This is a genomic window from Methylobacterium sp. CM6257 (genome assembly GCF_054611515.1).
This window is the reverse complement of the sequence record NZ_CM137735.1, coordinates 4,769,798-4,991,229: the sequence shown is the minus strand read 5'-3', so window position 1 is coordinate 4,991,229 and position 221,432 is coordinate 4,769,798. Positions and strand designations below refer to the sequence as shown.

Genomic DNA, 221,432 nt, shown 5'->3' with positions numbered 1-221,432 from the left:
ACGAGATCGGCCACCTGTCCGGCGCCCTGCGCGACATGACACAGGCGCTCTACCGGCGGATCGATGCGATCGAGAGCTTCGCGGCGGATGTGAGCCACGAGCTGAAGAACCCGCTGACCTCGCTCCGCAGCGCGGTGGAGACGCTCCCGCTCGCCAAGAGCGACGACTCGCGCGGCCGGCTGATGGCGATCATCCAGCACGACGTGAAGCGGCTCGATCGGCTGATCAGCGACATCGCGGATGCCTCGCGGCTCGATGCCGAACTGGCGCGGGCCGAGGCGCGGCGGGTCGATCTCCGGCGTCTGCTCACCACCGTCGTTTCGGTGGCGAACGAGCGGCGCCGGCCCAAGGACTGCCTGATCCAGCTCGACGTCGAGCCGACCGCGTCCGACCAGGACGCCCCGTTCACGATCATCGGCCATGACAGCCGCCTGGGTCAGGTGGTCAACAATCTCCTCGACAATGCCCGGTCGTTCTCGCCCACGGACGCGAAGGTGCGGGTGGTGCTGCGCCGGGTGCGCGGCGAGGTCGAGATGGTCTGCGAGGACGAGGGGCCGGGCATCCCCGAGCACGCCCTCGAGCGGATCTTCGAGCGCTTCTACACGGACAGGCCGGAACAGGGCTTCGGCCAGAATTCGGGGCTCGGATTGTCCATCTCCCGCCAGATCGTGCAGGCCCACCGCGGTACGATTCGCGCGGAGAACCGGCCCGGCGCGCCCGACGAGGACGGCGAGCCCACGATCCGCGGCGCGCGGTTCATCGTGCGCCTGCCGGCCGCCCCACGCCAGCTGCACAGCTGATGGCCACGCTCCACGCCGCCTGCGTGGCCCTCGACGGCGCGGGCGTCCTGATTCGGGGGCCGTCCGGCGCGGGCAAGTCGAGCCTGGCGCTCCTCCTCGCCGCCACTGACGGCGGTGTCTTCGTGGCTGACGACAGGGTCGTCTGCGAGGCCGGCGGGGGACGCCTCCTGGCCCGTCCCCATCCCGATCTTGCCGGCCATGTCGAGGTGCGGGGGCAGGGGATCCTGTCCGTTGCGGATCTCGGCCTCGCGGCCTGCCCGGAGGCGATCCTGCACCTCATCGTCGACCTCGTCCCGGCGGCACCTCGGCTGCCGAAGCCTCCGGAGGACGCGGAGATCCTCGGCGTCAGGCTGCCGCGTCTCGTCCTCGATCCCGGCGTTCGGGCGGCGGGGCTCGCACCGCTCCTCGTGCGTGCGGCACTGCGAAAGCGACAGCCGTGACTTCGCAGCCGCACATGTCTCCTGAGACGCGCAACGGTGGTATACCCCCATGGCGCGCCCGGGGCGGCCGTGGCATGATCATGATGGTGTCCGAGCAAAAAAGTCGCGTTCGCCTTGTGGGGGGCTGTGCGATGCACAACATGGCGGCACACACAGGACGTTGGAACACGTGTCGATGATTGGCATGGTGCTCGTCACTCACGGGCTGCTGGCGACGGAGTTCAAGGCCGCTCTGGAGCACGTGGTCGGCCCTCAGGATCAGATCGAAACGATCACGATCGGGCCGGAGGACGATATGGAGATGCGGCGACGGGACATCATGTCCGCGGTCTGTCGCGTGAATACCGGCGAGGGCGTGGTGGTGCTCACCGACATGTTCGGGGGCACACCCTCGAATCTCGCGCTCTCCTGCATGAATGGCGGCTCCGTCGAGGTCGTCGCGGGAATCAACCTGCCGATGCTGATCAAGCTCGCCAGCGTTCGCGACGAGGAGAAGCTCGGCGACGCCGTGCTCCACGCTCAGGAAGCCGGGCGCAAGTACATCAACGTCGCCTCACGGGTTCTCGCGGGCAAGTAACAAGTCTCACGTCTCCAGTATCGCCGCCTGCGGGGCTGATCTCCGCAAGCCTGCGGTCATCCCGACGGAGGCCGTGATCACGAGGCCGATGGCGAGCCACTGCACGGCACTGATTCGCTCCCCCAGCAGCAAGAATCCGGCACAGGCCGCCACGGCGGGCTCCAGGCTCATCAGCACGCCGAAACTCTTCCGGTCGAGGCGCCGCAGGGCGACCATCTCCAGCGAGTAGGGTAGGGCGCTCGACATCAGCGCCACCGCGAGCCCCGCGAGCAGGATGCCGGGCGTGAGGAGGTCGGATCCGGCCTCGGCCAGGCCGAACGGTGCCACCACGGTTGCCGCGGCCAGCATGCCCAGCGACACGGCCTGGCCGCCATCCACGCGACCAGCGCGCTGGCCGAACAGGATGTAGAGCGCCCAGGCCAAAGCCGCGCCGAGATCGAGCAGGATCCCGACCGGATCGAGCCCACCCGTCGAAGAGATTGGCAGGAGCAGTCCCAAACCCAGGACGGCGAGTCCGATCCACAGAAAATCGGACCTGCGGCGCGACGCGATCAGCGCGACGGTGAGCGGGCCGAGGAACTCGATCGCCACGGCGGGCCCGAGGGGCAGCCGCGCCAGCGCGAGATAGAACAAGAGGTTCATCAGCCCGAGCGCCGCGCCGTAGAGCGCGATCCAGCCCGCCTCGCGCGCCGGCAGGGTCCGCCGCCAGGGCCGCCAAACGGCCATGAGGATCAGCGCCGAGAATCCGACCCGCAGTGAGGACGTCCCGGCTGCGCCGACGGAGGAGAACAGGCTCTTGGCGAAGGTCGCGCCGAACTGGAGCGAGACCATCCCGGTGACCAGGGCGACCACCGGCAGGAGAACCGAGGACGGCGCAAGCCGTCCGGCCGCACTCACAAGATGAACCGGCTGAGATCCGCGTTGGCCGCGAGATCCTGAACCCGGGCCCGCACATAGGCGGCATCGATCGGCACCGTCTCGCCGGACCGGTCGGTGGCCGTGAAGGAGATCTCGTCGATGACCCGCTCCAGGACGGTCTGGAGGCGGCGCGCGCCGATATTCTCCACGGTGGAGTTCACCTCGACGGCAACGCGGGCGAGGGCATCCACGGCGTCGTCCGTGAAGGTCAGCGTCACGCCCTCCGTCTCCATCAACGCGACCGTCTGCTTCAGCAGGCTCGCCTCCGTGGAGGTCAGGATCTGGCGAAAATCGTCCACGGTCAGCGGTTGCAGCTCGACGCGGATCGGAAGCCGCCCCTGCAGCTCGGGCAGGAGATCGGCCGGCTTCGAGACGTGAAAGGCGCCCGATGCGATGAACAGGATGTGGTCGGTCTTCACCGGGCCGTGCTTGGTCGCGACGGTGGTCCCCTCGATCAGCGGCAGCAGATCGCGCTGGACGCCCTCGCGGGACACGTCGCCCGAAGAACGGCCCTCACGGGCGCAGATCTTGTCGATCTCGTCCAGGAACACGATCCCGTTGTTCTCGACCTCTCGAATCGCCTCGCGCACTAAGGCCTCGTCATCGACGAGCTTGTCGGATTCCTCGGCCATCAGCGGCGCGTAGGCGTCGCGCACCAAGATCCGGCGCGCCTTGCCGCGCTGGCCGCCGAGCGCCTTCCCAAGCATGTCGCCGATGTTGATCGCCCCCATGGACGCCCCCGGCACGCCGGGAATCTCGAACATCGGCAGGCCTGAGGGCGCGCTCGACGTCAGCTCCAGCTCGACCTCCTTGTCGTCCAGCTCGCTGTTGCGGAGCTTGCGCCGGAAGCTGTCACGGGTGGCCTGGCTCGCCGTCGGACCTACCAGGGCGTCGAGGATCCGGTTCTCGGCCGCGGCCTCTGCCTTGGCCTTCACGCCCTCGCGCTTGATCTGTCGCGTGAGGCCGATCGCGACCTCCACGAGGTCGCGCACGATCTGCTCCACGTCGCGGCCGACATAGCCGACCTCGGTGAACTTCGTGGCCTCGACCTTCAGGAATGGGGCGTTGGCGAGCCGGGCGAGACGGCGGGCGATCTCGGTCTTGCCGCAGCCGGTCGGCCCGATCATCAGGATGTTCTTGGGCGCCACCTCCTCGCGGAGTGGGCCGGTGAGCTGCTGGCGCCGCCAGCGGTTCCGGAGCGCAATCGCCACGGCGCGCTTGGCCTCGTGCTGCCCGACGATGAACCGATCGAGTTCGGACACGATCTCGCGCGGAGAGAACGTCGTCACCGCTTTGCCATCCCTGTTCTCGGCCCGACATTTCGGCCCCGCGCCGGGAATGGGGTCGCGCGCCGCTCCGCGCAAGAGGCGGAAGGCGCGCGTATAGCCGCCTCAGTGGGCCGTCAGGGGTGACAGGGAGCCGACCTTGTCGTGCGTGCCGAACCGCTCGACCAGGGTCGCGCTCGCGGCGTTCAGACCCACGACCTCGACGGCCCGTCCCCGGGCGCGGGCCTTGAGCACCACGCGGTCGAGGGCGGCCACGGCCGAGATGTCCCAGAAATGCGCCCCATGCACGTCGATGACGAGGCGTTCCACCGGCTCGAGCACATCGATCGCGTCCGAAAAGGTGCCCGCAGAGGCGAAGAACACCTGCCCGGTGACGCCGTAGGTGCGCGTCCGGCCATCGGCCGAGAGCGCGGAGGTCACGTTGCTCAGTCGGGACACCTTTCCGGCGAAGAAGACCCCGGAGAGGAGCACGCCGACGAGGACGCCGATGGCCAAGTCCTTGGTCGCCACAACCACCAGGACGGTGGCCAGCATCACCGCCGAGGAGGGCAGCGGGTTGGTGCGCAGCTGCGCGAGCGACCGCCACGAGAAGGTGTTCAAAGAGACCATGATCATCACGGCCGTCAGGGCCGCCACCGGAACGACGGCGAGCAGGTCCTGGAACGCCACGAGGAGCACCAGCAGGAAGGTTCCAGCCACCAGCGTGGAGAGCCGCCCGCGGGCGCCGGAGGACACGTTGATCACCGACTGGCCGATCATCGCGCAGCCGCCCATCCCGCCGAACAGGGCCGAGGCCATGTTGGCGACCCCCTGGCCCATGCACTCCCGGTTCTTGTCACTCCCGGTATCGGTCATGTCGTCGACGATCTGCGCGGTGAGCAGGCTCTCCAGCAGGCCGACCGCCGCCAGGGTCGCCGCGTAGGGGAGCAGGATCCGCAGGGTCTCCAGCGTGAGTGGCACCTGCGGGCGGGCGAAGGTCGGCAGGGCCGAGGGGAGGGCGCCCAGGTGCGAGACCGTGCGTACGTCGAGGTGGAAAACGGCCGTGACCACGGTCAGCACCGCGATCGCCACGAGCGGCGACGGGACGGCGCGGGTGATCCGCGGAAATCCGTAGATGATCGCCAGCCCGAGGGCGATCAGCCCGTAAGTCGCCGGCGTCACTCCGGTGAGCTCGGGGAGCTGCGCCAGGAAGATCAGGATCGCCAGCGCGTTGACGAAGCCGGTCATCACCGATTGCGAGACGAACCGCATCAGCCCGCCGAGTTTCAGCAGGCCAGCCAGAATCTGGATCAGGCCCATCAGGATGGTCGCGGCGAAGAGGTACTGCACGCCGTGCTCACGCACGAGATCGGCCATCACCACGGCGGTTGCCGCGGTGGCGGCCGAGATCATGGCCGGGCGGCCGCCCGCGAACGCGATGGTGCAGGCGATGACTACGGAGGCGTAGAGGCCGACCTTCGGGTCGACCCCGGCGATCACCGAGAAGCCGATGGCCTCGGGGATGAGGGCGAGGGCGACGACGATGCCCGACAGGGTGTCGCCGCGGATGTTGGAGGTCCACGGATGGAGCCGTCCGGCGTTTCCGGAAGTGATGCGTGACATGAAGAATCCGCACGGGCGCGCGTCCGCGCCGGTGGCGGACGGGTTCGCGTCTCGAATGCGTGGTCCGGCGGATCGGCGGCCGGAAGAGCCACCCGGGCTTTCACCGGGTCCTTGCGAGTGCCGGGACCCTAGGGTGCCCGGCGCTGCAATGCAACATGGGGGCGCTGCGCCAAGCGCGGCTCAGGCCGCGCGCACCTGGGCCACGAAGCTCGCGACCTCGCCACCCAGGCCGTTCGAGCGGCGGGCGATGTCGGCTGCCGCCGCTAGGACCTCGGCGGCGCTGGCGCCGGTCTCGCGGGCTGCTCCGAGAACCACCGCCATGGTCTCGGTGACGGCCCGGGTGCCGCTCGCGGCCTCCGAGACGCTGCGGGCGATCTCCTGCGTGGCGAGCTGCTGCTCCTCAACCGCCGCGGCGACGCCGAGGGCGATCCCATGCACCTGCTCGATCGTGCCGCCGATCTCCTCAATGGCGGCAACGGCCTCGTGCGTCGCGGCGCGCATCGCGGCGATCTGGCCGGCGATCTCCTCAGTGGCCTTGGCGGTCTGCGTCGCCAGATCCTTCACCTCGGTGGCGACGACCGCGAAGCCCCGTCCGGCCTCGCCGGCCCGGGCTGCCTCGATCGTGGCATTCAGCGCCAGGAGGTTGGTCTGCCCCGCGATGGTGGAGATGAGGGAGACGACTTGGCCGATACCGTCGGCACTGCGGGCCAGCGCCTGAACGCTGCTCCGCGTCCGCCGGGCCGCCTCGACGGCGCTCTCGGCTGCGGTCGAGGTCTGCGAGACCTGCACACCGATCTCGCTCGCCGTGGCGGCGAGTTCCTCGGTCGCGGCGGCGACGGCTTCGACGTTGTGCGCGGTGGTCTCGGCGGCGCGGGTCACCGCCTGCGACTGAGTGCCGGTATGTTCGGCATTGCCGGCCATGGCGGCGGCGGCCCGCTCCATCCCGGCGGCAGCGCCGGCGAGGTGATCGACGAGGCCGCCGATGCTGCCCTGAAAGCGATCGGCGAGCCCGGCCATCTCGGTCCGCTTGCGCAGGGTGGCCTCCGCGCCCAGGCGCTCGTGTTCTTGCCGCAGTGTCTCGGCTTCCCGCATGGCCTCGCCGAACACCCGCATGCTCGTCCAGATCGCGCCGATCTCGTCGCGGGTCGGCTTCACGGCGGGCACGGCGTGGTCGCCCCGGGAGAGGCGCTGGATCGCGTCCGACACCGCCTGCAGCGGTCGGGCGATCTGGCGCTGTCCCACGATCAGGCCGATCGCGCAGCAGATCAGGGTACCGGCGAGCGCCAGCCCCATCAGGAGCAGCGTGCGCGCCTGAAAGAGATCGTCCGTCTCGGCCTTGATCGCCGCCATCTCGGCCCGTCCGCGGCTCACCAGGGCATCGATGCTTGCTTGAAAGGCCTTGCGGTTGGCGCGGTTGGCATCGTTGAAGCCGAGATCTGCAGCGGCCTTGGGGCTGATCGTCTCGCCAGCCTCTGCGAGCGAACTGCGCAGGGACCGGAAGGCGTCGGCGTTGTGCACCATCGCGTCGAAGAGCGGGCGCTCGGCCTCTGTCACGAGCGGCGCCCAGGCGGCGCGCAGCGCATCCATATCGGCCAGGCCCTTGCGAATACCCGCGGCGTATTTCGCCGCCTCAGCCCGATCGGCCGAGGCGTAGACGCCGCGCGAATCCATGGTCACCTCGGCGGTGAGCCGGTTGAAATTGGCGGCGTTGAGCGCCCGGATCGAGGCATTCTCGACGCGCACCAGAGAGTGCTCGAAGCCCCGCAGAGTCACGACGCTCACGCCGGCGACGACCAGCGTGGTCACGCTGCAGGCGCCGACGAATGCCAGGAGTTTTCCGCCGATCTTCATGTTCGCCCGACCCGTGTTCGTGTCGAGCGGACTCTGAACGATAGTGCTCAAAGAGCCGTTAACCGCAAAATTTCCCGCAGCGATATCACTATTGGTCGTGATCGGCCGCCGGGATCAGGGCCGGATCCGCGGGCGCCGGCTCAGCGCTGTGCTCCTCCGCCGCGCCATCCGGCACGGCCCGGAGCCTCTGTATCAAGGCGTCGTCGAGGAACGAGCCGGTACCCGTCTCGGCAGAAACCCTAACCTGCGTCCATGGATTCGATGACGAGGTTCCCGTTGGTGTAGACGCAGATCTCGGCCGCGATCGCCATGGCGCGGCGGACGATCGCTTCCGCGTCGAGGTCGCTGTCCTCCAGCGCGCGGGCGGCCGCGAGCGCGTAGTTGCCGCCGGAGCCGATTGCCATGACGCCGCTCTCCGGCTCCAGAACGTCGCCGGAGCCCGACAGGAGCAGGCTCACGTCGCGGTCGGCGACCAGCATCATGGCTTCGAGGCGGCGGAGGTACCGGTCCGTCCGCCAATCCTTGGTCAGCTCCACGCAGGCCCGGGTGAGTTGGCCGGGATACTGCTCCAGCTTCGCCTCGAGCCGCTCGAACAGGGTGAAGGCGTCGGCCGTGGCGCCGGCGAAACCGCCGATCACCGCGCCCTTGGCGAGGCGTCGGACCTTGCGGGCATTGCCCTTCACGATGGTCTGGCCGAGGCTCACCTGACCGTCGCCACCGACGACGACCCGGCCGCCCTTGCGGACCATCAGGATCGTGGTGGCGTGCATCTGCGGGGGGGCGCCCCTGTCGTCGTACCTGAATGCGTCCTGGCTCAAGGCTCGGCTCCGATGTCGATCGCGCCGAGATGGGGAGCTTTGCCGGCCGCGTCCAGCCGCTTATTCGGCGACCGCTTCAGCAGTCTGCACCGGACCGGCATCCTGAAGGATCGACTGGGCCGCGGCCTCGGCTAGGAGGGCGTAGCCGCTATCGGCCATGTGCAGGCCGTCGGAGGCGAAGAGCTGCTTCGTGGTCAGCTTCCCTTCCCGGACCCAGCCGTGCATCAGGTCGGCGCGGCGGATCACCGGGACATCGAGCTCGTCACCGATGGCGCGCACCGCGTCGAGGAAGCGCGAGGCGCCCGGCGTCGCCTCGAGCTTCGGGCACCATTGCGGCTCCATCAGCACCACATCGATCCCGGCTTCCCGGATCCGGCGGATCGCCGCCACGGTCGCATCGCGGAAATGCTCGACGGAGACGCCGCGGAGCGGATCGTTGCTGCCCGTCTGCCAGATGACCAGCTGAGGTTCGGCCGCGATGACGTCGCGATCGAGGCGGGCCAGCATGTCGTCGACGTGCTCGCCGCCGATGCCGCGGTTGATCACCGCCACATCCATGCCGCGCAGCTTCTTGCGCAGGTCGGCCTGGAGGCGGGCCGGATAGGCATTGGCGGGGCTCGACGCGCCGATCCCTTCCGTCGAGGAGGAGCCGAAGGCCACGATCTTCAACGGAGCACCGATGGCGATCTGGCGGGCGACATGCGGAAGATCCGGGCTCTCGCGCAGGTCGATGCCGAGGAGATCCAGCGAGTCGGGGAGCAGATCCGCGTAGGCCAGGACTGCCGTAGGCAGAACCAGAAGACCGAAAAGCATCCCGAGCCGGCGCAGCGTCTTGCGGATAGCCTGCGCAGGGACGACGGTATTCAAAGCTTGGGACACGGGACCGATTGCTCCGGCACTCGTGAGTGACGGATACAATGTGTCACACAGGCTTGGAAAGAGCGGTTCCGTGCCGCGCTTGAAATCTCATTGAATTCGTAACGCAAAATTAAGGCTGCAGCATCCCGCCCGGACAGGTGGTGAGCGGACGCTTCAGGCCGGACGCATCGCCGGTGCGCAAACCGGCACGATCGATGCGACCGCCACTTCACGGATCTCCGAGAGGGCGGCGGAGAGCGTGGTCTCGGGTTTCGGGCGCGAATCCCTGACCGGCCGTGGGCCTCGGCGCGCCGTCCCAAGGTCGACAGCTTGCGCATCGCGATCCTCACGCCCTCGACCCAACCGCGCGGCGCCGTGGCCCATGCCCTTGCGCTGGGCGAAGCCCTCTGCGGTCTCGGGCACGAGGCTGTCGTCCACGCCCCCGACCCGACCGGGCGCGGCTTCTTCCGCGACGCGACCTGCCCGGTCATGTCGGTGGCGGCCAAGCCGAATTCCGGTCCCGGAGATGCGTGGGTCGGGGCCAGGATCGCCGATTATCTCGCTCATTTCTCAACGCCGGCAGCCTGCGACTTCGACGTGTTCCACGCCCATTGCGAGATCAGCGGCAATGCGCTGGCGACCCTCACGCGCCGACGCCTGATCCCTGGCTTTGTCCGTACGGTCCACCACGTCGACATGGCTTCGGACCCGCAACTCGCCCGGTGGCAGGAGCGGGCCATCGTCCATGCCGGCCGGCTCCTCTGCACCAGCCGCACCTCGGCGGCCATGATCGCAGCCGAGTACGGCGCGCAGGCCGACGTGATCGACAACGGCGTCGACGGAGAGACCTTCAGGCCCCAACGGGAACCCGGCGACGCCGAGCTGCGCCGGCAGTTGGGCCTCGGAGGCGGCCCGGTCTTTCTCAGCATCGGAGGCTTCGAGACGCGCAAGAACACGCTTGCGATCATCGTGGCCTTCGCGGCGCTGCGCCGGATCCTCCCGGTTGCGCAGCTCATTCTCGCCGGGGGCGCCTCGCTGAGCGGCCATGCCGGTTACGAAGCCCGCTGCTGCGCCGTACTGGAGAGCGAGGGGCTGGAGGTCGGCCCCGGCCGGCCGGTGATCCGGACGGGGATGGTGGCCCAGCCGGACATGCCGCGCCTGTACCGCATCGCCGACACTCTGGTCTCTTCGGCGCACGGAGGTGGCTACGGCCTCTGCGCGCTGGAGGCCATGGCCAGCGGCACACCGGTGATCGTCGCGGGCCGGCCGCCGTTCTCCGAGCATCCAACCGGGGACGCGGTCCTGTCGGTGAACCTTGACGACATCGATGCCGTGGCGGCGGCGATGCGCGCGAGCCTGGAACCGGCACGGCGAGCGCGCCTGAGCAGGATCGGCCGTGACGTCGCCCGGGCTCATGCCTGGGAGACCTGCGCGGCCCGGCATCTGCCGGCTTATGCGGCCCTGTTCCCCGGACCCGCGCCAGCCGTGCCTGTCGCCACGGGCTCGGCGGCCTGGAACATAACGCGGATACCGGGTGGCGCCTGACGGCGCGCTCATAGGCAGCCGCCGGGTGGTGTCCGCAATCCCTGCTGCTCAGCGCGCTGACCGAGGTTGACGTCACCGGATATTCTTGGCTCCGCGTCCGGACCTGGGTGGCATCGGCCGGAGAAAGGGGGTGGCGAATCGACGCATGGGCAAGGGCCGGCCGGTTCGGATTGTGCGCGTATCGGCTTTGTCATGCACAGGCGAACCCATGTTCATCCGGCTCGCTGCGGCTCTCGCCCTGGCCGCGACACCCGCCGCAGCTCAGACGCGGCCGTCCAGCACGGCAATGACCTGCCAGCAGACCATTCAGCTGATCCGGTCCCGCGGCGCCCTCGTTCTCGGGACGGGCGGCATGACCTACGACCGGTTCGTCCGCGATCGGTCGTTCTGCGAGCCTACCGAGATCGCCAAGCGTGCCTTCCGGCCGACCCGAGATAATCCGAACTGTCTGATCGGCTACACCTGCTACGAGCCCGGTCCCGGTGACTGGCTCGGCGGCGATTTCTAGAACACGATGCGGATCAGCGAACGCCGGCCTTCCGAAAGCATCACGTGACAACGAAGGCCTGGGCGCTTCCTAAGCCGGCGCCCGGCCCGCGGTACCCGGTTCCAGCGCGACGATCACCCGACGGTCTCCCGCCCGGCGGGTGAAGCCCGTCGCATCGAGGTGCTCCAGGAGCGGGATCGAGAACTTGCGCGAGATTCCGAGGGTCGCGCCGGCCTCCCGGGCCAGGAACCCGGTCTCGGGTGTCGCGGCATTCGGGAATGCCTCGGCGAGGCGTGTGCGGGCACTGGCCACCGCTTCCCGATGGAACAGCACCGCGCGGCGCTGCACCCGGTCGACGGCACGGATCACCGTGCCGGCGCCCACTAGGTAGGTCAGGGCCTCGCGCCGACGGACATCCCGGCCCACCGCCTCGGCCTCGTCGGGCGGGTTCAGCCCGGCGCGACGGAAGATCTGCTCAAGCCTGCGGGCAGCCTCGCTCTCGTTGCGGGCCGGATCGAAATCCGCGCGCCGCCACAGGCTGCCCGTCTGAGCTACCGCACCCCTGTCCGCGAGGCCGCGCAGAACCGACCCGGTGAGCGCCTCGGGCAGGGCCAGGGCACGGGAGAGCCGCTCGAGCGCGATCCCGTGTTCCATCGGGTTGTCACGATGATGCTGGGACAGGGCCGCGAGTGTGCCGGTGCAGAGCGCGTCGAAGGCCGCGGCTCCGATGAACCGGTCCCCGATCTCGCGTGCGCCCGATTGCGCCAGCCACTGTCGGACTCGCTCCGGCGCGGTTCCGGCGAGCCGGGCGAGTTCTATCAACGGCGCGCCCGCCGCTCCAACCTGCCCGAGACGAACCGAGATTGCCTCGGCGGCCTGCCCTCCGGCGAGGGCGGCGAGGTCGGCCATCACGCGCGGATCGTGGCGCCGTCGCCGCCGGCTGGCCGGGTCGAGCACACGGCCTCCCGCCACGGTGGCGGCCGGTGAATCGAGGCGCAGGACGAAGGGCTCGCGAGCCGGCACCGCCACCGGTTCGGCGAGGTGCAACTGAGCGTGGGTGCTCGCGCCGGGCTCGAGCGCCTCCCGGTCGAGCAGCCGCAGCCGGGCCCCGACCTCGGTCGTTCCGAACAGGAGCCTGCAGGCTGTGCCCCCCGCCAGGGCATGCGCGGCACTTGCCGCGGCCGTGATCGCCACGTCGAGCCATTCGCTCGGAGCGAGCAGGCCCGGCATCGACAGGGCCTCGCCCCGGGCGATCTCATCGAGCCCGACGCCCCGCAAGGCCACGGCGGTGCGCCGTCCGGGCTCGGCCCGCTCCACCGGGCGGCCGTGGATCTGGAGGCCGCGCACGACCGCGGAACGACCACCGGGGGCGACCTCCACGGTGTCGCCGACCGCCAGCGAACCCCGCCGCAGCGTGCCGGTCACCACCGTCCCGAAGCCCGCCCGGGAAAAGACGCGGTCGACCGGCAGATACGGAAAGCCGTCGTCGGTCCCAGGCTCTGCCGCGGTCAGCAGCGCGGTGAGGGCCGCACCAAGTTCGGGGATGCCGTCGCCCGTCACCGTCGAGGTCGGGATCACCGCCCCTGCCTCAATTCCGGCGCGGGATGCGGCGGCAGCCATCTCCAACGCGCGTGCCGCGATCGTCTCGGGCGAGGCCAGATCGGACTTGGTGAGCGCCAGCACGCCCCGGCGCACGCCGATGAGCCGGGCGATCTCCAGATGCTCCACCGTCTGCGGCTTGATGCCCTCGTGGGCGTCGACGGCGAGTAGCACGGCCCGCATGCCGGTGGCGCCGGAGATCATGGCGCGGACGAACCGCTCGTGACCGGGCAGATCGATGAGGTCGATCGCGCCCTGTCCGGAGGAGAGGAGCGCGAAGCCAGGGACGATCGAGACGCCGCGGGCCCGTTCCTCCTTCAACCGATCCGTCTCGACTCCGGTCAGCGCGCGGACCAGCGCGGTCTTGCCGTGATCGACGTGCCCGATCACGCCGACGAGAAGTGTCTTCAACGCATTCACCGACCGGACCATCTCCGCGGTGCCGCCGTCCACGCCGGGCGCACCGCTCTCGCAGGAAGAACATCCGTCCCGCAGGCTCAGCATCGAGCCGTAGGCCGCCGGACGGTCGGGACCGGGGTTGGCGGGACAGATGGATTGTGGACAATTCGTCTTGCCACGGCGTCCCGCTTTGGGAAAGCGCGTTTTTAGCGCAGCGCAACAAGGGCCGATGCAGCGAGCCGTGCCCTTGCGAGCCGGCACACGCCGTGGAAACGTCGCCCTCCGCTCGGCGGACAGTCCGGCGCAGCGCGGCGAGACCACCAAACTGCGGCGGTTCGATGCAACCGGATGGCCTCCCTGCACGGTTAGGCGAGGCACATCACGAAGAGGAGAGCATGAGCGAGACCGATAGCCCCGTGGCGGCCGCACCACGCGAGATCGAGCTGAAGCTCGACTGTGCCGGCCCCGACCTGACGGCGCTCGCGGCCCATCCACGGCTGCAGGCCGCTGCGGCCGCTGAGCCGGAACTCCTGGCCACGACCTACTACGACACGCCGAGCCGGGACCTGCGGGCGGCCGGTCTCACCCTGCGGGTGCGTGCCAAGGGCGGCCGGCACATCCAGACCGTGAAGGCGGGAGGCGGCGACGTCGGTCTGTTCAACCGGGCCGAGTGGGAGACCGAGATCGCCGGCGAGGTGCCCGACCCGGCCGCCTGGGCCGGCACGGCGGCCGAGAAGGTCCTGACCGAGACCGACGCGCCGCTGGAGCGACTGTTCTCGACACGCGTGATGCGCCGGGAAATCCCCGTGGAGCAGGCAAACTCGCGCATCCTCGTCACCCTGGACGAGGGCCGGGTGGAGAGCCCGGCCGGCGACGCGGCGCTCTGCGAGATCGAGCTCGAACTCCAGGACGGCGATCCCGCCGACCTCTTCCTGCTCGCGCAGGCGCTGGCCGAGACCGTGCCGCTGCGCCTGAGCGTGAAGGCCAAGAGCGCCGTCGGCTTCGCCCTCATCGACGGGACCGGGCCGGCGGTGGTCAAGGCCGGGTCGATCGACCTTCCGCACGGGGCGAGCGCGGGCGACGTCTTCCGGCGGGTTGCGCGTGCCTGCCTGCGCCACATGCGCCTCAATGAGACGGCCTTCCTGGAGGGGGGGCGACCGCCCGAGGCGCTGCACCAGATCCGCGTGTCCCTCCGCCGGCTGCGATCGGCGCTCTCCCTGTTCGCGCCGATGCTGGCGGGCGATCGGCGGGCGGCCGGTTTCAACGACGAGATCAAGCGTGTCACCGAGCCGTTCGGCCATGCCCGCAACCTCGACGTCTTCCTGGAAGACACGCTGCCGAAGCTGGCCGAGGAGAGCCCCGACGCGCCCGGGCTCGACGGTCTCCGGGAGCGGGCGCAGGCGGAGCGGGAGCGCGCCTACGATGCGGTGCTGGCGACTCTCGAAAGTCCGCAATGGCGCAGCCTCATCATCGACTTCGCCGGCTGGATCGAGGCCGGCGCCTGGGCGGCGCAACCGGCTGCCGCGGAGGACGGGCGCGACTTCGCCGCCCACGTGCTCGACAAGGCGCGGCAGCGCCTGAAGAAGCGCGGGCGCGGCCTCAAGCGCCTCGACCCGCATACCCGGCACCGCGCGCGGATCGCCGCCAAGAAGCTGCGCTACGGCGCGGAGTTCTTCTCGGGCCTCTACACCAAGAAGAAGGCCCGCCGCCGGCAGGAGAAGTTCGGCGCCGCGCTCTCGGACCTTCAGGATCATCTCGGGGCGCTCAACGACATGGAGACGGCCCGGTCGATGACCGAGAACCTGTCGGGGCCGCCGGTACCGGGGTCGGACGATCTGGGGGCGCAGGACCTGCTCGCGGCGGCCGCCGATGCGCGGGCCGACCTCCTCGACGTGAAGCCCTTCTGGCGTTGAGCCTTTTCGCACTGCCGCATGGGCCGGAACCCCGCCGGTGCGGCAGCGTTCGCCGGAAGGGTCTGAGGAGCGAGACGCGCGAATGGCGCATGCCTATCGGTTCGGAATCGAGGAGGAGCTCTTCCTCGCCGACGCCCGTTCCCGCGGTACGCCCCGCGCCCGTCTCCGGGCCTTCCACGCGGCCGTGAAGGCCCGGCTCGACGACGCCGAGCGCGAGCAGCTCCAATGTCAGGTCGAGATCGCGTCGCCGCCGACGGCCGACGCCGCCCAGGCGCGGGCGCACCTTGCCGATCTCCGCCGCAGCCTGGCGGAGATCGGCGCCGAGCGCGGTATCCTGACCTTCGCCGCCGGCACGCACCCGACGGCGCGCTGGCGGGACCAGCGGCCCACCGACAAGGCCCGCTATCACGGCATCATGGCCGACCTCCGGATGCTCGGTCAGCGCAACCTCGTCTGCGGGCTGCACGTCCACGTCGAGGTGCCGGATCCGGAGGCCCGGATCGGCCTCGCGACCCGGCTGCTGCCCTTCCTGCCGGTACTGCACGCCCTCTCGACGTCGTCGCCGTTCTGGCAGGGTCAGCAGACGGGATTGTCCGGCTACCGGATGCGCGCCTATGCCGAACTGCCCCGGACCGGTGTCCCGGAGCTGTTCGCCGACGAGGCCGATTATACCCGCTACGTCGACGTGATGACGAAGGCGGGCGCCATCGCGGATGCCAGCTTCCTCTGGTGGCATGTGCGCGCCTCGCTGAAGTATCCGACCCTGGAACTCCGGGTGGCCGACAGCTGCACGCGCCTGGACGACGCGCTCTGCATCGCCTCGCTGTTCCGGTGCCTCGTGCGACGGGTCGTCCGGGATCGGACGCTCAATGCCCGGCTGACCGCGGCTTCCCGGGGCTTCGTGATGGAAAACCTGTGGCGGGCCGAGCGGGACGGGGTGCGGGCCACGCTGATCGACGAGACCCGGGCCCGCGCGGTGCCGGTGGCGGAGGTCATCGAGGAACTCCTCGCCTCCACGACGGAGGATGCGGACGCCCTAAACTGTGGGGAGGCCTGCGCGCAGGCCCGCCGTATCTTGCTGGAAGGGACGAGTGCCGACCGTCAACTGGCGATATTCGCGTCTGCCCGCCGGTCCGGCGCGGGCGAGCGCGCGGCGCTCTCGGCCGTCGTGGATCACCTGGCCGAGGAGACCGCCGCCGAAGCGAAGGTCGGGCCTGGGGGGCACCCGCACATCGCTCCGGCGGCGTGACGATGGAAACGGCTCCGGCTGAGGGGGAGCTGAGCCCGCCATCCATCGGCCGCGCTCGGCGGCGCGGTTAGCCAATGGGTCACACAGGCATGTTGCCGAAGGATGTCTGGGTTTTGATATTTGCGCCGGAGTGAGCGACGTGACGCTCTGCCTGCGGCTGCCCTGGCCTCGGCGATCGAACCACCTCGCGTCGAGGGGTTGCACGACGCCCGGTTTCCTCGGCGCAATGCTCTGCTATCCCTCTCGGGTCTTCGAAGCCACCCGTGACTCCCGGCATGATCCTCCTGCGCGACATCTTCGGCCAAGTCGGCCGTACCGTGATGGCCTACGCGGGTGACAAGGCGCTCATGCTCGCCGCCGTGTCGGCGGCGGCCAACGTCATCGTGGCCGACGGCGAGGTCGCCGGGCAGGAATTCGACGCGGCGCTGCATGGCCTGCGGGCCGATCCTGTCCTGATGAAGGGCTACGACGCGCTGATGCTGGAGACCGAACTCTACGAGGGGATCGCCCGGGCGCGCACCCGTCTCGGCCGAGCCGAGAACCTGCGACACGTCGCGGCCGTGGCGGAGCGGCCGGTGAGCCAGCGCGAGAACGTCTTCCTGATCGCCGCGGACGTCGCCGACCAGGACGGGATCAGCGGCATCGAGGCGAGCGCCCTGGGCGAGATCGCCATCGCTCTACGGGTCGACGGGATCGAGCTCCTGCGCGCCAATCCGGTGCGCCGGCCGCCGGTCTGACGGGTCCGTCTGGCATTGGCGTTGCTGAGGGCCGCAGCGCCGCCGTGTAAAGAACTTGTCGCACGGCATACCGCCGTGAAAGGAACCGGCATGGCCGAAATGAACCTGAGCAAGACCCACAACCTGCGTGCCGACGGCTCGCGGCTCTGGGCGACGATCCTTGAGACCGCCGCATTCGGCGGCACGCCTGCCGGGGGCATCAACCGATTGACCCTGTCGTCCGAGGACGGCCGCGTGCGCGACTGGTTTCGCGACGCCTGCGAGTCGGCCGGGCTGACGGTCACGGTCGACGCGCTCGGCACCCAGTACGCCCTGCGGCCGGGCCGCGACATGAGCCGGAAGCCGATCGCCTTCGGCTCGCATCTCGATACCCAGCCCACCGGCGGCAAGTTCGACGGTGTGCTCGGCGTGCTGGCTGGCCTTGAGGTGATGCGCAGCCTGAACGATGCCGGGATCGAGACCGAGGCGCCCCTGATGGTGGTCAATTGGACCAACGAGGAGGGCTCACGCTTCGCGCCCGCCATGATGGCATCGGCCGCCTATGCGGGCGAGTTCACCACCGATGAGATCCTGGCCAAGCGCGACGCGGCCGGCATCACGGTGGCCGAGGCCCTCGACGCGGTCGGCTATCGCGGGGCCGAAGCGGTGGGTGCGCGGGAGATCGGCGCCTTCGTGGAACTCCATATCGAGCAGGGCCCGATCCTGGAGGCCGAGGGCAAGACCATCGGGGTGGTCGAGGGCGGCCAGGGCATCATGTGGTTCGATGGCGTGATCACGGGCTTCGAGAGCCATGCCGGCACGACGCCGATGCCGCGCCGCCGGGACGCGCTGCTCGCCCTATCGGAATTCGCGCTCGCCGCCGAGCACATCGCCCTCGCGCACGCGCCCTCCGCGGTGGCCACGATCGGCGAGGCCGCGATCCTCGCGCCCTCCCGCAATGTCGTTCCGGGCCGCGTCGCCTTCACGGTGGACGTGCGCGACCCGCGTTCGGCTACCCTCGACGCCATGGAGGCAGCGCTCGGCGAGACGGCAGCGGAGATTTCCGCGCGGCGCAAGGTGGAGATCGCCCTGACCCGGATCTGGCGGAAGGAGCCGGTGCCATTCGACCCCGCCATCGTGGCGGCCATCGATGAGGCCGCCGAGAGCCTCGGGCATTCCCGGCGCCGCATCATCTCGGGTGCGGGCCACGACGCCTGCAACCTCGCCGCCAAGGTGCCGGCCGCGATGATCTTCGTGCCGTGCAAGGATGGGATCAGCCACAACGAGTCCGAATCCGCCACGAAGGGCGACTGCGCGGCCGGCGCCGACGTGCTGCTGCAGACGGTGCTCCGCCTCGCCAACGCGCCCAAGGCGCAATGATCTACGCCCCGCGCATCCAGGAGCGCCTCGATGCGCTCGCGGCGATCACCGCCGAACCCGGAATCATCACGCGTCTCTATCTCACGCCCGAACAGGCCCGGGCGGAGGCGCTGGTGGCGGGCTGGATGCGCGAGGCCGGGATGGCTGTCCGCCACGATGCGGTCGGCAACCTGATCGGCCGCATCGATGGGCCGGAGCCCGGCGGCCCGGCCCTCGTCCTCGGGTCGCATCTCGACACGGTGCGCGATGCCGGCCGGTACGATGGGCCGCTCGGCGTGCTCACGGGCCTCGCCTGTGTCGAGGCGCTCGCCCGCGAGGGCATCCGCCTGCCGCACGCCTTGGAGGTGGTGGCCTTCGCGGACGAGGAAGGCGTGCGCTTCGCCGCGACGCTCACCGGTAGCCGCGCATTTGCGGGGCATCTCGATCCCGCCGTTCTCGACGCTGCGGACGCGGAAGGGGTCACCGTAGCGGCGGCGATGCGGGCCTTGGGCCTCGATCCCGACGCGATCGCGTCCGCCGCGCGGAAGCCGGGCGAGGTCCTCGGTTATCTGGAACTGCACATCGAGCAGGGACCGATGCTTGAGCGCGCGGGGCTGCCGGTGGGCGTGGTCACGGCAATCTCCGGAGCCAGCCGGCTCGAAATGATGGTCACCGGCGAGGCCGGCCACGCCGGTACGGTCGCCATGTCCGAACGCCGCGACGCCCTCGCGGGCGCCGCCGAATGCATCCTTGCCATCGAGGCCCGCTGCCGCGGCGAGGCGTATCTCGTGGGGACGGTCGGCCGGATCGCGGCCAGCCCGGGCGCGGTGAACACGATCCCCGGCCACGTGCGCTTCACCCTCGACCTGCGGGCGCCGGACGACGCGCAGCGCCGAACCGCCCTTGCAGACATCGCGACCGCCTGCCGGCGTATCGTCGAGAGCCGGGGTCTCGGTCTCGAGATCAACGTGCTGCACGAGGCACTGGCAGTGCCGTGCGATCCGTCTCTGGCGTCGCTTATCCGTGGGGCGATCGCGGCCCAGGGCCTTCCGGTTCTCGACCTCCCGAGCGGTGCCGGCCACGACGGCATGGCGGTGGCGGCGATCGCGCCGATCGCCATGGTGTTCGTGCGATGCCGGGGCGGGGTTAGCCACAACCCCGCCGAGTTCGCGAGCCTGCCCGACATCGAGGCCGGCGCCCGAGTGCTGCTCGGAGCGGTCAAAGCCTTTGGCGCGCGCCACCGGAGCTGAGCGGCGCTGTCGCAGGACGGGTGTGCGACGCCCGAAAATCTCGTAAGGACGCCCCATGAGCACGCGATCGTATCGCGACGCCAGGGGCCGCCCGCTCGTCGCGGTGACCGGCCTCGGCGTCGTTTCCTCCCTCGGTCAGGGACAGACGGACACTTGGATGGCCATGACCGAAGGCCGGTCCGGCATCCATGCCATCGCGCGGTTCCCCACCGACGGCCTGCGCACGCGCATTGCCGGCACGGTGGACTTTCTGAATACCGAGCCGCTGGTGGCTCCGCTCCTATCCGAGCGTTTCGCCGCGGTGGCCGCCGAGGAGGCCGTCGCGCAGTCCGGTATCGGCGCCAAAGGCGACTTCCCCGGCGCGCTGTTCATCGCCGTGCCGCCGGTCGAGATGGAATGGCCGCAGCGGCAGGCCTTGGCCGAGGCTGCCGGCGGCGACGGCCCGGTCGACTATGCCGGCCTGCTTCGGGCGGCCGCGACGCGCCGTTTCGACCCGTGGCACGATCTCTTCATCTTCGGAACCGTCGCCGATCGCATCGCCGACCGGTTCGGCACCAAGGGTTCGCCGATCTCGCTTTCCACCGCCTGCTCGTCGGGCGCCACCGCGATCCAACTCGGCGTCGAGGCGATCCGGCGCGGCGAGACCGCATCGGCGCTCTGCATCGGCACCGACGGATCCGTGAACCCGGAATCGCTGATCCGGTTCTCGCTGCTCTCGGCGCTCTCCACCCGTAACGAGGATCCGGCGGCGGCCTCGAAGCCCTTCTCGAAGGACCGGGACGGCTTCGTCATGGGCGAGGGCGCGGCCGCTCTGGTCCTTGAGGATGCCGAGGCCGCCGTCGCGCGCGGCGCGACGATTCTCGGCTATGTCCTCGGTTGCGGGGAGAAGGGCGACGGCTTCCACCGCACCCGCTCCAGCCCCGACGGGGCGCCGATCATCGCGGCGATCCGGTCGAGCCTGGAGGATGCCGGGCTCGAGGCCGAGGCGATCGACACGGTCAACGCCCACGGCACTTCGACGCCGGAGAACGACAAGATGGAGGCCCTCGGTCTCGGGGCGGTGTTCGGCGCCCGGGCGTCCGCCCTGCCGGTGACCTCCAACAAATCGATGATCGGCCATACCCTGACGGCGGCCGGCGCTATCGAGGCGGCGGTGTCGCTGCTGACCATCCGCCATGGCCGCATTCCACCGACGATCAATCACCGGGTGCCGGACCCGACCATCACCCTCGACGTCGTCGAGACCGCCCGCGATCTGCCGGTGCGGACGGTGCTGTCGAACTCCTTCGGGTTCGGCGGCCAGAACACCTGTCTCGTATTCGGCGCGGAACCGGCGTGAGCGCGCAACTCATGGACCGCCGCGTCCTCGTCACGGGCGGCGCTTCGGGGATCGGCGCGGCGATCGTGCGCGCCCTCGCCGCGGGAGGCTATGCGGTCGATTTCACCTATCGCGCCTCGGCCGATGCCGCCCAGGCGCTGCTCAGCGAGTTACGCGGGGCGCATCCGGATCGCACATTTGCCGCGCAAAACCTGGACCTTGCCGACAGGGCCGCGCTCGACGGGTTCTGTGAGGGGGCGGAGGCGGCAGGTTATTACGGCCTCGTCCACAATGCCGGCCAGCCCTGCGACGCGCTGGCGGCGATGCTCGATCAGGACCGGGCCGAGGCGGCCATGCAGGTCAACTTCTTCTCGCTGACCCGCCTCGCCAAGGCGCTGATGCGCGAGATGATCCGGGTGCGCGCCGGCCGGATCGTGGCGATCGGCTCGGTGGCCGCCCTGCGGGGGAATGCCGGCAATGCGGCCTATGCGGCGACCAAGGGCGCGCTGATCGCCTATTGCCGGACGCTCGCCATCGAGTCGGCCAAGCGCGGGGTCACCGTCAACGTGATCGCGCCGGGCTTCGTCGACACCGCCATGATGGCGCGCTACGCCGCACACCGGGACGGGATGGAGCGACAGATTCCAGCCGGCCGTTTCGCGCGGCCGGAGGATGTGGCCGCGCTTGCGGCCTTCCTGATGGGCGAGGGGGCTTCCTACATCACGGGTGCCGTGCTGCCCGTCGATGGCGGCCTGACCGCCATGATGGGCGTCCACCGGACCTGATCGGTGACGCCGCCGAACCCCACGTCGCCACCGATGCGCGCCAGCCTCGCCCTCGCCGCCGCCCTCTGCCTCGCGGCGCCATTCGCCCCGGGGTCTGCCAGGGCCGAGCCCGAGACCTACCGGATCTCCGGCCTGCCGCCCGGGGAACCCCTGAGCATCCGCGCGGAGCCGGATCCGTCCGCCGAGCAGATCGGCGAGATCCGGTCCCGCGCCCTGGTCTTCGGCTGCACCAACGACACGCCGAGCCGCACCACGTGGTGCCGCGTCAAGGCCGGGCGGGTCCTGGGCTGGGCGCGGCGGCGGTACCTGGCGCCGGATCGATGAGAGACAGGATGCAAGCCCTTCAACTGTTCGGCGACCGCGATCTGCGCCTGACTGAGATCGACGCTCCGCCCGCCCCGGGCCCAGGCGAGGTGCGGATTCGCATCCGCGCCGTCGGCCTCAACTTCATCGATGTCTGGGGCTTTCGCGGGATGGCCTTCGCCAAGCGGAAGATGCCCCTCATCGTCGGAGCAGAAGCCTCGGGCGTCGTCGAGTCGACGGGGGAGGGCGTCTCGGCCCTCGCAGTGGGCGACCGGGTCGTGCCCTACGGGGCGATGACCTGCGGCCAGTGCCGGGCTTGTCGCGAGGGACGCGACAATCTCTGCGAGGACGTCTCGGGTGTGATGGGCTTCCACCTCGACGGCTTCGCCCGTGAATTGGTGACGCTGCCGGCCCGGCTCGTTGTGAAGGTGCCGGACGGCGTCAGCGGCACCGATGCGGCCTGCGCGGGCATCGCCTTCGGGACCGTCCAGCACATGCTGTTCGACAATGCCCGGCTGGAGCCCGGCGAGAGTGTGCTGGTCCATGCCGGCGGCTCGGGGATCGGCACGGCGGCGATCCGCATGGCCAAAGCGATCGGCTGCACGGTCTACACGACCGTCGGTGATGACGAGAAGGGGCGTAAGGCGGCGGAACTCGGCGCCGACCACATCATCAATTATCGCACGGAACGGTTCGAGGGCGAGGTTCGGCGCCTGACTAAGCGCAAGGGCGTGGACGTGGTCTTCGAGCATGTCGGCGCCGATACCTGGAACGGCTCGCTGCTCTGCCTCAAGCGCGGCGGCCGCCTCGTGACCTGCGGCTCGACCTCCGGCGTCTCGGCCACCATGAATCTGATGCAGCTGTTCCAGCAGCAATATCGCATCACCGGCTCGTTCGGCTGCTCGCTCGCGAATATCGCCCAGTGCCTCGACAAGATGGAGGCCGGCATCCGGCCGGTGGTCGATACGGTGTATCCGCTCGCCGATTTCGCGCAGGGCTTGGAGCGGCTGGAATCGCGCAAGGTCTTCGGGAAGATCCTTGTCAGCCTTCGGAGCTGAACCCGCGCATGCCGGAATGCGGCTTGGGCCACAGCACAACGCAGATCGCGAAGGAGCCCCTTCCAACCCTCCGCTTCTTCGCGGGGTGCCCGCGTCAGCGGCCTCGAAGGCGCATGCCAGCCGGCCGCGCCAGCCCTGGAGGCCTCCGCGGAGCTCCGGTGGCTCAGAATGAGGTGGAGGTCTGGATAGTCAGGCGGGCATGGACCGGCATCGTCCTCCCTCGAATGTGACGATACGCACGGCACCCTCTCTTGAATGCTTCGCCGCGGGGTGGCGGCTCGACAGCCGGGACGGCGCGAAGTTGGGATTGCGCTACGATCCACGCCCACAAATCTAACCGGCATGTCGGCGCCAATTTCGCGCTGCGGGACAGATGGCTTAAGCTTCGCATTACGGACGCGTCGGGGGGCCGCCCGTGTCAGGCCCAGGAATCGAAAGTGCTGCGTCTCGCCCTCCTGCTGAAACGGTCCTATCCACGCCTCGCCGGCTTCGCCATGATCCCTCTGATCCGGGCTCTGGTTTGGCTGGCGCGTGTCCTCGGACCTGAACGGTCAACGGCGTTCGGCGCCGCCCTTCTGAGGACCATCGGACCGTTCCTGCCGGCGCACCGCACAGCGCTCACCAATCTTCAGGCGGCCTTCCCCGACATGCCGGAGGCGGAGCGGACGCGGATCGCCCTGGAGGCCTGGGACAATCTGGGACGGACGGGCGCCGAATATGCCCATCTCGACACGCTGTTCGACTACGATCCCGAAGCTGCCGCCCCGTTGCGGACCGAGGTCTCGGGCATCGAGCATTTCTTCGCCCTGCGCGACGACGGCGAGCCGGGGCTGATCTTCTCCGCGCATCTGGCGAATTGGGAATTGCCGGCCATCTGCGCGGCCCGGTTCGGCCTGGAGGCCACTGCGGTGTTCAGGCCGCCCAACAATCCGGCGGCGGCACGACTCGTTCAGGAGGTCCGCCGCCGGTCCATGGGCGGTCTCGCGGCCTCGGCCCCCGGCGCGGTCTTCGCCATGCGCGACGTGGTCGAGAATGGTGGCCATCTCGGCCAGCTCATCGACCAGCATTTCACCCGCGGCGTCGTCGTGAAGTTTCTCGGCCGACCCTGCCTCGCCAACCCGCTCCTCGCCAAGCTCGCCCGCCACTATGAGTGCCCGGTACACGGCGTCCGTGTCGTCCGGTTGCCGGAAGGCCGCTTCCGGCTCGAACTGACGCCGCCCCTCGATCTGCCGCGCGCCGCCGACGGAACCATCGACGTGACCGGCGCCATGCAGGCGATGACCGCCGTGGTTGAGGGCTGGGTGCGCGAACATCCGGGCCAGTGGCTCTGGATGCATCGCCGCTGGCGTCCCGACATGCTGCCCAAGCTGAAGGGTACGCCGCCGCAACCGTCGGTAGAGGGCTCTCAAGCCAACGTGATTTCACACACGGCATCCCAGACGCTCTGATGGCTCTGATGATGCCCCGGCACCGCGCCATGACCCGCGACCGCCGCGCGTTCTGCGCAGCCGTGCTGCTCTGTGTGTTCCTGGCCGTCCCGGAGGCTCGGGCCGAGCCGGTTCGCGCGGTCGTGGAACTCTTCACGAGCCAGGGTTGCGGCGCCTGCCGCGCAGCCGACCCGGTGCTGCGCGATCTGTCCCGGCAGCCGGGGGTTGTCGCCCTGACCCTGCCGGTAACCTACTGGGACTATCTCGGCTGGAAGGATACCCTGGCGCTGCGGCCGCTCACAGAGCGCCAGCGCGCCTATGCGCGGGGCCGCGGAGCGCGGCAGGTCTTCACCCCACAGGTCGTGGTCGACGGGAGCGGATTCGCGGTGGGGTCGGACCGTGCTGCCCTCGACCGGCTGATACGCGAAGCGTCGCAGCGCGGCGGGTTGCCGGTGCCGGTTCGCGGCGAGGCGCGCGGCGACCGGATCCTGGTCGAGGTCGGTGCCGCCCCGGAGACCAAGAGCGACTTTCGGGGTGACGTCTGGTTGGTACCGGTTCTGCGCAGTCGGGCGATCGCGATCCAGGCCGGCGAGAATGGCGGCCGGACGGCGACCTACGTCAACGTCGTGCGGGGTATGCAGCGCCTCGGCTCTTGGGCAGGGCAGGCGACCCGCTTCGAGGTGCCCTACACCCTCGCCCGGATCGCCGACGCCGACAGCTGGGTCGTGTTGCTCCAGGGCGCGGCCGACGGGCGGCCCGGCCGCATCTTCGGGGCCGCCAAGGGGCCGGGATTGTAGCGGGTCCGGTCTCTCGGCGGCGGAGGATCTCATTTCAGAGCGATCGGGTCGATCTGCCGGCAGCCCTTCTTCCCGCGCCGCTCTTACGCCGCGCGGGCCCCGCCCGACAGGGTGGCATCCAGGCGTTCGGAAAGGTGGCCTACCAGCCCGACGGTCGCCTCGAGTGCGCCGCTGACGAGGGCGACGGTCCCGAGGATCGTGCTCTCGATCAGGCGGGCGATCCTGTGAACAATCCGCATGATGTGCTTCCCGGTTCGGGCGGCGCCTTCGAGCGTGCCACCCAGCACGATTGCAAGCAGGCCCGATACAGCAGGTCGCGGCGCCGATCCGAGGACGACCGACGGAGCCCGGGAGGGTGCGCGTTTTTCCACGGGCGAACCGCGGCGGCGGCAGGCTCGTTGCATGGTGGTGGCAATCCGCCGTCCCATGCGGGCGCTTCCCATCGAGTGTCGGCCATGCGGCGACGCCATCTTCTGTCCGGGATGCTCGCCGCTCTGTCTCTGGCGGGCCGGCGCGCCGGCGCCGCCGACCAGACGGTGGATGTTCTGCTCGTCCTCGCGGTGGACGTGTCACTCAGTATCAGCGAGGCGCGCTTCGAGCTGGAGCGGCGTGGCTATGCCGAGGCCTTCAGCGATCCGCGGGTCCTGCGCGCGATCGGCGAGGGACCGACCGGGCGCATTGCGGTCGCCCTCTTCGATTGGGCCGGACCCGGGGAGCAGCAGGTCGCCGTCGACTGGATGATCATCGCCGCGGCGGAGGATGCGGCGGTCTTCGCGGCCAAGCTCGCCGCCGTGCCGCGTCCGTTCTACGGCCGCACGGCCATCGGGTCGGCCATCGGCTTCGCCTCCGACATGCTGGCACGGGCGCCGTTCCGGACCGACCGGAGGGTGATCGACATCTCGGGCGACGGGACCAGCAATTCCGGTCGCTCCATCGCGGAGGCCCGGGACGCCGCAGTGGCGGTGGGCATCACGGTCAACGGCATCGTCATCCTCACCGATCCGGAGGGAATGCCCAGCTTCTTGAAGGAGCACACCAACCCCGCCGGCGGGCTGGCGGCCTACTATCGCAACGTCGTGATCGGCGGCGAGGGGGCCTTCGTGATGAGCGCCGAAAGCTTCGAGGCCTTCGGGCGCGCCCTCATCGCCAAGCTGGTCCGCGAGATCTCCTGACCCGTCACCGACAACCCTCGAGGATCGTTCCGCCGATGCGCCTTGCCGTGCTCCAGTTCCTTCGCGTGGCGGCACCGGCGGGCGCTGCTGGACGCGGCGCGGATCCACCGCATCGCCGACGGCGTGAGCCTCGCCCGTGAGGCTGTCGCCGCGGGAGCGACCCCGGTCGTGCTGGCCGATCACAGCGACCGGTCCGGGAAGGCCACGTGGCTGCTGCGCGAGATCCTGGCACAGGGCCTGACCCGCACCCTCGTGGCTACCATCGCGTCTGCGGAGGCCGTGGCCGACGCTCTGGCCCGGAGTCTTGAGCCGGGCGACCCCTTCGACGCGACCGTGGGCGGCGGCGCCGACCCCTCCGCCGGGACGCCGGTGCGGATCACCGGGACCGTGCTGCGGGTGGTTGCGGCGCCGGAGCCGGGTGTCGCCGGGAGCGGCGGCGGGGGCGGCCACTGGATCTGCGTCGGCTTCGGGACCGGCAACGTGCTGGTGCTCAGCCCGCAGCTCGCCCAGATCGTCGAGCCCGGCGAGCTCTGGAGCCTCGGCCTCGACCCGACCGCGTTCGATGTTTTGGCCATCAAGTCGCGGGTCCATTTCCGTCGGGGTTTCGACGACAGCGGCTACGCCCGCACGGTCCTGCTGGTCGAGCCGCCGGAGCCGTTCCTGGGGACGGTCCGGCTCGACCATCTGCCCTACACCCAGATGCGGGCCGCCGACTTCTTCCCCTACGGCGACCCGCCGGACCCGACGGATTCCGACCCATGACCCCCGGTTCATGAGCGGCACGACAACCACCGCTGCGCCGTTACCCCCGGTGCTCGCGTAGCACGTGTGAGGAGGCTAGGTTCATCCCGCACGCGCCCGACGAGGTGCGACCAGGGAGGATACGGAATGCGGATTCTGGCCGATAGGCTGTCCGCCTATGTGCGGGACATCTTCGTGCGCGAGGGCTGCGCCGAGGCGGAGGCCGAGCGGATCGGCCGATTCCTCGTGGCCGCCAATCTCACCGGCCATGACAGTCACGGCGTCGTCCGCGTCACCCGCTACGTGGAGTGGCTGCGGTCCGGTGAGGTCGAAGCCGGCCGCACGCCCGAGATCGTCACCGACGCCCCATCCTTCGCGCTCATCGATGCGCAGTACGGGTTCGGTCAAACGGCGGGCCCCTTCGCCACTGATCTCGGCATCGCCAAGGCCAAGGAGAACGGCGTCGCCATCGTCGCGCTCCGGCATGCCGGCCACCTCGGACGGATCGGCGAGTGGGCCGAACGCGCCGCGGCGGCCGGGCTGATCTCGGTCCATTTCGTCAACGTGGCAGGAAGCCTGCTGGTGGCGCCGTTCGGCTCGGTGGAGCGCCGCTTCTCCACCGCGCCGTTCGCGGCCGGATTTCCGGTGCCGGGGGCCGAGCCGATCATCCTCGACTTCGCCACCTCGGCGGTGGCGGAGGGCAAGGTGCTCGTCGCCTCCCGGGGCGGCAAGCCGCTGCCGGAGGGCTCGCTCATCGAGCCGGACGGCCGGCTCAGCGCCGATCCGGCCACGCTCTTCGGGCCGCTGGAGGGCGTCGAACGCGACAACCAGCGGGGCGCGGGCGCGATCCGGGCTTTCGGCGAGCACAAGGGCTCGGGCCTCGCGCTGATCTGCGAGCTGCTCGCCGGCGCGTTCACCGGGTCCGGCACCGCCGGGCCGGGCAAGCGGCGGATCTGCAACGGCATGCTGTCGATCTACGTGATGCCCGAGGCCTTCGGGACCGAGGACGCCCTCGCCGCGGAGGCGCGGACCTACCTCGACTTTTTCAAGAGCGCCCGGCCGATGCCCGGGGCCGAGGTGCTGCTCCCCGGTGAGCCGGAGCGCCGGATGCGGGCTCAGCGCCTCGCCGAGGGCGTGCCGTTGCCCGAACCCGTCTGGGAGACGTTGCTCGCCGCCGGACGTCCCCATGGACTCGACGGCAACGCCTACCGCGACGGAGATTTCTGACCGGACACCTCACCGTGAGGGCATTCCATGCGAGGCCGATCCCGATCTCGACCTCATCCTGAGGTGCCGGAGCGCAGCGGAGGCCTCAAACGAGGGCTTCAGGGATCACGGCGTCGTCTGAAGGCCTCCTTCGAGGCTGCTGCGCAGCACCTCAGGATGAGGCTGAGGATTGGAGACGCGACGTTGAGCAGGCCCTGAACCGGGGCTCAGCTCAGCGTTCGACCAGACGCGCCTTCGGCGGTCCCTTCCATAACGGGGCGCCGCGCAGCCCGGGGACGCCATCCCCGGAACTCGGGAGGAACAGGATGTCCAGACTGCGCTGGCTCATGATCGGCCTCTGCATGGCCGCCAACGCCATCAACTACATCGACCGCGCCAACCTCGCGGTGGCTGCGCCGACCATGTCGAAGGAGCTGGGGCTCAGCGCCACCGATATGGGCCTGATCCTGTCGGGCTTCTTCTGGACCTACGCGGTGATGCAATTGCCGTTCGGCTACGTCGCCGACCGGGTCGGGGCACGGCTGTCGCTGATGGTTGCGGTCGTCTGGTGGTCGGCCTGCACGGCGCTGACCGCGGCCGGACGGGGTCTTCTGTCCCTGCTCGGCCTGCGCATGCTGCTGGGTGTCGGCGAGGCCGGGGCCTACCCATCCTTTGCCAAGGTCGCCGCTTCCTGGTTCCCCCGCTCGGAGCGGAGCTTCGCCAGCAGCATCTTCGACAGCGGCTCCCGGGTCGGATCCGCGCTCGCGATCCCGCTGGTCTCGTGGGTGATCGCGACGCTCGGCTGGCGGGAATCCTTCATCATCACCGGCCTGCTCGGCTTCATCTGGGCCGTGTTCTGGATGTGGCTCTATCGTGAGCCCGAGAACCACCCGGCGGTGACCCCGGACGAACTCGCGCAGCTCCGGGCCGCGCAGGAACGGCCGAAGGCGCTCGATACCGCCGAGGCCCAGAACCAGGTGCCGTGGCTGTCGCTGTTCCGCTACCGCACGGTCTGGGGGATGATGGCGGGGTTCTTCTGCCTGAACTTCGTGATCTACTTCTTCATCACGTGGTTCCCGACCTACTTGGTCAAGGCGCGCGGCTTCTCGCTGGCCGAGCTCGGTACACTGGGCAGCCTGCCGGCTCTGGCCTCGATCCCGGCAGGCTGGCTCGGCGGTTTCGCGTCGGATGCGCTCTACCGCCGCGGCTGGAGCCTGACGGCTGCCCGCAAGACCTGCCTGGTCGGCGGCATGCTGATGTCGTCGGTGATCACGCTGTCGATCATCGCACCGAACATCTACGTGGCGCTGCTCTTCTTCGCGGTGGCCTACGGCAGCCTCGCCTTCACGGCCGCTTCGATCTGGGCGCTGCCCGGGGACGTGGCGCCGACCCCCGCCCATGTCGCGTCCATCGGCGGCATCCAGAACTTCGCCTCGAACGTCGCTGGGATCGTGACGACCACCTTCACGGGGTTCATGCTGACCGTCACCCAGGGCTCGTTCGCGATCCCGCTGATGGTGGCCGGCGGCTTCTGCCTCCTGGGCGCCTTCATCTACCTCTTCGTTGTCGGTGAGATCGCGCCGCTGCCGGTCCGGGACGCCAAGGCGCCGGCCCTCCGGCCCGAAGCGGCCCGATGAGCGAAGCCGGCACGTTGGATTGTCAGGAGAGACCGATGTCTGCCTATCCCGTCATCACCCTGCGCCCGGACGACGGGGTCGTCGTCGCCCGCGGTGCCATCGAGCCGGGCACGCCGGTCGCGGACGGCGTGACCGCGGCCGAGCGCATCCCGGCCGGCCACAAGGTCGCGGTGCGGCCGCATCGAAGCGGCGAGGCGGTGACCAAGTACGGCCAGATCATCGGCTTCGCGAAGGAGGACATCGCGGCTGGCCGGCACGTCCACGTCCACAACCTCGGGATGGGCGAGTTCGCCCGCGACTACGCGTTCGGCGTCGACGCGCGGCCGACCCAGCTGGTCACGCCCCCCGCCACCTTCCAGGGCATCCGCCGCCCGGACGGTCGCGTGGCGACCCGCAACTACGTCGGCATCCTCACCTCGGTGAATTGCAGCGCGCATGTCGCCGACCTGATCGCCGACGCCTTCAGGCGCCACCCAATCCTCGGGCTCGATCCGCTGGCCGACTATCCGAACGTCGACGGCGTGGTGGCGCTCACCCACAAGACCGGCTGCGGCATGGCGATGGGCGAGCCGCTGCGGCTTCTGCGCCGGACGCTCGCGGGATACGCGCGGCACGTCAACTTCTCGCACATCGTGATGATCGGGCTCGGCTGCGAGGTGAACCAGATCGGCGCCTTCCTGGAGGAGCAGGGTCTGGCCGACCGGATCCGCAGCATGAACATCCAGAGCATGGGCGGGACCCGGAAGACCGTCGAGGCCGGCATCGACTTCGTGAAGGGCATCCTGGCTGAGGCGAACGTGGTGCATCGGGAGCCGATCCCGGCGAGCGAGCTGATCGTCGCCCTGCAATGCGGTGGCTCGGACGGTTATTCCGGCGTCTCGGCGAACCCGGCTCTGGGCATCGCCAGCGACCTCGTGGTGCAGAACGGCGGCACCGTGATCCTGTCGGAGACCACCGAAACCTACGGGGCGGAGCACCTGTTCACCCGCCGCGCGGTGAGCCCGGAGGTCGGCCAGAAGCTCGTCGACCTGATGCACTGGTGGGAGGAGTACACCCGCAAGGAAGGCTCGGAGATCGACGCCAACCCGTCACCCGGCAACAAGGCGGGCGGCCTGACCACGATCCTGGAGAAGTCGCTCGGCGCCATGGCGAAGGCCGGGAGCACCAACCTCGTCGAGGTCCTGCGCTACGCCGACCCGGTGACCGCCAAGGGCTTCGTGTTCATGGACACGCCCGGCTACGATCCGGTCTCGGCCACCGGGCAGGTGGCGGGCGGGGCGAATCTCGTGTGCTTCACCACCGGTCGCGGCAGCGTCTTCGGCTGCAAACCGGCCCCCTCCATCAAGATCGCCACGAACTCGGCCATGTACCGGCGGCTCGAGGAGGACATGGACGTCAATTGCGGCACGATCCTCGACGGGGAAGAAACCGTGGAGCAGGCCGGGCGCCGGATCTTCGACCTGATCCTGCGGGTCGCGGGCGGCGAGCGCACAAAGAGCGAGCAATTCGATTTCGGCTCCTCGGAATTCGCCCCCTGGCAGATCGGCGCAACCGTGTGACCTCCTGAGGGTCAGAGATCCGTTCGCACCACGCCCGGAAAGCTTAGGATGAAGTCCGGGCCGAAGGCGGTGACCGGCGTGTGAAAGCCCGCCGGCGCCGCGCCGGCGGCGAGGCGCCGAGCGGTCTCCACGGCGGTCCAAGCCGTCAGCGTGTAGCCCTCGGGGGTCTCCATGCGGCTCGCCACCCGCTGGCCCGCGGCGTCCCAGGCCTCGGCCAGGAACGCGCTGCGGGCCGAGGCCCGCGCCGCGGCTGATGGCCCCGCTGGCAGCCGGTCGATGCCGCGGTTGATCAGGCGCTGCGCGGTGCTGCCCGCGATGATTTTCCGGATGCCGGGTGGCAGGCCCGCAGCCGCCGCCATCGCCGGGAAGGCCTCGAAATACACGTCGATGTTCGGGACACGGGTGGAGTACCACGCGCTCGAGACATCGCCCCAGCCGAGCCCCACCGTCCGCCTCCTGCCGCGGCCGAAATCGGCGCTGCCCCGGGGCGGGCTCGGTAGTTCGACGATTCGGCCGTCCCGGCGCACCCGTGTGCCCCAGGCGATGCCCTCGACCATCGTGCGAGCGGTGCCCCGGCTGAAGCCGCCGAACCCGCCGATCGAGATCCGCAAGTGGGTCGCGCCGGGCAGCCGGCGCGCCACATGGGCGGCGAGGCAGTCGCTCGGCACAACATCGAAGCCTGCTGCCGGCAGCAGGACGATACCCGCCGCCTTCGCCTCGCCATCCCGCGCGGCGAGCGCCTCCAGAACCTCGATCTCGCCGGTGATGTCGACGTAGTGCGCGCCCGCGGCGAGGCAGGCCTCGGCCATTGGCCGCGCCGTCCGCGAGAACGGACCAGCCACGTGGATCACCACCGTGATGCCCGCCAGCGCCGCCCGCAGGCGGTCTGGCTCGTCGAGGTGCGCGGACCGGAACTCAAGCCCTAGACGGGTAGCGAGGGGCCGGAGCTTCTCCGGGTCGCGCCCCGCCAGAATCGGGCTCAGGCCCTGCGCGACGGCGTGCTCGGCCAGGAGCTGCCCGGTGTAGCCGCTGGCCCCGTAGATCATGATCGCGGTCATGCGAGGCTTCTGCCACCGCTCTCGCGGGTGTCAAAACGCGCAACGCACCGCCGCGGCGCGCGTCATGGATCCGCGGAGCGGAACGCAATCTCCAAGCGGCGCCGTGCGCGCGGTCCCCGATTCTATCGACAAGGCCAGCGATACGAAGGCCCACGGAGACGATAGGGAGTGCCGGGAGCCCCGCGGCCGACACGTGCTCCGGCGTCCCGCCGGCCACGGTGGCTGGCTCGATGCCAAGACCGACGGCCTCGCCGTACGGTTCGATCTGTCGCACGGCGTCCAGGCCTGCGCCGACGCGGTGGTGATCCCGGCCGTGATGCTGCGCTGCGAGGGTGCGCAGGCCGTGCTGATCGATGCCCTGCCAGCTGCTTATGCCGCCCGTTGATGACAAGCCAGGCCCGCCTTCGGCGAGAGGCGCTTAAATGGCGGCGGCGAACGGCGTAGCCTGCATCGTCGATGGCGTGAGAGTCGCCAGCCGAAGTCGAGGGATGATCCATGCTCGCATCCCACGTGCCCGACGGCGCTGCCGGACCGTTCGGCGCCTTCGCGACTGCCCTGCCCGAGCTGTCTCCGCTGCGCGCCGCCGTGGTGGCGGCCTGCCGCCGGCCCGAGCCGGACTGCATCGCGCCGCTCCTAGACCTCGCGCGCATGCCGCCCGATGCGGCGCGGCGCGTCTCCGCCCTGGCGCGGCGACTGGTGGGGAACCTGCGCCGCCATGCCCGTCGCGGAGGCGTGGAAGGCCTGATCCACGAATATGCCCTGTCGAGCGAGGAGGGCGTGGCGCTGATGTGCCTGGCCGAGGCGCTGCTACGCATCCCCGACGCGCCGACCCGCGACGCGCTGATCCGCGACAAGATCGCGGGCGGCGACTGGCAGGCCCATCTCGGCCACAGCCCGTCACCCTTCGTGAACGCGGCAACCTGGGGTCTGCTGGTCACCGGCCGGCTCGCCGCGACCCGCGACGAAGCCGGCCTTTCCGCCGCGCTCACCCGTCTGATCGCCCGCGGCGGTGAGCCGATCATCCGCACCGGAGTCGATCTCGCCATGCGGATGATGGGCGAGCAGTTCGTCACCGGGCGGACCATCACCGAGGCCCTGCGCAATGCCGTCCGGATGGAGGCGAGGGGATTCACCTATTCGTACGACATGCTCGGCGAGGCCGCCGTCACCGCCGAGGATGCGGAACGGTATCGGCGATCCTACGAGGCGGCGATCCGGGCCATCGGGGAGGCTTCCGACGGGCGGGGCGTGCTGCGCGGACCCGGGATCTCGATCAAGCTGTCCGCGCTCCATCCGCGCTATGTCCGGGCGCAGCGCGGCCGGGTCCTGGCGGAGCTCGTCCCCCGGGTGACGGATCTCGCCCGGCTCGCCAGGACTTACGCCATCGGCCTCAACATCGATGCCGAAGAGGCCAACCGCCTCGACCTCTCGTTGGATATCCTGGAAGCGCTGGCGACGGATCCGAACTTGGCCGACTGGGACGGGCTCGGTTTCGTCGTTCAGGCCTACGGAAAGCGTTGTCCGTTCGTGATCGACGTCTTGGTCGACCTCGCCCGGCGCAGCCGCCGGCGCCTGATGGTGCGCCTCGTGAAGGGCGCATACTGGGACAGCGAGATCAAGCGCGCCCAGGTGGATGGGCTCGCGGACTTCCCGGTCTTCACCCGCAAGGTTCATACCGATGTCTCGTACCTCGCCTGCGCGCGCAAACTCCTCGACGCGCCCGACGCGGTCTTCCCGCAATTCGCCACCCACAACGCGCAGACTCTCGCGAGCATCGTGGAGATGGCGGGCCCGGATTTCCGCCTGGGTCAGTATGAATTCCAATGCCTGCACGGGATGGGCGAGCCGCTCTACGAGTCCGTGGTCGCCGGAAATGCGCTGCGGCGGCCGTGCCGCATCTACGCGCCGGTGGGCACGCACGAGACCCTGCTCGCCTATCTCGTGCGTCGGCTTCTGGAGAACGGGGCCAACACCTCCTTCGTGAACCGGGTGGCTGATGAAGCTGTCCCGGTCGACGCGTTGATCGCCGACCCCGTCGCCTCCGTCGAGGCGATGCCGGTTCCGGGCGCGCCGCACGAGCACATCGCGCTGCCCCGCTCGCTCTACGGCCCGACCCGCCTCAATGCCGCCGGCCTCGACCTCGCGGACGAAGCGGCGCTCGCGCGCTTGGCGGGCGGGCTGCTGGAGAGCGGCCGATCGGCGTGGCGGGCGGTCCCGACCGGATCCTCTCCGGATTCTGCCGACGCGCCCGTGCGCAACCCCGCGGATCATCGGGACATAGTCGGATACTGGCGCTCAGCTACGCCGTCCGAGATCGAGCGCGCCCTCGTCCGCGCCGACGCGGCGGCCGGAGCCTGGGCGTCGACTGCGCCTGCCGCGCGGGCCGCTTGCCTGCGCCGCGCCGCCGACGCGTTCGAGGGCCGCATGCCGGTGCTGATCGGGCTGATCGTGCGCGAGGCCGGTAAATCCTGCGCCGACGCAGTGGCCGAGATCCGGGAGGCCGTGGATTTCCTCCGCTTCTACGCAGCGGAGGCCGAGCGGACGCTTGGGGGTGATGAGGAGCCGCTCGGGCCGATCGCCTGTATCGCGCCCTGGAACTTCCCGCTGGCGATCTTCGTCGGCCAGGTCTCCGCTGCCCTGGCGGCCGGCAACACGGTCCTGGCCAAACCCGCCGAGGAAACGCCGCTCACGGCCGCCGAGGCCGTCCGGGTGCTGCACGCGGCGGGCGTGCCGGACGATGCGCTTCATCTCCTGCCCGGCGCCGGCGAGATCGGGGCCGCCCTGGTCGGCGACGGTCGAGTTCAGGGTGTCATGTTCACCGGCTCGACCGCGGTCGCCAAGGGCATCCAGCATTGCCTGGCCGAACGCTTGACCCGTCACAGTGAACCCGTGCCGCTCATCGCCGAGACCGGCGGCCAGAACGCGATGGTGGTGGATTCCTCCGCGCTGGCCGAGCAGGTGGTCGCCGACGTCATCGCCTCAGCCTTCGATTCCGCCGGGCAGCGCTGCTCGGCCCTGCGCATCCTCTGTCTGCAAGAGGAGGTCGCCGATCGGACGCTGCACATGCTGCGGGGCGCCATGAAGGAGCTGGAGGTCGGAGATCCCCGCCGCCTCGCCGCCGATATCGGCCCCGTCATCACTGCCGAGGCCGCAGACCGCATCGCGGAACACGTGGCCGCGATGCGCGCGCGCGGCTTTCCGGTGGCGCAGCTTCCGCTGCCGCCGGAGACGGCTCACGGGACTTTCGTGCCGCCGACGCTCATCGAGATCAGGCGCGTCGGGGATGTCGAGCGCGAGGTGTTCGGGCCGGTTCTGCACGTGCTGCGCTACCGCCGGGCCGATCTCGACCGATTGCTGAATGAGATCGACGCCACCGGCTACGGCCTGACCTTCGGCCTGCACAGCCGCATCGACGAGACGATCGCTCGGGTTCTCGGGCGCGTACGGGCCGGGAACCGGTATGTGAACCGCAACATCATCGGCGCGGTGGTGGGGGTGCAGCCCTTCGGCGGATCCGGCCTGTCGGGCACGGGGCCGAAGGCCGGCGGACCGCTTTATCTCGGCCGTCTCGTGCGCCGACCGCCGCCTGCGGCGCTCGACGGGCTCGCGGCAGGCGATGGCAGGTCGCTTCGCCACTACCGGAACTGGCTTCGCGCGACGGAGCGCGCGGGTATCGCGGATCGCCTCGCAGACAGATTTCCGGCCGTCGCCGAGATCGTCTTGGCGGGCCCGGTCGGAGAGCGAAATCTCTATGGTCTTCGGCCGCGGGGACGCGTTGCGGCCCTCGCACAGACGGAGGCGGGGCTCCTGCTCCAGCTCGGGGCGATCCTGGCGACCGGCAATCGCGCGCTGGTCGTCGGCACGGCGCGGAGCCCGGGCATCCTCACGGATCTGCCGGCCGAACTCGCCGCACGGGTCGAATGCGTGGCGAGCCTTGATGCCGCGGGTGAGCTTCGGGCCATCCTGTTCGAGGGAGATGCTGACGGTCTGCAGGCCTTGAACCGGGCCGTTGCCGCGCGTCCTGGCCCGATCCTTTCCGTCCAGGCCCGCACCCCCGAAGCCCTGGCGGGTGGGGATCTTTACGCGCCGACCGGCCTCGTCGAGGAGATCTCGACCGCGATCGACACCGCCGCTGCGGGCGGCAACGCCAGCCTCATGAGCGTCGGATAGGAGGCGGCTTGCGGTCGGGCCGACCGGCGCAGTTTCGAGAACAGTGGCAGGCCGATCAGCCTGCCGCGGGTTGGACGGTGCCGCGGATTGCGGCACCTCTTCAGATCGGCTTGCGAGCGTCGGCTCAGGCGGCGCGGGACCAGCGGATGTCGCCGAGGCTCTCGCGGAAGGCGAAGCGGGCCAAGTGGTCGGCCACCACGTTCTCCAGCCGCGTCAGGTTGACCGGGTCGGAGCTGTCGATGCGCATCACCAGGGCATCTGGCTCGGCATCGAAGGTGCAGATCCGGTCCTCGCCGAACGGCACGGTGCCGTGCTCCGGGGTCGCCTCGACCTTGAATTTGTGGCTCCAGTGCCGGCAGAGCTGCTGCAGATAGCGGCTCGCCTCCGTGGTCTGCACGCGGGCCTGTGAGGTGGGCATTCCGTCGGTCTCCAGAAGGATGATGGGCAGTCTGTCGTTGACGGTTCGTCGGACGATCTCGCAATTGCGAGATAGGAAGGCCTCAGAGCAAATGCCATGCCTGGCGCTGACGGACACGTCTCCGCCGTCTCCGATGAAGGTCGGTCCGAAGCGTTAGCAGACGCTTAAAGCCTCGGGCGGCCGCGGCGGATCGCGGCGGCGCGTGGCAGTCCTGCACCCCCCTGCGCGCCGAATTATGGCGCAACGCACAAAATCTCAGATCTGCGACGGCGGTGCGGCTTCCGGCCGGGCGAGGACCTTGCCGGGATTGAGGAGATCGCGCGGATCGAGGGCCGCCTTGAGCCTGCGCATCAGGTCGAGCCCGACCGGATCGCCATAGCGTTCGAGCTCGTCGCGCTTGATGAGCCCGACCCCGTGCTCGGCCGCAATGGAGCCGCCGAGTTCATGCACGACGTCGTGTACGATGCGGTTGAACCGTCCCCACTGCCCAAGGAAGTCCGCCGGTGCCATGCCGGCGGGCTGGGTCAGGTTGAAGTGAATGTTGCCGTCGCCGAAATGACCGAAGCCGCAGGGGCGCAGGCCGGGCATGGCGGCGATGCAGGCCGCGGCTGCCCGCTCCAGGAACTCCGGCAGCCGCGAGAGCGGCACCGAGATGTCGTGCTTGATCGAGGCACCCTCGCGGGTCTGCGCCTCAGGCACGCCCTCGCGCAGCCGCCAGAGCGCGTCGTTCTGTGCGCCGCTGGCACCGATCGTGGCGTCGGCGATCAGCTTGTCTTCGAGTGCGCGGCCCAGCGCAGCTTCGAGCTCAGCATGGGTGTCGGCGTCTGGACGCGCCGAGGCGACCTCGATCAGCGCGTAGGCGCCGTGCTCGCCCGCGAGCGGCCGGATGGTGCCCGGAACGTGCCGCAGGACGATCTCTAGGCCAAAGGGCGGCAGGTACTCGAAGGCCGTCAGATCCCGGTCCATTCGCCCCCGCAGGAACACGAACAGGTCCAGGGCGGCCCGGGCGGATTCCAGCCCGACAAAGGCGACGCTGGCGGAGCACGGCTTCGGAAACAGCTTCAGAACGGCCGCCGTGACGATGCCGAGAGTGCCTTCCGAGCCGATGAAGAGCTGCTTCAGGTCGTAGCCCGCATTGTTCTTCCGCAGGGCCGTGAGCCCGTTCCAGACCCTCCCGTCGGCCAGGACAACCTCCAGGCCGAGGACGAGATCCCGGGCGTTGCCGTAGGCCAGGACGGCGATCCCACCGGCATTGGTGCTGATCCCGCCACCGATCCGCGCCGATCCACGCGAGGCATAGGAGAGAGGGAACAGCATGCCGGCCGCGTCCGCCGCCTCCTGCACATCCTGGAGGATCATCCCGGCTTCCACTGTGATGGTGGCATCGACGGGATCGACCGAACGCAGCCGCGTCATCCGTTCCAGAGAGAGAACGACCCCACCTTGCGGCACGCCCCCGCCGGTAAGCCCGGTGTTGCCGCCGAGGGGGACCACGGCGATGCCGGCCTGTGTGCAGGCGCGAACCGCAAACGCCACCTCCTCGGTGGTGCCCGGGCGCAGCACGGCTAGGGCCGAACCGGTGAACAGCCGCCGCATCTCGACCAGGTAGGGCGCCAAGTCGTCCGGATCGGTCAACACATGCCGCGCGCCGAGCCCGTCGCGCAGCGCGGTGAGCAGGGTCTCGTGGGAAGCCGCCGTCAGGGTCATGAGTAAAATTTTGTAGGCCGGGGCGGTCTCGTTGCAAGCACCGGTATGGCGCGCTCCGGCGCACACCTTACAACGGTCGCGTAGGTCCTGGGTGGCGCCGTGCCACGCCAGCAGGACGATCCACCGCAGAGGCAGAGATGCTCTCCGTCATCCAGAACCCGCCCCGCGTCGCGCTCCCCATCGTCGGCAGCAGCGATCTGTTTCCCGTCCGTCGCGTCTACTGTGTGGGGCGGAATTACGCCGCCCATGCTCGCGAGATGGGGGCCGACCCGGACCGGGAGCCGCCATTCTTCTTCATGAAGCCCGCCGACGCCCTCCAGATCGTCGGCTCCGAGCCGGCGGCCCACGTCTACCCGCCGAAAACCCGGAACTACCATTTCGAGGTGGAGATGGTGGCCGCCCTCTCCGGCGGCGGCAGTGACATCCCGGTCGATTCGGCCCTCGACCACGTCTACGGTTACGCCGTCGGCCTCGACATGACCCGGCGTGACCTCCAGGACGAGGCCAAGAAGATGTCCCGGCCGTGGGATACCGGAAAGGCCGCCGACGGGTCCGGGCCGATCGGCGCCCTGCATCCGGTCTCGATGATCGGCCACCCGGCGCGCGGATCGATCACACTGTCGGTCGACGGAGAGATCCGCCAGAAGGGGGACCTCGCCGATATGATCTGGTCGGTGGCCGAGCAGATCGCCTACCTGTCGGGCTATTTCAACCTGCAACCGGGCGACCTGATCTTCACCGGGACACCCTCCGGGGTCGGGGCGGTCGAGCGCGGCCAGCGCATGGTGGCGGCCATCGCCGGTCTCGGCGAGATCACTCTCGACGTCGTCTGAACCCGCGCCTCACCGCATGTTCCTCGATCGGCCGCTGCTGCGGCACCTTTTTCACCTCGGGGCCCTCGCGTCCCGGGGCATGACCCTCGGCGTGCGCGGCGTCGCCATCGACCCGCAGAACCGCGTGGCGCTGGTGCGCCATACCTACGTCAGCGGCTGGCACCTGCCGGGCGGCGGCGTGGAACGCGGCGAGACCGCATCGGCCGCCATGGAGCGCGAGTTCCGCGAGGAGGCAGAGATCGTTCCTGACGAGCCGCTGCGCCTGCTGGGTCTCTACAAGAACGGCGCGGCAGCACCCCGCGATCATGTCGCGCTGTTCATCCTGCCAGCCTTCACGGTCCTGCGCCCCAAGGCGCCTGACCGTGAGATCGCCGCCTGTGGGTTCTTCCCGGTGGACGCGCTGCCCGAAGGCACTACGCGGGCGACACTCACCCGCCTGCGGGAGGTCCGCCAGGGGCTCCCGCCGGACCCGAACTGGTAAATCGTCACGGTTCGCAAAAGAGACGCTTGCGTCGCCCGGCGGAATGGTGTTTAGAGAGCGCCGCCGGGGGCCGCCGGCACGAAAGTCCGGGCGGCACGGTACAGTGAGCGGGTGTAGCTCAGGGGTAGAGCACAACCTTGCCAAGGTTGGGGTCGAGGGTTCGAATCCCTTCGCCCGCTCCAGTTTTCCCAACCATATTTCCGATCGGAACAGTAGGCGTCGAGGTCAGCGCGATCCGCGTGCCCGGCGGGCGCGAGGGTTTCGACACAGACCGTCCAATGTGGACGCTCCGATCAGGCCGTGGTTCTCTCGAAGCTGCCGAGATCCCTGCCGAATTCCTGAATGCGTCTCACGGACAGGCTGTGTCGCGAGACCGCTGGCGAACAAGCCCGTCCGTCGCCCTGAGGCGCGCACGCCCGCGGATAGCGACGGCCGCGCGAGCCTCTCGGCAGGCTACGCCCGCCTCAGCAGGCTCGGCGACCGGAAATCCGAGGCCCGGCTCTGCGAGACGGTCGCTCGCGGTCCGGCTGTCCGCTGGTCCGACAGGCGGATCTGGTCAATCAGCATCGGCTTTGCGTAGTAGAAGCCCTGCGCGCACCGGATCTGCGTCGCGCCCAGCAGGTAGGCGACCTCCTCGAAGGTCTCGACGCCCTCGGCGACCACCGACATGCCGAGCGCCAGGCCGAGGGACTCGATCGCCTTCAGCACGATCTGGCTGCGCGGGCGCTTGTCGATGTCGGTGATGAACGAGCGGTCGATCTTCAACTCGTCTGCGGTGATCTCCGCCAGGGCGGCGAGTGACGAGTAGCCGACGCCGAAATCGTCGATGGAGACCCGCGCGCCGATCGCCCGGATCCTTGGCAAGACCTCGCGCTGGAACCGGCCCTTGGTGAAGAAGGCCTCCTCGGTGAGTTCGAGGACGAAGCGCCGGGCCATGCCGGTCTCGCCGAGCGCGTCGCAGAACGCCGACATGAACGGGACGTCGCAGGCCTGCTTGGCGGCGATGTTGAGGCTCACGGAGACGTCCGGGCCGAAGACCTCGTCGATGGCCGGCATGGCCAGGACCGTCTCGGCCAGCACCTGCAAGGTGATCTCGTTGATCAGCCCCAGCTCGATGGCGAGCCCGATGAAGTCGCCGGGAGCCTGGATCATGCCGAGTTAGTCACGCCAGCGCAGGAGCACCTCGACGCCGAGAACCGCGTGCGTGCGCATGTCGACCTTCGGTTGGAAGGCGCAGCAGAAACAGCGGTCGCGGATCGCCAGCCGGAGCCGTTGCTCCACCGCCATCCGGGCGGTTGCGGCGTGGCTCATCGTCTCCTCGAAGACGCTGACTCCGCCCTTCACGCCGTCCTTGACCCGGTACATGGCGTTGTCGGCCTGGCGGCGCAGGACCTCGTAGGTGGTTCCGTGTTCCGGAAACAGGCTCAGCCCGATGGAGGCGGAGGCGAAGATCTCGTGGCCATCGATGAAGAAGGGCTGCTTCAGACGCTCCGAGATTTCGAGCACGGCCGACAAGGTGGCGGCCTGATCGGTGATGGGGTTCAGCAACAGCACGAATTCATCGCCGCCGATGCGCGCGAGCAGGTCGCTCTGGCGCAGGGTCCCGCGGACCCGGTCGGCCACCTTGCGCAGCAGCGCATCACCCGCGGCGTGGCTGTAGTAGTCATTGATGTGCTTGAAGTTGTCGAGATCGAGAAACGCCAGGGCGAAGCGGTCCGAGGGGCCTGCCCGGGCGACGAGGTCCTCGATGCTCTGCTCGAACAGGGTCCGGTTCGGCAATCCGGTCAGCGCGTCGATATAGGCCTGCGCGATCAGGTCGCGTTGGAGCCGGTGGTGATGCGTCACGTCGGTCAGCGTGGTGAGCGTGTAGGTCTCCTGCTCGGAGAGCACCGCGCGCGCCTGCGCTTCCACGATGCGCTCGTCGATCTCCTCGACCACCGCGCCATCGGACTGGGCGCAGGCTGCCTCCGGAAGATCGCGGACCGCCCGCGGGTCCAGGGCGCGCGCGGCCGCGTTGGCGAGGATGCAGACGCCCTGCTCATCGTGAACGACCACCCCGACCGGAAGCGCCTGGATCGTGGCTTCCAGCAGGCTGCGGCGATGGCTTGACGGAGGCTCGCGCACGCTCAGCCCTGCTGCCAGAGCGTCTTGGCCGTGCGCAGGCCGGTTTCGGCCGGAAGCTCCCCGGCTTCTAGGGGGCGGCGCAGCAGGCGGCGGTGCACCTGGTCGAGGGCGGCGCCCTGGCCGCCTTCGACACCGGGATCACGGCCGAGGCGCCCGAGGGCCGAAGCGTCCGTGTCGAGCCCGCTCACCTTGCTCATGGTCGCCCCGCGCCAGCGTTCGACGACGGCACCCACGAAGGCCGCACCGGCGATCGGCTCGCCTTCCTCCGGGGCGCGCCCGCTCATGTCGTTGCGCGGCTGCCGCTCCGGCGGCAGCGGGCTGAAGGTCATCCGCGCCGGCATCGGTACGCCTTCCCCGAAGGCGATGACCTCACCGGTGCCGAGCGAGGGAACGAAGCTGAGCAGATTTACTGCGTCGGAGACGGCTGCCGCCAGGAAGGCCTGATCGCGCTCGTTGGTCATCCGCATGGCGAACAAGGTGCTGCACTGGGACATGATCGTCGGGTCGAGCTCGGCCGGGCGCTGCGTGACGAGGCCGAGATAGACGCCATGCTTACGGCCCTCGCGGGCGATCCGCGACAGGGCGCGGCGCGTGGGCGTAAATCCGACCGAGCGATCGGCCGAGGCATAGCGGTGGGCTTCCTCGCACACGAACAGGAGCGGGATGGCGCCCTCGCTCCAGATGCCGAACTCGAAGGCGAGGCGGCAGAGCACGCAGACCACAGCGTCGACGACCTCCATGGGCAGCCCGGCGAGCTGCATGATCGTCATCGGCCGCCCGTCCGGCTCCAGCCGGAACAGATGCGCGAGGAGTTCGCCCATCATGTCGCCGCCGACATTGGCGTTCTCGAACATGAAGCCGTAGCGCGGATCGTTGCGGATCGCCTCGATCCGGGTGATCAGGCGGTGGTAATGCATCCGCGAGACGCGGTTCTCCAGGCGGCCCATCCGCTCGTCGATGAGCGAGATCAGGTCCTGCAGCATGTACGGGACCGGTGTGTCGACGGTATAACCGGCGCTCTTTCCGATCGTGCGCTTGACGATCTGGCGATCGCTGGCCTCCTTGTACTGCGCATACTTGCTCTTCGCCAGCGGGATGACTTCCGCCAGGATCTCGATCTCCTCGTCCACCGGCGAGCGGCCGCCGTAGATCACGTCGGCGATCTCTTCCAAATTGAACAACCAGAAGGGCAGCTTGAGATTGCGCGTGTTGATGACGCTGGCGCGGTCCTCGAAGCAGGCGGCGTACTCGTTGTGCACGTCCAGCAGGAAGATGCGCACGGACTGGCGGGCACGCATCACTTGGTCGAGGATGACAGCGACACCGCTGGACTTGCCGACGCCGGTCGTACCGAGCACGGCGAAGTGTTTCGTGAGCAGGTCCTCGACCTTGATGCAGGCCGGGGTGTCCTGATCCTGATAGAGCGCGCCCACGGCAGCCGTGGTCGATTCGGCCACCTGGTACACGACGCGCAGGTCGGCGGGCGGAAGCAGATCGACGGCATCGCCGATGGCAGGGTAGCAGGCCACGCCGCGACGGAATCGCTTGGCGCCGTCCTCCACGAGGATCTCCCCGAGCAGATCGAGGCTGGCATAGGCGCCGGGCAGACGGCCATGGTCACTGCCCGACGACAGGGTCGTGATGATGCCGATCAGGATCGCGGTCCCGGCCCGGATCCGGACGAAGTTCCCCACGGTCACCCGCACGTCCGGCCGGCCGTTCTGGCCGAGAAGCGCAAGATGCACCTTGGACCCCTCGATGGAGGTCACCGAGCCCATCTGCCGCGTCGTGACCGCGTCCCGGACTGCTCCGTCACCGTTCAGCATCGCCCGTTTCCTGGTCCGCACATGAAAAGCGGATCGAAACTGGCGCTTTCTGATTAAAGATCCGGCAAAGGGCAGATCTCGTCCGCCTGATGCTTAATCATTGCCTTAAGGAATCTAATACCGGCCAGTTGTGTTGGAATTTACCTCACCACCAAAAAAGTGGTGAGGCATCTGGGCGGCGCGCCGACCCGGCTCTCGCGCAGTCTGATCCCTCTGGACCGATATGGCGTCCGATGGCCGAACCCTCCAACCGGTGAGAGACCGGCGGCCCTGTACGTCGCGGCCTAGTGCGCGCGCATGTCGTCGAAATGCTCCCGCTTCCAGCATTCGCCGGAGATCCGCGCGCCGTTCTGCGTCACGAAGGCGTAGGGTGAATGTTCGACCACCGCGCCGCCGCGCGTGCGGATGATCCACCGGAAGCATCTCGGATCGTCGACGCAGGGGACGATTTCGACCGTATGGGTATGTACAGGATCAATCGACATGCGGCTTTAACGTTTCAGCTCGGGTTTCCGCTCCGATGGCCGTGTGCGGACGGTTACTTAAGTGTCCCAACGCGCCCGACACGTCCGCGTGAAGCGACCGCTACCGGAATCGCCCGTGCTACGATCGGGTTCCATCGGACGGGCGCGATCGGGCCGAATCTCAAACCTGACCGAGAAGGACATGGCATGCCGATCCAAGCCCTCAACGACCGCAAGAAGCTGTCGAACGACTTCAACGAGGCCAACGACGCCTTCATCGACGAGGTGCTGGCGGCGCTGCAATCGGGGCGGATTCCGATCGATCTGGCGCGCGCCTACCTCGCGCATCCGGTCGCGATGATGCACACCGACGGGGCCCAGGCGGTCGCCAACTACTTCGAGCGCATGCTCGCGCAGCGGCCGAACATCGATTGGACGCCGGGCGCCTGACCCGGGCGGGGCTCGACCCGGAAAGGATGCACGGATGACAGCCGACGAGATCGAGGATCTGAAGCGTGCCCGCTCGGCGCTGGCGCGACAAAGGAATGCCATCGCCCGGCGCCTGGGCGGTCTCGACGTCGCCCCGATCTCGATGGCCGAGGATCTGACCCGGACGCTCCTGGCTATCGAGGCCGTGGACCGCGCCCTGGTCGATGCCGGACAACCCCACCTCGACATCGGTCCGGCACCGGAGCTGTGACGGCCGGGGCGCCGGCCTTTCGCGCCGCGCAGAACCTTGCGCCGCGCTCCCGCCCGGGCGTACAGGCGCTGGAGTGCTCCGAGGAGACCCGACGATGACCGACCGCCTGCCCGGCTTCAACACGCTTGCGATCCACGCGGGCGCCGCCCCCGACGCAGCGACGGGCGCGCGGGCCACGCCGATCTACCAGACCACGAGCTTCGTGTTCGACGACGTCGACCACGCCGCGTCTCTGTTCGGGCTTCAAGCCTTCGGCAACATCTACACGCGGATCACGAACCCGACGAACGCCGTGCTGGAGGAGCGCATCGCGGCGCTGGAAGGCGGCACCGCGGCCCTGGCCGTCGCCTCGGGACATGCCGCGGAGTTCCTGACCATGCATGCCCTGATGCAGCCTGGCGACGAATTCGTCGCCTCAAACAAGCTGTACGGCGGCTCGATCAACCAGTTCAACCACTCCTACCGCAACTTCGGCTGGTCGGTGGCCTGGGCCGACAACGACGATCCGGCCTCGTTCGAAGCGGCGATCACGCCGCGCACCAAAGCGATCTTCTGCGAGTCGATCGCCAATCCCGGCGGGGTCATCACCGACATCCAGGCGCTGTCGCAGATCGCCAAGAAGCACAACATCCCGCTCGTCGTCGACAACACCATGGCGACGCCGTACCTGATCCGGCCGTTCGAGCACGGCGCCGACATCGTCGTCCACTCGGCCACCAAGTTCCTGGGCGGGCACGGCAATTCCATCGGCGGCCTGATCGTCGACGGCGGCTCGTTCCAGTGGGCGGGCGACGCCCGCTATCCGATGATGAGCCAGCCCCGGCCGGAATATTCCGGCATGGTGCTCGCCGAGACCTTCGGCAATTTCGGCTTCGCCATCGCCTGCCGGGTGCTCGGCCTGCGCGATCTCGGGCCGGCGCTCTCGCCGTTCAACGCCTTCCTGATTCTCAACGGCATCGAGACGCTGCCGCTCCGGATGCAGCGCCATTCCGACAACGCTCTCGCGGTGGCCAAGCACCTGTCGACGCACGCGGCGGTGTCCTGGGTGAGCTACCCGGGCCTGGAGAGCGACCGCTACCACCAACTCGCCAAGCGCTACACGCCGAACGGCGCCGGCGCGGTCTTCACCTTCGGCCTGAAGGGTGGCTACGAGACCGGTGTGAAGCTCGTCTCGAACCTCCAGCTCTTCTCGCACCTGGCCAATATCGGTGACACGCGCTCGTTGATCATCCACCCGGCCTCGACCACGCACCGCCAGCTCACGGACGTGCAGAAGACCGCCGCCGGGGCGGGTCCGGACGTGGTGCGGCTGTCGATCGGGCTGGAAGATCCGGCGGACCTGATCGAGGACCTCGACGCGGCGCTCGGCGGCTGAGCGCCCGGTCCGAGACGATCGCCTGGCCCTGAGGCCCGCACGGGCTCACCAGCCGGATGAGGATGTGCCAATGACGCCCAGCGCGGGCGCAACGCGTCCCCTCTTCCGTGCGGGAGAGGGGACCGACGCCCCGTCTTGTGTCGCCGGTTCATCGTTCAGTGCTCGGGCGTTCGTCCCATCGCACGTCGATGGAGGCCGATGGGGGCTCGCGCGCGCTCAAGGCGATGCTCCCGGCGAGCGGCTCAGAACGCCTCCTGCTCCAGCGCCATCGTGGTGTCCGCACCGGCCTTGATCCGCGTCAGCCGCAGCGCCGTCTCCGGCAGCGTCCGCTCCATGAAGAAGCGACCGGTGGTGAGCTTGGCGTCCCAGCGCGGGGCGGGAGCCTCGGCGTTCCTGGCGAGCGCCGCCTTGGCGATCCGCGCCCACATGTAACCGAGCGCCACGAGCCCGAAGAGGTGCATGAAGTCGGTCGCGCCGGCGCCGGCATTGTCGGGCTTGCTGAAGGCGTTCTGCATCAGCCACATCACGGCGCCCTGGAGATCGTTCACGCCGGCCTGGAGCGGCTTGACGAACGGCGCCATCGCGGGATCCTCGCCGTGATCCTTCAGGAAGGTCTGGACCTCGCCCAGGAAGGACATCATCGCCCGGCCGCCGTCCTTCGGCAGCTTGCGACCGATCAGGTCCATGGCCTGGATGCCGTTGGCGCCCTCGTAGATCATGGCGATGCGGGCATCGCGCACGAACTGCGACATGCCCCATTCCTCGATGTAGCCGTGGCCGCCGAGCAACTGCTGTGCCTCGACCGCGTTGGCGAAGCCGCGATCGGTGAACACGCCCTTCACCACCGGCGTCATGAGCCCGAGATGGTCGTCGGCCGCCTGACGCTCCTTGGCGTCCTCGGAGCGGTGCAGGATATCGGCCTGGAGTGCGGTCCAGAGCATCAGGGCGCGGGCGGCTTCGTTGAAGGCGCGGATCTGCATCAGCGTGCGGCGCACGTCCGGATGGACGAGGATCGGGTCGGCGGCCTTCTCCGGCGCCTTGGCGCCGGTCAGCGCGCGGCCCTGGAGACGGTCCTTCGCGTAGGCGGTGGCGTTCTGGTAGGCGACCTCGGACTGTCCGAGTCCCTGGACGCCCACCGCGAGCCGCGCCTCGTTCATCATCACGAACATGGCGTTGAGGCCGCGATTCTCCTGGCCCACCAGCCAGCCCGTCGCCCCGTCATAGTTCATGACGCAGGTGGCGTTGCCGTGGATGCCCATCTTGTGCTCGAGGGAGCCGCACGACACGCCGTTGCGGGCTCCGAGCGAACCGTCGGCGTTCACCAGGAACTTCGGCACCACGAACAGCGAGATGCCCTTGGTGCCTGCGGGCGCGCCCTCGATCCGGGCGAGGACGAGGTGGACGATGTTCTCCGCCAGATCGTGCTCGCCGGCCGAGATGAAGATCTTGGTGCCGGTGATGCTGTAGGAGCCGTCGCCGTTCGGCGACGCTTTGGTCTTGAGCAGACCGAGATCCGTGCCGCAATGCGGCTCGGTGAGGTTCATCGTGCCGGTCCAGGCGCCCTCGACCATCTTGGGCAGGTAGCGCGCCTTCTGCTCGTCCGTGCCGTGGACCAGCAGGGCCGCCATCGCGCCTTGAGTCAGGCCGGGATACATCCCGAACGCGAGATTCGCCCCTGAGGCGAATTCCTGGATCGCCGTGTTGATCGTGTGGGGGAGGCCCTGGCCGCCATACGTCTCCGGAACCGAGAGCCCCATCCAGCCGCCGCTCGCGTAGGTGTCGTAGGCGGCCTTGAAACCGGTGGGGGTGCGCACGCTGCCGTCGGCCTCGCGGCGGCAGCCCTCGATGTCGCCGGTCCGGTTGAGCGGCGCGAGCACTTCCTCGGCGAGCTTCGCCCCCTCGCGCAGGACCGCCTCGACCACGTCGGGCGAAGCGTCGGCGAACCCGGCCAAGTTGTCCCGGCTGTGGAAGCCAAGGACGTCGGTGAGCAGGAACAGCGTGTCGTCGACCGGTGCGCGATACTGCGGCATCTCAGCTTTCCCCCGTACGCGCGGGCCTCTCGGGTCGACCCGCCGCATTGCCGGCATGTAACCGTGCCGCCGCCTCCGGAGCAACGGCCGAGCCTTGTGCGACTAGGAGCCCCGCCGGGCGGAACGGGGGTGATCTCCGACGCAACCATTACCGGACCAGCGAACCCTTAACCTTGTGTTTACCAAGAAAGTTAATGGTCACGCTCGAACGACCCGATGCGCGCGTTCTATGGAAACCGTCTAGCGGTCACGCCGGCGCGCACAGGATCGGACGCGAACGCTGCCGACGACAGGCCACCGATGACCCGCACCGCGATGCCGCAGCTCGACAGTTTCGATCCCGAGGTGCTCGACGCCGCCCGGGACGTGGCGGCGCGGGCTGGGGTTCCTCTCGAGACGTGGATTGCTTCGGTGGTGCCGCAGCAGCCCGGAGCGCAGGGCAACCGGCGACACCGGCGGCGCCTTCGTGCCGAGCAACTCGCGCACGAGACGAGTCGCCACGAGATCGCGCGCGAGCGCGGCCAGGCGCCCCGGGAGACTGCGCCCCGGGAGACTGCCGGGATGGCGGGGCGCCCGGGATCAGCCGCCGACGAGTACGGCCAGGGTTTCGCCGCCCTGATGAACCGGCTCGACGGGCTCGACCGCGCCCTGGACGAGGAGCGGCGCAGCGCGCAGGAGGCCGAGGCGCGACGTCTGGCGGAGATCGAGGCGCGCATCGAGCGCGCCCTGAAAGGGGCTCCGGTCCAGCAGGTCACCGAGCGGCTGGGCGACATCGAGCGCCGGATGTCGCAGCTCGGCGAGCAAGTCGCGGCGACGCGCCAGCCCGGCCGCCGCGGGCGTCCGGCCGCCGCCGACATCCGCAGCGCGGTCCAGGATATCCGCCAGCGCCAGCGGGAGCTGTCGGAGGAGGCCGAGGGCCGATCGGAGATCAAGCCTGCTTCCGACGGTGGCGTCGTCGCGAGTATGCGCATGGATCTGGCCCGTCGCCTGGAGGCCCGGATCGAGGAAGGGACGGCGCCCTCAGCCGCCCTGTCCGAGCTTCAGAACGAGACCGCGCGGCTGCGCGAAGCGATCAACCAGCTGGCGACCAGCCACGACATCGGCGCGCTGGAGCAGGCCGTGATCTCGCTCGCGAGCGGTGTCGAGCGCGCCCAGGCGGGCACGGATCTCACGGTAATTGCGGCGCCGATCGAGCAGGTGCGGGTGCAGGTGGAGCGGCTGGCCGAGGAGGTCGCCGAGAACGTCCACAGCCGCGTCGCGGAAGACGTCCGTCGCCTCGAGGAGCGCCTCGACAGCGTCGCCGCGACCGGCGCTGCCGACCCCGACGGCCATACGCTTGCCGGTCTGTTCGCCGAACTCGAAGAGATCCGCCGTCTGATCGCCGCCCTGGCGGGTCCCGAGCGGATCCAGGGGCTCGCCCAGAGCCTGCAGGCCGTGAGTGCCCAGATTTCGCAACTGCAGCGGATCGGCACCGGTCCTGACTTGCGGCCACTGCTGGAAGAGATCCGCAGCGACGTGAAGACCGCCGCGCCGGCCGCGCTGGCCGAGCAGATCCAGGTTCTGGCCGATAAGGTCGACATCCTGTGCGCGCGGGACGATTGGTCCGACCGCGCTGGCGAGCCGGGCGCCGCCCGGGCCAGCGAGATGGCCTCGATTCACGCGATGCTGCGCAGCCTCGCCGAGAAGGTCGATCAGGTCGGCAACCGCTCGGAGCACGAGGGGCTCGACGCCTTGGAGAAGCAGGTGGTCACGCTGGCCGGCCGCCTCGAAGCGCCGGTGAGCGCCGACCCTGCCCTCGCCGGTCTGGAGCGGACCATGGCCGACCTGCTCCGGCAGGTGACGGCCCTGCGCGAGGCGGCGCCGAGCGAGGCCGCGGTGGAGCGTGCGGCGCGAAATGCGGTGGCGCAGACCCTGAAGGGATCCGGCATCGCCGCTGCCGATACCGGCGAGATCGGTCTCCTGCGCGCCAGTCTGGCCGACATGCAGGCGCGGCAGGTGGCCTCCGATCAACGACTCGGCGCGACGCTGGAAGGCGTCCAGTCAGCCCTCGAACGGCTCCTCGTCCGGCTCGGTCCGGCGGAAGGGGTTGCCCCGCGGGCGCCGTCCCTGGACGAGCGCCTGATGGCCTCGACGAGCCCCGAGGCGGCGCTCTCGTCCGAAGAGGGACGGGCCATGGTGCGGCGAGAGGTCTCCGACGCTCCACGGCTCGCCGACGGCCTACTCGAGCCCGGGAGCGGACGCCCAGTCCGGCAGCCGCGCGCAGGACGGGATCCGTCCGGTCGCCGGCCGGCCAAGGAACACGCTGCAGAGCCGGTACGCCCGGGCCTGGCCACCGAGGCCGGGGCCGAGACCGACATCAAGACGAGCTTCATCGCGGCGGCCCGCCGGGCCGCGCAGGCCGCGCAGGCTGAACTGGCCGCGGAAGCGCCGGCCGAACGCCGCGAGGCTCGTATCCAGAAGGCGGTGCCTTCGCGCCCGACTGCGGAGGAGGGGCGGCTGGGCCGGCTCCGCGCCGAGATCGACCGGCGCCGTCGACCCCTGCTCCTCGGTCTCGCCGCCATCGTGTTGGCCCTGGGGGCCCTCCAGGCGATCAGCATGCGCAGCCCGGAGGAGCCGCAACGTCCGGTTCAGGCAAGCCAGGCTGCGCCTGCCCGGGAGCAGCCGATCAAGGACGCCCCGACGGAGTCCGCCAAGGAAGAGGCCAAGGAAGCCAACAAGGAGGCGTCGGCCGCCAAGCCTGCCGCAGCCGATCCGGTGACCACGCAGGCCCTCCCGAATCCGGTGCCGGCCGAGTCCCGCCCGTCCGCCACCAAGGCGTCCGTGCCCCAGGTCTCGGGGATGAACACTCTGCAGGCCGATCTCGGCAATCTGCCGCCGGCGCTTGCCAAGGTGAAGCTCGCGGCCCTGGATGGCGATGGCACCGCGGTCTGGGATCTCGCCACCCGGGAGGCCGACGGCCGCGGCATGCCCCGCGACCTCTCCGTGGCGGTCAAGCTCTACGAGAAGCTCGCAACGGCCGGCTATGCGCCGGCCCAGTACAAGCTCGCCGGCCATTACGAGAAGGGTTCGGGCGTCATCCGCGACCTCGACAAGGCGAAGCTCTGGTACGGCCGCGCCGCCGAGCAGGGCCATGCCCGCTCGATGCACAATCTCGCCGTGCTCTACGCCGAGAACCCCGCCGCGAATGGCAAGCCGGATTTCGCCTCCGCGGCCTCGTGGTTCCGGCAGGGCGCCGAGTTCGGCGTTCGCGACAGCCAGTACAACCTCGGCGTGCTGTACGCCCGCGGCCTGGGCCTGACGCAGGATTTGGTGCAATCCTACGCGTGGTTCGCGGCGGCAGCGGCACAGGGAGACGACGACGCCGCCAAGAAGCGCGACGATGTGGCGAACAAGCTGAGCCCCGCCGATCTCGCCAGCGCAAAGAGCCTGGTGGCGAGCTTCAAGCCGCGAAAGATTGACGCGGCGGTGAACGAGCCGCCGGCCCCCAAGGCCGGCGGTTCGGCCCCGATGTCGCTCCTTGGTGCCCCCGTGCCGAGCCCGGTCGGCTTCACGGCGGCGGCTCGCAGGACGTAAGGTCCGACCGCGCGATCCGAGCTTGACCGCCGTGTCGTGATGCTTGAACGCTCCGGCCGGGCGGCATCGGAGCGGGTTCGGACCGCGCGGGCTGCCACCCTTGCCGCTGCTCGGAGGATGGATGGCGCGCCGGAACCCTGTCCCGATCAGCGCCCTCGTGCTCGGCGTGGCCGGTCTGATCCCGTTTCTCGGCTTCGCGGCGCTGGCGGTCTCGGGCACCGACGGTGGCTTGAGCAGTATCGGGTTATCGCCGCGCACCATCCTGTCCGCTTACGGCGCGGTGATCGCCTCGTTCCTCGGCGGCATTCGCTGGGGCGCCGCGGCGGTGCGGAATTCCGGCAGTGCCGACTACCTTCTGGCGATCATCCCGTCCCTGGTGGCTTGGGCGGCGATGGCGGCGCCTGCCCCTTGGGATCTGCGCATCCTCGGCGGCCTCGTCCTGGCCTGGGGCCTGATCGACCAGGATCTGCCGCGCCGCGGCCTCGCGCCTCTCTGGCTCGGCCGGTTGCGTCTCGTGCTCTCCGGCGTCGCAGGAGCCGCGCTGCTGGTTGCCGCCTGAGGGCCGCTTCCGAATCCTCGGACAGCGCTCGAAGGCGTCTCAGCTGTCGCGGGCCATCTCGCGCAGCAGGTTGAGCACCGCGTCGCGGCGCGTCGGCGATTTGATGGCGCGGAAGAGGGACGCGACCTCGTCGCATTGGAGGGTGCTCGGGCCAGCATCGTCGGCGAGCCGCCGGTCGATCTGGAAGAAGTGGGCCGGGGCCACGTTCAGCGTTGCTGCAATGCGTTCGAGCAGCCAGCGTGTCGTCGGGGTTGTCTCTTCGTCTGTCATGCCGCGATGCCCGCGACCGCCGCGCTGCGTCAGTCAACGCGGCAGGTTCTCGTCGGATAGCGTATCTCCGAAGCGTCGCGGATGCCATCCTCAGGTTGCGTGCCGTGCGTGTTGCGTCGCGGGACGTGCATGCTTGTGTGGCACGAGCGAGCTGTGCCCGTCGCGATGTTCCACCGGATCGCGCGCCGGAGCGTCGCGTCGCCGGCGCATCCTTGGCGCCCGCTATCCGGATCGCAAGGAGAATGGCGGGCGTCCGAGGACGCCCGCCGCTCGTGCGGTGCGGAGGCGTATGCCTCAAGCGCCCATGGCGGCCTTCAGGTTCTGGTCGACCTTGTCGAGGAAGCCGGTGGTCGACAGCCATTTCTGATCGGGGCCGACCAGGAGCGCGAGGTCCTTGGTCATGGAACCCGCCTCGACGGTGTCGACGCAGACCTTCTCCAGGGTGGCGGAGAACTTCGCCAGATCGTCGTTGCCGTCCAGCTTGGCGCGGTGCGCGAGACCGCGGGTCCAGGCGAAGATCGACGCGATCGAGTTGGTCGAGGTTTCGCGGCCCTTCTGGTGCTCGCGGTAGTGGCGTGTGACGGTGCCGTGCGCGGCCTCGGCCTCGACGGTCTGGCCGTCAGGCGTCATCAGCACGGAGGTCATCAGGCCGAGCGAGCCGAAGCCCTGCGCGGCCGTGTCCGACTGCACGTCGCCGTCGTAGTTCTTGCAGGCCCAGACGTAACCGCCGGACCACTTCAGGCACGAGGCGACCATGTCGTCGATCAGGCGGTGCTCGTACGTGATGCCGAGCGCCTTGAACTTGGCCTCGAACTCCTCCTCGTAGACCTTCTGGAACAGGTCCTTGAAGCGGCCGTCATAGGCCTTGAGGATGGTGTTCTTGGTCGACAGGTAGACCGGATACTTGCGCGCCAGACCGTAGTTCATTGAGGCGCGGGCGAAGTCGATGATCGACTGGTCGAGGTTGTACATCGACATGGCGACGCCGGCGTCGGGGAACTTGAACACCTCCTTCTCGATGACGGTGCCGTCGTCACCCTCGAACTTGATGGTCAGGCGGCCCTTGCCGGGCACCTTGAAGTCGGTGGCGCGGTACTGGTCGCCGTAGGCGTGGCGGCCGATCACGAAAGGCTGGGTCCAGCCGGGTACGAGCCGCGGCACGTTCTTGCAGATGATCGGCTCGCGGAAAATCACACCGCCGAGGATGTTGCGGATCGTGCCGTTTGGCGACCGCCACATCTCCTTGAGGTTGAACTCCTTCACCCGCGCCTCGTCCGGCGTGATCGTGGCGCACTTCACGCCGACGCCGTGGCGCTTGATCGCCTCGGCGGCGTCGACCGTGACCTTGTCGTTGGTGGCGTCGCGGTGCTCCACGCCGAGGTCGTAGTATTCGAGATCGACGTCGAGATAGGGGTGGATGAGCTTGTTCTTGATCTCGGCCCAGATGATCCGGGTCATCTCGTCGCCGTCGAGTTCGACGACGGGGTTCGCTACCTTGATCTTCGCCATGGACCGATGCCTTCCCGCGTTGTCTGCGCGCACGGCCTGCAAGGGCCGTGCGTTCTCCTGCCCAAGGACCATTGCTCAAGAACCTTGGGTGCGAATCGCCCCGCGACATAGCGCGGCCCCTCCGGCGACGGAAGGCGCGCACTGTCATCCGGGCGGCTTCGTCACCCGCCCCTCGACGGGCGAGGGCTGAGCATGCCAGAGGGCCGTCATGACGAGCCGAGACGCACAGGGCGACGCCCCGAGAAAGACTCTGGAGATCCCGCCCGGCGTGGCGCCGGCGGTGATCTTGGTGGAGCCTCAGCTCGCCGAGAATATCGGCATGACGGCGCGCGCCATGGCGAATTTCGGCCTGTCGGAGCTGCGCCTCGTCAACCCGAAGAACGGCTGGCCCAAGAAGGGCGTGCGCGAGGCGGCCTCCGGCGCTACGCATGTCTTGGACCGAGCGACCATCTTCGGCAGCGTCGCCGAAGCGATCGCAGATTGCCATTACGTCCTGGCCACCACGGCGCGCGAGCGCGGTCAGATGAAGCGCGTGTTCTCGCCCGAGGAGGCCATGGGCGAACTCGTCGCCCGGGAGGGTCAGCGGACGGCGGTGATGTTCGGCCGCGAGCGGGTCGGGCTCACCAACGACGAGGTGTCGCTGGCCGACGCGATCATCACCTTCCCGGTCTCGCCGGATTTCCCATCGCTGAATCTCGCTCAGGCGGTTCTGCTGGTCGGCTACACTTGGCGTCAGGCGAGTGGGCGGGCACGGCTGCCCTTCTCGGGGGAGCTGCTCTCGCCGCCGGCCACCCGTGAGGCGCTGATTGCGCTGTTCGAAAGCGTCGAATCCGCCCTCGACGGTGCCGGGTTCTACCCGCCGGAGAAGAAGGAGATCATCGCCCGCAACATGCGAGACATGCTCCACCGCATGAGCCTGACCGAGCAGGATGTGCGGACCTTCCGGGGCGCACTCCGGGCGCTCATCCGGAAAGGTACCTGATTACTCGGCGCTCGCCTTCATATCCAGCTGCTTGCCGCCGCCGAAGCAGCGCCCGACCGCCTCCCAGAATGCCGCCCGTTCCTCGGCCGTGCACCGGGCCATCCGCGCCTCGATCTTGGCGCGACCGGCCACGGCGTCAGCCGTCGCGGCGACCTCCGCCTCGCTCGGGTTTCTCGCCTCGGCCATGGGCAAACCTCCATAGCAGAACGAAAGCCCAGCTAGGCTGTGCGGTTCCGTTCCGGTTCGCAATCGGGCATGGAGTCGACGAGGCGTGGGGTTGCGGCCCGGCGGCGGCAAGAGGTCGGAGTATCGGGTGCGTCTCAGCGTGGACAATCTGGCCTGCCGCCGCTCCGGCCGCCGGATCTTTTCCAATCTGTCCTTCGCGCTCGGACCCGGCGACGCCCTGGCGGTCACCGGACGGAACGGCGCCGGCAAGTCCAGCCTCCTCGCCATCCTATCCGGCCGGCTGCGGCCGGATGCCGGACGGATCGCTGTCGCCGATGTGGGAGAAGCGAGCCTGCCTGAATGCCTGCACGCGGTCGGCCACCGCGACGGGCTGAAGAGTTCTCTGACGGCGGGTGAGAACCTCCTGTTCGCGCAGCGGCTTCTGGGAGCACCGCGCCTGCGCCCGCGCGAAGCGCTGGCGCGGCTCGGCCTCGGCCACGCCCATGATCTGCCGGTGGCCTATCTCTCGGCGGGTCAGCGGCGGCGCGTGGCCCTGGCGCGGCTCCTCGTCTGCGCCCGGCCGCTCTGGCTTCTGGACGAACCCACCGCAGCCCTCGACACGGCCTCGCAGGCGGTACTGGCCGGCTTGATGGAGGAGCACCGGGTCAGCGGCGGCCTCGTGATCGCGGCGACGCACCAGTCACTCGGGCTCGCCGGCGCGGCGGAGTTGCACATCGAGGCGGCTGTTCCGGGGCCCGCGGCGGACATCGTGGAGGAGTGGGCGTGATCCGCGCTGTTCTCGCCCTGATCGCCCGCGACCTGCGCCTTGCCGGCCGCGTCGGCGGCTCCGGCGCCCTGTCGCTGGTCTTCTTCCTGATGATCGTCGCCCTGGTGCCCTTCGCCCTCGGGCCCGACCTCAACCTGCTGTCGCGGATCGGGCCGGCGATCCTCTGGCTCGCGGCGGTGCTGGCGACGCTGATCGGCCTCGACCGCCTGTTCCAGGCCGACGAGGAGGACGGCTCCCTGGACCTGATGACCGCCGCGCCGGTGCCGCTCGAACTGGTGGTGCTCGGCAAGGTCGCGGCGCACTGGCTGACCACGGGACTGCCCCTTGTCCTCGCCGCGCCGCTCTTCGGACTCCTCGTCGCCCTCGACGGTACCGCCATGGGCGCCACGTCCCTGACGCTGCTGGCCGGCACGCCGGCGCTCAGCTTCATCGGCGCGGTGGGCGCGGCGCTGACGGCCTCGATTCGGCGGGGCGGCCTGATCCTGGCCGTGCTGGTGCTGCCGCTGATGATCCCGACGCTGATCTTCGGCGTCTCGGCCGCCCAAGCGGCGAGCGGCGGCACGGTGCCTTTCCTGGTGCCGCTGGCGGTGCTGGCGGCGCTGACGCTGATCGCCGCCGTGGTCGGGACGTTGGCGGCGGCGGCGGCGCTGCGGTGGCCGGAGTGACCTTAACTCCTGAGCGGTCGGCGCTTCGGTTGCTGCGCCGTCGACTGTTATATCTAATTGCTAGCATTATTCCATAATATTTTGGGATAAAATTTTCTGGAGGTAATCATATCTTCCATCAACGTCTTCGGTGCGTCTGAATCTTGACACCTCGACGTGATTGGCGTCGAAGCATTCAACTTCGAGACGCAACCCGTATAGCGTAGCGTCGACCCTCATTGTGTCCGGGCGGTCACGAGAGAGGCGAAATTTCACTTTCGTGTCTTCGAGAGTCTGCAAAACCTTATAGGTGACTGCGGGTTCCATAGTTGCAACCCCTTATTTTTTTGCGATTTTCGAATGATTGGTTGTATGCTTTTCTGGCGTTTGGTCCGTTGACTTTAGCGGCGGACTTCAATTCTGATATGTTCATAGGGGAAAATAGGCTGGGAAATCCAGGATCGATCTTTTCTAGACAATTGGCAGGAATGTAATCCTGACATGTTTCGGCAACTTGAAGATAGTTCGACCGACTGTGAGAGCCTTCCTCTTCGCGCGTCCGCTCTCCGGCATGGGGCTGGCCGGCTGGTACACGAGGCTGTTCGGGTGAGGAGGCGCGTTGGAGAGCGAGCCGCGGCTTGAAAAACTTGAGGTCAATCTTGCGGGCGGCCACGAGGTTGCGCAGCAGCGCCATCTCGGATGTTGACTCGCGTGAGACGGACACACGGACCGCCCTCTTCTCCAGCGTCGCGGGCGGCGATCGATGGGAAATCTAACTTAAAAACAAGGAAAAGTAATCTAGTTTAGCCGCTAAGGTCCTTGGTGCCTTCCGCGGTGGCCTCCGGTTCGCCCGCGATGCGTTGACGCGACACCGGGCCGTGTCTATACAGCGCGCTTCGCCGAGGGGCCGCGCTTTCGCGCGCGCTGCGTCTCGGCCATCGCCAGACAACCTGACGCGACGACCGATTTCCGGCAGAGCCGGCCCGTCGGCATCGCCCGACGAAGAGAACGAGGATTCAATGGCCAACACCGCCTCGGCCAAGAAGATGACCCGCAAGATCGCCAAGCGCACGGCGATCAACCGCTCGCGCCGCTCGCGCATGCGCACCTTCGTCCGCAAGGTCGAGGAGGCCATCGCCTCCGGCAACCAGCAGGACGCGCTCGCCGCCCTGCGTGCCGCCGAGCCCGAGATGATGCGCGCCGCCCAGCACGGCATCGTTCACAAGAACAATGCCTCGCGGAAGGTTTCACGCCTGGCGGCCCGGGTGAAGGCGCTCGCCGCCTGAACTCGGCCTAAAACCTGAGACGATCCAAAGCCCGGCCTTCGCGCCGGGCTTTTTCGTGTCTGCGTTCCGGCTCGGCGGGCCCCGAGGCGCCCCGCGGCGCGAAGCGTTAACCCTACCCAAGAATCTACGACATTGCAGAGTCTAGGAACGGCGTGTAGCTTAACAGAAACTGACACCAACCAAGCAAAACGCAGCGATTTCGGGACTCGGGCGAATCGATTCGATTCGTCAAGACTCTAGCCCCTGTGTTCGGCTCGGGTGGGAACACTTGCGAATGGGAATCCACGCCGTCCCCGCAAGTCCCACTGTTAAAGGAACTGTAGGTAATTGTTGATAGGCTCTCCCAATCGGCAAAAGTTCCTCGCGTTGGGGTTGACTCCGTTCGAGGTACTCTGTCCCGCCGGTTCATGCGGGACGCTGTGGGCGTAAATCGTGCGTACGCGCGGCCTGCGGGACTCCGTGGGCTGCGTCGGGAGAGCCAGTGATGCGTGTCGACGGAACGGTGGCGAGCGACGATGAGGGCGGCCGCGGCGGCGGCAACGCGGATTACGGATCCGCCTGGGCGCGGGTGAAGCGCCGGCTCCGCGCGGAGCTCGGCGAAGACGTCTTCGCAAGCTGGTTCGCCCGCTTGGAGCTGGAGACGGTCGCGAGCGGCACGGCCCGGCTCACGGTCCCGACGCGCTTCCTCAAGAGCTGGATCGAGTCGCATTACCTCGATCGCGTGCTGAACACCTTCAAGGCGGAGGTCGAGGAAATCGCGCGGATCGAGGTCGGCGTGCGCGGGACCGGCGCCCCGGTCCGGCCGGTCGCCGCGGGCGTGTCGAAACCCAACCCCGCCAGCGGACCGCTCGCCCGCCTCCACGCCACCGGTGCGCCGGTCCCGGTCGCCGCGGTGGCGCCCGCGCCGGAGCCCCGCAATGCGGATGCCGGTGGCGATCTCAGCGGCACGCCGCTCGACGCTCGGCTGACCTTCGCGAGCTTCGTCATCGGGCGCTCCAACGCCCTGGCCCACGCCGCCGCCGAGCGCGTGGCCAACCACCAGGGCGAGGGCGCGCTCTATAACCCGCTCTATCTCCATGCCGGCGTCGGCCTGGGCAAGACGCACCTACTGCACGGCATCGGCCACGCCGCCCGCGAGGCCGGACGCCGGGTCATCTACCTGACCGCCGACCGCTTCATGTACGGCTTCGTCAACGCCCTGAAGACCCAGTCGGCGCTGGCCTACAAGGAGCGGCTGCGCGGCATCGACCTGCTGATCCTCGACGACGTCCAGTTCATCCAGGGCAAGTCGATCCAGGCCGAGTTCGGTCACACGATCAACGCGCTCATCGACGCGGGACGGCAGGTCGTGGTCGCCTCGGACCGGCCTCCGACCGAGTTGGAGGCTCTGGACGAGCGGGTCCGCTCGCGCCTGGGCGGCGGCCTCGTCGTCGAGATCACCGCCCTCGATGAAGCCCTGCGCGTCTCGATCCTGTCGGCGCGCCTCGCTGCGGTGCGGGCCTCGCATCCGGGCTTCGACGTCTCCCCGCAGGTGGCGGCCTACGTGGCGCGCGCGATCACGGCCAACGGGCGTGACCTCGAGGGTGCGGTGAACCGTCTCCTGGCGCATGCCACGCTCACCGGTACCGCCGTGACGATGGAGACCGCTGAGAGCGCCATCCGGGACCTCGTGAAGAACCGCGAGCCGAAGCGCATCAAGATCGAGGACATCCAGAAGCTCGTGGCCTCGCGCTACAACGTCTCCCGTTCCGACATCCTGTCGGAACGGCGCACCGCCGCGGTGGTCAAGCCGCGTCAGATCGCCATGTACCTCTCCAAAGTGCTGACCCTGCGTTCGCTGCCCGAAATCGGCCGGCGGTTCGGTGGCCGTGATCACACCACGGTGCTTCACGCCGTGCGCAAGATCGAGAAGCAGATCGGTGAAGATTCCGTGCTCGGTGATGAGGTCGAACTCCTGAAGCGCATGCTCCAGGACTAGACTCGCGCCTAGACCCGGTGGGGCCGATACTGTTCGAGTGCCGGCGCGTGTCACCTCATGATGCATCGGGAGCGCTGTCTGGTCATTGGGGATCGGCGCGCCTCCGAGGTGAGCATTTCCAAGTCGCACGCCTTGTCACGCGCTCTCCGCCGGAACCGAGGGATTCGGGGCTGGCCGAGGGCGCGCGCGCCGTGGCAGACTGGCGCGATCCGAGACGGCCCTGTAAGGCCGCGCCGCCGACAGGCGAGGATTGACACCGCGGGGAAGTGCTGATGACGGACGCCTTCATCTACGACCACGTTCGCACGCCGCGCGGACGCGGAAAGGCGGATGGATCCCTCCACGAGGTGACCGCGCTCCGCTTGGCGGAGACGGCCCTGCGCGCCCTTAAGGATCGCACCGGCCTCGACACCGGCCTCGTCGACGACGTGGTGCTGGGCTGCGTCGATCCCGTGGGTGAGGCGGGCGGCGACATCGCCCGCGCCGCAGCCCTGGTGGCCGATTACGGGGCGCATGTCCCGGGCGTGCAGATCAACCGCTTCTGCGCCTCCGGCCTCGACGCGGTGAACTTCGCCGCGGCGCAGATCATGAGCGGCCAGCACGAAATGGCGGTGGGCGGCGGCGTCGAATCGATGAGCCGCATCGGGATCGGCGCGTCGGGCGGCGCTTGGCCGGTCGATCCGGCGATCGCTATCAAATCCTACTTCATGCCGCAGGGCGTCTCGGCGGATCTCATCGCCACCAAATACGGCTTCAGCCGGGACGATTGCGACGCCTACGCGGTGCGCTCGCAAGCGCGCGCGGCCAAGTCCTGGGGGGAGGGGCTGTTCGAGCGCTCCGTCGTGCCGGTCCGGGACGTGAACGGCATCACGCTGCTCGACCGGGACGAGCACATGCGCCCGGGCACCGACATGCAGTCCCTGGCGTCGCTGAAGCCGTCGTTCGTCCAGATGGGCCAGATGGGCGGCTTCGATGCCGTAGCCACCGACGCGCATCCGGACGTGGAGACCGTGGAGCATGTCCATCATGCCGGCAACTCGTCCGGCATCGTGGACGGTGCCGCCGCCGTGCTGGTCGGTTCCAGGGCGGCCGGCCAGGCCGCGGGGCTGCGCCCGCGCGCCCGGATCCGGGCTTTCGCCAATATCGGCTCGGATCCGGCCCTGATGCTCACCGGGCCTGTGGACGTCACCCGTAAGGTCCTGGACCGGGCCGGTATGAGTCTGTCGGACATCGACCTGTTCGAGGTGAATGAGGCCTTCGCGGCGGTTGTCCTGCGCTTCTGCCAGGCCTTCGACCTCGACCCGGAAGCGGTCAACGTGAACGGCGGCGCCATCGCATTGGGTCATCCCCTGGGTGCCACGGGTGCGATGATCCTCGGCACAGCCCTCGACGAGTTGGAGCGGACCGGCAAGGAGCGGGCGCTGATCACGCTCTGCATCGGTGCCGGCATGGGTACCGCCACGATCATCGAGCGGGTGTGACCTCAGACCCTGCCCGGGGCGGCGCAGCGCCGCTCCCCAAAGTCCGGGAACGCTGCTAGAGGCGCGGGCGACGGCCGGCCCGTGTCCGGGCCGGACGATAAGACCATGGGAGACAAGCCCTTGAACCGCCTGATCGCGACGCTCTGCCTGGGCGTTACTCTGAGCCTGCCGCTCGCTGCCCGCGCCGACGACGCTGCGGACCGGGTCGCCGCCGCTACGACGCTCGTCAACAAGACCCTGATCAAGAACCTTCAAACGGGCTTCAACGTCGCCCTGGAGAAGACCGTCGCGCCGATGCAGGAGGCCCGCGCCGAGGCCGTGCGCAAGGAACTCACGGCCGAGTTCGAGAAGCAGCGCGGCATCATGATCGAGGGCTTGTCGAAGGAATACGCCGAGAAGTTCAGCCTCGCCGAGCTGAAGCATCTCGATGAGATCTACTCCGATCCCACCTACCTCAAGTTCCAGACCATGAACGCCGATCCGAACTCCTCGGTGACGGCGATCTCGCAGAATTCGGTCACCAAGCTGCTCAACATGCTCGCTGTGGCCTCGGCGACGGACAACGCGCCGAAGCCCGGCACGCCGCCGGTGCCGCCCGCGGCGGCGCCGGTCCCGGCTCCGAAGTAAGCGGCCATGGCGGCCCCGCGCGTCCGGCCGGCCTCAGGCCGCGCGCGTGGCTGTCATCGGCATGAAGCCTGCAACCTGGGGCAGGCCCTCCAGGCGCGGCTTGGCGAAATGGTAGCCCTGCACGAGCGTGATCCCGAGGCCGCGCAGGGCGTCGAGCTCCGCCGCGGTCTCGACGCCCTCGGCCAGTACCGTCACGCCGAGGGCCCGGGCGATGGCGACGACGCCCGACACGATCGCGTAGCGCCCGGCATCGGTGTCGATGCCGCGCAGGAGATCCATGTCGATCTTGATCAGGTCGGGGCGGAAATTGGCCAGCAGGCTGAGCCCCGCGAAGCCGGCGCCGAAATCGTCAAGCGCCGTCAGGAAGCCCTGCTTCCGATAGGCGGCGACAATGCCCTTCACGTGCTCGGTATCCCGGAACCGCTCCTGCTCGGTGAACTCGAACATGATACGCCGATGCGCGAAGTCGACGCGGTGGGCGGCGTCCAGCGAAGCCCGGATGCAGGCGTTCGGTTCGTAGACCGCGTTCGGCATGAAGTTGATGGACAGACGCGTGTCGCTGTCGCGGGGGAACAGGCGGCCTGCGAGCTCGATCGCCTTCACGCGGGCAGCCTGGTCGAACTGGTAGCGGTTCTCGTCGGTCACCCGGTCGAGGATTGTGTAGGCCGGCTCCCCGTTGGGGCCGCGCACGAGCGCCTCGTAGGCCCAGACGGTTCCTGTGCCGATATCGAGGATCGGCTGGAAGGCCATCGTGAACTCGAAGTCGAGATTGGTGCCGGCGCGGCAGGCGCGGCAGCCGATGGTCTTCGTCATGTCTGGCGTCCGTCGGTGCCCCTCGACAGCCGGATCATGCGCCATCGCGCTCAACGCAACCTTAATGCAAGCTCGCCGCTGAATCGTCGGCGCAATTCTGGGAGGACGGCATCATGACGCTGACCGATTTCCGCTTCGAGACCGATCCCGACGGCATCGCCCTGGCGACCTGGGACATGCCCGGCCGTTCGATGAACGTGATCACCGAAGGCGTGATGGACCAGCTTGAGCAGATCATCGAGCAGGTGGCGTCCGATCCAGCGATCAAGGGCTGCGTCATGACCACCGGGAAGGAGAACTTCTCCGGCGGTGCCGACCTGACCATGCTCCAGGGGCTCGGCCGGGCCTACGAGCAGCTCAAGGCCGAGCAGGGTGAGGAGGTGGCGATGCGCCACTTCTTCGAGGCCTCCCGGCGGCTCTCGCTGCTGTTCCGCCGCCTCGAGACCTGCGGCAAACCCTTCGCGGCGGCGATCCAGGGTCTGTGCCTGGGCGGCGCCTTCGAGCTGGCGCTGTCCTGCCATTACCGGGTCGCCTCCGACGATGCGAAGACGCGGGTCGGGCTGCCCGAGATCAAGGTCGGCCTGTTCCCGGGCGGCGGCGGCACGCAGCGGGTTGCTCGGCTGATGCAGACCGGCGACGCGCTCCAGATGCTGTTCAAGGGTGAGCAGATCCGCGCGCCGATGGCCAAGGGCATGGGGCTGATCCACGCGGTTGCGCCGCAGGCCGAGATCGTCGAACGTGCCAAGGCCTGGATCCGCGACGGCGGCTCGGCGGTGGCGCCCTGGGACATGCCGAAGTTCAAGGCACCGTCCGGCAAGGTCTATTCGCCTGCCGGCATGATGATCTGGCCTCCGGCCAACGCCATCTATCGGCGCGAGACCCACGACAACTACCCCGCCGCGAAAGCGATCCTGGCCTCCGTCTACGAGGGTCTGCAGCTGCCGATGGATCTCGCCCTGCGCGTCGAGAGCCGGTACTTCGCGCATATCTTGCGCTCGACCGAGGCGGCCGCGATGATCCGGACGCTGTTCATCTCCATGGGCGAGCTCAACAAGGGGGCGCGTCGTCCGAAGGACGTTCCGCCGACCAGCCTGCGCCGGGTCGGCGTGATCGGCGCCGGCTTCATGGGCGCGGGGGTGGCCTACGTCACCGCGCAGGCCGGCATCGAGGTGGTGCTCGTCGACCAGTCGATCGAGGCCGCCGAGAAGGGCAAGGCCCATGCCCACACGCTGATCACCGGCCAGATCAACAAGGGCCGCGCCAAGACCGCCGACAGGGACGCACTCCTCGGCCGCATCACCGCCACGGCGGATCACGGCGCACTCGCCGAGTGCGACCTCGTCATCGAGGCGGTGTTCGAGGATCCCAGGGTGAAGGCCGAAGTGATCCAGAAGGTCGAGGCGGTAATCCGCCCCGACGCGATCTTCGCCTCGAACACCTCCACCCTGCCGATCACCGGCCTCGCCAAGAGCTCGCAGCGGCCGGCGCAGTTCGTCGGCATCCACTTCTTCTCGCCCGTCGAGAAGATGATGCTGGTCGAGATCATCATGGGGCAGGAGACCGGTGCCGCGGCCCTGGCCACGGCCCTCGACTATGTCCGCCTGATCAAGAAAACCCCGATCGTGGTCAACGACGCCCGCGGTTTCTTCGCCAACCGCTGTGTCGGCGCCTACATCCTGGAAGGCCACAAGATGCTCGCCGAGGGCGTGCCGCCCGCGATGATCGAGAGCGCCGGCCGCCAGGCGGGGATGCCGGTCGGGCCGCTCTCGTTGAACGACGAGGTCGCCCTCGACCTTGTGCTCAAGATCGCCAAGGCCACAGAGGCCCAGGTGGGGGAGGGTGCCGTCGATCCGGCGCAGAAGGCGATCCTGTCCGAGATGGTCGAGCACCAGGGCCGGCTCGGCCGAAAGAACCGCAAGGGCTTCTACGACTACCCGGAGGGCGCGCCGAAGCGCCTCTGGCCCGGCCTGAAGGACCTGCAGCCGAACCGCCTCGACCCCGACGCCGTCGACTTCACCGAGTTGAAGCAGCGGCTCCTGGTGGTGCAGGCGCTGGAGGCCGCCCGCACGGTGGGCGAGGGGGTGGTGACCGACCCGCGCGAGGCCGATGTCGGCTCGATCCTGGGCTTCGGCTTCGCGCCGTTCACCGGGGGCGCCCTGTCCTACATCGACTTCATGGGTGCGGCGGCCTTCGTCGATCTCGCGCGCAGGCTTGAGGCCAAGCACGGTCCCCGGTTCCGGGTGCCCGACAACCTCGTCACGATGGCCGAGCGCGGCGGTACCTTCTACGCGGAAGCCGAGAAGCGCGCCGCCTGAGATCGGCCTGCCGGACGCCCTGTCGGGGCGTCCGGCATAGAGCGCCTGCCCGATATAGCGGCGGTGAAGTCGCAGCTGCCCCCAGGACAAGTCCGTGGCCCGCAGACGATAACCTGGCAGTTCGCTGCGAGACCCAAGGCCGTCACGCGGCGCCGGCGGCCGGAAGCTTGGCCCGGAGAATGCGGGCGAGCTGAACGAGTTCGGACGCGTTGTCCGAGAGCAGATCGGTGATGTCGCCGACCTCGAGCGCCTTCACGTGGCGGCAGCGCATCCCGTAGCGCCCGGCCGTGCACGAGCAGCGCAGTTGCGGCCCGCCGGCGCGCTCTTCCAAGACCACGTCGTACCGGTTGCCGGTCGAGCCCCGCATGGTGAAGCTGAGAGCAGCGGGCGCGTCCGGAAAGGCCGCCATCGCTCGCCCGGTGATCGCACCGGACGGACGGCGTGGAAGGGCGGGGCCACCCGTGGCCCGGGTTACCGGTACGCCGATCGCCGTCGCGAGGCCGTGCATATCGGCCGCTTCGGTCTCACGCATCGCCGCCAGGGCGATCTCCGCGCAGGCATAGGCGTCCTCGCCAGCGTCGTGATGCTCGAAGCGGATGCCCAGACGCCGGGCCACCTTCCCGAGGCCGCAGCCCTCCGCAGCCGGGAAGACCCGGCGCGCCACCTGAACCGTGCAGAGATACGACAGGGCCGGCACCGGCAGCCCCGCCCGGGCGAGGCCGGCCCGCAGGACGCCGATGTCGAAACTCGCGTTGTGGGCCAGGATCAGCCCGTTCGCCAGGTCGTCCAGGTAGGGTGCCATGACGGCACCGAAGGCGGGTTCGTCGGCGACGTTCGCCGGCAGGATGCCGTGGACCCGGATGTTGCCCGGCGCGAACCGCATCTCGGGCGGACGGATCAGATGACTCTTCCGGCGCACGACCCGGCCATCCGCGATCCAGGCGAGCCCCACCGCACAGGCGCTGTCGCGCCGCTCGTTGGCCGTCTCGAAGTCGAGGGCCAGGACCGTCATCGCGGGTCAACCATGCCGGGGTGCGTTCTCCGGGTGTTCTCCGGGAGCTCTAGAGGCCCCGGACTCGGGCTTCAACCCTGCGCCACCATCCCGAGCCAATCCTCCTCTGAGACCACTCGGACGCCGTGCTTCTCGGCATCCTTGAGCTTCGAGCCCGCTCCGGGTCCGGCCACCACCAAGTCGGTCTTGGCCGAGACCGAGCCGGAGACCTTCGCACCGAGGCGCTCGGCCACCGCCTTGGCCTCGTTGCGGGTCATCTTCTCCAGAGTCCCGGTGAAGACGACGGTCTTGCCGGCGAAGGCCGACGATGAAGCGGCCCGCTCCATCGGTTCGACCTCGACCTCATCGAGCAGCGCCGAGACGGCAGCGGCGTTGTGCGGCTCGGAGAAGAACAGGAGGAGCGCGTCGGTGGCCACCGGGCCGATCTCGCCATCGTCCGCGAACACCCGGTAGGCGTCGCCGGGTCGCTGCCCGGCGGCCCGGGCGATCGCCGCGCGTACCGCATCGACATCACCGTAGTGGGCGAGCAGGTTCTCGCGCTGCACCGCACTCAGGCGGGCGCGCTCCTTGGCCGGTGTCGCGCCGTCCTCCGAAAACCCGAGATCGAGCAGCCGATCCCGGGTCGTCCCGCCGACCCGCGGCACGGCGGTCAGCTCGACCCAGTCCGGACCCGGCTGCGCGGCCGACGCCTCGCGGATCGCCGCGATGAGCGCGGGCATGTCGGGGAAGCGCTTGGCCAGCGCCTTGGCGGTGGCCTCGCCGATCTGCGGGATGCCGAGCGCGAACAGCAGGCGGTTCATCGAGACCCGGCGGCGCGCCTCCACGCCGGCGAGCAGGTTCTTGATCGCCTTGTCGTCCTCCTCGCCCTTCTTCTTGGCGGTCTTCTTGGGCGGCTCGGCTGCACCGGACTCGGCGCGCCGCTCGGCCGAGAGCGCCTCCCGCCGCGCCACGATGGCGGCTTTCAGCCTGTCGAAATCGAGCCGGAACAGGTCGGCGGGCTGGTGAACCAGACCGGCCTCGAACAGCACCTCGATATAGGTCTCACCGAAGCCCTCGATGTCGAAGCCGTTGCGGGACACGAAGTGCTTCAGGCGCTCCACGCTCTGAGCCGGGCAGATCAGGCCGCCGGTGCAGCGGCGCACCGCGTCGGGGCGGCCGGTGCGCGGGTTGATCGCCCGGACGGCGCGGCTGCCGCAGGCCGGGCAGGTCTCCGGAAACGCGTAGGGCTTCGAATCCGCCGGACGCCTGCTCAGGTCTACATCCATGACCTTCGGGATCACGTCGCCGGCCCGGACCACCGTCACGGTGTCGCCCACGCGGATGTCGCGGCCGTCGCGGATCGGCTCGCCGTCCGCGCCCACGCCCTTCACGTAGCCCTCGTTGTGCAGGGTCGCGTTGGAGACGACCACGCCGCCGACCGTCACGGGGTGCAGCTTCGCCAGAGGATTCAGGGAGCCAGTGCGGCCGACATTGATGACGATGTCCTCGACGACCGTCGTCGCCTCCTGGGCGGCGAATTTGTGGGCGAGCGCCCAGCGGGGCGAGCGCGAGACGAAGCCGAGCCGCTTCTGGAGCGCGAGGTCGTCAACCTTGTAGACGACGCCGTCGATGTCATAGCCGAGCCCGGCCCGGTCCGCCTCGATCCGGCGGTAATGGGCGAGCATCGCCTCCGTGTCGGTGAAGGTCTCGGTGAGCGGGTTCACCGGCAGGCCCCAGGACGCCAGGCGCTGCAGGGCCTCGTACTGCGTCCCGGCGATGGGCGCCGAGAGCTCGCCCCAGGCATAGGCGAAGAACTTGAGCGGCCGGGATGCGGTGATCCCGGGATCGAGCTGGCGCAGGCTGCCGGCGGCGGCGTTGCGCGGGTTGGCGAAGAGCGGCTTGCCTGCCGCCTCCTGGCGGGCGTTGATGGCGGCGAAATCGGCGTGCGACAGGTAGACCTCGCCGCGCACCTCGCAGACGTCCGGCCAGCCCGATCCGGCGAGCACCGCCGGGATATCCTTCACGGTGCGGGCGTTGGCGGTGACGTTCTCGCCGACCTCGCCGTCGCCGCGGGTGGCGGCCGTGTCGAGCCGCCCGTTCACGTAGCGCAGGGACAGAGACAGCCCGTCGATCTTGGGCTCGGCCGTGAAGGCTAGCGGCGCCTCCTCGGGCCAGCCGAGGAAGCGGCGGACGCGAGCGACGAAGTCGGCCACCTCCGCGTCGTCGAAGGCGTTGCCCAGCGAGAGCATCGGCACCGCGTGCCGCACCTTGGCGAACTTCTCCGACGGCTTGGCGCCGACCGACGTGCTCGCCGCGCCCGTCCCGGCGAGATCGGGGAAGCGGCCCTCGATGTTCTCGAGGCGCCGACGCAGGCGATCGTATTCCGCGTCCGAGATCTCGGGCGCGTCCTCCTGATAATAGAGCCGGTCGGCTTCCAGGATCGCTTCGGACAGGCGCGCATGCTCGGCGCGCGCCTCCTCGGCGGTGAGATCGCGATCGGGCGTATCGGTTTTCACGGCGGCCATGGTGGGCTTCTAACGCATCGGGCGCCGGCCGGGAGCCGGCTGCGGAACGGCGTCCCCGGTTTCCGTCACACGCGGGCGGTGAGCAGATCGCCGCGGCCGATCATTCGGGACGCGGCCAGGAACACGGCCGACACCAGAGCCGCGACCGCCGGCAGCGGCAGGAACGGAACGATCCAGCCGGCGAGCGCGGTGCCGGCGACGGATCCGAGATTCATCGCCGCCATGTAGACCTCGAACTGCGTGGCCGCCCCCGCGCGCCCGCGGCTCGCCTGGAGCAGCGCCGGCATCAACGCGACGATCAGCAGCCCCGGCAGCATGTCGGTCAGCGCGAGGATCACCGGACCGGCCGGCCCGACGAGGCCGACCCCGATCAGGGCGCCGGCCACCGCGAAGGTGACGGCACTGGCGCGCAGGAGGGCGCGCAGCGGGCGCACCGGACCGGTCCTGTCCGACCACAGGCCGACCGCCAGAGCGCCGGCGGTCCCGCTCGCCAGCGTCAGGGCGGCCTGAAGGCGCGAGAGGGCGGCCGGATCCCAGCCCTGCTGCTGGAGCAGGTCCACCGAGAAGGGCAGCTCGAACAACCCGAGCGCACCGTCGAGCCCGAAGCAGAGGGCAAGGAGCTTCACGGCCCGGGGTTGCCGGAGCGACAGAGCGAGCCGGCGCAGGAACCGGCGGAACGGGAGGCGCCGCGGCGCCGGGCCGCGCCGGTCCAGCGTGGCGAAGGCGTCCCCGGGCGCCTCGCGGACCAGCAGCATCGGCAGGCTTGCCAGAACAGCGGCCGCGAGCAGCGAGCCCACGCTCACGGTCAGACCCTGTGCCGTGAGCATCCAGGAGAAGACGGCTGCGCTGAGGCTGGTCCCGGCCACGAAGCCGGCGCGCGTGGAGGCGCTGACCCGGCCGAGTTCGGGCTCCGGGACGTGATCCATGATCATCCGGTCGCAGGCGGTGTCGAGAAGCGACGCGAAGAGGCTGTGCGCCAGGAAGACCAAACCCAGCAGGCCGACCTGCTCCGCGGTCGCCAGGAGCAGGAGCGCGAGCGTGGCGTGGCATCCGAGGATCGCCATGACGGCGAAGGGCCGGCGCCGGCCCATGCGGAAGTCTCCGGCGCAGTCCACCAGCGGACCCCACAGGAGCGGCTGCAAGGTCCAGGGGAGACCGGCAAGGGCGAAATGAAACCCGATCTCAGCGGTCGTCGCGCCGCGCGCGGCGAGATGGTTGGCGAGCGCGGTCAGCGAGAACCCGGCGATCACGCCCTGGTAGAGGTAGGTCGCGAAGAAAACGCCGTAGCGGGTGCGCCGGTCGGCGAGGCTCGGCAGGTCCCGAAGGGAGCGGCGGACGGATGCCGCGGACGGCGCGATCAAGCGCGGCTGCCCTTGCCGGGGCGGCGCGGGACCACGATGCTCGTCATTCCGCCCTCACCGGATGCGCTCCCGTGCCGCCAGACCTCGACGACGTTAGCGCCTGCTCTCGACTGTCGCGAGGCGGCGCGTGAGCACGGCCGACGTGTGGGTCGTCGATCTCGCCGTCTCTGCGGCCGGGCTCGAGCGATGTGCGAGCGTCCTCGACGGAGCGGAACGCGACCGCGCCGCACGCTTCCTGCGGCCGGTGGATCGGGAACGCTACGTTGCGAGTCACGCGGCGCTCCGGCTGATCCTGGCCGGATCGCTCGACCTCGATCCGGCCGAGATCCGCCTGGTCGCCGGTGCGGCCGGTAAGCCGGAACTCGCTGGTTGGTCGCGTGGCACCCTCGACTTCAACCTGTCGCATTCCGGGCAGCGCGCGCTTGTCGGCCTCGCGCAGGCGGCCGCGATCGGCGTCGACGTCGAGATGGTTCGGCCGATACCGGATGCGATGCCGATCGCGCGGGCGCATTTCGCGGCGGACGAGGCGGCGGCCCTGGCGGCGCTGGCGCCGGAAGACGTCTTACCGGCCTTTTTCGGCCTGTGGACCCGCAAGGAAGCAGTGGTGAAGGCGCTGGGGGCAGGTCTGTCGCTGCCCCTCGATCGGTTCAGCGTCACGCTGCCGCCTGCGCCGCCGCGCCTGCTCCGCATCGCGGCAGGCGGCGCGTGGACCCTGGCTTCGGTCGATGCCGGTCCGGATTATGCCGGCACCGTCGCGGTGTGGTGCGCCACCGCGACGGTCACCTACCACGCGCTCTCCGCCGATTGGCCGGATCTTCTTGGCTGAAACCAGCAAGACCGCGCTTGCGGCCCGGGAAAGGCGCGGCTATAAGCCCGCTCGCCGGCCCTGGCGGACACGCAAGCCGGCCTTCGGAGTGTAGCGCAGTCTGGTAGCGCACCACGTTCGGGACGTGGGGGTCGCAGGTTCAAATCCTGCCACTCCGACCAAGATTTCCCGCTAGCCTAAGCTGATGGACCGAACTGGATCTCCAGGCTCGACGCGCACGCGCCGGTGCGTTCGCGTGATGGCATGGCGGGCGGTCGGTCGTCGGGTCTATCGGGGACCGGGACCAAGCCGCCATGATGCGGCTCCTCCCGCCGCCTGGTTGGCATTCGCGCGCAGTCTCATCGTCGGCGCCGCCCTGATCGGCGCGGCCGTGATCGCCTTCGTGGCGCTGCTCGATCCCTACGGCCTGCGCGCCGCGCCGGGGCACCCGCCCGGCCCCATCATGGACGCCAACCAGCGGCTCTCGTACCCGCAGATCGCCCGCGGCGGCCCATTCGACGCGGCGGTGTTCGGCACCTCGACCGCGCGGCTTCTCGATCCGGACGCCCTCGACGTGGCCTTCGGCGCACGGTTCGCCAACCTCGCGGTGAACGCGGCGACCCCGGATGAGCAGATCCGCCTCGCCGACCTCTTCCTGGCAAACCGGCCGGTGCGGGCTGTCCTGTTCGGGCTCGACGCCACCTGGTGTGCCGCCGACCCGCCATCACGGACCGCCAACGCGTTTCCGGACTGGCTGTACGCGACGGACGCACCCTGGGGCGTGCTGCGGCAGGTGAACATGCGCGCCGTGACGGTCGCGGTCCAGGCCGCACTGGCCCGGGCCGGCCTGGCACGACCCCGCATCCGCCCGGACGGTTATGCGGTCTTCACCCCGCCGGAGGACCGCTACGATGCCGAGCGTGCCCGCGCGCATATCCGTGCCGGCACCGCCGATCCGGCAGCCCGGGCCGAGGCGCCGGACGATCCGATGCCGGCCCTCGCACGACTCGACAACCTCCTCGGCCGTCTGCCCGCACAGGCGCTGAAGCTCGTCGCCTTCATGCCCATCCATGCGGCCGCCCAGGGTGTACCCGGCACCGCGGCGGGGCGGCGCGAAGAGGCCTGCAAGGCGCGGGCAGCCGCGCTCGGCGCCCGTCGCGGCGCAGTGGTTGTGGATTTCCGCCGGACTTCGCCGCTCACGACCCGCGACGCGAATTACTGGGATGCGCTGCACTACCGTCTGCCGGTGGCGGCCCGCATCGTGGCGGACCTGAGAGCGGCGGTCGCGACCGGCTCGGACGATCCGGAGGGCGTCTACCGGGTGCTCGCGCGTCCCTGATCCGGCCGGTCAGGCGGCGACCCGCTCGGCCCGCGCCCAGCCCTCGCGGGTGGCGCTGCAATAGTCGGCAAACCGCCCCTCGCGGATCGCCGCGCGCGCACCAGCCATCAGATCCTGGTAGTAGGCGAGGTTGTTCCAGGTCAGCAGCATCATCCCCAGGATCTCGTTCGAGCGGACGAGGTGATGCAGGTAGGCCCGGGAATAGTCCCGCGCCGCCGGGCAGGTCGAGGCCTCGTCCAGCGGCGCCGTGTCCTCGGCATGGCGAGCGTTGCGCAGGTTGACCCGGCCATGGCGCGTATAGGCGAGGCCGTGGCGGCCGGCGCGGGTCGGCATCACGCAGTCGAACATGTCGATGCCGCGGGCGACCGCGCCCAGAATGTCGTCCGGCGTGCCGACGCCCATCAGATAGCGCGGTTTGCCCTGCGGCAGATGCGGTTCCACCGTCTCGATCATGGCAAACATCACCGCCTGCGGCTCTCCCACCGCGAGGCCGCCGACCGCGTAGCCCTTGAGGTCGAGATCGGTCAGGGCGCGGGCGCTCTCGATCCGGAGCGCCGGCACGTCGCCGCCCTGCACGATGCCGAACATCGCCCGGCCGGGCTGCTCGCCGAAGGCGACCCGGCAGCGCTCGGCCCAACGCAGCGACAGGTGCATGGCCTTCTCGATCGCCGCGTGATCGGCCGGCAGACGAACGCATTCGTCGAGCTGCATCTGGATGTCGGAGCCGAGCAGCCCCTGGATCTCGATGGAGCGCTCCGGGCTCATGTGATGGGCCGTGCCGTCGATGTGCGAGCGGAAGGTCACGCCCTGCTCGTCGATCTTCCGCAGCGCCGAGAGCGACATCACCTGGAAGCCGCCGGAATCGGTCAGGATCGGCCGGTCCCAGTTCATGAAGCGGTGCAGGCCGCCGAGGCGCGCCATCCGCTCGGCGCCCGGCCGCAGCATGAGGTGGTAGGTGTTGCCGAGCACGACGTCGGCGCCGAGCTCCCGCACCTGCTCCGGGTACATCGCCTTGACGGTCGCGGCCGTACCCACCGGCATGAAGGCCGGCGTGCGGATGGTCCCGCGCGGCGTCGCGATCGCGCCGGTTCGGGCGGTGCCGTCCTGCGCCAACAGATTAAAGCCGAAGGGGACGGGATCGGTCATGCCGCGGTCGATCTTGAGGTGTCCGCGCCCGGCCCCGGGAAGAGGAGGCTGGCGTCGCCGTACGAGTAGAATCGGTAACCGGTCTGGATCGCGTGCGCGTAGGCCGTTCGCATGGTCTCGAGGCCCGAGAAGGCCGAGACCAGCATGAACAGGGTCGACCGCGGCAGGTGGAAATTCGTCACCAGGGCATCGACGGCCCTGAAGCGGTAGCCCGGCGTGATGAAGATGTCGGTCGGGCCTGAGAATGCCGAGAGCCTCCCGTCCGCGCCTGCGGCACTCTCGAGCAGGCGCAGGGCCGTTGTACCTACCGCGACGATCCGGCCACCCGCGGCCCGCGCAGCGTTGAGAGCCTCGGCCGTGGCCGCATCGAGAAAGCCGACTTCGGCGTGCATGCGATGGCCGTCGGTATCGTCGACTTTGACCGGCAGGAAGGTGCCGGCACCGACATGCAGGGTGACATGGTGGCGCTGCAGGCCCGCCCTGTCGATCTCCGCGAGCAAGGCCTCGGAGAAGTGGAGACCGGCGGTGGGAGCCGCCACGGCGCCAGGATTTCGGGCATAGACCGTCTGGTAGTCGGTTACGTCGCGGTTGTCCGTGGCGCGCTTGCCTGCGATGTACGGGGGCAGCGGCAGGGCCCCCTCGGCCGCGATGGCGGCGTCCAGCGCCGGACCAGACCGCTCGAAGTCGAGCACGATCTCGCCGGCTTCGGCCTTCTCCGCCACCACGGCCGTCAGGGCGCCGAAGCGCAACGTATCGCCGGGGCTGAGCCGCTTGGCCGGGCGTGCGAAGGCGCGCCAGCGGGCGGGCGCCTCGCGCAGGTGGAGCATCACCTCGGTTCGCTGACCGGGCGCGCCGGGGCGCGTACGCACGCCGTTCAGCCGTGCCGGGATCACCCGCGTATCGTTGAAGACGAGGGCATCGCCGGCCTGCAGGGTGGCGGGCAGGTCGCGCACGGTTCGGTCGGCCAGCGGCTCGCCGGGGCGCACCACGAGCAGCCGCCCGGCGTCGCGCGGCTCGGCCGGGCGCAGGGCGATGCTGGTCTCCGGGAGGTCGAAATCGAACAGGTCCACGCGCATCGCCGGCTGCCTGCACTGAACGGCACCGGGTTTCAACCGCGGAACCGGTTCGGGGCGTGCCCGTTTTCCGCGTCACCGAGACGCGAGACGCCCTGCCGATGCCCTGGTTCGCCGTACGTCCCCGTGATGAAGCCGATCCCCGCTGGCCGCTGCCGGGTACGGAGAAGGTCGTCCTCAAGGCCGAGGATCCGGAGAGCGCCCGCGCGAAGTTCGAGGCGGCCTACCCGAGCCAGCCTTTCGGCAGCCCGTCCGTGCCGGTCCCCGATGCGGGTGCCGGCAGCTTCCGGAATGATCCGGACGCGCTTATCGTGGCCGAGACGGGCGAGCCGCCCGCGCCGCGGGACTGAGACCAATGACGACCGCGGGCCGACCCCGCCGGATTACCCTGGACGGGCAGCTCCTCAGCTACTGGGAACGCGAGGCCGCGCGGCTGGACCGGCTGGCCGCCGCCGCGCGCTTCGCCTGGCAGCGGCGCCGTCTCCTCCGGAAGGCGGAGGCCGCGCGGGCGAAGGCAGCCGTCAGCCGTCAGCGCGAAGCGGCACGGGGTCACGATAACCCGGAAACCGAGACTTAGCCGAGGCTAAGAAGCTTTCGGCAGCGTCGAACCTTTGCCGTGGCCTTGGCCGCTGGTGTTCCCGTAAGGGCGCGTCGACCCCGCATCGACGCACGCTATGGACCGCACCCAAAAAGCCGCCCTCTTCAGTGCCGGCATCGGCCTCGCCGTCACGGCTTTGAAGTTCCACGCCGCATGGCTCACCGGCAGCCTTGCGCTGTACTCGGACGCGCTGGAGAGCATCATCAACGTGGTCGCGGCCATCGGCGCCTTCGTGGCCCTGCGGGTCGCTGCGCGTCCGGCCGACGAGGATCACCCTTACGGTCATCACAAGGCCGAGTTCTTCTCGGCCGTGATCGAAGGGGCGCTGATCGTGGTGGCCGCCCTGGTGATCCTGCGCGATTCCTATTTCGGTCTCCTGTCGCCGAAGGCTCTGGACGCGCCGGCTGTCGGTTTGGCCATCAACTTCGGGGCCAGCGTCATCAACGCCATCTGGGCCTGGGCGCTCATGCGGTGGGGGCGGCGCTGGCGGTCGCCGGCCCTGATCGCGGATGCACGGCACGTCTTCGCGGACGTGGTGACCTCGTGCGGCGTGCTCGTGGGCGTCGGGGCTGTCCTGATGACGGGTTACCCGGTCCTCGACCCGGTTGTGGCCGGCCTGGTAGCGCTGAACATCCTGTGGTCCGGCTTCCGCATGGTGCGCGAATCGGTCGACGGCCTGATGGATCGCGCGGCCTCGCCCGAGATGGTCTGCCAGATCCGCGCCCTGATCTCGCAGCACGGGGAGGGGGCGCTGGAGGCGCACGATGTTCGGACGCGCTCGGCCGGTCAGGCGACCTTCATCGACTTCCATCTGGTGGTGCCCGGCGCGATGAGCGTTCTCGAATCGCACGCGATCTGCGACCGGCTGGAGACCGCCCTGGAGACCACGATCCCCGGGGCGGTTGTCACGATCCATGTCGAGCCCGGCGAAGAGGCCAAGGCTCGCGGCTTGCCGGTGCTGTAGCGGCCCCGCTCAGCTCCAGGCGTGGAGCGGCGGGTTCACGCCGTTCAGTGCGTGGTTGCCCACGATGGCGTATTTCCAGCGCACCGGGTCGTGTAGCGTGTGGGTGCGGGCGTTGCGCCAGTGCCGATCGAGATTCTCCACCGCCAGCGTCGAGCGGGTACCGGACAACTCAAAGAGCTTGTTGGACGCCGCCAGCGCGACTTCGGTGGTGAGCACCTTCGCCTCGGCGACGGCGAGCTGCGCCGCCGCGACGTTCTCCGCGCTCGGCCGAGCGACCGCCGCGTCGAGGACGCTTCCGGCCCGGTCCAGCAAGGCCTCGGCGGCGTGCTGACGGATGGTCAAATCCCCGATCGCCTGGACCGTGTAGGGATCGTCGGCGGCGCGTTCCAGCCTGCTATCGACCCAGGGCCGCGCCTTTTCGCGGACGAACCGGATCGTATCGTCGAGGGCCTCCCGGCCGATCCCGGCATCAACAGCCGCTTGGATGATCTGAAACACCGACCCGTCGGCGGTCGGAACCGCGTAGCCCTTCCAGGCCGGCACCAGATGCGTTTTCGCCACCCGCACGTCCTCGATCAGGACGGTTCCGCTCGCGGTGCCGCGCTGGCCGAAGCTCGACCAGTCGTCGATGATCGTGAGTCCCGGCGCGTCCCGTTCGGCAATGGCGTACCAGGCGCGCCCTTCGTCATCGACGGCCACGATGGGCACGAGATGAGCCAGAAGCGCTCCGGTGGCGTAGAACTTCTGACCACGCACCACGACGCTGTCGCCCTGCTCCGTGAAGCGGGTGTCGAAATCGGCCGCCCGCTTGGTGCCGCGCTCCGAGAAGGCATTGCCGAAGCGCGTGCCGCTCAGGACCTCCCCGAACAGCAGCCGCTTCTGCGGCTCGTCCGACACGGTCCGGATCGCCGCCACGATGCCCAGGTGGTTCTGGGCGATCTGCGCGATGGCGGGATCGGCCGCCGCGATGATCGCGATCACCTGCGCCAGGGTCCGGTAGGACACCTCGGGGCCACCATAGGCCCGCGGCACGTTGATGGACCAGAGGCCGCTCTGAGAGAAGGCATCGAGTTCGGCGAGCGGCCGGACGGCGTCGCGGTCGCGCTGCGATGCGCCGGTGCGGAATTCGGCCGCCAGCCGGCGGGCGACCGCCAAGGCCTCGGCATCGTCACGGATCACATGGGCAGGGGAGGGTGGGCGCGTCGGCCCGGGGGCACCCTGACTCTGGGGCGCTTCGAGGGTACGTGCATCAACGGTGATGTTCATGGCTCACTCCGGACAGGTCGAGAATTCGGTCGGCGAGGCAGTCAGGCCGCCTCGGTGCGCTTCTCGCGGGCGGCCTCCCGGGCGCGGACGCGGGGGATCACGTGTTTTCCGAAATACGCGACGTCCTCCTGGAAATGCAGGAAGGCGAGCAGCGCGAGGTCAGCGCCGGCATCCTTGAGCGCCAGGATCCGCTCTGCGATCTGATCGGGCGTGCCGATCAGGTTGGTCTTGAAGCCGTCGTTGTACTGGACGAGGTCCTCGAAACTCGATTGCGCCCAATTGCCTTCGCCCTCCGGAGACGCCTTGCCGGCGTTCTTCACCTCATGACCGAAGGCCTTCACGGCATCCGGATCGGCGTGGTCGATAATCTCCTGGAGGACCGCCCGCGCCTCCTCCTCGGTATCGCGCGCGATCACGAAGGCATTGACCCCGATCCGCGGTTTGTTGCCGGTCTCGGCCGCTTTGGCGCGGATATCATCGACTTGGATGCGGATGTTCTCCGGCGTGTTGCCGTTGGTGAAATACCAGTCGGACACGCGGGCTGCCATGTCGCGCGCCGCCCGGGACGAGCCGCCCTGGAAGATCTCCGGCAGCGGCTCCGCCGGCTTCGGCTTCAGCGTGTAGTCGGTATAGCGGTAGAAATCGCCGCGGAAGGTGAAGCTGTCCTGCGTCCAGATTCCCCGCAGGCTGCGGATGAATTCCTCGGAGCGGCGGTAGCGCTCATCGTGGTCGAGCCAGGGTTCCCCGATGGCCCGGAACTCCCCGGAGAACCAGCCGGAGACGATGTTGACCGCGATGCGGCCCCCCGTCAGTTGCGAGATCGTGGCGATCTGCTTCGCGGCGAGCGTCGGATTCCAGGGGCCCGGCAGGATCGCGGCGATCACCTTCAGCTTCGACGTGGCCGCCAGAAGGGCGTGGCTGAAGGCGACCGATTCGTGCTGGTACTCGGCCCCGTAGCCGGCGGTGAACCGGATCTGCGTGAGCCCGTAGTCGAACCCCGCCTCCTCGGCGATCTGCGCCAGGCGCCGATTGTAATCGCCGTCCCAACTCGTCCGCTGCGGGATCTTGCTGATGACGAGGCCGCCCGAAACGTTGGGCACCCAGTAGGCGAACCGGATCGCCTCCGGCGGCGTTGGGTCGACAAAATGGCTGGACATCCGGTGTTTCCTTGATGGCACGGCGCCGACGCGCCGCGTTCTCTTCGGATGATCGCCGCAAACTGAATACACGATGCAGATCGCGGTCGATCACTCAAGCACACGGAAAGTATTCCGATGCGAGCGTCGCCGGTCAAAGGAACGGATTGTCTTTTTTCAACGATTGCAGGCGAAACTTTTCTTTGTCGGAGCCTGCGGGCCGCGTCGTCCTCCTAGGCGGCGCGTGTCGTGCCCGAATCGTGCAGGCGTCGCCACGCGAAGACCGAGAAGACTGCAATCAGGCAGGCGGCGAGGCTGAACCACGTGAATGCGTATTGCAGGTGGTTGTTGGGCAGATCGACCCGCAATTGGCCGCCCCGCGGCCACGTGGTCTGACCCGGCACCGCATCGGCCTCGATTAGGTAGGGCGCGACATCGGTCAGGCCTCGGGCGGCAGCGATGCCGGCGATGTCCCGATTGAACCACTCGCCGCGCGCCGGATCCGGTTCCGGCACGAACATCCCGCGGTCCTCGCTGGCGCGCAGGATGCCGGTGATCCTGGTGGGGCCTTCGATCAGTCCGTCCCGTCGGTCGGCCTGAGCCTTGAGTTCGGTCGGTACGACGCCGCGGTTGACGAGCACGGTGCCGCCGTCCTGGCGCACGAGCGGGGTCAGGACGTAGTAGCCCTGCAGTGCCCGGCCCGGCGTCTCGCCGGGTGCCAAGCCGTGGACCAGCGTCTCGCGGTCATTGAGGAAGCGGCCCGAGACCTGCACGTGCCGGAACTCGTCCCGCGTCGGATCCCAGGCATCCGGCGCCGGCGGCGCCACCGGCTCCGCCCGGCTCTGCCGCACGATTCGAGCGATCAGATCCTCTTTCCAGGCCTTCCGCTCGATCTGCCAGGTCCCGAGACCCAGCAGGATCGCCAGCGCGATCAGGGAGGCGAGGCCCGGCGCCGCGAGGTCCCGCCACGCGGCCCGGCGCGACTCCACTACGCTCACGGCTCGAAGCGCCCCTGCTCGGCCTTGTTGCTGTATTGGAGGGCGATCAGCATGCCCTTGAGGGGCCGGACCAGGACCAGACTGAGGCCGATCGAGAGCGTGGTGGCGACCAAGGCGTGGACCCAGATCGGCGGCTCGTAGGTCACTTCCATCCACAGGGCGAGACCGACCACGACCAAGCCCACGATCGACATCACGAAGAAGGCTGGCCCATCCGCCGAGTCGAAATGCGCGTAATCCAGGCCGCAGGCCCCGCAGGACGGGCGCAGGGCCAGGAAACCCTTGAACAGGTGGCCCTCGCCGCAGCGCGGGCAGCGGCCCCGCAGTCCCGTCGGGATCGGAGGCTGCGGCGAATAGGTTCGTTGGTCCACGTGCATACTCCAGACCGATCCGGGGACGCTGCGATCGCGCCGCGTCCGGGCCGTCCATCCCGATATGGGGATTCCCATGGCACCGGCACGAAAAAGGGCGGCCGGAGCCGCCCTTCGCACGCCCGCCATGCAGCGGCGGGATGGATCCGCCTCAGTGGGCGCCGCCGTGGAAGACCCCGGAGCCCCACACGTAGATGGCGGCGAACAGGAACAGCCACACCACGTCGACGAAGTGCCAGTACCAGGCGGCGAACTCGAAGCCGAGGTGCTGGCGCGGCGAGAACTGGCCCGCATAAGCGCGGAACAGGCAGACCGCCAGGAAGATCGTGCCGATGATCACATGAGCGCCGTGGAAGCCCGTCGCCATGAAGAACGTCGACGAGTAGATGCTGCCGGCGAAGCCGAACTCGGCGTGGCTGTACTCATAGGCCTGGCAGGCGGTGAACAGCACGCCGAGGATGATCGTCAGCCACAGACCGTACTTCAGCCCTTTCCGGTCGCCGTGGAGCAAAGCGTGGTGCGCCCAGGTCACGGTGGTGCCCGAGGTGAGCAGGATCAGCGTGTTGATCAGCGGCAGGTGCCAGGGATCGAAGGCCTCGATGCCTTTCGGGGGCCAGACGCCGCCGGTGAACTCGACGCGGGAAACTTGGATCGGGTCGGCCGTGTAGAGCGCGGCCTCGAAATAGGCCCAGAACCACGCGACGAAGAACATCACCTCAGAGGCGATGAACATCATCATGCCGTAGCGGTGATGAAGCTGGACGACGCGGGTGTGGTCCCCCGAATTGGCCTCGTGCGCCACGTCCTTCCACCAGGAGAACATGGTGTAGAGCACGCCGATCGTACCGAGGCCGAACACGTAGGGTCCGGGGGTCAGGGTGCCGATCTGAAGGCTCTTCATCCAGAAGACGGCGCCGAAGGCCATGAGAAAGCCCGAGAAGGCACCGATCAGCGGCCACGGGCTCGGATTCAGGATGTGATAGTCGTGATTCTTGGCGTGCGCCTCGGCCATCGTCCCGTCGCTCCTCACCCTCGCGCCCTGCGCCGTTCCCGGCTTCCGGCCTGTCGCTTAATCTTGGCAGATTTCTTAGCCGGGCGCGGAACGGACCACGCCCAAGCTTGTCCGCACGTTTAGTCGGTGCGGGCCCGTGTTGTCACGCGCCCGCGATCAGAAATCCCGCTTCGTGCCCGAAGAACCCGAATTGGCCACCGCTGCGGTGACCGGCTGGCCGTTCTTCGAGGCGAAGTACGTGTAGGAGAGTGTCATCTCCGAAAGATGCGCCGTGTTCGAATCGTCCCGGACCGCCGGATCGACGTAGAACACCACCGGGACGTCGAGCGTCTCGCCGGGCTGGAGCGTCTGCTCGTTGAAGCAGAAGCAGGCGATCTTGACAAAATAGCCGCCCATCAGCCCCGGCTGGACGTTGAAGGTCGCCACGCCGGTGGAGGGCCTGCTGCCGGTGTTCTGCACCCGGAAGAAGACTGTCTTGGTCTCACCCAGCTTCGCCTCGACGCTGCTCGCCTCCGGGGCGAACTTCCAGGACAAGCCCGGCGCGACGTTCGTGTCGAAATGCACGACCATGCTGTCGTCGGTGCGGGCCGCGGAGACGGCGAGCGCCGGGCCCTGGCGGGGTGTGCCGTCGTAGCCGGTCGCCTTGCAGAAGGCGTTGTAAAGAGGCACCGACGCGAAGGCGAGGCCGACCATGCCGACGGCGAGCCCGGCACAGGCGATCGCGGTTCGCTTGGCGCCGCGGCCGGATTCGGGTCGGGGGGCAGTCATCGCGATCTCCTCAGAGCGGCCGGCTGAGGATCTGCGGCCCCAGCTTGACGATCGTCAGCACGAAGAACAGCAGGACCCAGGCCCCGAGCGCGAGGGCGATGGCCACGGAGCGCTTCCGGCGCCGCGCCTCCTCGTCCGGGGTTAGGGGGCGATAGTGAATCTCGGGATCCGCCATGGCGATCAGCCCAGGACCGGACGGAACAGGCCGAAGCTCTGTTCGGCCAAGAGCGCGGAGAACAGCGCGAACAGGTAGAGGATGGAGAAGCCGAACATGCCCATGGCGGCCCGCTTCTCGGCCTCGCCCTCGCGGTTCCGGAGCACGCGGATGCTGAAGGCCACCATGCCGAGGCCGCCGATCAGGCCGATCACAGCGTAGAGGAGGCCGCCGAAGCCGAGCGCCACGGGCACCAAGCCCAGGGGGGCGAGGAGCAGCGAGTACCAAACGATCTGGCGGCGCGTGGAAGCGGGGCCGGCGACGTTCGGCATCATCGGGATGCCGGCGCGAGCGTACTCGTCTGCCTTGATCAGGGCCAGCGCCCAGAAATGCGGCGGGGTCCAGATGAAGATAATGGCGAACAGGACGAGCGACTCGACCCCGACGGAGCCGGTGACCACCGCCTGTCCGATCACCGGCGGCAGGGCGCCCGCGGCCCCTCCGATGACGATGTTCTGCGCAGTCGCCCGCTTCAGCCACATCGAGTAGATGACCGCATAGAACACGATGGTGAAAGCAAGCAGACTCGCGGCCAGCCAGTTCGCCGTCAGGCCGAGCACCAGCACGGAGGCGACCGAGAGAAACGTCCCGAAGCCCAGCGCCTCTTCAGACGAAATCTTGCCGGCCGGAATCGGCCGCTCGGCGGTCCGGCTCATCACGGCATCGATGTCGGCATCCCACCACATGTTGAGACAGCCGGAGGCGCCGGCTCCCACCGCGATGGCGAGGAGCGAGATGGCGCCGATCGCCGGCTGCACGTGACCCTGGGAGACGACCATGCCGACCAGGGCAGTGAAGATCACAAGGACCATCACCCGGGGCTTGAGCAGGGCGAAGTAGTCCGGCACGTCGCCGCCCGCGGCCGAGAGGGCCGGGGCTGGAGCGTCCGCTCCGATGCTGTTCGTCAGGCTGGTCATCGCGTCTGCCGCTGCTGTGCCGACGCCCGGCTGCGCGCGTCACGGCCAGGTCGTGTCTCGAGATCAACTTGCTTCAAGGGTCGGCGCGAGCGGATCGCTCGGCCTGGGCGGATCGCCCTTATCGCTCGCCCTTGCCGGGAGGTCGGGGACCGGCCTCCTGGGAAGGGCGAGGGCCGCCGGAGCGGCCCTCGCGGGGGTTCTATCAGTGTGCGCCCGGCTCGTCGACGATGCGGGGCAGCGTCTCGAACTGGTGGAAGGGCGGGGGCGAGGACAGCGTCCACTCGAGAGTGGTCGCGCCTTCGCCCCACGGGTTGTCCGCGGCCCGTTCCTTCGAGCGGAAGGCCAGCACCACGCCGATCACGAACACGAACATGCCCAGCGCGAAGATGTGGCCGCCATAGGTCGAGACCTTGTGCCACTGGGCAAACGCGTCCGGGTAGTCGGCGTAGCGGCGCGGCATGCCGGCGAGCCCGAGGAAGTGCATCGGGAAGAACAGGACGTTGGCGCCGATGAAGGCCAACCAGAAGTGCAGCTTGCCGGCCCATTCCGGGATGACGTGGCCGGTCATCTTCGGGAACCAGTAGTAGACACCGGCGAAGATGATGAACACCGCACCGAGCGAGAGCACGTAGTGGAAGTGCGCGACCACGTAGTAGGTGTCGTGCAGGTACTTATCGACGGCCGAGTTCGCCAGCACGACGCCGGTCACACCGCCGACGGTGAACAGGAAGATGAAGCCCACCGCCCAGTGCATGGCGGCGGTGAAGCGGATGGAGCCGCCCCACATGGTGGCGATCCATGAGAAGATCTTCACGCCGGTCGGCACCGCGATCACCATCGTGGCGAACACGAAGTAGGACTGCGTCTGCAGCGACAGGCCGACCGTGTACATGTGGTGGGCCCACACGACGAAGCCGACCACGCCGATCGCCACCATCGCGTAGGCCATGGCGAGGTAGCCGAAGACCGGCTTGCGCGAGAAGGTGGCGATGATGTGCGAGACGATGCCGAAGGCCGGCAGGATCATGATGTAAACTTCGGGGTGGCCGAAGAACCAGAACAGGTGCTGGTAGAGGATCGGGTCACCGCCGCCGGCCGGGTCGAAGAAGGTCGTGCCGAAGTTGCGGTCGGTGAGCAGCATGGTGATGGCGCCCGCCAGAACCGGCAGCGAGAGCAGCAGCAGGAAGGCGGTCACCAGCTCGGCCCAGGCGAAGAGCGGCATCTTGTGCAGCGTCATGCCCGGGGCGCGCATGTTCAGGATGGTGGTGATGAAGTTGATCGCGCCGAGGATCGAGCCCGCGCCCGAAAGGTGCAGGGCGAAGATCGCGAAGTCGACGGCCGGGCCAGGATGGCCCGCGGTCGAGAGCGGCGGATAGACGGTCCAGCCGGTGCCGGCGCCGGAAGCTCCGGGCGCGCCCTCGACGAAGAGCGAGCAGAGCAGCGAGCAGAAGCCCGCCACCGTCAGCCAGAACGAGATGTTGTTCATGCGCGGGAACGCCATGTCGGGCGCCCCGATCATCAGCGGCACGAACCAGTTGCCGAAGCCGCCGATCAGCGCCGGCATCACCATGAAGAACACCATGATGAGACCGTGGCCGGTGACGAACACGTTATAGGTGGCCGGGTTCGAGAAGTATTGCAGGCCGGGCGCCTCCATCTCCATCCGGATGCCGAAGGAGAGGAACGCGCCGATGATGCCGGCGCAGAAGGCGAAGAGCAGGTAGAGCGTGCCGATGTCCTTGTGGTTCGTCGACAGGAACCAGCGGGCGAAGAACGACGGCTTGTGGTCGTGGACCTCGTGGGCCTCGGCATGGGCTGCGGCTGTAGCCATGGATTCGGGTGCCTTGTGGATCTGATGGGTTCGGTTCGGTCAGCCGGTGCTCAGCGGGCCTCGGCGAAGCTCGTGCCGTTCTCGATGCGGGCGTACTTGGTCTTGGCCTCCTTCAGCCAGTCGGCATAGGCTTGCTCGCTGACCACGCGGACCACGATCGGCATGTAAGCGTGGCGCTGACCGCACAGCTCGGAGCACTGGCCGTGGAAGGTGCCTTCCTTCTCCGCCTTGAACCACATCTGGTTCAGGCGGCCCGGGACGGCGTCGATCTTGAAGCCGAAGGCCGGCATCGCCCAGGAGTGTAACACGTCCGCGGCGGTGACCTGGATCTTCACGATCTTTCCAACCGGAACGACCATCTCGTTGTCGGTCTGCAGCAGGCGCGGCTGCTTGTCCTCGTCGATATTGGCATCGAAAGCGAAGCCACCGCCGGCCTCGGTCTGCGGGTACTCGTAGGACCAGTACCAGGCGTGGCCGATGACCTTCACGATCATGTCGGCCTTCGGATCCGAGAGCTGCGTGCGCAGCAGACGGAAGGACGGGATCGCGACCGCGACCAGGATCAGCACCGGGACGATCGTCCAGGCGACCTCGATGGCGGTGTTGTGGGTGGTGCGCGACGGCGTCGGATTGCGCTTCTCGCCGAAGCGGAAGATGCACCACAGGATCAGCGCCAGCACGAAGACGGAGATCCCCAGGGACAGCCAGTGCAGGCCGATCTCGAAGCTGAGGATGTCGCGCGCGTTCTCCGTCACCGGGATCTGGCGGCTCATCTCCCACGGGACCGGCTGACCGAAGCCGGCGGCCTGCGCGCCTGACATCGGGAAGAGCAGGGCGCCGAGAGCGGCGAGGCTCCAGAGTGATCGGTTGATCGTCCGCACCGTCCGCATCTGCCTCTCGTGGCTCCCCTGGCTGTCTGACCGACGCCGAACCTTCCCGTCTTGACTGTGTGCGGGATCGTACCGACGTGACGGAGTACCGGTTGTGTCACCCGGCATTATCCGACCGGGGCTTCAGACCACAAGGGCCGTCGAGGTGCAACCGCACAAGCGTCGCATCGGGCGCTTTCCAGCCAGTTCGCGTGGTCTCGTGGCGTCATAGCCATGGCGGCCGGCCGGTTTCGAGCCTGCGCCGTTGCCTCGCGGATGCCGTGACGAATACCATTCGAGGAGCCTCACCGGAGAGCCGCATGTCGACGGACGCCGTGAAACAGTCGCCCGAACCGCTGCCCTGTGCCGTCGGCGTTGCCATGCAGGTCGTCGCCTATTCGGGATCCGAGCCGAGGCCGGGGGTCAGGGCGGTCGCGGTCGAGGCACCGGTCAACCTCGTCTATGGCAGCGTGCCGCACGCCGTGATGATGGCTACGCCCTCCGATCTGGAGGATTTTGCCTACGGCTTCAGCTTCACCGAGGGGATCGTCGAGTCGGCGGAGGAGATCCGCGCCACCCGGGTGGAAGCGGCTGACGACGGATTGCGCCTCCATGTCGAGCTGGCGCCGGGGCGGCTGCGTGAGCATCTGGCGCGCAAGCGCGCGATCAGCGGCCGCACCGGCTGCGGGGTCTGCGGCATCGAGGATCTGTCCGAACTGCCGCGGGCGCAGAGGCAGGGCGTCCCCGACGTGCAGGTCGCGCTCCCGGCGATCGCCCGGGCTCTGGCGGCGCTCGACGGAGCGCAGGTGCTGGGGGCTGAGACCCGGGCGGTCCACGCCGCCGCCTGGGCGCGCCCGGACGGTTCTCTCGCGCTCGTTCGCGAGGATGTCGGCCGGCACAACGCGCTGGACAAGCTGATCGGCGCGCTGATGCGTGCCGGCACGGGGCCGGATCAGGGCTTCCTGGTGATCACCAGTCGCTGCTCGTTCGAGATGGTGGAGAAGGCAGCCCGGCTTGGTGCGGCCGTCGTCGTCGCCATCTCGGCGCCGACGTCCCTCGCCCTGGAGCGGGCGCGGGCGCACGGAATGACGCTCTGCGCCATCGCGCGGGCCGATACTCTTACCGTTTTCTCGGGCGCGGAGCGGCTGACGGGCACTTAGAGTCGGTCCCGATCCCGCCGTGATCGGGGCCGTCTCCAAGGACTTGTTCTGCTGCGCTCTCTTGCGACGCGGCGGTAACGGTGCCGGCGAAGTGCGTTCCGGCGGGCTATTGTGCCGCGCCCGGCTCCTTCTCCGAGGAGCCCGGAACGATGGTGGCGCCACCGATCACGCGAACGGCCTTCCGGTCCGTCGGCGGATCCTTCCAGTCTTGAGCCGGCGGCTTGGTCGCCGAAGCCACGGCGCCCTCGACCGGCTTGGGCGGAGCGCCGGCAGCGGGGGCGGGGCTAGCGGCCGGCACCTTGTCGATCGCGGCCGATTTGGTCTCCGGCTTGGCAGCGTCTCCGGGATCGGCGTTGAGGGCCTCGTTCGGTGCGATCTTCGGCGCCGGCGCCTCAGGGGCGGTGCGGTGAGGTGATCGGAGTTCGGGCTGGCGGACGGGCGCGGTCGCACGGGCAACCTTTCGCGGCGGCGCCGGCCGGCCAGTGCTGTCGGGGTTCACACCCTCGGGATTGGTATCGGGTCGCAGCGCCTCGCCGGAGGGTCGTCGTTGAAGCCGCAGGGATGGGACCTCCTCCGCAGGCAGCGGTCGGAGCACGCGCCGCGGCCCGGCATCCCCCTCGGTCCAACCGAAACCGGGCGCCGGCCGCTCGAGCCGCGCGTAGGTCTCCGGAGTGCCGATCCGCTGCCGATCGACGATCGCCCCGGCGGTCGGGTCGACGAACAGCCGGACCGGGACGCCGGTCGGGCTGACGGCCTCGACGACGTAGACCCGGCCATCGAAGCGCGGGCGGCTGAGCCCCGTGAAGCCGCGATCGGCGAGGCGCCACGCCACGACGCGCGGCGGCAGCACCTCCTCCTCGTAGGCGAATTGTGCACTCGCGCCGGAGACCAGACCAATTAGGGTGCCCCCCGACAGGAGTGCGGCGCAGGCTGCGCGCGCCGTTGCACGCCGGATCTTTCGACTGTCGATCATCACTCTTGTGCGTTCCCGTCTTGGAGACCCGCTTAGAGACCCGGCAGAGTATCCGGTTCCGGCATGGTCCGGGCCGGTTGACCCGGACCTCGACCATGCCGGCGAGGTCGTTGCCCCGCATGCCGCTTGTGCTCGGCGGTTGGGGTAGACCCCGCGATTCGGGCGAGATTGCGGAGAGCGTAGGGATCCGCCGGTGCGCCGTCCCCGCCGGGCGCGCGGCGACCGCGGGCGCTCACTTGCTGAAATCCTTTCAATCTGGCAATTTCGCGACTTAGGACAGCAGAACTGTCCCATCGGCCGTGCATCCCGGCCGTCGCCTTCTCGCGCGCGAGCGAGAAATCCGGCAGACGGTCCTGGGCGCGCCAGCGCACCGCTCCCGAGCGGTCCGGGTTCTCGATGATTGGAGGTCGAAGGACGTGTCCCAGCCGGGACCGGCCGGACGACCTGCGACATCGGGCCGGAGTGCCGGGCGCCGGAGGCTTGCGGGCACGAAACATGCTCGCGTGTACAACGGCGGCAGACGGGATCGAGTAAGGACGATACGAAGCATGGCACCACGCGGATCCGCTGAAGAGTTTGCTGCTTCCACGTTCCAGGCTGCCGCGCCGCGGGGTGGCACGATGCCGCTCACGGTGCGCGATCCCGCGCTGCCGAAAGCCCAGGGCGCTTACGATCCGGCCCACGAACGCGACGCCTGCGGCGTCGGGTTCATCGCCGACATGCACGACCGCCGCACCCATGCGATCGTCGAGCAGGGGCTGAAGATCCTAGAGAATCTCGATCACCGCGGCGCGGTGGGCGCGGATCCCAAGATGGGCGACGGCTGCGGCATCCTCACGCAGATCCCGCACGGCTTTTTCGCAGAGGAGTGCTCGCGCCTCGGCTTCGAGCTGCCCCCGGCCGGCGCGTACGCGATCGGCCAGCTCTTCATGCCAAAGGCCGAGGAGCCCCGGGCGATCATCCAGGAGATCGTTGAATCGGCTCTGGCCGCCGAAGGCCTGCCGCTGCTCGGCTGGCGCGACGTCCCGGTCGATCCGGAAGACCTCGGCGAGGCTGTGAAGGCGACAGAGCCCCACCACCGGCAGGTGTTCATCGGACGGCCCGCCTCGGTCACCGACCAGGACACTTTCGAGCGGCGCGTCTACGTCGCCCGCAAGGTGATCTCCAACAAGGTCTACGCGCTGGAAGACCCGCGCGTGAAGGAGTTCTACCCGGTGTCGGTCTCGACCCGGACCATCGTCTACAAGGGCATGGTGCTGGTCACCCAGCTCGGCAACTACTTCCTCGACCTGAAGGACGACCGTTTCGTCTCGGCGATCGCGCTCGTGCACCAGCGCTTCGCGACCAACACCTTCCCGACCTGGCGGCTGTCGCACCCGTACCGGATGGTCGCGCATAACGGCGAGATCAACACGCTGCGCGGCAACGTGAACTGGATGGCCGCCCGGCAGGCGAGCGTCGATTCCGACCTGTTCGGCAACGACATCTCGAAGCTCTGGCCGATCTCCTACGAGGGCCAGTCCGACACGGCGTGCTTCGACAACGCCCTCGAGTTCCTGGTGCAGGGTGGCTACCCGCTCGCGCACGCGATGATGATGCTGATCCCGGAAGCCTGGGCCGGCAATCCGTTGATGAGCGAGGAGCGGCGCGCCTTCTACGAGTATCACGCCGCCCTGATGGAGCCTTGGGACGGCCCCGCCGCGGTCGCCTTCACGGACGGTCGCCAGATCGGCGCCACCCTCGACCGCAACGGTCTGCGGCCGGCCCGCTACATCGTCACGGACGACGGCCTCGTGGTTCTGGCCTCGGAGATGGGCACCCTGCCGATCCCGGACGAGAAGATCGTGCAGTCCTGGCGCCTCCAGCCGGGCCGCATGCTGCTGATCGACCTGCAGAAGAGCCGCATCGTCTCCGACGAGGAGATCAAGGGCGAGCTCGCCGCCGCGCATCCCTACGCCGACTGGGTGAAGAACACCCAGATCGTGCTGGAGGAGTTGCGTCCCGTGCAGCCGCGCGAGTCGCGCACGGATGTCAGCCTGCTGGACCGCCAGCAGGCCTTCGGCTACACCCAGGAAGACCTCAAGCTGCTGATGCAGCCCATGGCGGTGACCGGCCAGGAGGCCGTCGGCTCCATGGGTACCGACACGCCGCTCTCGGCGCTCTCCGAGAAGTCGAAGCTGCTCTACACCTACTTCAAGCAGAACTTCGCGCAGGTCACGAACCCGCCGATCGACCCGATCCGCGAGGAGGCCGTGATGAGCCTCGTCTCGTTCATCGGGCCGCGGCCAAACCTGCTCGACATGGAGGGTGCCTCCCGGCGCAAGCGCCTGGAGGTCCGTCAGCCGATCCTGACCAACGGCGACCTGGAGAAGATCCGGTCCATCGGCCATTTCGAGGACCGGTTCGACACCAAGACCCTTGACATGACCTACCCGGCCGAGATGGGCGCGCAGGCCATGGACGGGGCGGTGGACCGCCTCTGTGACCGGGCCGAGGCGGCGGTCCGCGGCGGCTACAACATCATCGTGCTCACCGACCGCGCGGTTGGGCCGGACCGGATCCCGATTCCGGCGCTGCTCGCCACCGCGTCCGTGCACAACTACCTGATCCGCAAGGGTCTGCGGACCTCGGTCGGCCTCGTGGTCGAATCGGGTGAGCCGCGCGAGGTCCATCACTTCGCCTGCCTGGCCGGCTACGGCGCCGAGGCGATCAACCCGTACCTCGCCTTCGAGACCCTGCTGGCGATGAAGGACGAGTTCCCGCCGGATCTCACCGACGACGAGATCATCTACCGCTACATCAAGGCGATCGATAAGGGCCTGCTGAAGGTGATGTCCAAGATGGGCATCTCCACCTACCAGTCCTATTGTGGCGCCCAGATCTTCGACGCGGTCGGCCTGAACTCGACCTTCGTGGGCCGTGACTTCTTCGGCACGGCGACGACCATCGAGGGCGTTGGCATGGCCGAGATCGCCGAGGAGACGGTCCGCCGTCACAGCGACGCCTTCGGCGATGCGCCCGTCTACCGGAACGCCCTCGATGTCGGCGGCGAATACGCCTACCGGCTGCGCGGCGAGACCCACACCTGGACGCCCGACACGGTGGCGACGCTGCAGCACGCGGTGCGCCTCAACGTGCCCGAGCGCTACCGGGAATATGCCGAGCTGGTGAACCGGCAGGAGCACCAGCTGAAGACGCTGCGCGGATTGTTCCGGATCAAGTCCGCCGCGGAGATCGGCCGCGCGCCGATCCCGCTGGACGCGGTCGAGCCGGCTTCCGAGATCGTCAAGCGCTTCGCCACGGGCGCCATGTCGTACGGTTCCATCTCCAAGGAGGCGCACGAGACGCTCGCCATCGCGCTCAACTCCTTCGGTGGCCGCTCGAACTCGGGCGAGGGCGGCGAGGAAGTGGAGCGGTTCAAGCCGCTGCCGGACGGGCGCTCGCGCCGGTCCTCGATCAAGCAGGTGGCCTCCGGCCGCTTCGGCGTCACGACGGAATACCTCGTCAATTCCGACATGATGCAGATCAAGGTCGCGCAGGGCGCCAAGCCCGGAGAAGGCGGCCAGTTGCCCGGGCACAAGGTCGACGCCAAGATCGCCAAGGTCCGCTACGCCACCCCGGGCGTCGGCCTGATCTCGCCGCCGCCGCATCACGACATCTACTCGATCGAGGATCTGGCCCAGCTGATCTTCGACCTGAAGAATGTGAATCCGTCGGCGGACGTATCGGTGAAGCTCGTCTCCGAGGTCGGCGTCGGCACCGTGGCGGCCGGCGTCGCCAAGGCGCGCGCCGATCACATCACGATCTCGGGCTTCGACGGGGGTACCGGCGCGGCGCCGCTGACCTCGCTCAAGCACGCCGGCGGTCCCTGGGAGACCGGCCTCGCCGAGACCCAGCAGACGCTGGTGCTCAACGGTCTGCGCGGGCGCGTCGCCCTGCAAGCCGACGGCGGCATCCGCACCGGGCGCGACGTGATGATCGCGGCGCTGCTCGGCGCCGACCAGATGGGCTTCTCGACGGCTCCGCTGATCGCCGCCGGCTGCATCATGATGCGCAAGTGCCACCTGAACACCTGCCCGGTGGGCGTCGCCACCCAGGATCCGGTGCTGCGCAAGCGCTTCAAGGGCACGCCCGAGCACGTGGTGAACTACTTCTTCTTCGTGGCCGAGGAGGTGCGCGAGATCCTGGCGTCGCTGGGCTTCACGAAGCTGGAGGAAGCAGTCGGTCGCTCGGACGTCCTCGACAAGGTTGAGGCCATCGCCCACTGGAAGGCGCGCGGCCTCGACTTCACGAAGCTGTTCCACCGCCCGAAGGTGGCCGAGGGCACGGCGATCCGCCACGTCGAGGTCCAGCACCACCCGATCGACACGGTCCTCGACCGGCGCCTGATCGAGGGGGCCAAGCGGGCCATCGAGACCGGTGAGCCGGTGGTTGTCACCGACACGATCCGGAACTCGGACCGCGCCGCGGGGGCCATGCTCTCCGGCATGGTCGCCAAGGCGCACGGTCACGAAGGTCTGCCCGACGACACCATCGTGGTGAAGCTTTCCGGCACCGCCGGCCAGAGCTTCGGCGCGTGGCTCGCCGCCGGCGTGACCATCGAGCTGACCGGGCACGGTAACGACTACGTCGGCAAGGGCCTGTCGGGCGGCAAGCTGATCATCCGCCCGAGCGACGCGCTGCGCTCGCCTCAGGACCGGACGATCATGGTCGGCAACACCGTGCTGTACGGGGCCATCGCCGGCGAGTGCTACATCCGCGGTTCGGCGGGCGAGCGCTTCGCGGTGCGCAACTCCGGCGCGATCACGGTGGTCGAGGGCATGGGCGACCATGGCTGCGAGTACATGACCGGCGGCGTCGTGGTGTCGATCGGCGAGACCGGGCGCAACTTCGCTGCCGGCATGTCGGGCGGCATCGCCTACGTGCTCGACGAGGATGGCTCGTTCTCGGCGCGCTGCAACCTGTCGATGGTCGATCTGGAGCCGGTCGAGGAGGAGGACGACCTGATGCGTCGCTTCCACCAGGATGGCGATCTGGAGACCAAGGGGCGGGTCGACATCCTGGCGGACATGTCGGGGCACGACGAGGAGCGGCTGACGCAGCTGATCACGAACCATCTCAAATATACGGGCAGCCCGCGGGCCAAGACGATCCTCGACGACTGGAGCAGCTACCGCACCAAGTTCGTCAAGGTGATGCCCGTGGAGTACCGCCGGGCACTGCGCGAGATGGAGATGGCGCGGATGCCGGTGGCCGCCGAATAGGCGGCGCCGAAAGTCCGGGCGGTTCGCCGCCCGGTCACGCTCACACGATATGAGACGATGCGGGCAGCGCAGTCGAAGACTGGCCGGCCCAGGGGCTGACCAATGGGCAAGATCACAGGCTTCCTCGAATTCGACCGGCAGGAGCAGAAGTACCAGCTCGCCGCCGACCGGATTCGGCACTTCCGCGAGTTCACACTGCCGCTCGACGAGCATGATCTCACGAAGCAGGCGGCCCGCTGCATGGATTGCGGCATCCCGTTCTGCCATGGCCCGACGGGCTGCCCGGTCCACAACCAGATTCCGGACTGGAACGACCTCGTCTTCCAGTCCGACTGGGAAGAGGCCTCCCGCAACCTGCACTCCACCAACAATTTCCCCGAGTTCACCGGCCGCATCTGCCCCGCGCCCTGCGAGGAGGCCTGCACGCTGAATCTCGAGAACCAGCCGGTCGCCATCAAGACGATCGAGCAGGCCATCGCCGATCGTGCCTGGAACATGGGCTGGGTGAAGCCCGAACCGGCGCAGACCCGCACCGGCAAGCGCGTGGCGATCGTCGGCTCGGGCCCGGCCGGCATGGCGGCAGCCCAGCAACTCGCCCGGGTCGGCCACGACGTCCACGTGTTCGAGCGCGAGCCGAAGGCCGGCGGCCTGCTCCGCTACGGCATCCCGGACTTCAAGATGGAGAAGCGCCACATCGACCGGCGCGTGCGCCAGATGGAGGCCGAGGGCGTCGTCTTCCACTACAACCAGAACATCGGCGTGACGAAGTCGGTGGACGAGCTCAAGGCCGAGTTCGACGCCGTGATGTTCTGCGGTGGCGCCGAGGATCCGCGCAATCCGCAGCTTCCTGGCCAGGACTTGGAGGGCGTCCACTACGCCATGCCGTATCTCGTCCAGTCGAACCGGCGGGTGAGCAACGAGCCGATGCGTGGCAACGGCGAGCCGCCAATCCTGGCCGCCGGCAAGAACGTGGTCGTCATCGGTGGCGGCGACACCGCGTCCGATTGCGTCGGAACGGCCTTCCGCCAAGGCGCCTTGTCGGTAACGCAACTCGATATCCGTCCGCGACCGCCGGAGCGCGAGGACAAGCTCACCGTGTGGCCCTACTGGCCGACGAAGATGCGCACCTCGTCCAGTCAGGCCGAAGGCGCAGAGCGCGAGTTCCAGGCCGCAACCCTGCGGGTCGAGGGCAACAAGAAGGGCCAGGTCACGGGCGTCGTCTGCGCCCGGGTCGATGCCAAGCGGCAGCCGATCGCCGGAACCGAGTTCGTCCTGCCAGCCGACTTGGTCTTCATGGCGATCGGCTTCGCCGGCTCGGTCCAGAAGGGCCTCTTGGAGCAGTCCGGCGTCGGCGTGAGCAAGCGCGGCAACGTCGAGGCGAACGAGGAGGATTACCGCACCTCCGACCCGAAGATCTGGGCGGCGGGCGATATGCGCCGCGGCCAGTCCCTGGTCGTCTGGGCGATCCGCGAAGGGCGCCAGGCCGCGCGCGCCATCGACGAGGCGCTGATGGGCGCGAGCGTTCTGCCCCGATAGGACAAGACAAACCGGATCCGTAGGGCCGCCCCGGCCGTCAGCCGGGCGGCCACCGGAAATCGTCAGCGCGGCCGGGCTGCGGCAGCGGAGCATTGCCGCGGAGCAGCGTTCGCTCCGCGGTCCCGAGATTGTCAGAATCCCGGGGCCGGCCGTTCAACAGCACGCCTCCGGGCGAGATTTCCGGCCGGCTCAGCGGCACGACAGGTCCGGCGGCCGGCTTCACGGGCAGCGCCGGCACGCCCGGCGGTTCCGGGAGACTCGGCAGCATCGCGGTGATCTGGCGGTCGATCGACGCCGTATCGGTGGGCTGCCCGGCTCCGTCGAGGCTCGGCCCCGATGCGGAGGACGGGACACCCGGCGTCACGGTCGCGGCGGGCGGCTGGTCGGCCAGTGCCGGTGCCGTGGTGCCCATGAGACGCTTGAGCTCGACATCGGCGAAATGCGCGAGCTTGCGGTCGCCGGCCTTGGTGAAATAAATCCCGTCCGCGGTGCGCAGCTTGGCGATCTGCCCTTCCGGGTCCGGTCCAGAGGCGGCGTACCGGTCGCGCTCGTCGACGAAGCCCGGCCAGATATCGACATAGGTCGCCCCGGCCTTGGTCACGCTGTCCCGGATGATGTCATTGAGGGATGCGAGGTCTCGGCTGAGCGAGTCGCTCTGCACCGGCGGGAGGCCCACCCAGATCAGCGGCACTTTCCGGTCGGTGAACACCTTGACCAGTGCTTCCACACGGGCGCGGTACAGGGCCCGCCAGCGGTCGGTCAAGGGTTCGACCGTCTCGTCACCCTCGCGGATGGGCTGCCGATCATTGGCTCCCAGCATGACGAGCGCATAGCGGACCTTCGGATTACCCTGTAGGTAGTCCTGAACGATCTTCGGCCAGTCGACGACGTCCTTGCGGACGAGGCCGCTGTCACCCTTGGCGCGGTCGACGACCGCGACGTCGGCATTGTCCTCGAACACGTCGTCGAGGCCCTTTGCGAGGTGATCGGCGAGGGAATCGCCGAAGACCGCGATCTGCACGTTCGGCTCGGTCTTGGCGACGGCGGGTTTCGGCGGCGTCGGCGCGCGCGCGGGGCGGACCCGGCGTTTGACTGCGGGTGCCGGCCGCTGCGCCTCAGTGTTTCCGTAGCTGCGCGGACGCGGAGCCCGGTAGGTCCGCTCGGGCGGAGGAGCAACCGGCTGAGGCCTGTCCTCCCAGGGCCAGTAGAATTGGCGCGGCGCCTCCTGCTGCGGAGCGTAGCGGGGCTGACGCCCGTAGGTGCCGTCGTCCCGATAATACGCATCGCGGGACCGGCGCCGCGGGGGCGCCTGGTAATAGGCGCCGTTTCCAGGCTGCTGGTAGGTGTCGCCCCATTGCGCCTGCGCCGGCCCGCTGCCGAACAGACCCAAGGCTGCCAGGCACAGCGCGGCCGTCAGTCCCAGGATCCCGGGGCGTCTCAGATGACGCCGAACAGCGACTTTCATGCGCATCCCGCATTCTTACGCCGAACGGACACCATTCGGAACGCGCTTAGTATAGGTCAGAGACGCACGGGGGTCTAAAGCGGCCGCGGCGGTCACGGCCCGTGAGCCGGGCGACCCTCGATCCGGGCCAGGAGCGCCGGCGTGGCATAGCCGTCGGCCGGCAAGCCCACGCTGATCTGGTAGCGCCGCACGGCCTCGCGCAGGCGGGGCCCGGCGCGCCCGTCCGTGGGACCGTCATAGAACCCAGCCTTCGCGAGCCCGGTCTGGAGCGACCGCAGGCCAGGTCCATTCAGGCGCGCGCCCTTCTCCGGCCAGGGAGCAGCGAGAGCCGGACCGCCGCCGAGACGGTCGGCAAGATGCCCCACCGCCAGCGCGTAGGAATCCGACGTGTTGTAGCCGCGGATCACCTCGAAATTGTCGGTGATCAGAAAGATCGGCGCGCCCAGCCCTCCGGGGAGGAACAGGCTGGCGCGGCCACGCCTAGGCAGCGGCTTGCCATCCGCACGCCGGACGCCCCTCTCGACGAAGTCATTCAGGTCGCCGGCATAGAGGTTGAGATCGAAACCCTTCGGGAGGATCACCTCGTAGCCCCACGACACCGCCGGGTCCCAGCCCAGGTCCTTGAGATAGGCCGCGATCGAGGCCAGCGAATCGGCGTCGCTCGTCCAGATGTCCCGGCGCCCGTCACCGTCGAAGTCGACCGCGTGCGCCAGAAAAGTCGAGGGCAGGAACTGGACCTGGCCCATGGCTCCGGCCCAGCTGCCGCTCATATGCTCCGGTGTGATGTCGCCGCGCTGCAGGATCGTCAGCGCAGACAGGAGTTCGTCGCGGAACAGGTCGCCCCGGTGCCGCGCCTCGGCCAGCGTCGCCAGAGCTCGGATGGTCGGGACGCTTCCCGCGCTGGCGCCGAAGTCGGATTCGATACCCCAGAAGGACAGGAGCATCGGCTGCGGTACACCGTAGCGGGCCTCGATCGCCTTCAGGGTCGGCGCGAGAGCCGTGGCGCGGGCGCGTCCCCGGGCGAGCCGGCCTGCCGAGACAGCGCCGACGAGGTAGTCCCAGACCGGCCGTACGAATTCACTCTGGCGGCGCGTTCGAGCCAGAACGCCGGCATCCGGCACTGTGACCCCGCGGAACGCCGCGTCGAAGGTCTCGGCGGAGATGCCGCGCGCGGTGGCATCGGGGCGCAGGGCCTCCACGAACGCCCGGAAGGCATCATCCTTCGGCTCGACCGCGTGCGCCGAACCCGCGGCCAGGCACAGCGCGGAGGCGAGCACCGCCCGGCGGGAGAGCATCCGGTCAGATCCTGTTGCGTTTGTCCAGATGGTCCTCCCAGGCGAGGGCCTGGGCGACGATGGCGTCGAGATCGTCGTGCCGGGGGCGCCAGCCCAGCCGCTCGCGGATGAGCCCGGCATCGGCCACGATCCGCGCCGGGTCACCGGTGCGGCGGGGACAGAGACGCACGGTGAAGTCGCGGCCCGAGATCCGCTTCACCACTTCGATCACTTCCAGAACCGAGTAGCCGCGCCCGTAACCGCAGTTCAGCGTCAAGCTCCCGCCTCCGGCCCGCAGGTGATCGAGCGCGACCCGATGCGCCTCGGCGAGGTCCGACACCTGGATGTAGTCCCGCAGGCACGATCCGTCCGGCGTCGGATAATCCGTCCCGTAGACGTCGAGCCGCTCGCGCTGACCGAGGGCAGCCTGCGTGGCCACTTTGATCAGGTGCGTGGCGTTGGGTGTCGACTGGCCCGAGCGGCCGTCCGGATCGGCACCGGCGACATTGAAGTAGCGCAGGATGACGTACGAGAAGCCGTGCGCGGCCGCCGCGTCGGCGATCATCCACTCGCTCATGAGCTTGGAGCGACCGTAAGGGTTGATCGGCTTCAGCGGCAGATCCTCCGGGACCGGTACGACGTCCGGCTCCCCGTAGACGGCGGCGGTCGAGGAGAAGATCACGTGCCGGACGCCCGCCCGGACCGAGGCCTCGATCAGCGCGCGGGTCTTCACCGTGTTGGCGAGGTAGTAGCCGAGCGGGTCCGCCACCGAATCGGGCACGACGATCTTGGCCGCGAAATGGGCGAGCGCGTCGATCCTGTGCTGCAGGATCGTCTGCGTGACGAGCGCCTGATCCGCCACGTCGCCGACCACGAGCTTCACGCCTTCCGGGACCGCCCAGTCGAATCCCGTGGAGAGGTCGTCCAGGACGATGACTTCCTCATGACCGGCATCGAGCAGTGCCAGCACCATGTGGCTGCCGATATAACCAGCGCCACCCGTCACCAGAACTGCCATATGACCCCCTCGAAAACCGCTCCCGCCCTGTCCGCGGGCGAGGCTGCGGTAAGTATATTTACGACGCCGTGCGTCATGCTATCGGCGTAAGGCCCTTGCGACGCCGCGCATTAGGCTATCTCACTAGCCGCACCGTTGACCACGCCGTTCCATTCAGTCCCCGGGGTTACCGCTCGATGAAACCGATCCGCAAGGCCGTTCTGCCCGTCGCGGGCCTGGGCACGCGCTTCCTGCCCGCAACCAAGGCGGTCCCGAAGGAGATGCTCACGGTCGTCGACCGGCCCGTGGTTCAGCACGTCGTCGATGAGGCGCGCGAGGCGGGAATCGAGCACTTCATCTTCGTGACCGGACGCGGCAAGTCGGTGATCGAGGACCATTTCGATATCGCCTTCGAGCTCGATCACACCCTCAAGGAGCGCGGCAAGACGGCGGCCTACGAGGAGCTCAAGAAGGACCTGCCCAAGGCCGGCCAGACAAGCTTCACCCGTCAGCAGGCGCCCCTCGGCCTCGGGCACGCGGTCTGGTGCGCCCGCGAGATCGTCGGTGACGAGCCCTTCGCGGTCCTGCTGCCGGACATGCTGAGCCGCGGCTGCATGCAGCAGATGCTGGCCACCTACGAGCGGCATGGCGGCAACATCATCGCCGTCGAGGAGGTGGCGCCCGAGGAGACGCATCAGTACGGGATCGTCAGCGTCGGTGAGACCTACGGGCAGTCCTTCCAGATCACCGGCATGGTCGAGAAGCCGAAGCAGGGCACCGCGCCGTCGAACTTCATCATCTCCGGCCGCTACATCCTTCAGCCGGAGATTTTCGACATCCTGGAGCACGGTAAGACGGGTGCCGGCGGTGAGATCCAGCTCACCGATGCGATGATTGACCTGATGGAGAAGCAGGACTTCTTCGGCATGCGCTACGAAGGCCGGACCTACGACACTGGCTCGAAGCTCGGCTTCCTCACCGCCAATTTGGCCTATGCTCTGGAGCGGCCGGATCTTGCAGGCCCGCTGAAGGCGGAGATCGCCAAGCTCTTGCAGGATCACCGCTAGCACCTGCGCGCGGCGCGGCCGAGCTATGCGCCAGGCGAGGAAGTCGGAAGCGTTTTGCCCTTGCTTCTTGTGCGATGCACCTTATTTTGTGCGGTGCGAGATCGCGATGGCGTCGCGGTCACGCAGCCCTTCTTGGGCGTTTCCTCCCTAGACTTCGGGCCGCTCCTTCGGGAGTGGCCTTTTTTGTTGCGTCGCGGCTACTCGGCGGCCATCCGGCGCGGCATCAGATCGCCCAGATCGGATGCGACCTCGGCGATCACGGCACGCAGGGTCTCTACAAGTCCGGAGAAGCCCGGCGTCATCGCGAGGCTCACCTCGTTCATGTAGAGAGACCGGTTGACCTCGATCTGGAGCGCGTGGCGGCCAAGATTGGGTTCGCCGTAATGTTCGGTGACGAAGCCGCCGGCATAGGGCTTGTTGCGCACCACCCGAAAGCCGCGCGCGCGGAAAGCGGCCTCGAACCCGTCGATGAGGGACGGCGCGCAGCTGGTGCCGTAGCGGTCGCCCAGCACCACGTCAGCCTTGACCGCGGTGTCGCGCCCGAGGCTGGACGACGGCATCGAGTGGCAGTCGATGAGGACGCAATGTCCGTGGGTGCGGGCCGTGCGCTGGATCAGGCCGCGCAGCACACGGTGATAAGGCTTGTAGAGCCCCTCGATCCGCGCGGTCGCCTCGCTGACCGGCAGCCGCCGGGCGTAGATTTCCTGGCCGTCGGCGACGACGCGCGGGACCGTCCCGAGGCCGCCCGCGACCCGCATCGACCGGGTGTTGGCGAAGGGCGGGAGCCGGCCCTCGAACATGCGCGGGTCGAGTTCGAAGGGTTCGCGGTTCACGTCCAGGAAGGCGCGCGGAAAATTCGCCCGCAGCAGCGGAGCGCCCAGCTCGACCACCGGCGCGAACAGGCGCTCCACATACGCGTCCTCGGAGCGGCGCAGGGTCAGGGCGTCGAGTCGTGAGGCCGCAACGAAATCCGGGGGGTAGACGGCTCCGGAATGACCGGTATTGAAGACGAAGGGCAGGGTGTGCGCCGCGGGTTCGTCGACCGCGTAGGCCGGGGCGAATCCGAAGGCGTCTGGCTTGACCGGTTCGGGCGCGATCATCGGCAGGTGGACACCCCGGCGGTTGTGTAAGCGCGGCAGGTTCGCACTGTGGTGCGCGATCGGCCGCCTGTCCACTCCGTGCCGGCGGCTGGCTCAGCCGTCTCCGGGACGCGCGGCGCGAGCTGCGGGCTCCATCCTAACACCTTGTTTACCATCGCCTCCCTTTATGGGATCAACTTCTCGACTCGAAGGCTCGGATCCGGCCGATGAAAATCCTGCTGGCGGAAGACGACAACGATATGCGCCGGTTCCTGGCCAAGGCGCTGCAGAACGCGGGCTACGACGTCCTATCCTTTGACAACGGTCTCTCCGCCTACAACAGGCTGCGCGAGGAACCGTTCGAGCTTTTGCTGACCGACATCGTGATGCCGGAGATGGACGGCATCGAGCTCGCCCGGCGGGCGACCGAGCTCGACCCGGACATCAAGGTGATGTTCATCACCGGCTTCGCGGCGGTCGCCCTGAATCCGGATTCCAAGGCGCCGAAGGACGCGAAGGTCCTCTCGAAGCCGTTCCACCTACGCGACCTCGTGAACGAGGTCGAGAAGTTGCTGGCCGCCTGATCGAACGGCCGAGCCGAGGCCGGCGAGGACCAGAACGCCTGTGACCACGCGGGCATAGGCAATTCGGATCGCGCGCTCCTATATGGGCGGAGTTCACGCGCGGGACGATGATCGCCATGCAGCCGGTCACCATCTACACCACGGCCTGGTGCCCCTATTGCTCGGCGGCCAAGAGCCTGCTGAAGGAGAAGGGCGTAGCCTACCAGGAAATCGACGTCGAGCGCGTTCAGGGCGCTCGAGCCGCTATGGTCGGGCGGGCCGGCGGCCGCACCAGCGTCCCGCAGATCTTCATCGGGGCCACGCATGTCGGTGGCTGCGACGACCTCTACGCCCTGGATCGCGCTGGCAAGCTCGACGGTTTGCTGAAGGACACGGCCGATGCCTGAGACCCGGTTCACGGCCGCTTGCGTTCAGATGCGCTCGGGCCGCAACCCGGGGGCGAACCGCGATGCGGCGGTGGCCGGCGTGCGCGAAGCGGCGAGCCGCGGCGCGGACTATGTACAGACGCCGGAGATGACCTCCCTGGTGGAGCGCAGCCGGGAGCGGTTGTTCGCGCAGGTCACCACCGAGGAGCAGGACCAGACGCTTGCAGCATTGCGCGATGCCGCCCGGGAGACCGGCACGGTGGTGCAGCTCGGATCGATCGCCGTGCGGTCCGGCGACAAGATCGCCAACCGGGCCTACCTGATCGGCGCGGACGGCGAGATCCTGGCGTCCTACGACAAGCTCCACCTCTTCGACGTCGATCTGCCGAGCGGCGAGCGCTGGCGGGAATCGGCGACTTACACGGGCGGGGCCTGTGCGGTTCTCGCCACCACCCCCTGGGCGATGCTTGGCCTGACGATCTGCTACGATATCCGCTTCCCCGGACTGTATCGCGCCCTCGCCGAGGCGGGGGCAGAGGTTCTCACGGCGCCGGCCTGCTTCACCCGTCAGACCGGTGAGGCGCATTGGCACGTCCTCCAGAGGGCGCGGGCGATCGAGACCGGCTCGTTCGTCCTTTCGGCGGCGCAGGGCGGTCTCCACGAGGACGGCCGCGAGACCTTTGGACACTCGCTGATCGTCGATCCCTGGGGCCGGGTTCTTGCCGATGCCGGCGGGTCCGAGCCGGGCATCATCCTGGCGGAGATCGACTTGGCCCTGGTCGCCGACGCCCGGGCGCGCATTCCGTCCCTCCAGCACGGTCGGACCTTCACGGTTGAACGCATCGGCCCTCATCGTCGGGCCGCTGAGTAGGTAGCGCAGCAAGCAAGAGTATGATCCGGTACAGTCTCGTCTGCGAGGCCGGGCACGGCTTTGAGAGCTGGTTCCCGTCCTCGGATTCCTACGACGCGCAGGTCGAACGCGGGCTCGTGACGTGCCCGGTGTGCGACACCGCCAAGGTCGGCAAGGCCCTTATGGTGCCGAGCGTCGCGCGCACCGACCGCGGATCCGCGGCACCGGCTCCACAGGCCGAAGCACCCGTCACGATGATCGCCGAGCCGGAGCGCCAGATCCGCGCCATGCTGCGCGCCCTGCGCGAGCACGTCATGGCGCATGCCGAGCATGTCGGCGCGCGCTTTCCCGAGGAGGCGCGGAAGATCCATTACGGCGAGGCGGAAGGCCGTTCGATCTACGGCGAGGCGAGCCAAGCGGAGGCGCGTGCCCTCATCGAAGAGGGCATCGACGTGGCTGCCATCCCGGTTCTGCCCGACGACCGCAACTGAGCGCGATTCCCGGCGCTCAGGGGCGCGCCGCGGTGGTACCCGACAGGGAAGCCAGCGCGAAGGACACGAGGACGTTCCAGCCTGCCAGGGAAAGCCCGAGGACGCGCAGGGCAGCCACCGAGCAATCGACGACCTTGGTGTTCTGGAGCGCGTTGAGGAAATCCCCGACCTGGCCCGGATTTGCGCCCGTGCCGCCACCGCAATCGGCCGGTCCCGGCCAGAAGCCCCATTCCGCGCCCGCGTGATAGACGCCGATCCCTGCTCCGTAGAGGAGGAACAGGGCTGCCAGCCCCAGAGCGACCCGGGCGAGACGCTCCGGGGCTAGGAGCGCCGCCAGCCCGAGGGGTATTGCGGCGTAGAAGGGCAGGCGCTCGGTCAGGCAGAGCTTGCACGGCGCGTAGCCGTATCCGTACTGCAGCACGAGGACAGCCCCCACCGTGAAGGCGGAGAGGATCGCCAGCCAAAGCCCGGCGGTCTTGAGGCGCAGCGCAGCCGCGGTGTTCATCGCTACAGGATCACCTTGAACAGCAGGAAGCCGAGGACGATGACCGCGATTGAGATCGCCGCCACCGCGTTGAGATGCTTGTCGAGCACGCCGCGGATCTGCACGCCGTAGCGGCCGAGCAGCCCGGCCAGGATGAAGAACCGCGCACCCCGGGTAACCACCGACAGGAGCGTGAACCAGAACAGGCTGTAATGGGCAAAGCCCGACGTGATCGTGACGAGCTTGTAGGGGATCGGCGTGAGCCCCTTGAGCAGGATCACCCAATGCCCGTGGCGGGCATAGGAATCCTGGAACGTCGCGGCCGAGTTCTGCAGGCCGTAGAGGCGGATCAGCCATTCGCCGAGGGAATCGAACAGCAGCGCACCGATGGCGTATCCGACGAGACCGCCGAGGACTGACGCGATGGTCGCGATGGTCGCGTAGAGCCAGACCCGGTCGGGACGGCTCACCGCCATGGGAACCAGCATTGCGTCCGGCGGGACCGGGAAGAACGAGCTTTCGGCAAACGCCACGGCGCCAAGCGCGTAGGGCGCAGAGGGCCTGCCGCTGAGGGCCAGGATCCACGCATAGAGCCGGCGGAGCATTCAACATCCCGGAAGGTGCAACTGGCCGCCCTTTGAGCATAGGCACCGCACATTGGCCAGATCGGCCACTTGGGCAAAAAACACTCTTGGCCGGCGTGGGCGACCTATGCGAAGAGCGCCATGCACGCGGGTATGGCGGAACTGGTAGACGCGGGCGACTCAAAATCGCCAGCCGCAAGGCGTGGGGGTTCGATTCCCTCTACCCGCACCACGATCCTCGAACGACTGATCGAGCGACGGCCTTCCTGGATGCTGCCAGAGAGCCGTGTCTGCGGGGACATGTCGCATCGGCGCAGGCTCATCGATCGCTGTGAGTCGGACATTCGCTGAGATTGTGCGCCGCGCGTCCCCTATCTTCGCCGATGCGCGGTCAGGTGGGCCGCCCTTGGGAACAGAGCGAGGCCGTGAACCAGCGCCGGAGCGTCGCAATCCTGGGAGCGGGAATCGCCGGCGCTACCGCGGCGCGACGCCTCGCCGATGCGGGGCTGAAGGTCCGGGTGTTCGACAAGGGTCGCGGCGTCGGGGGCCGTATGGCCACCCGCCGGATCGGTGCCATCCAGTTCGATCATGGCGCGCAATTCATGCGGGCGCACGCTGCGGCCTTCGCGGCGCGCCTCGACGATTGGGAGCGTCGGGGCATTGTCGCTTCCTGGGCGGACGCGGGACGCCGGGTCGGGGTGCCGGGTATGACCGCGCCGGTCCGCGACCTTCTGGCGGATCTTCCTGTCGCCAGCGCCACCACCGTTAGTCGGATCAGCCGGCACGCGACCGATTGGCATCTCGAGGACGGATCTGGCGCGCTCCATGGCCCGTTCGACGCGCTGGCGATCACCTTTCCGGCGCCCCAGGCTGCGGCGCTGCTCGACCAATCCGGCTTCGCGCTGCCCGCTCTTGCGCGGGCATCTTACGCACCCTGCTGGTCCCTGATGGTCGCGGTGGCGGAGGCGCCCGCAGATGTCCTGCTCGAGCCACGCGAGGATCCGATCGGCCTTATCGCGCTCGACTCGTCGAAGCCCGGACGTCCGGCGGGCACGCGGCTGACGGTCCATGCCACGCCCGCTTGGTCGCGCCGGCATCTCGAAGAGCCGCGCGAAGCGATCATCGCCGCACTCCTCCAAGCGACCGGGCGGCACCTCGGCCTCGCGCTCGAGCCCACCTATGCGGAAGCGCATCGCTGGCGCTACGCGCAGGTCGAGATGGCCCTGGGGACGCCCTGCCTGTACGATCCGGCCTTGCGCCTGGGCGCGGCGGGCGACGGGTGCCTCGGCGCCCGGATCGAGGCGGCGCACGATAGCGGGCTGGCGCTCGCCGAGGCCATTCTGGTCGATCTGGGGCCATCTGCGTGATCCCGCCGATCGCCTTCCATCCGGCCTACGAGGCGAGTCTTCCCTCCGGGCATCGCTTTCCGATGCGGAAATACGGCCTGCTCGCCGAGACGCTGATCGCCAAGGGCCTCGCGCCCCTGGGCTTCGTCACGCCCGAGCCGGCGACCGCAGAGATCCTGATCCGCGCTCACGATCCCGCCTACGTGGAGGCGGTCCTGAACTGCGTGGTGCCCCGGGAGATCGAGCGGGCGATCGGCCTGCCGGTCGACGCAGCCCTGGTCCGCCGTTCGCGCGCCTCGGTGGGCGGGACGCTGTTGGCGGCGCGGCTGGCGCTGTCCGAGGGGCTTGCCGGCAGCGCCGCCGGTGGCAGTCACCACGCCCGGCGGCGGCAGGGGGCCGGCTTCTGCGTGTTGAACGACGTTGCCGTCGCGGCGCGCACGCTCCAGGCTGAGGGGCTGATCCGGCGGGCCCTCGTGGTCGACCTCGACGTGCATCAGGGCGATGGCACCGCGGATTGCCTGACCCTGTGCCCGGAGCTGTTCACGCTCTCGATCCACTGCGAGAACAACTACCCCGCGCAGAAAATCGGCGGAGACCTCGATATCGGTCTGCCGGACCGGCTGGACGATGCCGGCTATCTCCAAGTCCTGAACGCGCGCCTGCCCCCGCTCCTCGACGCCCTCGGCCCGGACCTCGTCTTCTACAATGCCGGCGTCGATCCTCATCGGGACGACCGCCTCGGGCGGCTCTGCCTCACCGATGCTGGCCTACTGGCCCGGGACCGCTTCGTGGTGGCGCAGGCCCGCGCCCGCGGAATCCCGCTCGTGGCGGTGATCGGCGGTGGATACACGACCGACATGGAGGCTCTCGCACAGCGCCACGCGCTCGTCTTCGAAGCCCTGGCGGCGGAGGCTGCGACGGAGCCCGCCTCCGTGTGAGGCCGGAATGCATCAGGTGGCGACCGATATGGGCCATGTGCCGGCAGCGAAAGGTTTTGGGAAGAGCTGACGCCGAGGATGCTCGCACCGCGGATTTCTGAGACCTGTCCGCGGCTTGCACGCAATGATGCCATTGAGGTTCGACCATGCTCGCGCGGGTCTGGGAGGTGGTGAAGGCGACGCTGGCGGTGTCGGCCCTGATCGCCGCCGCGCTGGTCTCGGCGGACAAGGTCGACCGGCAGAGAGTGTCGCTGACGGCCGGGGCGGCGCAGACCGAACCGGCGATTACCGGGGCCATCACACCCGGTCTTCGCCCCTAGAGCGGGCCGGCCGCTTTCGTGCGGACCGGCAGCGCGTCCCTGCGTCAGCTTGTGCACAGACGGGATGGATATCTTCGGGCTGAGCGGCGTCCTCGCCGGCCAAATCTAACCGAGGGAACCGATTCGATGAGGTCTGCCATCTTCTCCCTGCTCGCCATCGTCGCGGCTGCGACGCCGGCGCTTGCGGAGACGCTGACTGAACGCTCAGCCTGCACGCCTGATGTCCTCCGGCTCTGTGCGTCCCACATTCCGGATGTCGGGGCGATCACCGGCTGCCTGCGCGCGAAGCATGCGAGCCTCAGCACGGCCTGCCGGGTGGTCATGGACACTTCGGACACGTCTATCCGGACCGCCGCGAGGCGCCGATAGGGCGCGGACGTTGCCTCACCAGCCGTTGATGCGCGGCCAGACTTCTCCTGTGAGCCGCCCGCCGGTGACCACGTGGTAGCGGTCGTGCTGGGCCCCCGTGGCGCAGGCATGGTTCGGCAGGATACGCAGGCGCGCGCCGACAGGAAGGTCGGGCAGCGTGGCCGACGTCCCTGTCCTGAGGGCCAGGATGCCGTGCTCCTGATTGGCATCCTTCACGATCAGATCCGGATAGCGCTGCCCCGACCGGTCGCAGACGAGGCCATAGCCCTGGTCCACCGCCTGCCGCGCCGTGCCGCGGTCCCGCGAAAGCGCCATCCAGCCGGCATCCGTGATGATCCAGCCCTTGTCCCGCTGGTGACCGATTACCGTCGCCAGGACGGTCAGGGCGATGTCGTCCACCGTGCAGGAACCGACGCCGGCCTGGAAGAGATCACCGATCATGAAGACGCCGGCCCGTACCTCGGTGACGCCGTCGAGCGTCTCGGCGTAGCGCGCGGTGGGTGTCGAGCCCACGCTCACCACCGGGCAGGGCAGGCCCGCCTCGCGAAGGATGGACGCCGCCGTGACAGCCGCCAGACGCTCGGCCTCGGCCGCCTCCCGCAGCGCTGCGGGATCGTTCAGCCCGTAGCTGTCGCCGGCGTGAAGCAGCACGCCGCGCAGGGTGGCACCCTCGGCGAGGATGCGGCCGATCGCGACGAGGTTCTCGGAGTCCCGAGGATTGACGCCGGACCGGTGGCCATCGGCGTCCACCTCGATCAGCACCGGCAGCGATTCGCCGTTGCGGCTGCTCCAGGCCGCGACGGCCTCGGCCTGCTCGGCCGAATCCAGGACAATCGCCAGATCTGTCCCCCAGCGCCGGCGGATGTTGCCGACCCGGTCGAGCTTCTGCGGCGCGATGCCCACCGCGTAGATCATGTCCCGGACGCCGCCGTCGGCGAAGTATTCCGCTTCGCGCAAGGTCGAAACGGTCGCCGGCCCGGCCGGGCTCGTCATGGCGATGCGGGCGACGTCGAGCGACTTGGCGGTCTTGAGGTGCGGACGCAGGAGGACGCCCAGCCCGTCGAGCTGCGCCCGCATGACGGCGACGTTGGCCTTCAGCCGGTCTGAATCGAGCAGGAGGCACGGGGTCTCCAGACCGCCGAGACCGTCGCTGTCCGACAGGACCGCACTCTCACCACCCATCGACCTGCTCCCGTCACCACCGCCAGGGCTGCCTGATAGGCGTTCGCAGAGCCTCCTCCAAGACCGGCCGTCCGCGATAGCGCGGAACCGGCGGTCTCGCGGGCCTATGCGGAGCTGCGGATAACCGAGACGAAGGCGGCGGCGTCCCGCCCGACATCGGCTGCCGCCTTGCCGGGATGGTAGAGGTTCGATCCGAGGCCGAAGCCGTCGGCGCCCGCTTGCCGCCATCCGGCCACGCTGTCCGGCGTGACACCGCCGACCGCCAGCACGCGCGTGCCGGGCGGCAGCACTGCCCGATGCGCCTTGAGCGCTGCGGGTGAGGCGACGTCCGCCGGGAAGAGCTTGAGCGCCGTCGCCCCGGCCGCCAGAGCCGTGAACGCTTCGGTGGGCGTCTGGTAACCTGGGAGCGAGGCGAGGCCCGCCGCCACCGTGGCTCGGATCACGGGAGCGTCCGTATTGGGCGACACCACCAGGGCCCCGCCAACCGCTGCGACCTCCGCGACCTGCGCCGGCGTCAGAACGGTGCCCGCGCCGACCAGGGCGCGGCCCGCAAGGCGGTCCGCGAGGATCGCGATGCTCCGCATCGGCTCCGGCGAGTTGAGCGGCACCTCAATGAGGGTGAAACCCGCGTCAACCAGGGCCTCGCCCACCTCCGCTGCCTCATCGGGCGTCAGCCCGCGCAGGATCGCCACGAGCGGGCAGGCCGAGAACGCCGCCTCGAACCGCGCCAGGATAGTCATGCCTGCAGTCTCCAGACGGCGTGGATACCGGCCGTGGTGGACCCGTCCGGCACCAGGATGGGAACGCCGCCAGCTTCGGTGATCGCGACCGCGTAGAGCGCCGTCAAGGCACCACCGCCGAGGAGATGAACCGGTCGGCGGCGGAGATCCTCGCGGGTCCCGACATCCGCGCCAATCAGGATCCCGCTGGCGTAAGCGGCCGCGTCGGCGGGGGCGAGCCTGTCGAGAAGCACGCTGGCCCGGATCTCGAACAGGGTCACGGCGAGGTTGTGCGACGCGAGCCCGCGGCGAAGGCCCCTGCGGAAGGCGGCCCCATCCGTGACGTCCCCATCCAGCATGCCGGCGAGCACCCCGTGCGCACGAACGAGCGCGAACAACTCGCCGGTCATTACGGTGGTGAAAGCCGTGATCGCGCCATCCACCGTTTCGACCCACTTGTTGTGCGTGCCCGGCTGGCAGAAGAGTGCAGTCGGCGGGGCCGCGCCGGTACGAACAGCGCCGAGCACCTGGATCTCCTCACCGCGCATGACGTCCGGTCGCTTTCCGTCCCGCAGCGCAACACCGGGAACGATCCGCACGCCTGGCGCGGCTTCCACGCTGGCGGCGGCGAGGTGCTCCAGGGTGGCGGGCGCGTTGACATAGGGCACCTCCCGCCAGCCCCGGCTTGAGCCGACCATTCCAACGGCGACGATCGCGTGCGCGCCCAGACGCTCACGCAGACCGGCGATCTCCCCCGGATAGTCGCCTGGCGCCAGAGCGAGGACGCCGCGGTCGTCCTGCAGGCTCTCCACCACCCGACCGTCTGCCGTCATCCCGAAGGCCCGGCGGTTCGTCGTGCCCCAGTCGACGGCGAGGTAGGCCGTCCGATCGGCCATGCGACCCCTCCACGCGATTTGTCTGAGTTAAGGGCCGACGGTCCGATGGTCAAGCCTGACTGTCGCGCGATGCGGCGCGCGAACCTTCGGAATATCACTGACCGGGGATTGTCGCCCCGAGTCGTCCGATTGCGATGGACTGTTCGCCAGTGGATCGGCGATATGGCGGGCAAGAAATCAAACTGGGAGGGGCACGCTTGGCACGGGACGTGATCCTGGCGACCGACGGGCTGACGATGGAATTCAGGGGATTCCGCGCGGTCAACAGCGTAGCCTTGCAGGTTGAACGTGGCACGATCCACGCGCTGATTGGACCGAATGGCGCCGGCAAGACCACGTGCTTCAACCTTCTGACCAAGTTCCTCATCCCGACAGCCGGGACGATCCGCTACAAAGGCCGCGACATCACCGGCATGAAGGCGGCCGACGTAGCCCGGCTCGGGCTGGTGCGCTCCTTCCAGATCTCTGCGGTGTTCCCGCACCTCACGGTCATGGAGAATGTCCGCATCGCGCTCCAGCGGCGTCGACGGGGCGATTCCTTCGATTTCTGGCGGCCCGAGCGGGTGCTGCGCGCCCTTAACAGCGAGGCGCTGGCGCTGGTCGAGGCGGTGGGCCTCTCGGAATTCGCCGATGTTCTGGCGGTGGAGTTGTCCTACGGGCGCAAGCGGGCGCTCGAGATCGCCACCACGCTCGCCCTCGACCCGGAGATGCTGCTGCTCGACGAGCCGATGGCCGGGATGGGCCACGAGGATGTGGACCGGACCGCCGCGCTGATCCGGCGTGTCTCGAAGGACCGGACCATCCTGATGGTCGAGCACAACCTGTCGGTGGTGGCGTCCCTGTCTGACCGCATCACCGTCCTGGCACGGGGCCAGGTCCTCGCCGAGGGCGACTACGCCACTGTCTCGAAGGATCCGCGCGTGGTCGAGGCCTATATCGGAGCGGGACATGCGTGAGGCAGCCCTGAAGACGCCCGCGCCCTCCGCCGCAGCCGGATCGCTCCTCACCGTCCGCGGCCTCGAAGGCTGGTACGGCGAGAGCCACGTGCTCCACGGCATCGACATCGACGTCCGGGCCGGCGAGGTGATCACACTGCTCGGCCGAAACGGCGCCGGCAAGACCACTACGCTTCGGGCGATCATCGGCATCCTCGGCAAGCGCAACGGCTCGATCGTCTACGATGGGGTCGAGACCGTGCGGATGGCCTCGCGTAACATCGCGCGGCTCGGCATCGGCTACGTGCCTGAAGAGCGCGGCATCTTCGCGAGTCTGACGGTCCACGAGAACCTGATGCTCCCGCCCCGAGTGAAGCCGGGCGGCATGTCGGTGGCCGAGATCCACCAGCTCTTCCCGAATCTGAAGGAGCGCGCCGGCAGCCAGGGCACCAAGCTCTCCGGGGGCGAGCAGCAGATGCTGGCGATCGGACGCATCCTGCGCACCGGCGCCAAGCTGATCCTGCTCGACGAGCCGACGGAGGGCCTCGCGCCGGTGATCGTCCAGCAGATCGGACGGACCATCCAGCAATTGAAGGCTCAAGGCTATACCATCGTGCTGGTGGAGCAGAACTTCCGCTTCGCGCAGACCCTGGCGGACCGGCATTTCGTGATCGAGCAGGGCCGGGTGGTCGATATGATCCCCAATGCCGAGCTTGACGCCAATATCGACAAGCTGCACGCCTATCTCGGCGTCTGAAGCCTGCACTCTAAAACCGTAGAAGCGCCAGCAATCGGCGCCGTGATACTCGGCCGGCAGAGGTCCGCCGCGCCGCTGGAGGATGGAAACGCAATGTTCGGACGTATCGCCCGGCCCGTGACCCTCGCCGCCCTCGCCGGCGCCCTGATGATGGGCACCGCGGCCGCGCAGACGAACGTGAAGATCGGCATCCTGGGCGACCGCTCCGGCGCCTATTCCGACATCAGCGGCGAGGGCTCGGTCGTCGCCGCGAAGCTCGCCATCGAGGACTTCAAGCCGGAGGCGCACGGTCTGAAGGTCGAGATCATCTCGGCCGACCACCAGAACAAGCCGGATGTCGGAGCCGCCATCGCCCGGCAATGGTACGACCGCGACAACGTCGACATGATCACCGACGGCGTGACGTCCTCGGTGGCGCTCGCCATCAGCCAGGTGACCAAGGAGAAGAACAAGGTCTTCATCGACACCGGCGCCGGCACCGCCGACCTCACCGGCCCGCAATGCACCCCGAACACGATCCACTGGGTCTACGACACGGTGGCGCTCGCCAACGGCACCGGCGGCGCCATGGTGAAGCGCGGCGGCGACACGTGGTTCTTCCTCACCGCCGATTACGTGTTCGGCCAGACGCTCCAGCGCGATACGACCGCGGTCATTACCAAGAACGGCGGCAAGGTCGTGGGCTCGGTGAAGACGCCGTTCCCGACCTCGGACTTCTCATCCTTCCTGCTCCAGGCGCAGGGCTCGGGCGCCAAGGTGATCGGGCTCGCCAACGCCGGCACCGACACGATCAACTCGATCAAGCAGGCGGGCGAGTTCGGCATCACCGAGGGCGGGCAGGCGCTCGCCGGCCTTCTGGTCTTCTCCTCGGACGTGCACTCGCTGGGCACCAAGGTCGCCCAGGGGCTGGTGCTCACCGAACCGTTCTACTGGGACCTCAACGACCAGACCCGCGCCTTCTCGGACCGGTTCGCCAAGCAGATGAAGAACGGCTCGAAGCCCACCGCCAACCACGCGGGCGTCTACTCGGACGTGCTGCACTACCTGAAGGCGGTGGCCGAGCTGAAATCCACCGCTGACGGTGCTGCCACGGTCGCCAAGATGAAGGCGATGCCCACCGACGACCCGCTGTTCGGCAAGGGTACGATCCGCGCCGACGGCCGCAAGATCCACGATATGTATCTGTTCGAGGTCAAGAAGCCCGCCGAGTCGAAGGGCGAGTGGGACCTCTACAAGAAGCTTGAGACGATCCCCGGCGATCAGGTCTTCCGGCCGCTCAACGAGGGCAACTGCCCCCTCGTGAAGGGTTGAGGCACGATCGCGGTACGGAGGGGAGCCCATGACGACGATCTTCGGTGTGCCGACGCAGGCGCTGTTCGGACAGTTGCTGCTCGGCCTGATCAACGGGTCGTTCTACGCAATCCTGTCGCTCGGGCTGGCGATCATCTTCGGGCTCCTGAACATCATCAACTTCGCCCACGGCGCGCTCTACATGATGGGCGCGTTCGTGGCCTGGATGCTGCTCACCTATGTCGGGCTCGGCTACTGGTGGGCGCTGGGGCTGACACCCCTGGTTGTGGGAGCCTTCGGCATCGTGCTGGAGCGGCTGCTGATCGCCCGGCTCTACAAGCTCGACCACCTCTACGGCCTGCTCCTGACCTTCGGGCTCGCACTGATCATCCAGGGCCTGTTCCGCAATCAGTACGGCGTCTCGGGCCTGCCCTACGCGATTCCCGCGGAACTCTCGGGTGGCCAGCGCCTGCCCTTCATGTTCCTGCCGAACTACCGCGCGTGGGTGGTGGTCGCCTCGCTCACCGTCTGCATCGCGACATGGCTTGTCATCGAGAAGACCAAGCTCGGCGCCTATCTCCGCGCCGCCACCGAGAACCCGACCCTGGTTCAGGCCTTCGGCGTGAACGTGCCGCTGTTCCTGACGCTCACCTACGGATTCGGCGTCGCGCTCGCGGGCTTTGCCGGGGTGCTCGCCGCGCCGATCTACTCGGTGAATCCCAACATGGGCGCCGACATCATCATCGTGGTCTTCGCCGTTGTGGTGATCGGCGGTATGGGCTCGATCATCGGCTCGGTGATCACGGGCTTCACACTCGGCCTGGTCGAGGGGCTGACCAAGGTATTCTATCCGGAGGCGTCAGCGACCGTGATCTTCGTGATCATGGTGCTGGTGCTGCTCGTCAAACCCGCCGGCCTGTTCGGGCGCACGGCCTGATCGCGATCTGAGGGACGACTCCCATGGCCGATACCGCCGCCATCGACGCCGCCCCGATCGCCGCCGCGCTGCCGACGGGCCGGGACGACAAGGCGCTCCACCGTCTCATCTTCATCGGCATCGCGGTCCTGCTGATCGCGGCGCCGCTGGTCCTGTACCCCGTCTACCTGATGAAGGTGCTGTGCTTCGCGCTGTTCGCGCTCGCCTTCAACCTGCTGCTCGGCTACGGCGGCCTGCTCTCCTTCGGCCACGCCGCCTATTTCGGGATGGCGAGCTATCTCTGCGCCTATACGGCCAAGAGCCTCGGCTTCACGCCGGAACTCGCGATCCTCACCGGCACCGCCACGGCGGCGCTCCTGGGACTCGTCTTCGGCGCGCTCGCGATCCGCCGTCAGGGCATCTACTTCTCGATGATCACCCTGGCGCTCGCCCAGATGGCGTTCTTCTTCTCGCTGCAGGCCAAGTTCACCGGCGGCGAGGACGGCATCCAGGCGGTCCCGCGCGGCAATCTCTTCGGTGCTTTCAGCCTCGCGGACGACCGGGCGATGTACGCCGTCGTCTGCGTGATCTTCATGGCCGGGATGCTGCTGATCTACCGGATCATCCACTCGCCCTTCGGGCAGGTGCTGAAGGCGATCCGCGACAACGAGCCCCGGGCGATCTCGCTCGGCTACCGGGCCAGCCAGTACAAGCTCGCGGTGTTCGTGCTCTCGGCGACGCTTGCAGGCCTTGCGGGTTCCACCAAGGCCATCGTCTTCCAGCTCGCCTCGCTCACCGACGTGCACTGGTCGATGTCCGGTGAGGTCGTGCTGATGACCCTCGTCGGCGGCATGGGCACGGTGTTCGGGCCGATCGTCGGCGCACTCGTGATCGTCACCATGGAGACGTACCTCGCGCAGTTCGGCGCCTGGGTGACGATCATCCAGGGCTGCGTCTTCGTGCTCTGCGTGCTGCTGTTCCGCGAGGGCATCATCGGCCTCGTCGCCCGCCTGATCCGTAAGCCGCTCTAAGCGTGGCCGCGCCGGCCTGCGATCGATAACCCCTCGTTAACCAACATGACGCAACCTGACGGTGAGAAGCTGTCAGGTGCCGCCATGACGAAGGCCCCGTCGCTCAGCATCGACGATCCCGCGCTGGACTGCCCGGTTCCACCGGAGACGGTAGGCCGCCTGATCAAGGCCGATCCCGAAGGCACCGCCTTCCTGCTGGACGGCATCCCGGAGGCGACCCGTGCGCGCCTCGCGGTCTGGCTCTACGGCCGGAGTCATACCCACGAGATCGGCGTGCGCGTCGCCGCGACCTGCGAGGGTGCGAGCCTCCGCCGGGCCGCCGGCCTCGTCGGAAGCGCACTCTACGACCTGTCTCGGCGTCCTTACGCGGCACCGAGCCACGGGATGCGGGGCGGAAGCGCGAACCGCATCACCCTCGGAGGCTCCGCCCGGCGCGCCTGAGGCACGCTCGGCATCCCGGAGCATCCCTGCCATCGGACGCGTTTGGATCGCCGCTCCCCAGGGGCTATCGTGGCGGCAGATGTCCACCTCCGCACCAGCGCCGTCCGTCCGCCGCCTCGATCCCGTGCTCGTCGACCGCATCGCGGCGGGTGAAGTCGTGGAGCGTCCGGCCTCAGCCGTGAAGGAGTTGGTCGAGAATGCCATCGATGCCGGTGCCCGATCCATCGAGGTCTCCGTGGAGGGCGGCGGCCGGAGGCTGATCCGCGTCGTCGATGACGGGCACGGTATGACGCCGGACGATCTGGCACTCGCCGTGGAGCGCCATGCGACCTCAAAGCTCCCGGACGGCGACCTCTCGGCGATTGGCACCCTGGGTTTCCGCGGCGAAGCCCTGCCGTCGATCGGCGCGGTCTCCCGCCTCGCCATCGTGACCCGCACCCCCTCCGCCGAGGCGGGCGCGAGCCTCACGGTGGAATCCGGCCTGAAGGGCGTGGTCCGCCCAGCCCCGGCGCAGCGCGGGACGCGGATCGAGATCACGGAACTCTTCGCCGCGACTCCGGCCCGGCTGAAGTTCCTCAAATCCGATCGGGCGGAGAACGCCGCCATCGCCGAGACCGTGCGGCGCCTCGCCGTGGCCCATCCGGGGATCCGCTTCACCCTGCGGGCCGATGCGGGTCAGCCCCTGCTCCTGCCGGCGGAGATCGGGACCGAGGCGGATCTGCGTCGGCTTGCCGCGGTGCTGGGGCCGGATTTCGCCGCCAACGCCCTGCCGGTCTCGCTCGCCCGCGAAGGCTTCACGGTCACAGGCCATGTCGGTCTGCCGACCTATCACCGGGGTGCGGCGGGCTACATCCACCTCGTGGTCAACGGCCGCCCGGTGCGCGACCGGCTGCTGCTCGGCGCGGTGCGCGGCGCCTATGCCGACACGCTCGCCTCGGACCGCCATCCGGTGCTCGGCCTTGCCATCGCGTGCGACCCGGACCGCGTCGACGTCAACGTCCATCCGGCCAAGACCGAGGTTCGCTTCCGGGAACCGGGACTGGTGCGGGCTCTGATCGTGAGCGCGATCCACGACGCGCTCCGCCGGGGGGGCGCGCGTTCGGCCACGACCGGAGCAGCCCGGACCCTCGACGTCCTGCGACCGGCCGCGCCGTCCCTTTCGACGCATTCGGGTGCCTCCGCGCCGAGCCTGTTCCGGCCCACGCGGCCGAACCTGTTCCCGGCCGGAACGCCCTCGGTGGCAGCACCCTCGGGCTACAGGAAGTCGGACGATTGGCGACCGGCCCCCGCGCCGCCCGGAAGCCGGCCGGAGCGCGGACTTGTCCCGGCGGAAGAGAGCGGATTCGGCGAGGCCGCCCAGGCCATGTTCGAGCGGCCGGACACGGCGACGGATATCGTTGCGCCGCCCCAGGCGGATATCCGGCCGCTCGCCGAGGCGGACGAGGCTATCGACCACCCCCTCGGGGCGGCGCGCGCCCAGATCCACGAGACCTACATTCTTGCCCAGACGCAGGACGGTCTCGTGATTGTCGATCAGCACGCGGCGCACGAGCGCTTGGTCTATGAGCGGATGAAGGCCGAGCGGGCGGCGGGCGGCATCGCCCGGCAGGGCCTGCTGATCCCCGACGTGGTGGAGATGAGCCCGGAGGAGGCCGAGCGGCTCGTCGCCGCCGCCCCGGATCTCGACCGGCTTGGCCTCGCGGTCGAGGCGTTCGGGCCCGGCGCCGTGCTTGTGCGGGAGGTACCTGCGGCGCTGATCGGCGCCTCGGTGCGCGACCTCGTGACCGACATCCTCGACGCCCTGGAAGCCAGCGGTGAGGAGGAGGGCGGCGCCTCGGCCACGGAAGGCGGCCCGCTGGGGCGGCGCCTGGACGCGGTCCTGTCGCGGATGAGCTGCCACGGCTCGATCCGCGCTGGGCGGCGCCTGCGTCCGGAAGAGATGAACGCTTTGCTACGCGAGATGGAGGCCACCCCAAATTCGGGTCAGTGCAACCACGGGCGCCCGACCTCCATCGAGCTGAAACTCACCGACATCGAGCGGCTGTTCGGCCGTCGGTGAAGCGCCGGCCAAGCCTGCTGCAGCGCTCTCGGCATCGCCGAAGGTACTCTCGACCACGCGGCCAGACCGTGGCCGCGCGGGAGTGCGTGCTCCGGCACGCTTCGGCGGCGATACCCTCCCGAACGCCGCGGGTGCGGAACAGCCGCTGCACTTCGTTTCGCCTTGCGGTTGCCTGTACGGGCCTCGATCGTGGAGAGAACGGGCGCCAGCGGGTGCTCCCAATCTGATGGGCGCCGCCCCCGACCGCCCACAGGCATCCACCGGAGGCCGCGACATGGATTTCACCATCTCCCCCCGCGTCGAGGAGTACCGCGCGCGGATCGCGGCCTTCGTGGATGCCCACATCCTGCCGCTGGAAGCGGACCCGGCGGCCTATGACGGCCATGGCAACATCAACCTTCCGGAGCTGGCCCGGCTGCGGGGCCTGGCCCGGGAACAGGGCCTCTGGTGCCTTCAGCTCCAGCCGGAGACCGGCGGGGCGGGCCTCGACAAGGTCGGCATGGCCGTCTGCTACGAGGCCATGAACCGCTCGATCTTCGGGCCGGTCGTGTTCAACTCCGCCGCGCCGGATGACGGCAACATGATGGTACTGGAGAAGGTGGCCACCCCCGCCCAGAAGGCGCGCTGGCTCGCGCCGATCGTGGACGGCCGGGTGCGGTCGGCCTTCGCCATGACCGAGCCCCATCCCGGCGGCGGCTCCGATCCCGGCATGATCCAGACCCGGGCCGAGCGGCGCGGCGACACCTACGTGGTCACCGGCCGGAAGTGGTACATCACCGGCGCCGAGGAGGCCGCCCACTTCATCCTCATGGCGCGCACCTCCGACGATGCGCGGAAAGGGCTGACAGCCTTCCTGTTCCACAAGGACCAGCCCGGCTGGCGGATCCTGCGCCGCATCCCGATCATGGGGCCGGAGGAGCATGGCGGCCATTGTGAGCTGCTGTTCGAGGGGCTGGAGATCCCGGCCGAGAACGTCCTGATGAACGAGGGCGACGGCCTGAAGCTGACGCAGATCCGCCTCGGCCCGGCGCGGCTGACCCACTGCATGCGCTGGCTCGGCCTGTCGAAGCGCTGCGTCGAGATCGCCCGGTCCTACGCGGCCGAGCGCCACGGGTTCGGGATCCGCTTGGCCGACCGCGAGAGCATCCAGCTCATGCTCGGCGACCTCGCCATGAAGATCGAGATCGGCCGTCTGCTGGTGATGAAGGCCGCCTGGGCGCTCGACCAGGGCAGCTTCGCCCGGAAGGAAGTCTCGATGGCCAAGGTCCACGTGGCCAACCTGCTCCACGCGGCGGCCGACGTGGCGATCCAGATCAACGGCGCCCGGGGATACTCCACCGACACGCCGCTCGAATGGATCTACCGCTACGCCCGGCAGGCCCGGCTGGTGGACGGGGCCGACGAGGTCCACAAGATGGTGCTCAACCGGAACCTGGAAGCCGAAGGCGACGCCTTCTGGTCGTGGCCGGTGGGCGCGTGAGCGAGAGATGACGAGCATGACCGATGTCGTGATCACAGGCGCGGTGCGAACCGCGATCGGCACCTTCGGCGGCGCGCTGGCGGCTATCCCGCCCTCGGAGCTGGCGGCCAAGTGCATCGCGGAGGCGCTGCGCCGGTCCGGGACGAGGCCGGAAGCGGTCGGCCACGTCGTTCTCGGCAACGTGATCCCCACCGAGCCGCGGGACGCCTACATCGCCCGCGTCGCCGCCATGGAGGGGGGCATCCCCAAGGAGGTGCCCGCCATGACGGTCAACCGCCTCTGCGGCAGCGGCCTGCAGGCGATCGTCTCGGCGGCCCAGTCCATCCTCCTCGGCGATGCCGAGACGGCGGTGGCCGGAGGCGCCGAGAGCATGAGCCGTTCGCCGCACCTCCTGAAGGTCGGTCGCACGGGGCAGCGCATGGGCGACGCCCTGCTGGTCGACTACATGCTCGGCGCGCTGACCGACCCGTTCGGGAACGGCCATATGGGCATCACCGCCGAGAATGTCGCGGAGCGCTACGGCATCTCCCGGGCGGCGCAGGACGAATTCGCCGCCGAGAGCCAGGCCCGGGCGGCCCGGGCGATCCAGGAAGGCCGGTTCCGCGAGCAGATCCTGCCCATCGAAGTTCAGCGCCAGCGCGAGATGGTGGCGTTCGACACTGACGAGCACCCGAAATCGACGAGCGCCGAGGATCTCGCCAAGCTGCGCCCCGCCTTCGCGAAGACCGGCAGCGTCACGGCCGGCAACGCGTCGGGGCTCAACGACGGCGCGGCCGCCGTGGTGTTGGCGAGCGCCGACCGGGCGCAGCGCGACGGTCTCACGCCGCTCGCCCGCATCGTCGGCTATGCCCATTCGGGTGTGGACCCGTCCGAGATGGGCATGGGCCCGGTCCCGGCGGTGCAGCGCCTGCTCGAGCGGACCGGCCTGCGGGCGTCGGATTTCGACGTGATCGAATCGAACGAGGCCTTCGCGGCCCAGGCCTGCGCGGTGTCCCGAGCCCTCGATCTGGACCCGGGGAAGGTGAACCCCAACGGCGGCGCTATCGCACTCGGCCACCCGATCGGCGCGACCGGCACGATCATCGCCGTGAAGGCCCTCTACGAACTCGCCCGGACAGGCGGGCGCTACGGGCTGGTGACCATGTGCATCGGCGGCGGCCAGGGGATCGCCCTGGCCGTCGAGCGGCTGCACTGAGATGCCTGATCTCTTCGATCTCGCCGGCCGGCACGTCCTAGTGACCGGCGCCTCCAGCGGCCTCGGCCGCCACTTCGCCGGGACCCTGGCGCGGACCGGGGCTCACCTGACCCTCTGCGCGCGACGGGCCGACGCCCTCGCCGAGACCGTCGCCCGCGTCGAACAGGAGGGGGGGCAGGCCCACGCGGTGGTGATGGACGTGACCGATGCGGCCAGCGTCGAGCAGGCGCTGGATGCCGCGGAGGCGCGGTTCGGACCCGTCCGGGTGCTCGTCAACAATGCCGGCGTCACCGCGACGAAGCCGGCCCTCGACCTCGACGAGGCCGAGTGGGACGCGGTGCTCGACACGAACCTGAAGGGCGTCTGGACGGTGGCGCAGGCGACTGGCCGGCGCATGGTCCGACACGGTGGGGGCGGCAGCATCGTCAACATCGCGTCGATCCTGGGCCTGCGGGTCACCGGAGGGCTCGCGCCCTACGCGGCCTCGAAGGCCGGGGTGGTGCAGCTCACCAAGAGCCTCGCGCTGGAATGGGCACGCCACGGAATCCGGGTGAACGCGCTGGCACCCGGCTACATCAAGACCGAGCTGAACGACGCGTTCTTCGAGTCCGATGCCGGCAAGGCCCTGATCAAGCGCGTGCCGCAGCGCCGGCTCGGCGAGGCGGCCGAACTTGACGGCCCGCTTCTGCTGCTCGCCTCCGAGGCCGGCGCCTACATGACCGGGAGCGTCGTCGCGGTCGATGGCGGCCACCTCGTTTCGGGCTTGTAGCGGATGAACGACGCACGGCTGCGGGACTGGATGGCCGGGCACCTCGGCTGCCCGGACCTCGCCATCGAGGAGATCCGGCCGCTCGCCGGCGGCTCGATCCAGGAGAACAGGCTGGTCCGCTGCCGACTCGGAGACGCCGCACGGGCCTTCGTGTTGCGCATGGACGCCGCTGCCACCATCGCGTCGAGCCGCTCCCGAGCGGAGGAGTTCCGGATCCTCGAGGCGGTCTGGGGCGCGGGTGTGCGGGTGCCTGAACCCGTCGGGTTCTGCGCGGATCCGACGGTCCTCGGCGCGCCGTTTGCGCTCATGGGCTTGGTGGAGGGCGTGGGCCTGGGGCCGCGCATCGCCAAGGACCTGAGCCTGGGGGGCGACCGGGAGCGCTTGGCGGAAGACCTCGGCCGCGAACTCGCCAAGATTCACGCGACCCTCGACGCAAGCGAGCCACTGCCCGCCGCCCTGGCCTTCCTGGGAGCGCCGGAACCGGACCCTGCTCGGGCCGAGATCGCGCGGCTTCGCGCGAGCCTTGAGGGCATTGGGGCGAAGCGACCGGCCATCGAGTGGGGCCTGCGCTGGGGCGAGGTCCGCGCAACCGACTGCCCGGCGCCGACCCTCGTCCACCGGGACTTCCGCACCGGCAACTACATGGTCGACGAGGCCGGCCTCACCGCCGTGCTCGACTGGGAGTTCGCCGGCTGGGGCGACCCCGCGCAGGATCTCGGCTGGTTCTGCGCCGCCTGCTGGCGCTTCGGCAGGCCGGAACTAGAGGCCGGCGGCATCGGCTCCCGCGCGGCTTTCTACCGGGGCTACACGGAGGCAAGCGGACGGCCCATCGATTCCGCCCGTGTTGCCTTCTGGGAGGTGCTGGCCCATCTGCGCTGGGCGGTGATCGCCCTGGAGCAGGGCGCCCGCCACGTCTCCGGCCGCGAGTTCTCCCTGGAGCTGGCACTCACCGGCCGGATGGTGCCCGATCTGGAGCGCGCCATCCTTCAGGCCACCGCGCCGGAGAACTGGAGCTGAGCATGCAGGACGATCCCGCCGGCGCCGCCCTGCTCGACGCCGCCCGCCGGGCGCTCACCGAGGAGGTCGTTCCAGGCTTGACCGGGCGTCCGCGGTACGTCGCTCTGATGGTCGCCAACGCCATCGGGATCGCGGCGCGCGAGATCGCGCAGGCCGAGACCCTCCGCGCCGCGGCCGATCAGGTCCTGGCCGGCGAAACCGTGGAGGGTTTGGTCCGGGCGATCCGCGCCGGCGCGCGCGACGCCGATCCCGACCTGCACGCCGCCTTGAGCGCGGCCGCGGAGGTCGCTGCTCAGGTCTGGAAGCCGACCGCACCGGGCGGCTGAGTGCCCGCGGCCTCGGTCGCTCCCGGAACTGCCACCCGCGCGATCCCGGGAGACCTCCTTCGGGACCTCCGCTGCGCTTCGGCACCTCAGGATGAGGAGGGTATCGGAAAGCGCCAAGCTTCCGATCAGAGCTCCCGGGCCTGCTCGCGCAGCACGAATTTCTGGATCTTGCCCGTCGAGGTCTTCGGCAGGCGGCCGAACACGACGGTCTTGGGAACCTTGAACCGGGCCATCCGCTCGCGACAGAAGGCGATCAATTCCTGGTCGCTGGGTGCGTCGGCTCCGGGTTTCACCTCAAGGAACGCGCACGGGCTCTCGCCCCAGGTCGGGTCCGGCCGCGCCACCACGGCCGCCAGCATCACGGCCGGATGGCGCATCAGCACCTCCTCAACCTCGAGACTCGAAATGTTCTCGCCCCCTGAGATGATGATGTCCTTCGCCCGGTCCTTGATCTCCACGGAGCCGTCCGGATGCCAGACGGCGAGGTCGCCGGTCCGGTACCAGCCGCCGGCGAGCGCCCGCCCCGTGGCGTCGGGATTGCCGAGATAACCCTTCATCACGGTGTTGCCGCGCAGGCAGATCTCGCCCACCGCCCTGCCGTCCCGGGGCACCAGCTGATCGGTCGCCGGATCGATCACCGCCACTCCTTCGAGCGTCGCGAGCGGGACGCCCTGGCGCGCCATCCGGGCGTATCGATCATCCTCCGTCATATCGGCCCAATCTGGCTGCGCCAGGCAGACCGTGGCCGGGCCGTAGCTCTCGGTGGCGCCGTAGAGATGCGTCACCTGGAAGCCGAGCTCCTCCATGGTGCGGATGATCGTCGAGGAAGGCGCAGCCCCGCCGACCGCACAGCGCACCCGCTGCGGGAAAGCCACGCGGTCGGATTCCGGCGCGTGGGCGATCATCGACAGAACGATCGGGGCGCCACAGAGATGTGTCACGCGATGCTCGGCGATGAGACGGAAGATGGCGGCCGGCTCGACCTTGCGCAGGCAGACCTGCGTCGCGCCGGCCGCGACGCAGGCCCAGGGATACGACCAGCCGCTGCAATGGAACATCGGCAGTGTCCAGAGATACACGCTGTCCGCGCTCAGCCCGAACGTGACGGCGTTGCCCAGCGCCTGGAGATAAGCGCCGCGATGGCTGTAGACCGCACCCTTCGGGTCGCCGGTGGTCCCGGACGTGTAGAGCAGGCAGAGCGACTGCCACTCGTCCTCCGGACCGGTCCAGGCATAGTCCGGGTCGCCTTCGGCCAGCAGGGACTCATAGGGAAGCGCGCCGTCGATCCCGGCGTCGCCGATCGCCACCACCAGGATGGGCGTGGCGAGGTCCGCCAGCGCCTGGGCAGCCAGCGCGCCGTATTCGGCCTCGACGATCAGCACCCGGGCGCCGCCATGCGCCAGCGAGAAGGCGATGGTCGCCGGGTCGAGCCGGGTGTTGAGCGGGTTCAGCACGGCGCCGAGCATGGGCACGGCGAAATGCGCCTCGACCATCTCGGGCACGTTCGGCGCCAGGATCGCCACGGTGTCGAGATGGCCGATTCCGCGCTGCGCGAGTCCTGAGGCGAGCCGGCGAGAGCGCGCGTAGAGCTCCGTATAAGTCAGACGCCGCGCGCCGTCGATGACCGCGATCCCGGCCCCCGCGGCAGCGGCGGCACGCGCCAGCAGGCTCACCGGAGTGAGCGGGACGTAGTTGGCGGCAGTCCGGTCGAGCCCGGTCTCGAACGGGTGATGACCGGCCTCTCGGGGCCGAGCAGGGGCCGGGTGCATCGCCGTCATCGTCCTGCCTTCTGTTCGGGCCGCGGGCGTGGCGTTCGCTCCGCCGGGAAATGATTTCGGACCCGTCCCGGCTGTCAATCGCCGCGCCGATCACATCCAGAGCCCCCATGAGGTTCTGTCACAGGTGTGTGTTGACGCCGGAACGGCGCTGTTGAATGCCCCTGGTGTGGGCGAAGCGCAGTCTTCGCGACACGCGGTCGGCCGACACGCTGGAGACGAAAGTGGGGAACGACAACCTGCCAATGGTCTCCACGCAGGCCGGGCGCGCCGTGGCGGAGAATGGCGTGGCGCGGGCGCGCGACGCCTATGAGCGCTTCGCCGAGGCCGGCGAAATGGCGCTGAATGCCTTCGAGGCGTCGATGGCGCAGACGTTCGAAGGCTGGCGCTCGGTGATGGGCTCCAGCCGCGAGACGGCGCACCAGCTCACCGACAGCAACATTGCCGGCGCCCGCAAGATGCGCGAGCAATGGGACGCGGTCGGTGCGCGGCTCTACAACGCCTTCGAGGATAACGCCTTCCACTCTATGGCGGCCATGCGCGAGATCGCCCACCGCATGCTCGTCGCCTCGGACACCAATGTCCGCGCCACCCTGGATTTCGCCGAACGCCTCGCAAAGGCCGCCGATGTCCGCGAGGCCGCGGCTCTGAACATCGCCTTCCTGCAGGAGCAGTCGCGCCGGCTGACCGATCAGATGGTCGACCTTCACCAGACGACCGGCCGCCTCGCCCGCGAGGCCGCCGCACGCATGGAAGCGCCGTGATGCTGCGCGCTGCGGGAGAGCTCGCAGAGGAACCACCTACGCCGATGCCGCGCCTCGACGAGCTCAGCCGCGCCGACGTGCCCTTCCGGACCGGCCAGTTCTGGTCCTACGCACGGCATAACTTCCATCGCATCGCCTATGTCGAATGGGGCGACCCGGACAGCCCGCACGTGGTCGTCTGCGTTCACGGCCTGAGCCGGCAGGGTCGGGATTTCGACGCCCTGGGCTACCGGCTGGCACGAATGGGCTACCGGGTCGTGTGCCCGGACTTGGCGGGGCGTGGCCTCAGCGGATGGCTGAAGGATCCGGAACTGTACGGGCTGCCTCAATACGCCGCCGACATGGCGGCGCTCATCGCGCACCTGCAGGTCCCGGGGAAGATAGACTGGGTCGGCACGTCGCTGGGCGGTCTCACCGGCATGGTCCTGGCCGCCGCCGCCAACACGCCGATCCGCCGCATGGTCATCAACGATATCGGCCCGTTCCTGCCCTGGGCGCCGATCCGCCAGATCGGCTCGCGGCTGCGCGACGCGCCGCGGCTCCACCACAATCTCGCTTCGGGCGAATCGCGGCTGCGCACCGTTCTTGCGGCCTTCGGTCCCCTCACCGACGAGCAGTGGCGCCATATCGCCAAGCACAGCTTCTTCCGCGAGCCGAACGGCGGCTGGCGACCCCACTACGACCCCGGCATCGGCGACGCGTTCCGGCCCGGCCGGGTCTACAGCGTCAGCATGTGGCGCGACTGGGATGCGATCACCTGTCCCGTCCTGCTGCTGCGTGGCGAGCACTCGGACCTGCTGCTAGCCTCGACCGCGGACGAGATGACCCGACGCGGTCCGCCGACGGAGCGGGTCGAGATACCCGATTGCGGTCACGCCCCCGCCCTAATGGACGACGACCAGCTGCGTATCGTCACCGAGTGGCTCGGACCGCCTGCCTGAGCGCGGCAGAGCCGATCAGGACCGAGGGTTGGCCCGATTAGGTCAGGTGGTCATCGTCCCCGCCGACGTGGAGTCCGCGCATCTCGCGCGTTCCACCAGAAGAGCCGACGGATGTCCAAATTTTTAGATAGTTAAAAACTTATGGGACTGACGCTTTACGATTGTCTAGATTATGCATTATGCTATAATCAGATTGTATTGATGAACTTCAAAAAGCGGATGTACGGGCGACCTCAGATTTCACAAGCGTAACCATTCGTTGCGCGCGCGGCCTGGCTGTGGCACTAACGAGTGCGGGTCCGGACCTTAGCCGAGCGCCTCTACGCCTTTTCGATGAGATCGGCGGCTCAGTTCCGGGCGAGCGTGCCTGTCAGCAGAGAAGACTTTCGGACTACCTTCCATGGCCAATCCAAGTCCCAAGCCGAAACAGACCACGGCCATCGATCATGGGGTCGGCAGCCGTATCGCGTTCCTGCGCGCCGCGAACGGGTTGAGCCAATCCGCTCTCGCCAGCGCGCTAGGGGTGAGCTTCCAGCAGGTTCAGAAGTACGAGACCGGCAAGAATCGGGTCGGCGCCGGGCGCCTTCAGGCGATCGCCGAGCGGCTCGGTGTCCCTGTCTCGAGCTTCTTCGAGCCGGAGCCCGAGGCTGCGGCCGAGAGCGGCCCGGCGCTTCTGCGTGTGGCTGGCGCCGTAGAATTGCTGCGCGCCTTCAACCAGATCGGCGACGATCAGATGCGGCGCGACGTCATCGCTCTGGTCAAATCGGCGGCGCGGATCGGGCAGACCCGCTCGTCCGCGGAAGCATCGGCGGACCCGGTAGCCTAGAACGGCTCGTCAGCGAACGCGTGAGGGCGGCCGATCTCGATTGACCGGGCCGCGCGGCCCGGGCACGTGGTCTCTCGACACCTGAGCCGAGAGACGAAGCCCGTGCTCCCGACGACTGTCACGAACCTCCTCGCCGACCTGCCGCACGACACATTGGACGAAGTCGTCTCCGTGCTGTTCAAGGCGCCCGGGCTCCGGGTGGAGCGTATCGTCTCGAACGGGCAGGCGAGCCCGCCCGGGTTCCATTACGATCAACCGCATGCCGAATGGGTTGCGGTCCTGGTGGGATCGGCCGACTTGCGTTTCGCCGATGAGGAATCGCCCCGTCGGCTCGTTGCCGGCGACGCCGTACTGATCGAGCCGCACCGGTTGCACCGCGTGGAGCGGACGGATTCGCCGACTGTCTGGCTCGCGATCCATGTCGGGCCGCAGGCGGACATGCCGGCGGATACCTAAACCGCGCTTCAGCCGGCGAAGCGCGCGATGGCGACGGCGGTGTCGCCGTAGACGCGCCTCTCCAGTTCCGCGAAACCCTCCGGCCACGCCAGTTGCACGGATTCGGCCTCCTCCACGACGACGAGTGCGTCAGGCGCCAGCCAAGCGCCCTCGGCCGCGCTCGCCAGGGCGCGGGGCGCAAAGTCACGGTCGTAGGGTGGGTCACAGAAGACGAGGGAAAACTGTCCCGCCGTTCCGGAAGGCCCCAGGCGGGTCGCGTCACGCCGGAACAGACGGGTCACCCCTTCGGCGCCCAGCGCCTCGATGTTCGATCGGATCACCGCGCGCGCTTCCGCCCCCTCATCGACCAGAAGCGCGTAGGCCGCGCCCCGCGACAGCGCCTCGAAGCCGAGCGCCCCGGTTCCGGCGAAGAGGTCCAGCACCCGGGCCCCGGTGACGGCCCCGTCATAGGCGTGCGTCAGGACGTTGAAGAGCGACTCGCGCAACCGGTCAGAGGTCGGCCGGATGGCGTCGGTGCGCGGCGTGGCAAGCCTGCGGCCCCGCCACGCACCACCGACAATCCTCATCGCGTTCCGCGCGGGGGCCGCCCGCCGCCGGGCTTGCCACCGCCTCGAGCACCACCGGGACGACCACCCGGTTTGCTACCCGGCCCCTTGCCGGCGAAGCCGCCCGGCTTCCCGCCGGGGCGCGCGCCCCCGGGTTTCGGTCCGCCAAATCCGGGCCTGCCGCCGCCGGGGGCGGAATTCTGCGCCCGGAAGCCGCCCTTGCCCCGCGGCGCGCCCTGAGCCGGAGCGCCATCGAAGGATCGCTCATTTCGACCACCGGGCTTGCCGCCGCGGCGCTCGTCCTGCCGCGCCTCGGCGCGCTCAGCGGCCCGGCCGGCCTCCCGCGGCTGCCGCTGGCCGACCCCCCGCTCGCCGCGCGGCGCGGCTTCGCGATCCGGACGGCCGGCGGCACCCCGTTGCGGCCGCTCGGCCACAGCGTTGTCGGCGTAGCGGCGGCGCGGCTTCGCCGCAGGAGTGGCCTCCACCGGAGTCGCGGAGAGACGCTCCACCACGATCCGACGCTCCCCGGCCCGAATGGACCCGACCCGCTCGTGGCCGCGCTCGGCCGCAACGGCTTGAGCGGCCCGCGGATCTGAGCCCCGGCGCGGAATGCGTGTTCCCCGCGGCTTCGACCCCTCGTCGGCCCGCCAGGAGGCGTTGCGGGGTCCCGGGCCGGAGCCACCCGTTGAGACGCGCGGTGCCGGAGCCGGCCGGGCGGCATTGCGCCGGTTGGCGCCTGACGCCTGGGTCGGCTTGGCGTCGCGCTCGGCCTTCTTCGGCCCTCCGAATGGCGGAATCGGTTCGCGCACCGGGCTATCGAAGTCGACGCCCGCCTGCTCGGCCAGAGTTTTGCCGAGCTGGTCCTTCAGCACGCGCGTGCGCACCTCCTCCACCAAGCCGACTTCCAGATCACCAAGCTGGAACGGCCCGAAGGAGAGCCGGATGAGCCGGTTCACCGAGAGGCCGAGATGTTCGAGGATGCGCTTGACCTCGCGATTCTTGCCTTCGCGCAGGCCGAGCGTCAGCCAGACGTTGTCGCCCTGGACGCGATCCAGGGTCGCTTCCACCGGGCCGTATTCCATCCCGTCGATGGTCACGCCCTTCGCGAGCTTGTCGAGCTGCGCCTGATCGGTGTCGCCGTGGGCGCGGACGCGGTAGCGGCGCAGCCATCCGGTGTCGGGATGCGCGATCACCTTCGCGAGGCCGCCGTCGTTCGTCAGGAGCAGCAGCCCCTCGGTGTTGATGTCGAGGCGTCCGACGGCGACGACCCGGGGCAGGTCCTCGGGCAGAATGTCGAAGACGGTCTGACGTCCCTCCGGGTCCCGGGCCGTGGTGACGACGCCGCGCGGCTTGTGGAAGATCCACAGGCGGCTGCGCTCGCGCGACGGCATCGGTTCCCCATCCACCAGGATCCGATCGCCCTCGGTCACATTGCGGGCCGGAGAGGTCAGGGTCTCGCCGTTGACGCTCACGCGGCCGGCCAGGATCATCGTCTCGGCATCGCGCCGCGAGGCGATGCCGGCGCGGGCCATCGCTTTCGCGATGCGTTCACCAGGAGGCGTCGGCGCGTCGGCATCCGGGGCCGCCGGTGTCTCGGCGCCCGGTTGGGGTGCCTTCCGGGCGGCATCCCGTCGGCTCGGACCGGCCTTGGCGGAACCCGCGGCCTCGCTCGCGCTGCCGGCATCGGTTGCGGGGGCCCAGCGAACGGGGCGCGCGGTGTCCGGCTCCGGGCGGTTCGGCCCTTCCGGCGTGTCATCGTTCGGCATGTCGCTCATGCGCGGGCCTTATCAGAGCCGCTTCGGACAGGCGAGACGCGTCTTGAGAGCTCTTGCAGCCATGAGTGGCTCAACGCCCAAAACGGAAAGGGGCGGCCCCGATGGGCCGCCCCCTGAAATCGGCCGAAACCCCGCCGTTACAGTCTCGGCGAACGGCCCCGCATGACGCCGAACACCGCGGAGATGAGAAACAGGGCGATCGCCACGAAGAAGACGATCTTGGCCGCCTCCACGGCGGTGCCGGCAATGCCGCCGAAACCGAGCAGAGCCGCCACGAGAGCGACGACGAGAAACGTGATAGCCCAACCGATCATGGCAACCTCGCGTTATTCAGGCCGGATCAAGGTCGGAACACACCCCAACCCGATCCCGTTCCAAGCAATCCCCAGCGATCAGAGCTTGTCGGTGGCCGACTTCACGGCGCTCTTGGCGTCGCCGACGGTCCCCTGGGCCTTGCCCTTCAGCTCCTGAGCCGCACCCTCGGCCTTCAGCTTGTCGTTGCCGGTCACGTCGCCGAGGCCCTGCTTGGCCTTGCCGAGAGCCTCGTTGGCGACGCCCTTGATCTTGTCGGTGGTGCTGCTCATGGCGTTGTCCTTCTCACTATCGTGCGGCGGTGCCGCTTCGGTAGGACAACGGCTACGGTCGGTCGAATGTTCCAGGGTTTAACATTGATGTGGATCAATCCGTGGCCCTGGACCGTGGCCGTTTCCGCGACGGGGTGAGAACACGGTGGCAGCCGATCCGATCCAACAAGCGGCGCCGGAATCTCCGCGCGGGCCCGCACCGTTCGATCAGGCCTTCGCGGCGGCGCGGGATGCCGCCGCAGCGGGCGAGGTGCCGGTCGGAGCAGTCATCGTCCGGAACGGCACGGTGTTGGCTGTCGCCCACAACCGGCCGCGCCTGCTGCACGATCCGACCGCGCATGCCGAGATCCTGGCGATCCGTGCGGCCTGCGCGGCGATCGGTGACGAGCGGCTGATCGACTGCGATCTCTACGTGACCCTGGAGCCCTGCCCGATGTGCGCGGGCGCGATCTCCTTCGCGCGGATCCGGCGGCTCTATTATGCCGCTGCCGATCCGAAGGGGGGCGGCGTGGAGCACGGGCCGCGCGTGTTCAACCAGCCGACCTGCCATCATGCGCCGGAGATCTATGGCGGCTTCCGCGAGCGCGAGGCGGCGGCGCTGCTTCGAGACTTCTTCGCACAAAGGCGAGCGTGAGCGCGGCGAACCCGGCCGCCGCATGCGCGTTCTCGGGAAGCGCGAAGAAAGGCGACGTGATGACCCCGACCTATTCCCGGGCCCTGATCGTCGGCGCGGGCTCTGGACTCAGCGCGTCGCTTGCCAGGCTGCTCGCCGCGGACGGGCTGAGGATCGGCCTCGCCGCTCGGAATGTCGAGAAGCTCGCCGCTCTCGCGGCCAAGACCGGCGCGGCGGTCCATGCCTGTGACGCGAGCCGGCCAAGCGAGGTCGAAGCCCTGTTCGCGCGGCTGGAGCCGGCGCTCGGGGGTGCTCCCGATGTGGTCGTCTACAACGCCAGCGGACGATTGCGGGGGCCCATCGCCGACCTGGATCCGGCGGCAGTCGCCCAGGCCCTGATGGTCTCGGCCTATGGCGGATTTCTGGTTGCACAGGCGGCCGCCCGCCGGATGCTGCCACACCGCCACGGAGCGATCCTGCTGACGGGCGCTTCGGCGAGCGTGAAGGGCTTTGCCGGATCGACGCCCTTCGCCATGGGGAAATTCGCCCTGCGCGGCCTCGGCCAGAGCCTCGCGCGGGAACTCCAGCCGAAGGGAATTCACGTGGCGCACATCGTCATCGACGGTGCCATCCGGAATCCGGTTCGCGGTGGCGAGCCCGCGGACGCGCCCGACAGCCATCTCGATCCCGACGCCATCGCCAGGGCCTACCGGGACCTGCTGCGCCAGGACCGGAGTGCCTGGACCTCGGAGCTGGAGCTGCGGCCCTGGGTGGAGCGATTCTGACCGCGCTCAGGGATTGACGCGCAAGCCGAGCAGGAACGTGTTCTCGCGGAAGCTCGAGCCGATCACCGTGCTGTCGAGCTGCTGGTAGATGTACGTGCCTCGTAAGGTCAGCCAGCGCGTGAAGTGGTAATCGAGCCGGGCTGTCGCCGAAAACCCGGTCTCGCGGATCGTGCTGCCCTGGTAATCGTTGCGCAGGAACGAGCCGCCAACCACGATCGACAGGTTGCGCAGAAGGTCGTGCTGCACCTCCAGGGTGGCCACGTCGGTGAGGATGCCGCTCGAGCCCGGGACGGTGGTCTCGGTGACGCCGGTCGCGGCCGTCAGGCGAACCGTCGTGAGAGGGCTCGCCGACCAGACGAGGGCCGCGTTGAGCAGCGGCGCATTGATGTCGCGCAGGCTCGGATCGACGTAGGTGCGGTGCTGGATGCCGGCCGAGATCTCGCCGGTGAGCGTGCGCGCGAGCCCGACGCTCGCGCCCAGAGCCACGGCAATGCCGTCCGAGTCGCGCTGCACACCGCCCGCGTCGAGGCGCAGGTCATAGACACGCGTATCGGCCAGGATGTCGATGAAGGGGCTGAAGTCGGGATTGACCTCATAGGCCGTGCGCAGCTGGAGGCTGTACTGGTTCAAGTTGCGGTCGGACTGGTTGATGATCGTCCCGTCGGCGAGCTTGGCATTGTCGAATTCCGAGCGGTCGACCGAGCCGCGCAGCGTCACCGACAGTCGGTTGAACGTCTCCGTGGCCCCGAGCGATGCCCCGTAAACCGCGAGTAGCGGGCGGCTCGTCGCCGTCGCCGCCAGCCCGGTCAGCGCCTGGAGGTTGGGGCTGGACGTGCGCTGCGTGTCGACCAGGAAGCGTCCCTCCGCGTCGATATGCAGATCCCGGCTCGCATCGATGCGCAGGCGCACGGTCCCGTCCGCGGCTGGGCGGCTGGCGGCCTCGTTCTGGGGTGTCTCCAGATACGAGCCGCGCAGAGAGCCCTGCAGGGCGCTTGAGGACCAATTGCTCTGGAAATCGACGGCCGCATCGGTGCGGAACGCCGCCGAGCCCTTGGCGAGCTCCCGGCTCGTCTGGTCCGGGTTCGAATCGTATCCCAAGCTCTGGGCGAAGCTCGGCAGCACCGTAAGAGTGCCGATCTGGTAGCCGATCGGCGCATAGGCGGGATCGGTCGGGATCGGCCGCGCCAAGTCCGTCCCAAGAATAAATCCCGGGGTCAGCAGACCGAGGGCCGGGGTGATCGCCAGCAGCGGTAGGATCGGCCGCACCGGCGTCACCGTCTGCGGCACTGGAACCCCGACCACCGGTTGCTGGATGATCGGGGTCAGCCGCAGCGACGGGCTCGGGATCTGCGTCACCTCCTGGGTGACCCTGCGGGTCGCCGAGCCGATCCGCCGGGGTGGGGCAGCGCGGGTCCTCAGGAGGCTGGTCGGAGTCAGGTTGTTCGGCGCCGTCGTGGTGCCGCCGGTCCGCTGACCGCCGCTGGTTACGCGCGTATCGAGCTGCGAGAGGCCGGGCTGCGAGCGCGACTGGGTCGGGATCGGGGGCGAGAGCGGCGATCGCAGGCTGTCGCCGCCGGTCTGATCCCCGCCCGGGGTGTCGCCGCTGGGCGAGGCGCGCCCGTCGTCGCGCGAGAGGCCGTCCGGAATGCGCCGTCGCAGGACCGGGAGGCCATTCGGGGCCGTATCCTGGCCAATACCCGGATTGTCGGGCTGACCGACGACCGGGCTCGTCGCGTCGAATCGCTGAGCCGAAACAGCGGAGGTGCCGAGCACGACTGCCAGCACCGCGACGGCAAGCCGCATCTCCTGCCGTCCTCGCCGGTCAGCGCACGCGGTCCGCACCTGATTTTGGCCTCCGCCGAAGTCCCGGACGCCGAATGCCGGGATCTACAGGTCATGCCGACCCCGAACAGGTCACCGGCATGGTTAATGAAGGCTAGCGGCCGCATGGTTAATGCCGCGTCAACGACGCTTCCGGCCCTGAATTCGCGATTTGGATCGAAATCATTCGAACACGCTGCTGGTACGATTGAGAGTTCCTGCAAAATCCGTTATCATCTCTCAGAATTCGATCACGTCCGGGAAGGGATGATCGAGGCGGATAGTTGCAACGACCGAGGTTCGCCGTGAGCGAGAGCGCAGAAAACGATCATGTCGAACACATCGAGCTCGCGGTCGATATCGTCGCGGCCTATGTGTCGAACAATTCCGTGCCGGCAGCCGATCTTCCGGGGTTGATTGGCGGCATTCACGCAGCGTTGAACAACCTTTCGACTGCAGGTCGTGCCTCGGGCACGCCAGTTGAGAAGTTGACCCCGTCGCAGATCCGGAAATCAGTCACCCACGATCACATCGTCAGTTTCGAGGACGGGAAGCCCTACAAGACTCTCCGTCGTCACCTGACGCTGCGCGGCCTCACGCCCGAGGCCTACCGGGAGAAGTGGGGCCTACCCCGGGACTATCCGATGACCGCGGCAAGCTACTCGGCCCAGCGCTCGGAGCTGGCTCGCGCCCTCGGGTTGGGACAGCAGCGCCGGAAGAGCCGGGGCGCTGCTGCCCAGGCCCCCGTGCAGGAGGCGGCACCCGCGACGGCGCCGAAGTCGCGGAGCCGGAAAAAGGCCCCGGCCGAGTAGCGACGATCGCCGGTCGGTTTGACAGGATCCTGCCGCGCATCTGACACGGCAGACCGGGGCGTCACCATGACGGCCGCTCCGGCGCCGCTGGAAGGTTCGCCCCGCCGCGATGGCAGGCTCGAAGCGCTATCCCACGTCGGTGGAGGTCGCCCGGCTCGCCGGCGTTTCCCAATCGGCCGTTTCCCGCACCTTCACGCCTGGGGCCAGCGTCTCGGCTCATACCAGCGGCGGGTTATGCTGACACGTTTGCCCATGTCCGGTTTGCGATGGCGGTGATGGTGTCTGGCGCGGCAATGAGCCAGTTCCAGGCGTCGCAGCACGCTTCGACAATGGCCTCGTAGCTGTCGTAGAGGCGATGGGCGAGTTTGTTGCGGCGTAAGTATTGCCAGATGTTTTCGACCGGATTGAGTTCAGGTGCGTATGGCGGCAGCATCAGGAGCGAGATGTTGCTGGGAACGACGAGATCAGTGCTCTTGTGCCAGCCAGCACCGTCCAGGACGAGAACGGCGTGGGCCCCCGGCGCCACGGTTCGAGCGAGTTCGGCCAAGTGCGCGTTGAGACCTTCGGTGTCGGCGCGCGGCATCACCAGGCCCGCGCCGACGCCGCGCTGCGGACAGACGGCACCGAACAGGTAGGCCGAGGCGTAGCGCGTGTCCTGCACGGCGCGCGGGCGCGTGCCTCGGCGCGCCCAGACGTAGGCCAGCGTGCCCTTCTGGCCGATCCGGGCCTCGTCCTGGAACCAGATCTCAAGCGGCTGGCCGCGGGCTTCCTCGGGGATCACCTGCGCGACCCGCGCGGCGAAGGTTTTTTAAAATCCGCCTGGGCCGCCGCGTCACAGTTCGGGTGACGCGGCCGCACCGAAACGTGGCGGAAGCCGCGGGCGTGCAGCAGATCCCCGATCGTGCGCTCGGCCATGACCACGCCGAAGCGAGCCTCTACCACCCGCTTGAGATCGCGGCGGCGCCAGCGCACCACCCCGTCCGCCGCCACGTCTGGACCCGCCTCGACGATCCGGTCGAACGCCGCCCGTTGCGCCGCACTCAGCAGGCCGGGACGTGCTGGACGCGGCCGATCCATCAGCCCTGCAACGCCGTCCACATTGTAGCGGTGCACCCAGTCCCGCAGGGTTTGTCTCTGCATCCCGGCGCTCTCCGCTGCCGCCGTACGCGATTGGCCATCCAGGACGGACGCAATCGCAAGACAGCGACGGGCTTGGGCAACACTCCGGCTCGACCGCGCCGCACGCCGAAGATCCTCGGCCGTCAGATCCAGGCGTGTGATCGCAAGTGTCATCGTACCGCTCCCGCCACTCAGCAGGACGCACAGAGTCACGCCAAACCCAGTCCGTCATTCAAAAAGGAGTCACGCCCGGCCGCCGTTGGTATCAGACCCGCGAGAAGGTCCTGGCCGCTGCCAAGGCCTTGGGCTTCCAGCCGAGCCTGATCCCGAAGATCATGCTGACCAACCGGTCCGGCCTGGTGGCGCTGGTGACCGGCGGTTTGGAAAGCGCGTTCTACGCCCGCGTCGTCCAGACCTTCGCGGCCCGCCTGCGCGAGGCCGGCAACCAAGTTGTGCTCGTAACCGTCGACAGCGACTACACCCTCGATGCCGTGGCTGTTCGTCTCGCCCAATATCGCGTCGACGCGATCGTCAGCGCGCTCGCTGTGCTCTCCCGGGAAGCGGCCGAGACACTCTCGGCATCCCGGATCCCGGTCGTTTCCTTTAATACGCCCGTAACCGCGGCCCGGGTGGGTTCGGTGGGATCGGATAATGTCCTCGGAGGCCGCAGGGCCGCCGAACTCCTGCACAGGCGCGGCGTGCGGCACCCGGCCTTCATCGCCGGACCGGCCGACAGCCCGGCCAGCACCGAACGCCTGGACGGCTTCCGCGGCGAGTCTCGCCGCCTGGGACTTCCGGATCCGCGGGTCGCCGGACAATCCTACACCTACGAGGGCGGCGCCGCCGCGGCTGCGCAACTCCTGAGTGCCGGTTCCATGGACGGCCTCTTCTGCGCCAACGACCTCTGCGCCCTCGGGGCCATCGACACCCTTCGGCAGGCGGGTCTGCAAGTGCCGGACGATGTCCGTGTGATCGGCTATGACGACATCCCGTCGGCAGCCCTGGCGGCTTATGAGCTCACCAGCTTCGACCAGGATGTCCCGGCGCTGGTGGAGACCGCCCTCGCGATGATCGACCGCATGTCGCGGGCGGAGGAGCCGGCCGGCGAGCGCATCCTCCTACCGCCGCGACTGATCGAGCGCGGCAGCACCGGCATGTGAAGGTCCAAAGACCTTCTGCTCCCTGCGCGCCGTGCAACGGTGCATCGCAACTGCATCGCTATGCAAAGGCAGGCGCGATGCGATCCTGTCCATGCTGCTTCGCACCATCGGGCGGCCTCTGCTCGCACCGAAGGACCTTGCCGTGCCGCCCCTGCCGATCCTTGCCCTCGCCGTCGCCTCGTTCGGGATCGGCACCACCGAGTTCGTCATCATGGGCCTGCTCCCTGAGGTCGCTCAGGGCTTCGGCGTGACGATCCCGCAGGCCGGCTATCTCGTCTCCGGATACGCCATGGGCGTCGTGATCGGCGCGCCGATCGTGGCAATCGCGACAGCGGGTCTTCCGCGCAAAACCGCGTTGCTGGCGCTGATGGGCGTCTTCCTTGCGGGCAATCTCGGCTGTGCACTGGCGCCAAACTACGGCCTGCTCATGGCCGCCCGGATCCTCACCGCCTTCGCGCACGGCGCCTTCTTCGGAATCGGAGCCGTGGTGGCCAGGGATCTGGTGCCGCGGGAGAAGCGGACGCAGGCCGTTTCCCTGATGTTCGCCGGCCTCACCGTCGCCAACGTGCTCGGCGTACCGCTCGGGACCGCACTCGGGCAGGCTGCCGGATGGCGGTCGACCTTCTGGGCGGTGGTTGCGATCGGACTCGCGGCCGGGCTCGCGATCCAAGTCTGCGTACCCGCCGGCCTTCCGGGCACGCGCGGCCGGCTCGTCAGCGAGTTCCGGGCGCTCGGCCGCTGGCCCGTCTTGCGGCCGATGCTGATCTCGACCCTGTCGTCCGTGAGCTTCTTCACGGTGTTCACCTACATCACGCCGTTCCTGACCGGCGTGACCAGGTATTCGCCCCAGGGCGTGACCGGCGTGCTGTTCGCCGCCGGCACGGGCCTGACGATCGGCAATCTCGCGGGTGGCCACTTCGCCGATCGCGGCCTGATGGCCACGATCCTCGGAAGCTTCCTGGGCATCGTGGTGGCGCTGCTGGTTCTGGCCGCCGTCGGCCACAACCAGACTCTCACGGTGGCGGTGCTGGTCCTGTGGTCGGCCCTGGTCTTCGCGCTGGTCTCACCGCTCCAGATCTGGGTGGTCGAGGCCGCAAGCGACGCGCCGAATCTCGCCTCGACCCTGAATCAGGGTGCGTTCAACTTCGGCAATGCCACCGGCGCCTGGATCGGCGGTACGGCCCTGACCTTCGGGGCGGGCTACGGCCAGCTTCCGCTGATCGCTGCCGCGGTGTCGCTCATCGGCCTCGGCCTGGCCCTGACGGCGGTGAGCCGGACGGGGCGGATCTTTTCGGCTTCCGCGCCGGGAGCCTGAGCCGATGGGTCAGTCTGCTCGGACGAGGTCGCCGAGCAGGCTCGCCGCGACGGTAGCCTTGGACACGGTCAGGCCGGACGCGCTGATCGCGTCCACCGCCTCGCGGATCCGCGCGAGCGGCGCGCCCCGGGCCTTCGACCACGCCTCCACGGCCCCGGGGCCTGGACCCAGATCGGCCACGACCTCGGCTGTGAGCTTGCGATGGGCGGCCGCGATGCCGGCGACGGCCCGCTCCAGGGCGACCCGATCGAACGTGTCGGACACGGGAACGGTTCGTGCCGCCGCGGCGAGATCGTCGAGGCGGAAGGCGTGCTCCAGAGCGAAGTGCGTCGCCGCCACTTCCTCCACAGGCCGCCCGCTCGCCTCCGCGACCCGGACGATGTCCGGCCCGGAGATGAGCGCGCTCAGGGAGGCGAGCCGGCGGGCCTGTGTCGGGGCCATGCCGTAGCCGGCAAGCTCGCTCTCGCGCGCGCTGATGGCCGCGAGCGCATCGCGGCCAAGGACCTTCGGGAGGGCGGCCTCGACTGCCGCGATCCCGTCCCGATAGCGCGTCACCACCGGCGCGAGGCCGCCGGTGAGATCGAGATTGCGGATGAACCAGACGATCCGATTGGTCAGCAGATCCTGCACCTCGGCGTAGAGGCCGAGCTGGGCTTGGCCGGAGACCCGGCCGGCCAGCTCGTCGATGGCGTGGTTCAGCTCCATCAATCCGAATGCGTCGCGGGTGACCGCGTAGGCCTTGGCGATGATGGCCGCGTCGGCGCCGGTCCCGTCCACGAGGCGCGTCACCAGGGACGGGCCGCCGCGGTTGACGATGATGTTGGCGAGCGCCGTGGCGATGATCTCGCGGCGCAGCCGGTGGCCCTTCACGGCATCGGGGAACCGCTCCCGCAAGGCCCCCGGGAAATAGCGCTGCAACTCGCGGTCGAAATATGGATCGTTGGGCACGGCGCTTCCGAGAATGGCATCGTGCAGCGACAGCTTGGCGTACGCGAGCAGCACCGCGTATTCCGGACGGGTCAGTCCCTCGCCACGGCGCATGCGCTCGGTGATCGCCGCGTCGTCGGGCAGGAACTCCACCGCGCGGTCGAGCCGCCCCTCCGCCTCCAGGGCCTGCATGGTCCGCATCGCGAAGCCGGTCTCGCCGAGGCTGCCGCGCTGGGCGAGGGAGAGGGCGAGCGTCTGGAGTTCGTTGTTGCGCAGGACGAGGCGCCCGACCTCGTCGGTCATGACGGCGAGCAGGGCGTTGCGCGCCTCGTAGCTCAACCGGCCGTCCCGCTCGGGCGTCATCAGGGCGATCTTGATGTTCACCTCCACGTCGGAGGTGTTCACGCCGGCCGAGTTGTCGATGGCGTCGGTGTTGAGCCGGACGCCTGCGCGAGCCGCCTCGATGCGCCCGCGCTGGGTGAGCCCGAGATTGGCACCCTCGCCGATGACCTTCGCCCGCAGCTCCGGCCCGGTAATGCGCACGGCGTCGTTGGCGCGGTCGCCGGCATCCTCGTCGGTCTCGGTGGTGGCGCGGACATAGGTGCCGATGCCGCCGAACCACAGCAGGTCGGCCGGCGCCTTCAGGATTGCCTGCATCAGCTCGGTGGGCGTCGCCTCGGCGCGGTCGAAACCCAGCGCCGCGCGGACCTGCTCGGAGAGCGGCACGATCTTGAGGCTGCGCGAGAAGACGCCGCCGCCCTCCGAGATCAGGCTCCGGTCATAATCCGCCCAGGAGGAGCGTCCGAGGTCGAACAGCCGACGCCGCTCAACGAAGCTCCGCGCCGCGTCGGGATTCGGATCGAGGAAGATGTCCCGGTGATCGAAGGCGGCGATCAGCCGGATGCTTTCGGAGAGCAGCATGCCGTTGCCGAAGACGTCGCCCGACATGTCGCCGACGCCGACCACGGTGATCGGATCAGTCTGCACGTCCACGTCGATCTCGCGGAAATGGCGGCGCACGGCCTCCCAGGCGCCGCGGGCGGTGATGCCCATGCCCTTGTGGTCGTAGCCCTGGCTGCCACCCGACGCGAAGGCGTCACCCAGCCAGTGCCCCTTCTCCAGTGAGAGCGCGTTGGCGATGTCCGAGAAGGTTGCGGTGCCCTTGTCGGCGGCGACCACCAGATAGGCGTCGTCCGGATCATGCCGCACCGTGTCGGGCGGCGGCACGACCGCATTGTCGACGATATTGTCGGTGAGTTCGAGCAGGGTGCGGATGAAGATCCGGTAGCTTTCGGTGCCCTCCTGCATCCAGGCGGCGCGGTCGGAGGCCCGCGGCAGGCGCTTGGGGAAGAAGCCGCCCTTCGCACCCACCGGCACGATAACGGCGTTCTTCACTTGCTGGGCTTTTACGAGGCCTAGGATCTCGGTTCGGAAATCCTCCGGCCGGTCCGACCAGCGCAGGCCGCCCCGGGCCACATAGCCGAAGCGCAGATGCACGCCCTCCACCCGGGGCGAGTAGACGAAGATCTCGAAGAGCGGCCGCGGCAGCGGCATCGCCGTGACCTTGGCGCAGGCGAACTTGAAGCTGATCGTCTCCCGCGGGCCGCCGCCGTCCGCCTTCTGGAAGAAGTTGGTCCTGACTGCCGCCTCGATGAGGTTGACGAACCGGCGCAGGATCCGGTCATCGTCGAGGCTGGTGACCTCCGCGAGCGCCGCTTCGATGTCGGCGCGGATCTCCGCCTCCTGGGCAGCCCGGTTCCCCGCCAGCGCCGGGTCGAACCGGGCGCGGAACAGCGCGACGATGGACCGGGCGATCCCGGCATGGCGGCTTAGCGTTCCGGCGAGGTAATCCTGCCCGTAGCGAATGCGCAGCTGGCGCAGGTAGCGCCCGAGGGCCCGGAGCAGCGCCGCCTCCCGCCAAGGGAGGGCGGCCTCCAGAACGAGCCGGTTGTACCCGTCCGATTCCGCGGCCCCGTCCGCGATGGCGAGCATCGCCGCCTCCAGCGGGCCTTCTTGCGCGGGCAGGTCGATCGCCGCGCCCGTTGCGCGCTCGATCAGCATGTCGTGGAGCCAGATCCGGGCGGCCTCGTCGGTCCCCGCCGGCACGATCCGATAGGTGCGCTCGTTGATGACGCGGAAACCGAGATTCTCGAGCCCCGGAACGCGGTCGGAGAGGGTGATCGCGGTGCCGCGCGAGAATACTTTCAGGCGAACCTGTGCTTCCGTGTCCGCGGCCCGGCGCCCGAGGTGAACGGCACGCGGCTGCGCCTCGCTCAACCCCTCCAGGACCGCCACGTCTTCCACCGCCACGTCCGGCTGGAAGTTGTCCCGGTAGGCCGCCGAGAAGGCGTCACCGTAGCGCGCGGCCAGGAGGCGCGCCCGGTCACCGCCATGGGTATCGGCCAGAGCCGCCCGGAAGGCGTCGCCCCAGGTGCGGACCAGCGCCGCGATGCCCGCTTCGAGGGCCGCCGGATCCTGTTCGGCAGTCCGCTCATCGGGCAACCCGATGATGTAGTGGATACGGGCGAGCGGCCCCTCCGGATAATCAGGCTGAGCCGCGCTGAGCCGACCACCATAGGCCTCGGCCAGATAGCTGCCGATCCGGGTGCGCACCGTCGAATCGTACCGGTCCTTCGGCACGTAGACGAGGAGCGAGACGAAGCGGCCGAACCGATCCGGACGTGACAGCACGCGGATCCGCGGCCGATCGGCCAGATTGGCGATGGCCAGCGTGAAGCGGTAGAGCCGCTCGACATCGATCTGGAACAGGTCGTCCCGCGGATAGCTCTCCAGCACCGCCAGCAGGCTGCGGCCGGCATGGCTCGTCGGATCGAGACCTGCGCGCTGGACCACGGCCTCGACCTTGCGGCGCAACACCGGCACATCCCGCGCGGAGTCCGTGTAGGCAGAGGCCGTAAACAATCCGACGATCCGCACCTCGCCCGACAGCTTCCCGGTTTCCGAGAACAGCTTGACGCCGACATAGTCCAGGAAGGCGGACCGGTGGACGCGGGACTTCACGCTCGCCTTGGTGATGATGAGCGCCTGCGGCTCCTGTAGGAATGCCAAGATCTCTGGCGTGTAATCGACCGGGGTCCGACCGCGCCGCAGGGGCGTAGCGCCGGGATCGCGCAGCACGCCGAGGCTTGATCCCTCGACGAGGGGGTGGGCCTCGCCGTCGATCCCGTGCTCCTGCATCCCGAGCAGCAGGAACTGCCCGTCCCTCAGCCAGCTCAGGAAGGCGCGCGCCTCCTCCGTCTCGGCCCGGGGTATCGGTGAGGGCGCGCGGCCCAGGTATTCCGCCAGTTCAGTGAGGCGCGCCAGCATCGTGGCGTGATCGTCAGTCGCCAGCGTCACGTCGCGGTAGACTTGGGCGAGGGCGTCGACCAGACGCGCGCCGGCCTCGCCCTCGAGCCGGTCGAGGTGGATGTGGATGAAGCTCTCCCGCGCCAGACTGCCATGAGCGTCCGCCGTCGTCTCGCCGACCACGCGGATCAGGGCACCGCTCCCGTCACGCTCGACGCCGAGGATTGGGTGCGCCACGAGGTGCGGGGACAACCCCTGCTCGGTCAGCTCGGCGAGCGTCGAGTCGAGGAGGAACGGGCGGTTGTCGTTGATGACTTCGAGGATCGTCATCTCCCGCAACCGGCCCTCTCTCATGAGTTCGGCCTCGCTCAGGCGCACCTGTGCCGGGTCGCCGGGCCGGCGCGGCCCGCTGAGGAATGTCCGGGCGTGCGCTGCGAGATCGGCGAGGCCGGAAGCCGGGTAGGGCGCCAGATCCTCCGGCGTCACGCGCCCGAAGAGGTCGCGCACGAACCCGCCCGGTCCTCCCTGACCGGTGACGATTTCCGCGGCTGCTTCGATCAGTCCGGTTCGGGCCGTCTTCTGCTCCGATGAGGACAACGCCGTGGCGGTCTCGAGTGTCATCGCGCTTCTCCCGAACCGGGCTCCGTGACAACAAGGGTTAGCAAAGTGATCCGCCGTGTCGATGACACCCCCCGCCGGTTTGCCGGCGAATGGGTGTCGATCGACGCAAACCGTCAGATCCGGCTTGCGCACGCGTATAAACGTGCATATACACGTATCGTGATCGACACGCCTTCAAACGAGCCCTGCACGTGCTCCGCCCTGCGCCGGGCCACGCGTGCCGTGACCATGGCCTACGATGCAGCGCTCCGCCCTGCCGGGCTGCGGGTGACGCAGTTCGCGATCCTGCGCCTGCTGGAGCGGCTCGGGCCCATCCCGGTGACGCGGCTTGCCGCCGAGGCCGCGCTGGAGCGGACCACGATGGGGCGCAATCTCGACCCGCTGGAGCGGCGCGGTCTCGTGCGGATCGCGGCCGGGGAATCGGACGCGCGCGAGCGTGTCGTTTCCCTGACTGAGCCCGGCCGCGAAGCGGTCGCGGCCGCGATGCCGTATTGGCGGGACGCGCAGGCCCGCATCAACGCGCGGGTCGACCCCGGGGCCGTGGTCGCCCTGGCGGAAGCCCTGATTTCATCTGCCTGACCGATCCCACCCCGCCCCGGAGCCCGACGATGCCCGCCACCGCCGAGACGCGCGCCGCGCCGCGCCTCCACTACGCCTGGATCGTCGCCGCGGTGACCTTCCTGGTGCTGCTCGTGGGGGCCGGCGTGCGCGCCACGCCGAGCGTGCTCATCGTCCCGTGGGAGCGGGAATTCGGCTGGACCGCGGCCACGATCGGCGTCGGGATCGCGCTCAACATCTTCCTGTATGGGATGATCGGGCCGTTCGCGGTGGCGATCATCGAGCGGTTCGGGCTGCGGCGGTCGGTCTGCGGTGCGCTCCTGATCCTCGCCGTCGGCACCGCCGCCACGAGCCTCATGACGGCGCCCTGGCAGATGGTTCTGCTCTGGGGCCTCGTCGTCGGCTCCGGGTCCGGCATGGTCGCCAACGTGCTCGGCGCCACAGTGGCCGGGCGCTGGTTTGCCAGGCGCCGCGGGCTCGTGCTCGGGATGCTCACGGCGAGCAGCGCCACGGGGCAGCTGGTCTTTCTGCCGATGCTGGCCTCGCTCGCGGTCGGCCAGGGCTGGCGCTCGGTCTCCCTGGTGGTCGCCGCCGCGACCCTGGCCCTGATCCCGCTGGTGGCCCTGCTGCTGCGCGACCGGCCGGCCGATATCGGTCTGCCCCGCTACGGCGAAGTCGCGGTGACACCGACGCCCGTCCTCGTGGAGAATCCAGCCCGGCGCGCTCTGCGCGGCCTGCGGACGGGCCTGCGCTCCCGGGACTTCTGGCTGCTCGCCGGCACGTTCTTCATCTGCGGCGCTTCCACCAACGGTCTGATCGGCACCCACCTGATCCCGGCCTGCATCGATCACGGCATCGCCGAGGTGACGGCCGCGGGCCTGCTCGCGCTGATGGGGATCTGCGATCTGGTCGGCACGACGGCCTCGGGCTGGCTCACGGACCGGTTCGACTCGCGCAAGCTGCTGGCCTGGTATTACGGCCTGCGTGGCCTCTCGCTGATCTTCCTGCCCTATTCTTTCGACTACAGCTTCTATGGCCTGTCGCTCTTCGCGGTCTTTTACGGGCTCGACTGGATCGCCACAGTCCCGCCCACCGTGCAGCTCGCCGGCAGGTCCTTCGGCGAGGAGAACGCCGCGCTGATGTTCGGCTGGATCGCCGCCGCCCACCAGATCGGCGCGGCCTCGGCGGCTTGGCTCGCCGGGATGGTTCGGACCGATACCGGCACCTATCTCGGCGCCTTCGTCTCGGCGGGCCTGCTGTGCCTCGTCGCGGCGCTGATGGCGGCCTTCGTGGGCCGGGCGCCGGGCACTTCGGCCCTGCGCCCGCTGCCGGCCTGAACTGCGCTGCGCGGGCGCGGTTGTCATAAGTGCGCCGCGTTGGACGAGCCCTGATCGGGCGGTCTCCAGACAGCCCGAGTGCCCGCCGTGACAGTCGCGATCCGGCCCTTGCCGCCGGCCCAAGAGGTTCGTGCCCCGAGCCCGTGGTCGGGGCCGGGCTTCGCCGAGTTCGTCGCCATCATCGCGCTGATGATGGCGGTGACGGCGATATCCATCGACAATCTGCTGCCGGCATTCCCGGCGATCGAGGCGCGCTTTTCCGTTCCGGATCCGAACCGGCTGCAGCTCCTCGTCTACGTCTACATGATCGGCTTCGGCTTCGCGCAGATCGTCTACGGGCCGGTCTCCGATGCCCTTGGGCGCCGTCCGGTCCTGCTGGCGAGCCTCGCGATCTACGTAATCGGCTGCGGCCTTGCCATGGTGGCGCCGAGCTTCGGCTGCCTGCTGGCGGCGCGGATCATCCAGGGCATGGGCGCGGCCGGCGGGCGGGTACTCTCGGTGGCGATCGTGCGCGACCGCTTCGCCGGCCGCGAGATGGCGAGCGTGATGTCGCTCACCATGATGGTGTTCCTGATCGTCCCGATGATCGCCCCGGCGCTCGGCGGGATGATGCTGGCGCTGGGCTCCTGGGTCTACGTCTTCGTCTCGATGCTGGTCCTGGCCTTCTGGCTGACCCTCTGGTTCTCCCTGCGCATGCCCGAGACGCTGCACAAGGAATACCGCCGCCCCCTCTCGCCGGCGGCGACCTGGGAGGCCATCCGGATCACTCTGAAGACCCGGGTCGCAGTCGGCTACGCCACCGCGCTGGGACTGATGACCGGCTGCATCATGGGCTATGTCGGATCGGCCCAGCAGGTGTTCGACACCGGGCTCTATCACCTCGGGCCGCTCTTTCCCCTGGCCTTCGGTCTGGTGGCGGGCGCCATGGGTGTGGCGACGCTGATCAATGCCCGCGTCGTCCGGCGGCTCGGAATGCGGGCGATGTCCCATTCGGGCGTCGCCGCCTTCACGGTGGTCGCCCTGATCCAGGTCGGCGTGGGGCTCGCCTATCACGGCCATCCACCCCTGGCGCTGTTCCTGTCGATCCTGGCGCTGAACCAGTTCCTGATCAGCTTCGCGATGCCGAACTTCAATGCCCTGGCGCTGGAGCCGCTCGGCGCCATCGCCGGAACCGCCTCGTCCTTCCTCGGCTTCTACACGACGATCCTGGGCGCCCTCTGCGGCTTCCTGATCGGTCAGTCCTTCGACGGCACCGTGCTGCCCGTGGGTGTCGGCTATGCCAGCCTTGGAGGACTCGCGCTTCTGGTCGTCGCCTGGACGGAGCGCGGTCGCCTGTTCCGCGGCGGTGTCTCCGGCTGAAGGGGCGGCTTAACGCGGTCTTCAGCGGCAAAGGCCAATGTTCGGGCGGTATCCCACCCGACCGGATCCACCGATGATTGCCCGCGCCCAGGACGGAACCCTTCTCGCCGCGCGGCTGCTGCTGGCCGCCGCGCTCCTGCCCACGGGGATTGCCCGTGCGCTCAACGTCTCCGGCTTCGCGCTGACGCTCGCCGGCAACGGCATGCCGTTCCCGAACGCCGTCGCCACGGCGGCCGTGGTCGTGCAGGTCTTCGGACCGCTGGCGCTCATCCTCGGGGTGCTGCCGCGACTCACGGGGCTCGCGCTCGCCGCCTTCGCGACCATCACGGCCTTCGCGCTCCACGCCTTCTGGCACTTCATCGGCCCGGCGGCAGTCGCCGAGCGGACGCTGATGCTCGCCGATCTCGGCCTCGCCGGGGGCTTCCTGATGTACACGCTGACAGGACCGGGAGCATGGAGCTGGCAGGGCTGGCGGGCCGGCGCGCTGTCGACCCCATCGAGCGCCAAACCGGCCGCGAAGGCTCCGGGGAAGGCTTCCGCCGCGCGAGGCGGCGGAAAGCGGCCGGCCGGACGGTCGCCCGCCCGGGCCGCGGCCTGATCAGCCGTGCCGCGGCCGCATCTCGGCGGGAGAGGGAGGTGGCGCGGCAACCCTCTGCCGGCCGGAGACCTCGGCCCCGGCATCCGCCGACAGCTTGCGGAAAGCCAGTACCGACACGGCCGAGATCACCGCCACGGCGAAGAATGCCGGCCCGAAATCGTCGGCCTCGATCCTCGTTCGACCATGGAGCCCGGCGGTTCCCTCCAGCGCCAGGGCGCCCAGGGTAACGCCGAGGCTAAGCGACAGCTGCTGGCACACGCTGGCGAAGCTCGTGGCCGCGCTCATCTCGCGGGATTCGAGGTCGGCGTACGCGATGGCGTTGACGCAGGTGAATTGGATCGAGCGCGAGCAGCCGCCGACGAACAGCAGGGCGACCATGATCCAGTGCGGTGTCTGCGCGGTGTAGAGCCCGTTCACCGCGAGGAAGGCCGAGGCGAGCGCTGCGTTCCAGACCATCAGGGTCCGGAAGCCGGTGCGGCGCAGGATCTTCGGCGCGAGGGTCTTCACGAACATCGCACCGGCGGCCGCCGCGAAGGTGATGAGCCCCGAATGAAGGGCGTCGAGGCCGAAGCCGACTTGCAGCATCAGCGGGAGCAGAAATGGGATCGCCCCGGTGCCGATCCGGAACAGGCTGCCGCCGATGACCGCGACCCGGAAGGTCGGCCTCTGCATCAGGTCAAGCCGCACGATCGGGTGAGCCACCCGCCGCGCATGCGCGAAATACAAAGGCAGCAGGAGTGCGCCCCCAGCGAGGCAGCCCCAGGACACGGCTTCCGGCAGGAGATGCCGCCCCGTGGAGGCGAGGCCGAGCATCAGCGCGGCGAGCCCCGTTCCGAGCAGCACGAAACCGAATACGTCGAGGGGCGGCCGCTCGGGCTCGCGTACATCCTCGAAGAACAGGCTCGCCAGCACGATCCCGACGCAGCCGATCGGCAAGTTGATAAAGAAGATCCAGCGCCAGTCGAACCAGGTGGTGATCAGGCCGCCGAGCGGCGGCCCGAGCACCGGGCCGACCAGCGCCGGGAAGGTGAGGTAGGCGAGCGCTGTCACGAGCTGGGACTTCGGCACGCTGCGCAGGACCACGAGGCGCCCCACCGGCACCATCATGGCGCCGCCCATGCCCTGCAGGAACCGAGCGGCGACGAACCATGCGAGCCCGTTCGCGGCCGCGCAGGCGAGCGACCCGGCCATGAACACCACGAGCGCGGCTCGGAAGACGGTCCGCGATCCGTACCGGTCGGCCATCCAGCCGCTCACCGGGATGAAGATCGCCAGACTGACCAGGTAGGAGGTCACGGCGAGCTTCAGGGCGATCGGGTCTTCCTGCAGACTCGCCGCGATGCTCGGCAGCGCCGTGGCGATCACCGTGGAATCGGTGTTCTCCATGAACAGCGCGGTGGCGACCGTCAGGGGGACGATCCAGAACGGTCTTTGAGCGGTCGCGGGCATCACACAGCAGACGCGTGTCGCGCCGCCGCGGTTGCACGGCAGCGCGGCCACCTCGCACCCTCGTGTTTCGCCATTGTATCCGTCCTGCAACAGAGGTTGAGCGCCTGAGAGGAACCACCTTTTTTACGGGTGCTCCAATGGCTAAGTTTCGATCACGCGGCCGTGAGGTCATGGAAGCCGGCCCGGGGCCGGGCCACGAGGATATCGATGCAATCCAGCCCCAGCCGGATCCGCCCCCTGTCGCGGATCGCCGCCGGCGTCGCCCTTCTCTCGATGGTGGCGGCCTGCGGCACCGTGCTCCTCAACGATCGCGGGTCCCTGACGCGCTACGACCGGCTGAAGGCCAGCGATCAGGTCGCTTCGGCCTCGCGAATCTATGTGGACCGGGCCGCCCTGGCCAAGGCCCGGACGGTGCGGATCATCCCGACGGCGTTCCACGCCGACGTGGCCGGCGCTGCGCCGCTGACCAAGATCGAGCGGCGCCTCATCGCCAACGCCGCCGACCGGGCACTCTGCTACGACCTGTCGCTGAAGTACGACATCGTGACAAGCCGCGATGCGGACCTGACCGTGCGGGCGCAGGTGACCCGGGTCGATCCCACGGATCTTCTCGGCGCCGGCGCCACCATCGCGGGCTCGGCCGGTGTGACGGTGGCCTCGCAGCTCGGGCTCAGCGTCGCCGAGGGCGTCGGGCGCGTGCCGATCCCGCGCGTGCCGATCGGGCTGGGCAGCCTCACGGTGGAGGCCGAGGCGCTTGACCGGAAGCGCGAACAGCGCGCCGCGATGGTGTGGGGCGGGGCGGCGAACTCATTCACGAGCCAGCCGCGCTACTCCCGGGCCAGCGACGCCTACGACCTCGCGGGCGACTTCGGGCAGGATTTTGGCTTCATGCTGGCGACCGGCGAGGATCCGTTCAAGGCGCCGAACACGCTCCCGACCTGGGATCGCATCCGCATCACCACCCTGGGCGAGGCACCCCTCGACCCGGATTGCGAGGCCTTCGGCCGGGCTCCGGGCATCGACGGTATGCTCGGCGACTATATCGGCCTGCCGCCCGAATATACCGACAAGGGACCCGCCGCGCCGGCGATGCGCTGAGCGGGTGTTGCCGGTCGTGGAAAAGCCGCGAGCCATGCGTGTTTTCGCATCGCGACGCGGCAACCGCGCATTGGCGCCGTCACGGAGCCCGTGATACTGGCACTTGCCAACCCGATCCCGCTGCGCGACCCGCGCGCCGCCGTCCGAGGAAAGTTGGCACATGGCCCGAGTAGAAACCGCATCGATCATCGAAGGCCTCACCTTCGACGACGTGCTCCTGCGGCCTGCCGCTTCTTCGGTGATGCCCACTGAGGTAAGCGTGGCTTCGCGGCTCACCCGCACGATCCCGCTGAACCTGCCGATCCTCGCCTCCGCGATGGACACCGTCACCGAGGCACCGATGGCCATCGCCATGGCGGCCAATGGCGGCATGGGCGTGATTCACCGCAACCTGGAGCCGCCGGAGCAGGCCGAGCAGGTCCGCCTCGTCAAGAAGTACGAGTCCGGCATGGTGATGAACCCGATCACCATCCACCCGGACGAGACGCTCGCCGACGCCTTCGAGGTGATGAAGCGCAACCGCATCTCCGGCATCCCGGTGGTTGAGCGCGGACCCAACGGCTCGCGGGGCAAGCTCGTCGGCATCCTCACCAACCGTGACGTGCGCTTCGCGACGAATTCCGCACAGCCGGTCGCGGAGCTGATGACCCGCGACCGCCTGATCACGGTCCGCGAGGGCGTGACCCAGGACGAGGCCAAGCGCCTCCTGCATCAGTTCCGGATCGAGAAGCTGCTGGTCGTCGACGACCATTACCGCTGCATTGGCCTGATCACCGTCAAGGACATCGAGAAGCGGGTCGCCTATCCGAACGCCGTCAAGGACGAGCAGGGCCGCCTGCGGGTCGCGGCCGCCACGACGACGGGCGATAGCGGATTCGAGCGCGCCGAGCGCCTGATCGATGCCGGCTGCGACGTGATCGTGGTCGATACCGCGCACGGCCATTCGATCAAGGTGCTCGATGCCGTCGCGCGGGTGAAGCAACTCTCCAACGCCGTGCAGGTCGTGGCCGGCAACGTCGCGACGCGGGACGGCGCGCAGGCGCTGATCGATGCGGGCGCCGATGCCATCAAGGTCGGCATCGGCCCGGGCTCGATCTGCACGACCCGCATCGTGGCGGGCGTCGGCGTGCCGCAGCTCACCGCTTTGATGGAGGCCGTCGAGGCCGCCGGGGATTCCGACATCCCTGTCATCGCCGATGGCGGCATCAAGTATTCGGGCGACCTCGCCAAGGCGATCGCGGCCGGCGCCTCCGTGGCGATGCTCGGCTCGCTGCTCGCCGGCACCGATGAGGCGCCCGGCGAGGTGTTCCTCTACCAGGGCCGCTCCTACAAGTCGTATCGCGGCATGGGCTCGGTGGGCGCGATGGCCCGCGGCTCGGCCGACCGCTACTTCCAGGCCGAGGTGAATGACACCCACAAGCTCGTGCCGGAGGGCATCGAGGGTCAGGTTCCCTACAAGGGCCCGGTGGGCAACGTGCTGCACCAGCTCGCCGGCGGCCTGCGCGCCGCGATGGGCTACGTCGGCGGCGCCACAATTCCTGAGTTCCAGGAGCGGGCGCGCTTCATCCGCATCACCAATGCCGGCTTGCGCGAGAGCCACGTGCACGACGTGACGATCACCCGCGAGAGCCCGAACTACCCGTCCCGGACCTGAGGTGACCGATGCGCACGCTGATCGTCGGGGCCGGCGCGACCGGCGGCTATTACGGGGCGCGCCTCGCCGAATCCGGTGCCGACGTGACCTTCCTGGTCCGTCCGGCTCGGGCGGAGAAGCTCGCCGCAAACGGCCTCGTCTTGCGCAGTCCCCTCGGTGACCTGCACATCCCCAACCCTCCGACCGTGACGGCCGACCGGCTGGCGCAGGCGGGCCGGTTCGACCTGATCCTGCTGTCCTGCAAGGCCTACGACCTCGACAGCGCCATCACGGATCTCGCTCCGGCGGTGAGCGAGGGCACGGCGATTCTGCCGGTCCTCAATGGCATGGCCCATCTCGACGCCCTCGACGCCCGCTTCGGCGCGGAGCGCGTTCTCGGCGGCTCCTGCGCCATCGCGGCGACACTCGCTCATGACGGGGCGATCCGGCACATGAGCGAGCTCTGCAGCATCACCTACGGCGAGCGGGACGGCTCGCGCTCGTCTCGGATCGAGGCGGTCGACGCCCTAATGCGCGGGCTGAAGTTCCAGCCGCGGCTCAGTGACGTGATCCTGCAGGAGATGTGGGAGAAATGGGTCTTCCTCGCGACGCTCGCAGGGGCCACCACCCTGATGCGCGCCGCCATCGGCGACATCGTTGCCGCGCCCGGCGGTGCAGCCTTCATCGCAGCCCTGCACGCGGAGTGTTCGGCGGTGGCGGCCGCCAGCGGCTACGAGCCGCGGGCCGTGGCTGTCGAGCGCGCGCGTGGGCAATTGACGGCACCCGGCTCCACCTTCACGGCCTCGATGCTGCGCGACATCGAGAACAAGGGTCGGATCGAGGCGGATCACGTGATCGGCGACCTGATCGCGCGGGGGCGCCGGCTCCTTCCGGATGTGGCCTTCCCGGTGCTGACGGAGGTCTACACCGCGCTCAAGGCCTACGAGGCAAGGCGGACGCGGGAATCGGCCTGAGCCGCGCCCGCGCCCGAAACTCTCAGTAGCGGCCGGGCGGCGGCGGAGGCGGGTTGCCGTATTCGAGCTGCGTCTTGGCGTCGACCGGCCGGCGCGGCGGCGGCGTCAGGTCGGGGGTGGCGGCGGGGGCACTCGCGCAGGCAGCGAGTGATGCGGCGACGAGGCCCGCGAGGGCGACGCGAATGGCAGAGGACATGGGCTGAAGAACTCCCGGGCATGCCCGGCGTCGGACCGCACTGGTCCGCAGCCGGCGGATGCCATACGACACGCGGCCGGCCCGCGCGGCGAGCCGCCCTCCGACGGTCTGGGCCGCGATCGTGCTTGAAGCTCGGCCGTAACGTGGCGGCATCGTGAGCCAAGCGTGGCCGTTTCGCGTCACCGTCGACTCATTCTGGAAGGAACAGGCCCCTGACCCCCGCCGCCCGCTGCTCCGCTGCCATCGAGGTCCTGACCGATATCGCCGAGCGGCGCCGACCGGCCGCGGATGCCCTCAAGGACTGGGGTCTCGCGCACCGCTTCGCCGGTTCGGGCGACCGGGCCGGAATCGCCAGCCTCGTCTACGATGCGCTGCGTCGCCGGTCGTCCGCAGCCTGGATCATGGGCTCGGATACGCCGCGCGCCATCCTGATCGGCTCGCTCCGGCTGCAGCAGGGGCTCGCGGGCGCCTCGGTGGCGGCCCTGTTCTCGGGCGAGCGCTTCGCCCCCGAACCGCTGAGCGGCGACGAGCGTGCGCGACTCGACACCGGGAGCCTTGAGGGTGCACCGCCGGAGGTCGCCGGCGACGCGCCGGCTTTCGTGCTTCCGGAACTCTCGGCCGCGCTCGGTGACGAGTTCGTCCCGGAGCTCAGGGCGCTCGCCCGGCGCGCGCCTCTCGACGTTCGCGTCAACGCGCTGCGGGGCAGCCGCGACGACGCGATGCCCGCGCTGGCGGCCTTCGGGGCCGCCCCGACGCCGCACGCGCCGCAGGGCCTGCGGATCCCCATCGGGGCGGACGGGCGCGGCCCGGCGCTCCACGTCGAGGCCGAGTTTCTGGAGGGCTGGTACGAGATCCAGGACGAGGGTTCGCAACTCGCCGCGCTCCTGGCCGATCCGCGATCCGGCGAGACGATCGTCGATCTCTGCGCCGGCGGCGGCGGCAAGACTCTGGCTCTCGCGGCCCAGACCCGCAATGGTGCCTGCCTGATCGCCACCGACGGCGATCCGCGCCGGCTCGCTCCGATTCACGAACGCCTGCGTCGGTCCGGTGCCGTGGCCGAGGTGCGCACCCCGCGGAGCGGCAAGGCGCGGGTGGACGTGCTGGAGGATCTCGACGGCAGCGTCGATCGGGTGCTGGTGGACGCGCCCTGCACCGGTTCGGGCACATGGCGGCGCAATCCGGACGCCAAGTGGCGGCTTCGTCCCGGCAGCTTGTCGCTCCGGACGACCGAGCAGGCCCAGGTCCTCGACCGGGCGGCCCGGCTGGTGCGCCCGGGCGGGCGGATCGTCTACGTCACCTGCTCGCTCCTGCCCGCGGAGAACGATGCTGCCGTGGCCGGCCTGCTGTCGCGCTGGCGCGGGCGCTTCGATGTCGTCCCGGCGGATGCTGTTCTGGCAGCGGGACCGGCCTCCCTTCGGGACGCCGTGCGGATGACCGCCCACGGGGTGCAGATGAGCCCGCTGCGCACCGGCACGGACGGGTTCTACGTCGCCGTGATCGCGCGGCGGGGCTGAACGGCTCCGGTTGCGGAACCGGCCTCGCCACCCGAGGCGTTGGAACGGGACTTCGTCGGGAGCCGGCTCCGCCGAGAGGCGGGCCTGACCGCGCCCTCATCCGGGAGACGCCCTTGCGCCTCGACCGCCGAATCCTGCTCGCCGGGCTCGGGAGCGCCCTGGGTCTGCGCTCCGCCCGCGCCGGGGATAGTGGCCCGCCGGAAGTAGCCCCTCATGAGGCGATCCGCGCTCTGCCGCGCTCGCTGCCCGGTGCGGATCTCCAGGTGATCGATCTGTGGCCGGGCGGGCCGCCGGGCGGCGGGAGCGGGCCCGATTCGGACGGATACCGCTACGTCGAAGGCGCCATGGGCGACATCACGCGGGTGGCGCGGCCCTGTCTTCTGGTGATGCGGCCGGCCAACGCCAACGGTGCCGCGATGATCGTCGCGGCCGGGGGCGGCTACGCGTTCATCGCCATCGGCCACGAGGGTGTGCCGGTGGGACGAGTCCTGAACGCGGCGGGCATCACGGTCTTCCTGCTCGTCTATCGGCTGCCGGCGGAAGGATGGGGTTCGGGGCCCGATGCGCCGCGGCAGGACGCGCAACGCGCCCTGCGCCTCGTGCGGGCGCGCGGAACCGAGTTTGGCGTCGACCCGGCCCGGGTCGGCGTCCTGGGCTTCTCGGCGGGCGGACACCTCATGGGCGAGACCGCCGTCGGCAGTGCTCAGGACCTCTACGCGCACGTGGATCCCGCCGATGCACAACCGGTTCGACCGGTCCTGGCCGGACTGATCTATCCCGTCATCACCATGCGCAAGCCGTTCGACCGGACCCATACCCGCCGGATCCTGGTGGGAGACGACGTCACGCCCGCCGAGATGAAGACCTACTCGGTCGACCTGCAGGTCGGGCCGGAGACGCCGCCGACCTTCCTGGTCCAAGCGATCGACGATCCCGTCGCGGTGGCCGACCACCCGCTGCTGATGTTCTCGGCCCTGCGCAAGGCACGGGTGCCGGCCGAACTGCACCTGTTCGAGCGCGGCGGCCGCGGCTTCGGCCTCGGCGTACCCGGCAGCCCGGCAGCGGCGTGGCCGGGCCTGTTCCTGGCCTGGATCCGCCTGCACGGATTCCTGCGCGGCTGACCGGTCAGCTCTCGCCGGTTTGCAGGCGATGAAGCTTGGCGACCTTCGGCCGGCTGGTCCGGAATTGGCCCCGCTCCACCGACACGAAGACCACGATGGCGATGGCCAGCGTCGTCAGCCACCAGATCGCCGTGAGTCCGACGCCCAGGCAGGCCACCGTGAAAGCGGCCGCGAAACAACCCATGGCCCCGGGTACCAGGGCTGGCCCGTCACGCCCGGCGCGGCGGATTGAGGCATAGAGCGCGAAGGCCGCGGCCAGCGCGCCGACGACCCCGAGCTCGTACCAGAACTCGAACAGCGCCGTGGTGGGAGCATTCGGCGGTAGCAGACCGACCAAGCGTCCGCGCAGGGCGGTCTCGAAGCCATGGCCGGTGATGAGCCGCACCGGATCGGTGGTCACGACCTTCTGCCAGCTCTTCAGCGACAGGACGGCTGGAGCGAGGGGGCCGAGCAGGGCGGCTCCCACGGGCCTCGCTAGGAAAGGCAGCAGGGGTGCGACAGCGAGCAGGACGGCGGAGAGGACGGCCGTGAGGGTCACGCCGAGCTTCGGCCGGTAGCTCGTCATCGCGAAGGCGAGGGTGCCGACGGCGAGCGCGGCGATCTGGGTCGCGTCGGGCTGCACCGTGAGGGCGAGGGCGACCAGAAGGGCGAGCCCGAGGGCCTCGCGGTCACGCCGCCGGGACCGCAGCCAAGCCAGTGCCGGCCAGACCAGCAGGATCAGCAGGACAAGGCCGCGATCCAGCGCCCCGTCATCCTCGATGCCGGACCGCGTCATGTGGGCGCCGAACAGGCCGAGCACGATCGCCACGATGGCGCCGGCAACAACACCGAGCGGCAGCAGGTAGAGGTTGGCCGAGCGCATCCGGTCGGGCAGGGCGAGATATCCCAGCAGGGCGAGCCCGATCGTGGCGGCAAGGTTGGCAAGGCGCTCCAGAGCGGCCCCGAGGAACGGCGTCCAGGCCAGCGACAGCGCCGACCACAGGACCACCAGCATGCCGGCCAGGAAGGCCGGCGCGCTCAGCAGTCGCTGGGCGGCCGGACGGACTGGACGCTGCCGACGATCGATTACGCTGGCGATGATCAGGAGGATGACGGCGATCGGCGCAATGATCACGGAGGCTCGGCGGGCCACCTGCGCCAGGACCGGCAGCACCACGAAGAGGCCGAAAAAGCCGATGCGCCGCAGGAGCGCGGCAGCGTCGAGCGCCGGATCGATGGTGGAGGAATTCGACGCGCGCGGCATCTTGCGCTTTCTCCCGGACCGGGACGGCCGGCTCCCTGCTCGATACGCAAGGCTCGCGCAAGCCGCTGTAGACGATGCGCCACACTCCCGGCCGCGCGTCAGCCTCAGGCCACGGTCGGGGTCTCACGCGGCCGGCGGCGCACCACCCGCCGACCGACGTCAGACACAACGCGCCAGCCGCCCCAGGCGGCGAAGAAGCCGATCAGCCCTGCGGCTAAGCCGTCGGCGCTGGTGGGTACGGCCGGGCTGAAATTCCGGTAGGTGGCCTCCGCCACCGGCAAGTCCGGATCGCGCAGCATCGCGACGACGCGGCCGAGGGGGCTCGTCGCCGAGGCCAGGGCCTGCTGCTGGGCACTCAGCCGGGCGAGCCGTGCGATGTCGGCCTGGGCCGCCTCGCCGCGCCGGGCAACGAGCTGATCCGGGTTGGTGCGCAGCCGGTCCACGGCCCCGTCGCGGGTTGTGCCGGAGGCCTGCGCGTCGGTTTCGAGTACCGCCACCTGCCGGCGCAGTTCGTCCGCGGCACCGCCGAGCCGCTGTGCATATTGCTGCGCGAATTCGGGAGCCTGCGCCGCGATCACGCCGCCGAGTAGGCCCAGGGCGAGCCCGAGGGTGCGGATTACGCGGAACACGTCAGGCCTCCCGCCGGATGAATCGACCCCCGACAAAGAGCATGCCGGCGGCCAGGGTTCCAGCCAGGCCTCAGCCCGGAAGCGTCAGCAGGCCCGCCTTCCCGTCGGCGCAGCCGAAGAGCAGCCGGCTGCCGCGCCCGTCCCAGGCCAGGGCCGTCACGGCACTGCCCGGGACGGCCGGCCGGACCAGCAGCTCGGACGCATCGGTGAATCGCACCAGGAGGATGCAGCCATCCTCGTAACCCATGGCCAGGACCGGCGCCTTCGGGTGGAATGCGACGCGCGACACCCGGGCCGGCCGAACCCCGCATTCCCGGGGGGCCTTTCCGGTGGGTCCCTCCTTCGAGTCGAAGGGCCAGACGATCGCCGCCTCGGCGCCGCTGGTGGCGAGCCAATGCCCGTCCGACGACCACGACATCGAGCGCACCTTCCCGGGATAGCCCGACATTCGCATGTGGCCGCGATCCGGCTGCAGCCGCCAGCCATGAAGGGCGTTCTCCTGCATCGTGGAGACCACAAAGCGGCCATCCGGCGACCAAGTGACGTCGATATGCGAGCCCTTCCAGCTGATCACCTCGGCGGGGGTCTCGAGATTCGGATACCAGAGGCTGACCCCGTTGTAGTGGGCGACGCCGAGCCGGTAGCCCTTGGGCGCGAAGACGAGGCCGCGGGCGGTGGAGGGCGCCTGGAAGCTGCGCTCGCGTCCCTTGGCGTCCCGGGCCACCACGGCGCGGCCGGCCGACCACGCCACCGCGCCGTCCGGATGGAGCGCGAGGGCATCGATCCAGGCGCCGTCCTTGGCGAGGCCGAGCTGCTCCATGGTCGCGTCGGCCCGGATCTCGACGACCCGACCGTCGTCGCCGCCGGTGAGCAGGCGGTCACCCCCGCCGGCCGCCACCAGGATGCCGCTGTCCGGATGAGCCGCGAGGCGGGTCAGGTCCTGGTCCCGGACGAGCGCTACCGTTCCATCGCCGAGCGCGAGCACCGGAAGCGCCTTCAGGAAATGCGCCGCGACCACGTGGGCGCCAGGCTCGACCGCGGCGACGTGGCTGGTGAGGGAGGGGTTGCTGACGGGGCTGCTCATGAGAGTGGATCCTTCGTGGCCGACGGGCCGGCGCGCAAGACCAGGATCGCCGTTACGAGCGCGAGCCCACCCGAGATCGCCGCCGGTGCAATCAGGGCGTAGAGGGCGAAGACCCCGTAGGCATGCGCGCCGAGATACGCGCCGAACAGCAGGGACAGCCAGACCATGGCGTCGCCGGTCCAGCCCAGCGGATCGCCGGTCCGGGTCAGGGCCTGGGCGATCTTCTGTCCCAGGCTGAACAGCGCGCCGGTGACGAAGGTCGTGCCGGCGCGAAAGCCCTTCACCTGCGCCAGCACTGCGTTCTGCGAACCCATAGCCACGGCGACGAAGAAGGCTGCGAGGCCCAGTTCGGGTGATTCGAGGCCCAGCCCGAGGCCACCGAGGATCAGCAGCGACTCGTAGGCGAGCACGGCGGGTGTGGTCCACCGGGGCGGCACCAGGATCGCGAGTCCGCTGCCCAGGATCGACCCCGTGAGGAAGGCGAACAGCAACGTCGCGGGCAGCACCATGCGATGCAGTTCGACCTCCGCGCCGAAGACCGCCAGCTGGGTGGTGTTGCCGCTCATGAACGAGGTGTAGAGGCCGCCGAGGCGCACGAAGCCCAACGCGTCGACGTAGCCGGCGAGGCCCGTGAGGAGCAGGCCGATGCCGAGCTGCCAGGTCCGGCTCACGATCCCGTTTCCCGTTCGAATTTCGGTAACCGTCCGTTAACCATTCGAACCACTTCGTTCAGCAGCGCCGGGGTGCGGTTAACGCGCCGCTCACCAAACCGGAGCAATTCGATGCAAACACGGTGAACGCCGCGTCGGAGGGGCCCGTTGCCCCTGCGATCCGGTCCGGGGACACCGTGCCCCGCCGGGTGAGTGGGAGTTGCGTCATGGTTCCGTTCGCCGCCGCTTTCGTCTGCCCGTCCTTGCCCATCCTGGACCCGGCCGCCGCCACGATCCTCGTGGTCGAGGACGAGCCGACCGTCTGCGAGCTGGCCGCCGAGGCGCTCCTCGATGAGGGTTTTCGGGTGCTCACCGCCGCAGATGCCCGGGAGGCCGAAGCGATCCTGGCGCGGGAGAACGTGGACCTGCTCTTCACCGATATCGATCTTGCCCGCAACACGAACGGGCTCGCGTTGGCGCGCTGGGCGCGGCGGCTCTGCCCCGACCTGCCGGTGGTCTACACGTCCGGTGGGCGCACCTGTCTGCCGGCCGGCGAGGCCGTCCCGGGCTCGGTCTTCGTGCCGAAGCCCTACCGTCCCAGCCAACTCGTGGCGCTCACGCACGACGTCCTGCGCACCGCGCTCCTTCACGCCTGACCAGGATCTTCGAGGACCTACGCCATGGGGCGCTCCCTACCCGCAGCCAGCTTCGCCTTTGCACTTGCGGTGATAGCCTCGCCGGCACAGGCAGCCTGCGATGTGAAGGGCGCGCGGATCGAGGAGGCCATCGCCAGCAAGAACGAGTTGCGCGCGGACGCGAACGCCCAGTTGGTGCGCGACCTGCGCACCCTGCGCGACGCCGCCATCGTCCTGGAGACCTACAAGTTTCCGGGCGAGTGCGAGGTGCTGCTCGGGATCGCGAAGTCTCTGCTTGCCGACCCGAGCAGAACCATCGAGCAAGGCGGCGACACCGACGAGGATAAGGCTGAGAGCCTGATTGAGGCGCGGCAGCCCAAGGACACGACCGGCAGCCCGAAGACGAAGTGACGCCGCTGCATCGCGTGACTCGGACTGGGCACCACCACGCTGGGTTGGGACGCGCCGCGAAGGCTCTGTCTTTTATCGCTCTTCGCCGGCACTCGCCCCGATCTTGGCGCGCGCCAGAGCCCGGCCGAGCTTCGCGGCGATCTGCTCTCGCAGCACGTCGGCCATCTCGATATCGACCAGGCGCCAGCTGAGGCCGCGCAGCCGCAACCGAATGCGCGTGCGCTCGGCGCGGGGCGCCTCGGGCGGGATCGGGATCACGACGGCGCGGAAGCCGCGCATCTCCAGGGCCGCGTAATAGGGCATGAGCCGGCCGAGATTGCGGATCGCGAGACCCTCGGGCCGTGTGCCGGGGGGGCGCTCGACATCGAGCTTGTCGGGCCAGCCATTGGCGAGGAGATCAATCACCGTCTCCGGCGTCACCATCGTCTCGGAGAGCGCCAGCGCGAGCCCGTAGGCGGCCTCGTTGAGTCGCTGGCGGTCGCGGGGTTCCAGATCCGGGTCTGTCTCGGAAGCCGCGCGCATTGCCGCCGTGATCTGACGGACCAGGGAGAGGCGGAGCGTCCGGAAGTTGACGTGGCTCTCGACGTAGACGGTGTCGTGCCGGCGCACGGCCTGCGCGAGATCGTAGAGCGACCAGAGCGGGCTCATCGTGAAGGCGAGCCACGCCAGGGCGATTCCGAGCGGGACTGCGAGCCATCGCACGGAATCAGGACTCCGTCCGAGGCGTCACGACTTTGCCGCCCAATGCGCAAGGCTGGAGAAGGCGGCGACCACGCTCTCGTAGACTGGGCGCTTGAACGGCACGATCAGGTCCGGCAGCTCGGAAAAGTGCGCCCAGCGCCACGCGTCGAATTCGGGCTTGTGGGCGCCGCCGCCCGGCTGATGCACGTCGATCAGATCCTCGCTGCCCAGGAAGCCGTAGGCGAACCATTTCTGGGACTGGCCGCGATAGCGGCCCTTCCAGGCCTGCTTCATCACCGCGGGCGGAAGATCGTAGGCCAGCCAATCCGGGATCTCCGCGAGGAGCGTCAGGGCCTCCGGCGGGACATTGGTCTCCTCATAGAGTTCGCGGCGCGCGGCCGTCTCCGGATCCTCCCCGGGATCGATGCCGCCCTGCGGCATCTGCCACATGTGCGGACCCGCAACGTGTTCGGGGCCGGCATCCTTGCTGCGACGCCCTACGAAGACGCCGCCCGTCGGCGCGATCAGGGCGACACCTACGCAGGGGCGGTAGGGCAGGGCGCTGCCCGGTTCCGAATCCGTCGTCATCGGGAGGACCATAGGTCAGGCGCGAGCGACGCGGCAACGGCGTTCGGGGTTACGGCCCTCGCCGGGGCGACGGGGGCCATCGATCGACCGGGCACTCACTCTGCCGTCGAGACGCGCTTCTCGCGGGAACCGCGGAGCGCCACGCTGGCGGGAACGAGGCGAAGACCGCGAGTATCGAGATCCCTGGCCCAGCGCGCGATCCGGTCGACGCTGAGCGCCGCGCCGCTCGCCGAGACCAGCACGAATCCGGTGGTGCGTGCCCGCGCCTCAGCCTGAGCCAGGGCCGCGTCGATCGCATCGGCCCGCGGAACCGCGTCGAGGACGATCTCGGCACGGGCGACCGGCGTTCGTGACTTGTTGACCGGAGCGGAGCTGGCCTTCGGGGCCGTGCCGTCGTCCAGGAAGCCGAGGCCCCGGGCTCCGATCTCGCGAAGGATCGGCTCGAAGGCGGCATCGGCCATCAGCTTCGAGCCCATGAAATTCGCCACGCCGACATAGCCCGGGAAGCGGGTGAGCGCCCAGGCGAGGCGGTCGGCATTCTCCGGCCCTTTGAGGCTCGTGAGCAGGGTTTGCGGGCCGGGATCGCTGTCGGGATAGTCGAAGGGCTCCATCGGCAGCTGGAGGAAGATCTCGTGGCCGGCATCGCGGGCACGGGCGGCGGCGCGCTCGGCCTCGCCGCCATAGGGTAGGAAGGCGAGGCTCACGGCGGCCGGCAGGCGCGCGGTAGCGCCGGCTGTAGCGGCCTGGCCTACGCCGAGCCCGGTCACGACGATCGCGATGCGCGGGCCCGTGCCGGGTTCCTCGGAACGCGCGTAGACGTCGAGCGCGCGGATATGGCCCTCGCCGAGCTTCGGCATAACGCCGTGCCGGCCCGGCTCGCTGATGCGCGGGTCCGGCGCAGCGGCCAAGCGTGGCGCGTTCGGCGGCGGGACCCGGATCACCACAGCCTCTGTCGGGCCCGATCCCGGCGGACGCACCACCGTGACCCCCGAAGCCGTCTCGATCTCCTCGGCGCTCCGCTGAAGCTGAGCTGGCCCGGCAGGGACCATTGCGACCGGCGGCTCGGCTGCGGGCGGTGTCGGTGCAGGGGTTCGCGCGACCGGCTCGCGCAGCGTGATGGCGGCCTCGATGCGCGGTTCTCCCCCTTGTGGATCGCCAAGCACCAGCACGAGACCGGCCGACACCACGAACGCGCCCGCTATCACGCAGCCGGCGACCTTCGGCCGGCGCAGGGTCGCGACGATGCGCCCGAACCGTCCTATGGGCTGTTCCGGCACCCCTGCCTCCGGCACCCCGAGGGGCCGTGTGAGGATATCGTCGGTGGACTCGGTCAAGCGGCTCTCGATGCGCGATCGCATTGCCGGCGCCGACATGGGCGGCGCGGATCCCGGCGACCATTGCCGGCCGGTATGGTTAACGTTCCGCTAATGCCCGGTTTGGAAAGGAAAATCCCGCCCGGCAGGGCTGCCGGGCGGGATCGGTCTCATGCTTCGCGGTCCGTGCGGATCAGTTCGGCAGGCTCGGCTTCTGCTGCTGCGCCGCCGGCGTGCCGTTGGCCGCGCCCTTCTGGATGCCGTGGAGGAAGTCCACGGCCGCGATCAGCTGCTTGTCCTTGGCCGGATCCGGCGGGACGTAGGCGGACGAGCCGCCACGCTCGTCGGTGTCCTTCTGCTTCAGGTGCCCCTTCAGCCCGGCCTCGCCCTTGGTCTCGTCCTTGCCCTTCAGCTCGTCGGGCACGTCCTGCGTCACCTCGACGTCGGGCTCGATGCCCTTGGCCTGGATCGAACGCCCCGAGGGCGTGTAGTAGCGCGCCGTGGTCAGTCGCAGGGCGCCGGAGCCGCCGAGCGGGATGATCGACTGCACCGAGCCCTTGCCGAAGGAGCGGGTGCCCATGATGGTCGCGCGCTTGTGATCCTGCAGGGCACCGGCGACGATCTCGGACGCGGAGGCCGAGCCGCCGTTGACCAGCACCACCACTGGCTTGCCCTTGGTCAGGTCGCCGGCCTTGGCCGAGAAGCGCTGGGTCTCGTCCGGGTTGCGGCCGCGGGTGGAGACGATCTCGCCGCGGTCGAGGAAGGCATCCGACACCATCACGGCCTGGTCGAGAAGGCCGCCGGGGTTGTTGCGCAGGTCGATGACGTAGCCCTTGATCTTGTCGGCACCGATATCGCTCGACAGCTTGTCGATGGCCGCGCGCATGCCGTCGAAGGTCTGCTCGTTGAACTGGGTCAGGCGAATGTAGGCGACGTCGCCGCCCTCGACCTTCGAGCGCACCGGCTTGATCTTGATCACGTCACGGGTGAGCGTGACGTCGATCGGATCCTTCGACTCCTTGCGGGAGATCTTGAGCTTCACGCTCGAATTCACCGGCCCGCGCATCTTGTCGACCGCTTGGTTCAGGGTGAGGCCCTGGACCTGATCGTCGTCGATCTGCGTGATGATGTCGTTGGCGAGCAGGCCGGCCTTGGCGGCCGGCGTGTCGTCGATCGGCGTGACGACCTTGATCAGGCCGTCCTCCATCGTGACCTCGATGCCCAGGCCACCGAACTCGCCGCGGGTGGTGGTCTGCATGTCACGGAACGCCTTGGCGTCCATGTAGCTCGAATGCGGGTCCAGCGAGGAGAGCATGCCGTTCACGGCCGCCTCGATCATCTTCGACTCGTCCGGCTTCTCGACATAGTCGGTGCGGACCTTCTCGAAGACGTCGCCGAACAGGCTCAGCTGGCGATAGGTCTCGGCCGAGGCGGCCACGGCCCGAGGACCCGACAGGAAGTCGGTCTGGGTGGCCACCATGGAAGTGCCGGCGCCCAGGAGCGCGCCGAGCATGATCAGGGAAGTCTTGCGCATCAGCCGCGAACCTTCTCGCCAAGTACCGTATTGTTCGGGCTTCTCGCCCACCACGGCTCCGGATCGATGGAGCCGCCGTCCTTCTTGAACTCGACGTACAGGGTCGGATCGCCTTCGGCCCCAGGCGGACCCGCGCCCTTATCGCCCATGCTGCCGACCGGTTCGCCTGCAAGTACGAACTGGCCGACCTCGACGCTGATCTGATCCATCCCCGCGAGCAGAAGATAGTAGCCGTCGCCCGCGTTGATGATCAAGAGTTGCCCGTAGGACCGGAAGGGTCCCGCGAACTGCACCCATCCGTCCGCCGGGGAGGAGACCACCGCCTTCGGACGCGTCGTGAATGACACGCCGCGGGTGGTTCCGCCATTGCCGTCGGGCTGGTTGAAGCCGCGCGCGAGCCGGCCGCTGACCGGCCGCGGCACTTCGCCCCGCGCGTCGGCAAAATGCACTTTCGGTGCCAGCCGGGCGGGATCGCGGAAGCCGGCCGCGGCAAAGCGCTCCTGCATCACCCGCGCTTCGCGCTCCGCCGCCGCCTTCGCCTCGTCGACGGACCGCTTGGCCGCGGCGACTTCGGCCTCGGTCCGGTCCAGGAGGTCCTTGAGATTCTTGGCCTGGGCGCCGAGCTCGGCCGCACGTTTCCGCTCGGCGACGAGGCCACTCTCCACCTCGGCCTGCCGGGCCCGGCGGGCCGCGACCAGGGCCTGGAGCCTCTGCTGCTCGCGCGCCCAGCCGGCGAGGTCGTTGGTCAGGCCCTCCTTGTCCTGCGCGATCAAGCCACGCAGACGGATCATCTCCGCGAGGTCGGCGGCGAGGGTGTCGACCTCTCCGCGCAGCTCCGGCACCACCGCCCCGAGCAGCATCGAGGTGCGGATCGCCGCGAGCACGTCCTCAGGGCTCACCAGCACCGCCGGCGGCGGACGCCGGCCCATCCGCTGGAGGGCTGCCAGGATCTCGGCGACCACGCCGCGGCGGGCCTGGAGCGAGTGGCGGATCGCGGCCTCACTCTCGCTCATCGCCTTCAGGCGCTCCTCCAGGCGACTCAGCCGCTCCTCGGTGGCCTGCGCTTGGCGCCCGGCGTCGAGGAGTGCCGCGTCCAGCTTTGCGCGGTCGGACCCGATCGCGGCGATCTCGGATTCGAACTGCGCGCGCTGGCCGGCGCTGGCGGCCAGCGCGTCCTGCACTCGCTTCAGGTTCTCAGCCCGGCGCTCGCGCTCCTCGTTCGCGCGCTGGATCGCCTCGGCATCCGAGGGCGAGGGAGGCTCCGCCCGCACCGGTGCGGCACAGGCGAGGGCCAGCATCGCGAGGACGGGCAGCGCCCGCCGCGCGCTCACTCCGGCTCGCGACCTGGACACGATCGTCCCCCTCTCGCCGATCGACACGGCGGCTCAGCCCGCCTCGCCCCGATGATACGGATGCCCGGCCAGGATTGTTAGGCTGCGGTAGATCTGTTCGAGGGCCAGCACGCGCACGAGTCCGTGGGGCAGGGTAGCAGCCCCGAACGACAGGATCAGCTCAGCCTTCGTCCGAATTGAGGCGTCCAGCCCATCCGGACCGCCAATCACGACCATGAGCGCCGGTCGTGCGACGTCCCGCCACGCGGCCACCCGCTGGGCAAGCGCTTCGCTGCCGATATCGGCGCGGCCACGCTCGTCAAAGGCGACCAGCACACCTGCCGGCGGCAGGAGAGCAAGCAGAGCCGCCGCTTCTTCCGCGCACCGATCCGCCGCACGGCGCGCCCGCGATTCCGGAATCTCGACGCTGTCGCAGGCCGGGAAGCCCAGGCTGCGACCGAGTTGTGCGGCGCGGTCGCGATATCGTGACGCAAGTTCGCGCTCAGGTCCGGCCTTGAGCCGTCCGACCGCTGCCAGGAGCAGGCGCAAGCAGGCGCTCGGCCTAGCCGACCGCCAAGCCGACGGGGCGATCGGCGCCCCACATCTTCTCGAGATTGTAGAAGCCGCGCACCTCTGGGCGGAAGATATGCACCAGCACATCCCCAGCGTCGATCAACACCCAGTCACAGGCGGGCAGGCCCTCGACCCGGGCATTGCCGAAGCCGCGGTTCTTCATCTCCTGGATGATCTTGTCGGCGATCGAGCCGACATGACGCTGTGACCGACCAGAGGTGATGATCATCGTGTCGGCGAGCGACGTCTTGCCGGCGAGGTCGATGGCAATTGTCTCCTCGGCTTTCATCTCGTCGAGACATCCGAGCGCGAGGGCTTTCAGATCGTCCGAGCGCGCCTGGCCGGTTTCGTCCAGGGCTGGGACTGGGGTGCGGATCGTCTCCGTGCGAATGGTCTCGGGCAGAGTCCTGGTTCCTCGTGATGCCGCGCGGCAGCGTTAGGCCTCGCGCGATGTGACGAAATTGGCGTTATCGGGGCTCGATTGCAACTCCGCCGGCATCGGCCGACCGGCGCTCCCCCGTATCGCATTGCGGATCTGCGTCGACGACAGGTGTGAGCGGGGACCGTGGAGGAAGGTCCAGGCCGGCGGCGAGCGCAGCGCGAGTGTGGACGCCGCCCTTTCCGGGATCCGGGCGCCCGCGAGGCGGCGTGCAGCCCGGGCGCTGAGCGGGGTCATGGTATAGCCGGGCCGGTCGACGACGGCGATCGGCACGAGCCGTGCGATCGCCGCATAACCTTTCCAGCGATGGAAGGTGCTCAGTGAATCGGCGCCCATGATCCAGACGAAATGCACGCCGGGGCAACGGCGCGTGAGGTGGCGCAGCGTCTGCACCGTGAAGCGCACCCCGAGCGCCGCCTCGATGCCGGTGACGGCGATGCGGGGGTGGTGGGCGATCCGGCGCGCCTGGGCGCAGCGCACTTCGACGGGCGGCAACGCGCTCCGGCTTTTGAGCGGATTCCCCGGGCTCACGAGCCACCAGACCCGGTCCAGCCCGAGCCGCCGCAACGCCATCAAGGTGACGTGACGGTGGCCGGGATGGGCGGGGTTGAAGGATCCGCCGTAGAGGCCGATCCGCATGCCGGGGGCGCTCGGCGGCAGGATCAGCCGCACGCCCGACCCTGTGCTGATCTCACGGACGGATCTGGCCGGTGCCGTGGACGCGATACTTGAACGTCGTCAGTTGCTCGACGCCCACCGGACCCCGCGCGTGCATACGGCCCGTGGCGATCCCGATCTCGGCCCCGAAGCCGAACTCGCCGCCATCAGCGAACTGGGTCGAGGCATTGTGGGTCACGATCGCGGAATCGACCTCTGCGAGGAAGCGCGTCGCCTCCACGTCGTCCTCGGTGATAATGGCGTCGGTATGATGCGAGCCGTAGGTCTCGATATGCTCGATCGCCGCGTCGATCCCGTCGACCACCCGGACGGCGATGACCGCATCGAGATACTCAGTGTGCCAGTCCTCCTCGGAGGCTGCTGTCACCCTCGGATCGACGGCCTGAGTTTCGGTGTCGCCGCGGACGGCGCAGCCGGCATCGAGCAGCGCATGAACGAGGGGAGCGAGGTGGGTCGACGCGCAGGCGCGGTCCACCAGCAGGGTCTCGGCGGCACCGCAGACGCTGGTCCGACGCATCTTGCTGTTGAGCAGCACGGTGCGGGCCATGTCGAGGTTCGCCCCGGCGGCGACGTAGACATGGTTGATCCCGTCGAGATGGGCGAAGACCGGCACCCGCGCCTCCGCCTGGACGCGCTCGACGAGGCCGCGCCCGCCGCGGGGTACGATCACGTCGACGCAGCCGTCGAGGCCGGCGAGCATCAGCCCCACGGCGGCGCGGTCGCGCGTCGGCACAAGCTGAATCGCGTCCTCGGGCAGGCCGGCCTCGGCAAGGCCCTGGCTCATCGCCCGGGCAATCGCCATGGCGGTGCGGTGGCTGTCGGATCCGGCGCGCAGGATCGCGGCGTTGCCGGCCTTGAGGCAGAGCGCTCCGGCATCCGCCGTGACATTCGGCCGGCTCTCGAAGATCACGCCGACCACGCCGAGCGGCACCGCGATACGCTCGATCAGCAGGCCGTTCGGCCGTTCGATCGCGGCGAGCTGGCGCCCCACCGGATCGGCCAGCGAACCGACCTTATCCACCGCGTCCGCCATGGCAGCGAGGCGGCCGGGATCGAGAGTGAGCCGGTCGATCAGCGCGGCGCTCTGGCCGGCGTTCCGGGCGGCCGCGACGTCGCGCGCGTTCTCGACTAAAATCTCATCGCGGCTGGCTCGAAGGCGCTCGGCGATCAGCTTGAGGGCGATGTCCTTGGTCCGGGCCGAGGCAAGCGCCATCCGCCGGGCCGCGGCCCGGGCGCGCCGGCCAATCGCTGCCATCTGCTCCGGGAGGGCATCGGCCTCGGCGAAGTCGGATCTCAGGTTCAGGACGGGCACGCTGGCGTTCTCGATTCTCGATGGCCGCTCACTCGGCCCGACAGGGGTAGGGCTGTATTTGCATATGAGCCGCCGCACCGACAAGCGTGCCGGACGTCGGACCGTAACGATGATCGGCGGCCGCAGAATTGAGGATCACCGGATGGGCCTTGGCTTTATCTAGAATAGTGCCAAGTCATCGCGATGCACCATCCACGCGCGGCCCGGATAGTTGAGCAGCTCGGGAATACGCGCGCTCGGATGGCCGATGATCAGGGCGGCTTCGGCGCTGTCATAGGCGACGAGGCCGCGGCCGAGCGCCCGTCCCTCGACATCGCAGATCACCACCGCGTCGCCGCGGGAGAAGCTGCCCTCGATTCCCCGCACGCCGACCGGGAGCAGGCTGGCTCCGCCGCGCAGAGCCTTCAGGGCTCCGGAATCGATCGTCAGGGTACCGCGAGGTTCAAGGGATCCTGCGATCCAGGTCTTGCGTGCGGCAGTCGGCGTGGACCCCGAAAGGAACCATGTGCAGCGCGCACCCTCCCGTACCGCTTTCAGCGGATTCTTGGCGCGCCCGTCGGCGATGACGAGATGGGTCCCCCCGGCAACGGCGATCTTGGCCGCCTCGACCTTGGTGCGCATGCCGCCCCGCGACAGCTCCGAGGCCGGGCCACCGGCCATCGCCTCGATCTCCGGGGTGATGCGGTCGACGACCGCCAAGTGGCGCGCGTCCGGAGCGCTTTTCGGCGGCGCGGTGTAGAGCCCGTCGATGTCCGAGAACAGGACCAGCACGTCGGCGTCGATCATGGTGGCGACCCGCGCGGCGAGCCGGTCGTTGTCGCCGTAACGGATCTCGGAGGTGGCCACCGTGTCATTCTCATTGACGACCGGCACGGCGCGCATTTCGAGCAGCTTCAGCACGGTTGCCCGGGCATTGAGGTAGCGGCGCCGCTCCTCCGTGTCCTGGGGCGTCACCAGGATCTGCCCGGCGACGATGCCGTGATGACCCAGTGCCTCGGCCCAGTGGCGCGCGAGCGTGATTTGCCCGACCGACGCGGCTCCCTGGCTCTCCTCCAGCCGCAGGGCACCCGGAGGCAGCCCGAGCACCGTCCGGCCCAGGGCGATGCTGCCCGACGACACGACCAGGACGTCGACGCCCCGGCCATGCAACTCGGCGATGTCCTCGGCCAGAGCGGCGAGCCAGGCATGCCGCAGGCGGCCGGCGCCGCGGTCGACCAAGAGCGCAGAGCCGACCTTGATGACGACGCGACGGAACTCTTCGAGGGCAAGGATCATGGTTTCAGAGAACAAGGACGCACGGACGCGGTTTGGACGAAGACTGCGCGGTTGAACAGCCGAAAGGCAACCGTGGAATGGTGGTCGCCCCTGCATCCGCGATCCCGCTTGGCACCATGCGGCCAGGCTGCTGAAACGTTGGCGCTGCGGTTGTCATCCCTCACGACCTCGTGAGTTTCTTGCATGCCAAATGTCACTCTGGCGGCGCGGCAGCGACGACTGCGAACCGGACGCTGCCTCGCCGCAGCGCCTCCGTCGCTCAAATCAAAAATGCAAACAGGCACACAGACACGACGGATGCGAATCGACGCGTGTTTCTTGGGGCCGCCGCTCTTGGAGCGGGCAGCCTCGTAGTACTCTCGCAGCAGGCATCGGCCGCTGCCACCGATCGCGGCGCGCCGGGCGCAAGCGGCTTCGGCCGCAATGTGCAGCAGCTCCCGCCGAGGGCGCAGGTCGCCTACCACGACCTCCAAGGATGTCGGCGCGATGCCGGACTCTCACTTCTCGCTCGACGGGAACGTCCCGAAGATCAAGTCGGGCGGCTGGTGCCGGCTGAAACGATCGCCAGGCTGAAGCAGGGCTGATCGCCCCCGATAGAACGAGGCGTCGGAAGAGTTCGCTTCGGCCAGCCCTGCCGGCCGAACGGAGGCTTCGGCCTCTCACGGCTGCCAGGCGGCCGCCGGTTCCTTGTTCTCCGCTTCCGCACTGGCATCGATCTCGGCCTGAAGCGCCCGCAGCGCCTCCGGCACGCCCTTTCGGCTCGCCGAGGACAGGACCAGCGGCGCGCGGCCGGCCGCGCGTTTCAGCTTGGCCACCTGACTCTTGAGCGTCTCGGCATCCAAAGCATCGGCCTTGGAGAGTGCCACGATCTCGGGCTTCTCCGCGAGACCGTTGCCGTAGGCTTCGATCTCCCCGCGGACCAGCTTGTAGGTCTTGCCGGCATGCTCGCTCGTCCCGTCCACGAGATGCAGCAGTACGCGGCAGCGCTCGACATGGGCGAGGAACTTGTCGCCGAGGCCGACGCCCTCATGCGCGCCCTCGATCAGGCCCGGAATGTCGGCGAGCACGAACTCGCGCCCGTCCGAGCGCACTACGCCCAAACCGGGATGAAGCGTCGTGAAGGGGTAATCGGCAATCTTGGGCTTGGCGGCCGTGACGCTCGCCAGGAAGGTCGACTTACCCGCGTTCGGCAGCCCGACGAGGCCGGCATCGGCGATGAGCTTCAGCCGCAGCCAGATCCACATCTCCTGGCCTTCCTGGCCGGGATTGGCGTGTTTCGGGGCGCGGTTGGTGGAGGTCGTGAAGTAGGCGTTGCCGAAGCCGCCATTGCCGCCCTTGGCGAGGCGGATCTTCTGGCCGACTTCGGTCAGATCGGCGAGCAGGGTCTCGCCATCCTCGGAGAAGATCTGCGTGCCGGCCGGGACTTTCAGAACCGCGTCGGCGCCGTTGGCGCCGTGGCAGTTCGAGCCCATGCCGTGCTCGCCCTTCTTGGCCTTGAAGTGCTGCTGGTAGCGATAGTCGATCAGGGTGTTGAGCCCCTCCACGCATTCCACCCAGACATCGCCGCCCCGGCCGCCGTCGCCGCCGTTCGGGCCGCCGAACTCGATGAACTTCTCCCGCCGGAACGAGACGCAGCCGGGACCGCCGTCACCGGAGCGGACATAGACCTTGGCTTCGTCGAGGAACTTCACGGCTCGAACCCCTTGTCGGGTGCGGACCCGCGACCCGCACCATTATCCCGTCAGCGGCCGCCGGCCGTCGCCGGTTCCGCGAGGCCGCCTCAGGCGGCCTCTGTCATTGCCGGTTCCGAAACCAGCTTCTGCCACCGCTGCCGGTCGAGGCGGAAGAGATCGACCGGCAGATCCTCGCCACGGGCCGGGAACGGCCGGATGTCGGTGCCGACATGCGCGAAGCCGCACGCTTCCAGGACGCGGCGGGACGCCGGATTGATGATGCGCGCCGACGCGGCAATCTCCGCCCCGCCCGCATAGGCGAAGAAGGCGTGGCAGACGCCCGACACCGCCTCGCGCATCAGGCCGGCGCCCCAGTGCGGTTCCCCCAACCAATAGCCGAGTTCCGGCACCGAGCCGGACTCGCCCTCGATGCTGATCAGGCCGATCAAACGCGCCGGCGCGGACCGCTGCGCCAGGGCGAGGATCAGCGCGGTCCCGGCGGCGTTCGCGGACCGCGCCTGCAGCAGAAAGGTGTCTACCGCGGGGGCCGGCAACGGATGCGGCACCCGCGCCAGCATCTCGGCGACGGACGGCGTCCCGGCCAGCTTCAGGATCGCGTCCCGGTCCTTGGCGGTAGGCCAGCGCAGCCACAGCCTCTGTGTCTCGATCCGGAAGACGTCATCACGGGTCAGATCGGGGAACATCGTGCCCTCGTTGGGCGGCGTTCCCGGCTCCGGGGCACCGCCTCAAGACGACGAAGGGGAGGATGGCGTCCCATCCTCCCCGGTGTTCCGTCCGATCCGGCCTGTCAGGGGCTCGGCAACGACGTCTCCGGTCCGGTGTGGGACACCGGGCGGGACGCCAGCTTCGCCTCTCGGGCGCCCGCCTCTTATTCCGCGGCCTCGGCCAGCGGGGTTACGGCTACGAAGGCGCGCCCGCGGCGCGTCTCGAAGCGGACATGGCCCGGTACCAGCGCGAAGAGCGTGTGGTCCTTGCCCATGCCGACATTGGCGCCGGGATGCCATTTGGTGCCGCGTTGACGCACGATGATGTTGCCCGGAATCACGGCTTCCGCGCCGAACTTCTTGACGCCGAGGCGCCGGCCTTCCGAGTCGCGACCGTTGCGGGACGAGCCGCCAGCCTTCTTGTGTGCCATGGGATGAACTCCGAATTCTGATCTGCTTGGATGCGGTCGCGGATCGGGGCTTCGAGACCCCTACGCGCCCTGCTTGAGCCGGCTATCAGGCCGAAATGCCGGTGATGCGCACCACCGTGTGGTCCTGCCGGTGGCCGCGGCGGCGGCGCGAGTTCTGCCGGCGACGCTTCTTGAAGGCGATCACCTTCTTGTCGCGGCCATGGCGCACGATCTCGCCCGTGACGCTGATGCCCGACAGGGTCGGAGCGCCGACCTGGGTCGCGCCCGCGCCGTCGGCGAACAGGAGGACCTCGCCGAAGGTCACGGCCTCACCGGCCTCGCCCGGCAGGGAGGCGATCGTGATGGTGTCGTTGGCGGCGACGCGGTACTGCTTACCGCCCGTCTTGATGACTGCGAACATCGTTCTCTCGTGTTCTCGAACGGCCTCCGGAGCGGCTGCCCCTGGACCGGCTTCTTGTTTGAAGTCATTGCGCGGGCGCAGCCCGAACAACGCGAAACGCGCGGACCTCCCGAGAGGCCGCGCGCCGTGGCCGGTCAGTACGGGTGGGGCGGCTCCGTGTCAATGCTCTTGGCGGATCAGCGGATCGGCGCGTCCGTTGCGAGGACGCCCTTGGCGACGCTGCCCTGCGGTCCGAATGCCGCCAGTGCCTGGGCGCACCAGGCTTCCCGTCCGTCGGCGGCGAGTTGCTGCCGGACCTGCGTGGCGCGGGTCTTCAGCTTCTCCTCCAGCATCCTCTCCTGGGCGGGGTTCACCCGTGCGGCGAGCCGCAGCGTCGTAAGCTGCCCGGCCTTCACCTGCACGCCGGGGCAGGCCTGCTCGGCGATGATCGTCGTGGCCGCCGCCTCTGCGTAATTGTCGAGCGGGGATGCCGGACTGGCCGGTGCCGGCGCCTGCGCGCGGGCCGGTGCGGCCAGGACCAGAGCCAGGATTGCGAGGACATGCCGCAACGCTCAGCCCTCCACGATGGCGCGGAGCTGCGCTGCGATGGACCAGGCGGGTTCGGGCCATCGACGGCGCGCGGCCGAGCCTCGACGGCTGCCATGCCGCACGATCGGACCGATCCGGGTCCCGCCGACGACGCGCTTGTTCATCCCTGGCGATCCTCCCCGTGCGGTGCAGTGAAGGCGGCTGCCTACACCCCCGTGGGACGTGCCGCCACCCGGTTGCGGACTCACGGAGCGGCCTTGAACTCGCCCTCGATGCGCAGGCTCACCTCGTCCCCGAGTTGCGGCAGGAAGGCGTTGATGCCGAAGTCCGAGCGCTTGATCACGGCCCGGCCGTCGAAGCCCACGGTGTAGCGCTGGTCAGCCGGATGAATGCCGGCCTGGTTGAATGTCGCATCGATGGCGAGCGGCCGGACGGCACCGCGCAGGTTCAGGTCCCCGGTGATCCGTGCAGTGGTCGGGCTGGTCTGCTCGACCTTCGTGGCGGTGAAGGCGGCGGTCGGAAACTTGGCGGTATCGAAGAAGTCCGGGGCCGCGAGATGCTCGTTCAGGCGGGTGCTGCCGGTGATCACGCCGGCAAGCGGCACACTCACGGCCAGCCGGCTCTTCTCCGGCGCCTTCGGGTCGAGCTCCAGCGTTCCGGTGAGGCCGGTGAACTGGCCATAATAGGTCGAATAGCCGAGATGCGAGATCGACCAAGTGACCTTGCCGTGATCGGAATCCAGCACGTAGGCGCCCGGCCGCACCTGGGTCGGATCCGTGCTCGGCGCGACGGGCGGGGCGGGATCGTCCGCGGCCCAGGCCGGAGCCAGGCACAGCAGCCCCATCAGGGCAAGAAGCGGCGCACGCATGGTCGTCCCCCGATTCCGGCCAAGTCAAGCCGGCGCGCCGCCGGTGATTTCATGAAGTCCGGCCCGGCTCAAGCACGTCTGGCGGAGATGGCCGCGCTTCTATAGGCAGCCCCGGAACAGGGGCAGGCGTGTCATGATCGGCAAGCTCAGGGGCGTCGTGGATTCGTTCGGCGAGGATTTCGTGATCCTCGACGTGTCGGGTGTGGGTTACATCGCGCATTGCTCGGCGCGGACGCTCCAGCGCATGCCGAAGGTCGGCGAGCCGGCGGAACTGTCGATTGAGACCCATGTCCGCGAGGACATGATCCGGCTTTACGGGTTCCGCTCCGATGCCGAGCGGGAGTGGTTCCGGCTGCTTCAGACAGTTCAGGGCGTCGGCGCACGGGTGGCGCTGGCGGTTCTGTCCGTGCTGGAGCCGGAGGCCCTGGCGACCGCCATCGCGACGGGCGACAAGGGCGCGATCAGCCGTGCGCCCGGCGTCGGACCTCGGCTCGCAGCCCGGCTGGCAGCCGAGTTGAAGGACAAGGCGCCCGCCTTCGCACCCGTGGATCCGGCCCTGGTCGCCCTGAGCGGCGCTGTGGATGAGGGCGCGGCTCCCCAGCCGGTGGCGGACGCCGTCTCGGCGCTGGTCAATCTCGGCTATCCGCAGATCCAGGCGGCGGCCGCGATCGCGGCCGCCCTCAAGACCACCGGGGAGGGCGCTGAGGCCAAGGTGCTCATCCGTTTGGGGCTGCGCGAACTCGCACGCTGATTCGCATCGGACCGACACCAAAAGATTCGAAGATGGCTGTCTCTTGACCCCGCCGGAAACCAATGCCATGTCCCGCCGCGGCCAGTAAACTATTGAAAAGTGAGCTACTTTTCAAGATTTCTAAACTGGCGGATCCGAACGGTTCGGCCCGACAGCGTCAGGACGGGCTTAGGGAAGGCGGGATTTGCGGCGCGCATGATCGTCTGTTCTTGCAATGTCATATCGGACGGCGCGGTGCGGGGCTGCCTTGCGCCCGGCCCGGGCTGCCCCCGGACTCCCGCGCAGGTCTACGAATGCCTCGGATGCAGCCCGAAATGCGGGCGGTGCGCCCGGACGATCCGGGCCATCATGCAGGCCGCGCTGGGCCAAGCGGCACCGCTGGAGGGCAGCCATGTTTGCTCGACAGCTTGCGCCAGCGCCTGCAGTTTGGTGAAATTCCAAACTGTGGACGAAGGAGTCGCGGCCTGACGCGACGGCCTCCGCCTTGAAGTCACGGTAAGGAGTACGGGGGCCATGAAGGGCGACACCAAGGTCATCGAATATCTCAATCGCGGCCTGCGCAGCGAGCTTACCGCAGTAAGCCAGTATTGGCTGCACTTCCGCATGCTGAATGACTGGGGCTATGTCGAGCTGGCCAAGTTCTGGCGAAAGGAATCGATCGAGGAGATGAACCACGCCGACCGGTTCATCGACCGGATCCTGTTCCTCGACGGGTTTCCGAACCTGCAGGAACTCGACCCGCTGCGGATCGGCCAGAACGTCCAGGAGATCCTGGAATGCGATCTCGCGGCCGAGAACGAGGCCCGCAGCCTCTATCTCGAAGCCGCGCAGTACTGCGACTCGATCAATGAGCGCGTCTCCAAGCGCCTGTTCGAGGAATTGGCCGAGGACGAGGAAGGCCACATCGACTTTCTTGAGACCCAGCTAGAGCTGATCAAGCAGATCGGCCTGCCGCTCTACGCGCAGAAGCACATCGGCGGTCTTGAGCAGATCGCGCCCGAGAAGGACTGATCGATTCGGGTTCCCGCGCTGCGGCGACGCTGAGCTGGAGCCCGGTGATAGGGCGACGAGGGGCGGAGCCGCGACGGTGTCGGCCTTTCGTGCCCGGACACGGAGACAGGAAGCGGGATGCGGCTCGTGGTGGTCGGCGCCGACGGGCGCATGGGGCGGATGCTGGTGCGCGCGGTGGCCCAGGCCGAGGGCTGCACGCTTTCCGCGGCGATCGAACGCGAGGGCTCTCCGGCCCTCGGGCAGGATGCGGGAACCCTGGCGGGCCTCTCCCCCCTCGACGTACGCGTGACCGACGATCCGCTCGCGGCCTTCGCGGCCGCAGATGGTGTGCTCGACTTCACCGCGCCCGCCGCCACCGTTCAATTCGCCGAGCTCGCCGCGCAGGCCCGCATCGTGCATGTTGTGGGCACCACCGGATTGTCGGACGACGACCTGGCGAAGCTGAAGGCGGCCTCGTACCATGCCCGGATCGTCCGTTCGGGCAACATGTCCCTCGGTATCAACCTGATGGCCGAGCTGGTGCGTCGGGTGGCCAAGGCGCTCGGCGACGAATTCGACATCGAGATCTGCGAGATGCACCACCGCATGAAGGTGGATGCACCGTCCGGCACGGCCCTGATGCTGGGCGAGGCGGCCGCCGAGGGCCGCGGCGTGGACCTGAAGGCGGTTCGCGTCTCGACCCGCGATGGGCATACCGGCGCGCGCAAGCCGGGCGATATCGGCTTCGCCACGCTTCGGGGCGGAACGGTTGTCGGCGACCACAGCGTGATCTTCGCGGGGGCGGGCGAGAGCCTGACCATCAGCCACCATGCCGCAGACCGCGGCCTGTTCGCCGCGGGCGCCGTCAAGGCGGCGCTCTGGGCGCACCCGAAGCCGCCGGGCCTCTACTCCATGGCGGACGTCCTCGGGCTGTGACCGGCTCCCGGCCCGCCATGGAGCGCCTGCTGGTCCTGGCCCGACATGGCCAGAGCGAGTGGAATCGCCAGAACCTCTTCACCGGGTGGCGCGACCCCGACATCACCGAGCGCGGCGTGGCGGAGGCCAGGGCGGCGGGCCGGGCGCTGAAGCGGGACGGCTATGCCTTCGACGTCGCCTTCACGTCGGACCTGCTCCGAGCCCAGCGCACCTGTGCGCTGATCCTCGAGGAGATGGGGCTGCCGCACATCGAGGTGATCCGGGACCGCGCGCTGAACGAGCGTGATTACGGCGACCTCTCGGGCCTCAACAAGGACGATGCCCGGGCCCGGTGGGGCGACGAGCAGGTCCGGATCTGGCGGCGCTCCTACGATGTGCGGCCGCCCGGCGGTGAGAGCCTGAAGGATACCGCCGCGCGGGTGCTTCCCTTCTACATCGAGTCGATCCTGCCGCGGGTCATGGCGGGGGAGCGGGTGCTGGTCGCGGCTCACGGCAATTCGCTCCGCACCCTGGTGATGGTGCTCGACCGCCTGGACAGCGATCGGGTCGCAGGGCTCGAAATCGCCACCGGCGTGCCGCTGGTCTACCGTCTGAACGCCGACACGACGGTCGCGTCGAAGACGGTGCTGGCGCGGGACGTCGCGGGCGCCTGAGTGCCGAGCGAGCTCGCCCCGGGGCTGATCCATTACCCGGCCTATCTTGATACGGCGTCCCGCGCGCGCCTCGCCGTCGAGGTCGCTTCCGTCCTCGACGCCGCGCCGCCCGTCACGCCGCGGATGCCGCGAACGGGCAAGCCGTTCTCCGTGCGGATGTCGAATGCGGGGCCACTCGGCTGGGTGTCGGACATCCGCGGATACCGTTATCAGCCGAAGCACCCCGAAACAGGCGAGCCGTGGCCGGCGATCCCGGTAACCGCCCTGGCGGCCTGGGATGTGTTGTCGGGGTTTCCGGCCCCGCCGCAAGCCTGCCTGATCAATCTTTACGGTCCGGGAGCCCGCATGGGGCTGCACCAAGACCGCGACGAGGACGACTTCTCCGCGCCGGTCCTGTCGCTGTCCCTCGGCGCGCCGGCGCTCTTCCGCTACGGCGGCCTGAACCGCTCCGACCCGACGCGCTCGGTGCGCCTCCTCCCCGGTGACGCCCTGGTCATCGGGGGAGCCTCGCGGCTGATCCACCACGGGATCGACCGCCTTTACCCGAGCGGCGGCCTTCTCTCGGAGGATCCGGTACCGGGCCATCTGCCTCCGGGCGGACGTTGCAACCTGACGCTGCGCTGGGTCACCGGACCGGCCGGGTGACGCGGCCGCCAGAGCCTCCCGATCTGCTGATCTGTCAGCCGCTTGACAGCGGCTGTCCGTAGTCCGACGCATCGCAGAAGGCGAAGCCCCTGAGCGCCTCGTGGAGAAACGAAATCCGATGCTGGTGCGTGACCTGTCGCTGCGTCTCGGGCGGATCCTCGTCGTCGCCACCCTGGCGATCGGGCCGGGTTCGGCGGCTTGGGCCGGGGAGCCGGTCTATCCGCCGGGCTCTCGCTTCGGCTTCGATCCGCCCTCCGACATGTCGCTGTCGCGGCGGTTCTCGGGATTCGAGCGCAAGGAGGGCGGCGCCACGGTGTCGGTGGTGGAATTGCCGCCGAACGCCTTCGCGGAACTCGTCAGCGGCTTCACTGACGCCAACCTCCTGAGTCAGGGCTTCGCGGTGGAGAAGCGCGAGGAGGTGAAGATCGGCGACAACGAGGGCATGCTCTACAGCGGCGAGCAGCCCGCAGATTCCAGTTCCTCGGCGCCCGCGATCCGGAAGTGGATCCTCGTCGTCGGCGCGCCGAGCGTCACCGGCCTGATCATCGCCCAGGCGCTTCCCGATGCCGAGACCGAAGAGACGATGCGCAAGATGGTGACTGGGGTCACCCTGCGTCCGGCTCTGACGCTGAGCCAGCAGGTCGACGCGCTGCCTTTCCGGATCACTGACCTGGCGGGCTTCCGGCCGGTTCGGGTGCTCGCGGGCAATTCCGTCCTGCTGACGCAGGGCCCCAAGGATCAGATGCAGCATCTGGAGCAGCCGATACTCGTTCTGGCTCAGGCCGTGCAGCAGCCGCCCGCCGCCGAGCAGCGGGATGGCTTCGCCCGCGCAGCGCTCGCCTCGAACCAGACCCTGAAGGACTTCGCCATCGAGCGCGCGCAGAGCTACCGCTCGAATGGCGTCGATTGGCATGAGATCGTGGCGCGCGCCGTCGATATGCCAACCAACCTGCCGGTCGTTGTCTCGCAGACCATCCGGTTCAATTCGGACGGCTACCTGCGCGCTCTCGGCGTTGTCCGCGAGGACCAGCGGGCGGGGACGCTCGCCAAGTTCCGCCAGGTCGTAGACAGCGTCCAGCTCAAGTGAGCGGTCACCACACCACGGCCTGCCCGTCGCGGCGCGGGTCGCTCGCTGCGACGTAGCCCTCGACGGCCGGGTCGCCCATCCGCCAGATGAACTGACCGGCCCCGAAATCCTGGTAGCTGTCCTCGATCACCTCGAGCCTGTGCCCGAGCGCCTTCAGCCGGTCGAGGGTGGCGGCCGGCATCGCCGCCTCGACGTTGATGTCGAGGCCCTCGTTGACCCGCCAGCGCGGCGCGTCGCAGGCCGCCTGCGGGTTCTGGGCGTGGTCGATCATCCGCACCAGCGTCTGCACATGTCCCTGAGGCTGCATGTTGCCGCCCATTACGCCGAAGCTCATGACCGGTGCGCCATTCTGGGTGAGGAAGCCCGGGATGATGGTGTGGAACGGCCGCTTGCCCGGGGCGACCACGTTGGGGCTCTCCGGATCGAGCACGAAGCCATAGCCACGATTCTGCAAGGAGATGCCCCAGTCTGGAATGACGACCCCGGAGCCGAAGCCCATGAAGTTTGACTGGATGAAGCTCACCATCATGCCGGATTCGTCAGCCGCGGTGAGGTAGATCGTGCCGCCCGCCGGAGGCTTGCCGGGGCCGAACACCTGGGCGCGTCGCGGGTCGATCAGCCTGGCCCGTTCCGCCAGGTAGGCGGGGTCCAGCATCGCCTCCGGCGTCACCTCCATGCTGCGCGGATCCGCGACGTAGCGGTAGGTGTCGCTGAAAGCGAGCTTCATCGCCTCGATCTGCAGATGTTGCGCCTCCGGACCGTCCGCGGGCAGTCCGGCGAGGTCGAACTGCTCCAGGATTCCGAGAGCGATCTGCGCGGCGATTCCCTGTCCGTTGGGCGGAATCTCGTGCAGTGTGTAGCCGCGGTAGTCCTTGGCGGTGGGTGTGACCCATTCGGGACGGAACGCCGCGAGGTCGGCCGCGGTCATCGCGCCGCCATGCGCCTTCGCATGCGCGGCGATCGCGTCGGCGATCTCACCCCGATAGAAGGCCTCACCCTTGGTCTCGCCGATCAGCCGCAGCGTCCGCTCGGCACCCGGGAAGGTGACCAGTTCGCCGACATCCGGCGCGCGGCCGCGCGGCAGGAAGAAGTCCGCGAAGCCGGGCTGGCGGGTGATCGCCTCGACCCGGGCGGCGGCGGCCCATTTCTGCTGCACCACCACCGGCGCAAGATAGCCCCGGTCGGCGATGCGGATGGCGGGCTGCATCAGATCGGCAAAGGGGAGACGACCGAAGCGCTCGCTGAGCGCAACCCAGGCGGCGACCGCCCCGGGGACGGTGACGGAATCCCAGCCGCGCATCGGTGGCCGCGTCGCAGGGCCGTACTTCGTCAGGAAGTAGTCCGTCGTCCAGGCGGCCGGTGCCCCACCCGAGGCGTTGAGCCCGTGGAGGCGTTTTCCATCCCACAGAATGCAGAAGGCGTCCGAGCCGAGCCCGTTGCTGCAGGGCTCGGTCACTGTTTTGGCGGCCGCCGTGGCGATGGCGGCGTCGACTGCATTGCCGCCGGCCTGGAGCATCTGGATCCCGGCCTGGGCGGCCAGCGCATGCGAGGTCGCCACGCAGTTGCGCCCGAACATCGGCATGCGCAGCGACGGATATCCGATGGCCCAGTCGAACGGCTTCATGGCGTTGACCCCGGTGAAAGGCAGCCGGCCGGCTGCTTCCGCATGCGGTGGCATACAGGATTACGGGTCGCGGTGAAGTCCCGGCGCGGCGGTGATCCGAAACGAAAAGCGCGGACCCGTGGGCCCGCGCTGGCTGAGAATCGATCCGAACAGGTGGATGCGACTAGTAGGGGCGTCCGTAGAGCGGCGAGGTCGGGTCCAGCCGATCGACGAAGGAGAGATCGACGTTCCGCACAGCCGACTGCTGCCGGGTGATGAACGGTGCGTTCGTGATCGGATCCGGAAGGGCGCCGCGGCCGAAGCGGTCCGTCGGGCCGTAGGGTGGCGTCAGCGCGTTCGACGCGGCGATCAAGTAGGGATTCAAGGCCGGGTTTCTTGAGCCGCCGGCGCCCGGGACGTTCGAGGTCAGCGGCACGTTGCCGGCATCCAGCCAGCTGCGCGGGCGCACGCGGATCGGCAAGGGGCGGCTGACGCGGTAGATCGGGCCGGGAACGAAGCCGTCCTGGGCCTGGGCGGGCGCGGAGGCCAGGGCACCGAAGCCGGCGGCGGCGATGACGCCGAGAATGGCGATCTTGAGCGAGCGCATGGCCAACCTTGTGTATGAGTGCCATCAGTATGGCGAGCGAAACTTAACAGTTCGACGCCTTTGACGATAAGACGCTTGAGCCAGGCTGTTGTTCCGCAAAAATGGCCGAGCTTGTGCGATTTGCCACACTCTGGCCTCATTTTTTGACCTGGTGCCGCTTTCCGATGGATCCGGTGCGGCCGGTGAGGTCGGCCGCGGTGGTGGCCTGGGTGCAGCCGGGCTCGGCAATGGCTGGAGCCGAGAAGGCCGCCATAGCCTCGGGATCGGTTAGATCGACGAGGCTCAGGGCATCGATCATGCAACTCAGCACGCGGGCTTCCGGCGGGCGGCTGAGGGGTGCGCAGAGCCAACCGTCGATGCGGAACGCGGATTCGCGGGTGACGAACCCGGTGCAGGTCCGCCGGACCGCGCCGCTGAGCGTGACGTCCAGGGTCTCCACGGCACCGAATTTGGTCTGAACTCGGCCGCTCGACCCCGTCCGCACCACGGACAGGGCCGGGCGATCGAACACGGGACCGTTCGCGGCACGCCGGGCCATCAGAACGAACAGACTGGGAGCGACACCCGCGGACGCGCCGCGTGTCAGCGTCACTTGCAGTGCCGGCGTCTCGAGGGAGTCGAAAGCGCCACGCGCCAGCGTATCCTCTCGCAGGCCGGTTCGCGGATCGATCCGTGCCGCCGCTTCCTGAACGGGATCGAGGCCGGGCTCCGCGAGGCCGAACCGCGCGACCGATGCCGCGGACGGGGCTTGAGATGCCGATGTGGTTGGCACGAAGGGACGTCCGGCGTCCATGGACGCGGGCGCTTCGACGGGCGGACGCGCGTAATAGCAGAGCGCGGCAATCACGGCGGCTGCCAGGGTGATGCCTGAGCCGAGGCGGGCGATGGACAGCCTGCGCCAGGCTGGCGGCGTGTCGACTTGGACCAGATCGTCTGTTTCGGCTGCCTCGGTGTGCATGGCGCCCCGTGCGAACAGCCCCCCTCTGGAGCCACGGCCAACCGTGGCCGGAAAGGATTGAATTCCCTTTCTCGTCGGGGCGCGGTCACCGGCTTTCCGGCGCCAAGGTGAATCGAGCGTTGCGGCCGCCCGCCTGGCCTTGACAGCGGCGTCCCTTGAGCGCCTTGCTCCGGCCGGTCGTCGGCCCCACCTCCTGCAGGCCGGGCTCTTCGGCCGCGCCCAGTCACGGGCGCTGTCCGGCACGAACGATCCTTCGGCCGATTTTGCTGGCAGGAGCGCGGCACCCGGATCGGTCGAGGTTTTCCGCGCGGAGACGAGAGATGGGTTACAAGGTCGCCGTCGTCGGCGCCACGGGCAACGTGGGCCGCGAGATGCTCGATATCCTGGCCGAGCGGGCTTTCCCCGCCGATGAGGTCGTGGCGCTCGCCTCGCGCCGCAGCCAGGGCCAAGAAGTGTCCTACGGCGACAAAACTCTCAAGGTCAAAACGCTCGACACGTACGACTTTTCCGACACGGACATCTGCCTGATGTCGGCGGGCGGCGAGGCATCGAAGGAGTGGTCCCCCCGCATCGGCCAGCAGGGCTGCGTGGTGATCGATAATTCGTCGGCGTTCCGCTACGACGCCGACGTGCCGCTGATCGTGCCCGAGGTAAATGCCGACGCGGTGGTGGGCTTCACCAAGCGCAACATCATCGCCAATCCGAACTGCTCGACCGCCCAGTTGGTCGTCGCGCTGAAGCCGCTGCACGAGGCGGCCACGATCAAGCGCGTCGTGGTCTCGACCTACCAGTCGGTCTCCGGCGCCGGCAAGGAGGCGATGGACGAGCTGTTCAATCAAACCCGCGCCGTCTTCACCGCCGGCGAGATCAAGCAGGGCGGCAAGTTCACCAAGCGCATCGCCTTCAACGTCATCCCCCATATCGATGTGTTCATGGAGGATGGCTACACGAAGGAAGAGTGGAAGATGGTCGCCGAGACCAAGAAGATGCTCGACCCGAAGATCAAGCTGACGGCCACCGCCGTCCGCGTCCCGGTCTTCATCGGGCACGCGGAATCGGTGAACATCGAGTTCGAGCAGCCGCTCTCGGCCGAGAAGGCTACCGAGATCCTGCGTGCCGCCCCCGGCGTGCTGGTGATCGATAAGCGCGAGAACGGCGGCTACATGACGCCCCACGAAGCGGCCGGCGAGGACGCGACCTACATCTCGCGCATCCGCGAGGACGCGACCGTCGAGAACGGCCTGAACTTCTGGTGCGTCTCGGACAACCTACGCAAGGGCGCCGCCCTCAACGCGGTGCAGATCGCCGAGGTGCTGGTGAACCGCAAGCTCCTGAACCGGGCCAAGCGCGCGGCCTGACGCCGATACCCTCCCTCGCCAAGCGGGGGAGGGCACATTCGATGGTTCGGCGTCCCGAGATCCGCTCACCGACTGTCACGCCGCTGTAATCTTCCAAGGCCACGCCGCTCTCCGGATTGATCGGAGATTCGTCATGCGGCGCGTCATCTTTTCCTGTCTCTTTGGATTCGGCATCGCGGGGGCGGCTGAGGCACAGCCGCAGCCCCGAAATGTCGTCCTGTTCGTCGCCGACGGTCTCCGATATGGCCTGGTGAACGCCGCGAATGCGCCGACCATGGACCGGCTGATGAAGGCCGGGGTGCGGTTCACGAACACGCATTCCCTTTTCCCGACCTTCACGATGCCCAACGCCACCGCTCTGGCGACCGGACATATGCTTGGAGATACCGGCCAGTTCGGGAACACGATCTACACCGCCTTCCCGGTACCGGGCGCCGGCGAGAGCCTCACCCCGTTCCTGGAGAGCGACCCAGTGCTCGGCGACGTCGACGAGCATTTCGCCGGCAATTACCTGAACGAAGAGACCATTCTGAGGGCCGCCCAAGCCAGGGGCCTGTCCACGGCCAGCATCGGCAAGCTCGGTCCGTCCCTGGTCTTCGATCACACGGCGCGCACCGGTCAGCAGAGCATCCTCGTCGACGACAGCACCGGGCGGCCCGGCGGGATTCCCCTCAGCGATGAACTCCGGACGCGGCTCAGCGCGGCGGGCCTGCCGCTCCAGGCGCCGGCACGGGGCGCCAATGGCCAAGCCGGGACCGCCGACACGCCCGGGACGCTTGCCGCCAATGTCGAGCAGCAGGGCTACTTCGCCTCCGTGGCGACCCGGGCGGTGCTGCCGCTGTTCAAGGACCGCGGCGAGCCCTTCGTGCTGGTGTTCTGGTCGCGCGATCCGGACGGGACACAGCACAATCAGGGCGACAGTCTCGGGCGGCTGGTCCCCGGCATCAACGGACCGACGAGCCTCGCAGCCATCCGCAACGCGGACGACAACCTCGCAGCCCTCCTGACAGCCCTGAAGGCACAAGGACTGGCCGAGACCACCGATGTGGTCATCACCTCGGATCACGGATTCTCGACGATCTCGAAGGAGAGCGCGACGAGCTTCGCGGCGACGCAGGGCTACAAGGGGGTCCAGAGCCACCAGCTTCCGCCCGGCTTTCTGGCCATCGACCTGGCACACGATCTCGGCCTGAGCCTGTTCGATCCGGACGCGCAGGGCGCCAAGATCGGCCCGGACAGCTATCCCAGCCGGGCCAACGGCCTGATCGGGACCGATCCGGCCAAGCCCGATGTCGTGGTCGCGGCGAACGGCGGCTCGGACCTCGTCTATCTGCCGACCGGCGACAAGGCCCTGGCGCGCCGCGTGGTCGAGGCGCTGAGCCGCCAGGACTACGTGAGCGGCCTGTTCGTCAGCGATGCCCTCGGCCGGATTGCCGGGACGCTGCCGCTCTCCGCCATCGCCCTCGACGGGTCGGCGCTGACCCCTATGCCGGCCATCGTGGTCAATTTCCGCAGCTTCTCAACCGGCTGTGCCGACCCGACCACCTGCGGTGTAGAGATCTCCGACACCGTCCTGCAGCAGGGCCAAGGCATGCACGGCAGCTTCTCGCGGGCGGACACGCGGAACGTGATGGGCGCGATGGGCCCGAGCTTCCGCGCCGGCCTTGCGAGCCCGGCGCCGGCGAGCAACGCCGATCTCGGGAAGACGATCGCGCGGATCCTCGACCTCGCGATCTCCAGCCGGGGGACGCTCGTCGGACGCGTCCTGACCGAGGCGCTGGTAAACGGCAGCACGCCTAGCGTCACCGAGCACACGGTGCAGTCGGAGCCCGATCCCGCCGGTCAGGTGACGGTTCTGAAATATCAATCGGTCGGGCAGACGCGCTACTTCGACGTCGCCGGATATCCCGGCCGGACCCTCGGCCTGACGGCGACCGCACAGTCGGTGGCGGCCGCCGCGCACTGACCCGGCGCGACCGAGATTGTCGGGACCGCCGAGCCGGTCCCGGCCCCGAAACGCTAGGCCATGCCGAGCGCCTGCATGTAGAGCTCCAGGATCGCCTCCTGCTCCTGACGCTCGCTGTGGTCCTGTTTGCGGATCCGCAGGATAGCGCGCACCGCCTTGGCGTCGAAGCCCCGGCCCTTCAGCTCGGCGAACACCTCCTTGATGTCGCCCATGATGCCGGCCTTCTCTTCTTCCAGTCGCTCCAGGCGCTCGATGAACTGCTTCAGCTCGTCGGCGGCGACCCCCTCGGCGGAGGACACATCGCCGCCGGGCCGCTGGGCTGCGGTGGGCATCGAATGGGCGTTCATGGGGCTCTCCGGAATGCACGGCGCAGTTGCGCCCTGGACCCGTGGTTAACGGGCCGGCCTTACCGGAAGCTTAGCCGATTCCCGGGCGGCTCGGGACCCTCAGTGACCCTTCGCCTGCGCGCTCGCGAAGCCCGCCTGCTGCTCGGGGCTCGCCTCCTTCTGGAATCGGGCTTTCCAGTCATTGTAGGGCATGCCGTAGACGGCTTCGCGGCACTCGTCCTTGGTGAGCGGCACACCCTTCTCGTCGGCGGCGTCCTTCAGCCAGTTCGACAGGCAATTCCTGCAGAAGCCCGCGAGATTCATCAAATCGATGTTTTGCACATCCGTCCGGTTGCGCAGATGCGCGACGAGCCGGCGGAACACGGCCGCTTCGAGTTCGGTCTGGGTGCGGGAGTCGATCTCGCTCATCGGTGGAAACGCTTTCCTGTTCGGGCGGGTGACCCGGATTTCGGGGTCGGCGCTGCGGAGATCAAGCCGTGATCAAGGGGCGCAGGAGCCGGGCGAAGCGCTCGGCCCATTCCTCCTGTCCGGCCTCGCCGGCGATCAGGTCTTGGCGGATCTCGATCAACGCATTGCGTAGGCCACGCGCCGTGGCGTGGCGGTCGATCGTGTCGCCCGGCAAGCCGCCGCCATAGGGTTGGTTGTCGCCCACCGTCAGCCCGGCCGGGTCCGCCTGAAGGGCGGTGATCAGAGGGCGAGCGAAACGCGTGTCCCGGTCGTAAAGGATGCCGACCTGCCAGGGCCGCGCGATGCCGCGCCAGTAGGGCGTGAAGCTGTGCACGGTCAGAATCGCGGGCGGCCGGCCGGACTGCTCCGCAGCAGCCACCGCGGCATCGATGGCGGCGTCGAACGGCGCATAGAATCGGGCGATCCGCGCCTGCTTGCCCGCCTCGTCGATGCGGGCGTTGCCCGGCACAACGGCGCCATCCGAGAGGCGCATCACCAGCGTCGGATCGGCCCGGCCCCGGTTTGGATCGATGATCAGACGGGAGAAATTCGTCAGGATCGCCGGCGCGTTGAGCCGGGCCGCGAGGCGCCGCGTCACGCCCGCCGCGCCGATGTCATAGGCGATGTGCCGGCCAAACTCGGCCTCGGGCAGACCGAGTCCGATGTCGGGGGGCACGAAGTTCGACGCATGGTCGCAGGCGATGACGAGGCCGCAGGCGGGGTCGCCGGGGATGATCTCGCAAGGATGCGGCCGAGGATGCGAGACCGGGGCGGCCGCTTCTGTCTCCGGGCGGGTCACGGGGCTCCGAGGGCTTCAGATGTGTGCGAGGGCGCCGATGGCGCTTGCCGAGGCGCGGCGGCTCGGGCAGATCACCTATCAAGGATCGTGCGCTCACGGCAAGAAACGGGCCCGCCGCCCTCACAGAAACGGGCGGGGATCGCACGATCAGGTCGAGAGAGGAGCCCGTCCGACGCCATGCCCCAGACCGTCCCGCCCAATGCCGAGCCGGCCATCCTGGAGCAACGCGCGCTCCTCGACAGCATCCTCGCGGCGGCCATCCGGGCCGCCCATCCCGATCTGTGCCTGCCGCCGCACCTGCCGGCCCCGAGCCCGGGCCGGCTGATCATTCTGGCGGCCGGGAAGGCCGCGGGCAGCATGAGCGCCGTGGCGAGCCGGTTCTACCGGCAGCAGCTTGGGCTGAGCGATGACCGGATCGTCGGCCTCGCGGTGGCGCGTCACGGCTACGGGCAGGACGCGCCCGGGATCCACATGGTCGAGGCGGGCCACCCGGTTCCCGACGAGGCCGGGATCGCCGCCACCAAGGAGGCCCTGCGCCTCGCCACCGAAGCCGGTCCCGACGACGAGGTGCTGGTGCTCCTCTCCGGCGGCGGCTCGGCCAACTGGATCGCGCCGGCCGGCGACCTGACGCTCACCGAGAAGCAGGCGATCACCCGGGCGATGCTTCGCTCCGGCGCGCCGATCGGCGAGATCAACACGGTGCGCAAGCACATCTCCCGGATCAAGGGCGGACGCCTCGCGCTCGCGGCCCGGAATGCCCGCCGTGTCCTGACCCTGGCCATCTCGGACGTGCCCTTCGACGATCCGGCGGTGATCGCCTCCGGGCCCACGGTGCCCGACCCGTCGACCCTGGCCGATGCCCGCGCCATCTGCGAGCGGAGGGGCATCCCGCTGCCCGAGGAGGCCGTTCGGCTGCTGAACGATCCCAACAACGAGACGCCGAAGGCCGGCGATCCCGCCTTCGCGCGCGCCGAGTACAGGATCATCGCCCGGCCGATTGACGCGCTGAACGCCGCCGCCGAGGCCGCCCGCGCCGCGGGCTACGAGCCGGTGATGCTGGGTGCCGATCTTGAGGGCGAGGCCCGCGAGGTCGCGGCCGAGCACGCGGCCGAGGCGAAACGCTACAAGGCGGCCGGCAAGCGGGTCGCGCTCATCTCGGGCGGCGAGCTCACCGTCACGATCCGGGGCGAGGGGAATGGCGGGCCGAATCAGGAATTCGCCCTGGCCCTCGCGGTCGCGCTGGCGGGGGAGCCTGGCATCTCTGGCGTCAGCGCCGATACGGACGGGACCGACGGTGGCCGGGGGCTCGCCACCGATCCGGCCGGCGGCCTGATCGATCCCACGACGCTGGAGCGCGCCCGGGCCGCCGGCCTCGACCCGGCCGCGATGCTGGAGCAGAACGACTCCACCGCGTTCTTCGCGGCCCTCGGTGACCTCGTGAACCCCGGCCCGACCCGTACCAATGTCAACGACTGCCGCATCATCCTCGTCGGTTAGGGTCTTAGGCTCGGCCGCGCCGGCCGTATCAGCGATCGTGGGGCTCGGACTGGCGCTTCTCTGCGCCAGTCCCGCAAAGGCGGACCTGCGTCTGTGCAACCAGACCGCCAGCAAGGTCGGCATCTCGCTGGGCTACCGCGATCCGCAGGGCTGGGTCACGGAGGGCTGGTGGGACTTGGCCCCGAAGGCCTGCGAGACCCTGCTCAAGGGAGCTCTGGCGGCGCGATTCTATTATGTCTTCGCGGTGGACTACACGCGCGGCGGCGAATGGAGCGGACGCTCGCTGATGTGCACCCGCGATTCGGAATTCACGATTCGGGGTATCGAGGATTGCCTCGCGCGCGGCTACGACCGCAACGGCTTCTTCGAGGTCGATACCGGCGAGCAGAAGAGCTGGACCATCCAGCTCACCGATCCCAACCGGGCCGACGCACAGACGAAACCGTGACGGAGAGACGGCGCCCTTGACGCCGTCTTTCACGTGATGCTCACACCCGCATCCACCAAAACGACCGGACGATGCTTCCACGCTCGCCGTTAAATCACCCGGAGGACTACGCTTGAAACGCTCGCGCCGCACGAAGATTGTCGCCACCCTGGGGCCGGCTTCCGACTCGCCGGAGATGATCGAACGGCTGTTCCGAGCGGGCGTGGACGTATTCCGGCTCAACATGAGCCATCTTCCCCGGGAGAAGCTTCCGGAAAAGGTCGAGGCGATCCGGACGATCGAGCGCGAGGCCAGGCACCCCATCGGGATCTTGGTCGATCTGCAGGGGCCGAAGCTGCGGCTCGGCACCTTCGCGGAGGGCGCCGCGATGATCGCGACCGGGGCCACCTTCGTGCTCGACGGTGACCCGACCCCGGGCGACGCTGCCCGCTGCCACCTGCCGCATCCCGAGATTCTCGAGGCGCTTGAGCCAGGACACGCGATCCTGCTCGACGACGGCAAGCTGCGGCTCACCGTGCTGGAGACGTCGGTTGATCGCGCCGTGACCCGCGTCGAGGTCGGCGGACGGATCTCGAACCGCAAGGGCGTTTCGCTGCCCCACACCGTGATCCCGGTCCCGGCCATGACCGAGAAGGATCGCGCGGATCTCGACGCCGGCCTGAACGCCGGTGCCGACTGGATCGCCGTGTCCTTCGTCCAGCGGCCCGAGGACGTGGCCGAGGTCAAGAAGGTTTGCGCCGGCCGCGCCCTGGTGATGGCCAAGATCGAGAAACCTCAGGCACTGACGCGGCTCGACGAGATCCTGGAGATCTCCGACGGGCTGATGGTCGCCCGCGGCGATCTCGGCGTGGAAATGCCGCTGGAGCAGGTGCCGGGCGTGCAGAAGCGGATCACCCGGGGCGCCCGGCGCTTCGGCAAGCCCGTGGTGGTCGCGACCCAGATGCTCGAATCGATGATCACGGCGCCGGTCCCGACCCGCGCCGAGGTCTCCGACGTGGCCACTGCGGTCTACGAGGGCGCGGACGCCGTGATGCTCTCGGCCGAGAGCGCCTCGGGTGCCCACCCGATCGGCGCGGTGGAGACGATGAACCGCATCGCCGAGCAGGTGGAACGCGACCAGATCTACTGGTCGATCATCCGGGCGCAGAGCGCGACCCCTGACGAGACGGCGGCCGACGCCATCGCGGCGGCAGCCCACCAGATGGTCGACGCCCTCAATCTCGACGCGATCATGGCCTGGACCAATTCCGGCTCGACGGCCCTCCGCCTTTCCCGCGAGCGCCCGAACGCCACCGTGATCGCGCTGACGCCGCGGCGCGAGACCGCGCGCCGGCTCGCGCTCGCCTGGGGGACCCATCCGATCGTCACCAAGGATGCCAGCGACGTGGACGACATGTCGTTCCGCGCCGCCAAGTTCGCCGTGCGGGAGAAGTTCGCCGCGGTGGGCGATCGGGTGATCGTGGTCGCGGGCCTTCCCTTCGGCACCCCAGGCGCCACCAACCTCGTCCGGCTCACCTTCATCACCCGGGAGCACGCCGAGAAGGCGTAGGACCTACCGCGTTGCGGCCGGGACAGCCTGCGCTGTCAGTGTTTCGGAGAGCCGAGCCATCTCGTCGGCCAAGCGCTCCGAGGCCACGAATTGCAGCATGTGCCCGATTCCCGGGAGCAGAACGAGGCGCGCCCCGGGAATGGCGCCTGCCAGCGGCACGGCCTGCGTGTCGCTGCGGACGATCGGATCCGCCTCTCCGGAAATGACCAATGTCGGGATGCTGATCTCGCCGTAGCGCGGGCTCTGCATCGCTAGGGCCCTGGACAGGCCGAGCAGGTCCTGCACGTTCGCCAGCAAAGTCCCGGGCCGCAGAACCAGGGCGGCTCGGGCCGCCTCGGGATAGTCCGGCATTGCCGGCTGGGGCAGGAAGACCCGTCGCGCGGCCTCGGGCAGGAAATGACGGGCCAGCGGGGGGCCAACCGTCCGGCTGAGCAGCCAAGCCACCGGTGGCTCCACGGCGAGCTGCCAGTACCAGGGCAGATCCGGGAGCCGATTCGGCATCGGCATGGCCACGGGCGCGGCGAGAACGAGGCCTGAGACCCGTTCCGGATGGTCGAGGGCGAGGGCCAGGGCCAGGGCGCCGGCCCACGAATGGCCGAACACGATGGCGGGGCCGATGCCCATCCGCGCCAGGGCCTCGGCGATGATCCGCGCCTGCACGGTGGGCGCGGCAGCCGCGCTCCCGGCGATCCGGTCGCTCCAGCCGAAACCCGGACGATCGAAGGCGATGACGCGGAAGCCTCGAGCGGCCAGCCGACGTCCGATCCCCTCCATCGGATCGGACGCGTTGGCCGAGGCGCCGTGCAGGAGCACGATCGGCGGCCCATTCGCCGGGCCGGCTTGGATCGTCGCGAGCCGCCCGCCCGTGACGTCGACGAAGGGGCCGGCCGGCGGGTACTCCGCGCCCGCGCGCAGAGTGATCACGAGGCTGACGAGAGCGCCGACCGCCAGTACGAGGCCCGCGATTGCGAAGGGCAGCGCCAGGATCGTGAGGAGAACGGCGATCACTCGGGTCACAGATCGCGGCCGTCGACCTCCGGAGCGAGGCGGTCGATCGCCTCGCCGATCTTGTCCATGTGCGGATAGATCGCCCGCGCCCGCCGGTAAGCGGCCAGCGCCCGAGCCTTGTCGTCCTGCGATTCGTAGATCCGGCCCATCGCGGCCCAGGCCTCGAAGTGGCGCGGCTCGAGCACCAGCGCCCGCTGCAGGTCCGCGATGGCGTCGTCCCGGTCGGTCAGGAGCGCGAACACCGTCGCCCGGCGATTCCAGCCCTCGGACCAGTTCGGCTCAAGGGCCGTGACCCGATCCATCAACTCGGCGGCGAGCGGAAAATCGTGCGCCGTGACTGCCTGACGAGCGCGGTCGGTGAGCAGATCCGCGGTCGGGCTGCCGGAACTGCCGAGGCGTCGCACGATGATTCGGGCGATGCCCTTGGCCTCCGCGGGGTCCTCGCTCGCGCGTAGGCGGGCGAACAGGTCGTCGAGGCTCGGCGGCTTCGGTGCCGGCTTCGCCTCGGAGGCCGAACGGCCCGGCCGGTTCGTATCCGGCACCGCCTGCGCGGCCGGAGACCAGGCCGCCACGGCCGACAGGCAGACCAGAGCGGCGAGGAAGCGAGGCGGCATCATGGCGTCAGAGTGTGCCTACACCCTGCGACCGTCAACGTGCCGCGGTGCCGCGCATGCGAAAACAGCCGCGCCCGGCCGGGTGCGGCTGTTTTCGCGGGAGCGGAGCCCGACCTCGGCCGGGCTTGTCCGTCTCAGCCCTGGCGGGCCTTGAAGCGCTTCTGGGTCTTGTTGATCACGTAGACTCGGCCCTTGCGACGCACGATCTGGTTGTCGCGGTGACGGCCGCGCAGGGACTTGAGGGAGTTGCGGATCTTCATCGGTCTCTCGAGCCCGGTGGGGCCGTCCATGGAAGGGGTATCGGGAACGTGGTGGCGAGGCAGGACGCGGTGTCGCGCCCGGCGATCACGGCACACGCATCGCGGGATGGCGCCGCCATATCAGGATTCGCCCCGGCAAGGCAAGGCGCCGCAGGCGGGGGACCGTATCGGCTTCGCTCAGTGGATGCTGTCCAGGTTGGGCACCGGAGGCGCACCGACGAGCTGCCGCCCGACCTCGAGCAGCATTCCGTCCAGCAACGGCTTCAGCCGCTCGAAATTCGCCCGCGGCAATCCTTCTTCCGCGGCGGTGAACAGCGCCAGGGCCAACTCGGCCACCCGATCAATCCCGCCGGTCGGGATATCCGTCGCGCAAAGGGAGGATTCGTCGGCAAAGCCGTCTTGGCTGCTCTCGGTAATGTCGATGACGATGCCGCGGGCCTCACTCGGGACGCCGTCCGCATCCAGGCTGAACCGGCCCCGCGCCAGGATCCAACGGACCTCCCCTGGCTCGGGGATGGTCCGGTACTGCGCGATGTACAGTCCACCCTGGCGGCGGAGATCGTCGATGATCAGCCCGATGCGCCGCTGATCCTCCGGATGGATACGCTCCAGGAAGAGCGAGAAGCTGGCACCGCGACTGCCCCTGCCGCGGGGAATGCCCAGCATCGTGGCCGCGGCCGCGTCGCAGCGGATAGTGTCGTCCGCGATATGCCACTCCCAGGTGCCGACATTCGATGCGGCGAGCGCGCGCGCCACGCTCTCGCTGCTCCGCCGCTTCGGCCGCGCGTCGACGCCCACAGGCCCGATCTCCAGTCATGGTGCGATATGGCTGCCCGGACAGGCAGTTCCGGACGACACGATACCGTTGCATCCAGGGCCGCACAACGTGACCGACGTGCGGTCCTCGGCACAAGCACGCCCTTTGTCCAGCCCCTTCAGGGACGAGCGTAGGCGCCGATCAGCATGCCCTTTCCGATGACGTGGGGACGCATGGCGCCGAGGAGCGCGCTGCGGCCGGGGGCTTCGGACAGATCCAGCATCTGCCGCAAGGCGTAGATCTGAAAGACGTAATCGTGCCGGCCATGCCCGCTCGGCGGATCCGGGGGCAGCCATTCCGGCTGCAGGAAGCTGTTCCTGCCGAGCCGACGTGTCTCGGCCCGGTGGTCGGGGCTCGGAAGCGCACCTTCCGCGAGGCCCGCCTCATCGGGCGGCAGATTCCACGCGATAAGGTGAACCAAGGGTTGCGGCGTCGGACTGCCCGCATCCTCGACCAGCAGGACCAGGGCGGAGGTGCCCGCCGGCAGGCCGCTCCAGGCGAGGGGCGGCGATAGACCCTCACCGTCCGCGGTGTAGCGGGCGGGCATGTCCGTCCCGTCTGCGAAGGCCGGGCTCGTCAGCCTCAGCGACTCCTGAACATCCGGGAAGGTGGCGCGATAGGCCGTCTTCTCCAGGCCAGCCTTCAGGCCCGACAAGGCCTCGCCCACCACGCTGGGGATCTTCTCAAGCATCGCCAGTTCCTCCGCCGCGACCCCAACGGCGTTCGCGGCGCCCGGTTCAGGCGGTGCGCTCGGCTGCGACCATGTAGTTCACCGCCGTGTCCCGGCCGGTGCGCCAGCTGTCGGTGATCGGATTGTAGACGACGCCCGTCGTGTCGGTGACGTCGAGGCCGCCCGCCCGGATCGCGCGGGCGAGTTCGTTCGGCGTCACGAACTTCTCCCAATCGTGGGTGCCCCGCGGCAGCCAGCCGAGGACATACTCCGCCCCAACGATGGCCAGCGTGAAGGACCGCAGCGTGCGGTTGAGAGTCGCGGCGAACAGCGTCCCGCCGGGCTTCACGGCGGCGCAGGCGGTGCGCACGAAGGCCGGCATGTCCGAGACGTGCTCCACCACTTCCATGATCAGGACGGCATCGAAGGTCCGTCCTGAGGCGACGACGGCTTCGATCGTCTCGCCGCGATACTCGACTGGCACGCCTGCCTGCTCGGCATGCGCCCGCGCCACTGTGATGTTCTGCTCCGCCGGATCGAGGCCCGTCACGCTGGCACCGAGGCGCGCCAGGGGTTCCGACAAGACGCCGCCGCCGCACCCGACATCGCAGATCGAGAGTCCGTCCAAGGGGAACGGAGCCCGCGGATCACGCCCGTGCCGCTGGCACAGGGCATCCCGAATGTAGCCGAGCCGCACGGGGTTGAACCGGTGCAGAACCCGCATCGGACCGGTCTCATCCCACCAGGTCGCGGCGAGCGCATCGAAACGCGCGACCTCACTGCGATCGACGAAGCCTCCCGTGGCTTGGTCCGTACCTGCCCTGTCCATGCCTGATCCGTCGAAAAGCCGGCCCTGTCCCGCACGATTCGGCCCCGGGACGCCATTTGCGCGAACGATTGCGCGCGCGGCCCCGAGGCGGATCGGCGGGCATGCGCCGCCGTGGTAAGTCGTGCCTGCGCCTTAGCACGCCGACCCCTGTCCGTCGCCGCGGCGCGCCGGCGCCATGCTTGGCCGGTTGTTGACACCTCACCAAGCCGCTTGTACCCGCCGGGCACCGTCCGGACCGGCTCGAAGCGGCCCTCCAGTCGCCACCGGGAACCCACGATCAAGAGACCATGCCCCGTCTGGTGATGAAATTCGGCGGAACCTCCGTCGCCAATGTCGACCGAATCCGCAACGTGGCGCGCCACGTCGCCCGCGAGGTCGCGGCCGGCTACGACGTCGCCGTCATCGTGTCGGCGATGTCGGGCAAGACGAACGAGCTGGTCGACTGGGTCAAGGACGCCAACCCGCTTTATGACCCGCGGGAATACGATGCGGTCGTGGCCTCGGGTGAGCTGGTCACCGCCGGGCTCCTCGCGATCGCGCTTCAGAAGGACGGGATCAAGGCCCGCTCCTGGCAGGGCTGGCAGATTCCCGTCGTGACTTCGGACGCGCACGGCTCGGCCCGCATCGTCGAGATCGACCCGAAGAACCTCGCGGACGGCTTCGCCCAGGGCGAGGTGGCGGTGATCGCCGGCTTCCAGGGCATGAACGCGGAGACGAGCCGGGTGACGACGCTCGGCCGCGGCGGCTCCGACACCTCGGCTGTGGCGGTCGCGGCGGCCATCGGAGCCGAGCGCTGCGACATCTACACGGACGTGGACGGCGTCTACACCACCGATCCGCGCATCGTGCCGAAGGCCCGCCGGATGGAGCGGGTGACCTTCGAGGAGATGCTGGAGATGGCGTCGCTCGGCGCCAAGGTGCTGCAGGTCCGCTCGGTGGAACTCGCCATGGTGCACCGGGTGCCGACCACGGTCCGGTCCTCCTTCGATCCGCCGGACGCCGCGCGCCCGGGCACCCTCATCTGCGACGAGGACGACATCGTGGAACAGCAGATCATCACCGGGATCGCCTTCTCCCGGGACGAGGCGCAGATCACCCTGCGCAAGGTCAAGGACAGCCCCGGCGTGGCAGCCGCCATCTTCGGGCCTCTGGCGGACGCCAACATCAACGTCGACATGATCATCCAGACCGTGTCGGGCGACCAGTCGACCACCGACATGACCTTTACGGTACCGGCCGCTGAGTACCAGCGTTCCCGGGCGATCCTGGACGAGGCCCGGACGCATATCGGCTATGCCCAGATCGAGGGTGCCACGGACGTGGTGAAGGTCTCGGCAATCGGCGTCGGAATGCGGAGCCATGCAGGTGTCGCCGCAAAGGCGTTCCGGGCGCTCGCCGAGAAGGGAATCAACATCCGCGCGATCACCACGTCGGAGATCAAGTTCTCAGTGTTGATCGATGCTGCTTATACGGAGCTTGCCGTGCGCACGCTTCACTCGCTATACGGCCTGGATCAGGCCTGAGCCTGGGACGACGCGGTTTCGAGCGGATCACGTGGTGTGAACTGAACAGTCACGGGCCGCTTCGTCGCTCCCAGAGACATTCTGGGACCGGCGGCACGGTCCATCCGGCGCCATCTGTCCCGAGCTTGGCGCCAAGGTTGCAGGGTGGTCGACGCCAAGGCCACTCACCGACGCTGGAACGACGAACCGATGCCCGCTGCGCCCGGAGGCCCGCGCCTGCTGCTGCGCCGCCTCCGCGAAGCGATGGCGGAGCCGGTCAGCCCCCAAGCGCGCCTCGACCGGATCGTCGTCCTGATCGCCGCCAATGTCGTGGCCGAGGTTTGCTCGGTCTACGTGCTGCGAGATGACAACACCCTCGAACTGTTCGCTACGGAAGGTCTGAACCGCGAGGCGGTCCACCAGACTCGTATGCGCACCGACGAGGGTCTGGTCGGCCTGATCGCCCGCACGGCCGAGCCGCTCTCCCTCTCGGACGCCCAGAACCACCCGGCCTTCTCGTACCGGCCAGAGACCGGCGAAGAAGCCTACCACGCCTTCCTGGGCGTGCCGCTGCTGCGCGCCGGCAACACGCTCGGCGTGCTCACCGTCCAGAACAAGACCTATCGCGTCTATTCCGAGGAGGAGATCGAGGCGCTCCAGACCACCGCCATGGTGCTGTCGGAGATGATCGCCTCGGGCGAGCTGGAGGGGCTGGCCCCGGACGCCGGCACCGCGGCCCGCCGCCCGGTGCTGGCACGCGGCATCGCGCTCGCCGACGGCATCGGCCTCGGTTACGTCGTGCTGCACGAGCCCCGCGTGGTCGTGAAGACGCTGATCGCCGAGAACGTCGAGCGCGAGGTCGCGCGTCTCGACGAGGCGATCGAGGAGGTGCGCTCGGCCATCGACGCCCTGGTGGAGCGCGGCGACCGGATCGGCACCGCGGAATCCCGCGAGGTGCTCGAGACCGTCCGGATGTTCGCCCACGACAAGGGCTGGCTCCGGCGAATGCGGGAGGCGGTCGCGTCCGGCCTGACCGCCGAGGCCGCCGTGGAGCGGGTGCAGTCGGACAACCGCGCCCGGATGATGCGCCAGTCCGACCCGTATCTGCGCGAGCGGCTGCACGATCTCGACGATCTCGCCAATCGCCTTCTGCGCGCGCTGATCGGCCCCGAGGCGGCCGGCGTAATGGTCCTGCCCGAGAACGCCATCCTGGTCGCCCGTACCATGGGGCCGGCGGCACTCCTCGACTACGAGGCCTCGACCCTGCGCGGCATCGTCCTGGAGGAGGGTGGTCCAACCAGCCACGTGGCCATCGTCGCCCGGGCGCTGGGTATCCCGGCCGTGGGTGAGGTGGAGAACGCCACCGCGCTCTGCGATGCCGGTGACGCCATCATCGTCGATGGCGTGGCCGGCGAGATCCATGTCCGACCGAGCCCCGAGGTCGAGGCCGCCTATGCCGAGATGGTACGGCTGCGCGCCCGCCGGCAGGAGCAGTACCGGGCGCTGCGCGACGTGCCGGCCCAAACCCGCGACGGAGTGCGGGTCGGTCTGCAGCTCAATGCCGGTCTTCTGGTCGATTTCAGCCATCTGCACGAGACCGGTGCCGAGGGTGTCGGCCTGTTCCGCACCGAGCTGCAGTTCATGGTGGCGCAGCGGATGCCGTCCGCGGCGGAGCAGCAGGAGCTCTACCGCAAGGTGTTCGCGGCCTCGGCCGGCAAGCCCGTGACGGTACGAACCCTCGACATCGGCGGCGACAAGATCCTGCCGTACATGGCCAAGTTGGAGGAGGAGAACCCGGCGCTCGGATGGCGGGCGATCCGGATCGGCCTCGACCGGCCCGCGCTCCTGCGGATGCAGCTTCGGGCACTCCTCAAGGCCGCGGACGGCGACCCACTCAAGATCATGTTCCCGATGGTGGCCACGGTGGGCGAGTTCGTCCGCGCCCGCGGCATCGTCGAGCGCGAGAAGGCTTATCTCAAGCGCCACGGCTACCGGCTTCCGACCGATTGCCGCCTCGGCGCGATGATCGAGGTTCCGTCGCTGCTATTCCAGATCGACGAGATCGCCCGGGAGGCCGATTTCCTCTCCGTCGGTTCGAACGACCTGATGCAGTTCCTGTTCGCGGTGGATCGGGAGAACCGGCGGGTGGCCGACCGGTTCGATCCGCTCAGCGTCGCGGCGCTCCGGGCCTTCCGGCTGATCGTCGAGCGGGCGAACGCCGCCGGCTGCCCGGTGACGGTCTGTGGTGAGATCGGTGGCCGGCCCCTCGATGCCATGGCGCTCATCGGCCTCGGCTACCGGAACCTGTCGATGTCGCCCGCCGCCATCGGCCCGGTGAAGGCGATGGTGCTCAGCCTCGATGCCGGCGCCGTGGCCGAGCTCATCGACGCGGAGATGGCCCGCATGCACGACGGCGATTCCCTGCGCCCGGCGCTCACCGCCTTCGCGCACGCGCACGGCGTACCTATCTAAGCGGCAGCCCAACCCTTGCCGAGAGTTCGGCGAGGGTTGTACGGGCAACGCGACGACGATTTTGGACGGCGCGCCGCGGCTTCCAGTCTCGAACGGAAGAGGCGTGGGTTGGGAGGACGTCTTGCCGGGTCGAACCCCCTCCGAGCCACGCTCCTCCGCTCCCGAAACGTGACTGGCGCTCGGCCCGGAACGCCGCGCGCAGACCTGCAGAAACACGGGCGATGATCCCCTTTCCCACCGAGCGTCTCGACGCCATCCTGGCGCGGCACGACATTGTCACCGCGCAGCTCGCCTCGGGCGAGATCGACCCCGAGACCGTGGTCCAGCTCTCGCGGGAGCTGTCCGACCTCGATCCCGTCGTGGCGGCGATTCGTCACTATCGCGCGGCCCTGGAGAATTTCGCGGGCGTCGAGGCGCTGATCGACGAGCCGGGCACTGATCCCGAGATGCGGGCGCTGGCCGCGGAGGAGAAGCCCGAGGCGCAGGACGCGCTCGAGGCGGCGCACCGCGCCCTCCAGCTCCTGCTGCTGCCCAAGGATGCTGCCGACGAGAAGAGCGCGATCCTGGAGGTCCGCGCCGGCACCGGCGGCGACGAGGCTGCCCTGTTCGCTGGCGACCTGTTCCGGATGTACGCGAAATACGCCGAGTCGAAGGGCTGGCGCGTCGAGGTGATCTCGGAGAGCGAGGGCACGGTCGGCGGCTTCCGCGAGGTCGTGGCTGAGGTGAAGGGCCGGGGCGTGTTCGCGCGGCTCAAATACGAGAGCGGCGCCCACCGGGTGCAGCGGGTGCCCGACACCGAGACGCAGGGGCGCATCCACACGTCGGCGGCCACGGTCGCGGTGCTGCCGGAGGCCGAGGACGTCGACATCGTCGTCAATGACGCAGATCTGAAGATCGACACGATGCGGGCCCAGGGCGCGGGCGGTCAGCACGTCAACAAGACGGAATCGGCGATCCGCATCACCCACATCCCGACCGGCATCGTGGTCTTCGTCCAGGAGGAGCGGTCGCAGCACAAGAACCGCGCCCGCGCCATGGCACTTCTGCGTGCCCGGCTTTACGAGGCCGAGCGCAACGCCAAGGACTCGGCCCGGGCGGCCGACCGAAAGGCGCAGGTCGGCTCGGGCGACCGCAGTGAGCGGATCCGCACCTACAATTTCCCGCAAGGTCGAGTGACCGATCACCGGATCAACCTCACCCTCTACAAGCTGGAGGAGGTCATGGCAGGCACCGCCCTCGACGAGGTCGTCGATGCCCTCATCACCGAACACCAGGCGGAACTCCTCGCCGCCGAGGGTATGGCCTGAGCCCTGCCGTGCCAGACGGGTCGAGCCAAGCCCTGTCCCGCCGCGCGGCCCTGCGATGGTGTGCAGAGCGCCTGGATGCAGGCGGTATCGCTGAAGCCGCGGGGGATGCGCGCTTCCTCCTGCTCGGTGTCCTCGGATTGGAGACGCGCGACCTGCTCCTCGACGGGGAGCGACCGCTCGATGCTGACGAAGCGGCGGCTGTCGACGCCGCCCTTGCGCGGCGACTGGCGGGCGAGCCTGTCGCCCGCATCCTGGGTGCCTGGGAGTTCTGGGGTTTGCCCTTCAAGCTGGCACCCGAGACCCTTGTACCCCGCCCGGACACCGAGATCTTGGTCGAATCGGCTGTGGCGTCCGTGCCGGACCGGAGCGCGCCCCTGCGCTGTCTCGATCTCGGTACCGGTTCGGGCTGCATCCTCGCGGCGCTTCTGAGCGAACTGCCTGCCGCCTTCGGGGTCGGCCTCGACCGCTCGCCGGCTGCTCTTCGCGTGGCGCGCATCAATGCCGTGATGAACGGCCTCGGCGACCGGGCGGCCTTCGTCGCCGGAGACTGGTGCGAGGGCATCCGAGGAGCTTTCGACCTCGTGGTCTCGAACCCGCCCTACATCGCGCAGGCCGTAATCCCGACCCTCGCCCGAGAAGTCCGCGTACACGATCCGGTGGCCGCCCTTGATGGAGGTCCGGACGGACTCGACGCCTACCGTAGCATCTTTGAAGGCGTGCGGGCCGGGGCGCTCCTCGCACCGGGGGGAACGCTCATCGTCGAGATCGGCTACGATCAGGCGGAGTCGGTGCGGCGTCTCGCACGCGCCGCCGGTTTCGCGGATTGCGGCCTTGTCCGCGACCTCGCCGGGAATGACAGGGTTCTGCGCTTTCGGTTCGCGCAGGACCTTCCATCCGGCCACAGGGATGCCTAAGTCTGGAGGGACGCTCCAGGCATCGAAAAAATGCTTGTTGCATCTGCCGGGGAACGCTAGAGTCGGCTTGAAGATCGCGAACGGTTCGTTAAGACGGACGGCTATAAGGTCGGTGGTGACCGTTGGTCGCCGGTGGTTCGCTGATCCCCCAGAACGTTGGACCAGAGCGCGCGTGTGATTGCGCGGCGGTTTGACAGCATTCGAACCTGACAATCGACTGGTTTCCGGCGTCTTGCCCCGGACGCGCGGTGCGAGGGATGGTCAGACAGACGCGCTGGTCGCAGAGCGGCCGCAGGCGCGGCGCCACCGGGTGCGCTTGGCCGGTACGCGTCTCGAGTTCCTTGCCGGGCGCCTCCGAAGACAGTCGTTTGCGTGAACGAGGGTCATTACAGACCGATGAGACCAAACCAAAATCGACGGATGCGCGGTCGCAACCGGCCAAAAGGTCCGAATCCGCTGACGCGCTCGTACGAATCCAACGGCCCCGACGTCAAAATCCGAGGCACCGCGCAGCACATCGCCGACAAATACGCGCAGTTGGCTCGCGACGCGCTCGCGGCAGGCGATCCTGTAGCGGCTGAGAACTACTTCCAGCACGGTGAACACTACTTCCGGATCGTCTCGGGCGCTCAGGAGCAGAACCGTCCGGCGAACACGGGCGGCTATGCCAGCCGGCCCTACGATGACGAGATGGAAGAGGGCGACGATGAGGGGCAGGGCAACGGCCCATCTCCGAACGGTCACGCTTATAGCGGCTACGATGACGGCGATCCGGGCCAGCAGCCGCAGCCCTACGAGAGCCGTCCGGACATGAACCAGGACGGCCGCCAGGGTCGAGACCGGTTCCAGAACCGTGACCAGCGCCGCTTCGACAACAACGGGCGCCAGGATTACCGGCGTCAGGACCAGCCGCGTCAGGATTTCCGCCCGGATTATCAGCGGCAGGACTATCGGCAGGAAAACCGGCAAGATAACCGCCAGGACAACCGGCAGGAGCGCCAGGATTTCGGGCGTCCGGATTACCGGCAGGAGCGCCAGGACAACCGTCAGGACGCGCGCGGCGATCAGAATCGCTATGAAGGCGGGCGCAATGAGAGCGTGCGGCCCGAGGTCCGCCCCGAGAACCGTCAGGAGGTACGCCCGGAAGGTCGGCCCGAGCGGGCTCCGCGCGGAGAGGCTGTCCGGCAGGGCGAACCCACCCCGCGTCGCGAGCGTCGTCGGGAAGCGGCTCCCGCCGCGATTGCCGAGGAGCCGACTGGCCTGCCGGCCTTCCTGATGGCGCCCGCTCGCCCGGTCGCCCCGGCCGAGCCGCCGGCGGCACCGGAGCCCGAGGCAGCGGCCGAGGAGGCCCCCGTGGCAAAGCCCCGCCGTCGCCGTCGCCCGCGCTTCGAAAGCGTGGCGGAGGAAGGGGGAGGCCGCTCGCCCGCCGAGGACGCGCCGACCGAGTAAGCGACTGACGGACAGATCATTGAAGTATGGAAGGGCCGTCCCGGATGATCCGGGGCGGCCTTTTCTTTTTGTGGGCAGTCAGGACCGCGCGGCCCGCCAGTCCGGGTAGGCGTGGACCCGGTGGATCAGCCGGCGTCGCCGGCCGACCTCGCCGAATGGGGCGATCTCCCAATCCCAGGCCGCCGCGGCGGACGGCAGCGCGACGCCGAACATCAGGTCAAGGCTGTCGGTGACACGGCCGGCGCGATCCTCCTCGCGCTGCATCGTGTCGGTGATCAGGCAAACCCGATCCGCACGCCCGGCGAGCCTGTCCAGGGACGCGAGATGCGCCTCGATGAGATGCCTGCCGAGTTCCGGCGGCGCCTCGCGGCCGCGGGCTTCGTAGGCATCCATCGGCACGATGGGGAGCTGCGACAGCAGGTTGGCCGAGACGATCAGGTCGGCATCGGCGCAGAGGTCTTCCCAACCGCCGGTCAGGCCGGTGCTGATCTCCGCCGTCACCAGCGCCACGTTGGGATGGCGCCGGATGGCGAGCCGGGTCGGCCACGGATGCACCGCATCGACGAGACTGACCCGGTCGAACAAGCGCGCGAGGGTCTCGAGGGGCACATCGTCGAGGAGCCCGGACCCGAGCACGACGGCATGACCGCGCCGCCTGGTCGCTTCGGCGGCCGTCGCGACGACGCTCCGCGCCTGCGCCAGATGCGGCGCCCAGGCCGCGCGACAGCGGCGGGATCGGGCATGGAGCAGGCCGCTCTGCCGGACATAGCCGAGCCGGCGCAGGCGCAACGGCGCGGGATTGAACAGCGACAGCACCCAGGCGACCAGCACCGCCGTCGGTCTCAACCCTCGTCGGGCGCCGGTGCCCGAGCCGGTGTCCCGCGATAGCCGGTCGCCAGAACGTAGAGTTCGCTGGAATCGGCGCGGCTGGCCGCCGGCTTCACGTGGCGGACCGTCGCGAAATCGCGCTTCAGATCGGTCAGCAGGGCGCCCTCGGTACCGCCCTGGAGCACCTTGGCGAGATAGGAGCCGCCGGGCCCGAGCACCTCGCGGGCGAACTCCGCGGCGGTCTCGGCGAGCCCGATGATGCGCAGGTGGTCGGTCTTCTTATGACCCGTGGCGTTGGCGGCCATGTCGGACATCACGAGATCGGCCGGCCCGCCCAGCATCGCGGTCAGCTTGGCCGGGGCCTCCGGATCGAGGAAGTCCAGGGTTATGAACTCGACACCGGCCATCGGCTCGATCTCCAGAAGATCGATGCCCACGACCCGCCCCGACGGGCCGACCACCCGCGCGGCGACCTGCGACCAGCCCCCCGGGGCAGCGCCGAGATCGACCACCCGCTGGCCGGGCCTCAGCAGCTTGTAGCGCTCGTCGATCTCCATGAGCTTGTAGGCGGCCCGGGATCGGTAGCCCTCGCGCTTGGCCCGCGCCACATAGGGATCGTTGAGCTGGCGCTCCAGCCAGCGCTTTTGCGACAGGGTCCGTCCGCGGCCGGTCTTCACCCGCTGCTTCAGGTCCCCACGCACGCCGCCGCCGGAACTCGCGCCGCCGCGGCGGTCACTCATTGCGGCCCCTCATCGCACGGCCTTCCTGTTCCAGACGCCGTCCTCGCGCATCATGTTCATCAGCAATCCTTCGCGCAGGCCCCGGTCGGCGATGCGCAGCCGTTCGGACGGGAAGGCCCGGCGGATCGCCTCCAGGATCGCGCAGCCCGCCAGCACGAGATCGGCACGGTCGCGCCCTATGCAAGGGTTGTCGGCGCGCTGCTCCAGGCGGGTGTCGAGAAGGTCGTCGATGGCCCCGGTGACCTCGTCGTCACTCATCCACAATCCGTCGACCCGCCGCCGCTCGTAGCGCGCTAGCCGAAGGTGCATCGCCGCGATGGTCGTCACCGTGCCCGATGTCCCGAGCAGGTGGAAATGCGAGGCCGTCGCCGCGGCCGCAGCGCGGAGCGCGAAGGCGGAGAGCTTCTCGGCCACCTCCTCGACCATGCCCTCGAACATGCGCCGGGTCACCTCAGCCCCGCCGTGGCGCTCGGCCAGTGTGACGACGCCCACAGGCAGCGAATCCCAGGCCCGGATCCGCAGGGTCGGGTCGGTGGAGGGGTTGGCGGCCGCACCGTCGAGCCACGCGATCTCCGTGGAACCGCCGCCGATATCGAAGATCACGACGGACTCGGCGAGCGGGTCGGCGAGCGCGGCGCAACCGGTCACGGCAAGATAGGCCTCGGTCTGCCGATCGACGATCTCGAGGTCGAGACCGACGCCGCGGCGGACGCGGTCGACGAAGGCCGCGCCGTTCACCGCGAGGCGGCAGGCCTCCGTGGCGATCACCTTGGCCCGCTGCACGCCGCGCGCCTGCATCTTGGTCCGGCAGATGCGCAGCGCCTCGACGGTTCGCTCGATCGCTGCCTCGCTCAGGCGGTCGGAGGTGCCGAGGCCCTCGCCGAGGCGGACGATGCGCGAGAACGCGTCGATCACCCGAAAGCCGCTGAACGTGGGCTCCGCGATCAACAGCCGGCAATTGTTGGTGCCGAGGTCGAGCGCCGCATAGGCGGCGCGTCGGCGGTCACGGCCCGGCGGAGGGGCTGGTGTCTGAAGCGGCGCGGCGCCGGTCTGTATTCGGGACGGCGCGGCCGCGGCGGTCTCGTCCCTCATCGGCGCGGCCGTCGATCCTTCGGGTCGGCCAGGAGCGCAGCGCTCGGCCTTTGTTGATCTGTGACCCTACAGGCTCGGTCGGGAACTGCAACGTCCGATCGCACCCGCGATCAGGCGACCGCCTTCATCGCGCTGGCCCGCCGAGGAATCGGGCGCAGGAGGCTCTTGACCTGCGAGTAGGGACGGGGCCGGTTGATCACCTCGTCGAGGCGCGACCACAGAGTCTTCGGCGAGAACGGCTTGGCGATGATCTCGTTGACCCCGAGCGCCACCGCCCGGTCCACGACGTTCCGGCGCGGCTGGGCCAGCATCAGGATGATCGGGATTGTGGGGCAGGGCGAGGTCGTGGGCGTCCGCGCAAGGCGGATGAACTCCTCGCCCGACAGGATCGACAGGTCCCAGTCGATGATGCTGATGTCAGGCTTGGATTCCGCCAGCACGCCGAGGGCTTCGGCGCCGTCGGGCGCTTCTAGCACGCGCTTGATGCCGACCCGCATCAGCATGTCGCGCACGATTCGGCGGATGTAGAGGCTCTCGTCGACGACGAGGGCCGAGAGATCGGGAAAGGTCGGGGTCGCGATCATGGCCGGACGGCGTTGCGGGGCTCGCGTCCGAACCTAGCCGGGCAGCCTTTGCGTTTCGCTAACGTCTTCCCTCGAATGGAAAACGTCGGCGCGCACAGGCCCGCGCGCCTGCGTTGTTTGCCGCAAGAAAGTAACGAAACGGGCGCGTCTGGGCCAAGAAGGTCCTTGCGGTCAAGGCCCGATTGCGTCAGGACTGGGGCGTTATTCTTGGTTACCGCGACCTGGGGTAATGATAGTGCGGGGCGTGGGCTGTCTGGGATGGCGCGCACGCGGTATTCGAGACAAGGGCGGCGGACGGTTTTTGCGAGCTTTCTATGGGACGTGGTCGTGATTTCAGGGGGCCGCAGAAGCGCGGCTTCGACGAGAGTGGCGAGCCGAGATGGCCTGATCAGGCTCCCCTCAGCGGCGGATACGGCGGTGGCGGCGGCTTCGGTGGCGGCGGCGGCGGATTCGGTGGCGGTTACGACCGCGGCCCGTCGCGCGGCGGCGCGGCTCCAGTCGCTTCGGGGCCGGAGCGCGATGCCACGGTTAAGTGGTTCAACAAGGAGAAGGGCTTCGGTTTCGTCGAGCTGGGCGACGGCTCGGGTGATGCCTTCCTCCACATCCGCGCCGTCGAGGCTGCCGGCCACTCGGATCTCCTCCCGGGTACGCGGCTGACTGTGACCACGGCGCAGGGCCAGAAGGGTCCGCAGGTGACGAGCGTCACCAGCGTCGACACCTCGACGGCCGAGGCGCCCGCGCCCCGGCGCGAGTTCCGTCCTCGCACTGGCGGTTACGGCGGTGCCGGTGGCGGCTATGGCGGTGCCGGCGGCGGCTACGGTGGTGGTGGTGGCGGCGGCGGCCGTTTTGCCAGCGGTCCGTCGGTCGAGATGAGCGGCACCGTGAAGTGGTACGATCCCGCCAAGGGCTTCGGCTTCGTGTCGGTCAACGATGGCGGCAAGGACGTGTTCGTCCATCGCTCCGCCCTGTCCCGGGCCGGCCTCGATTCCCTCGCCGAGGGTCAGCAGGTCACCCTGGGCGTGGTCGAGGGTCAGAAGGGCCGCGAGGCCCAGAGCATCAACATCGAGGACTGACGGAGCTGCGGCGGCCCTTTCCCGCCGCAATCCACGAGAAGGATACAGGGCGGCGGCTCCTTTCGGAGTTCGCCGCCTTCCTTGTTTCGGGTCCGCCATGCGCCGAGTGCTGCTGTCGACGCTCCTGCTCCTGCTCATGGCCGCCCCCGGGCGGGCGGGGGATTTCACGGGCTTCTACGCGGGCCTCAACGCTGGCTATGCCTGGGGTCGGGAGCCGGACCGGACGGTGAGAGCGCCCGCGGCAGGACCCGGCTCCGTCGTCCGCAACCCGGACGCCGATCGTGACCTGCCGCCGAGCGCGCGGGACGCCGCCGCGGCGATCCAGCGTTCCGCTCGCAGGAGTCCGGGCGCACCGCAGACGCGCTGAGCCGCCCTGTCGCGATGCCTTGATCGCGGCTCGTCGGGCCGGGCGCACCGGCAGCTCCGTCCCGGCACGCACCTCGTCGCACCACAGTCGCGAGCACCCGCGCGGAATGCCGTGTCCGGAACGCCCGAGCCTTCGCGTGTCGAATCGGCGACGGTGTTCAATTCGTTCTAAGCACCTGACGGCACACTGGAATCGTTCCGGAACATAGCCGTTGCACCCCGTAGGCGGCCGCTGTTAGGTCGCGCCATGAGTTCACGGAAACGAGAGATGGCGCCATGAGCGCCGGTGCGAGGCTAAGTCCGGCCGACCGGCTTTCGGTGGCTGCTCGCGTGCTCCTGGCAGCTGGGGGCGGTTACGTTATCGCGGCACTCTCAGCTGCACTACTCTCCCTAATCCTGCCCTTTTCCCGGGCGGAAGCCGTCTCAACGGCGACGCTCGTGAGTTTCGCGATCCTGGCCGGCGCGGTGATCTGGGTGTTCACCGCCCGAACCCTGGCCCGCGCGGCTCTCTCCTTGAGTCTCCTGGCCGCGCTCCTCACTGGTGCTCTGTGGTTGGCCGGCGCCTTCGCGGCGGGGACAACCTCATGAAGGAGGCGCGAAGCTTCCGGCAGTCGATGGCGTGGCTGCACACTTGGTCCGGACTCGTAGTCGGCTGGGTGCTGTTCGCGATCTTCGTGACCGGCACCGCGAGCTACTACCGCACCGAGGTCTCGCGCTGGATGCAGCCTGAACTCGCCGAGGGCGCGCCCGATCCGGTTCAGGCCGCGACGCTCGCGGGCACGTATCTGCACAACGTCATGCCAGATGCATCGGGCTGGTCCATCAAGCTGCCGACGGCGGCCAGCCCGGCCGTCGAGGTCTATTGGTGGCAGAACCCGGCGGGGCCGTACCACAGGGCGCTGCTCGACCCGTCAACCGGAGAGCCCTCGCGGGCGCGGGACACGCGCGGCGGCGATTTCCTCTATCGATTCCACTTCGAGTTGAGCCTTCCGCCGGTCTGGGGACGCTGGATCGTCTCGGCCTGTGCCACCATCCTGCTGATCGCACTGATCTCCGGCATCGTCACGCACCGTCGCATCTTCGCCGACTTCTTCACCTTCAGGCGCGACCGGTCGGCCCATCGGGGCTGGCTCGATGCCCACAACGTCGCGGGCGTGCTTGCGCTGCCGTTCCATCTGATGATCGTCTATACGGGCCTCGTCGCGCTCGCGCCGATGATCATGCCCTGGGGTGTGACGACGGCTTATCGCGGTGAGGAGCTGCGCTACTATGCCGAGGCGGGGCTCATGGCACCGTCGCGCCTACCCGCAGGCCGTCCTGGCCGGCTTCTGCCGCTTGGCGCATTCGTGTCGCGGGCGGTGGCGACAGCCAGCGAGGCGCCCGAACTCCTCATGGTCAACATGCCGGGCGACGCCGCCGCCACCGTGACCGCGTACTTCGAGGAGCCGCCCGGCCTCGCGCATCTCCATCCGCAGATCGCCTACGATGGCGACACGGGCGCGGAATTTTCGCGCACCGGCGTGGCGGGCGCGGCCACCCGGACCGGCGCCGTCATGGTCGGACTGCACGAGGCCCAATTCGCCGCCCTTCCTTTGCGTCTCCTGTTCTTCCTCTGCGGAATCCTCGGCGCGGCGACGGTGGCCACCGGCCTCGTGCTTTGGACGGTGGCGCGGGCGCCGAAGGGCGCAAGTGTGGAGGGTGCCGCCCTGCGCCTCGTGCGCGTACTCAACCTCGGGACGATAGCCGGCCTTCCGGTCGGATTGGCCGCCTACTTTCTCGCCAACCGCGTCCTGCCGATCGATCTGGAAGCCCGGGCCGTTTGGGAGGTCCGCGCGTTCTTCACGGCCTGGGCGTTCGCCGCCCTGGCATCCGCCCTTTATCCGCGCCTCTGGGCTTGGCCGGCCGCGCTCGGGGTGGCTGCCGCCAGTTTCCTGGCGATTCCACTCGTCGACGCCGTCACGGTCGGTGAGGCGCGTTTCCTCAGCTTCGACGCGGCCATGGCTGTCCTCGGGCTGTCTTTCCTTCTCGGCGCACGGCTCGCAGCCCGCGGGGGGGCGGTCGGGCCGCGCCGCGCCGAGGCAACCCTGCGCAGGACGGCCGAAGCATGACGGCCGCGGCGCTGACGCTGAGCCTGCTGCTCGGTTTCTCGGGCTTCGCCGCCCTGGCGCTCAGCCTCGACCGGCACCATCGCGCGGTGTTCCGCACCCCGGTCCCCCGGCGGCGGATCCGGAGCCTACGCGCGGCCGGCTGGTCGGGACTCGCCTTGTCCTTCGCGGCAGCCATTGCCTCGGCCGGGTGGAATTTCGGCCCGGTCCAATGGATCGGATCGCTCACGGGGTCGGCGCTCGCTGTCGTGTCGTTGCTCGCCTACCGACCCACGTGGCTGCGGGCTGCAGCCCTGGCGGCGCTCCCGCTCGCCGCCATCTCCCTTCCGCTGGTACTGCTGCGCTGATCCGGCTCACCGCCGGCCGCACGAAGAAGAAGACCGATGCGGCGGTCCGCATGCCGATAGAATGTCTAGTCTTGATCGGTCGAGCGTAGCTAAAACCACGAGGAATATCGGCTTGGTGCGGCGTCGATCGCGAGGAGAATTGTCCCCTCGCAGCGGCGGCTGGAAGAGCGTAGGATCACCGAACTCGCGCACTGGCCAAAAGTCCATCTTGATTCGACGGGCGAAAAGCCATTGGCTGTGACCATGGCGGACGCGGATGCGGCCCGACGAGGCGGCCGCCCGAGTGCCAGTTAAAGCCCAAGAGCCGCGGTTCGCGAGGCCGGGGCCTATGGAGGGAACAGAGCGATGAACAAGCCGGAATTCCTCGGCGACGCCAAGGTCAAGTCGCCCTTCTCGGCTCGCTACGAGAATTTCATCGGTGGCCAGTGGGTCGCCCCTGCGGCCGGCCGCTATTTCGAGAACACCTCTCCGATCACCGGCAAGGTCGTCTGCGAGGTCGCCCGCTCCGACGCGCAGGACGTCGAGAAGGCCCTCGACGCGGCCCATGCCGCCCGGGAGGCCTGGGGCCGAACCGCGCCGGCCGAGCGCGCCCGGATCCTCAACAAGATGGCCGACCGGATGGAGGAGAACCTCGATCTGCTGGCCCTCGCCGAGACCTGGGACAACGGCAAGCCGATCCGCGAGACGACCAACGCCGACATCCCGCTGGCCATCGATCATTTCCGCTACTTCGCCGGCTGCGTGCGGGCGCAGGAGGGTTCGATCTCCGAGATCGACCACGACACGGTGGCCTACCACTTCCACGAACCGCTCGGCGTCGTCGGTCAGATCATCCCGTGGAACTTTCCCATCTTGATGGCGGTGTGGAAACTCGCCCCGGCGCTGGCCGCAGGCAACTGCGTGGTGTTGAAGCCCGCCGAGCAGACCCCGGCCTCCGTGCTGGTGCTGGCGGAGGTCATCGGCGACCTGTTGCCGCCGGGCGTGCTCAACATCGTCAACGGCTTCGGCCTGGAGGCCGGCAAGCCGCTCGCGTCGAGCCCCCGGATCGCCAAGATCGCCTTCACGGGTGAGACGACCACCGGCCGTCTCATCATGCAGTACGCCTCGCAGAACCTCATCCCGGTGACGCTGGAGCTCGGCGGCAAGTCGCCGAACATCTTCTTCGCCGACGTGGCGGCGGAGGACGACGACTTCTTCGACAAGGCGCTCGAAGGCTTCACCATGTTCGCCCTCAACCAGGGCGAGGTCTGCACCTGCCCGAGCCGCGCGCTCGTTCATGAGTCGATCTACGACCGCTTCATGGAGCGGGCGATCAAGCGCGTCGAGGCGATTCAGCAGGGTTCGCCTCTCGACCCGGCCACGATGATCGGTGCCCAGGCCTCGGGCGAGCAGATGGAGAAGATCCTCAGCTACATCGACATCGGCAAGCAGGAGGGCGCGCAGCTGCTCACCGGCGGCGAGCGCAACGTCAAGGACGGTGATCTGGCCGAGGGTTTCTACGTGAAGCCGACCGTGTTCCGCGGCCACAACAAGATGCGCATCTTCCAGGAGGAGATCTTCGGCCCGGTCCTGTCGGTCACCACCTTCAAGGACGACGCCGAGGCGCTCTCGATCGCGAACGACACGCTCTACGGCCTCGGCGCCGGTGTCTGGACCCGCGACGGGACCCGCGCCTACCGCTTCGGCCGGGCGATCCAGGCGGGCCGCGTCTGGACGAACTGCTACCATGCCTACCCGGCCCATGCGGCCTTCGGCGGCTACAAGCAGTCCGGTATCGGCCGCGAGACTCACAAGATGATGCTCGATCACTACCAGCAAACCAAGAACATGCTGGTCAGCTACTCGGCCAAGAAGCTCGGATTCTTCTGAGCTTCTTCCCGGGTCAACCCCCCGAGACAACTTCGCCCCGGCCTCGCGGCCGGGGCGTTTTCGAGGGCTGTGTTCAGCGCCTCAGACTGGACGCGGCCAGGGCAACCAATTTCATGTCGTGCAGGCGGATCGTGCGATCGGCCACCAGCTGGTGGACCCCCTGGTCGAGATTCGCATCGGCCTTCTCGAGTTCCCAGAGGCGGTCTCGCACCGCCTCATCGGCACAGCAGCCGCAGAACGACGCCCGATCCGCGATCACGGGGTCGAGCGGCGCAATCCACGCGATGTGGATCAGGCAGGTGCGCAGCTCGACGTTCCGGGCCGGTGCATCGACATCCTCGCGCGTTGGGGCAGGGGAGGCCGTTAGGGCGGCGAGCAGAAGCGCGATCCAGCGGCTCAGTTGAGACCGTACCCGTGGCCCTCGAAGGGTATGTTGGCGATGGAGCCGGGCGGCATCGGACCGGCATCGGCGCTCATGCTCGGGATACCGTCGGGCGGCCCGTCCCATCCGACGATGCCTATCGGGTTGTCGGGGGTGACATTCGGGTTTCCAGCCACGTTTCAAGCGCGCTGGACGAAAAGCGGCTGGTTACGGGGCTCGACGCGAAGCGTCAGCGGATCGGCGACTGCCGGTCGGGCCACGGAGGCGTCCAGGGCGAAGGCGAGGCAGGTTGCAGCCCTGCGAACGGTCCTGGCAGTCATGAGCCCCGAGGCCCCCGCACAGCGTCCGGAATGGGCGCATTTCGGCGAGCCAACGCGGCAGACCACGAGCCGGCTTCAGCTTGGCCGCACGATGCGAGTGGAAATCCGGCCCCGTGAACGCATATCAACCGCTCAACTGGGGAGGGCAGCATGAGCACGCACGCGACGGTTGAAGCCACCACCGCGGAGCAAGTCGGCGCCGATGGTACGCCGCTTCGGGTCACCGCCACGCCGAAGGCGCTGGAACTCATCGAGGAGCTTCGGGCCGAGTACGGTCCCGTGATGTTCCACCAGTCAGGCGGCTGCTGCGACGGCTCCTCGCCGATGTGCTACCCGGTCGGAGACTTCCTCGTGAGCGACAACGACGTCCATCTCGGCAGCGTCGGGGGCGCGAATTTCTACATCAGCCGTTCGCAGTTCGAGGTCTGGAAGCACACTCACCTGATCCTCGACGTGGTTCCCGGGCGGGGCGGCATGTTCTCGCTGGAAAACGGCCGCGAGAAGCGCTTCCATATCCGCTCGCGCCTGTTCTCGGATGCCGAGAATCGGGCGCTCGAAGGCGCCTGCAAGCTTTGAGATCGAGGGGTGACCGCGATGGCCACGGTGAGGCTCTGGAGCGACGCCGAGGCCGAGACCGATCCGCGGGTGAGCGCGGTCTTCGCCGACATCAAGGCTACGCGCGGCTCCGATTTCATCAACAACTTCTGGCGCGGTCTCGCCAATGATCCGGCCCTGCTCGAGCGTACGTGGTTCGGTCTCAAGGTCGTCATGGGGCCGGGCAGTCTCGATCCGTTGACCAAGGAACTGGTCTACATGGCGGTCTCGATCGCCAACGGCTGCACCTACTGCATCCACTCGCACACCGCCGCAGCCCGCATGAAAGGCTTGACGCCGGAGCAGTATGGGGAATTCCTGGCGGTGGTGGGCACGGCGAACCAGACGAACGCGCTGGTCAACGGCATGCAGCTGCCCGTCGATCCCGCCTTTTCGGTGGAGGAAGGTCCATGAGTTCAGGATCCGACACGCAGAAGCCAGGCCTCATGGTGGTGCACGAGAGTGCGCCATTCCGCGGCAAACAGGGACACCTCTACCGCCCGGCGATCTCGGCCGAGGCCGTGGCGTCCAAGGCACTGCACATGCAGCTGCTGGAGATCCCGCCCGGCGAGCGCGCCCACGCCCACAAGCACGAATCGCACGAGACGGCGATCTATGTCCTGTCGGGGGTGTCAGGCTGCTTCTGGGGTGAGCGCCTCGAACACCACGCGATCGCGGGTGCCGGCGAGTTCGTCTACATCGCCGCCGACGTGCCGCACCTGCCCTACAACCGCAGCCAGACCGAGCCGGTGACCGCAGTGATCGCCCGGACCGATCCGAACGAGCAGGAGAGCGTCGTCCTGCTGCCGGAACTCGAGGCCGGCGTCGACTGGTCGAAGGCCGACGTGTAGTCGGTCAGCGCTGCTCGATCCGCTCGTTGGCGAGGCGCTCCGCGCGGCTGCGCTCGTCGCCCGAGAGGCCGGAGAGCGTCTGGTCGAGCCAAGCGTCCGACAGGCCCTGGCCGGCCGCGGCGAGGTTCCAGGCCGCAGCCTCGACCATGTTCTTCGGAACGCCGCGGCCGACCGCGTAGAGGCGCGCGACGCGGTTCTGCGCAATCGCGTTGCCCCGCGAGGCGGCGTGCAGGAAGTAGCGGGCAGCCGCGCGCTCGTCCTTGGTGATCCCGGTGCCGTTGAAAAGCAGGATCGCGTACTCGACCTCGCTGGCGAGATCCCCGTTATCGGCCCCGCGGCGGAACCACTCGGCCGCCTTGCCGGGATCCTTCGGAACGCCGCGTCCCTGAAGATAGAGCACGCCGAGATCGTGCTGAGCCGGGCCAATCTCGGCATCGGCAGCCTTGCGGAATTGCGCGGCCGCGGCTGCTTCGTCGGCGGTCGCGCCTGTTCCGATCAGGATAAGGCCCAGATTGTAGGCGGCGGTGGGCGAACCATGCGCAGTGGCCTGTTCCAGCCAGCGGCGGCCGGCCTTGGGATCCTTCGGCATGCCGCGACCGTCGAGAGCCATCAGTCCCAGCGACGACATGGCAGCGGCATCGTTCTGGGCCGCGGCGAGGCGATACCACTCGGCGGCCTTGACCGGGTCCTGCTTCACGCCCAGGCCCTGATTGTACAGCTCCCCGAGCAGCGTCATGGCGGCGGCATCCTTGGGATTCGCCTCGATGCGCTTGGTCGCCTCCCGAAAGGCGGTGACGTACTGGCCGCGCTGGTAGGCCCCGTACGCGAAGTCAGGCGGCTGGCCATTGGCCGGCGGTACTGCGCCCCGCGTGTAGTTCGGCGTGTAGGGGCTCGGCAGCTCCGGCATCGGCTTCTTGCCGGGCTGAACAGAGGAGGAGCCAGCCGGCTGCGTGGCAGACTTGGACGGATCGGCCGGTCCGGAGGCCGCCCAGACCGATACCGTGAGACTCGCGATCGCGACGAGCGTCACGACCGGGCGGGAAACGCGGTGCCTCACGCAGCCGCCTCCTGGAGAACACGCTGCACGCGCTCGACGCCGGCGGGGTCCTGCAGCCAGAGACGGCTCTCCAGTCCCACGAACTCTGCGCCCGTCCCGGCCAGCGGCGCGATCTCCTCCGCAGCAGCCGCAACGGCGATGCAGGGAGTCTCGAAGATCTCGGCCCACCAGGAGGCGCGCGCCAGCACGGTCTCCGGGTCGGGCGCGACACCGTCCGGATAGAGGCCGCCGAACATCACGTAATCGATCCCGGCCTCACCCGCCTCCATGGCCGCGTGCTTGGTTTCCAGGCCACCGGCCCCGAGAATGCGGCCGTCGCGGAGCCGGCCGCGCAGATCCGGCAGATCGCGCGGCTTGTCGACATGCACGCCGTCCGCGCCGCCGCGGATCGCCACCGCGGCGAGGTCGCCGGCAAAGCCCGGGCACGCCACGACCAGGGCCGCCCCATGCTCCTGCGCCACCGGCGCGATCTGCTTCACGCGGGCGATCAGACCGCGCTCGTCGGTAGCGGCGAGACGCACGATCACGGCGGCGACATCGCCGGCTTCACAGGCGGCCTCCAACGCCGCCGTGAAACCGTCGGTGCCGCTCGCGTCGAGGCCGTGAGGCCCCAGCAGGGCAAGACGCGCGCTATTGCTCATTGAACCGCTTGGGAGGTTTCAGTGGGCGCCGATCTTCGGGTCGAGCGAGCCGCTGGCGTAGCGCTTGGCCATCTCGGCGACGGAGATCGGGCGGATCAACGAGCCCTTGCCGGCGGTGTTGAACTCCTCGAAGCGCTGCTTGCAGAGCTTGGTCATCGCCTCCATGGCGGGCTTCAGGTACTTGCGCGGGTCGAACTCGGAGGGGTTCTCGGTGAGCACCTTCCGGATTTGACCAGTCATCGCCATGCGGTTGTCGGTGTCGATGTTGATCTTGCGCACGCCGTGCTTGATGCCGCGCTGGATCTCCTCGACCGGGACGCCCCAGGTCGGCTTCATCTGACCGCCGTACTGATTGATGATGTCCTGCAGGTCCTGCGGCACCGACGAGGAGCCGTGCATGACGAGGTGGGTCGTCGGCAGGCGGCGGTGGATCTCCTCGATCACGTTCATCGCCAGCACCTCGCCGTCGGGCTTGCGGGTGAACTTGTAGGCGCCGTGGCTCGTGCCCATTGCAACCGCCAGCGCGTCCACCTTGGTGGCCTCGACGAACTTCACCGCCTCGTCCGGGTCGGTCAGGAGCTGGTCGTGGCTGAGAGTGCCCTCGGCGCCGTGGCCGTCCTCGGCCTCGCCCTGGCCGCTCTCGAGCGAGCCGAGCACGCCCAGCTCGCCCTCGACCGAGACGCCGGCCCAGTGGGCCATCTTGGTGACGTTGCGGGTGATCTCGACGTTGTAGTTGTAGTCGGCCGGGGTCTTGCCGTCGGCCTTCAGCGAGCCGTCCATCATTACCGAGGTGAAGCCGTACTGGATGGCGGTGGCGCAGGTGGCTTCGTTGTTGCCGTGGTCGAGGTGCATGCACACGGGGATGTGCGGGTAAATCTCGACAAGGCCGTCGATCAGCTTGGCCAGTACGACGTCGTTGGCGTAGGCGCGGGCGCCGCGGCTCGCCTGGAGGATCACCGGCGAGTCGGTGGCGTCCGCCGCCGCCATGATCGCCAGCCCCTGCTCCATGTTGTTCAGGTTGAAGGCGGGCACGCCGTACTCGTACTCAGCGGCGTGGTCGAGGAGCTGCCGGAGGGTAATGCGTGCCATCGTGACTATCTTCCCGTTTGCCGTAAGGTGGTCCGATCGCCGACGGCGACAGGGCGTGCCCGGCAGATCCGGACCCTGTCGCTCCGCCGGGCGCTCTGATCTGCAACGCTTTCTTCCGCCGAAGCGCTCATCACTTCGACGGATGAAGTTCAGCCCGCCATGCTCTCCCAAGCGGCCACTCGCGCATGGAAAGCGCCCGTCGTCGCGCTCATCATTATTAGCATGCCGGCGGCGCTCCGCCGGTTCTTGCGCATACCTGCCTCGAGGCCTTCCAGGCGCGTTTCGAGCCTGTCGGAGCGCGCGAGCACCTGGGCGCGGCTCGCGCCGATGCCCTTCAGCCTCTCGGAGGTCGCGTTCTCCACGTTGTCACTCATCGACTCGGCCTGCCGGCTGATGAAGGCTGGCATTATAGATGGGGTCGCGGCGACGGGGGAGGAGAGCAAGGAGCCGTCTCAACCCTTTGCCCGCAACGCCTCGACACCCGGCAGGGCCTTGCCCTCCAACCATTCGAGGAAGGCGCCGCCCGCGGTTGAGACGTAGGTGAAGTCCTGCGCCACGCCGGCATGGTTGAGCGCGGCCACAGTATCGCCGCCGCCCGCCACCGAGACGAGCTGGCCGGCCTTCGTCCGCGCGGCCGCGTGCTTGGCGGCGGTCACGGTCGCGCCGTCGAACGGGGCGAGCTCGAAGGCGCCCAGCGGGCCGTTCCACACCAGGGTCTTGGCCCCGTCGATGGCGGCGTTGATCTCGGCGACCGAGCGCGGACCGGCATCGAGGATCATGCTCGTGTCCGGCACGGCATCCACCGACACGGTCTCGTGGGGCGCCTGCGCCTTGAACTCGGTCGCGGCGACCGCGTCGACCGGCAGGATGATCCGGCAGCCGGCCTTCTCGGCCGCCGCCAGGATGCGCGTGGCGGTCTCGGCGAGATCCTTCTCGCAGAGGGATTTGCCCACCGCCTTGCCCTGCGCGTGCAGGAAGGTGTTGGCCATTCCGCCGCCGATCACCAGCATGTCGACCTTGGCGACGAGGTTCTCGAGGAGATCGATCTTGGACGAGACCTTGGCGCCGCCGACCAGCGCGATCACTGGGCGCTGGGGCGATTCCAAGCCCTTGGTCAGCGCGTCGAGCTCGGCCTGCATCTCGCGGCCGGCATAGGCCGGCAGCCGGTGCGCGAGACCCTCGGTGGAGGCGTGGGCGCGGTGGGCCGCCGAGAAGGCCTCGTTGACGTAGACGTCGCCGTTCGCCGCCAGTGCGTCCGCGAAGGCCGCGTCGTTCTTCTCCTCGCCGGGATGATAGCGGGTGTTCTCGAGGAGGAGGACGTCGCCGTCCTTCAGGGCTGCTACCGCCTGCGCGGCCGCGTCGCCGATGCAGTCCGCCGCGAAGGCGACGTTGTGTCCAAGCGCCGCGCCGAGCGCCGGGACCACGGGCTCAAGGGAATCTTTCGGCTCGCGCTTCCCCTTCGGTCGGCCGAAGTGGGCCAGAAGGATCACCTTGGCACCCTGGTCGGCGACCTCGCGGATCGTCGGGACGACGCGCTCGATGCGGGTCGCGTCTGTTACGCGGCCATTCTCCATCGGCACATTCAGGTCGACGCGCATCAGAACCCGCTTGCCCTTCAGGGGGCCGGCGTCGTCGAGGGTGCGGAAGGCGCTCATGCGGTCCTGTATCGGTGAAGAGGGATTACTGGGCGGTGGTGCCGATGGCGGCGGCCCGCTGCGGCAGAAGCCGGTCAAGGTTCAGCCGCTGCACGGCCACCATCAGCACGACGGTCAGAATCGCCGTAATGACGGCGGTCAGGACCAGCGCGCCGGTGCCCGGCAGACGCCGCGTACGCTCGGCCAGCCCGCGCATCTCCGTGCGCAGGGCTGCGAGATCGGACTGGCGCGCGGCTTCGTTCATCCGGTTGGAAGCGTTCTCGACCTTGTCCTCGACGCGCGAGAGCAGAGCCTCGGAGCGGGCGTACTTGTCCTCGATGCGAGAACACTTGTCCTCGATCCGCGCGAGTTGGTCGAAAAGCTGATTGGCCGGGAGCGTGTGAGGCTGCGCCGATGCGGCGGGGGCGGCGGCCGCCACGGGCGGCGGCGAGGCCGGCCGGGGTGCAGGTGGCACGGCGTTCGGCCCGCTTGACGTGCCCTGCGAAGCGTCGGTCATCCCTGGAGAGTCCCTGGTTCGAAGTGAGGCCGTCCAATCGAGTTCGCGCCCGCCGCCCGTCGGAACGTGGCGGCGGGCAGTGTCACTCAGATGAGCTTGGCCATCGCCACGGCGGTATCGGCCATGCGGTTCGAGAAGCCCCACTCGTTGTCGTACCAGGACAGGATGCGCACGAAGGTCCCGTCCATGACCTTGGTCTGGTCGAGGTGGAAGGTCGACGAATGCGGATCGTGGTTGAAGTCGATCGAGACATTCGGCCGGTCGGTGACGCCGAGCACGCCCTTCAGCGGGCCCGCTGCGGCAGCCTTGATCGCGTCGTTGATTTCCTGGACCGAGGTGGCGCGCTTGGCCGTGAAGACGAGGTCCACCGCCGAGACATTCGGGGTCGGCACGCGGATCGCGGTGCCGTCGAGCTTGCCTTTCAGCTCCGGCAGGACGAGGCCGACCGCCTTCGCGGCGCCCGTCGAGGTCGGGATCATCGAGAGCGCTGCGGCGCGGGCCCGGTAGAGATCCTTGTGCATCTGGTCGAGCGAGGGCTGGTCGTTCGTGTAGGAGTGGATCGTGGTCATGAAGCCGCGCTCGATGCCCACGGCCTCGTCCAGCACCTTGGCGACCGGCGCGAGGCAGTTTGTCGTGCAGGAGGCGTTCGACACGACGAGGTGCTCGCCCGACAGCTTATCGTGGTTGACGCCGTAGACCACGGTCAGGTCAGCGCCGTCGGCCGGAGCCGAGACGAGGACGCGCTTGGCGCCGGCGTCGAGGTGGGCCTTGGCCTTATCCTTCGAGGTGAAGATGCCGGTGCATTCCAGCGCGATGTCGACACCGAGGTCGCGATGGGGCAGCTCGGCCGGGTTGCGCACGGCGGTGACCTTGATGCGCTTGCCGTTGACCACGAGGAACTCGCCGTCAACCGCGACCTCACCGGGGAAGCGGCCATGCACGGAGTCGAAGCGGAGCAGATGCGCGTTGGTCTCCACCGGACCGAGGTCGTTGATCGCCACGACCTCGATGTCGCTGCGGCCGGCTTCCGCGATCGCGCGCAGGACGTTGCGGCCGATGCGTCCGAACCCGTTGATGGCAACCTTCGTCACGGCGTGACTCCTTCCTGATGCGGTTCACCGCGCGCCGGACCCCTGGGCGCGGTCCTCGGAGCGGTCTCGGCGGCCCGCCCCCATGCCGTCCGGGCCGGGCGGATCTGGGCGGGCGGGTTTGAACCTGCGATGAACCGGGCCGGGAGAGACCGGGCTTCCCCGCCCGTGACCGTCGGATCGAACGGCGCCGGCTGAGGCCTCGGGACTGTCACGGACCGGCCATCCGGCATGTCTCTCGCGGTCCCTCTCGGGAGCGCGCGGCTGTCTAGCATGGCGCCTCAAGCTGTCAAACGCGCGGCCGTGACAAACACCGGCGATCCACCGACCAATAAACAGGGTTTTGCGCGCGGCATTGCCCGATGGAACCGATGCCAGCCACCGAGTTCATTTGGGACTGGAATTCCTGTTGCATTCGACGGAAAGCTTCCCTCCGATGCGGATGGAAACCATGGCCGACGAGACCGACCCCAGTCCGATCGACGAAGCCCTGACCCGGCTGGACGCGGCGCTGAACCGGCTGGACGCCGTCGTCGCCCGTCGTCTCGAATCTGCGGCGCAGCCTGACGGCCGCGATGCCGAACTCGCCTTGATGGACGAGGACCGCGCCCGCCTCGCCGCGGCTCTGGACGCCGCCAGTGCCCGCCTCGCGGAGGTCGAGGCAACGACCGGCGAGGTCGGGCACCGTCTCGACCGGGCTATCGAGACGGTTCAGGATGTGCTCGGACGTCCCTGAGCCGGAGCCCCCGCCATCCGAAGCGCCCATCGGAGCCGTTCTTGCCCCAGATCAGCGTGACCATCGACGGCCGCAGCTACCGCATGGCGTGTGGGGAGGGCGAGGAGGCTCACCTCACCGGCCTCGCTGAGACGCTGGACGGGCGCATCGCGGAGATGCGCAAGAGCTTCGGCGAGATCGGCGACATGCGCTTGCAGGTCATGGCCGCCCTCACCATCGCAGACGAGCTGGCGGAGGTACGCGGGCGGCTGGCCAGCCTGGAGGCAGACGTCGCGCAGTTGCGGACTGCCGCCGAGGCTGCCGAGAGGAGCCGGGCCGAGGATGCCGCACGGGCGGCGGTGGGGATCAGTCACGCCGCCGAGCGGATCGGCAGGCTCGCGGACGCACTCGCGGGGGCGGCGCCGCGCGGCTGAGGGCGCGAGTTCTAGCCGGTCTCGGCGATGTAGCGTCCAAGCGCTGCCGCCGCCCGGAGCATGTGCGCGCGCATCCGCTTGGCGGCGGTCTCGCCGTCGCCCTCCGCGATCGCCGCCAGAATCTCACCGTGTTCCTCGCGGGACCGGCGGATCCGGTCGGCGTGCCGCAGCTGGGTCCGGCGGAACGCGGCGAGACGCTCGCGGATCGCCAGGGCCTGCTCGGCCATGAAGCCGTTATGGGTCGCCGTGTAGAGTGCCTCGTGGAAGATCCGGTTGAAGCGGTCGTAAGCGTCGACGTCCCCCGCTTCGACGGCCGCTGCGGATTCCTCATGGAGCTCGATCAGGCGCCCCCGTTCAAGGGGCGTCATCCGGTAAGTGGCGAGCCGGGCGCACATCGCCTCAATCTCGGCGGTCGTCTCGAACATGTCGGCGATCCGCTGCGGCGTCAGTCGCGCCACAACGACGCCCCGGCGCGGCCGGATCTCGACGAGCCCCGAAGCCGCGAGCTGGCGCAGGGCCTCCCGGACGGGCGTGCGCGAGGCGCCGTAGCGCTGAGCCAGGTTCTGCTCGTCGAGGGCCGTGCCGGCCGCGATCGAACCGGATGCGATGGCGTCGGTGAGTGCGTCGCGGATTCGATCCGAGAGCAGCCCGCTGTCGATCTTCTGGAAATCGCCGTGCATCCGCCGTTCCTACACCATCCTCTGAGCCGCGGCTGCCGGTCTTCGGATTGGACGGTGCAGGAGAACGCTTTCATCCACCATTCCCGATCCGATCGTCCGGAGTATCGGCCGTCGCGGCACGGCTGGGCGACTCAGCCGACGAGGGCGCGCACCGTCAGGTACAGGATCGACGGGCCGACCAGGCAGCCGATGCCGGTGTGGAAGGTCGCGGTGAGCGCGCCGTACGAAACGAGCTTCGGATCGGTGGCCGCGAGGCCGCCGACATTGACCTTCACACCCGACACAATCCCGAGGGTGCTGCCGAGATACACGTCGATCAGCGTGGAGGTGGCGAGAAGGGCGACACCCAGGACGATCATAGGCGTTGTCCTTTCTGCGAGGCCGGCATTCCGGCGCGCACCGGCGGCCATGTCGGCGCACTCGACATGGAGCGTCTCCCTCCCGGATGGGCTAATCGTTGCTGTCTTAAGTATGCATCGCGTTGACATTTCACCGATCCCGTATACGAAGCCGTGATCAGCGCAGGTTCTAAAATACCGAGCGGCGTATTAGGTCGCATCCGGCATACCGATGGGAGCGCGCGGATGACCGAGTGGCGCAGCGAGAAGCAGGCCCGCGACGCCCGTATCGAGGCGGGCCGCGCGTACGCGGACGGCAAGGTCGTGCCGGCCGGCGCCGTGGTCGACCTGCTGGAAGCGATTCTGCGTCCTGGCGACCGGGTCTGTCTGGAGGGCGACAACCAGAAACAGGCGGATTGCCTTGCCCGGGCACT

Annotated in this window: 219 protein-coding genes, 3 tRNA genes, 1 pseudogene and 1 other annotated feature (2 of these 224 running past the window's edge); of the genes and pseudogenes, 120 read left to right on the top strand and 103 right to left on the bottom strand. The window is 69.1% G+C overall.

The annotated features are described in order from the left end of the window. The 3 genes from ACYCO6_RS24245 to ACYCO6_RS24235 form a co-directional block, all read left to right on the top strand. On the top strand, window positions 1-800 hold the final stretch of the coding sequence (locus tag ACYCO6_RS24245) for a stimulus-sensing domain-containing protein (protein ID WP_459773701.1). Its footprint begins 955 nt before the window's first position; 800 of the gene's 1,755 nt are visible here — the last part of the coding sequence; the start codon falls outside the window, past its left edge; it ends in the stop codon at window positions 798-800. Next, window positions 800-1,240 carry an HPr kinase/phosphorylase gene (locus ACYCO6_RS24240; protein ID WP_459764067.1) on the top strand — a complete coding sequence of 147 codons (441 nt, stop codon included), beginning with the start codon at window positions 800-802 and terminating at the stop codon, window positions 1,238-1,240. The genes ACYCO6_RS24245 and ACYCO6_RS24240 overlap by 1 nt, the downstream gene beginning before the upstream one ends. A 175-nt stretch (window positions 1,241-1,415) precedes the next feature. After that, window positions 1,416-1,817 (top strand): PTS sugar transporter subunit IIA, encoded by a 402-nt coding sequence (locus ACYCO6_RS24235; RefSeq protein ID WP_459773699.1) that lies wholly within the window; start codon window positions 1,416-1,418, stop codon window positions 1,815-1,817. Window positions 1,818-1,823: 6 nt separating this feature from the next. On the opposite strand, the gene ACYCO6_RS24230 is transcribed toward ACYCO6_RS24235, so the two are convergent. The 6 genes from ACYCO6_RS24230 to ACYCO6_RS24205 form a co-directional block, all read right to left on the bottom strand. Then, window positions 1,824-2,648 (bottom strand): EamA family transporter, encoded by an 825-nt coding sequence (locus ACYCO6_RS24230; protein ID WP_459773698.1) that lies wholly within the window; start codon window positions 2,646-2,648, stop codon window positions 1,824-1,826. A 62-nt stretch (window positions 2,649-2,710) separates the two neighbouring features. Beyond that, the gene (gene hslU, locus ACYCO6_RS24225) at window positions 2,711-4,024 is read right to left on the bottom strand and encodes an ATP-dependent protease ATPase subunit HslU (RefSeq protein ID WP_459764065.1); all 1,314 of its coding nucleotides are present in this window, start codon (window positions 4,022-4,024) and stop codon (window positions 2,711-2,713) included. 102 nt (window positions 4,025-4,126) lie between these two features. Next, window positions 4,127-5,623, bottom strand: a complete 1,497-nt coding sequence (locus ACYCO6_RS24220) for a SulP family inorganic anion transporter (protein WP_459764063.1) — start codon at window positions 5,621-5,623, stop codon at window positions 4,127-4,129. A 58-nt stretch (window positions 5,624-5,681) separates the two neighbouring features. Next, window positions 5,682-5,737: a sequence feature (sul1 is cis-regulatory element that is thought to sense ions involved in sulfur or methionine metabolism; They are found in Alphaproteobacteria), on the bottom strand. A 66-nt stretch (window positions 5,738-5,803) separates the two neighbouring features. Next, window positions 5,804-7,474 carry a methyl-accepting chemotaxis protein gene (locus ACYCO6_RS24215; protein WP_459773697.1) on the bottom strand — a complete coding sequence of 557 codons (1,671 nt, stop codon included), beginning with the start codon at window positions 7,472-7,474 and terminating at the stop codon, window positions 5,804-5,806. A 239-nt stretch (window positions 7,475-7,713) separates the two neighbouring features. Continuing rightward, the gene (gene hslV / locus ACYCO6_RS24210) at window positions 7,714-8,244 is read right to left on the bottom strand and encodes an ATP-dependent protease subunit HslV (protein ID WP_459773696.1); all 531 of its coding nucleotides are present in this window, start codon (window positions 8,242-8,244) and stop codon (window positions 7,714-7,716) included. A gap of 108 nt (window positions 8,245-8,352) precedes the next feature. Next, on the bottom strand, window positions 8,353-9,171 hold the full coding sequence (locus tag ACYCO6_RS24205; protein ID WP_459764061.1) for an SGNH/GDSL hydrolase family protein: 819 nt from the start codon (window positions 9,169-9,171) through the stop codon (window positions 8,353-8,355). A 309-nt stretch (window positions 9,172-9,480) separates the two neighbouring features. On the opposite strand from ACYCO6_RS24205, the gene ACYCO6_RS24200 reads away from it, so the two are divergent. Beyond that, on the top strand, window positions 9,481-10,695 hold the full coding sequence (locus ACYCO6_RS24200; protein WP_459764059.1) for an MSMEG_0565 family glycosyltransferase: 1,215 nt from the start codon (window positions 9,481-9,483) through the stop codon (window positions 10,693-10,695). A 208-nt stretch (window positions 10,696-10,903) separates the two neighbouring features. Then, entirely contained in the window at window positions 10,904-11,203 is a 300-nt protein-coding gene (locus ACYCO6_RS24195; protein ID WP_459764057.1) for a hypothetical protein, read from the top strand. A 69-nt stretch (window positions 11,204-11,272) separates the two neighbouring features. Here ACYCO6_RS24195 and selB read toward each other — a convergent pair whose 3' ends face one another. Next, complete coding sequence (gene selB / locus ACYCO6_RS24190) at window positions 11,273-13,234, bottom strand: selenocysteine-specific translation elongation factor (protein ID WP_459764055.1); 1,962 nt, start codon at window positions 13,232-13,234, stop codon at window positions 11,273-11,275. 341 nt (window positions 13,235-13,575) lie between these two features. On the opposite strand from selB, the gene ACYCO6_RS24185 reads away from it, so the two are divergent. The 11 genes from ACYCO6_RS24185 (at window position 13,576) to ACYCO6_RS24135 (ending at window position 25,355) form a co-directional block, all read left to right on the top strand. Then, the gene (locus tag ACYCO6_RS24185) at window positions 13,576-15,093 is read left to right on the top strand and encodes a CYTH and CHAD domain-containing protein (RefSeq protein WP_459764053.1); all 1,518 of its coding nucleotides are present in this window, start codon (window positions 13,576-13,578) and stop codon (window positions 15,091-15,093) included. An 82-nt stretch (window positions 15,094-15,175) separates the two neighbouring features. Beyond that, on the top strand, window positions 15,176-16,342 hold the full coding sequence (locus ACYCO6_RS24180) for a carboxylate-amine ligase (RefSeq protein WP_459764051.1): 1,167 nt from the start codon (window positions 15,176-15,178) through the stop codon (window positions 16,340-16,342). A gap of 275 nt (window positions 16,343-16,617) precedes the next feature. Beyond that, window positions 16,618-17,079: a tellurite resistance TerB family protein gene (locus ACYCO6_RS24175; RefSeq protein WP_459764049.1), complete on the top strand. Its 462-nt coding sequence runs from the start codon at window positions 16,618-16,620 to the stop codon at window positions 17,077-17,079. Between the two features lie 90 nt (window positions 17,080-17,169). Further along, window positions 17,170-18,438 (top strand): allantoate amidohydrolase, encoded by a 1,269-nt coding sequence (locus ACYCO6_RS24170; protein WP_459764047.1) that lies wholly within the window; start codon window positions 17,170-17,172, stop codon window positions 18,436-18,438. After that, window positions 18,435-19,667 (top strand): allantoate amidohydrolase, encoded by a 1,233-nt coding sequence (locus tag ACYCO6_RS24165; protein WP_459764045.1) that lies wholly within the window; start codon window positions 18,435-18,437, stop codon window positions 19,665-19,667. Before ACYCO6_RS24170 ends, ACYCO6_RS24165 begins: the two co-directional genes overlap by 4 nt. Before the next feature lie 55 nt (window positions 19,668-19,722). Beyond that, complete coding sequence (locus ACYCO6_RS24160; RefSeq protein WP_459764043.1) at window positions 19,723-21,006, top strand: beta-ketoacyl-ACP synthase; 1,284 nt, start codon at window positions 19,723-19,725, stop codon at window positions 21,004-21,006. Window positions 21,007-21,017: 11 nt separating this feature from the next. After that, complete coding sequence (locus tag ACYCO6_RS24155; RefSeq protein WP_459773695.1) at window positions 21,018-21,770, top strand: SDR family NAD(P)-dependent oxidoreductase; 753 nt, start codon at window positions 21,018-21,020, stop codon at window positions 21,768-21,770. Between the two features lie 33 nt (window positions 21,771-21,803). Beyond that, window positions 21,804-22,094 carry an SH3 domain-containing protein gene (locus tag ACYCO6_RS24150; protein ID WP_459773693.1) on the top strand — a complete coding sequence of 97 codons (291 nt, stop codon included), beginning with the start codon at window positions 21,804-21,806 and terminating at the stop codon, window positions 22,092-22,094. A gap of 8 nt (window positions 22,095-22,102) precedes the next feature. Continuing rightward, window positions 22,103-23,131 carry a zinc-binding dehydrogenase gene (locus tag ACYCO6_RS24145; protein WP_459764041.1) on the top strand — a complete coding sequence of 343 codons (1,029 nt, stop codon included), beginning with the start codon at window positions 22,103-22,105 and terminating at the stop codon, window positions 23,129-23,131. Window positions 23,132-23,568: 437 nt separating this feature from the next. After that, entirely contained in the window at window positions 23,569-24,579 is a 1,011-nt protein-coding gene (locus ACYCO6_RS24140; RefSeq protein ID WP_459764039.1) for a lipid A biosynthesis lauroyl acyltransferase, read from the top strand. Window positions 24,580-24,587: 8 nt separating this feature from the next. Then, window positions 24,588-25,355: a DUF1223 domain-containing protein gene (locus ACYCO6_RS24135; protein WP_459773691.1), complete on the top strand. Its 768-nt coding sequence runs from the start codon at window positions 24,588-24,590 to the stop codon at window positions 25,353-25,355. An 83-nt stretch (window positions 25,356-25,438) separates the two neighbouring features. Here the strand turns inward: ACYCO6_RS24135 and ACYCO6_RS24130 are convergent, their stop codons facing one another. Beyond that, entirely contained in the window at window positions 25,439-25,594 is a 156-nt protein-coding gene (locus tag ACYCO6_RS24130) for a hypothetical protein (protein ID WP_459764037.1), read from the bottom strand. A 216-nt stretch (window positions 25,595-25,810) separates the two neighbouring features. On the opposite strand from ACYCO6_RS24130, the gene ACYCO6_RS24125 reads away from it, so the two are divergent. From ACYCO6_RS24125 to ACYCO6_RS24105, 5 genes are all read left to right on the top strand, one after another. Continuing rightward, window positions 25,811-26,527, top strand: coding sequence for a DUF1194 domain-containing protein (locus ACYCO6_RS24125; RefSeq protein ID WP_459764035.1), 717 nt, complete (start codon window positions 25,811-25,813; stop codon window positions 26,525-26,527). Between the two features lie 42 nt (window positions 26,528-26,569). After that, window positions 26,570-27,289, top strand: coding sequence for an MlrC C-terminal domain-containing protein (locus tag ACYCO6_RS24120; protein ID WP_459764033.1), 720 nt, complete (start codon window positions 26,570-26,572; stop codon window positions 27,287-27,289). Between the two features lie 126 nt (window positions 27,290-27,415). After that, entirely contained in the window at window positions 27,416-28,495 is a 1,080-nt protein-coding gene (locus ACYCO6_RS24115; RefSeq protein WP_459764031.1) for a malate/lactate/ureidoglycolate dehydrogenase, read from the top strand. Between the two features lie 305 nt (window positions 28,496-28,800). Next, window positions 28,801-30,111 (top strand): MFS transporter, encoded by a 1,311-nt coding sequence (locus tag ACYCO6_RS24110; RefSeq protein ID WP_459764029.1) that lies wholly within the window; start codon window positions 28,801-28,803, stop codon window positions 30,109-30,111. A 35-nt stretch (window positions 30,112-30,146) separates the two neighbouring features. Then, window positions 30,147-31,670, top strand: coding sequence for a UxaA family hydrolase (locus ACYCO6_RS24105; protein ID WP_459764027.1), 1,524 nt, complete (start codon window positions 30,147-30,149; stop codon window positions 31,668-31,670). 11 nt (window positions 31,671-31,681) lie between these two features. Here the strand turns inward: ACYCO6_RS24105 and ACYCO6_RS24100 are convergent, their stop codons facing one another. Further along, complete coding sequence (locus tag ACYCO6_RS24100) at window positions 31,682-32,728, bottom strand: saccharopine dehydrogenase family protein (RefSeq protein WP_459764025.1); 1,047 nt, start codon at window positions 32,726-32,728, stop codon at window positions 31,682-31,684. A 193-nt stretch (window positions 32,729-32,921) separates the two neighbouring features. On the opposite strand from ACYCO6_RS24100, the gene ACYCO6_RS24095 reads away from it, so the two are divergent. Beyond that, complete coding sequence (locus ACYCO6_RS24095) at window positions 32,922-33,113, top strand: hypothetical protein (protein ID WP_459764023.1); 192 nt, start codon at window positions 32,922-32,924, stop codon at window positions 33,111-33,113. A 110-nt stretch (window positions 33,114-33,223) separates the two neighbouring features. Then, complete coding sequence (gene putA / locus ACYCO6_RS24090) at window positions 33,224-36,898, top strand: trifunctional transcriptional regulator/proline dehydrogenase/L-glutamate gamma-semialdehyde dehydrogenase (protein ID WP_459764021.1); 3,675 nt, start codon at window positions 33,224-33,226, stop codon at window positions 36,896-36,898. Between the two features lie 124 nt (window positions 36,899-37,022). Here the strand turns inward: putA and ACYCO6_RS24085 are convergent, their stop codons facing one another. Both ACYCO6_RS24085 and ACYCO6_RS24080 read right to left on the bottom strand, forming a co-directional pair. Then, window positions 37,023-37,316 carry a DUF2218 domain-containing protein gene (locus tag ACYCO6_RS24085; RefSeq protein WP_459764019.1) on the bottom strand — a complete coding sequence of 98 codons (294 nt, stop codon included), beginning with the start codon at window positions 37,314-37,316 and terminating at the stop codon, window positions 37,023-37,025. A 255-nt stretch (window positions 37,317-37,571) separates the two neighbouring features. Further along, window positions 37,572-39,023: an FAD-binding oxidoreductase gene (locus ACYCO6_RS24080; RefSeq protein WP_459773689.1), complete on the bottom strand. Its 1,452-nt coding sequence runs from the start codon at window positions 39,021-39,023 to the stop codon at window positions 37,572-37,574. Window positions 39,024-39,160: 137 nt separating this feature from the next. Between ACYCO6_RS24080 and ACYCO6_RS24075 the strand changes: the two genes are divergently transcribed. The 3 genes from ACYCO6_RS24075 to ACYCO6_RS24065 all read left to right on the top strand — a co-directional run bounded on the left by ACYCO6_RS24075 (window position 39,161) and on the right by ACYCO6_RS24065 (window position 40,519). After that, window positions 39,161-39,856, top strand: coding sequence for a fumarylacetoacetate hydrolase family protein (locus ACYCO6_RS24075; RefSeq protein ID WP_459764017.1), 696 nt, complete (start codon window positions 39,161-39,163; stop codon window positions 39,854-39,856). A 16-nt stretch (window positions 39,857-39,872) separates the two neighbouring features. Then, entirely contained in the window at window positions 39,873-40,337 is a 465-nt protein-coding gene (locus ACYCO6_RS24070; protein WP_459764015.1) for an NUDIX domain-containing protein, read from the top strand. 107 nt (window positions 40,338-40,444) lie between these two features. Further along, window positions 40,445-40,519: transfer RNA gene (locus ACYCO6_RS24065), tRNA-Gly, on the top strand. A gap of 271 nt (window positions 40,520-40,790) precedes the next feature. On the opposite strand, the gene ACYCO6_RS24060 is transcribed toward ACYCO6_RS24065, so the two are convergent. The 4 genes from ACYCO6_RS24060 to ACYCO6_RS24045 form a co-directional block, all read right to left on the bottom strand. Continuing rightward, window positions 40,791-41,489 (bottom strand): EAL domain-containing protein, encoded by a 699-nt coding sequence (locus ACYCO6_RS24060; RefSeq protein WP_459764013.1) that lies wholly within the window; start codon window positions 41,487-41,489, stop codon window positions 40,791-40,793. 6 nt (window positions 41,490-41,495) lie between these two features. Further along, on the bottom strand, window positions 41,496-42,461 hold the full coding sequence (locus tag ACYCO6_RS24055; protein WP_459764011.1) for a diguanylate cyclase domain-containing protein: 966 nt from the start codon (window positions 42,459-42,461) through the stop codon (window positions 41,496-41,498). 2 nt (window positions 42,462-42,463) lie between these two features. Then, window positions 42,464-44,287, bottom strand: a complete 1,824-nt coding sequence (locus tag ACYCO6_RS24050) for an ATP-binding protein (protein ID WP_459764009.1) — start codon at window positions 44,285-44,287, stop codon at window positions 42,464-42,466. Between the two features lie 284 nt (window positions 44,288-44,571). Then, complete coding sequence (locus ACYCO6_RS24045) at window positions 44,572-44,772, bottom strand: hypothetical protein (RefSeq protein ID WP_459764007.1); 201 nt, start codon at window positions 44,770-44,772, stop codon at window positions 44,572-44,574. Window positions 44,773-44,958: 186 nt separating this feature from the next. Here ACYCO6_RS24045 and ACYCO6_RS24040 point away from each other — a divergent pair, with 186 nt between their 5' ends. The 3 genes from ACYCO6_RS24040 to ACYCO6_RS24030 all read left to right on the top strand — a co-directional run bounded on the left by ACYCO6_RS24040 (window position 44,959) and on the right by ACYCO6_RS24030 (window position 46,826). Then, entirely contained in the window at window positions 44,959-45,201 is a 243-nt protein-coding gene (locus tag ACYCO6_RS24040; protein WP_459764005.1) for a hypothetical protein, read from the top strand. Window positions 45,202-45,235: 34 nt separating this feature from the next. Then, window positions 45,236-45,451: a hypothetical protein gene (locus tag ACYCO6_RS24035; RefSeq protein ID WP_459764003.1), complete on the top strand. Its 216-nt coding sequence runs from the start codon at window positions 45,236-45,238 to the stop codon at window positions 45,449-45,451. Window positions 45,452-45,545: 94 nt separating this feature from the next. Next, the gene (locus ACYCO6_RS24030; protein WP_459764001.1) at window positions 45,546-46,826 is read left to right on the top strand and encodes an O-acetylhomoserine aminocarboxypropyltransferase; all 1,281 of its coding nucleotides are present in this window, start codon (window positions 45,546-45,548) and stop codon (window positions 46,824-46,826) included. A gap of 242 nt (window positions 46,827-47,068) precedes the next feature. Here the strand turns inward: ACYCO6_RS24030 and ACYCO6_RS24025 are convergent, their stop codons facing one another. Beyond that, window positions 47,069-48,856: an acyl-CoA dehydrogenase C-terminal domain-containing protein gene (locus ACYCO6_RS24025; RefSeq protein WP_459763999.1), complete on the bottom strand. Its 1,788-nt coding sequence runs from the start codon at window positions 48,854-48,856 to the stop codon at window positions 47,069-47,071. Between the two features lie 300 nt (window positions 48,857-49,156). Between ACYCO6_RS24025 and ACYCO6_RS24020 the strand changes: the two genes are divergently transcribed. Continuing rightward, window positions 49,157-52,429, top strand: a complete 3,273-nt coding sequence (locus ACYCO6_RS24020) for an SEL1-like repeat protein (protein WP_459763997.1) — start codon at window positions 49,157-49,159, stop codon at window positions 52,427-52,429. 121 nt (window positions 52,430-52,550) lie between these two features. Then, the gene (locus tag ACYCO6_RS24015; protein ID WP_459763995.1) at window positions 52,551-52,988 is read left to right on the top strand and encodes a DUF3429 domain-containing protein; all 438 of its coding nucleotides are present in this window, start codon (window positions 52,551-52,553) and stop codon (window positions 52,986-52,988) included. Between the two features lie 39 nt (window positions 52,989-53,027). Here ACYCO6_RS24015 and ACYCO6_RS24010 read toward each other — a convergent pair whose 3' ends face one another. Together ACYCO6_RS24010 and ACYCO6_RS24005 are read right to left on the bottom strand one after the other, a co-directional pair. Beyond that, on the bottom strand, window positions 53,028-53,258 hold the full coding sequence (locus ACYCO6_RS24010; RefSeq protein WP_459763993.1) for a hypothetical protein: 231 nt from the start codon (window positions 53,256-53,258) through the stop codon (window positions 53,028-53,030). 294 nt (window positions 53,259-53,552) lie between these two features. Next, the gene (locus ACYCO6_RS24005) at window positions 53,553-54,767 is read right to left on the bottom strand and encodes an NADP-dependent isocitrate dehydrogenase (RefSeq protein ID WP_459763991.1); all 1,215 of its coding nucleotides are present in this window, start codon (window positions 54,765-54,767) and stop codon (window positions 53,553-53,555) included. A gap of 208 nt (window positions 54,768-54,975) precedes the next feature. Between ACYCO6_RS24005 and ACYCO6_RS24000 the strand changes: the two genes are divergently transcribed. Further along, window positions 54,976-55,749, top strand: coding sequence for an RNA methyltransferase (locus tag ACYCO6_RS24000; protein WP_459763989.1), 774 nt, complete (start codon window positions 54,976-54,978; stop codon window positions 55,747-55,749). Here the strand turns inward: ACYCO6_RS24000 and ACYCO6_RS23995 are convergent, their stop codons facing one another. Then, the gene (locus ACYCO6_RS23995) at window positions 55,750-55,935 is read right to left on the bottom strand and encodes a hypothetical protein (protein ID WP_459763987.1); all 186 of its coding nucleotides are present in this window, start codon (window positions 55,933-55,935) and stop codon (window positions 55,750-55,752) included. Window positions 55,936-56,062: 127 nt separating this feature from the next. Between ACYCO6_RS23995 and ccmA the strand changes: the two genes are divergently transcribed. Both ccmA and ccmB read left to right on the top strand, forming a co-directional pair. Beyond that, window positions 56,063-56,701 carry a heme ABC exporter ATP-binding protein CcmA gene (gene ccmA, locus ACYCO6_RS23990; RefSeq protein WP_459763985.1) on the top strand — a complete coding sequence of 213 codons (639 nt, stop codon included), beginning with the start codon at window positions 56,063-56,065 and terminating at the stop codon, window positions 56,699-56,701. Continuing rightward, window positions 56,698-57,366 (top strand): heme exporter protein CcmB, encoded by a 669-nt coding sequence (ccmB, locus tag ACYCO6_RS23985; protein WP_238292222.1) that lies wholly within the window; start codon window positions 56,698-56,700, stop codon window positions 57,364-57,366. The genes ccmA and ccmB overlap by 4 nt, the downstream gene beginning before the upstream one ends. A 283-nt stretch (window positions 57,367-57,649) precedes the next feature. Here the strand turns inward: ccmB and ACYCO6_RS23980 are convergent, their stop codons facing one another. Then, window positions 57,650-58,039 carry a hypothetical protein gene (locus ACYCO6_RS23980; RefSeq protein WP_459763982.1) on the bottom strand — a complete coding sequence of 130 codons (390 nt, stop codon included), beginning with the start codon at window positions 58,037-58,039 and terminating at the stop codon, window positions 57,650-57,652. A gap of 325 nt (window positions 58,040-58,364) precedes the next feature. Here ACYCO6_RS23980 and rpsT point away from each other — a divergent pair, with 325 nt between their 5' ends. The 4 genes from rpsT (at window position 58,365) to ACYCO6_RS23960 (ending at window position 62,717) form a co-directional block, all read left to right on the top strand. Next, window positions 58,365-58,631, top strand: coding sequence for a 30S ribosomal protein S20 (gene rpsT / locus ACYCO6_RS23975; RefSeq protein ID WP_012317029.1), 267 nt, complete (start codon window positions 58,365-58,367; stop codon window positions 58,629-58,631). 484 nt (window positions 58,632-59,115) lie between these two features. Beyond that, complete coding sequence (dnaA, locus tag ACYCO6_RS23970) at window positions 59,116-60,609, top strand: chromosomal replication initiator protein DnaA (RefSeq protein WP_459763979.1); 1,494 nt, start codon at window positions 59,116-59,118, stop codon at window positions 60,607-60,609. Between the two features lie 272 nt (window positions 60,610-60,881). Beyond that, window positions 60,882-62,090, top strand: a complete 1,209-nt coding sequence (locus ACYCO6_RS23965; protein WP_459763977.1) for an acetyl-CoA C-acetyltransferase — start codon at window positions 60,882-60,884, stop codon at window positions 62,088-62,090. 120 nt (window positions 62,091-62,210) lie between these two features. After that, entirely contained in the window at window positions 62,211-62,717 is a 507-nt protein-coding gene (locus ACYCO6_RS23960) for a hypothetical protein (RefSeq protein ID WP_459763975.1), read from the top strand. Window positions 62,718-62,750: 33 nt separating this feature from the next. Here the strand turns inward: ACYCO6_RS23960 and ACYCO6_RS23955 are convergent, their stop codons facing one another. After that, complete coding sequence (locus tag ACYCO6_RS23955) at window positions 62,751-63,530, bottom strand: EAL domain-containing protein (RefSeq protein ID WP_459763973.1); 780 nt, start codon at window positions 63,528-63,530, stop codon at window positions 62,751-62,753. 113 nt (window positions 63,531-63,643) lie between these two features. Here ACYCO6_RS23955 and ACYCO6_RS23950 point away from each other — a divergent pair, with 113 nt between their 5' ends. Next, window positions 63,644-65,845 (top strand): 3-hydroxyacyl-CoA dehydrogenase NAD-binding domain-containing protein, encoded by a 2,202-nt coding sequence (locus tag ACYCO6_RS23950; protein WP_459763971.1) that lies wholly within the window; start codon window positions 63,644-63,646, stop codon window positions 65,843-65,845. 142 nt (window positions 65,846-65,987) lie between these two features. Here the strand turns inward: ACYCO6_RS23950 and ACYCO6_RS23945 are convergent, their stop codons facing one another. The 3 genes from ACYCO6_RS23945 to ACYCO6_RS23935 form a co-directional block, all read right to left on the bottom strand. Then, window positions 65,988-66,857 (bottom strand): 3'-5' exonuclease, encoded by an 870-nt coding sequence (locus tag ACYCO6_RS23945; protein WP_459763969.1) that lies wholly within the window; start codon window positions 66,855-66,857, stop codon window positions 65,988-65,990. A 71-nt stretch (window positions 66,858-66,928) separates the two neighbouring features. Beyond that, the gene (gene ligA, locus ACYCO6_RS23940) at window positions 66,929-69,361 is read right to left on the bottom strand and encodes an NAD-dependent DNA ligase LigA (RefSeq protein ID WP_459763967.1); all 2,433 of its coding nucleotides are present in this window, start codon (window positions 69,359-69,361) and stop codon (window positions 66,929-66,931) included. 65 nt (window positions 69,362-69,426) lie between these two features. Next, window positions 69,427-70,722 (bottom strand): MFS transporter, encoded by a 1,296-nt coding sequence (locus ACYCO6_RS23935; RefSeq protein ID WP_459763963.1) that lies wholly within the window; start codon window positions 70,720-70,722, stop codon window positions 69,427-69,429. Window positions 70,723-70,849: 127 nt separating this feature from the next. On the opposite strand from ACYCO6_RS23935, the gene ACYCO6_RS23930 reads away from it, so the two are divergent. The 3 genes from ACYCO6_RS23930 to ACYCO6_RS23920 all read left to right on the top strand — a co-directional run bounded on the left by ACYCO6_RS23930 (window position 70,850) and on the right by ACYCO6_RS23920 (window position 72,866). Then, entirely contained in the window at window positions 70,850-71,548 is a 699-nt protein-coding gene (locus tag ACYCO6_RS23930) for a 4'-phosphopantetheinyl transferase superfamily protein (protein ID WP_459763961.1), read from the top strand. Between the two features lie 84 nt (window positions 71,549-71,632). Next, window positions 71,633-71,709, top strand: a tRNA-Pro gene (locus tag ACYCO6_RS23925). Window positions 71,710-71,786: 77 nt separating this feature from the next. Further along, window positions 71,787-72,866 (top strand): hypothetical protein, encoded by a 1,080-nt coding sequence (locus ACYCO6_RS23920; protein ID WP_459763959.1) that lies wholly within the window; start codon window positions 71,787-71,789, stop codon window positions 72,864-72,866. A gap of 9 nt (window positions 72,867-72,875) precedes the next feature. Here the strand turns inward: ACYCO6_RS23920 and tgt are convergent, their stop codons facing one another. Further along, window positions 72,876-74,012 carry a tRNA guanosine(34) transglycosylase Tgt gene (tgt, locus tag ACYCO6_RS23915; RefSeq protein ID WP_459763957.1) on the bottom strand — a complete coding sequence of 379 codons (1,137 nt, stop codon included), beginning with the start codon at window positions 74,010-74,012 and terminating at the stop codon, window positions 72,876-72,878. Next, window positions 74,009-75,088, bottom strand: a complete 1,080-nt coding sequence (gene queA / locus ACYCO6_RS23910; protein WP_459763955.1) for a tRNA preQ1(34) S-adenosylmethionine ribosyltransferase-isomerase QueA — start codon at window positions 75,086-75,088, stop codon at window positions 74,009-74,011. Before queA ends, tgt begins: the two co-directional genes overlap by 4 nt. Before the next feature lie 98 nt (window positions 75,089-75,186). On the opposite strand from queA, the gene ACYCO6_RS23905 reads away from it, so the two are divergent. From ACYCO6_RS23905 to ACYCO6_RS23895, 3 genes are all read left to right on the top strand, one after another. After that, window positions 75,187-75,435, top strand: coding sequence for a hypothetical protein (locus ACYCO6_RS23905; RefSeq protein ID WP_459773688.1), 249 nt, complete (start codon window positions 75,187-75,189; stop codon window positions 75,433-75,435). Window positions 75,436-75,440: 5 nt separating this feature from the next. After that, window positions 75,441-75,662 (top strand): hypothetical protein, encoded by a 222-nt coding sequence (locus ACYCO6_RS23900; protein ID WP_459763953.1) that lies wholly within the window; start codon window positions 75,441-75,443, stop codon window positions 75,660-75,662. 97 nt (window positions 75,663-75,759) lie between these two features. Next, window positions 75,760-76,647, top strand: a complete 888-nt coding sequence (locus ACYCO6_RS23895; RefSeq protein ID WP_459763951.1) for a cation diffusion facilitator family transporter — start codon at window positions 75,760-75,762, stop codon at window positions 76,645-76,647. A gap of 9 nt (window positions 76,648-76,656) precedes the next feature. Here the strand turns inward: ACYCO6_RS23895 and ACYCO6_RS23890 are convergent, their stop codons facing one another. The 10 genes from ACYCO6_RS23890 to coxB form a co-directional block, all read right to left on the bottom strand. Further along, a complete protein-coding gene (locus tag ACYCO6_RS23890) occupies window positions 76,657-77,913 on the bottom strand; it encodes an SfnB family sulfur acquisition oxidoreductase (RefSeq protein ID WP_459763949.1) in 1,257 nt (418 codons plus the stop codon). Between the two features lie 41 nt (window positions 77,914-77,954). Then, window positions 77,955-79,070 (bottom strand): dimethylsulfone monooxygenase SfnG, encoded by a 1,116-nt coding sequence (sfnG, locus tag ACYCO6_RS23885; RefSeq protein ID WP_459763947.1) that lies wholly within the window; start codon window positions 79,068-79,070, stop codon window positions 77,955-77,957. 212 nt (window positions 79,071-79,282) lie between these two features. After that, window positions 79,283-80,047 (bottom strand): SURF1 family protein, encoded by a 765-nt coding sequence (locus ACYCO6_RS23880; protein ID WP_459763945.1) that lies wholly within the window; start codon window positions 80,045-80,047, stop codon window positions 79,283-79,285. Then, window positions 80,044-80,424 (bottom strand): DUF983 domain-containing protein, encoded by a 381-nt coding sequence (locus ACYCO6_RS23875; protein WP_459763943.1) that lies wholly within the window; start codon window positions 80,422-80,424, stop codon window positions 80,044-80,046. The genes ACYCO6_RS23880 and ACYCO6_RS23875 overlap by 4 nt, the downstream gene beginning before the upstream one ends. A gap of 145 nt (window positions 80,425-80,569) precedes the next feature. Next, window positions 80,570-81,430, bottom strand: a complete 861-nt coding sequence (locus ACYCO6_RS23870; RefSeq protein WP_459763941.1) for a cytochrome c oxidase subunit 3 — start codon at window positions 81,428-81,430, stop codon at window positions 80,570-80,572. A gap of 156 nt (window positions 81,431-81,586) precedes the next feature. After that, window positions 81,587-82,198 carry a cytochrome c oxidase assembly protein gene (locus ACYCO6_RS23865; protein ID WP_459763939.1) on the bottom strand — a complete coding sequence of 204 codons (612 nt, stop codon included), beginning with the start codon at window positions 82,196-82,198 and terminating at the stop codon, window positions 81,587-81,589. Window positions 82,199-82,208: 10 nt separating this feature from the next. Further along, the gene (locus ACYCO6_RS23860; RefSeq protein ID WP_459763937.1) at window positions 82,209-82,373 is read right to left on the bottom strand and encodes a hypothetical protein; all 165 of its coding nucleotides are present in this window, start codon (window positions 82,371-82,373) and stop codon (window positions 82,209-82,211) included. A 5-nt stretch (window positions 82,374-82,378) separates the two neighbouring features. Beyond that, the gene (locus tag ACYCO6_RS23855; protein ID WP_459763935.1) at window positions 82,379-83,329 is read right to left on the bottom strand and encodes a heme o synthase; all 951 of its coding nucleotides are present in this window, start codon (window positions 83,327-83,329) and stop codon (window positions 82,379-82,381) included. Window positions 83,330-83,531: 202 nt separating this feature from the next. Continuing rightward, the gene (gene ctaD, locus ACYCO6_RS23850) at window positions 83,532-85,160 is read right to left on the bottom strand and encodes a cytochrome c oxidase subunit I (protein WP_459763933.1); all 1,629 of its coding nucleotides are present in this window, start codon (window positions 85,158-85,160) and stop codon (window positions 83,532-83,534) included. Window positions 85,161-85,210: 50 nt separating this feature from the next. Beyond that, entirely contained in the window at window positions 85,211-86,050 is an 840-nt protein-coding gene (coxB, locus tag ACYCO6_RS23845; RefSeq protein ID WP_459763931.1) for a cytochrome c oxidase subunit II, read from the bottom strand. Window positions 86,051-86,349: 299 nt separating this feature from the next. On the opposite strand from coxB, the gene fdhD reads away from it, so the two are divergent. After that, on the top strand, window positions 86,350-87,189 hold the full coding sequence (gene fdhD / locus ACYCO6_RS23840) for a formate dehydrogenase accessory sulfurtransferase FdhD (RefSeq protein WP_459763929.1): 840 nt from the start codon (window positions 86,350-86,352) through the stop codon (window positions 87,187-87,189). 106 nt (window positions 87,190-87,295) lie between these two features. Here the strand turns inward: fdhD and ACYCO6_RS23835 are convergent, their stop codons facing one another. Beyond that, entirely contained in the window at window positions 87,296-88,162 is an 867-nt protein-coding gene (locus ACYCO6_RS23835; RefSeq protein ID WP_459763927.1) for a hypothetical protein, read from the bottom strand. Between the two features lie 620 nt (window positions 88,163-88,782). On the opposite strand from ACYCO6_RS23835, the gene gltB reads away from it, so the two are divergent. Further along, on the top strand, window positions 88,783-93,426 hold the full coding sequence (gene gltB, locus ACYCO6_RS23830; RefSeq protein ID WP_459773687.1) for a glutamate synthase large subunit: 4,644 nt from the start codon (window positions 88,783-88,785) through the stop codon (window positions 93,424-93,426). 102 nt (window positions 93,427-93,528) lie between these two features. Further along, the gene (locus ACYCO6_RS23825) at window positions 93,529-94,962 is read left to right on the top strand and encodes a glutamate synthase subunit beta (RefSeq protein ID WP_459763925.1); all 1,434 of its coding nucleotides are present in this window, start codon (window positions 93,529-93,531) and stop codon (window positions 94,960-94,962) included. Between the two features lie 37 nt (window positions 94,963-94,999). Here ACYCO6_RS23825 and ACYCO6_RS23820 read toward each other — a convergent pair whose 3' ends face one another. From ACYCO6_RS23820 to galE, 3 genes are all read right to left on the bottom strand, one after another. After that, window positions 95,000-96,433, bottom strand: coding sequence for an SGNH/GDSL hydrolase family protein (locus ACYCO6_RS23820; protein WP_459763923.1), 1,434 nt, complete (start codon window positions 96,431-96,433; stop codon window positions 95,000-95,002). Between the two features lie 86 nt (window positions 96,434-96,519). Continuing rightward, entirely contained in the window at window positions 96,520-97,722 is a 1,203-nt protein-coding gene (locus ACYCO6_RS23815; protein WP_459763921.1) for a lytic murein transglycosylase, read from the bottom strand. Window positions 97,723-97,726: 4 nt separating this feature from the next. After that, a complete protein-coding gene (galE, locus tag ACYCO6_RS23810; protein WP_459763919.1) occupies window positions 97,727-98,719 on the bottom strand; it encodes a UDP-glucose 4-epimerase GalE in 993 nt (330 codons plus the stop codon). A 176-nt stretch (window positions 98,720-98,895) separates the two neighbouring features. Between galE and galU the strand changes: the two genes are divergently transcribed. After that, window positions 98,896-99,765, top strand: a complete 870-nt coding sequence (gene galU, locus ACYCO6_RS23805) for a UTP--glucose-1-phosphate uridylyltransferase GalU (RefSeq protein ID WP_459763917.1) — start codon at window positions 98,896-98,898, stop codon at window positions 99,763-99,765. 197 nt (window positions 99,766-99,962) lie between these two features. Here the strand turns inward: galU and ACYCO6_RS23800 are convergent, their stop codons facing one another. Then, window positions 99,963-100,865, bottom strand: a complete 903-nt coding sequence (locus ACYCO6_RS23800; RefSeq protein WP_459763915.1) for an N-formylglutamate amidohydrolase — start codon at window positions 100,863-100,865, stop codon at window positions 99,963-99,965. Between the two features lie 206 nt (window positions 100,866-101,071). Here ACYCO6_RS23800 and cpdR point away from each other — a divergent pair, with 206 nt between their 5' ends. The 4 genes from cpdR (at window position 101,072) to ACYCO6_RS23780 (ending at window position 103,134) form a co-directional block, all read left to right on the top strand. Next, window positions 101,072-101,428: a cell cycle two-component system response regulator CpdR gene (gene cpdR / locus ACYCO6_RS23795; RefSeq protein ID WP_003603128.1), complete on the top strand. Its 357-nt coding sequence runs from the start codon at window positions 101,072-101,074 to the stop codon at window positions 101,426-101,428. A 116-nt stretch (window positions 101,429-101,544) separates the two neighbouring features. After that, complete coding sequence (gene grxC / locus ACYCO6_RS23790; protein WP_459763910.1) at window positions 101,545-101,814, top strand: glutaredoxin 3; 270 nt, start codon at window positions 101,545-101,547, stop codon at window positions 101,812-101,814. Then, window positions 101,807-102,664, top strand: coding sequence for a carbon-nitrogen hydrolase family protein (locus ACYCO6_RS23785; protein ID WP_459763908.1), 858 nt, complete (start codon window positions 101,807-101,809; stop codon window positions 102,662-102,664). The genes grxC and ACYCO6_RS23785 overlap by 8 nt, the downstream gene beginning before the upstream one ends. 20 nt (window positions 102,665-102,684) lie before the next feature. Then, window positions 102,685-103,134 carry a DUF1178 family protein gene (locus ACYCO6_RS23780; protein WP_459763906.1) on the top strand — a complete coding sequence of 150 codons (450 nt, stop codon included), beginning with the start codon at window positions 102,685-102,687 and terminating at the stop codon, window positions 103,132-103,134. 16 nt (window positions 103,135-103,150) lie between these two features. On the opposite strand, the gene ACYCO6_RS23775 is transcribed toward ACYCO6_RS23780, so the two are convergent. After that, window positions 103,151-103,639: a disulfide bond formation protein B gene (locus ACYCO6_RS23775; protein ID WP_459763904.1), complete on the bottom strand. Its 489-nt coding sequence runs from the start codon at window positions 103,637-103,639 to the stop codon at window positions 103,151-103,153. Between the two features lie 2 nt (window positions 103,640-103,641). Then, on the bottom strand, window positions 103,642-104,223 hold the full coding sequence (locus ACYCO6_RS23770; protein WP_459763902.1) for a YqaA family protein: 582 nt from the start codon (window positions 104,221-104,223) through the stop codon (window positions 103,642-103,644). Window positions 104,224-104,349: 126 nt separating this feature from the next. Between ACYCO6_RS23770 and ACYCO6_RS23765 the strand changes: the two genes are divergently transcribed. From ACYCO6_RS23765 to ACYCO6_RS23745, 5 genes are all read left to right on the top strand, one after another. After that, a tRNA-Leu gene (locus ACYCO6_RS23765) sits at window positions 104,350-104,434 on the top strand. A 193-nt stretch (window positions 104,435-104,627) separates the two neighbouring features. After that, window positions 104,628-105,569 carry an NAD(P)/FAD-dependent oxidoreductase gene (locus ACYCO6_RS23760; RefSeq protein ID WP_459763900.1) on the top strand — a complete coding sequence of 314 codons (942 nt, stop codon included), beginning with the start codon at window positions 104,628-104,630 and terminating at the stop codon, window positions 105,567-105,569. Next, on the top strand, window positions 105,566-106,486 hold the full coding sequence (locus ACYCO6_RS23755; RefSeq protein WP_459763898.1) for a histone deacetylase family protein: 921 nt from the start codon (window positions 105,566-105,568) through the stop codon (window positions 106,484-106,486). Before ACYCO6_RS23760 ends, ACYCO6_RS23755 begins: the two co-directional genes overlap by 4 nt. A gap of 146 nt (window positions 106,487-106,632) precedes the next feature. Continuing rightward, a complete protein-coding gene (locus ACYCO6_RS23750; protein ID WP_459763896.1) occupies window positions 106,633-106,806 on the top strand; it encodes a hypothetical protein in 174 nt (57 codons plus the stop codon). Window positions 106,807-106,932: 126 nt separating this feature from the next. Then, window positions 106,933-107,175 carry a hypothetical protein gene (locus tag ACYCO6_RS23745; protein WP_459763894.1) on the top strand — a complete coding sequence of 81 codons (243 nt, stop codon included), beginning with the start codon at window positions 106,933-106,935 and terminating at the stop codon, window positions 107,173-107,175. A gap of 15 nt (window positions 107,176-107,190) precedes the next feature. On the opposite strand, the gene ACYCO6_RS23740 is transcribed toward ACYCO6_RS23745, so the two are convergent. The 3 genes from ACYCO6_RS23740 to ACYCO6_RS23730 all read right to left on the bottom strand — a co-directional run bounded on the left by ACYCO6_RS23740 (window position 107,191) and on the right by ACYCO6_RS23730 (window position 109,972). After that, window positions 107,191-108,357 carry a DSD1 family PLP-dependent enzyme gene (locus tag ACYCO6_RS23740; RefSeq protein ID WP_459763892.1) on the bottom strand — a complete coding sequence of 389 codons (1,167 nt, stop codon included), beginning with the start codon at window positions 108,355-108,357 and terminating at the stop codon, window positions 107,191-107,193. 104 nt (window positions 108,358-108,461) lie between these two features. Further along, complete coding sequence (locus ACYCO6_RS23735; protein WP_459763890.1) at window positions 108,462-109,097, bottom strand: 2-dehydro-3-deoxy-6-phosphogalactonate aldolase; 636 nt, start codon at window positions 109,095-109,097, stop codon at window positions 108,462-108,464. Beyond that, window positions 109,094-109,972: a 2-dehydro-3-deoxygalactonokinase gene (locus ACYCO6_RS23730; protein ID WP_459763888.1), complete on the bottom strand. Its 879-nt coding sequence runs from the start codon at window positions 109,970-109,972 to the stop codon at window positions 109,094-109,096. Before ACYCO6_RS23730 ends, ACYCO6_RS23735 begins: the two co-directional genes overlap by 4 nt. 197 nt (window positions 109,973-110,169) lie before the next feature. Here ACYCO6_RS23730 and ACYCO6_RS23725 point away from each other — a divergent pair, with 197 nt between their 5' ends. The 12 genes from ACYCO6_RS23725 (at window position 110,170) to ACYCO6_RS23670 (ending at window position 122,188) form a co-directional block, all read left to right on the top strand. Continuing rightward, window positions 110,170-110,928 (top strand): ABC transporter ATP-binding protein, encoded by a 759-nt coding sequence (locus tag ACYCO6_RS23725; RefSeq protein WP_459763886.1) that lies wholly within the window; start codon window positions 110,170-110,172, stop codon window positions 110,926-110,928. Beyond that, window positions 110,921-111,664, top strand: a complete 744-nt coding sequence (locus ACYCO6_RS23720; RefSeq protein WP_459763884.1) for an ABC transporter ATP-binding protein — start codon at window positions 110,921-110,923, stop codon at window positions 111,662-111,664. The genes ACYCO6_RS23725 and ACYCO6_RS23720 overlap by 8 nt, the downstream gene beginning before the upstream one ends. 93 nt (window positions 111,665-111,757) lie before the next feature. Then, window positions 111,758-112,975 (top strand): ABC transporter substrate-binding protein, encoded by a 1,218-nt coding sequence (locus ACYCO6_RS23715; protein ID WP_459763882.1) that lies wholly within the window; start codon window positions 111,758-111,760, stop codon window positions 112,973-112,975. Between the two features lie 28 nt (window positions 112,976-113,003). After that, the gene (locus ACYCO6_RS23710; protein ID WP_459763880.1) at window positions 113,004-113,891 is read left to right on the top strand and encodes a branched-chain amino acid ABC transporter permease; all 888 of its coding nucleotides are present in this window, start codon (window positions 113,004-113,006) and stop codon (window positions 113,889-113,891) included. A gap of 23 nt (window positions 113,892-113,914) precedes the next feature. Next, window positions 113,915-114,901 carry a branched-chain amino acid ABC transporter permease gene (locus tag ACYCO6_RS23705; RefSeq protein WP_459763878.1) on the top strand — a complete coding sequence of 329 codons (987 nt, stop codon included), beginning with the start codon at window positions 113,915-113,917 and terminating at the stop codon, window positions 114,899-114,901. Between the two features lie 84 nt (window positions 114,902-114,985). After that, window positions 114,986-115,342 (top strand): hypothetical protein, encoded by a 357-nt coding sequence (locus tag ACYCO6_RS23700; RefSeq protein ID WP_459763876.1) that lies wholly within the window; start codon window positions 114,986-114,988, stop codon window positions 115,340-115,342. Window positions 115,343-115,421: 79 nt separating this feature from the next. After that, window positions 115,422-117,401, top strand: a complete 1,980-nt coding sequence (gene mutL / locus ACYCO6_RS23695; RefSeq protein WP_459763874.1) for a DNA mismatch repair endonuclease MutL — start codon at window positions 115,422-115,424, stop codon at window positions 117,399-117,401. A 274-nt stretch (window positions 117,402-117,675) separates the two neighbouring features. Continuing rightward, a complete protein-coding gene (locus ACYCO6_RS23690; RefSeq protein WP_459763872.1) occupies window positions 117,676-118,881 on the top strand; it encodes an acyl-CoA dehydrogenase family protein in 1,206 nt (401 codons plus the stop codon). 16 nt (window positions 118,882-118,897) lie between these two features. Next, window positions 118,898-120,076, top strand: a complete 1,179-nt coding sequence (locus ACYCO6_RS23685) for an acetyl-CoA C-acyltransferase family protein (protein WP_459773685.1) — start codon at window positions 118,898-118,900, stop codon at window positions 120,074-120,076. 1 nt (window position 120,077) lies between these two features. Then, entirely contained in the window at window positions 120,078-120,845 is a 768-nt protein-coding gene (locus ACYCO6_RS23680) for an SDR family NAD(P)-dependent oxidoreductase (protein WP_459763870.1), read from the top strand. 3 nt (window positions 120,846-120,848) lie between these two features. Beyond that, a complete protein-coding gene (locus ACYCO6_RS23675) occupies window positions 120,849-121,862 on the top strand; it encodes a phosphotransferase family protein (protein WP_459763868.1) in 1,014 nt (337 codons plus the stop codon). Window positions 121,863-121,864: 2 nt separating this feature from the next. Next, window positions 121,865-122,188 carry a DUF6285 domain-containing protein gene (locus ACYCO6_RS23670; protein WP_459763866.1) on the top strand — a complete coding sequence of 108 codons (324 nt, stop codon included), beginning with the start codon at window positions 121,865-121,867 and terminating at the stop codon, window positions 122,186-122,188. A 125-nt stretch (window positions 122,189-122,313) separates the two neighbouring features. On the opposite strand, the gene ACYCO6_RS23665 is transcribed toward ACYCO6_RS23670, so the two are convergent. Next, on the bottom strand, window positions 122,314-123,966 hold the full coding sequence (locus tag ACYCO6_RS23665; protein ID WP_459763864.1) for an AMP-binding protein: 1,653 nt from the start codon (window positions 123,964-123,966) through the stop codon (window positions 122,314-122,316). A 155-nt stretch (window positions 123,967-124,121) separates the two neighbouring features. Between ACYCO6_RS23665 and ACYCO6_RS23660 the strand changes: the two genes are divergently transcribed. The 4 genes from ACYCO6_RS23660 to ACYCO6_RS23645 all read left to right on the top strand — a co-directional run bounded on the left by ACYCO6_RS23660 (window position 124,122) and on the right by ACYCO6_RS23645 (window position 126,950). Continuing rightward, complete coding sequence (locus ACYCO6_RS23660) at window positions 124,122-124,727, top strand: phasin family protein (RefSeq protein WP_459763862.1); 606 nt, start codon at window positions 124,122-124,124, stop codon at window positions 124,725-124,727. A 44-nt stretch (window positions 124,728-124,771) separates the two neighbouring features. After that, entirely contained in the window at window positions 124,772-125,668 is an 897-nt protein-coding gene (locus ACYCO6_RS23655; protein ID WP_459763860.1) for an alpha/beta fold hydrolase, read from the top strand. A gap of 400 nt (window positions 125,669-126,068) precedes the next feature. Beyond that, window positions 126,069-126,494 (top strand): helix-turn-helix domain-containing protein, encoded by a 426-nt coding sequence (locus tag ACYCO6_RS23650; protein WP_459763858.1) that lies wholly within the window; start codon window positions 126,069-126,071, stop codon window positions 126,492-126,494. A gap of 102 nt (window positions 126,495-126,596) precedes the next feature. Beyond that, the gene (locus tag ACYCO6_RS23645; protein ID WP_459763856.1) at window positions 126,597-126,950 is read left to right on the top strand and encodes a cupin domain-containing protein; all 354 of its coding nucleotides are present in this window, start codon (window positions 126,597-126,599) and stop codon (window positions 126,948-126,950) included. Between the two features lie 8 nt (window positions 126,951-126,958). Here ACYCO6_RS23645 and rsmD read toward each other — a convergent pair whose 3' ends face one another. From rsmD to ACYCO6_RS23625, 4 genes are all read right to left on the bottom strand, one after another. Next, window positions 126,959-127,516: a 16S rRNA (guanine(966)-N(2))-methyltransferase RsmD gene (gene rsmD / locus ACYCO6_RS23640; RefSeq protein ID WP_459763854.1), complete on the bottom strand. Its 558-nt coding sequence runs from the start codon at window positions 127,514-127,516 to the stop codon at window positions 126,959-126,961. Next, window positions 127,513-129,270, bottom strand: coding sequence for a pseudouridine synthase (locus ACYCO6_RS23635; RefSeq protein ID WP_459763852.1), 1,758 nt, complete (start codon window positions 129,268-129,270; stop codon window positions 127,513-127,515). Before ACYCO6_RS23635 ends, rsmD begins: the two co-directional genes overlap by 4 nt. A gap of 137 nt (window positions 129,271-129,407) precedes the next feature. After that, window positions 129,408-129,584 carry a DUF1328 domain-containing protein gene (locus ACYCO6_RS23630; RefSeq protein WP_007558816.1) on the bottom strand — a complete coding sequence of 59 codons (177 nt, stop codon included), beginning with the start codon at window positions 129,582-129,584 and terminating at the stop codon, window positions 129,408-129,410. 78 nt (window positions 129,585-129,662) lie between these two features. After that, window positions 129,663-129,854 carry a CsbD family protein gene (locus tag ACYCO6_RS23625; protein ID WP_459763849.1) on the bottom strand — a complete coding sequence of 64 codons (192 nt, stop codon included), beginning with the start codon at window positions 129,852-129,854 and terminating at the stop codon, window positions 129,663-129,665. A 145-nt stretch (window positions 129,855-129,999) separates the two neighbouring features. On the opposite strand from ACYCO6_RS23625, the gene ACYCO6_RS23620 reads away from it, so the two are divergent. Together ACYCO6_RS23620 and ACYCO6_RS23615 are read left to right on the top strand one after the other, a co-directional pair. Continuing rightward, complete coding sequence (locus tag ACYCO6_RS23620) at window positions 130,000-130,488, top strand: nucleoside deaminase (RefSeq protein ID WP_459763847.1); 489 nt, start codon at window positions 130,000-130,002, stop codon at window positions 130,486-130,488. Between the two features lie 59 nt (window positions 130,489-130,547). After that, window positions 130,548-131,252 (top strand): SDR family NAD(P)-dependent oxidoreductase, encoded by a 705-nt coding sequence (locus ACYCO6_RS23615; protein ID WP_459773683.1) that lies wholly within the window; start codon window positions 130,548-130,550, stop codon window positions 131,250-131,252. Between the two features lie 6 nt (window positions 131,253-131,258). Here the strand turns inward: ACYCO6_RS23615 and ACYCO6_RS23610 are convergent, their stop codons facing one another. After that, window positions 131,259-133,055, bottom strand: coding sequence for an outer membrane beta-barrel protein (locus tag ACYCO6_RS23610; RefSeq protein ID WP_459763845.1), 1,797 nt, complete (start codon window positions 133,053-133,055; stop codon window positions 131,259-131,261). A 323-nt stretch (window positions 133,056-133,378) separates the two neighbouring features. On the opposite strand from ACYCO6_RS23610, the gene ACYCO6_RS23605 reads away from it, so the two are divergent. Both ACYCO6_RS23605 and ACYCO6_RS23600 read left to right on the top strand, forming a co-directional pair. Further along, window positions 133,379-133,885, top strand: a complete 507-nt coding sequence (locus ACYCO6_RS23605) for a Ros/MucR family transcriptional regulator (RefSeq protein WP_459763843.1) — start codon at window positions 133,379-133,381, stop codon at window positions 133,883-133,885. A gap of 109 nt (window positions 133,886-133,994) precedes the next feature. After that, window positions 133,995-134,108 (top strand): annotated as a pseudogene (locus tag ACYCO6_RS23600) (LacI family DNA-binding transcriptional regulator); the annotation flags it as partial. A gap of 9 nt (window positions 134,109-134,117) precedes the next feature. On the opposite strand, the gene ACYCO6_RS23595 reads toward ACYCO6_RS23600, so the two are convergent. Next, window positions 134,118-135,178, bottom strand: a protein-coding gene (locus tag ACYCO6_RS23595; protein ID WP_459763841.1) for an IS630 family transposase whose coding sequence is annotated in 2 segments (ribosomal slippage) — window positions 134,118-134,677 and window positions 134,677-135,178 — 1,062 coding nt in all. Because the reading frame shifts where the segments join, the coding sequence is not laid out codon by codon here. 161 nt (window positions 135,179-135,339) lie between these two features. Between ACYCO6_RS23595 and ACYCO6_RS23590 the strand changes: the two genes are divergently transcribed. Both ACYCO6_RS23590 and ACYCO6_RS23585 read left to right on the top strand, forming a co-directional pair. After that, window positions 135,340-136,164, top strand: coding sequence for a substrate-binding domain-containing protein (locus tag ACYCO6_RS23590; protein ID WP_459763839.1), 825 nt, complete (start codon window positions 135,340-135,342; stop codon window positions 136,162-136,164). A gap of 142 nt (window positions 136,165-136,306) precedes the next feature. After that, window positions 136,307-137,479: an MFS transporter gene (locus ACYCO6_RS23585; protein WP_459773681.1), complete on the top strand. Its 1,173-nt coding sequence runs from the start codon at window positions 136,307-136,309 to the stop codon at window positions 137,477-137,479. A gap of 9 nt (window positions 137,480-137,488) precedes the next feature. Here ACYCO6_RS23585 and ACYCO6_RS23580 read toward each other — a convergent pair whose 3' ends face one another. Then, window positions 137,489-142,333 (bottom strand): NAD-glutamate dehydrogenase, encoded by a 4,845-nt coding sequence (locus ACYCO6_RS23580; RefSeq protein WP_459763837.1) that lies wholly within the window; start codon window positions 142,331-142,333, stop codon window positions 137,489-137,491. A gap of 228 nt (window positions 142,334-142,561) precedes the next feature. On the opposite strand from ACYCO6_RS23580, the gene ACYCO6_RS23575 reads away from it, so the two are divergent. The 4 genes from ACYCO6_RS23575 to ACYCO6_RS23560 all read left to right on the top strand — a co-directional run bounded on the left by ACYCO6_RS23575 (window position 142,562) and on the right by ACYCO6_RS23560 (window position 146,185). Continuing rightward, the gene (locus tag ACYCO6_RS23575; RefSeq protein WP_459763835.1) at window positions 142,562-142,912 is read left to right on the top strand and encodes a MarR family winged helix-turn-helix transcriptional regulator; all 351 of its coding nucleotides are present in this window, start codon (window positions 142,562-142,564) and stop codon (window positions 142,910-142,912) included. A gap of 29 nt (window positions 142,913-142,941) precedes the next feature. Next, the gene (locus ACYCO6_RS23570) at window positions 142,942-144,228 is read left to right on the top strand and encodes an MFS transporter (protein ID WP_459763833.1); all 1,287 of its coding nucleotides are present in this window, start codon (window positions 142,942-142,944) and stop codon (window positions 144,226-144,228) included. 192 nt (window positions 144,229-144,420) lie between these two features. Then, window positions 144,421-145,587: a multidrug effflux MFS transporter gene (locus ACYCO6_RS23565; RefSeq protein WP_459773679.1), complete on the top strand. Its 1,167-nt coding sequence runs from the start codon at window positions 144,421-144,423 to the stop codon at window positions 145,585-145,587. Window positions 145,588-145,660: 73 nt separating this feature from the next. Beyond that, on the top strand, window positions 145,661-146,185 hold the full coding sequence (locus ACYCO6_RS23560) for a DoxX family protein (RefSeq protein ID WP_459763831.1): 525 nt from the start codon (window positions 145,661-145,663) through the stop codon (window positions 146,183-146,185). On the opposite strand, the gene ACYCO6_RS23555 is transcribed toward ACYCO6_RS23560, so the two are convergent. Next, window positions 146,186-147,634 carry an MFS transporter gene (locus ACYCO6_RS23555; protein WP_459773678.1) on the bottom strand — a complete coding sequence of 483 codons (1,449 nt, stop codon included), beginning with the start codon at window positions 147,632-147,634 and terminating at the stop codon, window positions 146,186-146,188. 207 nt (window positions 147,635-147,841) lie between these two features. On the opposite strand from ACYCO6_RS23555, the gene ACYCO6_RS23550 reads away from it, so the two are divergent. The 3 genes from ACYCO6_RS23550 to panE all read left to right on the top strand — a co-directional run bounded on the left by ACYCO6_RS23550 (window position 147,842) and on the right by panE (window position 151,339). After that, entirely contained in the window at window positions 147,842-148,732 is an 891-nt protein-coding gene (locus ACYCO6_RS23550; RefSeq protein ID WP_459763829.1) for a DUF3313 domain-containing protein, read from the top strand. Between the two features lie 160 nt (window positions 148,733-148,892). Further along, the gene (guaB, locus tag ACYCO6_RS23545; RefSeq protein WP_459763827.1) at window positions 148,893-150,386 is read left to right on the top strand and encodes an IMP dehydrogenase; all 1,494 of its coding nucleotides are present in this window, start codon (window positions 148,893-148,895) and stop codon (window positions 150,384-150,386) included. Between the two features lie 8 nt (window positions 150,387-150,394). Further along, on the top strand, window positions 150,395-151,339 hold the full coding sequence (panE, locus tag ACYCO6_RS23540; RefSeq protein WP_459763825.1) for a 2-dehydropantoate 2-reductase: 945 nt from the start codon (window positions 150,395-150,397) through the stop codon (window positions 151,337-151,339). Between the two features lie 22 nt (window positions 151,340-151,361). Here panE and ACYCO6_RS23535 read toward each other — a convergent pair whose 3' ends face one another. Further along, complete coding sequence (locus ACYCO6_RS23535) at window positions 151,362-151,535, bottom strand: hypothetical protein (protein ID WP_459763823.1); 174 nt, start codon at window positions 151,533-151,535, stop codon at window positions 151,362-151,364. Between the two features lie 212 nt (window positions 151,536-151,747). Here ACYCO6_RS23535 and ACYCO6_RS23530 point away from each other — a divergent pair, with 212 nt between their 5' ends. Both ACYCO6_RS23530 and ACYCO6_RS23525 read left to right on the top strand, forming a co-directional pair. Then, the gene (locus ACYCO6_RS23530) at window positions 151,748-153,049 is read left to right on the top strand and encodes an RsmB/NOP family class I SAM-dependent RNA methyltransferase (RefSeq protein WP_459773676.1); all 1,302 of its coding nucleotides are present in this window, start codon (window positions 151,748-151,750) and stop codon (window positions 153,047-153,049) included. A 113-nt stretch (window positions 153,050-153,162) separates the two neighbouring features. Beyond that, window positions 153,163-154,170, top strand: a complete 1,008-nt coding sequence (locus tag ACYCO6_RS23525) for an alpha/beta hydrolase (protein ID WP_459763821.1) — start codon at window positions 153,163-153,165, stop codon at window positions 154,168-154,170. Window positions 154,171-154,174: 4 nt separating this feature from the next. On the opposite strand, the gene ACYCO6_RS23520 is transcribed toward ACYCO6_RS23525, so the two are convergent. The 4 genes from ACYCO6_RS23520 to ACYCO6_RS23505 form a co-directional block, all read right to left on the bottom strand. Then, window positions 154,175-155,413, bottom strand: coding sequence for a peptide ABC transporter permease (locus tag ACYCO6_RS23520; protein WP_459763819.1), 1,239 nt, complete (start codon window positions 155,411-155,413; stop codon window positions 154,175-154,177). Between the two features lie 104 nt (window positions 155,414-155,517). Beyond that, the gene (locus ACYCO6_RS23515) at window positions 155,518-156,042 is read right to left on the bottom strand and encodes a DUF2937 family protein (RefSeq protein ID WP_459763817.1); all 525 of its coding nucleotides are present in this window, start codon (window positions 156,040-156,042) and stop codon (window positions 155,518-155,520) included. Window positions 156,043-156,112: 70 nt separating this feature from the next. Next, window positions 156,113-157,126 carry a WD40 repeat domain-containing protein gene (locus tag ACYCO6_RS23510; protein WP_459763815.1) on the bottom strand — a complete coding sequence of 338 codons (1,014 nt, stop codon included), beginning with the start codon at window positions 157,124-157,126 and terminating at the stop codon, window positions 156,113-156,115. Continuing rightward, a complete protein-coding gene (locus ACYCO6_RS23505; RefSeq protein WP_459763813.1) occupies window positions 157,123-157,797 on the bottom strand; it encodes a YoaK family protein in 675 nt (224 codons plus the stop codon). The genes ACYCO6_RS23510 and ACYCO6_RS23505 overlap by 4 nt, the downstream gene beginning before the upstream one ends. A 206-nt stretch (window positions 157,798-158,003) precedes the next feature. On the opposite strand from ACYCO6_RS23505, the gene ACYCO6_RS23500 reads away from it, so the two are divergent. Both ACYCO6_RS23500 and ACYCO6_RS23495 read left to right on the top strand, forming a co-directional pair. Then, entirely contained in the window at window positions 158,004-158,432 is a 429-nt protein-coding gene (locus tag ACYCO6_RS23500; protein WP_459763811.1) for a response regulator, read from the top strand. A gap of 24 nt (window positions 158,433-158,456) precedes the next feature. After that, entirely contained in the window at window positions 158,457-158,822 is a 366-nt protein-coding gene (locus ACYCO6_RS23495; RefSeq protein WP_459763809.1) for a photosystem reaction center subunit H, read from the top strand. A 72-nt stretch (window positions 158,823-158,894) separates the two neighbouring features. Here ACYCO6_RS23495 and ACYCO6_RS23490 read toward each other — a convergent pair whose 3' ends face one another. The 17 genes from ACYCO6_RS23490 to ACYCO6_RS23410 form a co-directional block, all read right to left on the bottom strand. Next, on the bottom strand, window positions 158,895-159,524 hold the full coding sequence (locus tag ACYCO6_RS23490) for a DUF2939 domain-containing protein (protein WP_459763807.1): 630 nt from the start codon (window positions 159,522-159,524) through the stop codon (window positions 158,895-158,897). Window positions 159,525-159,548: 24 nt separating this feature from the next. Then, on the bottom strand, window positions 159,549-160,103 hold the full coding sequence (locus ACYCO6_RS23485) for an RNA pyrophosphohydrolase (protein ID WP_459763805.1): 555 nt from the start codon (window positions 160,101-160,103) through the stop codon (window positions 159,549-159,551). 83 nt (window positions 160,104-160,186) lie between these two features. Next, entirely contained in the window at window positions 160,187-161,425 is a 1,239-nt protein-coding gene (locus tag ACYCO6_RS23480; RefSeq protein WP_459763803.1) for a divergent polysaccharide deacetylase family protein, read from the bottom strand. Window positions 161,426-161,597: 172 nt separating this feature from the next. Further along, window positions 161,598-162,938 carry a S41 family peptidase gene (locus tag ACYCO6_RS23475; protein ID WP_459763801.1) on the bottom strand — a complete coding sequence of 447 codons (1,341 nt, stop codon included), beginning with the start codon at window positions 162,936-162,938 and terminating at the stop codon, window positions 161,598-161,600. Then, complete coding sequence (locus ACYCO6_RS23470) at window positions 162,938-164,236, bottom strand: murein hydrolase activator EnvC family protein (RefSeq protein WP_459773674.1); 1,299 nt, start codon at window positions 164,234-164,236, stop codon at window positions 162,938-162,940. The genes ACYCO6_RS23475 and ACYCO6_RS23470 overlap by 1 nt, the downstream gene beginning before the upstream one ends. Window positions 164,237-164,323: 87 nt before the next feature. Then, window positions 164,324-164,818 (bottom strand): 23S rRNA (pseudouridine(1915)-N(3))-methyltransferase RlmH, encoded by a 495-nt coding sequence (gene rlmH, locus ACYCO6_RS23465; protein ID WP_459763799.1) that lies wholly within the window; start codon window positions 164,816-164,818, stop codon window positions 164,324-164,326. Window positions 164,819-164,831: 13 nt separating this feature from the next. Continuing rightward, entirely contained in the window at window positions 164,832-165,164 is a 333-nt protein-coding gene (gene rsfS / locus ACYCO6_RS23460; RefSeq protein WP_459773673.1) for a ribosome silencing factor, read from the bottom strand. A 114-nt stretch (window positions 165,165-165,278) separates the two neighbouring features. Beyond that, window positions 165,279-165,953 carry a nicotinate-nucleotide adenylyltransferase gene (locus tag ACYCO6_RS23455; protein ID WP_459763797.1) on the bottom strand — a complete coding sequence of 225 codons (675 nt, stop codon included), beginning with the start codon at window positions 165,951-165,953 and terminating at the stop codon, window positions 165,279-165,281. A gap of 19 nt (window positions 165,954-165,972) precedes the next feature. After that, the gene (locus tag ACYCO6_RS23450; RefSeq protein ID WP_459763795.1) at window positions 165,973-167,271 is read right to left on the bottom strand and encodes a glutamate-5-semialdehyde dehydrogenase; all 1,299 of its coding nucleotides are present in this window, start codon (window positions 167,269-167,271) and stop codon (window positions 165,973-165,975) included. Between the two features lie 159 nt (window positions 167,272-167,430). Beyond that, the gene (proB, locus tag ACYCO6_RS23445; RefSeq protein ID WP_459763793.1) at window positions 167,431-168,546 is read right to left on the bottom strand and encodes a glutamate 5-kinase; all 1,116 of its coding nucleotides are present in this window, start codon (window positions 168,544-168,546) and stop codon (window positions 167,431-167,433) included. A gap of 659 nt (window positions 168,547-169,205) precedes the next feature. Beyond that, window positions 169,206-170,237, bottom strand: coding sequence for a GTPase ObgE (gene obgE, locus ACYCO6_RS23440; RefSeq protein ID WP_459763791.1), 1,032 nt, complete (start codon window positions 170,235-170,237; stop codon window positions 169,206-169,208). Between the two features lie 89 nt (window positions 170,238-170,326). Further along, window positions 170,327-170,923 (bottom strand): GNAT family N-acetyltransferase, encoded by a 597-nt coding sequence (locus ACYCO6_RS23435; protein ID WP_459763789.1) that lies wholly within the window; start codon window positions 170,921-170,923, stop codon window positions 170,327-170,329. 185 nt (window positions 170,924-171,108) lie between these two features. After that, a complete protein-coding gene (gene rpmA / locus ACYCO6_RS23430; protein ID WP_043352185.1) occupies window positions 171,109-171,375 on the bottom strand; it encodes a 50S ribosomal protein L27 in 267 nt (88 codons plus the stop codon). Window positions 171,376-171,460: 85 nt separating this feature from the next. Beyond that, the gene (gene rplU, locus ACYCO6_RS23425; RefSeq protein WP_459763787.1) at window positions 171,461-171,775 is read right to left on the bottom strand and encodes a 50S ribosomal protein L21; all 315 of its coding nucleotides are present in this window, start codon (window positions 171,773-171,775) and stop codon (window positions 171,461-171,463) included. A gap of 176 nt (window positions 171,776-171,951) precedes the next feature. Beyond that, the gene (locus ACYCO6_RS23420) at window positions 171,952-172,323 is read right to left on the bottom strand and encodes a hypothetical protein (protein ID WP_459763785.1); all 372 of its coding nucleotides are present in this window, start codon (window positions 172,321-172,323) and stop codon (window positions 171,952-171,954) included. A gap of 3 nt (window positions 172,324-172,326) precedes the next feature. Continuing rightward, the gene (locus ACYCO6_RS23415; RefSeq protein ID WP_459763783.1) at window positions 172,327-172,467 is read right to left on the bottom strand and encodes a hypothetical protein; all 141 of its coding nucleotides are present in this window, start codon (window positions 172,465-172,467) and stop codon (window positions 172,327-172,329) included. An 80-nt stretch (window positions 172,468-172,547) separates the two neighbouring features. Beyond that, the gene (locus tag ACYCO6_RS23410; protein ID WP_459763781.1) at window positions 172,548-173,171 is read right to left on the bottom strand and encodes a YceI family protein; all 624 of its coding nucleotides are present in this window, start codon (window positions 173,169-173,171) and stop codon (window positions 172,548-172,550) included. Between the two features lie 133 nt (window positions 173,172-173,304). Between ACYCO6_RS23410 and ruvA the strand changes: the two genes are divergently transcribed. From ruvA to ACYCO6_RS23375, 7 genes are all read left to right on the top strand, one after another. Beyond that, window positions 173,305-173,922, top strand: a complete 618-nt coding sequence (gene ruvA / locus ACYCO6_RS23405) for a Holliday junction branch migration protein RuvA (protein WP_459763779.1) — start codon at window positions 173,305-173,307, stop codon at window positions 173,920-173,922. Window positions 173,923-174,117: 195 nt separating this feature from the next. Beyond that, on the top strand, window positions 174,118-174,390 hold the full coding sequence (locus ACYCO6_RS23400) for a (2Fe-2S)-binding protein (RefSeq protein WP_459763777.1): 273 nt from the start codon (window positions 174,118-174,120) through the stop codon (window positions 174,388-174,390). Between the two features lie 45 nt (window positions 174,391-174,435). Beyond that, window positions 174,436-174,933, top strand: coding sequence for a bacterioferritin (gene bfr / locus ACYCO6_RS23395; RefSeq protein WP_459763775.1), 498 nt, complete (start codon window positions 174,436-174,438; stop codon window positions 174,931-174,933). Window positions 174,934-175,050: 117 nt separating this feature from the next. Next, entirely contained in the window at window positions 175,051-175,848 is a 798-nt protein-coding gene (dapB, locus tag ACYCO6_RS23390) for a 4-hydroxy-tetrahydrodipicolinate reductase (RefSeq protein ID WP_459763773.1), read from the top strand. Window positions 175,849-175,865: 17 nt separating this feature from the next. Next, window positions 175,866-176,501, top strand: a complete 636-nt coding sequence (locus tag ACYCO6_RS23385) for a 2,3-bisphosphoglycerate-dependent phosphoglycerate mutase (RefSeq protein WP_459773672.1) — start codon at window positions 175,866-175,868, stop codon at window positions 176,499-176,501. Then, the gene (locus tag ACYCO6_RS23380) at window positions 176,502-177,146 is read left to right on the top strand and encodes an alpha-ketoglutarate-dependent dioxygenase AlkB (protein WP_459763771.1); all 645 of its coding nucleotides are present in this window, start codon (window positions 176,502-176,504) and stop codon (window positions 177,144-177,146) included. 118 nt (window positions 177,147-177,264) lie between these two features. Then, window positions 177,265-178,233 carry a hypothetical protein gene (locus ACYCO6_RS23375; protein ID WP_459763769.1) on the top strand — a complete coding sequence of 323 codons (969 nt, stop codon included), beginning with the start codon at window positions 177,265-177,267 and terminating at the stop codon, window positions 178,231-178,233. Window positions 178,234-178,237: 4 nt separating this feature from the next. Here the strand turns inward: ACYCO6_RS23375 and ACYCO6_RS23370 are convergent, their stop codons facing one another. From ACYCO6_RS23370 to ACYCO6_RS23360, 3 genes are all read right to left on the bottom strand, one after another. After that, window positions 178,238-179,857, bottom strand: a complete 1,620-nt coding sequence (locus tag ACYCO6_RS23370) for a gamma-glutamyltransferase family protein (RefSeq protein ID WP_459763767.1) — start codon at window positions 179,855-179,857, stop codon at window positions 178,238-178,240. Between the two features lie 163 nt (window positions 179,858-180,020). Beyond that, complete coding sequence (locus ACYCO6_RS23365) at window positions 180,021-180,443, bottom strand: hypothetical protein (RefSeq protein WP_459763765.1); 423 nt, start codon at window positions 180,441-180,443, stop codon at window positions 180,021-180,023. Window positions 180,444-180,579: 136 nt separating this feature from the next. Next, complete coding sequence (locus tag ACYCO6_RS23360) at window positions 180,580-181,401, bottom strand: hypothetical protein (RefSeq protein ID WP_459763763.1); 822 nt, start codon at window positions 181,399-181,401, stop codon at window positions 180,580-180,582. A gap of 320 nt (window positions 181,402-181,721) precedes the next feature. On the opposite strand from ACYCO6_RS23360, the gene ACYCO6_RS23355 reads away from it, so the two are divergent. Continuing rightward, a complete protein-coding gene (locus tag ACYCO6_RS23355) occupies window positions 181,722-182,759 on the top strand; it encodes an aspartate-semialdehyde dehydrogenase (protein ID WP_024827863.1) in 1,038 nt (345 codons plus the stop codon). Between the two features lie 133 nt (window positions 182,760-182,892). Beyond that, a complete protein-coding gene (locus tag ACYCO6_RS23350; protein ID WP_459763760.1) occupies window positions 182,893-184,725 on the top strand; it encodes an alkaline phosphatase family protein in 1,833 nt (610 codons plus the stop codon). Window positions 184,726-184,778: 53 nt separating this feature from the next. On the opposite strand, the gene ACYCO6_RS23345 is transcribed toward ACYCO6_RS23350, so the two are convergent. From ACYCO6_RS23345 to ACYCO6_RS23335, 3 genes are all read right to left on the bottom strand, one after another. Then, a complete protein-coding gene (locus tag ACYCO6_RS23345; RefSeq protein ID WP_459773671.1) occupies window positions 184,779-185,057 on the bottom strand; it encodes a DUF2312 domain-containing protein in 279 nt (92 codons plus the stop codon). A 114-nt stretch (window positions 185,058-185,171) separates the two neighbouring features. Next, window positions 185,172-185,480, bottom strand: a complete 309-nt coding sequence (locus ACYCO6_RS23340; RefSeq protein ID WP_459763758.1) for a DUF1244 domain-containing protein — start codon at window positions 185,478-185,480, stop codon at window positions 185,172-185,174. A gap of 61 nt (window positions 185,481-185,541) precedes the next feature. Then, a complete protein-coding gene (locus ACYCO6_RS23335) occupies window positions 185,542-186,318 on the bottom strand; it encodes an N-formylglutamate amidohydrolase (protein ID WP_459763756.1) in 777 nt (258 codons plus the stop codon). A 177-nt stretch (window positions 186,319-186,495) separates the two neighbouring features. Between ACYCO6_RS23335 and ACYCO6_RS23330 the strand changes: the two genes are divergently transcribed. The 3 genes from ACYCO6_RS23330 (at window position 186,496) to pyk (ending at window position 189,812) form a co-directional block, all read left to right on the top strand. Further along, entirely contained in the window at window positions 186,496-187,815 is a 1,320-nt protein-coding gene (locus tag ACYCO6_RS23330) for a glycerate kinase type-2 family protein (protein ID WP_459763754.1), read from the top strand. Further along, window positions 187,781-188,263, top strand: coding sequence for a DUF1036 domain-containing protein (locus tag ACYCO6_RS23325; RefSeq protein WP_459763752.1), 483 nt, complete (start codon window positions 187,781-187,783; stop codon window positions 188,261-188,263). Before ACYCO6_RS23330 ends, ACYCO6_RS23325 begins: the two co-directional genes overlap by 35 nt. Window positions 188,264-188,375: 112 nt before the next feature. After that, window positions 188,376-189,812, top strand: coding sequence for a pyruvate kinase (gene pyk, locus ACYCO6_RS23320; RefSeq protein ID WP_459763750.1), 1,437 nt, complete (start codon window positions 188,376-188,378; stop codon window positions 189,810-189,812). 3 nt (window positions 189,813-189,815) lie between these two features. Here the strand turns inward: pyk and ACYCO6_RS23315 are convergent, their stop codons facing one another. From ACYCO6_RS23315 to ubiG, 6 genes are all read right to left on the bottom strand, one after another. Then, on the bottom strand, window positions 189,816-190,829 hold the full coding sequence (locus ACYCO6_RS23315) for an alpha/beta hydrolase (RefSeq protein ID WP_459763747.1): 1,014 nt from the start codon (window positions 190,827-190,829) through the stop codon (window positions 189,816-189,818). Then, entirely contained in the window at window positions 190,826-191,437 is a 612-nt protein-coding gene (locus ACYCO6_RS23310; protein ID WP_459763745.1) for a tetratricopeptide repeat protein, read from the bottom strand. Before ACYCO6_RS23310 ends, ACYCO6_RS23315 begins: the two co-directional genes overlap by 4 nt. 131 nt (window positions 191,438-191,568) lie before the next feature. Beyond that, the gene (ykgO, locus tag ACYCO6_RS23305; protein ID WP_056222898.1) at window positions 191,569-191,694 is read right to left on the bottom strand and encodes a type B 50S ribosomal protein L36; all 126 of its coding nucleotides are present in this window, start codon (window positions 191,692-191,694) and stop codon (window positions 191,569-191,571) included. Between the two features lie 177 nt (window positions 191,695-191,871). Beyond that, window positions 191,872-192,492, bottom strand: coding sequence for a PAS domain-containing protein (locus ACYCO6_RS23300; RefSeq protein WP_459763742.1), 621 nt, complete (start codon window positions 192,490-192,492; stop codon window positions 191,872-191,874). Window positions 192,493-192,629: 137 nt separating this feature from the next. Beyond that, on the bottom strand, window positions 192,630-193,202 hold the full coding sequence (locus ACYCO6_RS23295; protein ID WP_459763740.1) for a YbhB/YbcL family Raf kinase inhibitor-like protein: 573 nt from the start codon (window positions 193,200-193,202) through the stop codon (window positions 192,630-192,632). A 46-nt stretch (window positions 193,203-193,248) separates the two neighbouring features. Then, on the bottom strand, window positions 193,249-194,010 hold the full coding sequence (ubiG, locus tag ACYCO6_RS23290) for a bifunctional 2-polyprenyl-6-hydroxyphenol methylase/3-demethylubiquinol 3-O-methyltransferase UbiG (protein ID WP_459763738.1): 762 nt from the start codon (window positions 194,008-194,010) through the stop codon (window positions 193,249-193,251). A 287-nt stretch (window positions 194,011-194,297) separates the two neighbouring features. On the opposite strand from ubiG, the gene ACYCO6_RS23285 reads away from it, so the two are divergent. The 5 genes from ACYCO6_RS23285 to ACYCO6_RS23265 all read left to right on the top strand — a co-directional run bounded on the left by ACYCO6_RS23285 (window position 194,298) and on the right by ACYCO6_RS23265 (window position 201,654). Further along, window positions 194,298-195,533: an aspartate kinase gene (locus ACYCO6_RS23285; RefSeq protein ID WP_459763736.1), complete on the top strand. Its 1,236-nt coding sequence runs from the start codon at window positions 194,298-194,300 to the stop codon at window positions 195,531-195,533. A 189-nt stretch (window positions 195,534-195,722) separates the two neighbouring features. Then, window positions 195,723-197,984: a phosphoenolpyruvate--protein phosphotransferase gene (gene ptsP, locus ACYCO6_RS23280; protein ID WP_459763734.1), complete on the top strand. Its 2,262-nt coding sequence runs from the start codon at window positions 195,723-195,725 to the stop codon at window positions 197,982-197,984. Window positions 197,985-198,205: 221 nt separating this feature from the next. Next, window positions 198,206-199,291, top strand: a complete 1,086-nt coding sequence (gene prfA / locus ACYCO6_RS23275) for a peptide chain release factor 1 (RefSeq protein ID WP_459763732.1) — start codon at window positions 198,206-198,208, stop codon at window positions 199,289-199,291. An 8-nt stretch (window positions 199,292-199,299) separates the two neighbouring features. Then, the gene (prmC, locus tag ACYCO6_RS23270) at window positions 199,300-200,205 is read left to right on the top strand and encodes a peptide chain release factor N(5)-glutamine methyltransferase (RefSeq protein ID WP_459763730.1); all 906 of its coding nucleotides are present in this window, start codon (window positions 199,300-199,302) and stop codon (window positions 200,203-200,205) included. 420 nt (window positions 200,206-200,625) lie between these two features. Beyond that, window positions 200,626-201,654, top strand: a complete 1,029-nt coding sequence (locus ACYCO6_RS23265) for a DUF4167 domain-containing protein (RefSeq protein WP_459763728.1) — start codon at window positions 200,626-200,628, stop codon at window positions 201,652-201,654. Window positions 201,655-201,732: 78 nt separating this feature from the next. Here ACYCO6_RS23265 and ACYCO6_RS23260 read toward each other — a convergent pair whose 3' ends face one another. From ACYCO6_RS23260 to ACYCO6_RS23245, 4 genes are all read right to left on the bottom strand, one after another. Then, the gene (locus tag ACYCO6_RS23260) at window positions 201,733-202,485 is read right to left on the bottom strand and encodes a hypothetical protein (protein ID WP_459773670.1); all 753 of its coding nucleotides are present in this window, start codon (window positions 202,483-202,485) and stop codon (window positions 201,733-201,735) included. A gap of 11 nt (window positions 202,486-202,496) precedes the next feature. Next, complete coding sequence (locus ACYCO6_RS23255) at window positions 202,497-203,222, bottom strand: RlmE family RNA methyltransferase (RefSeq protein ID WP_459763726.1); 726 nt, start codon at window positions 203,220-203,222, stop codon at window positions 202,497-202,499. A 9-nt stretch (window positions 203,223-203,231) separates the two neighbouring features. Beyond that, a complete protein-coding gene (locus tag ACYCO6_RS23250) occupies window positions 203,232-204,314 on the bottom strand; it encodes a Ppx/GppA phosphatase family protein (RefSeq protein ID WP_459763724.1) in 1,083 nt (360 codons plus the stop codon). 110 nt (window positions 204,315-204,424) lie between these two features. Then, on the bottom strand, window positions 204,425-204,898 hold the full coding sequence (locus tag ACYCO6_RS23245; RefSeq protein ID WP_012317168.1) for a response regulator: 474 nt from the start codon (window positions 204,896-204,898) through the stop codon (window positions 204,425-204,427). A 314-nt stretch (window positions 204,899-205,212) separates the two neighbouring features. On the opposite strand from ACYCO6_RS23245, the gene ACYCO6_RS23240 reads away from it, so the two are divergent. The 6 genes from ACYCO6_RS23240 to adh all read left to right on the top strand — a co-directional run bounded on the left by ACYCO6_RS23240 (window position 205,213) and on the right by adh (window position 210,658). After that, window positions 205,213-205,971, top strand: coding sequence for a cold-shock protein (locus ACYCO6_RS23240; RefSeq protein WP_459763720.1), 759 nt, complete (start codon window positions 205,213-205,215; stop codon window positions 205,969-205,971). A gap of 97 nt (window positions 205,972-206,068) precedes the next feature. Further along, window positions 206,069-206,338 (top strand): hypothetical protein, encoded by a 270-nt coding sequence (locus ACYCO6_RS23235; RefSeq protein ID WP_459763718.1) that lies wholly within the window; start codon window positions 206,069-206,071, stop codon window positions 206,336-206,338. Between the two features lie 275 nt (window positions 206,339-206,613). Further along, complete coding sequence (locus ACYCO6_RS23230) at window positions 206,614-206,925, top strand: iron transporter (RefSeq protein ID WP_459763716.1); 312 nt, start codon at window positions 206,614-206,616, stop codon at window positions 206,923-206,925. Continuing rightward, window positions 206,922-208,445 (top strand): PepSY-associated TM helix domain-containing protein, encoded by a 1,524-nt coding sequence (locus tag ACYCO6_RS23225; RefSeq protein WP_459763714.1) that lies wholly within the window; start codon window positions 206,922-206,924, stop codon window positions 208,443-208,445. The genes ACYCO6_RS23230 and ACYCO6_RS23225 overlap by 4 nt, the downstream gene beginning before the upstream one ends. Continuing rightward, window positions 208,442-208,789, top strand: coding sequence for a DUF3325 domain-containing protein (locus tag ACYCO6_RS23220; RefSeq protein ID WP_459763712.1), 348 nt, complete (start codon window positions 208,442-208,444; stop codon window positions 208,787-208,789). The genes ACYCO6_RS23225 and ACYCO6_RS23220 overlap by 4 nt, the downstream gene beginning before the upstream one ends. Before the next feature lie 345 nt (window positions 208,790-209,134). After that, on the top strand, window positions 209,135-210,658 hold the full coding sequence (gene adh, locus ACYCO6_RS23215) for an aldehyde dehydrogenase (RefSeq protein ID WP_459763710.1): 1,524 nt from the start codon (window positions 209,135-209,137) through the stop codon (window positions 210,656-210,658). 73 nt (window positions 210,659-210,731) lie between these two features. On the opposite strand, the gene ACYCO6_RS23210 is transcribed toward adh, so the two are convergent. Beyond that, window positions 210,732-211,166, bottom strand: a complete 435-nt coding sequence (locus ACYCO6_RS23210; RefSeq protein ID WP_459763708.1) for a hypothetical protein — start codon at window positions 211,164-211,166, stop codon at window positions 210,732-210,734. Between the two features lie 344 nt (window positions 211,167-211,510). Here ACYCO6_RS23210 and ACYCO6_RS23205 point away from each other — a divergent pair, with 344 nt between their 5' ends. From ACYCO6_RS23205 to ACYCO6_RS23195, 3 genes are read left to right on the top strand one after another with little or no spacing between them, the layout of a single operon-like run. After that, window positions 211,511-211,936: a DUF779 domain-containing protein gene (locus tag ACYCO6_RS23205; protein ID WP_459763706.1), complete on the top strand. Its 426-nt coding sequence runs from the start codon at window positions 211,511-211,513 to the stop codon at window positions 211,934-211,936. A gap of 18 nt (window positions 211,937-211,954) precedes the next feature. Further along, the gene (locus ACYCO6_RS23200; RefSeq protein WP_459763704.1) at window positions 211,955-212,368 is read left to right on the top strand and encodes a carboxymuconolactone decarboxylase family protein; all 414 of its coding nucleotides are present in this window, start codon (window positions 211,955-211,957) and stop codon (window positions 212,366-212,368) included. Further along, entirely contained in the window at window positions 212,365-212,805 is a 441-nt protein-coding gene (locus ACYCO6_RS23195) for a cupin domain-containing protein (protein ID WP_459763702.1), read from the top strand. Before ACYCO6_RS23200 ends, ACYCO6_RS23195 begins: the two co-directional genes overlap by 4 nt. Before the next feature lie 4 nt (window positions 212,806-212,809). Here ACYCO6_RS23195 and ACYCO6_RS23190 read toward each other — a convergent pair whose 3' ends face one another. The 7 genes from ACYCO6_RS23190 to gap form a co-directional block, all read right to left on the bottom strand. Next, window positions 212,810-213,862, bottom strand: a complete 1,053-nt coding sequence (locus ACYCO6_RS23190) for a tetratricopeptide repeat protein (protein WP_459763700.1) — start codon at window positions 213,860-213,862, stop codon at window positions 212,810-212,812. Further along, window positions 213,859-214,503, bottom strand: a complete 645-nt coding sequence (locus tag ACYCO6_RS23185; RefSeq protein ID WP_459763698.1) for a thiamine phosphate synthase — start codon at window positions 214,501-214,503, stop codon at window positions 213,859-213,861. The genes ACYCO6_RS23190 and ACYCO6_RS23185 overlap by 4 nt, the downstream gene beginning before the upstream one ends. An 18-nt stretch (window positions 214,504-214,521) precedes the next feature. After that, window positions 214,522-215,592: a class II fructose-bisphosphate aldolase gene (gene fba, locus ACYCO6_RS23180; protein ID WP_459763696.1), complete on the bottom strand. Its 1,071-nt coding sequence runs from the start codon at window positions 215,590-215,592 to the stop codon at window positions 214,522-214,524. Window positions 215,593-215,741: 149 nt separating this feature from the next. Next, complete coding sequence (locus ACYCO6_RS23175) at window positions 215,742-215,999, bottom strand: hypothetical protein (RefSeq protein WP_459763694.1); 258 nt, start codon at window positions 215,997-215,999, stop codon at window positions 215,742-215,744. Window positions 216,000-216,044: 45 nt separating this feature from the next. Further along, window positions 216,045-217,247 carry a phosphoglycerate kinase gene (locus ACYCO6_RS23170; RefSeq protein WP_459763692.1) on the bottom strand — a complete coding sequence of 401 codons (1,203 nt, stop codon included), beginning with the start codon at window positions 217,245-217,247 and terminating at the stop codon, window positions 216,045-216,047. Window positions 217,248-217,272: 25 nt separating this feature from the next. After that, complete coding sequence (locus ACYCO6_RS23165) at window positions 217,273-217,743, bottom strand: hypothetical protein (RefSeq protein ID WP_459763690.1); 471 nt, start codon at window positions 217,741-217,743, stop codon at window positions 217,273-217,275. Window positions 217,744-217,829: 86 nt separating this feature from the next. After that, complete coding sequence (gap, locus tag ACYCO6_RS23160; RefSeq protein ID WP_459763688.1) at window positions 217,830-218,834, bottom strand: type I glyceraldehyde-3-phosphate dehydrogenase; 1,005 nt, start codon at window positions 218,832-218,834, stop codon at window positions 217,830-217,832. 448 nt (window positions 218,835-219,282) lie between these two features. On the opposite strand from gap, the gene ACYCO6_RS23155 reads away from it, so the two are divergent. Together ACYCO6_RS23155 and ACYCO6_RS23150 are read left to right on the top strand one after the other, a co-directional pair. Then, window positions 219,283-219,567: a DUF4164 family protein gene (locus tag ACYCO6_RS23155; protein WP_459763686.1), complete on the top strand. Its 285-nt coding sequence runs from the start codon at window positions 219,283-219,285 to the stop codon at window positions 219,565-219,567. A 41-nt stretch (window positions 219,568-219,608) separates the two neighbouring features. After that, window positions 219,609-219,980: a cell division protein ZapA gene (locus tag ACYCO6_RS23150; protein WP_459763684.1), complete on the top strand. Its 372-nt coding sequence runs from the start codon at window positions 219,609-219,611 to the stop codon at window positions 219,978-219,980. Window positions 219,981-219,991: 11 nt separating this feature from the next. On the opposite strand, the gene ACYCO6_RS23145 is transcribed toward ACYCO6_RS23150, so the two are convergent. Both ACYCO6_RS23145 and ACYCO6_RS23140 read right to left on the bottom strand, forming a co-directional pair. After that, window positions 219,992-220,660, bottom strand: a complete 669-nt coding sequence (locus ACYCO6_RS23145) for a GntR family transcriptional regulator (protein WP_459763682.1) — start codon at window positions 220,658-220,660, stop codon at window positions 219,992-219,994. Between the two features lie 131 nt (window positions 220,661-220,791). Then, window positions 220,792-221,019: a malonate transporter subunit MadL gene (locus tag ACYCO6_RS23140; protein WP_459763680.1), complete on the bottom strand. Its 228-nt coding sequence runs from the start codon at window positions 221,017-221,019 to the stop codon at window positions 220,792-220,794. Between the two features lie 225 nt (window positions 221,020-221,244). On the opposite strand from ACYCO6_RS23140, the gene mdcA reads away from it, so the two are divergent. Next, window positions 221,245-221,432: the 5' end (the start) of a malonate decarboxylase subunit alpha gene (gene mdcA / locus ACYCO6_RS23135; RefSeq protein ID WP_459763678.1), read on the top strand. It continues 1,459 nt past the right edge of the window; the window shows 188 of its 1,647 coding nt (coding positions 1-188); its start codon is at window positions 221,245-221,247; the stop codon falls past the right edge of the window.

What these genes read in the sequence shown, in the direction of transcription:
- ACYCO6_RS23240 (WP_459763720.1), top strand. Translation starts at nt 205,213, where the DNA reads ATGGGACGTGGTCGTGATTTCAGGGGGCCGCAGAAGCGCGGCTTCGAC.
- ACYCO6_RS23655 (WP_459763860.1), top strand. Translation starts at nt 124,772, where the DNA reads ATGCCGCGCCTCGACGAGCTCAGCCGCGCCGACGTGCCCTTCCGGACC.
- ACYCO6_RS23870 (WP_459763941.1), bottom strand. Translation starts at nt 81,430, where the DNA reads ATGGCCGAGGCGCACGCCAAGAATCACGACTATCACATCCTGAATCCG.
- ACYCO6_RS23500 (WP_459763811.1), top strand. Translation starts at nt 158,004, where the DNA reads ATGGTTCCGTTCGCCGCCGCTTTCGTCTGCCCGTCCTTGCCCATCCTG.
- ACYCO6_RS23715 (WP_459763882.1), top strand. Translation starts at nt 111,758, where the DNA reads ATGTTCGGACGTATCGCCCGGCCCGTGACCCTCGCCGCCCTCGCCGGC.
- ACYCO6_RS23625 (WP_459763849.1), bottom strand. Translation starts at nt 129,854, where the DNA reads ATGAGCAGCACCACCGACAAGATCAAGGGCGTCGCCAACGAGGCTCTC.
- ACYCO6_RS23690 (WP_459763872.1), top strand. Translation starts at nt 117,676, where the DNA reads ATGGATTTCACCATCTCCCCCCGCGTCGAGGAGTACCGCGCGCGGATC.
- ykgO (WP_056222898.1), bottom strand. Translation starts at nt 191,694, where the DNA reads ATGAAGATCCGCAACTCCCTCAAGTCCCTGCGCGGCCGTCACCGCGAC.
- ACYCO6_RS24030 (WP_459764001.1), top strand. Translation starts at nt 45,546, where the DNA reads ATGACCGACCGCCTGCCCGGCTTCAACACGCTTGCGATCCACGCGGGC.
- ACYCO6_RS23195 (WP_459763702.1), top strand. Translation starts at nt 212,365, where the DNA reads ATGAGTTCAGGATCCGACACGCAGAAGCCAGGCCTCATGGTGGTGCAC.
- ACYCO6_RS23920 (WP_459763959.1), top strand. Translation starts at nt 71,787, where the DNA reads ATGGCATGGCGGGCGGTCGGTCGTCGGGTCTATCGGGGACCGGGACCA.
- ACYCO6_RS24015 (WP_459763995.1), top strand. Translation starts at nt 52,551, where the DNA reads ATGGCGCGCCGGAACCCTGTCCCGATCAGCGCCCTCGTGCTCGGCGTG.
- ACYCO6_RS23140 (WP_459763680.1), bottom strand. Translation starts at nt 221,019, where the DNA reads ATGATCGTCCTGGGTGTCGCCCTTCTCGCCACCTCCACGCTGATCGAC.
- ACYCO6_RS23815 (WP_459763921.1), bottom strand. Translation starts at nt 97,722, where the DNA reads ATGCTCTCCCGCCGGGCGGTGCTCGCCTCCGCGCTGTGCCTGGCCGCG.
- ACYCO6_RS23745 (WP_459763894.1), top strand. Translation starts at nt 106,933, where the DNA reads ATGAGGTCTGCCATCTTCTCCCTGCTCGCCATCGTCGCGGCTGCGACG.
- dnaA (WP_459763979.1), top strand. Translation starts at nt 59,116, where the DNA reads ATGCGTGTCGACGGAACGGTGGCGAGCGACGATGAGGGCGGCCGCGGC.
- rsmD (WP_459763854.1), bottom strand. Translation starts at nt 127,516, where the DNA reads ATGAGGATTGTCGGTGGTGCGTGGCGGGGCCGCAGGCTTGCCACGCCG.
- ACYCO6_RS24060 (WP_459764013.1), bottom strand. Translation starts at nt 41,489, where the DNA reads ATGATCCAGGCTCCCGGCGACTTCATCGGGCTCGCCATCGAGCTGGGG.
- ACYCO6_RS24080 (WP_459773689.1), bottom strand. Translation starts at nt 39,023, where the DNA reads ATGACCCTGACGGCGGCTTCCCACGAGACCCTGCTCACCGCGCTGCGC.
- ACYCO6_RS23705 (WP_459763878.1), top strand. Translation starts at nt 113,915, where the DNA reads ATGGCCGATACCGCCGCCATCGACGCCGCCCCGATCGCCGCCGCGCTG.
- ACYCO6_RS23370 (WP_459763767.1), bottom strand. Translation starts at nt 179,857, where the DNA reads ATGAAGCCGTTCGACTGGGCCATCGGATATCCGTCGCTGCGCATGCCG.
- ACYCO6_RS23560 (WP_459763831.1), top strand. Translation starts at nt 145,661, where the DNA reads ATGATTGCCCGCGCCCAGGACGGAACCCTTCTCGCCGCGCGGCTGCTG.
- ACYCO6_RS23875 (WP_459763943.1), bottom strand. Translation starts at nt 80,424, where the DNA reads ATGCACGTGGACCAACGAACCTATTCGCCGCAGCCTCCGATCCCGACG.
- ACYCO6_RS24145 (WP_459764041.1), top strand. Translation starts at nt 22,103, where the DNA reads ATGCAAGCCCTTCAACTGTTCGGCGACCGCGATCTGCGCCTGACTGAG.
- ACYCO6_RS23145 (WP_459763682.1), bottom strand. Translation starts at nt 220,660, where the DNA reads ATGCACGGCGATTTCCAGAAGATCGACAGCGGGCTGCTCTCGGATCGA.
- ACYCO6_RS23785 (WP_459763908.1), top strand. Translation starts at nt 101,807, where the DNA reads ATGCCTGAGACCCGGTTCACGGCCGCTTGCGTTCAGATGCGCTCGGGC.
- ACYCO6_RS23865 (WP_459763939.1), bottom strand. Translation starts at nt 82,198, where the DNA reads ATGACTGCCCCCCGACCCGAATCCGGCCGCGGCGCCAAGCGAACCGCG.
- ACYCO6_RS24035 (WP_459764003.1), top strand. Translation starts at nt 45,236, where the DNA reads ATGACAGCCGACGAGATCGAGGATCTGAAGCGTGCCCGCTCGGCGCTG.
- ACYCO6_RS23665 (WP_459763864.1), bottom strand. Translation starts at nt 123,966, where the DNA reads ATGACGGCGATGCACCCGGCCCCTGCTCGGCCCCGAGAGGCCGGTCAT.
- ubiG (WP_459763738.1), bottom strand. Translation starts at nt 194,010, where the DNA reads ATGGACAGGGCAGGTACGGACCAAGCCACGGGAGGCTTCGTCGATCGC.
- ACYCO6_RS23520 (WP_459763819.1), bottom strand. Translation starts at nt 155,413, where the DNA reads ATGCCGCGCGCGTCGAATTCCTCCACCATCGATCCGGCGCTCGACGCT.
- ACYCO6_RS23775 (WP_459763904.1), bottom strand. Translation starts at nt 103,639, where the DNA reads ATGAACACCGCGGCTGCGCTGCGCCTCAAGACCGCCGGGCTTTGGCTG.
- proB (WP_459763793.1), bottom strand. Translation starts at nt 168,546, where the DNA reads ATGATCCTTGCCCTCGAAGAGTTCCGTCGCGTCGTCATCAAGGTCGGC.
- ACYCO6_RS23225 (WP_459763714.1), top strand. Translation starts at nt 206,922, where the DNA reads ATGAAGGAGGCGCGAAGCTTCCGGCAGTCGATGGCGTGGCTGCACACT.
- ACYCO6_RS24115 (WP_459764031.1), top strand. Translation starts at nt 27,416, where the DNA reads ATGCGGATTCTGGCCGATAGGCTGTCCGCCTATGTGCGGGACATCTTC.
- ACYCO6_RS23945 (WP_459763969.1), bottom strand. Translation starts at nt 66,857, where the DNA reads ATGACGGTCCTGGCCCTCGACTTCGAGACGGCCAACGAGCGGCGCGAC.
- ACYCO6_RS23905 (WP_459773688.1), top strand. Translation starts at nt 75,187, where the DNA reads ATGCCCTGGTTCGCCGTACGTCCCCGTGATGAAGCCGATCCCCGCTGG.
- ACYCO6_RS23350 (WP_459763760.1), top strand. Translation starts at nt 182,893, where the DNA reads ATGCGGCGCGTCATCTTTTCCTGTCTCTTTGGATTCGGCATCGCGGGG.
- ACYCO6_RS23235 (WP_459763718.1), top strand. Translation starts at nt 206,069, where the DNA reads ATGCGCCGAGTGCTGCTGTCGACGCTCCTGCTCCTGCTCATGGCCGCC.
- ACYCO6_RS24150 (WP_459773693.1), top strand. Translation starts at nt 21,804, where the DNA reads ATGCGCGCCAGCCTCGCCCTCGCCGCCGCCCTCTGCCTCGCGGCGCCA.
- ACYCO6_RS23255 (WP_459763726.1), bottom strand. Translation starts at nt 203,222, where the DNA reads ATGAGTGACCGCCGCGGCGGCGCGAGTTCCGGCGGCGGCGTGCGTGGG.
- putA (WP_459764021.1), top strand. Translation starts at nt 33,224, where the DNA reads ATGCTCGCATCCCACGTGCCCGACGGCGCTGCCGGACCGTTCGGCGCC.
- ACYCO6_RS23550 (WP_459763829.1), top strand. Translation starts at nt 147,842, where the DNA reads ATGCAATCCAGCCCCAGCCGGATCCGCCCCCTGTCGCGGATCGCCGCC.
- ACYCO6_RS23410 (WP_459763781.1), bottom strand. Translation starts at nt 173,171, where the DNA reads ATGCGTGCGCCGCTTCTTGCCCTGATGGGGCTGCTGTGCCTGGCTCCG.
- ACYCO6_RS23325 (WP_459763752.1), top strand. Translation starts at nt 187,781, where the DNA reads ATGTCAACGACTGCCGCATCATCCTCGTCGGTTAGGGTCTTAGGCTCG.
- ACYCO6_RS23950 (WP_459763971.1), top strand. Translation starts at nt 63,644, where the DNA reads ATGACGCTGACCGATTTCCGCTTCGAGACCGATCCCGACGGCATCGCC.
- fdhD (WP_459763929.1), top strand. Translation starts at nt 86,350, where the DNA reads ATGTCGACGGACGCCGTGAAACAGTCGCCCGAACCGCTGCCCTGTGCC.
- ACYCO6_RS23630 (WP_007558816.1), bottom strand. Translation starts at nt 129,584, where the DNA reads ATGATCGGTTGGGCTATCACGTTTCTCGTCGTCGCTCTCGTGGCGGCT.
- ACYCO6_RS23265 (WP_459763728.1), top strand. Translation starts at nt 200,626, where the DNA reads ATGCGCGGTCGCAACCGGCCAAAAGGTCCGAATCCGCTGACGCGCTCG.
- ctaD (WP_459763933.1), bottom strand. Translation starts at nt 85,160, where the DNA reads ATGGCTACAGCCGCAGCCCATGCCGAGGCCCACGAGGTCCACGACCAC.
- ACYCO6_RS23435 (WP_459763789.1), bottom strand. Translation starts at nt 170,923, where the DNA reads ATGTTCCCCGATCTGACCCGTGATGACGTCTTCCGGATCGAGACACAG.
- ACYCO6_RS23780 (WP_459763906.1), top strand. Translation starts at nt 102,685, where the DNA reads ATGATCCGGTACAGTCTCGTCTGCGAGGCCGGGCACGGCTTTGAGAGC.
- ACYCO6_RS23835 (WP_459763927.1), bottom strand. Translation starts at nt 88,162, where the DNA reads ATGATCGACAGTCGAAAGATCCGGCGTGCAACGGCGCGCGCAGCCTGC.
- ACYCO6_RS23660 (WP_459763862.1), top strand. Translation starts at nt 124,122, where the DNA reads ATGCCCCTGGTGTGGGCGAAGCGCAGTCTTCGCGACACGCGGTCGGCC.
- galE (WP_459763919.1), bottom strand. Translation starts at nt 98,719, where the DNA reads ATGGCAGTTCTGGTGACGGGTGGCGCTGGTTATATCGGCAGCCACATG.
- ACYCO6_RS23635 (WP_459763852.1), bottom strand. Translation starts at nt 129,270, where the DNA reads ATGAGCGACATGCCGAACGATGACACGCCGGAAGGGCCGAACCGCCCG.
- ACYCO6_RS23825 (WP_459763925.1), top strand. Translation starts at nt 93,529, where the DNA reads ATGGGCAAGATCACAGGCTTCCTCGAATTCGACCGGCAGGAGCAGAAG.
- ACYCO6_RS23770 (WP_459763902.1), bottom strand. Translation starts at nt 104,223, where the DNA reads ATGCTCCGCCGGCTCTATGCGTGGATCCTGGCCCTCAGCGGCAGGCCC.
- ACYCO6_RS23355 (WP_024827863.1), top strand. Translation starts at nt 181,722, where the DNA reads ATGGGTTACAAGGTCGCCGTCGTCGGCGCCACGGGCAACGTGGGCCGC.
- ACYCO6_RS24020 (WP_459763997.1), top strand. Translation starts at nt 49,157, where the DNA reads ATGACCCGCACCGCGATGCCGCAGCTCGACAGTTTCGATCCCGAGGTG.
- ACYCO6_RS23610 (WP_459763845.1), bottom strand. Translation starts at nt 133,055, where the DNA reads ATGCGGCTTGCCGTCGCGGTGCTGGCAGTCGTGCTCGGCACCTCCGCT.
- ACYCO6_RS23475 (WP_459763801.1), bottom strand. Translation starts at nt 162,938, where the DNA reads ATGCGCAAGACTTCCCTGATCATGCTCGGCGCGCTCCTGGGCGCCGGC.
- ACYCO6_RS23310 (WP_459763745.1), bottom strand. Translation starts at nt 191,437, where the DNA reads ATGATGCCGCCTCGCTTCCTCGCCGCTCTGGTCTGCCTGTCGGCCGTG.
- ACYCO6_RS24185 (WP_459764053.1), top strand. Translation starts at nt 13,576, where the DNA reads ATGAGCGAGACCGATAGCCCCGTGGCGGCCGCACCACGCGAGATCGAG.
- ACYCO6_RS23485 (WP_459763805.1), bottom strand. Translation starts at nt 160,103, where the DNA reads ATGGTCCTCCCGATGACGACGGATTCGGAACCGGGCAGCGCCCTGCCC.
- ACYCO6_RS23230 (WP_459763716.1), top strand. Translation starts at nt 206,614, where the DNA reads ATGAGCGCCGGTGCGAGGCTAAGTCCGGCCGACCGGCTTTCGGTGGCT.
- ACYCO6_RS24100 (WP_459764025.1), bottom strand. Translation starts at nt 32,728, where the DNA reads ATGACCGCGATCATGATCTACGGGGCCAGCGGCTACACCGGGCAGCTC.
- ACYCO6_RS24110 (WP_459764029.1), top strand. Translation starts at nt 28,801, where the DNA reads ATGTCCAGACTGCGCTGGCTCATGATCGGCCTCTGCATGGCCGCCAAC.
- rpmA (WP_043352185.1), bottom strand. Translation starts at nt 171,375, where the DNA reads ATGGCACACAAGAAGGCTGGCGGCTCGTCCCGCAACGGTCGCGACTCG.
- ACYCO6_RS23685 (WP_459773685.1), top strand. Translation starts at nt 118,898, where the DNA reads ATGACCGATGTCGTGATCACAGGCGCGGTGCGAACCGCGATCGGCACC.
- ACYCO6_RS24040 (WP_459764005.1), top strand. Translation starts at nt 44,959, where the DNA reads ATGCCGATCCAAGCCCTCAACGACCGCAAGAAGCTGTCGAACGACTTC.
- ACYCO6_RS23385 (WP_459773672.1), top strand. Translation starts at nt 175,866, where the DNA reads ATGGAGCGCCTGCTGGTCCTGGCCCGACATGGCCAGAGCGAGTGGAAT.
- dapB (WP_459763773.1), top strand. Translation starts at nt 175,051, where the DNA reads ATGCGGCTCGTGGTGGTCGGCGCCGACGGGCGCATGGGGCGGATGCTG.
- adh (WP_459763710.1), top strand. Translation starts at nt 209,135, where the DNA reads ATGAACAAGCCGGAATTCCTCGGCGACGCCAAGGTCAAGTCGCCCTTC.
- ACYCO6_RS23995 (WP_459763987.1), bottom strand. Translation starts at nt 55,935, where the DNA reads ATGGCCGAGGCGAGAAACCCGAGCGAGGCGGAGGTCGCCGCGACGGCT.
- ACYCO6_RS23285 (WP_459763736.1), top strand. Translation starts at nt 194,298, where the DNA reads ATGCCCCGTCTGGTGATGAAATTCGGCGGAACCTCCGTCGCCAATGTC.
- ACYCO6_RS24135 (WP_459773691.1), top strand. Translation starts at nt 24,588, where the DNA reads ATGATGCCCCGGCACCGCGCCATGACCCGCGACCGCCGCGCGTTCTGC.
- ACYCO6_RS23800 (WP_459763915.1), bottom strand. Translation starts at nt 100,865, where the DNA reads ATGATCGCGCCCGAACCGGTCAAGCCAGACGCCTTCGGATTCGCCCCG.
- ACYCO6_RS23345 (WP_459773671.1), bottom strand. Translation starts at nt 185,057, where the DNA reads ATGCCCACCGCAGCCCAGCGGCCCGGCGGCGATGTGTCCTCCGCCGAG.
- ACYCO6_RS23250 (WP_459763724.1), bottom strand. Translation starts at nt 204,314, where the DNA reads ATGAGGGACGAGACCGCCGCGGCCGCGCCGTCCCGAATACAGACCGGC.
- ACYCO6_RS23375 (WP_459763769.1), top strand. Translation starts at nt 177,265, where the DNA reads ATGCTGGTGCGTGACCTGTCGCTGCGTCTCGGGCGGATCCTCGTCGTC.
- ACYCO6_RS24195 (WP_459764057.1), top strand. Translation starts at nt 10,904, where the DNA reads ATGTTCATCCGGCTCGCTGCGGCTCTCGCCCTGGCCGCGACACCCGCC.
- rpsT (WP_012317029.1), top strand. Translation starts at nt 58,365, where the DNA reads ATGGCCAACACCGCCTCGGCCAAGAAGATGACCCGCAAGATCGCCAAG.
- ACYCO6_RS23680 (WP_459763870.1), top strand. Translation starts at nt 120,078, where the DNA reads ATGCCTGATCTCTTCGATCTCGCCGGCCGGCACGTCCTAGTGACCGGC.
- ACYCO6_RS23210 (WP_459763708.1), bottom strand. Translation starts at nt 211,166, where the DNA reads ATGGGACGGGCCGCCCGACGGTATCCCGAGCATGAGCGCCGATGCCGG.
- ptsP (WP_459763734.1), top strand. Translation starts at nt 195,723, where the DNA reads ATGCCCGCTGCGCCCGGAGGCCCGCGCCTGCTGCTGCGCCGCCTCCGC.
- ACYCO6_RS23155 (WP_459763686.1), top strand. Translation starts at nt 219,283, where the DNA reads ATGGCCGACGAGACCGACCCCAGTCCGATCGACGAAGCCCTGACCCGG.
- ACYCO6_RS24130 (WP_459764037.1), bottom strand. Translation starts at nt 25,594, where the DNA reads ATGCGGATTGTTCACAGGATCGCCCGCCTGATCGAGAGCACGATCCTC.
- ACYCO6_RS23895 (WP_459763951.1), top strand. Translation starts at nt 75,760, where the DNA reads ATGGACCGCACCCAAAAAGCCGCCCTCTTCAGTGCCGGCATCGGCCTC.
- ACYCO6_RS23495 (WP_459763809.1), top strand. Translation starts at nt 158,457, where the DNA reads ATGGGGCGCTCCCTACCCGCAGCCAGCTTCGCCTTTGCACTTGCGGTG.
- ACYCO6_RS23720 (WP_459763884.1), top strand. Translation starts at nt 110,921, where the DNA reads ATGCGTGAGGCAGCCCTGAAGACGCCCGCGCCCTCCGCCGCAGCCGGA.
- ACYCO6_RS23245 (WP_012317168.1), bottom strand. Translation starts at nt 204,898, where the DNA reads ATGATCGCGACCCCGACCTTTCCCGATCTCTCGGCCCTCGTCGTCGAC.
- ACYCO6_RS24045 (WP_459764007.1), bottom strand. Translation starts at nt 44,772, where the DNA reads ATGTCGATTGATCCTGTACATACCCATACGGTCGAAATCGTCCCCTGC.
- ACYCO6_RS24235 (WP_459773699.1), top strand. Translation starts at nt 1,416, where the DNA reads ATGATTGGCATGGTGCTCGTCACTCACGGGCTGCTGGCGACGGAGTTC.
- ACYCO6_RS24025 (WP_459763999.1), bottom strand. Translation starts at nt 48,856, where the DNA reads ATGCCGCAGTATCGCGCACCGGTCGACGACACGCTGTTCCTGCTCACC.
- panE (WP_459763825.1), top strand. Translation starts at nt 150,395, where the DNA reads ATGCGCACGCTGATCGTCGGGGCCGGCGCGACCGGCGGCTATTACGGG.
- ACYCO6_RS23330 (WP_459763754.1), top strand. Translation starts at nt 186,496, where the DNA reads ATGCCCCAGACCGTCCCGCCCAATGCCGAGCCGGCCATCCTGGAGCAA.
- ACYCO6_RS23650 (WP_459763858.1), top strand. Translation starts at nt 126,069, where the DNA reads ATGGCCAATCCAAGTCCCAAGCCGAAACAGACCACGGCCATCGATCAT.
- ACYCO6_RS23590 (WP_459763839.1), top strand. Translation starts at nt 135,340, where the DNA reads ATGCTGACCAACCGGTCCGGCCTGGTGGCGCTGGTGACCGGCGGTTTG.
- ACYCO6_RS23220 (WP_459763712.1), top strand. Translation starts at nt 208,442, where the DNA reads ATGACGGCCGCGGCGCTGACGCTGAGCCTGCTGCTCGGTTTCTCGGGC.
- tgt (WP_459763957.1), bottom strand. Translation starts at nt 74,012, where the DNA reads ATGACCGATCCCGTCCCCTTCGGCTTTAATCTGTTGGCGCAGGACGGC.
- galU (WP_459763917.1), top strand. Translation starts at nt 98,896, where the DNA reads ATGAAACCGATCCGCAAGGCCGTTCTGCCCGTCGCGGGCCTGGGCACG.
- ACYCO6_RS24070 (WP_459764015.1), top strand. Translation starts at nt 39,873, where the DNA reads ATGTTCCTCGATCGGCCGCTGCTGCGGCACCTTTTTCACCTCGGGGCC.
- bfr (WP_459763775.1), top strand. Translation starts at nt 174,436, where the DNA reads ATGAAGGGCGACACCAAGGTCATCGAATATCTCAATCGCGGCCTGCGC.
- ACYCO6_RS24240 (WP_459764067.1), top strand. Translation starts at nt 800, where the DNA reads ATGGCCACGCTCCACGCCGCCTGCGTGGCCCTCGACGGCGCGGGCGTC.
- ACYCO6_RS23170 (WP_459763692.1), bottom strand. Translation starts at nt 217,247, where the DNA reads ATGAGCGCCTTCCGCACCCTCGACGACGCCGGCCCCCTGAAGGGCAAG.
- ACYCO6_RS24000 (WP_459763989.1), top strand. Translation starts at nt 54,976, where the DNA reads ATGACGAGCCGAGACGCACAGGGCGACGCCCCGAGAAAGACTCTGGAG.
- ACYCO6_RS23820 (WP_459763923.1), bottom strand. Translation starts at nt 96,433, where the DNA reads ATGCGCATGAAAGTCGCTGTTCGGCGTCATCTGAGACGCCCCGGGATC.
- ACYCO6_RS23980 (WP_459763982.1), bottom strand. Translation starts at nt 58,039, where the DNA reads ATGGCGCTGCTGCGCAACCTCGTGGCCGCCCGCAAGATTGACCTCAAG.
- ACYCO6_RS23615 (WP_459773683.1), top strand. Translation starts at nt 130,548, where the DNA reads ATGACCCCGACCTATTCCCGGGCCCTGATCGTCGGCGCGGGCTCTGGA.
- ACYCO6_RS24215 (WP_459773697.1), bottom strand. Translation starts at nt 7,474, where the DNA reads ATGAAGATCGGCGGAAAACTCCTGGCATTCGTCGGCGCCTGCAGCGTG.
- fba (WP_459763696.1), bottom strand. Translation starts at nt 215,592, where the DNA reads ATGGCACGCATTACCCTCCGGCAGCTCCTCGACCACGCCGCTGAGTAC.
- ACYCO6_RS23340 (WP_459763758.1), bottom strand. Translation starts at nt 185,480, where the DNA reads ATGAGCGAGATCGACTCCCGCACCCAGACCGAACTCGAAGCGGCCGTG.
- ACYCO6_RS23200 (WP_459763704.1), top strand. Translation starts at nt 211,955, where the DNA reads ATGGCCACGGTGAGGCTCTGGAGCGACGCCGAGGCCGAGACCGATCCG.
- ACYCO6_RS23570 (WP_459763833.1), top strand. Translation starts at nt 142,942, where the DNA reads ATGCCCGCCACCGCCGAGACGCGCGCCGCGCCGCGCCTCCACTACGCC.
- ACYCO6_RS24230 (WP_459773698.1), bottom strand. Translation starts at nt 2,648, where the DNA reads ATGGTCTCGCTCCAGTTCGGCGCGACCTTCGCCAAGAGCCTGTTCTCC.
- ACYCO6_RS23955 (WP_459763973.1), bottom strand. Translation starts at nt 63,530, where the DNA reads ATGACGAAGACCATCGGCTGCCGCGCCTGCCGCGCCGGCACCAATCTC.
- ACYCO6_RS23415 (WP_459763783.1), bottom strand. Translation starts at nt 172,467, where the DNA reads ATGAACAAGCGCGTCGTCGGCGGGACCCGGATCGGTCCGATCGTGCGG.
- ACYCO6_RS24010 (WP_459763993.1), bottom strand. Translation starts at nt 53,258, where the DNA reads ATGACAGACGAAGAGACAACCCCGACGACACGCTGGCTGCTCGAACGC.
- ACYCO6_RS24170 (WP_459764047.1), top strand. Translation starts at nt 17,170, where the DNA reads ATGGCCGAAATGAACCTGAGCAAGACCCACAACCTGCGTGCCGACGGC.
- ACYCO6_RS24125 (WP_459764035.1), top strand. Translation starts at nt 25,811, where the DNA reads ATGCGGCGACGCCATCTTCTGTCCGGGATGCTCGCCGCTCTGTCTCTG.
- ACYCO6_RS23890 (WP_459763949.1), bottom strand. Translation starts at nt 77,913, where the DNA reads ATGAACATCACCGTTGATGCACGTACCCTCGAAGCGCCCCAGAGTCAG.
- ACYCO6_RS23860 (WP_459763937.1), bottom strand. Translation starts at nt 82,373, where the DNA reads ATGGCGGATCCCGAGATTCACTATCGCCCCCTAACCCCGGACGAGGAG.
- ACYCO6_RS23740 (WP_459763892.1), bottom strand. Translation starts at nt 108,357, where the DNA reads ATGGGTGGTGAGAGTGCGGTCCTGTCGGACAGCGACGGTCTCGGCGGT.
- ACYCO6_RS23185 (WP_459763698.1), bottom strand. Translation starts at nt 214,503, where the DNA reads ATGAGCAATAGCGCGCGTCTTGCCCTGCTGGGGCCTCACGGCCTCGAC.
- ACYCO6_RS24160 (WP_459764043.1), top strand. Translation starts at nt 19,723, where the DNA reads ATGAGCACGCGATCGTATCGCGACGCCAGGGGCCGCCCGCTCGTCGCG.
- ACYCO6_RS23575 (WP_459763835.1), top strand. Translation starts at nt 142,562, where the DNA reads ATGGCCTACGATGCAGCGCTCCGCCCTGCCGGGCTGCGGGTGACGCAG.
- ACYCO6_RS23535 (WP_459763823.1), bottom strand. Translation starts at nt 151,535, where the DNA reads ATGTCCTCTGCCATTCGCGTCGCCCTCGCGGGCCTCGTCGCCGCATCA.
- ACYCO6_RS23700 (WP_459763876.1), top strand. Translation starts at nt 114,986, where the DNA reads ATGACGAAGGCCCCGTCGCTCAGCATCGACGATCCCGCGCTGGACTGC.
- ACYCO6_RS24165 (WP_459764045.1), top strand. Translation starts at nt 18,435, where the DNA reads ATGATCTACGCCCCGCGCATCCAGGAGCGCCTCGATGCGCTCGCGGCG.
- ligA (WP_459763967.1), bottom strand. Translation starts at nt 69,361, where the DNA reads ATGGCCGCCGTGAAAACCGATACGCCCGATCGCGATCTCACCGCCGAG.
- gltB (WP_459773687.1), top strand. Translation starts at nt 88,783, where the DNA reads ATGCCGCTCACGGTGCGCGATCCCGCGCTGCCGAAAGCCCAGGGCGCT.
- ACYCO6_RS23855 (WP_459763935.1), bottom strand. Translation starts at nt 83,329, where the DNA reads ATGACCAGCCTGACGAACAGCATCGGAGCGGACGCTCCAGCCCCGGCC.
- ruvA (WP_459763779.1), top strand. Translation starts at nt 173,305, where the DNA reads ATGATCGGCAAGCTCAGGGGCGTCGTGGATTCGTTCGGCGAGGATTTC.
- ACYCO6_RS23730 (WP_459763888.1), bottom strand. Translation starts at nt 109,972, where the DNA reads ATGGCCGATCGGACGGCCTACCTCGCCGTCGACTGGGGCACGACGAAC.
- ACYCO6_RS24005 (WP_459763991.1), bottom strand. Translation starts at nt 54,767, where the DNA reads ATGGCGAAGATCAAGGTAGCGAACCCCGTCGTCGAACTCGACGGCGAC.
- ACYCO6_RS23900 (WP_459763953.1), top strand. Translation starts at nt 75,441, where the DNA reads ATGACGACCGCGGGCCGACCCCGCCGGATTACCCTGGACGGGCAGCTC.
- ACYCO6_RS24075 (WP_459764017.1), top strand. Translation starts at nt 39,161, where the DNA reads ATGCTCTCCGTCATCCAGAACCCGCCCCGCGTCGCGCTCCCCATCGTC.
- prfA (WP_459763732.1), top strand. Translation starts at nt 198,206, where the DNA reads ATGATCCCCTTTCCCACCGAGCGTCTCGACGCCATCCTGGCGCGGCAC.
- ACYCO6_RS23710 (WP_459763880.1), top strand. Translation starts at nt 113,004, where the DNA reads ATGACGACGATCTTCGGTGTGCCGACGCAGGCGCTGTTCGGACAGTTG.
- hslV (WP_459773696.1), bottom strand. Translation starts at nt 8,244, where the DNA reads ATGCACGCCACCACGATCCTGATGGTCCGCAAGGGCGGCCGGGTCGTC.
- ACYCO6_RS23365 (WP_459763765.1), bottom strand. Translation starts at nt 180,443, where the DNA reads ATGCGCTCGCTCAAGATCGCCATTCTCGGCGTCATCGCCGCCGCCGGC.
- ACYCO6_RS23510 (WP_459763815.1), bottom strand. Translation starts at nt 157,126, where the DNA reads ATGAGCAGCCCCGTCAGCAACCCCTCCCTCACCAGCCACGTCGCCGCG.
- mutL (WP_459763874.1), top strand. Translation starts at nt 115,422, where the DNA reads ATGTCCACCTCCGCACCAGCGCCGTCCGTCCGCCGCCTCGATCCCGTG.
- grxC (WP_459763910.1), top strand. Translation starts at nt 101,545, where the DNA reads ATGCAGCCGGTCACCATCTACACCACGGCCTGGTGCCCCTATTGCTCG.
- ACYCO6_RS24175 (WP_459764049.1), top strand. Translation starts at nt 16,618, where the DNA reads ATGATCCTCCTGCGCGACATCTTCGGCCAAGTCGGCCGTACCGTGATG.
- ACYCO6_RS24050 (WP_459764009.1), bottom strand. Translation starts at nt 44,287, where the DNA reads ATGCTGAACGGTGACGGAGCAGTCCGGGACGCGGTCACGACGCGGCAG.
- ACYCO6_RS24105 (WP_459764027.1), top strand. Translation starts at nt 30,147, where the DNA reads ATGTCTGCCTATCCCGTCATCACCCTGCGCCCGGACGACGGGGTCGTC.
- ACYCO6_RS23175 (WP_459763694.1), bottom strand. Translation starts at nt 215,999, where the DNA reads ATGCCAGCCTTCATCAGCCGGCAGGCCGAGTCGATGAGTGACAACGTG.
- ACYCO6_RS23735 (WP_459763890.1), bottom strand. Translation starts at nt 109,097, where the DNA reads ATGACTATCCTGGCGCGGTTCGAGGCGGCGTTCTCGGCCTGCCCGCTC.
- ACYCO6_RS23750 (WP_459763896.1), top strand. Translation starts at nt 106,633, where the DNA reads ATGCTCGCGCGGGTCTGGGAGGTGGTGAAGGCGACGCTGGCGGTGTCG.
- ACYCO6_RS23360 (WP_459763763.1), bottom strand. Translation starts at nt 181,401, where the DNA reads ATGCACACCGAGGCAGCCGAAACAGACGATCTGGTCCAAGTCGACACG.
- ACYCO6_RS23400 (WP_459763777.1), top strand. Translation starts at nt 174,118, where the DNA reads ATGATCGTCTGTTCTTGCAATGTCATATCGGACGGCGCGGTGCGGGGC.
- ACYCO6_RS24085 (WP_459764019.1), bottom strand. Translation starts at nt 37,316, where the DNA reads ATGCCCACCTCACAGGCCCGCGTGCAGACCACGGAGGCGAGCCGCTAT.
- ACYCO6_RS23675 (WP_459763868.1), top strand. Translation starts at nt 120,849, where the DNA reads ATGAACGACGCACGGCTGCGGGACTGGATGGCCGGGCACCTCGGCTGC.
- coxB (WP_459763931.1), bottom strand. Translation starts at nt 86,050, where the DNA reads ATGCGGACGGTGCGGACGATCAACCGATCACTCTGGAGCCTCGCCGCT.
- ACYCO6_RS23295 (WP_459763740.1), bottom strand. Translation starts at nt 193,202, where the DNA reads ATGCTTGAGAAGATCCCCAGCGTGGTGGGCGAGGCCTTGTCGGGCCTG.
- queA (WP_459763955.1), bottom strand. Translation starts at nt 75,088, where the DNA reads ATGCGCGTGGACCTGTTCGATTTCGACCTCCCGGAGACCAGCATCGCC.
- ACYCO6_RS23165 (WP_459763690.1), bottom strand. Translation starts at nt 217,743, where the DNA reads ATGACCGACGCTTCGCAGGGCACGTCAAGCGGGCCGAACGCCGTGCCA.
- rplU (WP_459763787.1), bottom strand. Translation starts at nt 171,775, where the DNA reads ATGTTCGCAGTCATCAAGACGGGCGGTAAGCAGTACCGCGTCGCCGCC.
- guaB (WP_459763827.1), top strand. Translation starts at nt 148,893, where the DNA reads ATGGCCCGAGTAGAAACCGCATCGATCATCGAAGGCCTCACCTTCGAC.
- ACYCO6_RS24180 (WP_459764051.1), top strand. Translation starts at nt 15,176, where the DNA reads ATGGCGCATGCCTATCGGTTCGGAATCGAGGAGGAGCTCTTCCTCGCC.
- ACYCO6_RS23580 (WP_459763837.1), bottom strand. Translation starts at nt 142,333, where the DNA reads ATGACACTCGAGACCGCCACGGCGTTGTCCTCATCGGAGCAGAAGACG.
- ACYCO6_RS23470 (WP_459773674.1), bottom strand. Translation starts at nt 164,236, where the DNA reads ATGCTGGCCCTCGCCTGTGCCGCACCGGTGCGGGCGGAGCCTCCCTCG.
- cpdR (WP_003603128.1), top strand. Translation starts at nt 101,072, where the DNA reads ATGAAAATCCTGCTGGCGGAAGACGACAACGATATGCGCCGGTTCCTG.
- ACYCO6_RS23965 (WP_459763977.1), top strand. Translation starts at nt 60,882, where the DNA reads ATGACGGACGCCTTCATCTACGACCACGTTCGCACGCCGCGCGGACGC.
- ACYCO6_RS23565 (WP_459773679.1), top strand. Translation starts at nt 144,421, where the DNA reads ATGGCGGTGACGGCGATATCCATCGACAATCTGCTGCCGGCATTCCCG.
- ACYCO6_RS24155 (WP_459773695.1), top strand. Translation starts at nt 21,018, where the DNA reads ATGGACCGCCGCGTCCTCGTCACGGGCGGCGCTTCGGGGATCGGCGCG.
- ACYCO6_RS24220 (WP_459764063.1), bottom strand. Translation starts at nt 5,623, where the DNA reads ATGTCACGCATCACTTCCGGAAACGCCGGACGGCTCCATCCGTGGACC.
- ACYCO6_RS23670 (WP_459763866.1), top strand. Translation starts at nt 121,865, where the DNA reads ATGCAGGACGATCCCGCCGGCGCCGCCCTGCTCGACGCCGCCCGCCGG.
- ACYCO6_RS23205 (WP_459763706.1), top strand. Translation starts at nt 211,511, where the DNA reads ATGAGCACGCACGCGACGGTTGAAGCCACCACCGCGGAGCAAGTCGGC.
- sfnG (WP_459763947.1), bottom strand. Translation starts at nt 79,070, where the DNA reads ATGTCCAGCCATTTTGTCGACCCAACGCCGCCGGAGGCGATCCGGTTC.
- ACYCO6_RS23555 (WP_459773678.1), bottom strand. Translation starts at nt 147,634, where the DNA reads ATGCCCGCGACCGCTCAAAGACCGTTCTGGATCGTCCCCCTGACGGTC.